General features: G+C 72.9%; 214 protein-coding genes and 4 pseudogenes (2 of these 218 only partly in view). 96 read left to right on the forward strand and 122 right to left on the reverse strand.

The window, feature by feature from the left end; translation table 11 throughout:
- The 3 genes in view from dapA to hpaD are tightly spaced (each overlapping or abutting the next) and all read right to left on the reverse strand, a layout consistent with a single transcriptional unit that may run on beyond the window.
- A protein-coding gene (gene dapA / locus Actkin_RS18930; protein WP_258903623.1) for a 4-hydroxy-tetrahydrodipicolinate synthase crosses the window boundary here: on the reverse strand, positions 1–798 show its 5' portion. The gene continues 132 nt to the left of window position 1, outside the view; only the first 798 of its 930 coding nucleotides appear in the window; it begins with the start codon at positions 796–798; its stop codon lies off the left edge, out of view.
- Positions 795–2201 (reverse strand): fumarylacetoacetate hydrolase family protein, encoded by a 1407-nt coding sequence (locus tag Actkin_RS18935; RefSeq protein WP_258903624.1) that lies wholly within the window; start codon positions 2199–2201, stop codon positions 795–797. Before Actkin_RS18935 ends, dapA begins: the two co-directional genes overlap by 4 nt.
- Complete coding sequence (gene hpaD, locus Actkin_RS18940) at positions 2198–3049, reverse strand: 3,4-dihydroxyphenylacetate 2,3-dioxygenase (RefSeq protein ID WP_258903625.1); 852 nt, start codon at positions 3047–3049, stop codon at positions 2198–2200. Before hpaD ends, Actkin_RS18935 begins: the two co-directional genes overlap by 4 nt.
- Before the next feature lie 206 nt (positions 3050–3255).
- On the opposite strand from hpaD, the gene Actkin_RS18945 reads away from it, so the two are divergent.
- The 3 genes from Actkin_RS18945 to Actkin_RS18955 all read left to right on the forward strand — a co-directional run bounded on the left by Actkin_RS18945 (position 3256) and on the right by Actkin_RS18955 (position 7108).
- Positions 3256–4218 (forward strand): AraC-like ligand-binding domain-containing protein, encoded by a 963-nt coding sequence (locus Actkin_RS18945; RefSeq protein WP_189210861.1) that lies wholly within the window; start codon positions 3256–3258, stop codon positions 4216–4218.
- Positions 4219–4286: 68 nt separating this feature from the next.
- Positions 4287–5714, forward strand: coding sequence for an aldehyde dehydrogenase family protein (locus tag Actkin_RS18950; protein ID WP_258903626.1), 1428 nt, complete (start codon positions 4287–4289; stop codon positions 5712–5714).
- Positions 5687–7108, forward strand: coding sequence for an aldehyde dehydrogenase family protein (locus Actkin_RS18955; protein WP_396122757.1), 1422 nt, complete (start codon positions 5687–5689; stop codon positions 7106–7108). The genes Actkin_RS18950 and Actkin_RS18955 overlap by 28 nt, the downstream gene beginning before the upstream one ends.
- Before the next feature lie 10 nt (positions 7109–7118).
- Here Actkin_RS18955 and Actkin_RS18960 read toward each other — a convergent pair whose 3' ends face one another.
- The 14 genes from Actkin_RS18960 to Actkin_RS19025 form a co-directional block, all read right to left on the reverse strand.
- A complete protein-coding gene (locus Actkin_RS18960) occupies positions 7119–7673 on the reverse strand; it encodes an NUDIX hydrolase (RefSeq protein WP_258903627.1) in 555 nt (184 codons plus the stop codon).
- Positions 7674–7720: 47 nt separating this feature from the next.
- The gene (locus tag Actkin_RS18965) at positions 7721–8731 is read right to left on the reverse strand and encodes a LuxR C-terminal-related transcriptional regulator (protein ID WP_189210863.1); all 1011 of its coding nucleotides are present in this window, start codon (positions 8729–8731) and stop codon (positions 7721–7723) included.
- A 119-nt stretch (positions 8732–8850) separates the two neighbouring features.
- Positions 8851–9819, reverse strand: a complete 969-nt coding sequence (locus Actkin_RS18970; protein WP_258903628.1) for an aldo/keto reductase — start codon at positions 9817–9819, stop codon at positions 8851–8853.
- Entirely contained in the window at positions 9816–10769 is a 954-nt protein-coding gene (locus tag Actkin_RS18975; RefSeq protein ID WP_258903629.1) for a LipP1 family hormone-sensitive lipase, read from the reverse strand. The genes Actkin_RS18970 and Actkin_RS18975 overlap by 4 nt, the downstream gene beginning before the upstream one ends.
- Positions 10753–12873 carry a N,N-dimethylformamidase beta subunit family domain-containing protein gene (locus Actkin_RS18980; protein WP_258903630.1) on the reverse strand — a complete coding sequence of 707 codons (2121 nt, stop codon included), beginning with the start codon at positions 12871–12873 and terminating at the stop codon, positions 10753–10755. The genes Actkin_RS18975 and Actkin_RS18980 overlap by 17 nt, the downstream gene beginning before the upstream one ends.
- A gap of 3 nt (positions 12874–12876) precedes the next feature.
- Positions 12877–13614, reverse strand: a complete 738-nt coding sequence (locus tag Actkin_RS18985) for an SDR family NAD(P)-dependent oxidoreductase (protein WP_189210867.1) — start codon at positions 13612–13614, stop codon at positions 12877–12879.
- Positions 13614–14570, reverse strand: coding sequence for a methyltransferase (locus Actkin_RS18990; protein ID WP_258903631.1), 957 nt, complete (start codon positions 14568–14570; stop codon positions 13614–13616). The genes Actkin_RS18985 and Actkin_RS18990 overlap by 1 nt, the downstream gene beginning before the upstream one ends.
- A complete protein-coding gene (locus tag Actkin_RS18995; RefSeq protein ID WP_189210869.1) occupies positions 14567–15685 on the reverse strand; it encodes a zinc-binding dehydrogenase in 1119 nt (372 codons plus the stop codon). Before Actkin_RS18995 ends, Actkin_RS18990 begins: the two co-directional genes overlap by 4 nt.
- A complete protein-coding gene (locus tag Actkin_RS19000) occupies positions 15670–16416 on the reverse strand; it encodes a dienelactone hydrolase family protein (RefSeq protein ID WP_258903632.1) in 747 nt (248 codons plus the stop codon). Before Actkin_RS19000 ends, Actkin_RS18995 begins: the two co-directional genes overlap by 16 nt.
- Positions 16417–16431: 15 nt before the next feature.
- Positions 16432–17295, reverse strand: a complete 864-nt coding sequence (locus Actkin_RS19005; protein ID WP_258903633.1) for a branched-chain amino acid ABC transporter permease — start codon at positions 17293–17295, stop codon at positions 16432–16434.
- 1 nt (position 17296) lies between these two features.
- Positions 17297–18451, reverse strand: coding sequence for an ABC transporter substrate-binding protein (locus tag Actkin_RS19010; protein ID WP_258903634.1), 1155 nt, complete (start codon positions 18449–18451; stop codon positions 17297–17299).
- Positions 18448–20172 (reverse strand): branched-chain amino acid ABC transporter ATP-binding protein/permease, encoded by a 1725-nt coding sequence (locus Actkin_RS19015; RefSeq protein WP_258903635.1) that lies wholly within the window; start codon positions 20170–20172, stop codon positions 18448–18450. The genes Actkin_RS19010 and Actkin_RS19015 overlap by 4 nt, the downstream gene beginning before the upstream one ends.
- A gap of 2 nt (positions 20173–20174) precedes the next feature.
- On the reverse strand, positions 20175–20888 hold the full coding sequence (locus Actkin_RS19020) for an ABC transporter ATP-binding protein (protein ID WP_189210873.1): 714 nt from the start codon (positions 20886–20888) through the stop codon (positions 20175–20177).
- A 14-nt stretch (positions 20889–20902) separates the two neighbouring features.
- Positions 20903–22795, reverse strand: coding sequence for a primary-amine oxidase (locus tag Actkin_RS19025; protein ID WP_258903636.1), 1893 nt, complete (start codon positions 22793–22795; stop codon positions 20903–20905).
- Between the two features lie 143 nt (positions 22796–22938).
- Between Actkin_RS19025 and Actkin_RS19030 the strand changes: the two genes are divergently transcribed.
- Both Actkin_RS19030 and Actkin_RS19035 read left to right on the forward strand, forming a co-directional pair.
- Positions 22939–24036, forward strand: a complete 1098-nt coding sequence (locus Actkin_RS19030; RefSeq protein WP_258903637.1) for a histone deacetylase-like amidohydrolase — start codon at positions 22939–22941, stop codon at positions 24034–24036.
- A gap of 102 nt (positions 24037–24138) precedes the next feature.
- Positions 24139–24705, forward strand: coding sequence for a D-alanyl-D-alanine carboxypeptidase family protein (locus Actkin_RS19035; RefSeq protein ID WP_189210876.1), 567 nt, complete (start codon positions 24139–24141; stop codon positions 24703–24705).
- On the opposite strand, the gene Actkin_RS19040 is transcribed toward Actkin_RS19035, so the two are convergent.
- A complete protein-coding gene (locus Actkin_RS19040; RefSeq protein ID WP_189210877.1) occupies positions 24702–25268 on the reverse strand; it encodes a TetR/AcrR family transcriptional regulator in 567 nt (188 codons plus the stop codon). The genes Actkin_RS19035 and Actkin_RS19040 overlap by 4 nt on opposite strands.
- A 78-nt stretch (positions 25269–25346) precedes the next feature.
- On the opposite strand from Actkin_RS19040, the gene Actkin_RS19045 reads away from it, so the two are divergent.
- Positions 25347–27101, forward strand: coding sequence for an ABC transporter ATP-binding protein (locus Actkin_RS19045; RefSeq protein ID WP_258903638.1), 1755 nt, complete (start codon positions 25347–25349; stop codon positions 27099–27101).
- Here the strand turns inward: Actkin_RS19045 and Actkin_RS19050 are convergent.
- Positions 27091–27660 carry a TetR/AcrR family transcriptional regulator gene (locus Actkin_RS19050; RefSeq protein ID WP_258903639.1) on the reverse strand — a complete coding sequence of 190 codons (570 nt, stop codon included), beginning with the start codon at positions 27658–27660 and terminating at the stop codon, positions 27091–27093. The two genes, Actkin_RS19045 and Actkin_RS19050, sit on opposite strands and share 11 nt — an antisense overlap.
- Before the next feature lie 49 nt (positions 27661–27709).
- On the opposite strand from Actkin_RS19050, the gene Actkin_RS19055 reads away from it, so the two are divergent.
- From Actkin_RS19055 to Actkin_RS19070, 4 genes are all read left to right on the forward strand, one after another.
- On the forward strand, positions 27710–28960 hold the full coding sequence (locus Actkin_RS19055) for a flavin monoamine oxidase family protein (protein ID WP_258903640.1): 1251 nt from the start codon (positions 27710–27712) through the stop codon (positions 28958–28960).
- Positions 28961–29013: 53 nt separating this feature from the next.
- Entirely contained in the window at positions 29014–29958 is a 945-nt protein-coding gene (locus tag Actkin_RS19060; RefSeq protein WP_258903641.1) for a GlxA family transcriptional regulator, read from the forward strand.
- A 47-nt stretch (positions 29959–30005) separates the two neighbouring features.
- Entirely contained in the window at positions 30006–31283 is a 1278-nt protein-coding gene (locus Actkin_RS19065; protein WP_258903642.1) for a DJ-1/PfpI family protein, read from the forward strand.
- A 157-nt stretch (positions 31284–31440) separates the two neighbouring features.
- Positions 31441–33327: a Calx-beta domain-containing protein gene (locus tag Actkin_RS19070; protein ID WP_396122758.1), complete on the forward strand. Its 1887-nt coding sequence runs from the start codon at positions 31441–31443 to the stop codon at positions 33325–33327.
- A gap of 43 nt (positions 33328–33370) precedes the next feature.
- On the opposite strand, the gene Actkin_RS19075 is transcribed toward Actkin_RS19070, so the two are convergent.
- From Actkin_RS19075 to Actkin_RS19115, 9 genes are all read right to left on the reverse strand, one after another.
- Complete coding sequence (locus Actkin_RS19075; RefSeq protein ID WP_258903644.1) at positions 33371–34927, reverse strand: amidohydrolase; 1557 nt, start codon at positions 34925–34927, stop codon at positions 33371–33373.
- Between the two features lie 84 nt (positions 34928–35011).
- A complete protein-coding gene (locus Actkin_RS19080; RefSeq protein WP_258903645.1) occupies positions 35012–37951 on the reverse strand; it encodes a glycoside hydrolase family 48 protein in 2940 nt (979 codons plus the stop codon).
- A 99-nt stretch (positions 37952–38050) separates the two neighbouring features.
- Positions 38051–40489, reverse strand: coding sequence for a glycoside hydrolase family 9 protein (locus Actkin_RS19085; RefSeq protein WP_258903646.1), 2439 nt, complete (start codon positions 40487–40489; stop codon positions 38051–38053).
- 242 nt (positions 40490–40731) lie between these two features.
- Entirely contained in the window at positions 40732–41292 is a 561-nt protein-coding gene (locus tag Actkin_RS19090; protein ID WP_189210886.1) for a hypothetical protein, read from the reverse strand.
- A 61-nt stretch (positions 41293–41353) separates the two neighbouring features.
- A complete protein-coding gene (locus Actkin_RS19095; protein ID WP_258903647.1) occupies positions 41354–42664 on the reverse strand; it encodes a lytic polysaccharide monooxygenase in 1311 nt (436 codons plus the stop codon).
- A gap of 190 nt (positions 42665–42854) precedes the next feature.
- Positions 42855–43934: a GDSL-type esterase/lipase family protein gene (locus Actkin_RS19100; protein WP_258903648.1), complete on the reverse strand. Its 1080-nt coding sequence runs from the start codon at positions 43932–43934 to the stop codon at positions 42855–42857.
- A 79-nt stretch (positions 43935–44013) separates the two neighbouring features.
- Positions 44014–45630 (reverse strand): cellulase family glycosylhydrolase, encoded by a 1617-nt coding sequence (locus Actkin_RS19105; RefSeq protein ID WP_258903649.1) that lies wholly within the window; start codon positions 45628–45630, stop codon positions 44014–44016.
- 1051 nt (positions 45631–46681) lie between these two features.
- Positions 46682–47689, reverse strand: a complete 1008-nt coding sequence (locus Actkin_RS19110; RefSeq protein ID WP_258903650.1) for a LacI family DNA-binding transcriptional regulator — start codon at positions 47687–47689, stop codon at positions 46682–46684.
- Positions 47686–48525, reverse strand: coding sequence for a LacI family DNA-binding transcriptional regulator (locus Actkin_RS19115; RefSeq protein ID WP_189210889.1), 840 nt, complete (start codon positions 48523–48525; stop codon positions 47686–47688). Before Actkin_RS19115 ends, Actkin_RS19110 begins: the two co-directional genes overlap by 4 nt.
- A gap of 67 nt (positions 48526–48592) precedes the next feature.
- Here Actkin_RS19115 and Actkin_RS19120 point away from each other — a divergent pair, with 67 nt between their 5' ends.
- From Actkin_RS19120 to Actkin_RS19135, 4 genes are all read left to right on the forward strand, one after another.
- Positions 48593–49198 carry a TetR/AcrR family transcriptional regulator gene (locus tag Actkin_RS19120; protein ID WP_258903651.1) on the forward strand — a complete coding sequence of 202 codons (606 nt, stop codon included), beginning with the start codon at positions 48593–48595 and terminating at the stop codon, positions 49196–49198.
- A gap of 32 nt (positions 49199–49230) precedes the next feature.
- The gene (locus Actkin_RS19125; protein ID WP_258903652.1) at positions 49231–49863 is read left to right on the forward strand and encodes an NIPSNAP family protein; all 633 of its coding nucleotides are present in this window, start codon (positions 49231–49233) and stop codon (positions 49861–49863) included.
- Positions 49864–49986: 123 nt separating this feature from the next.
- Entirely contained in the window at positions 49987–50382 is a 396-nt protein-coding gene (locus Actkin_RS19130) for an ATP-binding protein (protein WP_189210892.1), read from the forward strand.
- Complete coding sequence (locus Actkin_RS19135; RefSeq protein ID WP_189210893.1) at positions 50379–51170, forward strand: SigB/SigF/SigG family RNA polymerase sigma factor; 792 nt, start codon at positions 50379–50381, stop codon at positions 51168–51170. The genes Actkin_RS19130 and Actkin_RS19135 overlap by 4 nt, the downstream gene beginning before the upstream one ends.
- Before the next feature lie 14 nt (positions 51171–51184).
- Here Actkin_RS19135 and Actkin_RS19140 read toward each other — a convergent pair whose 3' ends face one another.
- The gene (locus Actkin_RS19140; protein WP_189210894.1) at positions 51185–51544 is read right to left on the reverse strand and encodes an STAS domain-containing protein; all 360 of its coding nucleotides are present in this window, start codon (positions 51542–51544) and stop codon (positions 51185–51187) included.
- A gap of 130 nt (positions 51545–51674) precedes the next feature.
- Between Actkin_RS19140 and Actkin_RS19145 the strand changes: the two genes are divergently transcribed.
- Positions 51675–52175: a DUF6328 family protein gene (locus Actkin_RS19145; RefSeq protein WP_189210895.1), complete on the forward strand. Its 501-nt coding sequence runs from the start codon at positions 51675–51677 to the stop codon at positions 52173–52175.
- A gap of 14 nt (positions 52176–52189) precedes the next feature.
- Positions 52190–53080, forward strand: a complete 891-nt coding sequence (locus Actkin_RS19150) for a universal stress protein (protein ID WP_258903653.1) — start codon at positions 52190–52192, stop codon at positions 53078–53080.
- Positions 53081–53082: 2 nt separating this feature from the next.
- Here the strand turns inward: Actkin_RS19150 and Actkin_RS19155 are convergent, their stop codons facing one another.
- Positions 53083–53682: a flavodoxin family protein gene (locus Actkin_RS19155; protein ID WP_258903654.1), complete on the reverse strand. Its 600-nt coding sequence runs from the start codon at positions 53680–53682 to the stop codon at positions 53083–53085.
- A gap of 16 nt (positions 53683–53698) precedes the next feature.
- Positions 53699–54115, reverse strand: a complete 417-nt coding sequence (locus Actkin_RS19160) for a CBS domain-containing protein (RefSeq protein WP_189210898.1) — start codon at positions 54113–54115, stop codon at positions 53699–53701.
- Positions 54116–54199: 84 nt separating this feature from the next.
- On the opposite strand from Actkin_RS19160, the gene Actkin_RS19165 reads away from it, so the two are divergent.
- A complete protein-coding gene (locus tag Actkin_RS19165) occupies positions 54200–54946 on the forward strand; it encodes a ZIP family metal transporter (protein WP_258903655.1) in 747 nt (248 codons plus the stop codon).
- On the opposite strand, the gene Actkin_RS19170 is transcribed toward Actkin_RS19165, so the two are convergent.
- Genes Actkin_RS19170 through Actkin_RS19180 form a run of 3 tightly spaced genes read right to left on the reverse strand, consistent with a single transcriptional unit; the run spans position 54943 to position 57461 of the window.
- On the reverse strand, positions 54943–55233 hold the full coding sequence (locus Actkin_RS19170) for a DUF3618 domain-containing protein (RefSeq protein WP_189210900.1): 291 nt from the start codon (positions 55231–55233) through the stop codon (positions 54943–54945). The two genes, Actkin_RS19165 and Actkin_RS19170, sit on opposite strands and share 4 nt — an antisense overlap.
- The gene (locus Actkin_RS19175; RefSeq protein WP_189210901.1) at positions 55230–55628 is read right to left on the reverse strand and encodes a phage holin family protein; all 399 of its coding nucleotides are present in this window, start codon (positions 55626–55628) and stop codon (positions 55230–55232) included. Before Actkin_RS19175 ends, Actkin_RS19170 begins: the two co-directional genes overlap by 4 nt.
- Before the next feature lie 9 nt (positions 55629–55637).
- Positions 55638–57461, reverse strand: a complete 1824-nt coding sequence (locus Actkin_RS19180) for a transketolase (RefSeq protein WP_258903656.1) — start codon at positions 57459–57461, stop codon at positions 55638–55640.
- Between the two features lie 116 nt (positions 57462–57577).
- Between Actkin_RS19180 and surE the strand changes: the two genes are divergently transcribed.
- The gene (gene surE / locus Actkin_RS19185) at positions 57578–58339 is read left to right on the forward strand and encodes a 5'/3'-nucleotidase SurE (RefSeq protein ID WP_258903657.1); all 762 of its coding nucleotides are present in this window, start codon (positions 57578–57580) and stop codon (positions 58337–58339) included.
- 24 nt (positions 58340–58363) lie between these two features.
- Positions 58364–59590 (forward strand): AGE family epimerase/isomerase, encoded by a 1227-nt coding sequence (locus tag Actkin_RS19190; RefSeq protein ID WP_229786901.1) that lies wholly within the window; start codon positions 58364–58366, stop codon positions 59588–59590.
- Here the strand turns inward: Actkin_RS19190 and Actkin_RS19195 are convergent.
- On the reverse strand, positions 59581–60027 hold the full coding sequence (locus Actkin_RS19195; protein ID WP_258903658.1) for a PaaI family thioesterase: 447 nt from the start codon (positions 60025–60027) through the stop codon (positions 59581–59583). The two genes, Actkin_RS19190 and Actkin_RS19195, sit on opposite strands and share 10 nt — an antisense overlap.
- A gap of 70 nt (positions 60028–60097) precedes the next feature.
- Here Actkin_RS19195 and Actkin_RS19200 point away from each other — a divergent pair, with 70 nt between their 5' ends.
- Together Actkin_RS19200 and Actkin_RS19205 are read left to right on the forward strand one after the other, a co-directional pair.
- On the forward strand, positions 60098–60634 hold the full coding sequence (locus tag Actkin_RS19200; protein ID WP_258903659.1) for a TetR/AcrR family transcriptional regulator: 537 nt from the start codon (positions 60098–60100) through the stop codon (positions 60632–60634).
- 29 nt (positions 60635–60663) lie between these two features.
- Positions 60664–61413, forward strand: a complete 750-nt coding sequence (locus tag Actkin_RS19205) for a GntR family transcriptional regulator (protein WP_258903660.1) — start codon at positions 60664–60666, stop codon at positions 61411–61413.
- Between the two features lie 354 nt (positions 61414–61767).
- Here the strand turns inward: Actkin_RS19205 and Actkin_RS19210 are convergent, their stop codons facing one another.
- The 4 genes from Actkin_RS19210 to Actkin_RS19225 form a co-directional block, all read right to left on the reverse strand.
- On the reverse strand, positions 61768–62175 hold the full coding sequence (locus tag Actkin_RS19210; RefSeq protein WP_258903661.1) for a hypothetical protein: 408 nt from the start codon (positions 62173–62175) through the stop codon (positions 61768–61770).
- 198 nt (positions 62176–62373) lie between these two features.
- Positions 62374–63240, reverse strand: a complete 867-nt coding sequence (locus Actkin_RS19215; RefSeq protein ID WP_258903662.1) for a DUF8832 domain-containing protein — start codon at positions 63238–63240, stop codon at positions 62374–62376.
- A 68-nt stretch (positions 63241–63308) separates the two neighbouring features.
- A complete protein-coding gene (locus Actkin_RS19220; protein WP_258903663.1) occupies positions 63309–64964 on the reverse strand; it encodes a choice-of-anchor B family protein in 1656 nt (551 codons plus the stop codon).
- Positions 64965–65168: 204 nt separating this feature from the next.
- Positions 65169–65888 (reverse strand): maleylpyruvate isomerase family mycothiol-dependent enzyme, encoded by a 720-nt coding sequence (locus Actkin_RS19225; protein ID WP_258903664.1) that lies wholly within the window; start codon positions 65886–65888, stop codon positions 65169–65171.
- Positions 65889–66042: 154 nt separating this feature from the next.
- Here Actkin_RS19225 and Actkin_RS19230 point away from each other — a divergent pair, with 154 nt between their 5' ends.
- Positions 66043–66750 carry a hypothetical protein gene (locus tag Actkin_RS19230; RefSeq protein ID WP_258903665.1) on the forward strand — a complete coding sequence of 236 codons (708 nt, stop codon included), beginning with the start codon at positions 66043–66045 and terminating at the stop codon, positions 66748–66750.
- 318 nt (positions 66751–67068) lie between these two features.
- Here the strand turns inward: Actkin_RS19230 and Actkin_RS19235 are convergent, their stop codons facing one another.
- Genes Actkin_RS19235 through Actkin_RS19250 form a run of 4 tightly spaced genes read right to left on the reverse strand, consistent with a single transcriptional unit; the run spans position 67069 to position 68682 of the window.
- Positions 67069–67233 (reverse strand): hypothetical protein, encoded by a 165-nt coding sequence (locus Actkin_RS19235; protein ID WP_189210912.1) that lies wholly within the window; start codon positions 67231–67233, stop codon positions 67069–67071.
- Between the two features lie 21 nt (positions 67234–67254).
- Complete coding sequence (locus Actkin_RS19240) at positions 67255–67725, reverse strand: hypothetical protein (protein WP_189210913.1); 471 nt, start codon at positions 67723–67725, stop codon at positions 67255–67257.
- Between the two features lie 59 nt (positions 67726–67784).
- Positions 67785–68192: a type III secretion system chaperone family protein gene (locus Actkin_RS19245; protein ID WP_189210914.1), complete on the reverse strand. Its 408-nt coding sequence runs from the start codon at positions 68190–68192 to the stop codon at positions 67785–67787.
- Positions 68193–68217: 25 nt separating this feature from the next.
- The gene (locus Actkin_RS19250; protein ID WP_258903666.1) at positions 68218–68682 is read right to left on the reverse strand and encodes an NAD(P)H-dependent oxidoreductase; all 465 of its coding nucleotides are present in this window, start codon (positions 68680–68682) and stop codon (positions 68218–68220) included.
- A gap of 96 nt (positions 68683–68778) precedes the next feature.
- Between Actkin_RS19250 and Actkin_RS19255 the strand changes: the two genes are divergently transcribed.
- The gene (locus Actkin_RS19255) at positions 68779–69093 is read left to right on the forward strand and encodes a PadR family transcriptional regulator (RefSeq protein ID WP_189211790.1); all 315 of its coding nucleotides are present in this window, start codon (positions 68779–68781) and stop codon (positions 69091–69093) included.
- A complete protein-coding gene (locus Actkin_RS19260) occupies positions 69090–69932 on the forward strand; it encodes a hypothetical protein (RefSeq protein WP_258903667.1) in 843 nt (280 codons plus the stop codon). Before Actkin_RS19255 ends, Actkin_RS19260 begins: the two co-directional genes overlap by 4 nt.
- On the opposite strand, the gene Actkin_RS19265 is transcribed toward Actkin_RS19260, so the two are convergent.
- Positions 69877–70362, reverse strand: coding sequence for a gluconokinase (locus Actkin_RS19265; RefSeq protein ID WP_258903668.1), 486 nt, complete (start codon positions 70360–70362; stop codon positions 69877–69879). The two genes, Actkin_RS19260 and Actkin_RS19265, sit on opposite strands and share 56 nt — an antisense overlap.
- 65 nt (positions 70363–70427) lie before the next feature.
- Between Actkin_RS19265 and Actkin_RS19270 the strand changes: the two genes are divergently transcribed.
- Together Actkin_RS19270 and Actkin_RS19275 are read left to right on the forward strand one after the other, a co-directional pair.
- Positions 70428–71117 carry a FadR/GntR family transcriptional regulator gene (locus Actkin_RS19270; protein ID WP_258903670.1) on the forward strand — a complete coding sequence of 230 codons (690 nt, stop codon included), beginning with the start codon at positions 70428–70430 and terminating at the stop codon, positions 71115–71117.
- A 10-nt stretch (positions 71118–71127) separates the two neighbouring features.
- On the forward strand, positions 71128–71730 hold the full coding sequence (locus Actkin_RS19275) for a copper resistance CopC family protein (protein WP_258903672.1): 603 nt from the start codon (positions 71128–71130) through the stop codon (positions 71728–71730).
- A 3-nt stretch (positions 71731–71733) separates the two neighbouring features.
- Here the strand turns inward: Actkin_RS19275 and Actkin_RS19280 are convergent, their stop codons facing one another.
- Positions 71734–73275 (reverse strand): deoxyguanosinetriphosphate triphosphohydrolase family protein, encoded by a 1542-nt coding sequence (locus tag Actkin_RS19280; RefSeq protein WP_258903674.1) that lies wholly within the window; start codon positions 73273–73275, stop codon positions 71734–71736.
- Positions 73276–73325: 50 nt separating this feature from the next.
- Between Actkin_RS19280 and Actkin_RS19285 the strand changes: the two genes are divergently transcribed.
- Positions 73326–74486: a lycopene cyclase family protein gene (locus Actkin_RS19285; RefSeq protein WP_258903676.1), complete on the forward strand. Its 1161-nt coding sequence runs from the start codon at positions 73326–73328 to the stop codon at positions 74484–74486.
- A 133-nt stretch (positions 74487–74619) separates the two neighbouring features.
- Positions 74620–76347 (forward strand): GGDEF domain-containing protein, encoded by a 1728-nt coding sequence (locus Actkin_RS19290; protein ID WP_258903678.1) that lies wholly within the window; start codon positions 74620–74622, stop codon positions 76345–76347.
- A gap of 10 nt (positions 76348–76357) precedes the next feature.
- On the opposite strand, the gene glmS is transcribed toward Actkin_RS19290, so the two are convergent.
- From glmS to Actkin_RS19345, 11 genes are read right to left on the reverse strand one after another with little or no spacing between them, the layout of a single operon-like run.
- Positions 76358–78178: a glutamine--fructose-6-phosphate transaminase (isomerizing) gene (glmS, locus tag Actkin_RS19295; RefSeq protein ID WP_258903679.1), complete on the reverse strand. Its 1821-nt coding sequence runs from the start codon at positions 78176–78178 to the stop codon at positions 76358–76360.
- Between the two features lie 10 nt (positions 78179–78188).
- Positions 78189–78446 carry a hypothetical protein gene (locus tag Actkin_RS19300; RefSeq protein WP_258903680.1) on the reverse strand — a complete coding sequence of 86 codons (258 nt, stop codon included), beginning with the start codon at positions 78444–78446 and terminating at the stop codon, positions 78189–78191.
- A gap of 28 nt (positions 78447–78474) precedes the next feature.
- Positions 78475–79038: a G/U mismatch-specific DNA glycosylase gene (gene mug, locus Actkin_RS19305; RefSeq protein WP_373292389.1), complete on the reverse strand. Its 564-nt coding sequence runs from the start codon at positions 79036–79038 to the stop codon at positions 78475–78477.
- Positions 79039–79085: 47 nt separating this feature from the next.
- Complete coding sequence (locus Actkin_RS19310; RefSeq protein WP_189210925.1) at positions 79086–79472, reverse strand: metal-sulfur cluster assembly factor; 387 nt, start codon at positions 79470–79472, stop codon at positions 79086–79088.
- On the reverse strand, positions 79469–79909 hold the full coding sequence (sufU, locus tag Actkin_RS19315; protein ID WP_189210926.1) for a Fe-S cluster assembly sulfur transfer protein SufU: 441 nt from the start codon (positions 79907–79909) through the stop codon (positions 79469–79471). The genes Actkin_RS19310 and sufU overlap by 4 nt, the downstream gene beginning before the upstream one ends.
- Positions 79909–81201 carry a cysteine desulfurase gene (locus Actkin_RS19320; protein WP_258903681.1) on the reverse strand — a complete coding sequence of 431 codons (1293 nt, stop codon included), beginning with the start codon at positions 81199–81201 and terminating at the stop codon, positions 79909–79911. Before Actkin_RS19320 ends, sufU begins: the two co-directional genes overlap by 1 nt.
- Positions 81202–81241: 40 nt before the next feature.
- Positions 81242–82015, reverse strand: a complete 774-nt coding sequence (gene sufC, locus Actkin_RS19325) for a Fe-S cluster assembly ATPase SufC (RefSeq protein ID WP_189210928.1) — start codon at positions 82013–82015, stop codon at positions 81242–81244.
- A gap of 22 nt (positions 82016–82037) precedes the next feature.
- The gene (locus Actkin_RS19330) at positions 82038–82352 is read right to left on the reverse strand and encodes a non-heme iron oxygenase ferredoxin subunit (protein WP_189210929.1); all 315 of its coding nucleotides are present in this window, start codon (positions 82350–82352) and stop codon (positions 82038–82040) included.
- Complete coding sequence (gene sufD / locus Actkin_RS19335) at positions 82349–83494, reverse strand: Fe-S cluster assembly protein SufD (RefSeq protein WP_258903682.1); 1146 nt, start codon at positions 83492–83494, stop codon at positions 82349–82351. Before sufD ends, Actkin_RS19330 begins: the two co-directional genes overlap by 4 nt.
- Positions 83495–84937 (reverse strand): Fe-S cluster assembly protein SufB, encoded by a 1443-nt coding sequence (gene sufB, locus Actkin_RS19340; protein WP_189210931.1) that lies wholly within the window; start codon positions 84935–84937, stop codon positions 83495–83497.
- Complete coding sequence (locus Actkin_RS19345) at positions 84934–85665, reverse strand: helix-turn-helix transcriptional regulator (RefSeq protein ID WP_258903683.1); 732 nt, start codon at positions 85663–85665, stop codon at positions 84934–84936. Before Actkin_RS19345 ends, sufB begins: the two co-directional genes overlap by 4 nt.
- A 148-nt stretch (positions 85666–85813) precedes the next feature.
- On the opposite strand from Actkin_RS19345, the gene mptB reads away from it, so the two are divergent.
- From mptB to Actkin_RS19360, 3 genes are read left to right on the forward strand one after another with little or no spacing between them, the layout of a single operon-like run.
- Positions 85814–87361, forward strand: a complete 1548-nt coding sequence (gene mptB / locus Actkin_RS19350; protein ID WP_258903684.1) for a polyprenol phosphomannose-dependent alpha 1,6 mannosyltransferase MptB — start codon at positions 85814–85816, stop codon at positions 87359–87361.
- 11 nt (positions 87362–87372) lie between these two features.
- On the forward strand, positions 87373–88284 hold the full coding sequence (locus Actkin_RS19355; protein WP_258903686.1) for an ABC transporter ATP-binding protein: 912 nt from the start codon (positions 87373–87375) through the stop codon (positions 88282–88284).
- A 53-nt stretch (positions 88285–88337) separates the two neighbouring features.
- Entirely contained in the window at positions 88338–89045 is a 708-nt protein-coding gene (locus Actkin_RS19360; protein WP_258907956.1) for an ABC transporter permease, read from the forward strand.
- Here the strand turns inward: Actkin_RS19360 and Actkin_RS19365 are convergent.
- Positions 89029–89880: a GNAT family N-acetyltransferase gene (locus Actkin_RS19365; RefSeq protein WP_258903687.1), complete on the reverse strand. Its 852-nt coding sequence runs from the start codon at positions 89878–89880 to the stop codon at positions 89029–89031. The genes Actkin_RS19360 and Actkin_RS19365 overlap by 17 nt on opposite strands.
- A gap of 75 nt (positions 89881–89955) precedes the next feature.
- On the opposite strand from Actkin_RS19365, the gene Actkin_RS32645 reads away from it, so the two are divergent.
- Positions 89956–91104 carry a GyrI-like domain-containing protein gene (locus Actkin_RS32645; RefSeq protein ID WP_309569074.1) on the forward strand — a complete coding sequence of 383 codons (1149 nt, stop codon included), beginning with the start codon at positions 89956–89958 and terminating at the stop codon, positions 91102–91104.
- On the opposite strand, the gene Actkin_RS19380 is transcribed toward Actkin_RS32645, so the two are convergent.
- Entirely contained in the window at positions 91091–91534 is a 444-nt protein-coding gene (locus tag Actkin_RS19380) for a helix-turn-helix domain-containing protein (RefSeq protein WP_189210937.1), read from the reverse strand. The two genes, Actkin_RS32645 and Actkin_RS19380, sit on opposite strands and share 14 nt — an antisense overlap.
- A 334-nt stretch (positions 91535–91868) precedes the next feature.
- Between Actkin_RS19380 and Actkin_RS19385 the strand changes: the two genes are divergently transcribed.
- On the forward strand, positions 91869–92783 hold the full coding sequence (locus Actkin_RS19385) for a COX15/CtaA family protein (protein WP_258903690.1): 915 nt from the start codon (positions 91869–91871) through the stop codon (positions 92781–92783).
- Here Actkin_RS19385 and Actkin_RS19390 read toward each other — a convergent pair.
- On the reverse strand, positions 92780–93085 hold the full coding sequence (locus Actkin_RS19390) for a hypothetical protein (RefSeq protein WP_189210939.1): 306 nt from the start codon (positions 93083–93085) through the stop codon (positions 92780–92782). The genes Actkin_RS19385 and Actkin_RS19390 overlap by 4 nt on opposite strands.
- Positions 93086–93167: 82 nt before the next feature.
- Between Actkin_RS19390 and Actkin_RS19395 the strand changes: the two genes are divergently transcribed.
- Positions 93168–94136, forward strand: a complete 969-nt coding sequence (locus Actkin_RS19395) for a quinone oxidoreductase family protein (protein WP_258903692.1) — start codon at positions 93168–93170, stop codon at positions 94134–94136.
- A 6-nt stretch (positions 94137–94142) separates the two neighbouring features.
- Here the strand turns inward: Actkin_RS19395 and Actkin_RS19400 are convergent, their stop codons facing one another.
- Positions 94143–94697, reverse strand: coding sequence for an FKBP-type peptidyl-prolyl cis-trans isomerase (locus tag Actkin_RS19400; protein ID WP_189210941.1), 555 nt, complete (start codon positions 94695–94697; stop codon positions 94143–94145).
- A 206-nt stretch (positions 94698–94903) separates the two neighbouring features.
- Between Actkin_RS19400 and Actkin_RS19405 the strand changes: the two genes are divergently transcribed.
- The 4 genes from Actkin_RS19405 (at position 94904) to Actkin_RS19420 (ending at position 97830) form a co-directional block, all read left to right on the forward strand.
- On the forward strand, positions 94904–95905 hold the full coding sequence (locus tag Actkin_RS19405) for a hypothetical protein (protein ID WP_258903693.1): 1002 nt from the start codon (positions 94904–94906) through the stop codon (positions 95903–95905).
- 5 nt (positions 95906–95910) lie between these two features.
- A complete protein-coding gene (locus Actkin_RS19410) occupies positions 95911–96543 on the forward strand; it encodes a hypothetical protein (protein ID WP_189210943.1) in 633 nt (210 codons plus the stop codon).
- Between the two features lie 44 nt (positions 96544–96587).
- On the forward strand, positions 96588–97247 hold the full coding sequence (locus Actkin_RS19415) for an HD family phosphohydrolase (protein ID WP_258903694.1): 660 nt from the start codon (positions 96588–96590) through the stop codon (positions 97245–97247).
- Between the two features lie 82 nt (positions 97248–97329).
- Positions 97330–97830 carry a DUF6328 family protein gene (locus tag Actkin_RS19420; protein WP_189210945.1) on the forward strand — a complete coding sequence of 167 codons (501 nt, stop codon included), beginning with the start codon at positions 97330–97332 and terminating at the stop codon, positions 97828–97830.
- Here the strand turns inward: Actkin_RS19420 and Actkin_RS19425 are convergent.
- On the reverse strand, positions 97812–100571 hold the full coding sequence (locus Actkin_RS19425) for an ATP-binding protein (protein ID WP_258903696.1): 2760 nt from the start codon (positions 100569–100571) through the stop codon (positions 97812–97814). The genes Actkin_RS19420 and Actkin_RS19425 overlap by 19 nt on opposite strands.
- A 215-nt stretch (positions 100572–100786) precedes the next feature.
- Here Actkin_RS19425 and Actkin_RS19430 point away from each other — a divergent pair, with 215 nt between their 5' ends.
- Positions 100787–100927 carry a hypothetical protein gene (locus tag Actkin_RS19430; protein ID WP_258903697.1) on the forward strand — a complete coding sequence of 47 codons (141 nt, stop codon included), beginning with the start codon at positions 100787–100789 and terminating at the stop codon, positions 100925–100927.
- A 59-nt stretch (positions 100928–100986) separates the two neighbouring features.
- On the opposite strand, the gene Actkin_RS19435 is transcribed toward Actkin_RS19430, so the two are convergent.
- Positions 100987–101925, reverse strand: a complete 939-nt coding sequence (locus Actkin_RS19435; protein WP_189210948.1) for a heme o synthase — start codon at positions 101923–101925, stop codon at positions 100987–100989.
- Between the two features lie 303 nt (positions 101926–102228).
- Between Actkin_RS19435 and tkt the strand changes: the two genes are divergently transcribed.
- The 9 genes from tkt to Actkin_RS19480 all read left to right on the forward strand — a co-directional run bounded on the left by tkt (position 102229) and on the right by Actkin_RS19480 (position 113885).
- The gene (gene tkt, locus Actkin_RS19440) at positions 102229–104337 is read left to right on the forward strand and encodes a transketolase (RefSeq protein ID WP_229786905.1); all 2109 of its coding nucleotides are present in this window, start codon (positions 102229–102231) and stop codon (positions 104335–104337) included.
- A gap of 70 nt (positions 104338–104407) precedes the next feature.
- A complete protein-coding gene (gene tal / locus Actkin_RS19445; protein WP_258903699.1) occupies positions 104408–105538 on the forward strand; it encodes a transaldolase in 1131 nt (376 codons plus the stop codon).
- 28 nt (positions 105539–105566) lie between these two features.
- A complete protein-coding gene (locus tag Actkin_RS19450; protein WP_258903701.1) occupies positions 105567–107168 on the forward strand; it encodes a phosphoglucose isomerase-related protein in 1602 nt (533 codons plus the stop codon).
- Positions 107165–108697, forward strand: coding sequence for a glucose-6-phosphate dehydrogenase (zwf, locus tag Actkin_RS19455; RefSeq protein ID WP_189210952.1), 1533 nt, complete (start codon positions 107165–107167; stop codon positions 108695–108697). Before Actkin_RS19450 ends, zwf begins: the two co-directional genes overlap by 4 nt.
- A complete protein-coding gene (opcA, locus tag Actkin_RS19460; protein ID WP_189210953.1) occupies positions 108694–109860 on the forward strand; it encodes a glucose-6-phosphate dehydrogenase assembly protein OpcA in 1167 nt (388 codons plus the stop codon). Before zwf ends, opcA begins: the two co-directional genes overlap by 4 nt.
- The gene (pgl, locus tag Actkin_RS19465; protein WP_258903703.1) at positions 109857–110597 is read left to right on the forward strand and encodes a 6-phosphogluconolactonase; all 741 of its coding nucleotides are present in this window, start codon (positions 109857–109859) and stop codon (positions 110595–110597) included. The genes opcA and pgl overlap by 4 nt, the downstream gene beginning before the upstream one ends.
- 126 nt (positions 110598–110723) lie before the next feature.
- Positions 110724–111740 (forward strand): sigma-70 family RNA polymerase sigma factor, encoded by a 1017-nt coding sequence (locus Actkin_RS19470; protein WP_258903704.1) that lies wholly within the window; start codon positions 110724–110726, stop codon positions 111738–111740.
- On the forward strand, positions 111737–113143 hold the full coding sequence (locus Actkin_RS19475) for an MFS transporter (protein ID WP_258903705.1): 1407 nt from the start codon (positions 111737–111739) through the stop codon (positions 113141–113143). The genes Actkin_RS19470 and Actkin_RS19475 overlap by 4 nt, the downstream gene beginning before the upstream one ends.
- Positions 113136–113885 carry an isocitrate lyase/PEP mutase family protein gene (locus tag Actkin_RS19480; RefSeq protein WP_258903706.1) on the forward strand — a complete coding sequence of 250 codons (750 nt, stop codon included), beginning with the start codon at positions 113136–113138 and terminating at the stop codon, positions 113883–113885. Before Actkin_RS19475 ends, Actkin_RS19480 begins: the two co-directional genes overlap by 8 nt.
- A gap of 55 nt (positions 113886–113940) precedes the next feature.
- Here Actkin_RS19480 and Actkin_RS19485 read toward each other — a convergent pair whose 3' ends face one another.
- The 3 genes and pseudogenes from Actkin_RS19485 to pabB all read right to left on the reverse strand — a co-directional run bounded on the left by Actkin_RS19485 (position 113941) and on the right by pabB (position 118411).
- A complete protein-coding gene (locus Actkin_RS19485; RefSeq protein ID WP_258907958.1) occupies positions 113941–114918 on the reverse strand; it encodes a glycerophosphodiester phosphodiesterase family protein in 978 nt (325 codons plus the stop codon).
- A 15-nt stretch (positions 114919–114933) separates the two neighbouring features.
- Positions 114934–115962, reverse strand: a pseudogene (locus Actkin_RS19490) (glycerophosphodiester phosphodiesterase family protein); the annotation flags it as partial.
- 424 nt (positions 115963–116386) lie between these two features.
- On the reverse strand, positions 116387–118411 hold the full coding sequence (gene pabB, locus Actkin_RS19495; protein WP_258903707.1) for an aminodeoxychorismate synthase component I: 2025 nt from the start codon (positions 118409–118411) through the stop codon (positions 116387–116389).
- Between the two features lie 237 nt (positions 118412–118648).
- Between pabB and Actkin_RS19500 the strand changes: the two genes are divergently transcribed.
- The 5 genes from Actkin_RS19500 (at position 118649) to Actkin_RS19520 (ending at position 122378) form a co-directional block, all read left to right on the forward strand.
- Entirely contained in the window at positions 118649–119776 is a 1128-nt protein-coding gene (locus Actkin_RS19500; RefSeq protein ID WP_229786907.1) for a sensor histidine kinase, read from the forward strand.
- 97 nt (positions 119777–119873) lie between these two features.
- Entirely contained in the window at positions 119874–120161 is a 288-nt protein-coding gene (locus Actkin_RS19505) for a hypothetical protein (RefSeq protein WP_258903709.1), read from the forward strand.
- Positions 120158–121087 (forward strand): hypothetical protein, encoded by a 930-nt coding sequence (locus Actkin_RS19510; RefSeq protein ID WP_258903710.1) that lies wholly within the window; start codon positions 120158–120160, stop codon positions 121085–121087. Before Actkin_RS19505 ends, Actkin_RS19510 begins: the two co-directional genes overlap by 4 nt.
- Complete coding sequence (locus Actkin_RS19515; protein ID WP_258903711.1) at positions 121084–121701, forward strand: DUF3558 family protein; 618 nt, start codon at positions 121084–121086, stop codon at positions 121699–121701. The genes Actkin_RS19510 and Actkin_RS19515 overlap by 4 nt, the downstream gene beginning before the upstream one ends.
- A gap of 92 nt (positions 121702–121793) precedes the next feature.
- Positions 121794–122378 carry a DUF3558 family protein gene (locus Actkin_RS19520; protein ID WP_258903712.1) on the forward strand — a complete coding sequence of 195 codons (585 nt, stop codon included), beginning with the start codon at positions 121794–121796 and terminating at the stop codon, positions 122376–122378.
- A gap of 73 nt (positions 122379–122451) precedes the next feature.
- On the opposite strand, the gene Actkin_RS19525 is transcribed toward Actkin_RS19520, so the two are convergent.
- The 5 genes from Actkin_RS19525 to gap all read right to left on the reverse strand — a co-directional run bounded on the left by Actkin_RS19525 (position 122452) and on the right by gap (position 126307).
- On the reverse strand, positions 122452–122793 hold the full coding sequence (locus Actkin_RS19525; RefSeq protein ID WP_189210965.1) for an RNA polymerase-binding protein RbpA: 342 nt from the start codon (positions 122791–122793) through the stop codon (positions 122452–122454).
- A gap of 32 nt (positions 122794–122825) precedes the next feature.
- The gene (gene secG / locus Actkin_RS19530; protein WP_189210966.1) at positions 122826–123056 is read right to left on the reverse strand and encodes a preprotein translocase subunit SecG; all 231 of its coding nucleotides are present in this window, start codon (positions 123054–123056) and stop codon (positions 122826–122828) included.
- A gap of 274 nt (positions 123057–123330) precedes the next feature.
- The gene (tpiA, locus tag Actkin_RS19535; protein ID WP_189210967.1) at positions 123331–124116 is read right to left on the reverse strand and encodes a triose-phosphate isomerase; all 786 of its coding nucleotides are present in this window, start codon (positions 124114–124116) and stop codon (positions 123331–123333) included.
- Positions 124116–125303, reverse strand: coding sequence for a phosphoglycerate kinase (locus Actkin_RS19540; RefSeq protein ID WP_189210968.1), 1188 nt, complete (start codon positions 125301–125303; stop codon positions 124116–124118). The genes tpiA and Actkin_RS19540 overlap by 1 nt, the downstream gene beginning before the upstream one ends.
- Positions 125303–126307, reverse strand: a complete 1005-nt coding sequence (gene gap / locus Actkin_RS19545) for a type I glyceraldehyde-3-phosphate dehydrogenase (RefSeq protein WP_189210969.1) — start codon at positions 126305–126307, stop codon at positions 125303–125305. The genes Actkin_RS19540 and gap overlap by 1 nt, the downstream gene beginning before the upstream one ends.
- Before the next feature lie 206 nt (positions 126308–126513).
- Between gap and Actkin_RS19550 the strand changes: the two genes are divergently transcribed.
- Positions 126514–126930, forward strand: a complete 417-nt coding sequence (locus Actkin_RS19550; protein ID WP_189210970.1) for a DUF3592 domain-containing protein — start codon at positions 126514–126516, stop codon at positions 126928–126930.
- A gap of 154 nt (positions 126931–127084) precedes the next feature.
- Here the strand turns inward: Actkin_RS19550 and whiA are convergent, their stop codons facing one another.
- From whiA to rpe, 11 genes are all read right to left on the reverse strand, one after another.
- Positions 127085–128071, reverse strand: coding sequence for a DNA-binding protein WhiA (gene whiA, locus Actkin_RS19555; RefSeq protein ID WP_189210971.1), 987 nt, complete (start codon positions 128069–128071; stop codon positions 127085–127087).
- A 76-nt stretch (positions 128072–128147) separates the two neighbouring features.
- Complete coding sequence (gene yvcK / locus Actkin_RS19560; protein ID WP_189211793.1) at positions 128148–129092, reverse strand: gluconeogenesis factor YvcK family protein; 945 nt, start codon at positions 129090–129092, stop codon at positions 128148–128150.
- Between the two features lie 5 nt (positions 129093–129097).
- Positions 129098–129955 (reverse strand): RNase adapter RapZ, encoded by an 858-nt coding sequence (gene rapZ, locus Actkin_RS19565; protein ID WP_189211794.1) that lies wholly within the window; start codon positions 129953–129955, stop codon positions 129098–129100.
- A gap of 41 nt (positions 129956–129996) precedes the next feature.
- The gene (uvrC, locus tag Actkin_RS19570; RefSeq protein WP_258903715.1) at positions 129997–131979 is read right to left on the reverse strand and encodes an excinuclease ABC subunit UvrC; all 1983 of its coding nucleotides are present in this window, start codon (positions 131977–131979) and stop codon (positions 129997–129999) included.
- 103 nt (positions 131980–132082) lie between these two features.
- Positions 132083–132553 carry a Rieske (2Fe-2S) protein gene (locus tag Actkin_RS19575; RefSeq protein WP_258903717.1) on the reverse strand — a complete coding sequence of 157 codons (471 nt, stop codon included), beginning with the start codon at positions 132551–132553 and terminating at the stop codon, positions 132083–132085.
- Positions 132554–132629: 76 nt separating this feature from the next.
- Positions 132630–133052 carry a PH domain-containing protein gene (locus Actkin_RS19580; protein ID WP_229786909.1) on the reverse strand — a complete coding sequence of 141 codons (423 nt, stop codon included), beginning with the start codon at positions 133050–133052 and terminating at the stop codon, positions 132630–132632.
- Positions 133049–133546 (reverse strand): 6,7-dimethyl-8-ribityllumazine synthase, encoded by a 498-nt coding sequence (gene ribH, locus Actkin_RS19585; protein ID WP_189210974.1) that lies wholly within the window; start codon positions 133544–133546, stop codon positions 133049–133051. Before ribH ends, Actkin_RS19580 begins: the two co-directional genes overlap by 4 nt.
- Complete coding sequence (locus Actkin_RS19590) at positions 133543–134802, reverse strand: bifunctional 3,4-dihydroxy-2-butanone-4-phosphate synthase/GTP cyclohydrolase II (protein WP_189210975.1); 1260 nt, start codon at positions 134800–134802, stop codon at positions 133543–133545. The genes ribH and Actkin_RS19590 overlap by 4 nt, the downstream gene beginning before the upstream one ends.
- On the reverse strand, positions 134795–135418 hold the full coding sequence (locus tag Actkin_RS19595; protein WP_258903718.1) for a riboflavin synthase: 624 nt from the start codon (positions 135416–135418) through the stop codon (positions 134795–134797). The genes Actkin_RS19590 and Actkin_RS19595 overlap by 8 nt, the downstream gene beginning before the upstream one ends.
- 11 nt (positions 135419–135429) lie before the next feature.
- Complete coding sequence (ribD, locus tag Actkin_RS19600; RefSeq protein WP_258907959.1) at positions 135430–136428, reverse strand: bifunctional diaminohydroxyphosphoribosylaminopyrimidine deaminase/5-amino-6-(5-phosphoribosylamino)uracil reductase RibD; 999 nt, start codon at positions 136426–136428, stop codon at positions 135430–135432.
- 65 nt (positions 136429–136493) lie between these two features.
- Complete coding sequence (gene rpe, locus Actkin_RS19605; protein WP_189211797.1) at positions 136494–137147, reverse strand: ribulose-phosphate 3-epimerase; 654 nt, start codon at positions 137145–137147, stop codon at positions 136494–136496.
- A gap of 118 nt (positions 137148–137265) precedes the next feature.
- Between rpe and Actkin_RS19610 the strand changes: the two genes are divergently transcribed.
- Genes Actkin_RS19610 through Actkin_RS19620 form a run of 3 tightly spaced genes read left to right on the forward strand, consistent with a single transcriptional unit; the run spans position 137266 to position 139009 of the window.
- Positions 137266–137910, forward strand: coding sequence for an MOSC domain-containing protein (locus Actkin_RS19610; protein ID WP_258903719.1), 645 nt, complete (start codon positions 137266–137268; stop codon positions 137908–137910).
- Positions 137910–138338, forward strand: a complete 429-nt coding sequence (locus Actkin_RS19615) for an NUDIX domain-containing protein (protein ID WP_189210978.1) — start codon at positions 137910–137912, stop codon at positions 138336–138338. The genes Actkin_RS19610 and Actkin_RS19615 overlap by 1 nt, the downstream gene beginning before the upstream one ends.
- Positions 138335–139009 carry a DNA alkylation repair protein gene (locus tag Actkin_RS19620; RefSeq protein WP_258903720.1) on the forward strand — a complete coding sequence of 225 codons (675 nt, stop codon included), beginning with the start codon at positions 138335–138337 and terminating at the stop codon, positions 139007–139009. Before Actkin_RS19615 ends, Actkin_RS19620 begins: the two co-directional genes overlap by 4 nt.
- A gap of 112 nt (positions 139010–139121) precedes the next feature.
- Here Actkin_RS19620 and Actkin_RS19625 read toward each other — a convergent pair whose 3' ends face one another.
- The 7 genes from Actkin_RS19625 to infC all read right to left on the reverse strand — a co-directional run bounded on the left by Actkin_RS19625 (position 139122) and on the right by infC (position 146011).
- Positions 139122–139304, reverse strand: a complete 183-nt coding sequence (locus Actkin_RS19625; protein WP_258903721.1) for a hypothetical protein — start codon at positions 139302–139304, stop codon at positions 139122–139124.
- An 838-nt stretch (positions 139305–140142) separates the two neighbouring features.
- Positions 140143–142683, reverse strand: a complete 2541-nt coding sequence (pheT, locus tag Actkin_RS19630) for a phenylalanine--tRNA ligase subunit beta (RefSeq protein ID WP_258903722.1) — start codon at positions 142681–142683, stop codon at positions 140143–140145.
- On the reverse strand, positions 142680–143750 hold the full coding sequence (gene pheS, locus Actkin_RS19635) for a phenylalanine--tRNA ligase subunit alpha (protein ID WP_258903723.1): 1071 nt from the start codon (positions 143748–143750) through the stop codon (positions 142680–142682). The genes pheT and pheS overlap by 4 nt, the downstream gene beginning before the upstream one ends.
- A gap of 102 nt (positions 143751–143852) precedes the next feature.
- Positions 143853–144644, reverse strand: a complete 792-nt coding sequence (locus Actkin_RS19640; protein ID WP_229786911.1) for a TrmH family RNA methyltransferase — start codon at positions 144642–144644, stop codon at positions 143853–143855.
- 20 nt (positions 144645–144664) lie between these two features.
- Positions 144665–145042: a 50S ribosomal protein L20 gene (gene rplT, locus Actkin_RS19645; protein WP_189210981.1), complete on the reverse strand. Its 378-nt coding sequence runs from the start codon at positions 145040–145042 to the stop codon at positions 144665–144667.
- Between the two features lie 62 nt (positions 145043–145104).
- Positions 145105–145299: a 50S ribosomal protein L35 gene (gene rpmI / locus Actkin_RS19650; protein ID WP_189210982.1), complete on the reverse strand. Its 195-nt coding sequence runs from the start codon at positions 145297–145299 to the stop codon at positions 145105–145107.
- Positions 145300–145378: 79 nt separating this feature from the next.
- Positions 145379–146011 (reverse strand): translation initiation factor IF-3, encoded by a 633-nt coding sequence (gene infC, locus Actkin_RS19655; protein WP_189211800.1) that lies wholly within the window; start codon positions 146009–146011, stop codon positions 145379–145381.
- Between the two features lie 221 nt (positions 146012–146232).
- Between infC and Actkin_RS19660 the strand changes: the two genes are divergently transcribed.
- Positions 146233–146595, forward strand: coding sequence for a DUF1844 domain-containing protein (locus Actkin_RS19660; protein WP_258903724.1), 363 nt, complete (start codon positions 146233–146235; stop codon positions 146593–146595).
- Here Actkin_RS19660 and Actkin_RS19665 read toward each other — a convergent pair.
- Together Actkin_RS19665 and Actkin_RS19670 are read right to left on the reverse strand one after the other, a co-directional pair.
- Positions 146576–147253: a response regulator gene (locus tag Actkin_RS19665; protein WP_189210984.1), complete on the reverse strand. Its 678-nt coding sequence runs from the start codon at positions 147251–147253 to the stop codon at positions 146576–146578. The two genes, Actkin_RS19660 and Actkin_RS19665, sit on opposite strands and share 20 nt — an antisense overlap.
- On the reverse strand, positions 147250–148848 hold the full coding sequence (locus Actkin_RS19670; protein WP_258903726.1) for an ATP-binding protein: 1599 nt from the start codon (positions 148846–148848) through the stop codon (positions 147250–147252). Before Actkin_RS19670 ends, Actkin_RS19665 begins: the two co-directional genes overlap by 4 nt.
- Before the next feature lie 127 nt (positions 148849–148975).
- Here Actkin_RS19670 and Actkin_RS19675 point away from each other — a divergent pair, with 127 nt between their 5' ends.
- Complete coding sequence (locus Actkin_RS19675) at positions 148976–150322, forward strand: cation:dicarboxylate symporter family transporter (protein WP_258903727.1); 1347 nt, start codon at positions 148976–148978, stop codon at positions 150320–150322.
- Positions 150323–150392: 70 nt separating this feature from the next.
- Here Actkin_RS19675 and Actkin_RS19680 read toward each other — a convergent pair whose 3' ends face one another.
- The 3 genes from Actkin_RS19680 to uvrA form a co-directional block, all read right to left on the reverse strand.
- Positions 150393–152324 carry a YcaO-like family protein gene (locus tag Actkin_RS19680; protein ID WP_258903729.1) on the reverse strand — a complete coding sequence of 644 codons (1932 nt, stop codon included), beginning with the start codon at positions 152322–152324 and terminating at the stop codon, positions 150393–150395.
- Positions 152314–152508 carry a hypothetical protein gene (locus tag Actkin_RS19685; RefSeq protein ID WP_258903730.1) on the reverse strand — a complete coding sequence of 65 codons (195 nt, stop codon included), beginning with the start codon at positions 152506–152508 and terminating at the stop codon, positions 152314–152316. Before Actkin_RS19685 ends, Actkin_RS19680 begins: the two co-directional genes overlap by 11 nt.
- 101 nt (positions 152509–152609) lie before the next feature.
- Positions 152610–155462: an excinuclease ABC subunit UvrA gene (gene uvrA / locus Actkin_RS19690; protein WP_258903731.1), complete on the reverse strand. Its 2853-nt coding sequence runs from the start codon at positions 155460–155462 to the stop codon at positions 152610–152612.
- 241 nt (positions 155463–155703) lie between these two features.
- Between uvrA and Actkin_RS19695 the strand changes: the two are divergent.
- Positions 155704–156324: pseudogene (locus Actkin_RS19695) on the forward strand (maleylpyruvate isomerase N-terminal domain-containing protein); the annotation flags it as partial.
- On the opposite strand, the gene Actkin_RS19700 reads toward Actkin_RS19695, so the two are convergent.
- On the reverse strand, positions 156300–157457 hold the full coding sequence (locus tag Actkin_RS19700) for an acyltransferase family protein (protein WP_258903733.1): 1158 nt from the start codon (positions 157455–157457) through the stop codon (positions 156300–156302). The pseudogene Actkin_RS19695 and the gene Actkin_RS19700 overlap by 25 nt on opposite strands.
- An 87-nt stretch (positions 157458–157544) precedes the next feature.
- On the opposite strand from Actkin_RS19700, the gene Actkin_RS19705 reads away from it, so the two are divergent.
- The 6 genes and pseudogenes from Actkin_RS19705 to rnhA all read left to right on the forward strand — a co-directional run bounded on the left by Actkin_RS19705 (position 157545) and on the right by rnhA (position 166830).
- A complete protein-coding gene (locus Actkin_RS19705) occupies positions 157545–158222 on the forward strand; it encodes an MBL fold metallo-hydrolase (RefSeq protein ID WP_258903734.1) in 678 nt (225 codons plus the stop codon).
- 635 nt (positions 158223–158857) lie between these two features.
- Positions 158858–160603 carry an HsdM family class I SAM-dependent methyltransferase gene (locus tag Actkin_RS19710; RefSeq protein WP_258903736.1) on the forward strand — a complete coding sequence of 582 codons (1746 nt, stop codon included), beginning with the start codon at positions 158858–158860 and terminating at the stop codon, positions 160601–160603.
- The gene (locus Actkin_RS19715; RefSeq protein ID WP_258903737.1) at positions 160600–161844 is read left to right on the forward strand and encodes a restriction endonuclease subunit S; all 1245 of its coding nucleotides are present in this window, start codon (positions 160600–160602) and stop codon (positions 161842–161844) included. The genes Actkin_RS19710 and Actkin_RS19715 overlap by 4 nt, the downstream gene beginning before the upstream one ends.
- Positions 161844–164978: a type I restriction endonuclease subunit R gene (locus Actkin_RS19720; RefSeq protein ID WP_258903739.1), complete on the forward strand. Its 3135-nt coding sequence runs from the start codon at positions 161844–161846 to the stop codon at positions 164976–164978. Before Actkin_RS19715 ends, Actkin_RS19720 begins: the two co-directional genes overlap by 1 nt.
- Positions 164979–166160: 1182 nt before the next feature.
- A pseudogene (locus Actkin_RS19725) lies at positions 166161–166295 on the forward strand (MBL fold metallo-hydrolase); the annotation flags it as partial.
- Between the two features lie 52 nt (positions 166296–166347).
- Positions 166348–166830: a ribonuclease HI gene (gene rnhA, locus Actkin_RS19730; protein WP_258903741.1), complete on the forward strand. Its 483-nt coding sequence runs from the start codon at positions 166348–166350 to the stop codon at positions 166828–166830.
- Here rnhA and Actkin_RS19735 read toward each other — a convergent pair.
- The 4 genes and pseudogenes from Actkin_RS19735 to Actkin_RS19750 all read right to left on the reverse strand — a co-directional run bounded on the left by Actkin_RS19735 (position 166790) and on the right by Actkin_RS19750 (position 171449).
- Positions 166790–167680: an XRE family transcriptional regulator gene (locus Actkin_RS19735; protein ID WP_189210994.1), complete on the reverse strand. Its 891-nt coding sequence runs from the start codon at positions 167678–167680 to the stop codon at positions 166790–166792. The genes rnhA and Actkin_RS19735 overlap by 41 nt on opposite strands.
- A gap of 672 nt (positions 167681–168352) precedes the next feature.
- A pseudogene (locus Actkin_RS19740) lies at positions 168353–169621 on the reverse strand (S8 family peptidase); the annotation flags it as partial.
- A gap of 286 nt (positions 169622–169907) precedes the next feature.
- A complete protein-coding gene (locus tag Actkin_RS19745; protein ID WP_189210995.1) occupies positions 169908–170492 on the reverse strand; it encodes a DUF7711 family protein in 585 nt (194 codons plus the stop codon).
- A gap of 6 nt (positions 170493–170498) precedes the next feature.
- Entirely contained in the window at positions 170499–171449 is a 951-nt protein-coding gene (locus Actkin_RS19750; protein WP_258903743.1) for a hypothetical protein, read from the reverse strand.
- A 257-nt stretch (positions 171450–171706) separates the two neighbouring features.
- Between Actkin_RS19750 and Actkin_RS19755 the strand changes: the two genes are divergently transcribed.
- Positions 171707–172081 carry an FKBP-type peptidyl-prolyl cis-trans isomerase gene (locus tag Actkin_RS19755; protein ID WP_189210997.1) on the forward strand — a complete coding sequence of 125 codons (375 nt, stop codon included), beginning with the start codon at positions 171707–171709 and terminating at the stop codon, positions 172079–172081.
- A gap of 145 nt (positions 172082–172226) precedes the next feature.
- On the opposite strand, the gene Actkin_RS19760 is transcribed toward Actkin_RS19755, so the two are convergent.
- On the reverse strand, positions 172227–172940 hold the full coding sequence (locus Actkin_RS19760) for an alpha/beta fold hydrolase (RefSeq protein WP_258903744.1): 714 nt from the start codon (positions 172938–172940) through the stop codon (positions 172227–172229).
- Positions 172941–172951: 11 nt separating this feature from the next.
- Here Actkin_RS19760 and Actkin_RS19765 point away from each other — a divergent pair, with 11 nt between their 5' ends.
- Complete coding sequence (locus Actkin_RS19765; RefSeq protein ID WP_258903745.1) at positions 172952–174211, forward strand: cytochrome P450; 1260 nt, start codon at positions 172952–172954, stop codon at positions 174209–174211.
- A gap of 35 nt (positions 174212–174246) precedes the next feature.
- A complete protein-coding gene (locus Actkin_RS19770) occupies positions 174247–175302 on the forward strand; it encodes an ATP-grasp domain-containing protein (RefSeq protein ID WP_189210999.1) in 1056 nt (351 codons plus the stop codon).
- Positions 175303–175684: 382 nt separating this feature from the next.
- On the opposite strand, the gene Actkin_RS19775 is transcribed toward Actkin_RS19770, so the two are convergent.
- The gene (locus Actkin_RS19775; protein ID WP_258903746.1) at positions 175685–176668 is read right to left on the reverse strand and encodes a Gfo/Idh/MocA family protein; all 984 of its coding nucleotides are present in this window, start codon (positions 176666–176668) and stop codon (positions 175685–175687) included.
- A gap of 167 nt (positions 176669–176835) precedes the next feature.
- Here Actkin_RS19775 and Actkin_RS19780 point away from each other — a divergent pair, with 167 nt between their 5' ends.
- Positions 176836–177234 (forward strand): SSI family serine proteinase inhibitor, encoded by a 399-nt coding sequence (locus tag Actkin_RS19780; RefSeq protein WP_189211001.1) that lies wholly within the window; start codon positions 176836–176838, stop codon positions 177232–177234.
- 143 nt (positions 177235–177377) lie between these two features.
- Here Actkin_RS19780 and Actkin_RS19785 read toward each other — a convergent pair whose 3' ends face one another.
- Positions 177378–179255, reverse strand: coding sequence for a beta-propeller domain-containing protein (locus Actkin_RS19785; protein ID WP_258903747.1), 1878 nt, complete (start codon positions 179253–179255; stop codon positions 177378–177380).
- Positions 179256–179410: 155 nt separating this feature from the next.
- On the opposite strand from Actkin_RS19785, the gene Actkin_RS19790 reads away from it, so the two are divergent.
- Together Actkin_RS19790 and Actkin_RS19795 are read left to right on the forward strand one after the other, a co-directional pair.
- Positions 179411–179995, forward strand: a complete 585-nt coding sequence (locus tag Actkin_RS19790; protein WP_258903748.1) for a DNA-binding protein — start codon at positions 179411–179413, stop codon at positions 179993–179995.
- Between the two features lie 22 nt (positions 179996–180017).
- Positions 180018–180671, forward strand: coding sequence for an RES family NAD+ phosphorylase (locus Actkin_RS19795; protein ID WP_258903749.1), 654 nt, complete (start codon positions 180018–180020; stop codon positions 180669–180671).
- 15 nt (positions 180672–180686) lie between these two features.
- Here the strand turns inward: Actkin_RS19795 and Actkin_RS19800 are convergent, their stop codons facing one another.
- Together Actkin_RS19800 and Actkin_RS19805 are read right to left on the reverse strand one after the other, a co-directional pair.
- Positions 180687–182618, reverse strand: a complete 1932-nt coding sequence (locus Actkin_RS19800) for a S9 family peptidase (protein WP_189211005.1) — start codon at positions 182616–182618, stop codon at positions 180687–180689.
- 68 nt (positions 182619–182686) lie between these two features.
- Positions 182687–183688: a TerC family protein gene (locus Actkin_RS19805; protein WP_189211006.1), complete on the reverse strand. Its 1002-nt coding sequence runs from the start codon at positions 183686–183688 to the stop codon at positions 182687–182689.
- A gap of 312 nt (positions 183689–184000) precedes the next feature.
- Here Actkin_RS19805 and Actkin_RS19810 point away from each other — a divergent pair, with 312 nt between their 5' ends.
- From Actkin_RS19810 to Actkin_RS19830, 5 genes are all read left to right on the forward strand, one after another.
- On the forward strand, positions 184001–186850 hold the full coding sequence (locus Actkin_RS19810; protein WP_258903751.1) for an alpha/beta fold hydrolase: 2850 nt from the start codon (positions 184001–184003) through the stop codon (positions 186848–186850).
- On the forward strand, positions 186847–187851 hold the full coding sequence (locus Actkin_RS19815) for an ABC transporter permease (protein ID WP_189211008.1): 1005 nt from the start codon (positions 186847–186849) through the stop codon (positions 187849–187851). Before Actkin_RS19810 ends, Actkin_RS19815 begins: the two co-directional genes overlap by 4 nt.
- A gap of 4 nt (positions 187852–187855) precedes the next feature.
- Positions 187856–188938, forward strand: coding sequence for a J domain-containing protein (locus Actkin_RS19820; protein ID WP_258903752.1), 1083 nt, complete (start codon positions 187856–187858; stop codon positions 188936–188938).
- Between the two features lie 40 nt (positions 188939–188978).
- Entirely contained in the window at positions 188979–190139 is a 1161-nt protein-coding gene (locus Actkin_RS19825; RefSeq protein WP_258903753.1) for a helix-turn-helix domain-containing protein, read from the forward strand.
- A 97-nt stretch (positions 190140–190236) separates the two neighbouring features.
- Positions 190237–191226, forward strand: a complete 990-nt coding sequence (locus tag Actkin_RS19830; protein WP_258903754.1) for a helix-turn-helix domain-containing protein — start codon at positions 190237–190239, stop codon at positions 191224–191226.
- A 514-nt stretch (positions 191227–191740) separates the two neighbouring features.
- On the opposite strand, the gene Actkin_RS19835 is transcribed toward Actkin_RS19830, so the two are convergent.
- The gene (locus Actkin_RS19835; RefSeq protein ID WP_189211012.1) at positions 191741–191944 is read right to left on the reverse strand and encodes a hypothetical protein; all 204 of its coding nucleotides are present in this window, start codon (positions 191942–191944) and stop codon (positions 191741–191743) included.
- Positions 191945–192203: 259 nt separating this feature from the next.
- On the opposite strand from Actkin_RS19835, the gene Actkin_RS19840 reads away from it, so the two are divergent.
- From Actkin_RS19840 to Actkin_RS19850, 3 genes are all read left to right on the forward strand, one after another.
- On the forward strand, positions 192204–193439 hold the full coding sequence (locus Actkin_RS19840) for an Rv0361 family membrane protein (RefSeq protein ID WP_189211013.1): 1236 nt from the start codon (positions 192204–192206) through the stop codon (positions 193437–193439).
- A gap of 131 nt (positions 193440–193570) precedes the next feature.
- The gene (locus tag Actkin_RS19845) at positions 193571–194068 is read left to right on the forward strand and encodes a hypothetical protein (RefSeq protein ID WP_258903755.1); all 498 of its coding nucleotides are present in this window, start codon (positions 193571–193573) and stop codon (positions 194066–194068) included.
- A 214-nt stretch (positions 194069–194282) separates the two neighbouring features.
- On the forward strand, positions 194283–195479 hold the full coding sequence (locus Actkin_RS19850; RefSeq protein ID WP_258903756.1) for an Rv0361 family membrane protein: 1197 nt from the start codon (positions 194283–194285) through the stop codon (positions 195477–195479).
- Positions 195480–195494: 15 nt separating this feature from the next.
- On the opposite strand, the gene Actkin_RS19855 is transcribed toward Actkin_RS19850, so the two are convergent.
- The gene (locus Actkin_RS19855) at positions 195495–197435 is read right to left on the reverse strand and encodes a vWA domain-containing protein (protein WP_258903757.1); all 1941 of its coding nucleotides are present in this window, start codon (positions 197433–197435) and stop codon (positions 195495–195497) included.
- The gene (locus Actkin_RS19860) at positions 197432–198826 is read right to left on the reverse strand and encodes an ATP-binding protein (RefSeq protein WP_258903758.1); all 1395 of its coding nucleotides are present in this window, start codon (positions 198824–198826) and stop codon (positions 197432–197434) included. Before Actkin_RS19860 ends, Actkin_RS19855 begins: the two co-directional genes overlap by 4 nt.
- Before the next feature lie 134 nt (positions 198827–198960).
- Between Actkin_RS19860 and Actkin_RS19865 the strand changes: the two genes are divergently transcribed.
- The 3 genes from Actkin_RS19865 (at position 198961) to Actkin_RS19875 (ending at position 201100) form a co-directional block, all read left to right on the forward strand.
- On the forward strand, positions 198961–199431 hold the full coding sequence (locus tag Actkin_RS19865) for a YcxB family protein (protein ID WP_258903759.1): 471 nt from the start codon (positions 198961–198963) through the stop codon (positions 199429–199431).
- Between the two features lie 11 nt (positions 199432–199442).
- Entirely contained in the window at positions 199443–200237 is a 795-nt protein-coding gene (locus Actkin_RS19870) for an Rv1486c family protein (RefSeq protein ID WP_258903760.1), read from the forward strand.
- Positions 200238–200530: 293 nt separating this feature from the next.
- Entirely contained in the window at positions 200531–201100 is a 570-nt protein-coding gene (locus tag Actkin_RS19875) for a hypothetical protein (RefSeq protein ID WP_189211021.1), read from the forward strand.
- Between the two features lie 247 nt (positions 201101–201347).
- Here the strand turns inward: Actkin_RS19875 and Actkin_RS19880 are convergent, their stop codons facing one another.
- Positions 201348–201956, reverse strand: coding sequence for a TetR/AcrR family transcriptional regulator (locus tag Actkin_RS19880; RefSeq protein WP_258903761.1), 609 nt, complete (start codon positions 201954–201956; stop codon positions 201348–201350).
- A gap of 52 nt (positions 201957–202008) precedes the next feature.
- On the opposite strand from Actkin_RS19880, the gene Actkin_RS19885 reads away from it, so the two are divergent.
- Entirely contained in the window at positions 202009–202857 is an 849-nt protein-coding gene (locus tag Actkin_RS19885; RefSeq protein ID WP_258903762.1) for an SDR family NAD(P)-dependent oxidoreductase, read from the forward strand.
- On the forward strand, positions 202821–204401 hold the full coding sequence (locus Actkin_RS19890; RefSeq protein ID WP_258903763.1) for an AMP-binding protein: 1581 nt from the start codon (positions 202821–202823) through the stop codon (positions 204399–204401). The genes Actkin_RS19885 and Actkin_RS19890 overlap by 37 nt, the downstream gene beginning before the upstream one ends.
- Here the strand turns inward: Actkin_RS19890 and Actkin_RS19895 are convergent.
- From Actkin_RS19895 to fabG, 3 genes are read right to left on the reverse strand one after another with little or no spacing between them, the layout of a single operon-like run.
- The gene (locus tag Actkin_RS19895; RefSeq protein WP_258903764.1) at positions 204398–205417 is read right to left on the reverse strand and encodes a ferrochelatase; all 1020 of its coding nucleotides are present in this window, start codon (positions 205415–205417) and stop codon (positions 204398–204400) included. The two genes, Actkin_RS19890 and Actkin_RS19895, sit on opposite strands and share 4 nt — an antisense overlap.
- Positions 205414–206181: an enoyl-ACP reductase FabI gene (gene fabI / locus Actkin_RS19900; RefSeq protein ID WP_189211025.1), complete on the reverse strand. Its 768-nt coding sequence runs from the start codon at positions 206179–206181 to the stop codon at positions 205414–205416. The genes Actkin_RS19895 and fabI overlap by 4 nt, the downstream gene beginning before the upstream one ends.
- 31 nt (positions 206182–206212) lie before the next feature.
- The gene (fabG, locus tag Actkin_RS19905; RefSeq protein WP_258903765.1) at positions 206213–206917 is read right to left on the reverse strand and encodes a 3-oxoacyl-[acyl-carrier-protein] reductase; all 705 of its coding nucleotides are present in this window, start codon (positions 206915–206917) and stop codon (positions 206213–206215) included.
- A gap of 140 nt (positions 206918–207057) precedes the next feature.
- On the opposite strand from fabG, the gene Actkin_RS19910 reads away from it, so the two are divergent.
- Positions 207058–208254, forward strand: a complete 1197-nt coding sequence (locus tag Actkin_RS19910; protein ID WP_189211027.1) for a PP2C family protein-serine/threonine phosphatase — start codon at positions 207058–207060, stop codon at positions 208252–208254.
- A gap of 1 nt (position 208255) precedes the next feature.
- Here the strand turns inward: Actkin_RS19910 and Actkin_RS19915 are convergent, their stop codons facing one another.
- Complete coding sequence (locus Actkin_RS19915; RefSeq protein ID WP_258903766.1) at positions 208256–208861, reverse strand: hypothetical protein; 606 nt, start codon at positions 208859–208861, stop codon at positions 208256–208258.
- A 162-nt stretch (positions 208862–209023) separates the two neighbouring features.
- On the opposite strand from Actkin_RS19915, the gene Actkin_RS19920 reads away from it, so the two are divergent.
- The 4 genes from Actkin_RS19920 to Actkin_RS19935 all read left to right on the forward strand — a co-directional run bounded on the left by Actkin_RS19920 (position 209024) and on the right by Actkin_RS19935 (position 212261).
- The gene (locus tag Actkin_RS19920) at positions 209024–209746 is read left to right on the forward strand and encodes an ESX secretion-associated protein EspG (RefSeq protein WP_258903767.1); all 723 of its coding nucleotides are present in this window, start codon (positions 209024–209026) and stop codon (positions 209744–209746) included.
- A gap of 95 nt (positions 209747–209841) precedes the next feature.
- Positions 209842–210216 carry a hypothetical protein gene (locus Actkin_RS19925; protein WP_258903768.1) on the forward strand — a complete coding sequence of 125 codons (375 nt, stop codon included), beginning with the start codon at positions 209842–209844 and terminating at the stop codon, positions 210214–210216.
- An 11-nt stretch (positions 210217–210227) separates the two neighbouring features.
- Positions 210228–210794 (forward strand): DUF3558 domain-containing protein, encoded by a 567-nt coding sequence (locus Actkin_RS19930; RefSeq protein WP_258903769.1) that lies wholly within the window; start codon positions 210228–210230, stop codon positions 210792–210794.
- 78 nt (positions 210795–210872) lie between these two features.
- Complete coding sequence (locus Actkin_RS19935; RefSeq protein WP_258903771.1) at positions 210873–212261, forward strand: hypothetical protein; 1389 nt, start codon at positions 210873–210875, stop codon at positions 212259–212261.
- Positions 212262–212298: 37 nt separating this feature from the next.
- Here the strand turns inward: Actkin_RS19935 and Actkin_RS19940 are convergent, their stop codons facing one another.
- The 5 genes from Actkin_RS19940 to Actkin_RS19960 all read right to left on the reverse strand — a co-directional run bounded on the left by Actkin_RS19940 (position 212299) and on the right by Actkin_RS19960 (position 217291).
- Complete coding sequence (locus tag Actkin_RS19940; protein WP_258903772.1) at positions 212299–213429, reverse strand: S1 family peptidase; 1131 nt, start codon at positions 213427–213429, stop codon at positions 212299–212301.
- Between the two features lie 257 nt (positions 213430–213686).
- Positions 213687–214670: a VWA domain-containing protein gene (locus tag Actkin_RS19945; RefSeq protein WP_189211805.1), complete on the reverse strand. Its 984-nt coding sequence runs from the start codon at positions 214668–214670 to the stop codon at positions 213687–213689.
- 2 nt (positions 214671–214672) lie between these two features.
- Positions 214673–215554, reverse strand: a complete 882-nt coding sequence (locus Actkin_RS19950) for a DUF58 domain-containing protein (protein ID WP_189211806.1) — start codon at positions 215552–215554, stop codon at positions 214673–214675.
- Positions 215555–215604: 50 nt separating this feature from the next.
- Entirely contained in the window at positions 215605–216615 is a 1011-nt protein-coding gene (locus Actkin_RS19955) for an AAA family ATPase (RefSeq protein ID WP_189211032.1), read from the reverse strand.
- 76 nt (positions 216616–216691) lie between these two features.
- The gene (locus Actkin_RS19960; RefSeq protein ID WP_258903774.1) at positions 216692–217291 is read right to left on the reverse strand and encodes a molybdenum cofactor guanylyltransferase; all 600 of its coding nucleotides are present in this window, start codon (positions 217289–217291) and stop codon (positions 216692–216694) included.
- An 80-nt stretch (positions 217292–217371) separates the two neighbouring features.
- On the opposite strand from Actkin_RS19960, the gene Actkin_RS19965 reads away from it, so the two are divergent.
- Complete coding sequence (locus Actkin_RS19965; protein WP_258903775.1) at positions 217372–218556, forward strand: NAD(P)/FAD-dependent oxidoreductase; 1185 nt, start codon at positions 217372–217374, stop codon at positions 218554–218556.
- A gap of 61 nt (positions 218557–218617) precedes the next feature.
- Positions 218618–218752, forward strand: a complete 135-nt coding sequence (locus tag Actkin_RS19970) for a hypothetical protein (protein WP_258903776.1) — start codon at positions 218618–218620, stop codon at positions 218750–218752.
- Here Actkin_RS19970 and Actkin_RS19975 read toward each other — a convergent pair.
- Entirely contained in the window at positions 218749–220095 is a 1347-nt protein-coding gene (locus Actkin_RS19975; RefSeq protein ID WP_258903777.1) for an MBL fold metallo-hydrolase, read from the reverse strand. The two genes, Actkin_RS19970 and Actkin_RS19975, sit on opposite strands and share 4 nt — an antisense overlap.
- A 73-nt stretch (positions 220096–220168) precedes the next feature.
- On the opposite strand from Actkin_RS19975, the gene Actkin_RS19980 reads away from it, so the two are divergent.
- Together Actkin_RS19980 and Actkin_RS19985 are read left to right on the forward strand one after the other, a co-directional pair.
- Positions 220169–220930 (forward strand): GntR family transcriptional regulator, encoded by a 762-nt coding sequence (locus Actkin_RS19980; protein WP_258903778.1) that lies wholly within the window; start codon positions 220169–220171, stop codon positions 220928–220930.
- The gene (locus Actkin_RS19985) at positions 220930–221697 is read left to right on the forward strand and encodes a sulfite exporter TauE/SafE family protein (protein ID WP_258903779.1); all 768 of its coding nucleotides are present in this window, start codon (positions 220930–220932) and stop codon (positions 221695–221697) included. The genes Actkin_RS19980 and Actkin_RS19985 overlap by 1 nt, the downstream gene beginning before the upstream one ends.
- Here the strand turns inward: Actkin_RS19985 and Actkin_RS19990 are convergent.
- Positions 221694–222671: an LCP family protein gene (locus tag Actkin_RS19990; protein WP_258903780.1), complete on the reverse strand. Its 978-nt coding sequence runs from the start codon at positions 222669–222671 to the stop codon at positions 221694–221696. The two genes, Actkin_RS19985 and Actkin_RS19990, sit on opposite strands and share 4 nt — an antisense overlap.
- Positions 222668–223171, reverse strand: a complete 504-nt coding sequence (locus Actkin_RS19995) for a SigE family RNA polymerase sigma factor (protein WP_258903781.1) — start codon at positions 223169–223171, stop codon at positions 222668–222670. Before Actkin_RS19995 ends, Actkin_RS19990 begins: the two co-directional genes overlap by 4 nt.
- A 212-nt stretch (positions 223172–223383) precedes the next feature.
- On the opposite strand from Actkin_RS19995, the gene Actkin_RS20000 reads away from it, so the two are divergent.
- Positions 223384–224250 carry an alpha/beta hydrolase family protein gene (locus tag Actkin_RS20000; RefSeq protein WP_396122770.1) on the forward strand — a complete coding sequence of 289 codons (867 nt, stop codon included), beginning with the start codon at positions 223384–223386 and terminating at the stop codon, positions 224248–224250.
- Here Actkin_RS20000 and Actkin_RS20005 read toward each other — a convergent pair.
- Positions 224247–225005, reverse strand: a complete 759-nt coding sequence (locus Actkin_RS20005; protein WP_258903782.1) for a pentapeptide repeat-containing protein — start codon at positions 225003–225005, stop codon at positions 224247–224249. The genes Actkin_RS20000 and Actkin_RS20005 overlap by 4 nt on opposite strands.
- Before the next feature lie 41 nt (positions 225006–225046).
- Here Actkin_RS20005 and Actkin_RS20010 point away from each other — a divergent pair, with 41 nt between their 5' ends.
- Positions 225047–225919: a hypothetical protein gene (locus Actkin_RS20010; protein ID WP_258903783.1), complete on the forward strand. Its 873-nt coding sequence runs from the start codon at positions 225047–225049 to the stop codon at positions 225917–225919.
- Position 225920: 1 nt separating this feature from the next.
- Here the strand turns inward: Actkin_RS20010 and Actkin_RS20015 are convergent, their stop codons facing one another.
- A complete protein-coding gene (locus tag Actkin_RS20015; RefSeq protein WP_258903784.1) occupies positions 225921–226145 on the reverse strand; it encodes a hypothetical protein in 225 nt (74 codons plus the stop codon).
- Between the two features lie 348 nt (positions 226146–226493).
- Positions 226494–227098, reverse strand: the 3' portion of a protein-coding gene (locus tag Actkin_RS20020; protein WP_258903785.1) for a class I SAM-dependent methyltransferase. It continues 133 nt past the right edge of the window; 605 of the gene's 738 nt are visible here — the last part of the coding sequence; its start codon lies beyond the right edge, outside the window; it ends in the stop codon at positions 226494–226496.

Raw genomic sequence — 227098 nt, forward strand, 5'->3', positions numbered from 1 at the left:
GAGCACGTGCTTGGCCGGGGCCGGGTTCGTCTCCACGAACAGCAGCTCCACCAGCGGGTGCAGGCGGTAGTGCAGGTCGATGGCCGCGTCGTGCTCGCCCGCGGTGTAGAGCTCGTACATGCGGGCCACGGCGGCGGGCGCGAGGTTGGCCAGCGCGCTCACGAAGCCGCACCCGCCGATGGCCAGCAGCGGCAGGCACAGCAGCTCGATGCCCGACCACATGAGGAAGTCGCGCCCGCACAGGTGCAGCACGTGCGAGAAGTGCTCGAAGTCCTTTGTGGTCTCCTTGATGCCCACGATGTTGTCGTGCGCCTTGCGCAGCCGGAACACCGTCTCCGGGGCGATGTCGACGGCCGTGCGCGACGGCACGTTGTAGACCACGATCGGCAGGTCCGGGTACTCCCGCGCGATGGTCCCGTACCAGGTGACCAGCGCTTCCTGGGTCGGCCGGGCGTAGTACGGGGTGATGACCAGCGCGATGTCCGCGCCGAGGTCGCGGGCCAGGCCGGTCAGCTCCAGCGTGTCGGCCAGGCTCGCCGAGCCGGTGCCCGGCAGGAACGGCAGTTCGTCGGCGGTCTCCTCGGCGACGACCCGCATGGCGGCGGCCCGCTCGGCGGTGCTCTGCGCGCCCGGCTCGCCGGTGGACCCGCCGAGGGAGATGCCGTGCGAGCCCGCCGCGCGCTGCCAGCGCACGAGCGCGCGCAGGCTGTCGGTGTCCAGCTCGCCGTCGGCGGTGAACGGCGTGACCAGCGGGGCGATCGAGCCGCGCACGGCGGCGGGGTCGGATCGGAACTTCATGGGGTGGCTCCTGCTTCGTATTCCGCGCGCCGGGCCGGGCTGAGCGGGTACAGGCCGTCGATGGACTCGCCCGCGTCGACGCGGGCGAGGATGTAGCGCTCCTCGCGCTCCTGGGCGAGCGCGTCGGCGGCGACGGCGTCGGCGAGGTGGGCGGGGATGAGCAGCACGCCCTCGGCGTCGCCGACGAGCACGTCGCCGGGGCGCACCAGCACGCCCGCGCAGGCGATGGCGTCGCCGACCGACCAGGGCACGTGCCTGCGGCCGAGCACGGCGGCGTGGCTGCCCCGGCTGTAGGCGGGCAGGTCGAGGTCGGCGAAGGCGGGGCTGTCGCGCAGGCAGCCGTCGGTGACCACGCCCGCCGCGCCGCGGCGCAGGGCGCGCAGGGCGAGGATGTCGCCGAGGGTGCCTGCTCCCGGGTCCTCGCGGGCGTCGATGACCAGCACCTGGCCGGGCCCGATGGTCTCAACGGCCCGCTTCTGGGCGTTCATGCCGCCGCCGCGCTCGGCGAACTGGTCCTCGCGCAGCGGCAGGAAGCGCAGCGTGTGCGCGGTGCCGACCAGGCGCATGTCGGGCCGGGACGGGGCGAGGCCGGTGAGGAAGGTGTGGTCGAGCCCGCGCTTGCGCAGCTGGCTGGACAGCGTGGCGGTCGAGACGCGGCGCAGCGCGGCCTCGGTCTCCGCCTTGAGCGGGCGGACCGCGGCGCCGTGCGCGGTGGCGCGCTCCTCGGGCCCCGCGCGCGGCGGCACCGGCGGGTCGCCGTCCTCGCGGACGGTGTTGCGCAGCGGCTCGGTGTCGCCGACGGCCACCTCCACCACGTCGCCGGGGTGGACCACGGTCGCGCCAGCCGGGGTGCCGGTGAGGATGACGTCGCCGGGCTCCAGCGTGATGGTCGCGCTGAGGTCGGCGATCAGGTGGGCGAAGTCGAACAGCAGGTCGGCGGTGGAGGCGTCCTGCACCAGCACGCCGTTGACCCAGGTGCGCAGCCGCAGGTCGGCCAGGTCGACCTCGGCCGGGTCGATGAGCACCGGGCCGATCGGGGTGTAGCCGTCGGCGCCCTTGCTGCGCAGGTTCGAGCCGCGGTCGGCCCAGCGCAGGTCGTGCACGCCGAAGTCGTTGGCCGCGGCCAGCGCGCCGATGTGCGCGGCGGCGTCGGCGCGCGCGACGCGGTGCGCGCGGGCGCCGATGACCAGGGCGATCTCGCCCTCGAACGCCGAGAGCTCGGTGCCGCGCGGGCGGACGAGGTCGCGGCCGGTCCAGGACAGCGACGACGGCGGCTTGAGGAAGTACGACGGCTCGGCCGGGTACCGCCCGCGCTCGGCGGCGCGGGAGCGGTGGTTGAGGTGCACCGCGATGATCTTGGAGGGGGCCAGGCCCAGCGGGTGGCCCGGTGCCGATGCGCTCATGCGTCCACCGGGAAGTCCACGATGACCTGGCCGGTCCCGCTGCTGGGGAAGTAGTCGCACAGCTGCTCGCCGCGGCCGGTGTAGGCGTCCCAGCCGAGCATGCCGAACAGCATCGCCGTGTCGGCCATCGCGGCCTCGCCCGTGCAGCGCTCGTTGTAGGCGGGCAGGGCGGCCAGGAACTCGGCGATGCGGCCCTCCCGCCACTGGTCGAGCACGACCCGGTCGGCCTGCTCGTTGAACGGGTCGCTGATCCGGTCGAGGAAGCGGTGGGACACCTCGTTGGGCGGGAACTGGTGCGACAGCGAGCCGCTGGCCAGGAACGCCACCCTGCGGTCGCTGCGCTCCACCGCGCGGCGCAGCGCCGCGCCGACCTGGCGGTTCTCCTCGATGGTCGAGTAGATGTTGCACCCCACCGGGACCACCGCCAGCGGTTCCTCGGCGCGGTTCATGAAGTGCATCGGCACCAGCGTCGCGTACTCCAGGCCCAGGTCGCGCACGTCGTGGGCCATGGCCCGCTGCCCGCCTGCGACGATCTCCTCCACGACGAGCGCCGCCAGGTCGGGGCAGCCCGGGTAGTCGTACTCCAGGTCGCGGATGAAGTGCGGCAGCTCGTGGGAGGCGTAGCTGCCCTGGTGGCGGGCCTTGGCGTTGACGTGGAAGCCCATGCTGTTCATCCAGTGCGAGTCGGCCACCAGGAAGGTGTCCGCGCCGCGCTCGCGGGCGCGGCGGCCGACCTCGGCCAGGCCCAGCTCGGCGGGCCTGCGGATGCCGTGGTGCTTGCCCGGGTGGATGGACAGCCAGATCGACGGGACGTGCGTGATCTTGGCCGCCAGCACCAGCTCGCCCATGTGGGAACCTCCGGCTGACTGTCGACGGCCCCGAGCGGGCCGCGTACCCAAGGTCTAACAGGACGGTCCGGCGGGTCGGTTGACTCGGCGCGCACTGCCGTTGTCGGGCGGCGCACGCGGTGGTCGGACCATTACGAGCGGGCCACGGTCCTTGACGCGGCGGCGTTCTGCGACGAGGGTGCCTCTCACGCGAAGGGAGGGAGCGCATGTCCTACGCGCTGACCACCGCGGGCGTGCCCGCCGCCCAGCAGTTCGAGGTCTGGGAGTCCGCGGTGTCGCAGACTTTCGTGCCGCTCACCGCCACCCCCGCGACGGGCTCGGGGTTCCGCGGCAGGCTGCGCGGCCAGGACCTGGGCAGCGTGGGGGTGTACGAGGCCACCGCCGACCCGCACACCGTGCGCCGGACCGAGCGCACCATCTCCCGCGCCGACCCCGAGGTCTACAAGCTGAGCCTGCAACTGCGCGGCACCGCCAAGCTCGCCCAGGACGGGCGCAAGGCGACGCTGGACCCGGGCGACTTCGCCATCTACGACACCACGCGCCCGTACACGATGGCGTTCGACGAGTTCGCCTCGACGCTGGTGCTGATGTTCCCCCGGGACATGCTGTGCCTGCCCGCCGGGCACGTGGCGGGGCTGACGGCGACGCGGTTCTCCGGCGGCCAGGGCGTGAGCGGGATCGTGAGCACCACTCTCGTCCAGCTGGCCCGCAACCTGGACGACCCGCAGGTGCACGGCAGCCTGCGGCTCGCCCGCAACGTGGTGGACCTGCTGGGCACGGCGCTCGCCGACCGGGCGGACTACCGCGACGTGCCCGCCGAGTCGTCCCGGGCGGCGCTGCTGGTCAAGATCCGGTCCTTTGTGGAGGCGAACCTGGACGACCCGGGCCTCTCCCCCGGCGACATCGCCGCCGCGCACCACATCTCGACCCGGTACCTGCACAAGCTGTTCAGCGAGGCCGGGACGACCGTCTCGGCCTACATCCGGCACCGGCGCCTGGAGCGGTGCGGGCAGGACCTGGCCGACCCGGCGAAGCAGCGGCTGTCCATCGGCGTCATCGGGGCGCGCTGGGGGCTGCCGGACGCGTCCTACCTGAGCCGGGCGTTCCGCACCGAGTACGGGATGTCGCCGAGCGAGTACCGCAGGCGCGGGGCGCGGCACCGGGGCTGAGCACGCTGGGTCAACTCCCATGCGCGCGGGGGCAAGCCCGGCGGGCCGCCGGTCCGCAGACTTCGCCCATGCGCACGACGAGTCTCTACATCGACGGCGAGTGGGGCCGCGCGGACGGCGCGTTCACCACCGCCGACCCGGCCACCGGCGAGCCGCTGGCCGACTGCGCCGCGGCCGGGCCTGCCGAGGTCGACGCCGCCGTGGCCGCGGCCAGGGCCGCCCTGCCCGGCTGGGCGGGCACCGCGCCGTCCGAGCGCGCCCGGCTGCTGTGGCGGATCGCCGAGCTGATCGAGGCGCACGCCGACGAGCTGGCCGAGACCGAGACCCGCGACCAGGGCCAGCCGCTCGGCGTGGCCCGCGCGGTGAGCGTGGCCGGGGCCGCCGAGCACTTCCGCTACTTCGCGGGATGGTGCGCCCGGCTCGACGGCGCGGTGCACACCGTCGGCTACCCGGACACCCTCCAGTACACCCGGCGGGTTCCGGTCGGGGTGTGCGCGCTGATCGCGCCGTGGAACTTCCCGCTGATGATCATGGCGTGGAAGCTGGCGCCCGCGCTGGCCTGCGGCAACACCACCGTGATCAAGCCGGCCGAGCAGACCCCGCTGACCACGGTCCGGCTGGTGGAGCTGTGCGCGGAGGCCGGGCTGCCACGCGGCGTGGTCAACCTGGTGACCGGCGGGCCGGAGACCGGCCGGGAGCTGGTGCGGCACCCGGACGTGGACAAGGTGTCGTTCACCGGGTCGACGGAGGTCGGCCAGGAGATCGCCGCGCACGCCGGGCTCAAGCGCGTGACGCTGGAGCTGGGCGGGAAGACGCCGGTGGTGGTGGCCCGCTCGGCCGACCTCGACGCCGCCGTCGCGGGCACGGTCGCGGGCGGGCTGCTCAACAGCGGTCAGGTCTGCGCGGCGTACGCGCGGATCTTCGTCGACGCGGCGCGGGCCGAGGAGTTCACCGCGCGGCTGTCGGCCGCCGTCGCGGGCCTGCGCGTGGGACCGGGCATGGCGCCGGAGACCGAGCTGGGGCCGCTGGTCGCTCCGGAGCACGTCGCGCGGGTCGACGCGCACGTCCGGGCCGCGGTGGCCGCGGGCGCGGAGCTGGTGACCGGCGGCGCGCCGGTGGACGGGCCGGGCTGCTTCTACCGGCCGACGGTGTTCTCCGGGGTCACCGACGAGATGGCGCTCGCCCGCGACGAGGTGTTCGGGCCGGTCCTGGCCGTGCTGCCGTACGACGACGAGGACACCCTGCTGGACCGGGTCAACGACTCGCGGTACGGGCTGGCCGCCGCGGTGTGGAGCGAGGACGTGCGGGTGGCGCACCGGCTGGCCGACGGCATCCGGGCGGGGGCGGTATTCGTCAACATGCCGTGCGTGCCGGACCCGGCCGCGCCGTGGGGCGGGTTCCGCGCCAGCGGGGTCGGCCGCGAGATGGGGCCGTACGCGATCGACGCGTACACCGAGGTCAAGGGCGTGTGGGTGCACCACGGGGCGCGGGCGTGATCCCGTACTGGGTGGCCGGGCGGCCGGTCACCGGGCCGCTGCCGCTGGCGACGCGGGCGGGGACGGCGTCGTGGGCGTCGGAGGCGCACGTCGAGCACGCGGTCGCGGCGGCATGGGCCGCCCGGGGCCTGCGCACGCCCGCCCGGGTCCGCGCCGACGCGCTGGCGCACGTCTCGGCCGCCCTCGCCGCCCGGGCCGAGGAGGCCGCGGCGCTGATCACGGCCGAGTCCGGCAAGCCGATCCGCTGGTCCCGGGCGGAGATCACCCGCGCGGTGGCGACGTTCCGCTGGGGCGCGGAGGAGGCGCGGCGGTTCTCCGGGACGGTCCAGCGGCTGGACACCGACGCGGGCTCGGACGGCCGCGTCGCGCTGGTCCGGCGGGTGGCGCGGGGGCCGGTGCTGGGGATCACGCCGTTCAACTTCCCGGTGAACCTGGTGGCCCACAAGCTCGCGCCCGCGATCGCGGCCGGGGCGCCGGTCGTGATCAAGCCAGCGCCAGCCACGCCGCTGTCCGCCCTGTTCCTGGGCTCGCTGCTGGCCGAGACCGACCTGCCCGAGGGGACGTGGTCGGTCCTGCCGGTGCCGAACGCCGACGCCGCCCGCCTGGCCGCCGACCCCCGGCTGCCGGTGGTGTCGTTCACCGGCAGCGACCGCGTGGGCCACCTGATCCGGGACGCGAACCCGGCCAAGCACGTCCTGCTGGAACTGGGCGGCAACGCGGCGGCCGTCGTCTGTCCCGATTGGACCGATCTGGCGTGGGCGGCTGAGCGGATCGCGGACATGGGCACGTACCAGGCAGGCCAGTCCTGCGTCTCGGTGCAGCGGGTCTACGCCCATCGCGAGGTGTACGGGGAACTGGTCGAGGCGCTGCGGGCGCGGATGTCGGCCTTGTCCGTCGGCGACCCGCGGGACCCCGCGACCCACGTCGGCCCGCTCATCGACGACGCGGCCGCGGCCCGGGTCGCGGACTGGATCGCCGACGCGGTGTCCCGGGGCGCGACCCTGCTGGCGGGCGGGACCCGGACCGGGCGGACCGTCGCGCCGACCCTGCTGGCGGACGTGCCCGATGGCTGCGCCGTCCTGACCGAGGAGGTGTTCGGCCCGGTGGTCGTGGTGTCCCGTGTGGACTCGCTCGACGAGGCGATCGCCCGGGTGAACGCGTCCCGGTACGGCCTGCAGGCGGGCGTCTTCACCCACGACCTGCGGGTGGTGGACCGCGTCGCGGCGGAACTGGAGGTCGGCGGCGTCATCATCGGCGACGTCCCCACCTACCGGGCCGACCAGATGCCCTACGGCGGCGTGAAGGACTCCGGCACCGGCCGGGAGGGCGTGGCGGCGGCGATGGAGGACCTGACCGAGCCGCGGGTGCTGGTGATGCGGGGGTTGGGGTACTGATCCGCGGGCGCTACCTCGCCTCCCTCCGGTCCCGCAGGGCCAGATAGGTGGTCAGGGCGGTCAGGGTCGGGCCGTCGTGGAGGTCGCCGGTGCCGATCAGGGCGGGGAGGCAGGCCAGCGGAAGCCATTCGACCCGGCTGGACTCGGCCGGGTCCGCGGCGGCGGTCTTGCGCGTCCGGGTGGCGACGAACAGGTGGAAGCGGTGGTTGGTGATGCCGTTCATCGGGTGATACGTCACCAGCGGGGTGATCTCCTCGGCGTCGTGCCCGGTCTCCTCGCGGATCTCCCTCCGGATGGCGGAGACCGGGGTCTCGGTGCCGTCGAGCCACCCAGCGGGGATCTCCCAGCCCCAGGTGTCGGTGGTGAAGCGGTGGCGCCACAGCAGGAGGGCGTGGTCGTCCTCCACCACCAGCGCGCCCACCGACGGGCGGGCGAACCGCACCACGTGGTGGGCGAAGCGGGGGCCGCCGGGGATCTCGACGTCGTCGAGGTCCAGGTTGACCCAGGGGGACTGGTAGATCCGGCGGGTCCCGTGGACCGTCCACTGAGCGGCGTCGCGTTCCACTGGGGTTCCTCCCTCGTCGGCGTCACCTCGATGATGCCTGCGTTAGATCACCCCCAGTCGCTTCCCCGCGTCAGTCTGGCGAGATCGCCGATGCCGGGGTGCGGGGTCGGGCGGACGAACCCGGCCCTGGCCGCGACGCCCGCCGTCTCGCCGCGGGTCTGGCAGCCCAGTTTGGTCAGCAGCCGCTCCACGTACGTCTCCACCGTGCGGCGGCTGACCACCAGGGTCTCGGCGATCGCCTGGTTGCTCAGCCCGGCCACCAGGCCGGTCGCCACGTCCAGCTCCCGGGCCGTCAGCCCGATCGTGTTGGTGAACGGGGTGCACGTCACGACCACGCCGGTGTGCTCCCCCTTCGCCACGCGCAGCAGGCGGGCGCGGTGCCAGACGTCGCGGGCGGGCCAGAGGAAGGCCAGGGCGTCGGCGCGGACGTGGGTGAAGGCGTGGGCCACCGCCAGCACGTCCTCGGCGATCGGGGCCGGGTCGCGGCCGGGGATCGCCGCTACCGACGGCAGCACCCAGCTGGCCGTCCACTCCGGACCGAACCAGGCGTCGAGCTCGGGGCAGTGCAGCGGGTTGACGCGGCGGGCGATGGCCGAGCCGATCTCGGCGACGAATCCCCTGGTGGTCTCGTCGAACGCGTGCCGGACGGCGGCGTTCATGTGCAGGACGCCGACCACCGCCCCCGACGTCGAGCGCAGCGCGGCCGACAGCCCGTCCTCCAGGCCCGCCGGGCGCAGCTGCTCCTGGTAGTGCGGCGAGTCCCGGAAGTTGTGCGGCATGTCGTCCATCAGCAGCGGGCGCGGGGAGTCGAACAGCTGCCCGCCCCAGCGGGTGCGCGGCAGCTCGTGCGCCAACTCGGCGCTGATCGCCCGGTTGTAGCCCTCCTCGGCCAGCACCCGGAACCGCCGCTGGACGGGGTCCCAGCCGGTGATCTGCGCGGCGCACACCCCGGGCAGCGCGCGGCGGAGGTCGGTGAAGACCGACGGCCAGTCCACCGCCGCCGCGCTGCCCAGGGCCGTGCCGATCCGCACGGCGGAGGCCACCAGTGCCGAGTCCATGCGCCCTCCTCGCGTAGAGCGCACAACTTACGGTGCGTGATGTGATCCGGACAATAGTGCCGTCGTGACGTGCGCTCCCGGACAACTCCAGTTCCCCGGGAGTCCAAAACGAGGCACGCTCAGTGACCGGTCGGGTCCACGACGTCCCGGTCCAACCACAGCTCGCTGACGGCCTCGCGCAGCGCAGGGCCGTGCTCGGCGGCCAGCTCGACCGCGGCCAGGTTCTCCGTCAGCTGGGCCATGCGGCTCGCCCCGAACAGCACCGTGGTCGTCGCCGGATCGGCGAGGCAGAACGCGATGGCCGCCTGCGCGGGCGTCGCGCCGAACCCGGCGGCGATCTCGGCCAGCCGCGGCGCCGCCGCGACGATCCGCTCCCGGATGCCGCCGGGGTCCTTGCCGATCTGCCGCTGCGGCGTGCCCACCCCGGCCAGGATGCCGCCCTCCAGCACGTCGGAGGCCTGGATGGTCACCCCCAGGTCGTCCACCAGCGCGCGGAACGGCGGCCCGTCCGGGATCGAGCGGCGCACGACGCTGTACTTCAGCTGCGCCATGGTCGGCCCCGGCACGCCCTGCGCGGCCGCGGCGGCGTGGGTGGCGCGGATGTGGTCCACCGACCAGTTGTTGACGCCCCAGCCGCCCAGCTTGCCCTTCGCCACCAGCTCGCCCAGCTGCGCGGTGAGCAGGTCGAGGTCGGGCTCCATGCCGAAGAGGTCGCCGAGGATGGCGTAATCGGCGTGCTCGACGCCGACGCGGAACAGCAGGCGGTCGAGCTGCTCCTCCATCGACTGCTCCGGGAAGTAGTTCACCCACAGCTTCGCCGACAGCCGGTAGTCGCCTCGGTCGACGCCGACGGCCTGCATGATCCGGCCGAAGATGACGTCGGTGTAGGACTCGGGCACCGGCTTGCCGTCGATGCTGAACCCGCCGTAGTAGCCGACGTCGAACAGATCGATGCCGGACTCCAGCGCGGCGGAGACCAGCGCGACCGAGTCGTGGAAGGGCACCCGGTCGTAGATGTGCCACGAGCCCAGGGCGAGGACGGACACCTCGGGGCCGTCCGCCCCGATGCGGCGCTTGGGGATGGTCATGCGGTGATCGACTCCTCGGTGACGGTGACGGTGACGGCGAAGGCCCTGCGCAGCACGGCGGCCGCACGGGCGTGGGCGTCGGCTGACACGGACAGCTGGTCGACGAGCAGGGCGAAGAAGCCGTGGATCTGCCCGTCGTAGCGGACCAGCTCCACGGGCACGCCCGCGTCGAGCAGCCGGTGGGCGTACTCCTCGCCCTCGTCGCGCAGCACGTCGTACTCGGCGGTGAGCACCAGTGCTGGCGCGACGCCGGACAGGTCGGGCGCGGCCAGCGGCGACAGGTACGGGTCGTCCAAGTCGTCGGGGGTGCGCGGGTACTGGGCGAAGAACCACTCCATGCTGTCGCGGCTCAGGAAGTGCCCGTCCGCGTAGTCCACATAGGATGGGCGGTCGCTCGGCGGCGCGGTGACCGGCGAGGCGAGCACCTGCAGCGCGATCCGGGGCCCGCCCCGGTCGCGCGCCATCAGCGACACCACGGCGGCCAGGTTGCCGCCCGCGCTCTCCCCCGCCACCGCGATCCGCTCGGCGTTGACGTTCTCCGCGGTCCACAGCAGCGCCGCGTAGGCGTCCTCGGCGGCGGCCGGGAACCGGTGCTCGGGCGCCAGCCGGTAGTCCACCGAGACCACGACCATGCCCACCGCGTCGCACAGCGCGCGGCAGGTGGCCTCGTTCTCGTCCAGCGAGCCGATCACCCAGCCGCCGCCGTGGAACCACACCAGCGCGGGGAACGGCCCGTCGCCGAACGGCGTGTAGACGCGGACGGGGATGTCGCCGTCCGGCCCGGGGATGGTCCGGTCCACGACGGACGCGACCGGCTTGAGGTTCGGCGACGGCCGCCAGGACTCGGCGAACGCGGCGCGCATCTCGGCGGCGGACTGCTCGACCGGGACGAGCCCGCCCGCGGCGGCGCTGGCCTCGATCACCGCCCGCGCCTCAGGGTGCAGTGGCATGGTTGCCTCCGTTCGGCCCGGTGAACCGGCGCAGCACGGCGGCGGTCACCCGGGAGACGTCGTTGTCGTCGGCGGCGTGGGTCAGCGCGGCGCACCAGCCGATGGAGCCGGAGGCGAACACCTCCCCGCCGCCGGGGTGGCGGTACAGGGTCAGGTCGGCGCGGCGGCGGTCCACCGGGTCGCCGAGCGGGTGCGGGATGGCCGGGCCGGTGTCGCCGGACATGTAGGTGTCGCCGAGCATCGCCCGGCCGAGCAGCTCGACGTTCGGCGGGCTGCCCAGCAGCGGGTCGATGCCGTCGGTCTCGAACGACGCCGCCCCGCCCAGCACCGCGCCGTAGTCGCCCAGCGGCTCGGTCACGCCCGCCAGCAGCGGGTGGTCGGCGAGGTCGGTGTAGGACCCGCCGGTGGACATGCCCGCTGCGCTGGTGCCGATGCCGAACAGCCGGTGCGGGGAGCGCCCGCGCTCAGCCCAGAGCCCGCCGGGCTCGCCCGTGCAGGCCAGGGTCAGCTCCCCCGGCTCGCACTCCCACGTCCGCACGCCGCTGTACCCGCGGCGCAGCTCGGCCAGGTGCTCCCGGCCGGGCGCGATCCCGGTGACCCAGTACGCGCCGTTGCCGCCGAGGTAGGCCAGGTTGCCGCCGCCGTCGAGGTAGGCGTGCGCGGCGTCCATCATCGCCGTGGTCCAGTACTCCGGGTGGCTGCCGGTCAGCACGGCCCGGTAGCCGTCCAGCAGGCCGGGTTCGGCGTGCAGGTCGTGGTCGGTGAGCACGTCGACGTCGACGCCCTGCCGGGCGAGCCACCCCACCAGGTGCAGGTCCTCGCTGTACTGGTGCGGCGAGCGGGTGTAGCGGAAGACGTGGTCCTCGCGCATGCCCAGCAGCGGCCGCCGCAGCGAGGCGACGGCGACACCGCTGCCGTCGGTGTGCCGGTCATAGAGGCTGTGCAGGGTGTTGTCCCTGGCGAAGGGCGCGGCGACCTCGCGCGGGTCCTCCTGGGCGAACGGCTGGTACAGGTGGTCGAGCGCGTAGGCGAGGTAGCTCAGCGTCGGGATCAGCAGCGCGACCTCGGCCCGCCGCCGCGTCGGCCGGACGAAGAACGGCAGCCGGTCCACGCCGCTGTCGGTGGCCAGTTCGACCGCGTAGCAGCCGGTGGGCGCGTCGGCGGGCAGGTCGACGGTGAGCACCGGCGGCCAGCCGCAGTCGGACAGGTCGTCGGAGTGGAAGTGCACCGCGCCGTAACCCTGCGGGGCGAAGCGCCAGTCGAGCACGTCCCCGTCCCAGTCGTGCCCGGTGACGCCGCGCAGCGGGTGGTTGCGCAGCGTCCCGTGCCTGCCGTCGATCACGTCGAGCATCCGGTCGCCGCCGATGTCGGCCGAGAGGTCCCAGTGCGACCGGGCGCCGCCGCGCTCGTCCAGCCGCGGCGCGGGCTCCACCCGGTCGAAGACGGTCGGCGCGTCGAGCTTGCCGTCGAAGTGCCCGACCCGCTCCCCGCCGACCCGCCGGGCGGCCAGCAGCAGCGGCGCCGCGCCGATGACCGCGGGATCGCCGGCCGCTGTGGACACCGTGGACGGGTCCTCGCCCGCTACCCGGTCCCGGGGCCGGGTCTCCAGCCGCAGCCCGTTTGGGCCGTGGCTGCCGACGAGCCGGTACCAGCGGCGCAGGTGCAGCACCGGCCCGGCGACCGACACGAGCCCGCCCGTGGTGCGGACGGTGTACTCGGGCCTGCCGTCGGCGCGCAGCGCCAGCTCGGCGTGCGGGCCGGAGGCGGCGTCGCCTTGGCTGAGCAGGCCCGCCCGCTCGGCGGGCAGCGCGGTCGGCCAGACCCACACGGCGAACGTCCCGGCCGCGCCCAGGTCGGGCGGGCGCGGCACCTCGCCGTAGGAGCCGTGGTCGAACACCTGGTGCGGCACGTCGACCGTCTCCGGCGTGCCCCAGTCGAGCACGGTGTGGACGGGCGCGGTCCCGTCGTGGCCGACCCGGAGGACGCGCACGCGGGCCGTGCCGTCCACCGAGCTGGCCGACACCGCGATCCGCTCGCCGGGCCGGGCCGAGAGCCGGTCGGTGTAGCCGACGACCGGCGCGTGGGTGTGGTCTACCCGAGCCATCCCTCAGCCCTTCAGCAGTTGGCCGCCGTCGATCGGCAGCACGGTTCCGGTGATGTGCGCGGAGTCCGGCGAGGCCAGCAGCAGCACCGCGGGCACCAGGTCGGCGGTGGTCGCCACCCGGCCGAGCGGGATGCGCTCGGTCCAGAACGCCCTGGCCTCCGGCGACGCCAGGGCCGCTGCGGTGAGCGGCGTCTCCACCGGGCCGGGGGCGACCGCGTTGACCCGCACCCCCAGCGGCGCGAACTCCAGCGCCGCGGAGCGGGTCAGCGCGTTGACCGCCGCCTTGCTCGCCTCGTAGTGGCCGAGCCCGACCGTGGGCTGCACCGCGCCCGCCGAGCTGATGTGCACGATCGCCCCGCCGCGCCCGGACATCGCCTCTGCGGCGGCCCGGGTCACCAGGAACGTCCCGCGCACGTTGACCGCGAGCACGGTGTCCAGCGCGTCGACCGGGATGGTCAGCAGCGGCCCCCCGCCGCCGACGACGCCCGCGGCGTGCACCACGACGTCGACCGGGCCGAGTTCGGCGGTGGCGCGGGCGAAGCCCGCCCGCACCGACTCCTCGTCGCGCACGTCCATCGGCACGGCCAACCCGCCGATCCCCCCGGCCAGCCGGGCCGCGCCGTCACCGTCCACATCGGCCACGGCGACCCGGGCGCCGAGCCCGGCCATGGCGGTGGCGATCGCCCCGCCTATGCCGCCCGCGGCGCCGGTGACCAGCGCGATCCGGCCGTCGAAGCCCATCACACCGCCTCCGCGACCACGACCCGGGGGCTGCCCGGCAGCGGCCGGACCTCCACCAGCCGCCAGCCGGTCTCGGCAAGCCAGCCGACGACCTCGGCCTCCGGGTACACCACGGTGCCGTCGATGACCAGGTACTCCCCCGCCAGCACCGGGTCGATGCGGCGGCCGTCGGCGGGGTCGAGCAGGAAGTCCAGCACCAGCAGCGTCGCGCCGGGGTCGACCACGCCGCGGGCGACGCGGAGGAAGGTCTTGTTCTGCTCGGCGTCGAAGCGGTGGATGACGTGCTCGAGCAGCACGGCGTCGTAGCGGCCGGGCACGTCGTCGGTGAGCGGGTCGGCCTCGTGGAAGGAGATCCGGTCGGCGACGTCGGCGGGCAGCGAGCCGGACACCATCGCCAGGAAGTCCGCGGTGCTGACGAACGCCCCGCGCAGCTCCGGGGCGCGGGCGGCCGCCTCGGCGAGAAACGCGGTGGAGAGCCCGCCGAGGTCGAGCACGTTCCGGTGTGCGGTGAAGTCGTAGTTCTCGGCGAGCATGCGCGCGTGCAGCGAGTTGTAGGTCTGCACGCCCGCCATGAACTCGCCCATGGTCGCCTCGTCCAACTGGAACGGTCCGGGCTTGGCCGTGCGCATGGACTCGGTGTAGTGCTGCCAGTGCGGGTAGCTCAGCGAGTTCCAGAACGCCAGCCACGGCCGCAGGTCCAGCCCGTCGCCGCCCGCGAGGTAGGCCGAGGTGACCTCGGTGTTGGCGTAGACGCCGTCGGCGTGGGTCACCAGGCCCATCCCGACCATGGCGTCGGCGAGGATGCGCGCGGAGCGCTCGGGCAGCCCGGCGCGCTCGGCGACCTCGGCGGCTGTGCCGGGCAGCGCGGCGAACACGCCCAGCTCCGATGCGGCGAACAGCTGCTTGGCCGCCATGAACCCGGTGGCGGCGGCCACCAGCGGCGTCGGGTCGGTCATGAGATCTCCATTCGGGGGTCGACGACGGCCTTCACGGCGGCCATCGTGGCCATGTCCTTGAGCGCGGAATCGGCGTCGGCCAGGCCGACGGGGTCGCTGAACAGCGCGTCCCACGCGAAGCGGTCGGCGAGGCCGGTGAGCAGGCGCAGGGCGCGCACGAGGTCGCCGACGTCGCCGTTGAGCGAGCCCACGACCCGCAGCTCGCGGCTCATCACCACGTCCATCGGCACCGCGGCCGCGCCCGGCCCGGCCAGGCCGACGACGACGTGGGTGCCGCGCTGGGCGCACATCAGCACGCCCTCGCGGTTGACCGTCGGCCCGCCCGCGACGTCGATCACGAGGTCCGCGCCGCGGGCCCCGGTCAGCTCCTCGACCATCGCCACCCGCTCGTCGGAGTCGGTGACGGCGGTGACGTCGATGATGGTGTCCGCGCCGAACGCGGTCGCCATCCGCAGCCTGCCGCTCGGCCCGCCCAGGGTGATCACCTGGCCCGCGCCGCCCGCCCGGGCCAGCGCGGTCGCCACCAGGCCCAGCGGGCCGGAGCCCTGCACGACGACCGTCGCGCCCGGGTCGACGCCGCCCGCGTTGGCGAAGGCCCGCACGACCGTCTTGACCGCGCAGCCCGCCGACGCCGCCCACGTGTCCGGCATGTCGTCGGCGACGACCACGCGGTGCGCGCCCGGCGGCAGGTAGGCGTACTCGGACAGGCCGCCGATGACGAACGGCCAGCGATCCGCGCGCTGGCTGAACCCGTAGCCGCGGTTGGCGCACAGCACCGGCTCGCGCAGCACGGCGCAGCCGTGGCAGTGCCCGCACACCGACTCCGACCACACCACCCGGCTGCCGATCTCGACCGGCGCGCCGAGCGCGTCCTGCCCGGCGTACGGGCCGAGGGCGACGATCTCGCCCACCATCTCGTGGCCCAGCACGATCGGCAGCGCCACGAACGGCATCGCGCCCTGCCACAGGTGCGCGTCCGTGCCGCACAGCGTGGTGGTGCGCACGCGCACGATGGCCGAGCCGGGCGGCAGCTCGTCCGGCAGCGGCACCTCGGCCAGCTCCAGCGGGGCGCCGAACTCGCGCAGCAGCGCCGCGCGGGTCACCTTGGGACGCATGCCTGCTCCTCGATGAAGGAGAGCACCCGGCCCCACGCGTCGGCGGCGTTGGCGGCCTGGTCGGGCAGCGCGCCGTCGAAGAAGGAGTGCGGGGCTCCGGGGTAGAGGTGGAAGTCGTGCGGGACACCGGCATCGGTGAGGCGGCGGTCGAAGTCGCGCGCCTCGTCCTCGGAGGTGAGCGGGTCCGCGCCCGCGGCGAGCACGAGCAGCGGCGCCCGCATCCGCGGGATGAGGTCGGCGCACTCGACCGGCCTGCCGTAGAAGCCGATCACGCCCGCGAGCCGGGGATCGATCGCGGACTGCGCCCACGACATCGCCCCGCCCAGGCAGAAGCCGACGGTGAACAGCGAGTCCACCCCGTCATCGGCCAGCCGGTCGAGCGCGGCGGCGATGTCGGCGCGGGTGTGCTCGGGCCGCAGCTTGGCGACATGGCCGAACCCGTCGAAGTCCGGGCCGCGGTCGTCGTCGGCGGCGACGCGGCCGTAGTAGTCCAGCGCGAGTGCGGTCACGCCCGCCTCGGCGAAGCGCCGGGCCAGGTCGCGGTAGAACTCGTGCAGGCCACGCACGTCCGGCAGCAGCACCACCCCCGCGCCGGAGGGCCGCTCGGGCACCGCCCGGTAGGCGAGGAAGCGCGCGCCGTCGGCCGCGGTGATCCGCAGCTCCCCGGCCTCGGCCACCGCCCCCGCCGTCCCCGGGAGGGCGGGCGGGCGCGACTGGTCACCGTGACACATCGGTTCGTTCCTTTCTCACGCTGGCTCGTCCCAGCGGTCCCGGCGCCGCGTCCACACCAGGACGACGAGGATCACCAGGAACGGCAGGACGCCGCGGTACTGCTGGAGTTGGGTGACGGTGCTGGCCAGGCCCTGGAGCACGCCGAGGCCGACGCCGCCGACGAAGGTCCACGCGAAGCTGCTGAACCCGCCGATGAGGGCGGCGGCCAGCGCCGGGGTGATGAGCAGGGTCTGGGAGCTGAAGTCGCTGGCCAGCTGCGGGGCTACGATCATGATGGCCAGGGCGCTGGCCGCGCCCGCCGAGCCCCACACGACCATCGACAGGCGCGGCACGCGCACCCCGATCAGCTCGGCGGTCGTGGGCCGCTCGGCCATCGCGCGCAGCAGCAGTCCCAGGCGGGTGTGCCGCAGCAGCAGCGCGGGGCCGACGGCGAACAGCACGGCCAGCGCCATCGTCAGCACGGCGGTCCAGGTGACGACCACGCCGCCTATGGTCAGCGCGGGCCCGTCGAACGGGCTGGGGAACCGGCGCGGGTGCTGGGCGCCGAACAGGCGCAGCCCGAGCGCGACCAGTCCGGTGTAGACGGCGATCGTGACGGCCGCCTTCACACCCTCGCCCGCCTCGGCGAACCAGCGGACCATCACCACGCCGAGGCCCATGTGCAGCAGCGCGGCGACGGCCAGCCCGGCGGGCACCGCCAGCGGCAGCGGCAGCCCGGCCTCGTACAGCACGACCATGGCGAAGGCGCCGAACGCGCCCACGGCGGCCTGCGCGAAGTTCACCACCGCGACGAGCCGGTAGGTCAGCAGGGTGGACAGGCCCATCAGGGCGTACGCCCCGCCGGTGGCCAGCCCGGCGATGGCCGCGGAGACCAGCACCTCAGCCTCCCGCGGGGATGGTGATGAACTCGTCGCTGGCCACGACCCACTTGGTGCCGTCGAGGCGGACCATCTTCGAGGCCTGGTTGGGCGCGTGCGACTCGCCTGTGCCGAAGGTGAACGGCGTGCCCAGCATGGGGTGCTCGATGGGCGCCATGCCCCGCAGCGCGGCGTTGACCGACTCGCGGGTCACCTCGCCCTCGATCGTCCTGAGCACGTCGACGAGGAACTTGGCCGCCAGGTAGCCGCCCTGGGAGAACGCCGTCGCGGGCTGCTGGGCCCGGTTCACCGTGTCCCGCCACGCCGCGTTGGCCGGGCTCTCCACGGTGTAGGGCTCGAACTCGCTGCCCGCGTGCACCTTCAGGCCGAGCCCGCCGACGGCGGTGGCCACGCTGTCGGTGTAGGCCGGGGCGAGCAGCAGGAAGTCCACATCGGACATCCCCTGCGTCTTCGCCGCCTGCAGCCACGGCACGACCAGCTGCTCGGCCGGGTTGAACAGGATGGCGTCGCAGCCCGCCTGCTTGGCCTTGAGCAGGTACGGGGTGAGGTCCCCGCTCTGCTGCACGGTCATGTCGTTGACGACGAGCTTCTGCCCGCTGATCCGCTCCCAGTCGCCGAGGGCCTGCTTGATGGCGTCCTCGCTGCCGGGCAGCACGACGGTGAAGTTGCAGACCGCCTTGGCGTCCAGCTCCTCGGACGCGTAGAGCAGCACGGCGGTCATCAGGGTGAACGGGCCGACGTTGACCGGGGCGATGTTGGGGCTCTGGAAGCACTTCGGGCTGGCCGCGACGGCCATGATCGAGCTGATGTCGGACTGCCGGTAGAAGGCGTCGTTGACGTCGCAGTCGGTGAAGCTGGCCGAGGCGGCCATCGCCACCACGCCCTCGCTGTCGAGTTCGCGGGCGACCTGCGCGGTGCGCTGCGGGTTGCCCGCGTCGTCCTTGACGATGAACTCGATCTTCTTGCCGTTGACGCCCCCGGCCTCGTTGGCATCGTCGAACACGCGCTGGGCGGTCCTGACGACCTCGGCGGTGATGAAGTTGCCGGTGAGCCCGGCGATCGCGCCGATCCTGATCGTGTCGTCGGAGGTCGAGCAGCCCGCCAGCGCCGTGGCGGCGAGCGCGGCCGACAGCGCGGTCGCGAGGTGCGCTCTCATGAGGTCTCCTTGGAGGTGGTGGGGGCGGTGCCGAGGTAGGCGGAGATGACGGCGGGGTCGGACAGCACCCGCTCCGGCGGCCCGGCGGCGATGACCCGGCCGAAGTCGAGGACGACGACGATGTCGCAGGTGGACCTGACCAGCTCGATGTCGTGCTCGACCAGCAGGACGGCGCTGCCGAAGCGCTCGGGGATCTCGGCGAGGCGCTGCTGGAGCAGCCGCGTCTCGCTCGCGGAGTGGCCCGCGGCGGGCTCGTCGAGCAGCAGCACCGGGGGCCTGCCCGCGGCCAGGCCCGCGACCTCCAGCAGCCTGCGGGTGGCCACGTCCACGGTGTCCACCGGGACGTCGGCGGCCGGGCAGCCGAAGAGGGCCAGCTGCTCGTCGATCTCCTCGGCCGTCAGCGGCTTGCCCGCCGCGACCTGCAGGAACATGCCGACGGTGAGGGTGGTGGGCACGCGCAGCTGCTGGAAGCTGCGGCGCAGCCCGGCCCGGGCGCGCCGGTGGGCGGGCAGGGCGTCCACCGGCGCGCCGCCGAGCAGGACCGTGCCCTCGTACTGCCCGGTGAAGCCGGTGACGGTGTTGATGAAGGTGGACTTGCCCGCGCCGTTCGGGCCCACCAGGCCGACCACGCTGCCCTTGGGGACGACCAGGTCGACCCCGTCGACGGCGGTCAGCGCGCCGAACCGCACGCGCAGGCCGCGGACCTCCAGCGCGGGCTCGCTGTCGGTGACCGCGCGCAGCCGCATGGGGATCAGCGGGGGCGGCGGGACCGACGGCGGCGCGGGCGGGTTCTTCGCCGCCTTCTTCTGCCTGCGCTGTGCGCGGAGCAGGTCGGTCTGGCTGCCGCCGAGGCGCAGCACCTGGACCGCGGCGACGCCGAAGAACAGCGCGGCGAGGTCCTGCGGGATGCCGATGGCGTCGATGAGCACCGGGAACACCGCGCCGAGCAGGCCGCCCGCGATCGCGCCCTCGATGTTGTTGGTGCCGACGAACAGCGCGATGGCGAACATGGCGACCGAGGCGAACGCGGCGAAGTTGCCCGCGGCGACGATGCCGAGCTGCCCGGCCATCAGCCCGCCGCCGACGCCCGCGACGAACGCGCTGAGCGCGAACGCGGTCAGCTTGCCGCGCACGACGCTGATGCCGTGGGCGGCGGCGGCGCGCTCGGAGTGGCGGATCTCGGCGAGCGCGCCGCCGACGCGGCTGCGGTCGAGGAACCACAGCCCGACGAAGATCAGCGCGACCACGGCGACGGTGAAGACGAAGTACGAGCTGTCGTCAGTCAGCCCTGCGGGCCGCCGGACCAGCTGGAAGGTGTCCTGGCCGGGGAAGGCGATGCCGGTGAACACCACGTCCAGCGCGGTGGCGAAGGCGAACGTGGCGACCGCCAGGTTCACCCCGCGCAGCCGCAGCGCGGGCAGCCCGATGAGGACGCCCGCCACGACGGCGGCCAGCCCGCCCAGCAGCAGCCACACGACGAACCCGCCGGGCACGTCGGCGACGTTGGCCCAGCCGACCGTCCACGCGCCGATGGCCGCGAAGCTGAGCTGGCACAGCGCGATGACCCCGGCCCGGCCGGTGATGAGGCCGTAGCTCTGCATGAACACGGTGGACACCGCCGCGCTGGTCAGCAGGAACAGCACGTAGTTGGAGGCGAACCCGGCCACCAGGCCGGTGAGGATCGCGGTGGCCGCCAGGGCGATCGTGATCGGGTGACGCATGCTCACACCCCGCTTCCGGTGGTCGACTCGCCGAGGTAGAGCGCGCGCAGCAGGGAGTCGTCCGAGCGCAGCGCGGCGCCGTCGCCCGCGAAGACGATCTCCCCTCGGGCCATGACGTAAGCGCGGTCGGCGATGCCGAGCGCCAGCGCGGCGAACTGCTCGACGAGCAGCACTCCCATGCCGTCGTCGGCCAGCGCGCGCAGCGCGGCGGCCAGCCGCTCGACCACGATCGGGCCGAGGCCCAGCGACATCTCGTCGATGAGCAGGACCTTGGGCTCGCCGAGCAGGGCCCGGCCGACCACCAGCATCTGCTGCTCGCCGCCGGAGAGGAGCCCGGCGGGGGCGTCGATCTGCTTGCGCAGTTCGGGGAACAGGTCGAGCACCCGGTCCGGCGACCGCCCCGGCCCGCAGGCGACCAGCAGGTTCTCCCGGGCGGTGAGGTCGGCGAAGACGCCGCGGTTCTGCTCGACGTGGGCGAGCCCGGCGCGGGCGCGCCGCCAGGCGCGCATCCGGTCCACCCTGCGCCCCTCGACGGCGATCTCGCCCCGGGCGATCGGGATGGCCCCCGACACCCCTTCCAGCAGGGTGGTCTTCCCGGCGCCGTTCGCGCCGAGCAGGACGGTCACCGAGCCGGGGTCCACCAGCAGCGAGACGCCGCGCACGACGGCCAGCCCGGCCCGTTCGACGTCGACGTCCGCAATGGACAGAACACTCACTTATCCACCGCCTGTCAGGGGTTGCCGGGCGACTGGCCCGGTGTTGGGTGGTTGGGACAGCCAACTCCGGTCCCGGGGGCGGGGCGGTCCGTAGAAATACCGAAATCGGCGGCCGGGTTGCGGTCGCGGAAGCCGACCGGGCGCAGGTGGAAGCCGCTGTGGTCCACCGGCATGACCGGCCAGTCCTCCGGCCGGGGCACGTGCGTCGGGCCGAAGACGTGCCAGAGCACCAGGTCGGTCTCGACGAGGTCGCGGTCCTGCGCGGTCCACTCGGGCAGCCCCGCGCCGCCGGGGTGCTGGTTGGGGTAGTCGCCCGCCGGATAGCGCTCGGCCGGGTCGTAGCGGGTGACCCACAGGTGCCTGGTGGCGAACGCGGCACGCGCGGTGACGGTCGCCTCGGGCTGGGCGAGCAGGGTCGGCCCGGGGCGCGGGACGAGCTGGTAGGCCCGCGGCTTGCCGAGCCGGTTGGTCTCGGTGCCGGTCACCAGCCAGGTCCGCCCGCGCGCCGGGTCGGCAAGGCGGGCGGCCCGGGACTCCCGGTCCAGGACCGTGCTCCGGGTGGTGAAGGCGTTGCCGTACGGGTTGTCCGGGCCTGCGGGCACGCCGACGAGGTCGACCTCGGTGACGGTGTTGCCCCCGCCCGCGACGTCCATGTCCAGCCGGGCGCAGAACAGGTGCTGGTGCACGGGCGCGGTGAGGCCAGGGGCGATCGGCGCGGCGTACGGGGTCTCCTCCCCCGCCGCGGCGAAGACGACGCCGGTGGCCTTGGCCTCCAGCTCGATCGTGCCGTCGGGGTAGAAGTACCAGAAGAAGCCGTAGTCGTAGTTGCCGATGGTGCTGAAGAAGGAGACGACCAGCCTGCGGGAGCGCAGCGTGTCGGCGGCGCCGGTCAGGATGTTGGTGTGCTTCCAGAGGACGCCGTGGTCCTCCTCGTGCAGGCAGATCGCCTGCGGGATCGTCACGGGACGGCAGTGGTCGTCGGCGACGACGGCGTCGAGGTAGTGGATGACGCCGAGGCAGTCGCAGCCCAGCCGCAGCGAGTTGGCGTTCTTGCCCAGCAGGTACTCGCCCGCGTCGAAATAGCTGATCCAGTGCCGGTAGGGCGACGGGTCGCCGTAGGGGACGACCATCTCGGCGATCGCGGCGCGGTGCAGCACGGGGTCGCCGCCGAACTCGACGCGGTGCAGGGTCAGGCCCTCGCGGGCGGAGAACCCGACGCGCAGCCGCCACTCGCCCCAGGTGATCTCGTGGCCGTCGACGGTGAAGCTCACGCCCTCGGGCTGGGTGATGGAGATCGGGCGGAAGGGGTCGTGCGAGCGGTAGTTGCCGTGCTCGGCGGGGATGGGCGTGTCGCCGTCGTCGCGCACGTCCAGCACCTCGCCGGTGATCAGGTCGACCTCGGCGATCAGGCCCTCCACCGGGTGCGCCCACGGGCTGTCGTCGACGTGGTCGCGCAGGAAGGTCAGCGTGCGCAGGATGCGGCGGCCGTGCTCGGCGGGCCTGCCGAAGTGGCCGGGCGACAGCGGGGCGAGGAAGACCAGGTCGAACTCGGTAACGCCGCGCCTGCGCATGGCCGCCTGCCAGCGCGGATCGGCCCGGACGAGGTCGGCGCACCGGTCGTACTCGGCGAACAGGATGGGCGGCTGGCCGTCGCGGGCGGGGTCGAGGTCGCGGACGGACTCGACAGCGCCCGCCGCGAGGTCGACCACCGCCTCGGCGGCCGCGCCGGTGGCGGTGTCGAGCAGGACGGCGAGCGCGCGCCGCGGCGCCGTGCCCCGGCGGGGCGGCTCCACCGGGAGCACGCTGGGGAACCGGGTGTGCTCGCCGACCCGCCCCTCGGCCACGAGCACGGCCCGGACCTGGGCGATCTCGGCCGCGCTGAGCGGATCGAGCGGGTGGGGTGTCATGGGGCGGCAGTATCGGCGCGCCGGAACGGGCCGGTCTTGGCCCGGGGCGTACCGCTGTTGACCGTCCGCGAACGTGCGCTGAGCGCCAAGGAGGGGACGCGCGCGGACAAGACCCGAGGCGGCAGGCCGCCAACACTGCCCGCATGGCAACGGGTTACGTCTACCACGAGCTCTACGGCTGGCACGACACGGGAACGCACGCGGGCCTGCTGCCCGCCGACCCGCGCCGCGGCCTGCAGCCGCACCGGCACTTCGAGAACGCCGAGGCCAAGCGGCGCGTGCACGAGCTGGTGGTGGTCAGCGGGCTCATCGACCGGCTGACCCGGCTGCGCCCGCGCCCGGCCTCCGACGAGGAGATCCTGCGCGTGCACACCGCCGCGCACCTGGCCCGCCTGGCCTCCGGCAGCGACGCGGGCGACGGCGGCAGCCCGTTCGGCCCGGGCGGGCTCGACATCGCCCGGCTGGCCGCTGGCGGGGTCATCGCGGCGGCGGAGTCCGTTGTGGACGGCGAGGTGGACAACGCGTACGCGCTCGTCCGCCCGCCGGGCCACCACGCGCTGCCGGACACCGGGATGGGTTTCTGCCTGTTGGCCAACATCGCCATCGCGGTGGCGGCCGTGCGCGCGACCCGCGGCGTGCGGCGGGTGGCCGTGGTCGACATCGATGTCCACCACGGCAACGGGACCCAGGCCGTCTTCGCGGCCGACCCCGACGTGCTCACCGTGTCGGTGCACCAGGAGCGCGTGTTCCCCCCGGACTCCGGGCACCGGACCGAGCGCGGGGAGGGCGCGGGCTTCGGCTCCGCCGTGAACGTGCCGCTGCCGCCGGGGACGGGCAACGGCGGCTACGCGGCCGCCATGGCCCGCGTCGTGGTCCCCGCCCTGGAGCGCTTCGCCCCCGACCTGGTCATCGTCGCCGCGGGCTACGACGCGGGCGCGACCGACCCGCTGGCCAGGATGATGGTGACCGCGTCCGGCTTCCGCGCCATCGCGTCGTCGCTGATCGAGGCCGCGGGGCGCCTCTGCGCGGGCCGGATCGTGTTCGCCCACGAGGGCGGCTACGACCCGGTGTACGTGCCGTTCTGCGCGCACGCCGTCATCGAGGCGCTGGCCGGGGTGACCGAGCCCCTGCCCGACCCGTTCTCCCCGAACTTCGACTTCATGGCCGGGCAGGACCTCCAGCCGCACCAGGAGGAGGCGATCGCGGCGGCGGAGGCGCTGCTGGCCGACATCCCCGGCTAGCGGGCGTATGCCGGATCGGCATCAACCGCGCCGTCCCCGTCTTGGACAGCATCAGCGCCGCCTGCGAGGCTCGTGGCGTCGTCGACAGTCAACGGGGGGACGATGACCATCATTCGCCGAGGCCATGGCGTGCGCGGCCACGTCGCGGCGCTGGCCGCCGTGCTCGCGGTGACGGGGTGCTCGACGTTCGGCCACGAGCGGGTCGCCGGGCACGCGGAGGCCGTGCTGGAGGACATCCCCGGGCCGCGGACCGGCCCGGTGTGCCCGGTCGACGAGCGGTACGTCGACGAGCCGCCCGACGGCCTGCGCCCGGACGTGCTGACCGCGTGGCGGAGCCTGCGCGCGGCGGCCGAGCGCGACGGCGTCCACCTGTGCCTTCAGGACGGCAAGCGGAACAGGCTGCAGCAGCAGCGGGAGTTCGACGACGCCGTCCGCCGCTTCGGCACGGCCGAGCTGGCCGCGCGGTACGTCCTGCCGCCGGAGGAGTCCATGCACGTCACGGGCATCGCCGTGGACGTGCAGCCGATGGCGTCCGCGGAGTGGGTGGAGCGCCACGGCGCGGCGCTCGGCTGGTGCCGCCGCTACGACAACGAGTACTGGCACTTCGAGTACGCCGCCGAGTACGCGGGCACGGGCTGCCCCGCGCGGCTGCCGAGCGCGACGGGCTAGGGCCGGAGCGTCTTCCGCAGGCTGTAGAGGCACATGTCCAGCGCCTGGTGGCGCGACACCTGCGCGTCCTGTGCGTACTGCCACGCCGAGTAGAGCATCGACCACAGCACGTTCTGGACCCACAGCGGGCTCAGGCGGGGATCGATCGTGCCGTCCTCGTGCCCGCGCTCGACGAGGTCCAGCAGGGACTGGTCGGCGGGGCTGCAGGCGTCCCAGTCGGCGGTGGCGTACTGCTGGGGGTCGTTGAACACCAGCATCAGCACGCGGCCGAGGTCGAAGTACTCCTGGCACAGCCGGTCAAGCGCGGCCGCCGCCGGTCCCTCGGCCGGGCGGGCGCGCTCGGTGGCCTCGGTGACCTGGTCCCACGCCGACTTGCTCAGCGCGGCCAGCAGGTCGGCCCGCTCCGGGAAGTAGCGGTGCACGGTCGTGCGGCCGACGCCCGCCGCGGTGGCGATGTCGCCCAGCGAGGCGGCCGGGTCGGCGGTGAGCACGTCCACCGCCGCGTCCAGGATCGCCCGCCGGGTGCGGGCGCGGGTGCCCGATTCCGTGCGCACGTCGGTCATGTGCGCAGCGTAAGCCAGGACGACCCGGAATGGAATTTCGGTTGACCGTAGCGGAACAGCTGTGTTCCACTCGTAAGCATGAGTGTTCCGATAAGGTTTCCCCGGCTCCGCGTGCTGTGGTCGTTCGCCCGGCCGCACCGCGGTGCCCTCGCGCTCGGGCTCGCGTTGGCCCTGGCCGGGTCGGCGGCGGGCCTGGCCACGCCGCTGGCGACGAAGTGGGTGCTGGACTCGCTGGGGGCGTCGGCGTCGCTGTCCGGGCCGGTGATCCTCATGCTGTCGCTGCTGGTGGTCGGCAGCGCGGTGTGGCTGACGCAGTGGATCCTGCTGGGCAGCCTCGGCGAGCGGGTCGTGCTGGCCGCGCGCGAGGCGATGGTGCGCCGGTTCTTCCGCGCGACCGTCCCCGCGGTGACCGGGCGGCAGTCCGGCGAGCTGGTCACCCGCGTCACCTCCGACACCGTCCTGCTGCGCGAGGCGGCCACGTCCAGCGTCATCGGGCTGATCAACGGCGCGGTGATGCTGGTCGGCACGCTGGCGATGATGGCCGTGCTCGACCTGGTGCTGCTGGCCACGACCGTCGCGTCGGTGATCGTGATCGCGATCCTGTTCGGCGTGCTCATGCCCAAGATCGCGGTCGCCAAGGAGAAGGCGCAGGCGCACATCGGCGCCCTGGGCGGGGTCCTGGAGGGCGCGCTGCGCGCCGTCCGCACGGTGAAGGCGAGCCGGGCCGAGGAGCGCCAGGCCGAGCTGATCATGGCCGACGCCCGCGAGGCCGCCCGGCACAGCATCGCCGCGGTGCGCCGCGAGGCGGTCGCGTGGAGCACGGCGTGGACGGGCATCCAGCTGGCGATCATCCTCATCCTGGGCATCGGCGCGTGGCGGGTGGCCGACGGCGACCTCGCGGTGTCGGCGCTGATCGCGTTCCTGCTGTACGCCTTCGGGCTGCTCGACCCGATCACCTCGCTGAGTCAGAACGTCACCGCCCTGCAGAACGGCATCGCCGCCGCCGCGCGCATCCGCGAGATCGAGGCGCTGCCGGTGGAGGACGACAGCGCCGTGTCGGGCGCGGGGACGGGCTCGCCGTCCGCCCCGGTCCTGGAGCTGCGCGGGGTGACGGCCGCCTACGGCCCGGACGCCGAACCCGCCGTGCGCGGGGTCGACCTGGTGGTGCCGCGCACCGGCCACACCGCGATCGTCGGCCCGTCCGGCGCTGGCAAGACCACGCTGTTCTCGCTGATCCTGCGCTTCCTCGAACCGCAGGAGGGCACCCTGCTGGTCGACGGCGTCCCCTACCGCGAGCTGACCCACGCCGACATCCGCGCGCGGCTGGCCTACGTCGAGCAGGAGACCCCGGTGGTGCCCGGCACGATCCGCGACAACCTGCTGTTCTCCCACCCCGAGGCCACGCAGGACGACCTCGACCGCGTCCTGCGCGCCGTCCGCCTCGACACCCTCGCCGACGGGCTGGAGCAGGGCCTGGACACCCCGCTGTCGGCCACCTCGGTCTCCGGCGGCCAGCGCCAGCGCATCGCCATGGCCCGCGCCGTGCTGGCCGACCCGGAGGTGCTGCTGCTCGACGAGGCCACCGCCCAGGTCGACGGTCTCACCGAGGCCGCGCTGCACGAGGTCATCCGCGCCCAGGCCACCCGGGGCGCCGTCGTCACCATCGCCCACCGCCTGTCCACAGTGGTCGACGCCGACACCATCGTCGTGCTGGAGGACGGCCGCGTGCGCGCCCGGGGCACCCACACCGAACTGCTGGCCACCGACGAGCTCTACCGGGAGCTGGTGGCCTCCCTGCGCATCCCCGACGAGGACGCCGTGCTCACCGGCTGAGCCCGGCGGCGGCCAGGACGGCGGCCAGCACCCGGCGCGACCGCCGCGCGCTCCACGCCGCCGTGCCCTCGAACCGGGCGGTGATCAGGCCGTCGACCGCGACGTCCAGCAGGTCGGCCGCCAGGCCCGGGTCGGCGAGCCCGGCCTCGGCGACCAGCGCCCGGACCCGCGCGTCCCACCAGGTGGTGAAGCGGTCGAGCTCGGCGCGCAGGACGGGCTCGGCCGGGGCGGCCATCACCAGCGCGAGCCAGAACCGCTGGGCGCGCTCGCCGGGGGCGTGCACCGCCCAGTCGGCGAGGGTGCGCAGCCCGTCGGCCCCGGTGCGTCCGGCCAGCACCCGCTCGGCGTGCTCGCGGCGGGCGTCCACCTCGCGGCGGACAGCCTGCCGCAGCAGATCGTCCCGACCGGCGACGTAGTGGGTGACCACGGAGGTCGACGCCCCCGCCCGCCGCGCGACGGCCCGGATGGTGACGGCGGCGAACCCGTGCTCGGCGGCGATGTCGACGACCGCGTCCCCGATGGCCGCACGACGGGCGGCGGGGTCGACCTGCTTGGGCACGGGCCCACCCTACCTTGTCGTGCAACAGACGTTGTGCAACAGTTGTTGCATGAAGGTGGTGGTGATCGGCGCGGGCCTCGCGGGACTCACTGCGGCGCGACGCCTGGCGGGCGCGGGCGCGGACGTGCTGGTCCTGGAGTCCAACGACCGCGTCGGCGGACGCGCGTGGACGGTCCGCTCGGCCCTGGGCAGCGCGGTCGACCTCGGCGGGATGTGGGTCGGCGCCGACCACGGGCGGGTGCGGGCGCTGGCCGCGGAAGCGGGGATGACGGTGTTCCCGTCACCGACCGCCGGGGCCACCGCGTTCGTCGACGGCGCGCGGGTCCGGCGGCGGCTCCCGGTGGCCACGGCGGTCCCGGCGGGCCTGGCCCTGCTCCGGCTCGCCGCGCTGTCCCACCGCGACGGCGCCGACCGCACGGTCGGCGCGTGGCTGCGCCGGATTCCGGGGAAGGGCGCACGCGACCTGCTCGCCACCGTCCTCACCGAGGCCATGGCCGAGGACCCCGACGCGATCTCGATGCGGACGCTGCTCACGGGCATCCGGTCGGCGGGCGGGCTGCGGGCGGTGCTGGGGATGCGCGGCGGCGCGCAGGACGGCCTGCTGGCAGGCGGCGCGGGCGGGCTCGCCGAGTGGCTGGCCGCCGACCTGACCGTCCATCTGGGACGGCCCGCGACCGCGATCACCCGGTCCGGTCCCGGGATCGTGGTCGACACCCCCTCGGGCCCGATCCGAGCGGACCGCGCGGTGGTGGCGGTCCCACCGCCAGTGGCACGCGCGATCCGCCACGATCCGCCCCTGCCCCCGGGACGCGCGGCGGCCGAGCGCGACACCGCCATGGGCGCGGTCTACAAGGCGATCGCGGTATACCCGGACCCGTTCTGGCGGCAGGCGGGGTTCAGCGGCCAGCTGGTCGCCGTGCGCGGACCCGCCGCCTTCGACGTGTCCCCGCCCGGCGGCCCCGGCCACCTCGCGGTCCTGGTCGCGGGCGGCGAGGCTCGCGCGCTGTCCGCCCTGCCCGCCCGCCGTCGGCGAGCGGCCGTCCTCGACGTCCTGGCCACGGCGTTCGGCCCCCAGGCTCGATCGCCCGTCGACTGGCACGAGAAGTCCTGGCACGAGGACCGCCACGTCGGCGGCGGATACTCCGCACTGCCCGTGCTCGGCGCGGGTCCGGTGATCGGCCCCACCCCGCCCGCGGGCCCGGTGCACTGGGCGGGCACCGAGACCGCCGAACGGCACCCGGGCTACCTGGAGGGCGCCGTGGCCTCCGGGGAGGCCGCCGCCGACGCGGTCCTGACCTGATCCGTCCCCACGGCGGCCACCCCTGTCCGCGTGCGCTGCCTTACCGTCGCGGTGTGGACAGTGGACAGCGGCGGGTCGTCGTCGTGGTGCAGCCCGCGGTCAACCTCCTGGACCTCGCCGGTCCGGTGCAGGTCTTCGACGCGGCGAACCACAGGGGCGCGGGGTACCGCCTGGAGTACGCCAGCACCGCCGAGAGCGCGCGGAGCGCGCAGGGACTGCGCCTGGCGGACCTCGGTCCGCTACCGGATGTGTCCGCAGGCGACCTCGTGCTCATCCCCGGTCCGCGCCTGGAGCGCGGCGGACCGCGGGTGGACCCGGCGCTGACCGCCTGGCTGCGCCGCGCCGCCGCCGCGGGCGCGGAGTTCGCCGCGGTCTGCAGCGGAGCCGCCGCGCTCGGCGAGGCGGGCCTGCTCGACGGCCGCCGCTGCACGACCCACTGGGAACTGCTGGAGCCCATGCGGGTGCGCTATCCGAGGGCCAGGGTGCAGGACGGCGTCCTCTTCACCCACGACGGCCCGGTCAGCACCAGCGCGGGCATCGCGTCGGGCATCGACCTGGCGCTGTCGCTGGTGCACCGCGACCACGGCGCGGCGATCACGGCCGCGGTCGCCCGCGCGCTGGTGGTGTACCTGCGCAGGACCGGCGACGGCGCCCAGCTGAGCCCGTTCCTCAGCCACCGCGACCACGTGGACGACGCGGTGCACGCCGTGCAGGACCACATCGCCGCGCACCTCGACCGGCCCCACCGGCTGGCGGACCTCGCGGCGCGGGTGCACCTGTCGCCGCGCGGCCTCAGCCGGGCGTTCACCTCGGCAACCGGCATCACCCCGCTGGAGTTCCACCAGCGCCTGCGCCTGGCCATGGCCGAGGACCTGCTGGCCGGGACCGACCTGCCGGTGTCGGCCGTCGCCGCCCGCACCGGCTTCCGCGACGCCCGCCAGCTCCGCAGGCTCTACCGCGCCCGCCGCGGCGTCGCACCCTCGTCGCTGCGCGCCTGACAAGCCCGCATCAGCCCTTCCCTCGTCACATCTGGAGCACTGACGTCATGCGCCGCATCCTCCTTGTCCTGGCCGCCCTCCTCGTGGCCGCCGCCGTGTTCGCCGGGACCGCCGCGCTCGGCGTGGCAGCGTCGATGGCCGCCGGGTTCCCCCCGCCGCCACCGGGCCGCTGGCCTGCCGCCGCGCCCGCGCCACCGGACCGGCTGGTGGTCGCGGTGGCGGTCGGGGCGAGCGGGTCCGTCGGCGCGGACGTGCTCGCGCCGTACGCCGTCTTCGCCGGGTCGCCGCGGTTCGCCGTGCGGGTGGTGGCCGAGGAGCTGGCTCCGGTGACGCTCTCGGGCGGCCTGCACGTCGTGCCGGACAACACCTTCGACGAGGTGCTCGCGCCGGACGTGGTGGTCGTGCCCGCGGTGGTCGACTGGGCGGGCCGGGAGGAGGCGGCGCTGCGGGAGTGGGTGGCGCGCCAGGCGGACCGCGGCGCGGTCGTGCTCGGCGTGTGCGCCGGGGCCAAGGTGCTGGCCGCCGCGGGCGTGCTCGACGGGCGGTCGGCGACCACGTTCTGGTCCGCTGTGGACGGTATGCGCGCTGACTATCCCGCCGTGGACTGGATCGCGGGCAGGCGCTACGTCGAGGACGGCACGGTGATCACCACAGCGGGCGTGACCTCCGGCATCGTCGGCGCGCTGCGGGTGGTCGAGCGGCTGGCGGGCCCGGACGAGGCCGACCGGGCGGGCGCGCGGGCGGGCTACCCGGGCTGGTCGCGCACCGCGCCGCTGGACATCCCGGTCAACGGGCACAGCGCCGCCGATCTCCCGTACGCGCTCAACGCCGCGTTCCCCTGGGGCCGCACGGTCACCGGCGTCGGCGTCTCCTCCGGCGTGGACGAACTCCACCTGGCCGCCGTCCTGGAGGTGCTGTCCGGCTCATCGTTCGCCGAACGGACCGTGCCCGTCTCGCTGGCGGCCGAGACGACGACGCGGCACGGCCTGCGCCTGCTGCCTGCCCCTCCCGGCGACCTCGACCGGCTCGTCCTGACCTCGGACGACCCCGCCCTGACCGCGTGGGCCGCCGGGCACGGCGTCCCGGTCAGCCGGGTGCGCGGGTTCGACGCTGCCCTGCTGGACCTCGCCGCGCACGCCGACCGGGCGAGCGCGGCCGCTGCGGGCAAGTTCACCGAGTACCCCACCGCGCACCTGGCGCTCGCTGGCCCGCCGTGGCCGTGGCGCGCCGCCGCGCTGGCAGGGATGACCGTCATCGCCTCGGCCGCGCTGGGCGTCCTGGTGGCCCGGTGGGGCAGGCGGTTCGGGTCCAACGGCTCTACCTGATCAGCCCACCCCGGACCGACCCAGCGTGCTGTGGGAGCGCGCTCACTGGGCCAGTCAGGGTCAGACCACTGGACCGGGGGCGTTGTGGTCGACCCGACGCGTTGTCCGATGATCGGCGGTGTCACCAGGATGGCGTGACCGAACCTGGAGGACCCCCATGCGCCGATCCACCGGACGAAGACAAGCCGCCGCCATCGTGGTCGCCGTGACCGCGAGCCTGATGACCGCGACCGCGAGTGCGGCGAGCGCGGCCCCGCCGGGCGTCTCGCCCTCCACTGTGGACGTCACGCTCGGACCGGGCGCCACCACGACCGTCACCAAGACCGTCACCACCGCCGAGGTGCCCCCGAACCCCGACCTGGTCCTGCTGGCCGACACGACCGGCAGCATGGGCGGGGCCATCGCCAACGTGAAGGCCAACGCTGGCGAGATCACCGGGGATGTGCTCGCCGCCCAGCCCAGCGCCCAGTTCGCCGTCGCCGAGTACAAGGACTTCACCGACCCGTTCGCCTACCGGCTGAACCAGAACACCACCGGTGACCCGGCCGCGATCCAAGCGGGCATCGACCAGTGGACCGCCTCCGGCGGCGGCGACTTCCCCGAGGGCCAGATCAACGCCCTCTACGAGATCGCCACCGGCTCGGTCGCGTTCCGCCCCGGCAGCAGCCGCATCCTGGCCATGTTCGGCGACGCGCCCGGCCACGACCCCAGCGGCGGCCACACCCTCGCCGACGCGATCGCCGCGCTGCAGGCCGCCGACGTGCGGGTGATCGTGGTCAACGTCGGCAACATCGACCTCACCGGGCAGGCGACCGCGCTGGTCGAGGCGACCGGGGGCGTGCTGCTCACCAACGTGCCCGCCGACCAGGTGTCCCAGGCGATCCTCGACGGCATCGCCGCCATCGAGGTGACCGTCACCCCGCAGGTCGGCGCGTGCGACGACGAGATCGACGTCGTCAACACCCCGGCGAGCCGCACCGTGGTCGGCGGGGAGTCCGCGACGTTCACCGAGACCATCGGCGCGGCTCCCGACGCCGCCCCCGGCGTCTACACCTGCTCGGTCGACTACCTGGTCAACGGCGTCTCCGCGGGCTACGTCCAGACGGTGACCGTCCGGGTGCCGGGCTTCTCGATCGACGACGTGACCACGACCGAGCCCGACCTGGGCGCCACCGCGGCGACGTTCACCGTCACCCTGTCCACGCCGTCCCCGTCACCGGTCTCGGTCCGGTACGCGACCGCGGACGGCACGGCGACCGCGCCCGGTGACTACGCCGCGTCGTCCGGGACGCTGACCTTCGCCCCGGGCGAGACCAGCGAACCGGTGACCGTGCAGGTCGTGGGCGACACGGTCGACGAGCTGACGGAGAACTACACCGTCACCCTGTCCGACCCCGTCGGCGCCGGGCTCATCGACCCCGTCGGCGTCGGCACGATCGTCGACGCCGACCGCGACGGCGCGTTCTCCTGCTCGGCCACCGCGCTGAAGGTCGCCGGGATCAGCGTCGCCAAGGCGAACCCGCAGAACCTGCCCTGCGTCGACGACGCCGAGACGGTCGTGTCCGCCGACCTCAACGCTGGCCTGATCAACGTCGGCGCGGAGGCGCTCACCGCCGACACCGACCTGACCCCGGACGACCAGCAGGTCGCACCCCAGGCCGGTGACAACGCGCGGGCGCACAGCGCGGTCGAGCGGACCGGCATCAGCACCGTCGGGCTGAAGATCGAGCTGGGCGTCGTCGAGGCCAGCGCCGCGGTCACCTGCGTGCCCGGTCCGGACGGCCTCCGGCCGGTGTTCACCGGCCACTCGCACATCGCCTCGCTCAAGATCAACGGCGTCGCGGTGACGGTCGGCTCGGCCCCGCTGACGATCCCGCTGGTGATCGGGTCGCTGAAGCTCAACTCGCAGACCGTGCAGAACGGTGTGCTCGTCCAGCGCGCCGTGTCGGTGGAGACCCCGCTGACCACCATCGTGGTCGCCGAGGCGAAGGCCGACATCCACGGCAGCTCCGCTCACCCGTCAGGCGACCCCTGCCGCCGGTGAGCCCGCCGGGCGGGCGGGGGCCGCGGCCCCCGCCCGCCCACACCTACCAGCCCTCCCCGTGCACGACCTGTCCACCCTGGACAGTCGAGACGACCGAGACGTCGAACGACCGCAAGGGGTCGCCGTCGAGGACGACGAGGTCGGCGAGGCGGCCGGGGGCGATCGTGCCGAGGTCGCGCTCCCAGCCGCAGGCCCACGCCGCGTCCGCCGTGTACGCGCGCAGGGCCTGCGTCGGCGTGATCGCCTCGGCCGCCCCCACCGGGTTCCCCGACGACGACAGGCGGTCCACCATGAACCGCATCGCCAGCAGCGGGGCGCCCACGGTGACCGGGCGGTCGGAGCTGCCGACCAGGCGCACGCCCGCGTCGAGGAACGAGCGGCCGCGGTAGAGCCAGCCTGCGCGCTCCGGGCCCATGATGCGGGCGTAGTCGTCGCCGAAGGACCACAGGAACGCGGGCTGGACGACGGCGGCGACGCCGAGGCGGGCGAAGCGCTCCAGCTGGTCGGGGCGGACGAGGCCCGCGTGCTCGATGCGGTGCCGGGCGCCGGGGCGGGGCACGGCCATCGCCGCCTCGAAGCCGTCCAGGGCGACGTCGACGGCGCGGTCGCCGATGGCGTGCACGGCCAGCTGCCAGCCCGCGACGTGCGCGTCCCTGATCACCGCGTGCAGCTCGGCCGGGTCGGCGTACAGCTCGCCGGAGCCGGAGCCGTCCGCGTACGGCGCGGTCAGGGCGGCCGTGCGGGCCATCATGCCGCCGTCGGTGAACACCTTGACCGCGCCGAGCGCCAGGCGGTCGCCACCGAAACCGGTGCGCAGCCCGAGGTCCATCGCGCGCGGCGTCTCGTCGGTCGCGTGCGCCGCGACCGGGCGCAGCACGTCGGCGGAGACCATCAGGCGCACGCGCAGCGGCAGCCTGCCCAGCCGCTCGGCCTCCTGGTACGCCGCGCCCTCGATCGGACTGTGCTTGATCAGCCCGCCGCCGATGCCCGCCTCGGCGCACGCCGTCACGCCCTCGGACAGGCACTGCCGCCCCGCCCGCTCGATCGCATCGACCAGCTCCGCGCGCGAGTACGGCTGCCGCAGCTCCCGGACGGCCGCCGCGCCGCCCTCCACCAGCAGCCCGTCCCGGTGCGAGACCCCGGCGGGCAGCAGCGCGAGCACCGACGAGGACACCACGCACGCGTGCCCGGAGTCGTGGATGAGGTGCACGAGCCGCCCGTCGGCCACGGTGTCCAGCTCCGCGGCGGTGATGTGGCCGCCCAGCCCGCGCTGGTCGTACCCCACGACGTCGACCCACTCCCCCGCGCGCCGCGCGGCCACGGCCTCCCGCACCACCGCGAGCAGCGCGGCACGGTCGGCGCAGGCGGCGACCGACGGCGCGCCCGCCGCCAGGCCGGTCCACGCCAGGTGCACGTGCGCGTCGACGAACCCGGGCACCACCCACGCCCCGCCGAGGTCCACGCGGGCGGCGGCGGGCAGCCCCGACACCGCGTCGTCGACCCCGACGATCCGCCCCCGCCACACGCCGACGGCGTGGGCGGTGGGGTGGCCGGGGTCCATGGTCAGCACCCGTGCTCCGGTGATCAGCAAGTCCAACACGGGCGCAGCCTAACGAGAAGGGGCCGCCGGACCAGAGGTCCGACGGCCCCGACCCACAACCGCGTCACCACGTGGACAAGCGGATCACGGGGTGAACAGGTCCACGTGCGCGGCGAAGGCGGTCGCGATCTCCGCCTGCGCCCAGAACCGGTGGTAGGTGAACGTCGGCGCGGGGCCGCCGTCCAGGTACGCCTGCACCTTCGGCCAGTCCGGGTCGTCCATGAAGTACGACCGGATCGACAGGAAGGTGGCGCCCGGCTCGATCACGTCGCCGTTCGGCATCGTGCCGCTCCAGCCCGGGGGCACGTAGGTGCCCTCGCCGCCGGGGACGTACTCGTCGTCGAAGCGCGCGTAGTCCGACCGCGTCTCCGGCGTGGCGATGCCGATCTCGGTCTGGTTCGCCAGCAGGGCGTTCAGCAGGCCCTCGCCGGTCGTGCGGGCCGCCGCGTCGCCGGACCGCGCCGCATAGTGCAGCAGGGTCTTGGCCAGCGCGGCCGCCACGCCGACGTCGCGGCCCTGCGTGTCGACGGTGACGTGCAGACCGGGGTTCGCGGCGGGCCAGTTGTTCCCGCTGCTGGTGAAATCGCCCGACGGCGTGCCGGTCCAGGTCATGTCGGACGGCACGGCGAAGTCGCCGCCCTCGCCGATGTCGGTGTGCGCGATGGCCCACGGCACCCACTTGTCGAGGATGTCCTTGGCCTGGGCGTTGCCGGTCTCGGAGTACAGCGCCGCGACCCGCTCCATGCCCCACACCTGGAACCCGAACCAGCGGTTCGACGGCGGGTCGTGCCAGACCGGCTGGTAGTCGTAGAACATGCCGTTGAACGTCGGCAGGTCCGTCGGCGGCTGGGTGTACTGCCCGTCCCAGCTGTTCGTCGCGCCACCGGCGATGCCGCCCTCGGCCGACTGCAGCCACTTGATGAACTGCAGCTGCCGGGTGAGGCTGGTCGCCCAGTCCTGCGCGCCGGTCGCCGACTTCGGCTTCAGCGCCGGGTCGTTGGCCAGGGCGTAGGCCGCCAGCGGGTTCTGGTAACCCTGGTGGTTGGCGCCGTCGCCGATGCGCCACGCCCACCCGGCCGAGGTGTCCGTCGCGCCGCCCCATGCGTAGTACCAGGACATGAGGTAGTGCTGGCTCTGCCTGCCCGTGCCGCCGGGGCACGTCATCGGGTTCGTGCAGTCGCCGATGCGCTTGAAGTACTTGTCGAACATGGCGTACCGCAGGTAGTCGCCCATCTTCGCCGCGTCGGCGACGACGCCCGCGACCTGGGAGGCCTTGCCCTGCTCGGTCGCCCACTTGTTCGCCAGGTAGGCCACCTGCACCGCGCGCGCGTCGGCGTCGGGGGCGTTGGTGTACTTCCACTGCTTGGCGTACTGGCCGTCCCCGGTGAACAGGTCGAGGAAGCCGTTGGGCCCGCCGTGGGCGAAGGTGTCGCACGAGGGCTGCGGGATGGTCTCCCACACCGACTCCTGCGAGCCGCGCTGGTAGGTGTTGATGTAGGCCGGGGCGGCGTCGGACTCGTCGCCGCAGTGGCCGAAGCCGAGCGTGTTATCCACGTCCAGCAGCCAGTGCATGCCGTAGATCGTGTCGGAGCCGTACGCGGTGCGCAGCTCACCGGCGATCGGGTCCTGGCCGACCGGGACGTTGCCGTCCAGCTGCGACGGGTACGCCGACGGGTGCGGGTGCTCCGGCGCGTAGGTCGCCGGGTCGGCCGGGTTGTACCGGCCCGCGTTGGGCTGGTCGGCCGCCGACGGGATGATGTACTTCTCCAACGACTCCCACGCGTCGTTGAACGGACCCCACTCGCCGCTGATCCGGCCGTAGGCCGCTTCCAGCCACAGGTAGTAGCTGTAGGCCTCAGACGTGGTCTGGTGACCGTGGTCGGGCGCCTCCACCAGCAGCGTCTCCACCGAGTGGTACGGCACGAGCAGGCCGTTGATGTCGCGGAAGTAGCCGCTGGCCGGGTCCTTGATCTTGTTGTACTGCTCCAGGAACGCCGCGGTGTAGTCCGAGGTGTCCGCCGACAGCTCGCGGGCCTCGATGGTCGCCGCGGTGTAGCCGGTCGCGGTCGCCCGGAACGTCGCGCTGGCGAGCGCGCCGCCGTTGTCGGCCGAGGTGATGGTCACCGGCTTGGCGGTGTTCCAGTCCGTCGGCGAGAACGTCAGGCTGGCGGGCGTCGCGGTCAGGTCGGTGCTGCCCGCGCTGCGGGCGACGGCGACGGTCACCGGGCCCGACGGCTGGGTGGCCAGCTTGATCCCGGTCTGCGCGCTCTGCCCCTGGCGGACGGTCACCGTGGCCGGGCTGGCCACGATGGTGGGCGCGCTCACGACGGTCACCGCGATCGGCGTCGACAGCGCGGACGCGCCGCGGTTGTCGTGCGCCCGCGCGGCCAGCGAGTGCTGCCCGACCGGCGCGTTCGCCCACTGCACGCTGTACGGCGCGGTCGTGTCCGTGCCGATCAGCGTGGTGCCGTTGTAGAACTCGACCCGGTCGACGGTGCCGTCGGTGTCCGCGGCGTTGGCCGAGACGGTGATCGGCGTGCCCACCGGGTGGCTGGAGTTGTCGGCCGGGGCCGTCAGCGACACCGTGGGCGGCTTGTTGGCGCCGGTGCAGGGCGTGCCGTTGACGGCGAAGTCGGTCGGCGGCCGGTTCTGCCCGGTCCAGCTGGCGTTGAAGCCGAAGCTGACCGAGCCGCCCGCGGCGACGTTGCCGTTCCACGCCTCGTTGGTCACGGTCACGGCGTTGCCGCTCTGGGTGTGGCGGCCGCTCCACAGCTGCTGGATTCGCTGGCCGTCGAGGAAGGTCCAGCTCAGCCGCCAGCCGGTCAGCGCGTCGCCCTCGTTGCGCAGGCTGACGTTCGCGGTGAAACCGCCCGGCCACTGGTTGGTTGTGTACGTCACCGAGCACGCCACGGCGGCGTGCGCCGTGCCTGCCAGGGGCACCAGGGCCCCGGCGGCCAGGGTGGTCGCCGCGAGCGCCACCCCCAGCGGCCCTGGCCGGGCTCGGCGGGACAGGACGGATCGCATCGTTGCAGGTCCTCCTTCAAGGGACACAGGGATACCCGCGTGCGCGGGGGCCGGCCCGGGGCACAGCCGCCCCGGGCCGGGGCTGGTGCGTTGTCCCGCCTAAGGTTCGGTGCCCCAGGACAGGGTGGAGCCGGTGTGCGCCGTCACCCGGGGAGCGTCCCGGTAGGCGGCGGTGGCGCCGGAATAGCTGTGGTCGTCGGTCTGGTCGAGCGGTGACCAGTCCGCTTTGGCCACCCGCAGCTGGATCTCGCCGGAGTCCTGTCCGGGTCGGACGGACCCGGCGGTGAAGGCGATCTGGACGTAGTGGTCGGCGCCTGTCCGCGCGGAGGGCAGGCGCACCACGCTCATCCGGACGTTGGCGCAGCCGACGGCCGCGTAGTCGCACCACACCTGGAACGACTGCGCGCCGTCGCCGGTGAACCAGTACCGGACGGTCGTGGCCGCCAGGTCGAGCGGCGCGTCCCCGCTGTTGCGGACGCGCACCGCGCCGCGGATCTGGTTCTCCGTCGGCGAGGAGTTCGCCGTGCGGTGCTGGACGACCACCGGGCCGGTCGGGTCGGGATCGGGCGTGGGGTCCGGGTCGGGGTCAGGCGTCGGGTCCGGGTCCGGGTCGGGATCGGGCGTGCCGCCGTCCGGCGTCTCGCCCCACAGCACGCCCGACGCGTCGGCGATGATGATGTTGTCGGTGGTGGCCTGCGCGGCGGTCAGGCCCTGGTAGGACCAGTCGTTGGCCGGGTCCCACGTGCCCGCGCTGGTCAGCCGGAGCTGGATCTCCCGCCGCCACGCGCTCTGCCCGGCAGGCGCGATGTCGCCCGCGCACCGCACCTCGACGTAGTACACCGCGCCCGCGTGCCGCTTCGGCGCGGACGGCGCGCCGCACTGGTTGTAGTTCGCGGTGGCGGTGATCTGGCCCGGCTGGGTGGCGCCGTCGAGGGTGAAGTAGTAGCGGACCACGCCGTCGGTCACCGCCCTGGCCGGGAACGCCGAACGGTTGTAGGCGAACATCTTGACCTCGGTGAACGTCGCCGACGACTGGCTCACCCCCGCCTGGACGTAGATCTCGTCCATGTCCGGGGTCTCCACCGGCGGGAAGTCCGCCAGCGGGGCGCCGCCGAACTCGTCGTACAGCTTCACCAACGCGCTGGTGAAACCGGCGTTGTAGTCCAGCGCGACCTCGTTGGCCACGTAGTCGTCCCGGTTGTCGACGTAGGCGTCGTTGTTCGTGGACGGCCCGCCGACCAGCGCCCCGTACAGCACGTGCCTGCTGATCTCGGGCGTCTTGCTGCTGTCCAGCCACGCGCCGTGCGCGGTGCGGTGGTGCGGGTTGCGCGGCGGGTTCTGCCCGAACCCGACGACATAGCTGGACGAGCGCGGGTTGTCGCCGAGGATGTAGTTGACCTGCCGGACGCCGAAGTCGTGATAGCGGGCCTTGCGCACCGGGTCGGTGACGTTCTCCGCGTGCACCATCGCCACGAAGGCGGTGTTGGCGGCGTACCGCAGGGAGCCCCAGGTGTCGAGCACCGCCTGTCCGCCCGGGGAGTACCGGACGCGGTTTCCGTTGTGGCCGACGGTCCAGTAGTCCAGCCAGCGGTTGGCGTCGGTGAAGTAGCGGTCCCCGCCGGTCAGCTCGGCGAGCAGGACGTAGGCGCCGTAGGACTTGTCGTCCCAGGCGATGGTCCAGCGGTAGGAGCGCTCGGTGCTCTGCGGCTCGGTGGCGAGGCGGTCGTACTCGGTCTCGGCCTTGGCCAGGTAGCCCGCGTCGCCGGTGGCCTTGTGCAGCCAGATCGCGCCCCACACCAGCTCGTCCTGGTAGCCGCTCCACGAGCGGTAGAAGCTCTGCGCGTCGGTGATGCAGTCGCTGTAGCGGCCGCGGTAGGTGTCGGCGAAGGAGTACAGCTGCCGGGCGTGGGTGAGCAGCGTGGCCGAGTAGGCCGGGTCGCTGTCGCGGAAGACCAGCGACGCGGCGGCCATCGCCGCTGCGTACTCCCCGGCCAGGTCCGACCCCGGGCAGCTCGCGTCCACCTTGTACGCCGGGCGCGCCATCGGCATGACCTCGGCGGGCCCCCACCAGCGGTGGTCGTCGTCGCCCTTGCCGACCTGCCCGTACACCACGTTCGGCTCGGGGTGCGCCTTGATGATCCAGTCGGTGCCCCAGCGCAGGTTGGCCTTGAGGTGGTCGAGCTGTCCCGAGCGGGCGTAGGCCGCTGGCTCCTCCAGCGCGCCCCAGGCCAGCATGGTCATCGTCGCGGCGAACGGCAGGCCGAACTTGACGTGGTCGCCCGCGTCGTAGAAGCCGCCGGTCAGGTCGACGCCGACGTCCGCGCCGTCGGTCAGCGCCGAGTCCCCGCGCCAGGACACCCGGTTGTCCTCGGGCAGGGCGCCGGAGCGCTGGGCGTCGTAGAACCAGAGGGACTTCTGCAGGGCCTCGGCGTAGTTGAACGCCGGGGCGGCGGCGGCCGAGCGGGCCACCGGGACCACCACCGCGGCGGCGATCACGGCGCATAACAGCGCGCGGACCACGCGTGGACGACTAGTCACAGCCGCTTCCTCCTCGAAGCATCACCGTGCTGGCATCGCCGGAGCGACTTTGGGAGCGCTCTCAGCAGAGAGTAGCCCGCAGCACGCCGGTTGGGAACAGGCAAAACCGGCCGCGCACGAATGGCCTAACGAGGGGCGGCCGATGCGGCCGAACGTCGGAAAGGCGGAACCGCCCGCCGTGTAAGAGCGCTCCCAGTCTCTCGGCGGGCGGTTCCGGTCTCAGGGGCCGGTGACGGCCGGTCTCACTCGTGGCGGTGGCCGAGGGCGGCGAACACGCAGCCCTCCACATCGGACGGCACGGCGCCCTCGGCCGGGATGTCCCCCGGCTCGCACATCAGGTACCGCAGGCCGAGGCGCTCGACGCCCAGCGGGCCCGCGGTCACCGCGAAGCCGTTGCCGAAGGCCCAGTCCGGGTTGCTCCGGTCCTCGCCAGCGCGCAGCGCCGCCGCCCAGGACTCCTGGAACGCGGCCTGCGCGCCCGGGGCGAACACGACCAGTCCGATCTTCTCGTAGGGCGCGACCTTGCACGTGGCCCAAGCGCCGACATACGAGGCATACCAGGGGAAACGCGTGGGGCCGAGGTAGTCCCGCAGGTCCTGCTCCGTCGCGGGCTCGGCGTCGTCGCACTCGTCGGTGGCGTTCTGCACCCAGTCCACCAGGGTGTCCAGCTCGGTGACGGGCTGGCCGAGCGCGGCCGCCCCGCTCGACCCGGCCGGGATCAGCATGGGGTCATCGTGGTGGCCCGCGTCGCTGCACGCGGTGAGCGCGGCCAGCACGGCCACACCCGCGATCAAGCGGAACATCCGGCGACTCCTCGCGCGGGCGGGGGCGGGGTGGGCCCGGGCGGACCCACCCCGCCATCCATCAGGAAACGGCGCACGCCGTGCCGTTGAGCGCGAACCCGCCCGGCGCCTGCGCACCCTGCTGCGCGGAGCCGTTGAATCCGAACTCGACGGTCGCGCTCGGCGCGATCGACCCGTTCCACGACGCGTTGCGCGCGGTCACCTGGGTCCCGGACTGGCTCACCGTGGCGTTCCACGCCTGGGTGACCTGCTGGCCGCCCGGGTAGTCCCACGTCAGCGTCCAGCCGGACACCGCGGCCGTGCCGGTGTTGGTGATGCGGACCGTGCCGGTGAAGCCGCCGTTCCACGTGGTGGAGACGGTGTGCGCCACCCGGCAGGTCGAGCCGCCCGGCCCGTCGCCGGACGAGGTGGTGAACGCGCCCGCCGCCGACGCCGCCGACCGGTTGCCCGCCGCGTCCTTGGCCACGACGTACACCCGGTACGCGGTGCTCGCGGTGAGCCCGGTCAGCGACGCGGAGTTGGTCGTCGTCGAGGCGAGGAGCGTGTCGTCGGCCCCGTTCTCGCGGTAGACCTCATACCCCGTGACGCCGGTGTTGTCCGTCGACGCCGCCCAGCTCAGCTGCGCCGACGACGCGGTGATCCCGCTGGCGGACGGCGTTCCCGGCGCGGACGGCGCGACGGTGTCGCCGCCGCCGGAACCGCCGGTGAACACGACGTCGGAGCAGTTGTAGAACGCCTCCGGGCTGTCGGAGCGCTGCCAGATCGAGTAGATGATGTGCCTGCCGGACTTGTTCGGCAGAGTGACCGGCCAGGTGTACTCCGCGCCCTCCGGGCCGCTGCCGTTGATCGGCGGGTTGGTCACCGCGTTGAACGGCGCTGGTTCCAGGTCCGACCACTTCAGCGGCTGCGAGGGGTCCCATCCGTCGCGGGTGACGTACTGGGACCACGTGCCCGGGTGCGGGGCCCAGGCGTTGTACCGGAACGTCACCTGGGAGTTGGCCTGCAGGGTGGTGGTCGGCCACGCCGAGTGCGCGATGTTGAAGCCGTCGTACTTGGCCGTCGGCCCGCACAGGTCGCCGTCGGCGATGATCTCGCGGTGCCTGCCTCCGGCGAGGCTGATCAGGTTGCCGAACCAGTCCCAGAGGGGCTGCTTCCCGCTGATGGCCACCGCGGCCTCGCACGCGTCGTTCTGCGGCGCGAGGTCGCCTCCGCCGCCGCCCGCCCGGCCGTCGACGTAGCAGGCGTAGGTCCGGGTGGCCGGGAAGGTCATGCCTCCGTGGGCCTGCGCCGTGGTGGTGGGGATCAGGATTCCCCCAGCCGTCAGCACACCGACCAGGCCCGCGAGCAACGCGCCGTTGCGTCGTGTTCGCACGGGTCATCTCCTTCGATGGTCCGGGAGTCGCACTCGGGACTGAGAGCGCTCCCAGAACTAGGGGAGCATTCGCGGCCCGATCTCGTCAAGAGTCGGTGTGTTCCTCACCGGACGCGAAGATCTTTCGGGCAGCCCGCCGCGGCCGGGCCCTCGGCGGGCCCGGCCGCGACGCTGCGTCACCGGCTTCCGGTCAGCCGTTCACCGAGCACGCCCCGCTCGGAGTCCAGCCCGACACGTCGCCGGAGACGATCAGCCCGGCCGAGGCGGAACGGCCCGGCGGCACCGACGCGTTCCACGCGACGTTCCGCGCGGTGACGTCCACACCGGACACCGTGACCGCCGTGTTCCAGGACTGCGCGACGGCGCTTCCCGACGGCAGGGTGAACCGCACGGTCCAGCCGCGGATCTCCGCCGGGCCGCGGTTCTCGACCACGAGGTCCACCTGCGCGCCGCCGGGCCAGCGGTTGGCGACCCGCACGGTGGCCGTGCAGCCGGGCGGCGGGGAGTCGGTCGTGGTGGTGGAGGTGGTGGTGGTAGGCGTTGTGCTGGTCGTCGGCGGTGGGCCGGAGAGGGCCTCGACCAGCGCCGGGTACCACCGGTCAGCGATCTTGCGGTCCCCGGCGGCGTTGGGGTGCACGCCGTCGTAGGTGTCCGCGGCGGTGTCGAAGCCGGTCCACTGGTCGACGATCCTGACCGGTGACCGGGTGGTCGACCTGGCCGCCGCCCACGCGGGCAGCGCCGCGTTGAGGTCGACGACCCGTCGCGCGCACTCCGCGCAGGTGGGCGGGTTCATCGGGATGATCTGCGCGACCAGCACCCGCATGTCCGGATTGCTCGCGCGCATCTGGGCGACCAGCGTGTCGAACGCGGCCAGGATCTGCGCTGTGGAGCGGTTGCTCCACACGTCGTTGGTGCCGAAGTGCATCATCACCACGTCCGGCCGGGTGGCCGAGAGCCAGGCCGGGAGCTGGTTCTGCGCGGCGACGTTGGTGGCGAGGTAGCCGCCGTGGCCCTCGTGCTCGCCGTCGAAGGCGAAGCCGCAGCCGTCCGGGGACAGCGTGCCGACGAAGTCCACTTGGGACTCCCGGCCCGCCTGGCGGAGCTTGTCCCAGAGCAGCGCGCGCCAGCAGCCGGGCGAGCCGGTGATCGAGTCGCCCAGCGCCATCACCCGCACCGGCGCGGCGGGGGCCGCGGTTCCCGGGGCGGCGATCATGGCGAGGCCGACGGTGACGGCGGCGAGGATGGCGGGGAGCAGGGCTTTGCGGAGCACGGTTCCTCCACTGGGGACGGGCCGGCCCGGGGCGGCGGGGCAAGGATGCGGAGTGGGCCGCCGCCACCGGGCCGGAGTATCAGCCGACGGTGCAGGCGGCGCCGTTGAGGGTGAACGCGGTCGGCGCGGAGTTGGCCCCGGTCCAACTGCCGATGAAGCCGAAGCTCGCCGAGCCGCCGGAGGCGATCGTGCCGTTCCAGCCCGCGTTGGCCGCGGTGACCTGCGCGCCGGCCTGCGTCGGCGTGGCGTTCCACATCTGGGAGATCCGCTGCCCGTCGGCGAACGACCAGCGCAGCGACCACCCGGACACCGGGGACGCCCCGGTGTTGCGGATGGTGACGTCGCCCTGGAAGCCGCCCTGCCACTGGCCTGCCACCTTGTAGGTGACCGCGCAGGAGCCCCCGCCGCCACCGGTCGTGGTGACGTTCACCGTCGCCGACCTCGTCGAGCGGTTGCCCGCGGCGTCCGTGGCGTAGACGGCGAAGGTGTAGGCGGTCGCCGCGGTGAGCCCGGTGACGGTGGCCGAGGTGGTGGCCGACGAGGCCGCCGGGGTCTCACCGCCGCCTGCGACGCGGACGACCTGGTAGCCGGTCACCCCGACGTTGTCGGTGGCGGCCGTCCACGACAGACGGACGCCGCTCGCGGTGACGTCCGACGCCGTCGGCGCGCCCGGCGCGGTGGGCGGGGTGGTGTCGCCAGGGCCGCCGCCGTAGACCGTGGCCTCGCGGGAGGTGGCCCTGATGCCGTTGGCGCCGTTGACCGCGCGCTGGCCCCATGCGGTGAGCTGGGCGGGGTTGAAGGAGGTCACCATGTCCAGGTACTCGACGCCGCCGCCGTTGCCGCTCCACGACCAGGCCAGGTAGCCCAGGCGCAACTGCTGGGCGGTGGCGAAGATGGCGTCCTCGTCGGGGTTGCCGTCGGAGTGGTCGTGGCCGAACTCGCCGACCAGGATCGGCAGCCCCGCGTCGACGAACGCGGTGAGGTAGGCCGAGACCTCGGCGGCGGTGTCGAACACCCCGTACATGTGGATGGAGAACATGGTGTTGCCGGTCGGGTCGGCGGCGTAGACCTGGTCGGCGTTGTCCCGCATGGTGAACGACCAGTCCTGCCCCCAGTTGGGGGCGTCGACCATCAGGACGTGGTCGTACCCGCCCGCGCGCAACCGCTGGATGGCCTGGCTGCTGTGCGCGGTCCAGTCCTGGTAGCCGGTGTTGCCGAAGGGCTCGTTGCCGATGTTCAGGATGACGTAGTCCTCCTGCCCGGCGAGCGCGGCCCGGATGTCGGAGCTGAGCCAGTAGTCGGTGGCCTGCGCCAGCGACGCGGCCCCGCTCTGCTCGCCGTAACCGGTGGTGTCGTGCACCTCCAGGACGCAGATGAGCCTGTTGGTCTTGCACAGGGAGATCACGTTGGCCACATCGGCCCCACCGTTGCGCGTCCACCGCGTGCCGTCGGACAGCACCACCCGGACCGTGTTGGCGCCAGTGGCCTTGATGTCGGCGAAAGAGCTGGTCTCCCCGGGATACCAGGTGTGCGCGTGGTTGACCCCGCGCATCACGAACTCGGTGCCATTGGCCTCGTAGAGCCGTCCCTCCCGCACATGCAGCCCGGTGGCCGCCGAAGCGGACGGCACCACCACAACCAGGGTCAGGACCAAAGCGGCGAGCGTGGTCAAGGCCACGGCCAGCCGTTTCCTCATGGGAACACCTCTCGGCTGAATCGTCGTCGTCAACAATTCGGAGAAAGCGCACGCCGGAACGACACGGTGGACAGTCATGGGAAGCGGCAGTCACGTCGGACGCACAGGCGTGCCACCCGCCTGACCGCGGAGCCGCTCCCACACCCCAAGGTGTGTCTCCGCCGAGAGGAAGGACGCCCACACTTAACCAATTAACCGGTTAAGCGTCAACCCCCACCACCCCCCAAAGCAGGGCTTGCCTGCCATCCCGTCGACCTGGCGCAGCCTTACCACACCCAGGGTGGGGGCGCGGCCCTCGACGAAACCGCAGCTTGCAACGTCAGAGCCCCCAGGGCTCTGACAAGCGAACACCCAAAGCTCCGCGCCCCCACCCTGGGTGTGGTAACCCTCCGGGAGGTCGACGGGATGGCAGGCAAGCCCGACCCCATCCCGGAGACCTGCCCGTCCGGCGAGGACGCTTTTGACCAAGAGCAACGCCGGAACGGCGAGCCGACAACCAAGCCACGGAAGGCAAAGGGACAGAGGAGGCAAGGAGACCGAAGGCAAGACAGGGCACCAGGCAGCCGAGGACAGGTAAGGGAAGGCAGCAAGGAAGGGCAAGCGGAGGGGCCGGTGCGGCTCCATGCCGACAGGGACGGCGGCATGACGGGGCGCAGGCAAGGAAGGGCTGGCAAGGGAAGGCAAGCAAGGGAGGGCAAGGGAGGGCAAGCAAGGGAGGAGCGGGTCCACGCCAACAGGACCGGCGACATAACGGAGCGCAAGCAGGCAGGGCAGGGCAGGCAAGGGGAGGGCAGGGCAGGCAAGGCAGGCAAGGGAGGGCAGGCGCAAGTCCACCCCGACAGAACCAGCGACCGGACGGTGCGCAAGCAGGGCCGGGCCGGAAGCAAGGGCAAGCCAGAGCAGGCAACGCCCAGGAACAACCGCCCACCAGCAAGGACAGCCCAGCCCCCAAGACCCACCCAGAAGCCCCGCCCCCGGAAGCCCCGCCCCCGGAAGCCCCGCCCAACCTCCCCAGAAGCCCCGCCCCAAACCCCACCCCAGAAGCCCCGCCCTAAACCGCCCCCGTACTCCCCCGCACCACCAACACCGGATCAGCCGTCCGCAGATGCCCCCCACCCACCCCCTCGATCACCGACAGCAACAACCGCACCGCCGCCGCCCCCCGCTCCACGATGGGTCGCCGCACGGCCGTCAAAGCGGGCCGCACCAACGAGCACAACGTCGAGTCGTCCCAAGCCACGATCGACAAGTCCTCCGGCACCGCGAACCCCAGCTCCTGCGCAACACCCAGGGCCGCCACGGCCATCACGTCGTTGTCGAAGACCAAGGCCGAGGGCGGCGACCCCACCCCAAGCGCCTGGCGGGTGGCCCGTCCGGCGTCCTCCGCGCTGTAGTCCGCGTTGATGATCCCCGCCGCCAACCCCAACCGCTCCGCCTCGGCCAGGAACACCCGCGAGCGCGACCGTGTGTGCACGAACTCCGCAGGCCCGGCGATCCGCCCCACCCGGCGGTGCCCCAGCCCCGCCAGATGACGCAGGACCTCGACCATCGCCACCGCGTCATCGGTCCACACACAGGGCGGGCCGTCGGGCACGACCGGCTCGCCGAAGATCACCGCGGGCAGCCCCAGCCGCGTCACCAGGTCGACCCGGGGGTCGTCCGCGCGCAGATCCACCAGCAGCACGCCGTCGACCCGCCGCTCGGCCCACCACCGCCGGTACAGCGTCAGCTCGGTCTCGGCGTTGTCCGTCACCTGCAGCAGCAACGCCGTGGTCCCGTCGGCGAGGGCGTCCTGGATGCCGGACACCAGCTGCATGAAGTACGGCTCCACCCCGATCGCCCTGGCCGGCCGGTCGATCACCAGGCCGATGGCGCCCGCCCGGCCGTCGGACAGCGCGCGGGCGGCGCGGTTGGGCACCCAGCCGAGCCGGTCGGCGATGTCCTGGATCCGGGCGCGCGTGCTCTCCGAGACCCCGGGCCGGTTGTTCAGCGCGTACGACACCGCACCCGTCGAGACACCCGCCGCCTTGGCGATGTCGGCGATGGTCGGCCGCTTCATACGGCCCGCGCGGTGCTGCCCCGCACGTCCAGCCGCGCGGCGGGCGACCAGCGCTCGGGGACCGGGCGACCGGCGAGGAGGTCGAGCACGGAGTCGGCGACGGTCCCGCCGAAGCGGTGGACGTCCACGCTCATCGTCGTCAGGCCCGGCGAGGCCAGCCTGCACAGCGTCGAGTCGTCCCAGGCGATCAGGCTCAGCGCGCCGGGCACGTCGACGCCGAGTTCCTTCGCGGCGCCGAGCCCGGCGACCGCCATCACGTCGTTGTCGTACAGGATCGCCGTGGGCGGCTCGTCCGCGCGCAGCAGGTCGGCTGTCGCCTTGGCGCCCGACTGCTCCGAGTAGTCGCCCTCGACGGTCACCGGTTCGATCCCCGCCGCCGCGCACGCCTCGGCGAGCGCCGCCGCGCGGGCGCGGGTGTGCAGCAGCGTGTCCGGGCCGCTCACCCTGGCGATGCGGCGGTGGCCGAGGCCGAGCAGGTGCTCGGCGGCGGCGCGGACCGGGCCCGCGTCGTCCGTGCGCACGGCGGGCAGCCCCGCCGCGGGCTCGCCGACCAGCAGCGCGGGCAGCCCGATGGCCACCAGTTCGTCCGGCCGCGGGTCGTCGACCGTCCGGTTGACGACGATCGCGGCGGCGACGAGGTCGCGCTCGGCCCAGCGCCGGTAGGCGGCGATCTCCGCCTCGTGGTCGGCCACGACGTGCAGCAGCAGCGAGAGGTCGCGCTCGGCGAGCCGTTCCTCGATGCCCGCGATGAACTCCATGAAGAACGGCTCGACGCCCAGCAGCCGCGCCGGGCGGGCCAGCACCAGCCCGACCGGACCGGTCGGCTCAGACGACACAGTGGACTCCCTAGGACGCGATGCGCACGGAGTGTAGCCGGTGTGGACCGATCAGTACACTCGCCGGATGGCCACCCTACCCAGGACCGAGCGCGGAAGGCGGACGCGGGAGCGCCTGGTCCGCGCCGCCGCCGAGCTGTTCCGCGCCCAGGGCGTGCGCGCGACCGGCGTCGACGACGTGCTGGAGCGCGCCGAGTGCGGCAAGAGCCAGCTCTACCACTACTTCGACGGCAAGGCCGACCTGGTCGCGGCCGTGCTCGACCACCAGCTCGACTGCCTGCTCGACGGCCAGCGCGAGCACCTGGCCGAGCTGACCACCTGGGCGGGCATCGAGCGCTGGCTGGCCGCCCTGCCCGGGGTGTTCGCCGGACCGACCGGCGTGGCGGCGTGCCCGCTCGGCGCGCTGGCCGCGGAGCTGGCCGGGACCGACGAGGACGTGCGCCACGCCCTGGTCGCCGCCTTCGACCGCTGGTCGACCCCCCTCGCCGAGGGCCTGGCCGCCCTGCGGGACCGCGGCGAACTCGCCGCCGACGCGGACCCGGCGCGCCTGGCCCGGGCCACGATCGGCGCGCTGCAGGGCGGCCTGCTCATGGCCCGCACCTACGAGGACCCGCGCGCCCTCTCCGACGCGCTCGACGGTGCCTACGCGGGACTCCGCGCGTTCGCCCGTTGAAACTGTACCGAACGGTCCGTACAGTTCGCCGCATGACTGTGGTCGAGTTGCGCCAGTACACGCTGCGCCCCGGCGGGTTCCCCGTGCTCGCGGACCTGTTCGAGCGCGTCTTCACCGACTCCCTCGAGGCGTGCGGGATGCGGGTCGACGGGCAGTTCGCCGACCTCGACGACCCCGACCGGTTCGTCTGGGTCCGCTCGTTTCCCGACCTCGACCGGCGCACGCGCGCGCTCGAAGCGTTCTATCTGGACAGTGAGGCGTGGAAGTCCAATCGCGCCGCCGCCAACGCGGCCATGGTGGACTCCGACGACGTGCTGCTGCTGCGCCCCGCGCCCGGCTGGGGCGACCTGCCCGACACCTCGGGACACGCGCTGATCACCGCCACCGTGTGCCTGCTCCCCCGACCCGCCGACGACGCGGTGCGCACCGCCATCGCAGGCGTTCCCACCGGCACTCCCCTCGGTCTGCTGGAGACCGACCCCGGCCCGAACGGATTCCCCCGGCTGCCCGTCCGCGAGGGCGAGCACGCGCTGGTCCTGTTCACCGGCCACGCCGAGGAGGAGCCGGACGCCTGGGACGCGTTCACCGGCCGTGTGGCCGAACGCCACGCGGCGCGCGTGGATCACCTCCGGCTGTCGCCGCTCGGACGCTCCCGCATGCGCTGATACGTCTCCCTCACGTGTGAATCCGCGCTGAGCGGGTACCTCACCACCGTGACTGACTGGACGCACGTGGGCTGGTGGCCGCAACCGGCGGCCACAGGCGCCGACTCGGATACGGCTGAGGCCATGACGCAAGGCGAACTCGTCGAACTGCGGGTCGACGCGGCACTGGACAGTCTCCCGCTGGTACGCACCATGGCGGGCGCGGTGGCCATGCGCGCCGACTACGACATCGACGCGATCGCCGACCTCAAGCTGGTCGCCGACGAGATCTGCACGATGCTGATCCGGCGCGCGGTCCCCGGCGGCAGGCTGTGCGGGCGGTTCTCGCTGCTGCCGCGGTCGCTCACCTTCGGCGTCTCGGTCGCCGTGACCGACACCGCCCCGATCAGGCCGGACACCCTGGGCTGGCGGCTGCTGACCGCGCTGGTCGACTCGATCGCCACCACCGTGCGCACCGACTCCGGGCAGGCGCAGTTGGTCATCGAGGTCCTCATGGCCAGGAAGAGCGGCGTGCTGTGACCCAGCCCCACCTGACGACGCACGCCCGGCGCGAGACAGGTGACTACGCGGACCTCGCCCCCCTGTTCGACGAGCTCGCCGCGCTGTCGCCCGACGACCCGCGCCGCGCCGACCTGCGCACCCGGCTGGTCACCGGCCACCTCCCGGTCGCCCAGCACATCGCCCAGCGCTTCGCCAACCGCGGCGAGCCCCAGGACGACCTGCTCCAGGTGGCGACCGTCGGCCTGATCAACGCCGTCGACCGCTTCGACCCCGCCCGCGGCACGGACTTCCTGTCCTTCGCGATCCCCACGGTGATGGGCGAGGTCCGCCGCCACTTCCGCGACACCTGCTGGTCGCTGCGCGTGCCCCGGCGGCTCAAGGAGCTGCACCTCGCGGTCAGCACGGCCAGCGCCGAACTCGCCCAGACCCTGGGCCGCGCGCCGACGCCCAGCGAGATCGCCGCCCACCTCAAGGAGCCGATCGAGGACGTCTACCAGGGACTGGAGGCCGCGGGCGGCTACCGGTCGCAGTCGCTGGACGAGGTGCTGGGCCCGGACGAGGACTCGGCGTCGGTGGGCGACCGCATCGGCTTCGAGGACCGCGCGCTGGCCGAGGTGGACCAGCAGGAGACCCTGCAGCCGCTGCTGGCCGAGCTTCCCGAGCGCGAGCGCCGGATCCTGATCCTGCGGTTCTACGGGAACATGACCCAGACGCAGATCGCCGAGAAGGTCGGGCTCTCCCAGATGCACGTCTCCCGCCTGCTGAGCCGGACGCTGCGGCGGCTGCGCGAGCGGATCGGCGACTGAGGCCGCCGCTGGCGCTAGGCCCTGGGGGTCCCGGGCGTCAGGGCGGCGCCCTCGTCGTCCACGATGGTCAGCACGCGGTCTAGACCAGTGAGGTGGAGCGCGCGGCGGGCAACGCATTCCGGGCCCGCCACGACCACCAGCGAGCGGCCGTTCTGCTCGGCGTCGGTCCCCGCGGTCACCAGGACCGCCAGGCCCGCCGAGCCCAGGAAGCGGAGCTTGCTGAGGTCGGCGACCAGCAGGCGGTCGGCGTCCGCGCCCGCCACGGCGAGGGCGGCCGCCAGCTGGGGGGCGGTGGCCAGGTCGACCTCGCCTTCCGCGGTCACCACCACGGCGTCGCCGTGGTCGGACCGGCCCAGCGTCAACAGGGTGCTCACCGCGCGGCTCCTCGGTGCATACGGCTCGGACGAGCCCCACTGTAACCGCATCCCCGCGCGGGCGCGCCACGGTTGAGCTTTACCCGAATGGGGTACGTCGCTGGCGTCGTGCGAGGTCAGGAGGCATGGGTTGACGGATGAGTCGGACGCCGCCCGGTTACGGAGGAACGTCAACGAGCTGCTGCAGGAGCTTCGGGTCGCCCAGGCAGGCGTGCAGATCCTGTTCGGCTTCCTGCTCGCCGTCACCTTCACCGAGCCCTATCTGCGCGGCAGCGACTTCCAGCACGCCGTGCACCTGATCACGGTCGGGTTCACCGTCGTCGCCGTCGCCCTGTTCACCGCGCCCGCCGCGTGGCACCGGATGCTGTTCCGGCACGGCAAGCGCGACCGCATCCTGCGCAGCTCCAACCGCTTCGCGCTCTGGGGCCTGGGCTGCCTGGCCTGCGCGGTGTCCGGAACGGTGCTACTGCTGGTGGACGTCATCGCCGGGACCGTGCCCGCCGCCATCGCCTCGGCGGTGGCCCTGACCGGGTTCGCGACGCTGTGGTTCGCCCTGCCGCTGCGCCACCAGGACCCGGCCGAGATGAAGCCCGCCCCGAAGGACAGCAGGTCGGTCGAGAACGGGGCGTGAGAGGGAGGTCCGCGGTGCGCGACCGCGCTGTTGTCGTCGGATACGACGCCTCGCCCGGCGCCCAGGACGCCGTGCGCTGGGCGGCCGCCGAGGCGCGCCGCACGGGCGGCCCGCTGATCGCGGTGTTCGCCGTCGACCCGGTCCCCGTCGCCCCGGCGCTGGCCGGTCCGGTGCCCACCGACGGCATCGATGAGGAGAACCTGCGCGCCGCCGCCGCCACGATCCTCGGCGAGCTGGCGGCCGTCCTGCGGGAGCAGGCGGGCGACCTGGAGGTGCGCACGCGCATCCCGCTGGGCCCGCCCGCGCCAGGCCTGCTGGCCGTGGCGGGCGAGGAGAACGCCGAGGTGGTCGTGGTCGGCGCGACCGGCCACAACGCGGTGGCCCGCGCTGTGCTGGGCTCCACCACCGACGCCCTGCTCAAGGCCGCCCGCCGCCCGGTCGTGGTGGCCAGAGGGGTCGGCGACCCCGACGGCGACGTCGTGGTGGGCATCGCCGACGACGACTCCAGCAACGCCGCCGTGGCCTTCGCCGCCGAGTACGCCCACCGCCACGGCAAGAGGCTGCGCGCGGTGCACGGCTGGTCGCCCGAGCCCGTCCCCGGGTTCGGCGCGGTGGACCTGTGGGCCAGCGACGCCGACCGCGGCGCCGTCCTGGCCGACGACCTGCTCAGCGGCCCGCTCGCCCCCGTGCTGGAGGCGTACCCGACGGTCCCGGTCGAGGTCGAGGCCGTCCCCGAGCCGCCGGGCCACGCCCTGCTCGACCGGGCCGCGCGCGCGGCGCTGCTCGTGGTCGGCACGCACGGCCGGGGCGCGCTGCGGCGGATGCTGCTGGGCTCGGTCAGCCACCGGGCGGCGCACGTGGCGCCCTGCCCGGTCGCGGTCGTCCACGGACGGTGCGAGCTGTAGCACTAGCGCGGCTGGATCGGGTTGCGGCGCAGCGCCTCGGCGACGGAGTGCAGGTTGTGCGCCATGGCCGCGGCCGTCTTCTCCGACCACTCGTGCCGGTGGTCGGTCTCGGTGTAGCTCGGCCCGGGGCCGGGACCCATGTTCCAGTAGGTCCACGCCTGGCCCGGCACGGTGTACCCGATATCGATCAGCGCCCCGCTGATCTCGCTGATGACGTGGTGGGCGCCGTCCTCGTTGCCGGTCACCACCACCCCCGCCACCCGGTTGTAGGCCACGGGGTTCCCGTCGTCGCCGGTCTCGGACAGCATCGCGTCCATCCGCTCCAGCGCGCGCTGCGCGAGCGAGGACGGCCTGCCCAGCCAGGTGGGCGATGCGAAGATCAGGATCTCGGCGGCCAGCAGGTCGTCGTGGATCCGCGGCCACTGGTCGCCGTCGCCCGCGTCGGTCACCACACCCGGCGGGATGGTCATGTCCGCCAGCCGGTGGACGGTGGTCGCGCAGTCGCGTTCGGTCAGCGACTTCAGCACGACGTCGGCGAGCACCTGGGTGTTCGACGGCTCCGGCGAGCTCTTCAGCGAGCAGTTGAGGAGTACCGCGCGCACGGGGCTCCCTTCCGGTTCACTCGGCCGAGATGTCGGCGAGCAGCGCGCCGACCGTCTCGTTCGGCAGGGCCCTGGCCACGTCGGCCTGGGCGACGATCCCGACCAGCTCGTGGCCGTCGATGACCGGCAGCCTGCGGACCTCGTGGCGGGCCATCGTGCGCAGGATCTCCTCGGCCTCGTCGTCGGCGCCGATGGTGACCACCTCGCCCTGGGCCAGCTCGCCGACGTGCACGGCCATCGGGTCCTTGCCCTCGGCCAGCACCTTCACCACGATGTCGCGGTCGGTGATCATGCCCTTGAGCTTGCCGTCCTGCCCGCAGACGGGCAGGGACCCGACCGAGGACGAGGCCATCTTCGCCGCCGCCTCGCGCACGGTGGACGAGGTCTCCACGCACACCGGATCGGGTGTCATCAGTTCACGTGCGGTAGTCATCGCAACTCCTTGTGTCGGTAGTTCTCCACATTCCACGCCTGCGCACCCGGCAAACCCCGTCCACATCGGACTACCCTCGGTCGCGTGCCGGAATGGGTCGCGGCGGGACTGTGGGGCCTGGCGGCCGGGTCGACCCTGGTGGTCGGCGCGGCGGTCGCCTGGCTGGTCCGGGTGCCCGCGCGCGTCGTGGCCGCGGTGATGGCCTTCGGCGCGGGCGTGCTGATCGCGGCGCTGTCGTTCGAGCTGGTCGACGAGGCAGCGCGCACCGGGGGCCTCGCGGCCACCGCGGGCGGGTTCCTCGCCGGGGCGCTGGCCTACGTCGCGGCGAACATCGCCCTGTCCCGGCGCGGCGCGCGGCACCGCAAGCGCTCGTCCGGGCTGCAGCCGTCGGAGGAGCAGCACGCGGGCAGCGGCACGGCCATCGCGGTCGGCGCGCTGCTCGACGGCGTGCCGGAGTCGGTGGTCCTCGGGCTGTCGCTGCACGGCGGCGGAGTCGGCGTGACCGTGCTGGCCGCCGTGGCGATCTCCAACCTGCCCGAGGGCCTGTCCAGCGCGGCGGGGATGAAGGAGGCCGGCCGCTCCGCGCGCTACGTCTTCGGCGTGTGGGCCGCGATCGCGGCGGCCTCGGGCGTGGCCGCCCTGCTGGGCAGGGCAGCACTGGCCGACGCGTCGCCCCAGCTGGTCGCGGTGATCACCGCCGTGGCGGCGGGCGCCATCCTGGCGATGGTGGCCGACACGATGATCCCGGAGGCGTTCGAGCGCGCGCACCTCTACGCCGGTCTGCTGACCACGCTCGGCTTCCTCACCGCGTTCGTCATCGACCGGGTCTAGTGCCGCAGCCCGCGGGCCAGCGCGCCGAGCGCGCCCACGCCCAGCACGGCGCCGACCGCGACCGGAACGGGGTCGCGGCGCACCCGCGCCGCGGTCCGCCTGCCCGCCAGGGACGCGCGGCCGCGCAGCTGCCCCGCCTTGGCCGACGCGCGGCCGCGCAGCTCGTCGGCCTTCGCCGAGGCGCGCCCGCGGACGTCGGTCTTCTCGACCAGCAGCTCCACGGTGTCGGCCAGCTCGGCGCGGGCCTGCTTGATGTCCTCGCGCAGGACGTCCTCCTGCCTGCTCATCGGTGTGCCCTTTCCTTGATCGCGTTGATGTCGCGGCGCGTGCTGGCGATGGCCTGCTCGGGCACCGGCGGGGTGGCCTTCTTGACGTCGCCCACGCCGACGGCGGCGAGCACGCCCGCGGCCAGCAGCAGGACGGCGCCCACGATGAGCGCGGCGGCCCACACCGGCAGCACGAGGGCCAGCGCGGCCCCGGCGGCCACGAGCAGGGCGCCCAGCCCGAACCAGGCCAGCACCCCGGCGGCGCCGCCGAGCGCGGCCCCGGCGCCCAGCCGTTTGCCCTTCTGCCGGAGTTCGGCCTTGGCCAGCGCCAGCTCGTCGCGGACCAGGCGGGACACCTGGTCGCCGACGCGGCTGATGAGTTCCGCGGTCGATGGTTCGCTCCTCGGTGCGTCCATGTCCGGGGACTACCCCGTCCGCCCGATGATCACGCGCGCGGCGGCCGCGATGGCCTCGGCGTCGATGCCCGCGGCGGCCAGCAGCTCCGCGGGCTTGCCGGACACGGGCATGTCCCGCACGGCGAGGTGGCGCACGGTGGCCTGGACGTCAGCCTCTGCCAGCGCGGCCAGCACGGCCTCACCCAGTCCGCCCTGCGGCCAGTGGTCCTCGACGACGATCAGCCCCGCGGTCTCGCGGGCAGCGGCGACCAGCGTGTCGACGTCGATGGGCTTGACCGAGTAGCAGTCGACCACCCGGGCGCGCACACCCTGCGCGGCCAGCAGCTCGGCGGCGGCGTCCGCCTCGTCGACGGTGATCCCGCACGCGACGATGGCGAGGTCGTCGCCCTCGCGCACGACCCGGCTGCCGCCGACGCGCACGTGCTCGTCCGCCGGTGTCCGCACCTTCGTCGCGCCCCGCAGCGTCCGCAGGTAGGAGATGCCGGGCACCTCCGCCATGGCGCGCACCAGCTGCGCGGTCTGGTTGGCGTCCGACGGGTGCAACACCGTGCTGCCGTGCACGGCGCGGAAGAACGCCAGGTCCTCCAACGCCATCTGCGACGGCCCGTCCTCGCCGATGGACACGCCCGCGTGCGAGCCGCAGAGCCGCAGGTCGGCGCGCGACACGGCGGCCATCCGGACGAAGTCGGCAGCGCGGGACCAGAACGCGCCGAAGGTCGAGGCGAACGGCTTCCACCCGCGCGCCTGCATGCCGACGGCGGCGGCGAGCATGAGCTGCTCGGCGATGAACATCTCGAAGTACCGCTCGGGGTGCGCCTCGGCGAACAGCTCGCTGTGGGTGGAGTTCGACACCTCGCCGTCCAGGGCGACCACCGCGCCGTCGCGGGCGCCCAGCGCGGCCAGCGCCACCCCGTACGCCTTGCGGGTCGCCACCTCCTCGCCGACGCGCCACGTCGGCGGGTCGGCGGAGCCCGGCGGGAACCGGTACGGCGTGCCGTCGGCGGGCGCGGCGACGGAGACGGCCAGGTCGCGCTCGCCGCCGAGCTCGGCGATGGCCGCGCGCGGGTCGTCCAGCGGCTTGCCGTGCTTGCCCGGCTTGTCCTCGACCACGGCGACGCCGTGCCCCTTCTCGGTGCGGGCGACGACAGCGGCGGGCCGGTCGGCGCCCTCGGCCTCGGCGTAGGCGCGGTCAACGGCGTCGACGTCGTGGCCGTCGACCACGACGGTGTGCCAGCCGAAGGCGCGCAGCCGCTCGGCGTAGCCGTCGACGTCCCAGCCCAGCATGGTCTCCCGGGTCTGGCCGAGCCGGTTGACGTCGATGATCGCCACCAGGTTGTCCAGCCCGGCCCAGCCCGCGTGCTGGATGGCCTCCCACATCGAGCCCTCGGCCATCTCCGAGTCGCCGCAGAGCACCCACACCCGGTACGGCAGCCGGTCCAGCCGCTTGCCCGCCAGCGCCAGCCCGACCGCGACCGGCAGGCCCTGCCCCAGCGAGCCGGTGGCCACGTCGGTGGGCGGGATGCGCGGGGTCGGGTGGCCTTCCAGCCTGCTGCCGAAGGTGCGGAAGCCCAGCAGCTCGTCGTCGCTCACCGCGCCAGCGGCCTTGAGCATCGCGTAGTACAGCGGCGACGCGTGTCCCTTGGAGAACACCAGGTGGTCGTTGGCGGGGTCGTCCGGGCGGTCGTAGCGCAGCCGCAGGTGCCCGTCGAGGAGCACGGCCATCAGGTCGGCCGCCGACATCGACGACGTCGGGTGGCCCGACCCGGCCGCCGCCGCGGCCCTGATCGAGTCGACTCGCAGCTGCGCGGCCAGCTCACGGCGGAAATCGGACACGGCGCATCGCCCCCTTCAGGTGTCGGCGATGACCGGCGTACCCGGCCGCCGCCGCGCCAAACCTGTCTACAGTGGACTCTGGGTTGACCGCGCCCCGGACGGGGTAGCAACTGGATATGACGATGGTCGTGATCACCAACGACGACGGCATCGACTCCCCCGGGCTGCTCGCGCTGGCGCGCGCGGCGCTGGCCGCGGGCTACGACGTCGTGGTCGCCGCCCCGCACGCGGAGTCCAGCGGCACCTCGGCGGGGCTGACCGCGGCCGCGGAGGACCGGCGCGTGGTCACCAAGGAGCACCCGCTGGCGAGCCTGCCGGACGTGCCCGCCTACGCGGTGGAGGCCCATCCCGGGCTGATCTCCCTGGCCGCCTGCCACGGCGCCTTCTGCGACGAGCCCGACCTGCTGCTCTCCGGCATCAACCGGGGCGCCAACGTCGGCCGCGCCGTGCTGCACTCGGGCACCGTCGGGGCCGCGCTGACGGCGAGCATCAACGGCGTCCGCGCGCTGGCCATGTCCCTCGACGTCCCGCTCAAGGCGAGCGAGGAGCCGCACTGGGACACCGCGGCGAGCCTGGTCGCCGACCTGCTGCGCACGCTGGCCGAGAGCCCGCCGGACACGGTGCTCAACGTCAACGTGCCCGACGTCCCCGCCGCCGACCTCAAGCCGGTCCAGTGGGCCCCGCTGGCGCCGTTCGGCTCCGTGCGCGCCCTGGTCCAGCGCACCGAGGACGGCGCGATCGAGGTCGGCTCGGTGGTCGGCGACGAGCCGCCCGCCCCGCACACCGACGCCGCGCTGCTGGCCGACGGCCACGTCACGGTCACCGCGCTGCGCTCGGTCGCCGAGGACGCCCGCACGCAGGGCGCGTTGACCGCTTAACCGATTGAGTCCTAAGGTCTGGCCGTGACGATCGACCCCGAGGTGATCACCTCAGCGGCCCATCGCAAGTGGCTGACCGAGCAGCGCAGGGCCCTGGCCGCCTTCGCGACCGGTTCCCGGGTCCCCGGCGGTTTCGCCTGGCTGGACGCCGCAGGCGCGCCCCAGCCCGGCCAGCCCGTCGCCACCTGGATCACCTGCCGCATGACCCACGTGTTCGGCCTCGCCGACGGCCTGGCCGAGATGCCCGCGCCCGGGGTGTCGGCCGCGGACCTCATCGACCACGGGATCGCGGCGCTGACCACCGGCCCGCTGCGCGACACCGCCAACGGCGGCTGGTTCACCAACACCGAGGACACCGTCAAGGACGGCTACGCGCACGCCTTCGTCGTGCTCGCGGGCGCGGGCGCCGCGGCGGCGGGCCGCCCGGGCGGAGCCGACCTGCTGGCCGAGGCGCTGGCCGTGGTCGACCGGCGGTTCTGGGACGAGGACGCGGGCCTGGCCCGCGAGACCTGGGACGCGGCGTGGACGTCGACCGAGGACTACCGGGGCGCCAACAGCAACATGCACCTGGTCGAGGCCTATCTGGCGGCGGGCGACGTCACGGGCGACCGCATGCTGCACGAGCGCGCGCTGCGCATCGCCTACCGGATGGTGCACGAGTTCGCCGCGGCCCACGACTGGCGGCTGCCCGAGCACTACGCCGCGGACTGGACCGTGGACCTGGAGTACAACCGCGACCGGCCCGACCACCCGTTCCGCCCGTACGGCGGCACCGTCGGGCACTGGCTGGAGTGGGCGCGGCTGCTGCTGCACCTGGACGCGGTCCTCGGCGCGGACGCCCCGGCGTGGCTGCTGGCCGACGCCCGTGCGCTGTTCGACTCGGCGGTGCGCCGGGGCTGGGAGGCCGACGGCCACGCCGGGTTCGTCTACACGCTGGACTGGCGGGACCGCCCGGTCGTCGACGCCCGCATGCACTGGGTGATCTGCGAGGCCGTCCTGGCCGCGTGGGCGCTGCACGCGCGCACCGGCGAGGCCCAGTACGCCGACTGGTACAGCCGGTTCTGGGCGTACGCGCGCGAGCACCACATCGATGCCGAACTGGGCGGCTGGCGGCACGAGCTGACCCCGGACGGGCGGCCCGCGGCGAGCACCTGGGCGGGCAAACCGGACACCTACCACGCCTATCAGGCCGTGCTGATGCCGATGCTGCCGCTGACCCCGGCGCCCGCCGTCGCCGTGCGTCAGCGGTAGATCATGCAGGTGGTGGTGCCGTGCGCGACGAGCCTGCCCTCGGCGTCGGTGACCCGGCCCTCGGCCGTCGCGGTGCTGCGGCCGACGTGGATCGTGGTCCCGGCCGCGGTGATCAGGCCGCCGTCGGCCGGGACGGCGCGCACGTAGTTGACCTTGAGTTCCAGCGTGCCGTAGCCGACGCCCGCGGGGAGGCGCGAGTGGACCGCGCAGGCCATCACCGAGTCCAGCAGCGTGGCGCAGATGCCGCCGTGCAGCGTGCCGAGCGGGTTCGCGTACTCCGGCCGGGTCGGGAGGCTGAAGGCGACGTCGCCCTCCTCCAGCCGTTCCACCCGCATCCCGAGGAAGGAGCCGATGTTGGGCGGCGGCTCCGGCATGGCGAACATCGCCCGCAGTGCTTCCAGGCCGGACAGCCCGGCGAAGTCGAGTGCGGTGGTCAACGGATCACCCCGGTTCTATGGAACGGTCGGTCTACGGGCGTAGCATAGACCGACCGGTCTAGGAGGTGGCATGGGTCCGCGGGACCGCCTGATCGCCAGCACGATCGCCCTGATGCGCGAGCGCGGCGTCGCCGCGACCGGCGTGGCCGACCTGCTCGCCCACAGCGGGACCGCGCGCGGGTCCATCTACCAGCACTTCCCCGGCGGCAAGACCGACCTGGTGATCGCCGCCACGCACGCGGCCGGTGACTACGTGCTGCGGCTGATCGAGCGCGTGACCGCCGACCAGTCGCCCGCGGAGGCGATCTCCGCGCTGGTGGAGTGGTGGCGCCCGGCGCTGGCCGGGTCCGGGGACGCGGCGAGCTGCCCGATCGCCGCCGCGGCCGTGGCCGACGAGCGGGTCCGCGCCGCGGCCGCGGAGGTGTTCGCGTCCTGGGAGAACGCCCTGGCCGGGGCGCTGGAGCGGGCCGGGGCGCGCGACTGCGCCTCGCTGGCGGGGTTCATCGTGGCCGCGCTGGAGGGGGCGGTGCTGCAGTCGCAGGCCGCCGGGTCGATGCGCCCGCTGGAGAACGCCCGGGACAACCTCCTGCGGCTGCTGCCCCGGTGATGCGAGACTTCCCGGCGGGAGGACTGGTGATGGCGGCACGCACACTCGACCGCGCCGGCGCGCGCCCGCTCTGGCGTCAACTGCAGGACGACCTGATAGAGCGGCTGCGGATCGGCGAGTTCGCCGACGGCTTCCCCGGCGAGCTGGCCCTGGTCGAGGACTACGGCGTCAGCAGGCACACCGTCCGCCAGGCCCTCCGCAAGCTCCGCGCGGACGGGATGGTCACCGCGGAGCGCGGCCGCCAGCCCCGCGTGTCGCCCGCGGCCGACATCGTGCAGCCGTTGGGCGTGCTCTACAGCCTCTTCTCGTCGGTCGAGGGGACCGGACTGGCGCAGCGCAGCGTGGTCCAGACCATCGGCCTGCGCGCGGACGCCGTGGTCGCGGACCGCCTCGGCCTGGAGGGCTCGACCCCGCTGGTCCACATCGAACGCGTCCGCTACGCGGGCGACGACCCGCTGGCCATCGACCGCGTCTGGCTCCCCGCCGCCATCGCCGAGCCCATCCTGGACGCCGACTTCTCCCACACCAGCCTCTACACCGTCCTGGCCGAACGCACCGGCCTCCGCCTCGACCGAGGCGAGGAGACGATCCGCGCGGTCCTCCCCACCCCCGGCGAACGCACCCGCCTGGGCACCACCCCCGACCAGGCCGCCCTCTCCATCCACCGCCTCAGCTACGCAGGCCCCCACCGCGTCGAATGGCGCCACACCCTGGTCCGCGGCGACCGCTTCGCCCTCAGCGCCGAAACCACAGCCAACTACCGCCTCACGGCCCGCTGAGCTGGCTCTAGGGTCGGGAAGACCCACTCCGACGACCGCCGGACCGCCTCCAAGCCCCGCACGCCCAGCCCGTGCCACCGGCCGACGGCCCGCTGAGCCGCCCCCGGGCACGCGGGTCCCCACAGCCCGCCCGACGCGCCACGAGGTAAACCTCGGCCGACTCCAGCCCGGCCAGACCGCCGCCTACCGTGGTTCGCGAAGCGACTGCATCCTCGACGCCTTGGTTCGCCCTCGCGCCCCAAGCCCGGCGCCCCCCGCCGCGTCGATCCACTCCACCGACCGTCCCCTGAACCGGCTCGAGCAGGCGCAGCCCCCACCCGTCCTGCTCAGCCGCCCAATCCCTCCTCACCCATCTCAAGGCGCGCTGAGGCCGCGCCTGTCCTCGTCGGTCCACTCTGGAGGGCGGCCGAGTCGGGCGCAGTACTCGGCCCAGGTCAGGCGTTGGTCGGCTGGGGTGCCGGGTCTGGCCCAGTACGTCACCTGGCCGTTGTGACGCCAAGCGCCGGTGGCTGGGCCGTACTTGCTCACCAGCTCACCCATCCGCTCCAGGCGGCCCAGGGCGAGGGCGAAGCGGACGCTGGAGGCCGTGTAGGTGCGAGGGCCGAACATCGAGTGGCCCTGCTCGGCCACGTGCCCAGCGAACAAGGCGGGAAAACCCGTGCGCAGCCGGTGCTCGACGATTCCGTACTCCACGAAGGGCTCGCCCTGGATCACACACGTGCCCAGCGGGGTGAGGAGGTCGTCGGTGACGCCCTCCCGCACCTCACCCGGACCCTTGACCGCCCCCACCGTCGTGAGCCACTCGTGGATACCGTGCGCACCCTCGTTCTCACACCGGTACTGCAGCAGGTGGTCCGGCAGCTTGCGCGGCGGTAGGACATCGTTGGCGCTGAAGCACCTGGGGCACGTGATGATCACATCGCGGGAATCGGCGCACCGGCCCGACCGTTACCCCCGAACTCAGGTGACCATCACCGTCAGCGCCGCCGTGTGCACGACCCCGCCCACGTTGAACTCCAGGAACAGCCGGTGCTCCCCCCGCTCCGCGAACGCGGCACGGAAGGTCAGCTCCCCGTCGATCAGCGGGGTGCCCGGGGGCTCCACCGGGTGCAGGTGCGTGGCCGACAGCAGCATCGTGTTGAAGCCGGTCATGTGCCCGCTCGCGCCCAGGTGCGGCTCCACCTTCTCCACCGGCTGCCCGTCGGGCCCGCGGATCGCCAGGCGGAGCAGGGTCGGGGTGCGGACCGGGATCGGCGCGACGCCGTCGGTCCGGCTCACGGTGAAGCCCGCCGCGGTCGAGGTCGACGCGGCGGGCGCGGGCACCGGGGTGAGCGCGGTGTCGCCGGTGATCGCGAACGGGACGCCCAGCACGATGGGGTGCATGGGATCGGCGGAGTCGAACGGGATGAACTCGGCGAACATGCGGTACGCGCCGCCGTCGGGCAGGGCGACCCGCGTTCGCCAGGTGTCGCCCACCAGCTCCGGGTGCACGTGCTGGAACACCGCCATGTCGTCGCGGACCACGAAGAAGTGGACCTTCTTGGTCTGGTTCACCTGGAAGTCGGTCACCGGCGCGCCGTCCGGCCCGATGATCCGGAACGCCGCCTCCAGCGCGTCGCCGCGCTCGGTCGGGACGGTGACGGGCTCCATCCGGTAGCCGTTCTCCGCGTCGGACAGCCCGTCGCTGTGGGCCGCGGGGACGACGGCCTGGGGCATGGTGTGCGCGGACGGGCTGCCCGGGGTGAGCACGATGACCAGCAGCAGGCCAGCGGCGACGACCGCCGCGACCCCGACCGCCACCCATTCGTACAGGCGCAGGGCGCGCATAGGGGACTCCTCACGAACAGAGCGGGGACCGGGGACGCCGCCAGGGCGTCCCCGGTCCCCTCATGGGCTCAGAACTGCAGGCTCCACGCGTTGATGTAGCCGGTGTCGGCCCGGTAGACGTCGCGGACGCGCAGCTGCCACGTGCCGTTGGCCGTCTCCGACGACGCGTTCACCGAGTAGGTGGCGATCACGTTGTCGGCCGAGTCGCTGGAACTGGAGTTCTTCAGCCGGTAGGCGGTCCCGTCCGGCGCCACCAGGTCGATCACCAGGTCGCCCCGGTAGGTGTGCCGGATGTCGACGCTCACCTGCAGGTCGGACGGCGCGTTGCCGGAGAGCCCGCTCACCGCGATGTCGCTGGTGATCGCCGAGCCGCCGTCGGGGATGGTGACGTCGGTGGTGTTCTCGAACTTGTCGCCCGGGGGCTCGGTGCCGCCGTCGAGGTTCGGCCGCACGACGACCAGGCCCTGCTCGATGCCGTTGACGATCACGACACCGCTGGCGAAGTACGGGTAGTTGCTCCACGCGCCGTTGAACGCCGCGCCGTCGCCGGACTCGTAGATGTCGAAGTACCCGACCTCGGTCAGCTGGGCCGAGGCCACGTTCGAGACATCGAGGATGCGCAGACCGGCCCGGTAGTTGGCCTGGTAGGCGTACTTGCCCTTGATGTACAGGTTGTGGTCGATCGCCTGCGCGGGCGAGTTGTACGTCCCGGTGTGCACCGGGTTGTCCAGGTCCGCCAGGTCCCAGATGTAGGTCTTGGTCCGCTTGTCCGAGCCGTTCTGCTCGTCGAGCTCGTCGTCGAGCAGGAAGTACCGCTGGTCCTCGGTCAGCCAGCCCTGGTGCGAGTACTGCGCGGCGCTGTAGCCCTTGCGCGCGATCTGCACCGGGTTGGACTTGTTCGTCACGTCGACGATGGTGAGAGTGTCCTCATTGGAGTTGAAGCACAGCTCCCTGCCGCGGTAGTCGGCGTCCGGGCCCCGGTAGATCACGCACTGGTTGTCGTGGGTGTAGCCGTCCTGGCTGACACATCCGGCGTACACCGGCGACTTCGGGGTGCGGATGTCCACCATGTGCGGGCCGCCGCTGCAGGTGTTCGACCCGATCGCGTAGGCGTAGCCCGTCTCCTCGTTGATGGCGATGTTGTGGGCCGGGCCGAAGCGGGTGTAGGTGGTGTCCGCGCGGAAGGTCTGCGGGCTGGTCACCGAGCGCAGCCGGGTCAGGTCGAAGACCTGCATGCCGTGCCCGGAGATCATGTCGGCCACGATGAACGCGTGGTCCTTGTAGACCTTCATGTCGCGCCAGGTGCTGCTGCCGCCGTTGGACGGCAGGTTGCCCAGGTAGCGCGGGGACGTCGGGGTGCTGATGTCGACGAACGCCGTGCCGTTGGTGCGGCCGACGATCGCGTACTCCTTGCCGGACTGCGGGTCCGTCCAGCCCCAGATGTCGTTGCCGTTGCCCCCGCCGATGCTCGACAGCGGCAGGACGCTGAGGAGGTCGACGTTCTTGCAGGGGTACTTGTCCGCCCTGCCGTTGACGCACGGGACGCCGTCCGCGGTGCCGACCAGCGGCGCGCGCCGGTCGGCGGGCTCGTGGTCGGCCATGAACGCCTGGACGGCCGCGATGCCCTCGGGCGTGTTCGGGTCGTGCGCCGACGCGGGGGTCAGCGACAGCGTCACCGCCCCGACCGCCAGCACCGCGAGCCCCGCTGTTCGCAGGATTCTCATAATGGGACCTCTCATGGAGTTAACCGGGCCAGCGGTCGCCCCGCTCCCCCGGTCGCAGGGACTCCGTGAACACGCGTGTTTGCGCGATCACATCAAGTGAGTGTAAAGGCGCGGTTCAGCGCGGGCACACCGACAATTCACGGCTACCTGCCGGTAAGTTCCGGCCTTTTATTCCCACTTGCCAGGCGAGATCAATTCAGTGAATCAAAACGGCGTGCGGTCCAGGAAATCCGCCGCCACCGCCTGGTCGCCGAAGACGTCGACCCGGTCGAGCGGCGTTCTGCGCAGCAGCACCAGCAACAGCTCCATGGCCGGGCCGCGCACGGCCGCGGTCGCCTTGGCGTGCCCGGGTTCCCACACCACGCCCGCGCCGTCGCGGCGCAGCGTCCACTCGCCGTCGGTGTCGGTGGCGTGCAGGTGGAGGCTGACGCCGTCGTCCAGCGCCGGGGCCTTCCCGTCCGCCAGCAGCGACAGCCACTCGGCCACGCCGTCCGCGGCGAGCGCCGGGTCCTCGTCGACCGCGCTCCCCAGCGCCAGCAGCGCGTCGGCGCGGTGCACCAGGACCTCGTGCAGCCGTCTGCGCACCCACCAGGCGGCAGGCCGGGGCCCGACGAACGTCCACACGGGAACGTCCGGGTCGGCGGCGACGGCGTCGATGAGCAGGCCCGGACCCGCGGCCAGCCAGTCGACGGCGGCGGTGTGGTCGGCGGGCGGCTTGCCGTCGGCGACGGTCTTCGGGTCGACGCGGGCCTCGGCGCGCGTGGCCACGATCGTCGCCGCCCAGCGGTCGCCGCGGCCGACGTGGGTCAGCAGCTGCCGCAGCGTCCATCCGGGGCACGCGGGCACGGGCGTGTCCGGGTCGGCGGCGGCGAGCACGTCGGCGAACGCGCGGTTGCGGTCGACGAAGGCGGCAGCGGTGTCCATGCGCCCCAACCCATCCCGGCTGTGATGATCGCCATACGGCGAGCCGTCCCGGCGACGGCTTTCCCGAGTAGATCACGGGTCGGGGGCGGTCGGCCACCGTGATCTCCACCGAACGATGGCCACCCGAATGGCGGAAGCACTACGGTAGGGCCCCGTGTCGGACTCTGTGCCCAAGTTCCCGCCCCGGCCCAGTGACCAGGGGTCGCTGATCGTCAGCTCCCTGCCCGACCAGCTGCCGCTCACGCTGCGCACGGCGCCGGTCGCCGCGCCGCCGCCCCGGCGCCGCCGATGGCCCGTGATCGCGGGCGGTGCCCTCGCCGCGCTGCTGGTGGCGGGCGGGGTGCTGTGGTGGTCGACCGGCTCGGCGCCGCCACAGCCCGCCCCGCCGCCCGCCGCCCCGGCCGCGGAGTTCGTCTTCGCCCGCGCGCCGGAGACCCAGCGGGCCGTCCTGGACAGCGACTGCTCCGCCCACGCCTACGGCGACACCAAGGCGTTCCTGGTCGACACGCCGTGCGCGCAGCTGACAAGGGCGCTGTTCACGACCACGACGGCGGACGGCAGGACCGTGCACACCTCCGTCGCCGTTGTCCGCATGCACACCGCCGACGACGCGACCCGCCTGGGTGACCTCGTGCGGGCCGACGGGACGGGCAGCGTCAACGACGTCCTGCGCGACCGGGTGGCCGTAGTGCCGGGCCTGACCCGGCTGAGCCGAGGCGGCTTCGCGGCCACCGTGCTCGACCAGCACGTGATCATCGCCGAGTCCGACACGGCCACACCCCTCCCCGACCCGATGGCCCACAAGGCCGAGATGAAGCGCGTCAGCACCGCCGCCCTGGACCTGGGCGTCGGCCTGAACTGAGGGCCGGTCCTTCCGGCCTCGACGCCGGGGAGGCGAGAACCCGCCGCAGGACCGGCGATGGCCTTCGGCTCGCTGGACGTCGGACGGCCGGGACAGCAGGGCTTCGGCTGCCGGCCGGGACCGGCGTGGGAACGCGCTGGAACGTCCGGCCCCAGCGGGCGGCCTCGCCGATCAAGGTGAGGTGAAGTCCCACGTGCCCCGGCTCCGCGAGCTGGTGCTTCACCACATCGGATGAGCTCGAAGCGGACCGGCGACCTCCCCGGACCCGCGACGGGGTGAGCTGGAGAAGGCCCACCCGTCAGGGTGGGCCGTGGGTGGTCAGTCGCGCTTGGTCAACAGGTTCGGGCCGAGGATCTTGCGGGCGATCCTGCGGGCCATGCTCTTCTGCGGCGTCGGGCGAGGGGTCGGCAGGGTTCCCGCAAGGCGGATGCGGACCGTCGGGGCGTCATGAGCGGTGGCGGGCTGGGGTTCGCTGGCCGTCATGCGCTCGATCTTGCCAGGGCCTCAGCAGAAGGAGTCCATCCGGTCCAGGGCGTCGCTGGTCTTCTCGCGGTTCTCCGGGGTGTCGCCGCCGTCCAGCGAATCGATGAGGTCGCGGCCCGCCTCCTGGCACTTGGTCAGCTCGCCGACCTTGGTCTCGGCGACGCGCTTGTCCTCCTCGACGCCCGACAGGGTCTCCTCCACCTCCTTGACCCGCTTCTCGCTGTCGGCAAGCGCGCCCTCGCTCTTGGTCAGGCTCTCGCGGGTCGCGGTGTGGTCGCCGCCCTCGATGATCCAGAGCGTGGCGAAGGTGCCCGTGCCGATCACGGCCAGCACCAGCAGCACGACCAGGACGACCACCGGGCCGCGGCCGGATTTGGCCGGTGGCGCGGCGGGCGCGCCGTACTGGCCGTACTGCTGGCCGCCCGCCGGGGTGGCCAGCCCCTGGTACGACGAGGCCGGATAGCCGCTGGACTGATCAGGTCCGTACGTCATGTGGAATCCCCCTCCGGATGTCTCCGCCATCGGATGGCCGACGCGGGCTCTCGGTTCCGTCAGTAGTGGTCGCCGCCGAAGAACATCTCCTCGAGCTGGTCGCCGGTCCCGGCCAGCAGGGCCAGCGGCTCGGTGAACTCGTGGATGTCCAGGGTCGCCAGCGGCAGCGAATGCCGCAGCACGACGTGCTCCCCCATGATCGCCGCCCCGCAGGCGATGCTGGAGTGCCCGATCTCGGTGAGCAGGGCCCGCAGGTCCACGTCGGCCGCCTTGCCGATGGGCGTGGCGATCTGCACCCACTCGTGCTGCTTGTCGAGGACCTCCCGCACCAGGATCACGACCTGGGTGCGCTCGTCCTCCTCGTTGAAGTGCTCGAAGTCGAACAGGATGCGGATCTCGTCCTCAGCCTCGCTGAGAACCTCGTATTCCTCGCGCACGTACTCGGCCAGATCGGCCCATGTCGACATGTGATCATGCTATCGAGGCGCACCGTCATCCCGGTCGGGAACAGGCGTTGACGGTTTCCAAAGTGCCCAACGCCGCGTCCAGCGGGTCGAGATCGGCCTGGTGCTCGGGCAGGAACAGCGTGGGCAGCGCCCGGGGCCCGAGCGCGGGCCGCAGCGCGTGGTCGAGCACGCGCGCGTGCGCGGGAAAGGCCCCGACCGCGACGGGCAGCGCGGGGACCTCCGGGGCCAGCAGTCCGACCAGCGTCTTGAGCAGGCCGCTCGTCGACGCCCGGGTGACGGCGGCGACCACGACCAGCGCCTCGACGCCGTCGCCGCGCAGCCGGGCGATCGCCGGGTGGTCGGCGTCCCCGGTCAGCAGGGCGAGGGTGGGCAGGTCGCGCACGCACACCACGCGGGCGTCCCGCCCCCGCTCGCCGAGGCGGGCCGCCGCGTAGCCCGCGTAGGCCGCCGCCGTGGGCGAGCCGCCGGACAGGATGAGGATGGGCGCCACCCGGGCAGCCTCCCCCGCCCCGCTGACACCGCGCCGACGCGGCGCTGGCCTTATACATCGCGTGCCGATATATTCCGCAGCATGAGCGTTCGAGGCATGTCCGAGCAGGCGTTCCTGGTGGTGACGGCGCTCGCCGACGAGCCGATGCACGGGTACGCGATCGTCCAGGCCGTGGAGGCGCTGTCCGAGGGCCGGGTGCGGCTGCGGGTCGGGACCCTGTACGGGGTCCTGGACCGGCTGGTCGCCGACGGCCTGGCCGAGCGCGACCGCGAGGAGGTCCACCAGGGCAGGCTGCGCCGCTACTACCGGCTGACCGACGCGGGCGTGCGCGCCCTCGCCGCCGAGGTGGCCAGGATGCGGTCGAACGTGCGCGCGGCCAGCGCCGTGCTGCGGGCACGGGAGGCGCGATGACCAGCAGGCTGGAGCGCCGCTACCGCGCCCTGCTGTCCGTGCTGCCCGCACGGTACCGGGCCGAGCGCGAGGAGGAGATGGTCGCGAGCTTCCTCGACGGGCGCGACGGCGACCTCGACGCGGAGTACGGCTGGCCCGGCTGGGCCGAGACCGGCGCGACCCTCGCGCTCGCCGTGCGGACGCGGCCCCGGCTGCGCGACGCCGCCCGCCAAGCGGGGCTGTTCGGCCTGCTGCTCGGCGTGGCGATGGGCGCGTTCTCGCTCGCGTCGGCGCACGCGGCGCCCGTGCTGTCACTGTGGACGCTCGTCGCGGTGGCGTCGGCGGGCGCGGTGGTCGCCGCCGCCCGGGGCGCGTGGACCGAGGCCAGGCTGCTCGCCGCCGTCCCGGTCCTGCCCGCCGCGGCGGCGGTCGTGGTCGCGTTCCCGCCGGAGGACCCGCCGTGGCAGGCCGTGCTGGCCGCGGCGTTCTCCCTGCCCGCCGTGGCCACGGCGCTGTGCCTGTGCGCGGCCACGCCGACCCGGGTGTCCGCCCGCTGGCTGTGGGCGGCCGCGGCGGCCGCCGCCGTCGGCGCGCTGCTGCCGCTCACCGGGGTCGACCCGCTGACCTGCGCGCCCGCCGCCCTGCTGGCCGCGGCGGCGCTGCGCCGGGGTCGGGTGTGGACGGACGCGGTCGCGCTGTCGGCGCTCGCCCTGCTCCCGCCCGCCGCCCTGCTGGCCTGCCTGCCCGGCGCTGCCCCCCGGCCGCTGCTGATCGCCATGGCGGCCGCGGCCGCGCTGGCCGCCGTCAGGATCGCAGCAGGTCCGCCGCCTCGGCGACGATCCGGTCCACGGGCTCGGTGACGTCGGCGGTGAAGCCCGCCTCGTCCGGGCTCAGCGGCTGCAGGTCGGCGAACTGGGAGTCCAGCAGGGACGGCGGCATGAAGTGCCCGCTGCGCCCGGACATCCGGCCCGCGATCACCTCGCGCGAGCCGTGCAGGTGCAGGAACCACGCCGGGCCGCCGGAGCGCAGCAGGTCGCGGTAGGAGCGCTTGAGCGCCGAGCAGGTGACGACGCCGCCGCTCTCGGCGTGCTCGCCGATCCACACCGCGATCGCCAGCAGCCAGGGCTTCCGGTCGGCGTCGGTGAGCGGCACGCCGGAGGTCATCTTGTCGATGTTCGACCGCGGGTGGAACTCGTCCGCCTCGGCGTACGGCACGGCCAGCTTCTCCGCCAGCGCCATGCCGACCGTGGTCTTGCCCGATCCGGACACGCCCATCACCACGACCACCATTCGCCCGCCTCTCCTCGGCACAAATACGACTTATTCAAGCATCCCGCACGGTAGATTTCCCGCTCATGACCAACGGCATGCACGCGCGGGTGCTGGCCGAGTTGGGCGCCGAGATCGTCTCCGGCGCGCTGCCGCCGGGGTCGGTGCTGCGGCTGGAGGGCCTGCAGTGCCGCTTCGGCGTCTCCCGCACGGCAGCGCGCGAGGTGGTGCGCGTGCTGGAGGCGTTGCGGCTGACCACGAGCAAGCGCCGGGTCGGGATCACCGTCCGGGAGCGCGACGAGTGGAACCACTACGACCCGCTGGTGATCCGCTGGCAGCTCGACGGCCCCGGCCGGGTGGCCGCGCTGCGCGCGCTGACCGAGCTGCGCCACGCCGTCGAGCCCACCGCGGCCCGCTGCGCGGCGGCCCGCGCCACGCCCGAGCAGCGCGGCGCCCTGGCGGACATGGCGCGGCGGCTCGCGGCCGCGACCGGCGACCTCAACGCCTTCCTCGACCACGACATCGCCTTCCACGGCCTGGTGCTGCGCGCGTCGGGCAATCCCATGTTCCGCCAGCTGTCGGCGGTGGTCGCGGAAGTGCTGCGGGGCCGGACCGGGCACGGCCTGATGCCCGAGCGCCCCGCGCCCGAGGCCGTCGCCCTGCACGCGACGGTGGCCGCCGCGATCGCCGACGGCGCGGCCGAGCGGGCCGAGGCGGCGATGCGCGCGCTCGTCGTGCAGGCGCACGACGAGGTGGCCGAGCTGGCCCGCGACTAGAGTCTCGCGGATGCACCGTCGACTCACGGTGGCCGCGGTCGCGGTCGCGGCCGCGCTGCTGGCGGGCGCCCCGCCCGCGGCGGCCCACGTGGAGCTGGAGTCCAGCGACCCGGCGCAGGGCGCCGCCCTGTCCTCGGCCCCGTCGGCGGTGACGCTGACGTTCTCCGGGCCGGTCGCGGCCAACCCGGAGTCGGTGCGGGTCACCGCGCCCGACGGCAGCGCGTGGCGGGTGTCCGATGTGGAGGCGTCCGGGTCGGTGGTGACGGCGGCGGTCGTCGCGGCCGGACCGGCGGGCGTCCACGGCCTGGCCTACCGCGTCACCTCCGACGACGGCCACATAGTCACGGGCACGATCCGCTTCACCCTCGCCCGGCCCGCGCCGACGACCCCGCCGAGCACCACTGCGCCTGCCACCACTGCGACGATCACCACTGCGACGATCACCACTGGGGCGCCCACGACCACGTCCGCCGCTCCCGTGTCGGTCGCCACGCCGTCCGCGCCTGCCGAGGACACCGAGGACGGCGGCGGCCTGCCCGCGTGGTTCTGGGTGCTGTTCTCCGCCGTCCTGGTGTGGGGCGCGCTGTGGCTGTTCCGCGCGCGGCGGTCGTGAGGCTCAGAGCACCAGGGCGTCCGACCAGAACCGGCTCTCCCGGCCGCTGAGCGCGTCGAGCAGGGACACGGTCTGGCCGTCGGTGAGCGAGGCCACGAAGTCGATCACCGCCCGGCCCCTGGCCAGCGCGGGCACGCTGACCTCGCGCTCCCCGCGCGGGCCGACCAGGGTCTCCGGATGGTCCTTCGCCAGCTCGCTGTACTCGTCGTGGGCGAGCTCGACGAGGTCGAACAGCCGCCGCGGCAGCCGGTCGGCCTCGTACGGGTCCGCCAGCCACTGGTCGAGCGCCTCCACCAGCGAGGTGAGCAGCCGCGCCTGTCCGCGCTGGTGCAGCGCCAGGTCGGGCCGCAGCAGCACGAAGCGGCGGTGGACGAACTTGAGCACCTGCACCTCGTGCCACTGGTCGCACGCCAGCAGCACGTGCCCGGACCGCGTCGGCGGGTCGGCGAGCACGTGCACGCCCGCGACCAGCCGCCGCGTCCAGCCGGTGGAGAACGCGCCGAAGGCCTGCTCGGCGGCCACCGAGCCGTCGAACGGGACGGCCAGCAGCGCGTCGACGAGGTCCTCGCGGACCCGGGTGACGGCGGCGGCGAAGGCGTCGTCGTCGACCATCCAGCCGTCGCGCAGGTGCAGACGGCGGCGCAGCGCCTCCAGCGACCGGCCCGGCCTGCGCCGGTCGGCGGCCAGCTCGGTGTCGGAGAGCTGGGCGAACTCCGCGCGCCCGCGCTCCCAGCGGCTCAGCTCGGCGGAGACCGGCGCGTGCTGGAGGACGCCGATGCGGTGGAAGTCCTCCAGGTCGTGGATGGCGTAGGCGATGTCGTCGGCGTTGTCCATCACCGAGGACTCGACGGTCTGCTGCCAGTCGGCGATCCTCCCGGCGAACGGCGCGCGGCAGTCGAGCAGGTCGTCCAGCTCGGTGACGTAGGCGGAGAACTTCGCCGACCCGGTGCCGGGCGACTCCGGCGGCTCGGCGGCGCCGCGCGGCGGGTCGGCCATCGTCCTCGGGTGCGGGTCCGGGTGGGTCAGCCGCGTCCACGGGTACTTGAGGACGGCAGCGCGCACTGCGGCGGTCAGGTCCAGCCCGGCGGCCTTCGGCCCGCGCGTGTCGGTCGTGGTCACGATGCGGAAGCTCTGCGCGTTGCCCTCGAACCCGTCGGGCAGGCCGAAGCGGTGCCGGGCCAGCCGGTCGAGCACCTGCTCGCCGAGGTGGCCGAACGGCGGGTGCCCGAGGTCGTGGGCGACCGCGGCGGCCTCGACCACGTCCGGGTCGCAGCCGCCGAGGTCGGCCAGCAGCGGCGCGACGTCGGGGTCGGCGCCCAGCCGCTCGGCGATCGCCCGCGCCACCTGGGCGACCTTGAGGCTGTGGGTGAGGCGGTTGTGCAGCAGGCCGGAGCCGCCCGCCGTCACCACCTGCGTCACCCCGCCCAGCCGGGCGAAGAACGGCGAGGCGACCAGCCGGTCCCGGTCGCCGCGGAACGGCGTGGCGGCCAGGTCCCCGGGCGCGGGTCCGGGGTCGCGGCGCCCGGCGCGGTCGTGTTCGGCCATGCCGGAGAGCCTATTCCCCGCGTTCGGCCGAACGTGGTGGGATCGTCGCCGTGGCAGCGGTGGACGTGATCGTCGCGGGCAGCGGACCGGCCGGGTGGGCGCTGGCCCGCGCATGCACCACTCGGGGGCTCTCCACGACCGTGGTGGCCCCGCGGCCGGACGCGGCATGGCGGCCGACCTACGGGCTCTGGTCCGACCAGGCCGACACGCTGCCCCCGGGCGCGCGCATGGTGACCGCGACGGAGGTGCGCGCCTGCGGGCGTCCCGTCGACCGCCCGTACGCCGTCCTCGACAACGCCGCCACGGTCGCCGCGTACGTCGCGGGCAAGACGCCGGTGGTGCGCGACAAGGCGGTGGGCGTCACCGGCACGGCGCGCGGCGTCACCGTGCACCTGGACTCCGGGGGCGAGATCAGCGCCGCCGTCGTCGTCGACGCGACCGGGCACCGGCGCGGCCTCACCGGCGGGCGCCCGCCCGGTCCCCGGGTCGAACAGTCCGCCGTGGGCGTCGTCCTGCCCGCCGACGTGGCCGCCCCGCTCGCGCCGCCGGGCACGGCGGTGTTCATGGACGGCTGGGACACCGCCGACGGCCTGGCCACGTTCCTCTACGCCGTCCCGCTACCCGACGGGAGCACGCTGGTGGAGGAGACGTCCCTGGCCGCGCGCCCGGGCGTCGGCTCCGACGTCCTGCGCGCCCGGCTGGCCCGCAGGCTCGCGGCCGCGGGCGTCGCCGTCCCGGCCGACGCGCGGACCGAGCGCGTGCGCTTCCCGCTCGACCTGCCGATCCGCACCCCGGCCACCGCGCGGGGGCACGCCGCGCCGGTGGCCTTCGGCTCGGCGGCGGCCATGGTGCACCCGGCCACCGGCTACAGCGTCGGCGACGCCCTGGCCACCGCCCCCGCCGTGGCCGAGGCGATCGCCGCCGCCCTGCCCGAGGGCCCGGCCGCCGCCGCGGCCGCGGCGCGCGCCGCCGTGTGGCCGCGCCCGGCCCGCGCGGTGCACGCGCTGCGCAGGCAGGGGCTGCGCGCGCTGCTGGCCCTCCCTCCGGAGCGGGTGCCGGAGTTCTTCGCCGGGTTCTTCGCCCAGCCCGCCGGGCGCAGGCGGGCGTTCCTCACCGGGCGCGCGGACCTCGCGGGCACCGTGGCGGCCATGACCGCGATCTTCGCTACCTCGCCGTGGCCGATTCGCCGAAAACTGGCCACACTGCGATAGATCTTCACCACAATAATTGATCTTCGGCATTCATTCACCCATTCGGGGAATGCGGGGCGGCGAAGAACAATGCTCAGTGAACACCTGGTGACAAAGGCGCCCAAAGGCCTGGTCGGAGTGCACACTGTCCGGCGTGACCGTGGTGCCGGACGTCAGCTTCGCGTTCCAGCCATTGCTCAGCACCCGCACCGGGGAGACCGTGGCGGTCGAGGCCCTGGCCCGGCCCAAGGACGGCTCCATCTACGACTTGCTCAGGCAGGCCGGAAAAGCGGGCAGGCTGACCGAGACGGATATCTCCCTCGCCAGCGGGGCGCTGCTGGCCGCGGCGGGGCACAGCACCGCGCTGCCGGTGCACGTCAACATCCTCGCCGCCACGGCGACCCGCGCCGACGAGCTGATCCGGTTCCTGCGCCCGGCGCTGGCCCGGTGCGGCAGGCACCCGCACGATGTCGTCCTGGAGATCACCCCGCCGTACAGCCGCGTCCACCGCGCCGCCCTCGTCCGCGGCGTGACCGCGCTGCGCGAGCAGGGCTTCCGCATCGCCTTCGACGCCGTCGGCGACGGCGACCTGCCCCTCACCCTGCTCACCGACCTGCGGCCGGACCTGGTCAAGCTCGACGCCCACCTGATCGGCGGCCTGCCGGACGACGACGCCTGCCGCGCGGTCGTGGAGTTCCTCGCCCAGTACTGCGCCCGGGTCGACGTGCGCCTCGCCGCCGTCGGCGTGGACAACGAGGAGCAGCTGCTCTGCCTCAACCGCGCGGGCGTGCGGCTGGCCCAGGGCAACCTGCTGGCAGGCGCGAGCCGCGTCGGCATCCCGGCCCAGCTGCCCCGGCCGGTCGCCGAGATCATCGAGCTGAACGCCACGACCACCACCGAGGGCACGGGCGTGCCGATGGTCGCCGACTTCCTCCGGCCAGCGTCCACCCTGCCCGAGGACGCCCCCGCCGAGGCCGCCCGCGAGCGCTTCGCCGACGACCCGACGGTCAACGGCATCGTCCTGCTCGACCCGGACGGCAAGCCGGTGGGCACCGTCACGCGCAGCCGCTTCCTGCTGGCCGTCACCGGCCTCTACGGCCACGCCCTCAACGCCAAGCGCCCGGCGGCCCGCCACGGCGAGCCCTCGCGGATCATCGGCATCGACGCCACCGGCCTGCAGCTCCTGGAGGCCGTCGACGACGCCGAGTGGGACCGCTGGGGCGAGGACATCGTGGTCGTGGACGCCGCCGGGATCTGCCAGGGCGTCGTCCGCCTCGGCGAGGTCGTCCGCGCGGTGGCCGCGGCGCGCATCGAGCAGGCGGCGGCCCTCAACCCGCTGACCCGCCTCCCGGGCAGCGACGTCATCGACCGCGAGATCGACCGCCGCATCCGCCGCGGCGCGATGTTCGTGGCCGCCTGGCTGGACGTGGACTCCTTCAAGGCCGTGAACGACACGGCGGGCTTCGCCGCTGGCGACGACCTGATCCGCGCCATCGGCCGCGAGCTCTCCCGGGCCCAGGCCGAACTGCCGGGCGTCCGCGTCGGCCACGTCGGCGGCGACGACTTCCTGGTGGTCGCCGAGGTCGACGAGATCGCCGCCGTGGCCGCCAGGGTGGTCGACCGCCCCTGGTCCACCGAGGGCGTCGAGGTGTGCGTGTCCCTGGCCTCCCTGGTCTGCGGCGCGGGCACGATCTCGTCGTACCGCGACGTCTCCCGGCAGCTGGCGGCCCTGAAGAAGCGCGCGAAGGCCGTACCCGGCTCGAGCTGGGTCCTGGGCCGCACCGGCACCGACCGCGTCGAAGTGCTCCGCGGCCGGACCGTGCGCACCGCGGACCCCGCCCTCCAGCGGGCCATGCCCTCCCCGGACCGAGTGGCGGGGTAGCGCCCGGCGCTTACTCCACCGTCACGCTCTTGGCCAGGTTCCGCGGCTTGTCGATGTCCCGGCCCAAAGCCGCGGCAGTGTGGTACGCCAGGAGCTGCAACGGAATCCCCAGCACCAGCGGATCCAGCACGGCCTCCCCCCGGGGCACCCGCACCACCTCGTCCGCCACCCCGGCCGGGAGGTCCACAGTGGTCACGGCGATCACCGGCCCGCCCCTGGCGCGAATCTGCTCCATAGTGGACACGTTCTTCACCACGATGTCGTCGTCCGGCACGATCACCACGCTCGGCATGTCCTTGTCGATCAGGGCGATCGGGCCGTGCTTCAGCTCCGCCGCCTGGTAGGCCTCCGCGTGCACGTACGACACCTCCTTGAGCTTCTGCGCGCCCTCCCGCGCCACCGGCCAGCCGCTCACCCGGCCCAGGAAGAACATGTGCCGGGCCGAGGCGTACCGCGAGGCGATCCCCGCGATCTCGTCGTCCAGGGCCAGGGCGGCCTCGATGCGCTCCGGCAGGGCCTGCAGGCCCGCGACGACCCGCGCGCCCGCGGCGGCGGAGAGGTCGCGCACCCGGCCCAGCAGCAGCGCCAGCATGGCGAACGACACGCCCATCGTCGTCACCGCCTTCGTCGACGCCACCGAGATCTCCGGACCCGCGTGCAGGAACACCCCGCTGCCGCACTCGCGCGCGATCGCGCTGCCGACGACATTCACCGCGCCCATCACGCGGCCGCCCTTGCGGCGCAGCTCCTGCACCGCCGCGAGCGTGTCCAGGGTCTCCCCCGACTGGCTGACCGCCACGTACAGCGTGTCCGGGTCCACCACCGGGTTGCGGTACCGGAACTCCGATGCGGGCTCGGCGTCGGCCGGGACGCGCGCCAGCGACTCCACCAGCCCCGCGCCGATCTGGCCCGCGTAGTAGGCCGACCCGCAGCCGAGGAACTTCACCCGGCGCACCGAGCGCAGCGCCACCGGGTCCAGGTCGAGGCCGCCCAGGTGCGCGGTGGCGAACCGGGTGTCCAGCCGCCCCCGCAGCGCGCGGCGGACGGCCTCGGGCTGCTCGGCCATCTCCTTGCGCATGAAGTCCGGGTGGCCGTCGAGGCCGTACGAGCCCGACTCGAGGTCCACCGTGGTCGGGGTGCGCGTCGTCGTCGTGGCGTCCAGGGTGCTGGTGCGGTACTCCCCCGCCTTCACCGTGGCCACCTCGCCGTCGTCCAGGAACACCACGCGCTGGGTGTGGTGGACCAGGGCGGCGACGTCGGAGGCGACGAACATCTCCCCCTCGCCCACGCCGAGCACGATGGGGCTCCCGTTGCGCGCGACCACCAGCTCGTCCGGCCTGATCCGGTCCAGCACCACCAGGCCGTACGTGCCCTCCACGTGCCGCAGGGCGGTGCGCACCGCGTCCTCCAGCGGGCCGTCGCCCAGCGACGCGGCGATCAGGTGGGCGAGCGCCTCGGTGTCGGTGTCCGACGCCAGCGCGACGCCGTCGGCGCTCAGGCGGGCGCGCAGCTGCTCGGCGTTCTCTATGATCCCGTTGTGCACCACCGCGACCCGCCCGGACGCGTCCAGGTGCGGGTGGGCGTTGCGGTCGTTGGGCTCGCCGTGGGTCGCCCAGCGCGTGTGGCCGATGCCCGTCGTCGCGGCGCCGGGCAGGTCGAGGCGGTCCCGCAGGTCGCGCACGCGGCCCGCGACCTTGGTCACCGCGATCCGCCCCCGCCGGGGCACGGCGACCCCGGCCGAGTCGTACCCGCGGTACTCCAGCCGGTGCAGGCCCTCGACCAGCACCGGGACGGCCGGACGCGCCCCCACGTATCCCACGATCCCGCACACAAGCGGCTCCTCACCCGTAGACGATCCTGCGCAGCTGCCGCTCGGACAGCGCCTCCGCCGCGAACGGCCGCGCGGCCAGCTCCTCGGCGATGGCGGTCCAGATCTCGGCGTTGCGGTGCTGCCGGTTCCGCAGCTCGGCGTGGCGGCGGCGGACGAACTGCTCGACGGTCTCGCCGTAGTACGCCACCACGTCCGCGACGACCCGGGCCGCCACGGCGGGCGGCAGGCCGGTGCTCTGGGCCACGTGCCTCACAAGCGGGTCGGTCACGACCGGACCCTGCCACCCGGAACCGGGTTCAGCAACTTTCCTGCCCGATTTCGGGCAGGGCGCGGCGCAGAGCGCGGAACTCGGCCGCCAGATCGGGGAGCTGGTAGTGCGCGTTGAGCCCGCTCGGGTTGGGCAGCACCCAGACGGCGGCGGACCCGACGGTCTCCGGCCGCCTGCCCACGCGGGCGTCGGGGATGCCGAACGCCACCCGATAGGCCGTCACGCCGACGACGGCCACCACCCTCGGCCGATACCGCCCCACGAGTGCGCGCAGGCGCGCGCCGCCGCGCACCAGTTCCTCGGCGGAGAGCTCGTCGGCCCGCGCTGTCGCCCGGCGGACCAGGTTGGTCACGCCCAGCCCGAACCCCGGCAGCAGGCCCTGCTCGTCCGGGCGCAGCAGCCGCGGCGTGAAGCCCGACAGGTGCAGCGCGGGCCAGAACCGGTTGCCCGGCCGCGCGAAGTGGTGACCGGTCGCCGCCGAGTACAGGCTGGGGTTGATGCCGCAGAACAGCACCGCAAGACCGGGCGCGACGACATCGGGGATGGTGCGGTCGCGGGCGGCGTCCAGTTCGGCGCGGGTGGGGCGGGGCACGCCCACCATGTGATCAGAAGTGGATCAACCCCGCCACCGCGACGCCGCTAGACGGTGAAGCCGAGGGCGCGCAGCTGCTCGCGGCCGTCCTCGGTGATCTTCTCCGGGCCCCACGGCGGCATCCACACCCAGTTGATGCGGAAGTCCGACACGATCCCGCCGCCCGCGCCGCCGGTGAGCGCGGCCCGGGTCTGGTCCTCGATGACGTCGGTCAGCGGGCAGGCCGCCGAGGTCAGGGTCATGTCGATCGTGGCGGTGTTGTCGTCGTCGACCCGGATGTCGTAGACCAGGCCGAGGTCGACCACGTTGATGCCCAGCTCGGGGTCGACCACGTCACGCATGGCCTCCTCGACGTCGTCGAGGTTGGCCTTGTCGGCGCGCGGGGCGATCTCGGGCATGCCCGCCGCGCCGCGCTCCACGGTCTCGTCAGTCATGCTTGTCCTCCCGTACGGGCCAGCGCGTCCTTGAACGCCATCCAACCAAGCAGCGCGCACTTCACGCGGGCGGGGTACTTCGCCACGCCCGCGAACGCGATGCCGTCCTCCAGCACGTCCTCGTCCGGCTCGACCTGGCCGCGGCCCTGCATCAGCTCGACGAAGGCGTCCATCGTGGACAGCGCGTCGGCCACGCCCCGCCCGACCACGAGGTCGGTCAGCACCGACGTCGACGCCTGGCTGATCGAGCAGCCCTGCCCCTCGTAGGAGACGTCCTCGACGGTGTCGCCCGCGAGCCTGACCCGCAGCGTCACCTCGTCCCCGCAGGTCGGGTTGACCTGGAAGGACTCGGCGTCGTACGGCTCGCGCAGGCCGCGCCCGTGCGGGTTCTTGTAGTGGTCCAGGATGATCTCCTGGTACATCTGCTGCAGCTGCATCACGCCACCCCGAAGAACCGCTGGGCCGCCCGGACCCCGTCCAGCAGCGCGGCGATGTCGCCCAGGTCGTTGTAGAGGTAGAAGCTCGCCCGCACGCTGGCGGGCACCTTCAGGCGCCGGTGCAGCGGCCACGCGCAGTGGTGGCCGACCCGGACCGCCACGCCCTCGTCGTCGAGCACCTGGCCCGCGTCGTGCGGGTGGACGCCGTCGATGACGAACGACACCGCGCCGCCGCGGTCGGCAACGTCGCCTGCGGCGTCCAGGCCGGGGCCCAGCACCCGGACGCCGGGGATCTCGGCCAGCCCCGCCAGCGCGGCCACGGTCAGCGCGTGCTCGTGCTCGGCCACGCGGTCCATGCCCACGGCGTTGAGGTAGTCCACCGCCGCGCCCAGGCCGACGGCCTGGGAGGTCATCGGCACCCCGGCCTCGAACCGCTGCGGCGGCGGGGCGAAGGTGGACCGGGCCATCTCGACCATCTCGATCATCGATCCGCCGGTCAGGAACGGCGGCATCGAGCCCAGCAGCTCCCGGCGCCCGTAGAGCACGCCGATGCCGGACGGCCCCAGCATCTTGTGCCCGGAGAACACCGCGAAGTCCACGCCCAGCGCCGCGAGGTCGACCGGCGCGTGCGGCACGGACTGGCAGGCGTCGAGCACGGTCAGCGCGCCCACGGCCTGGGCGCGGGCGACCAGCGCCGCGACCGGGTTGACCGTGCCGAGCACGTTCGACTGGTGGGTGAACGCCACCAACCGCGTGCGCTCGGTCACCAGCGTGTCCAGGTCGGACAGGTCGAGCCTGCCGTCGTCGGTGACGCCGAACCAGCGCAGCGTCGCGCCGCTGCGCTGGGCGAGCTGCTGCCACGGGACGAGGTTGGCGTGGTGCTCCATCTCGGTGACCACGATCTCGTCGCCGGGACCGAGCACGAACCGCGCCGACTCCGGGCCCGCGGTGGCCGCGTTGCCCATCGCGTACGCCACCAGGTTGATGCCCTCGGTCGCGTTCTTGGTGAACACGACCTCGTCCGGCGTCACCCCGATGAACGCGGCGACGCGCGCTCGGGCGGACTCGTAGGCGTCCGTGGCCTCCTCGGCGAGCTGGTGCGCGCCGCGGTGCACGGCGGCGTTGTGCCGCTCCAGGAACTCCCGCTCGGCGTCGAGCACCTGGCGCGGCCGCTGCGACGTGGCCCCGGAGTCCAGGTACACCAGGCGTTTGCCGTCGCGGACGGTGCGGCCGAGGATCGGGAAGTCCGCGCGCAGCGCGGCCACGTCCAACGGCGCGGTCAGTGCGGTCACCGGGAAAGCCACCTCCTCCAAGGGCCTACGCGGTACAACGTCAGGACGCGCTCGCGGCTTCCTGCTTGCCCGCGTACTTCACGTAGCCCTCGGCCTCCAGCACGTCGGCCAGCTCCTTGCCGCCGGACTCGACGATGCGGCCACCAGCGAAGACGTGCACGAAGTCGGGGGTGATGTGGCGCAGGATGCGGGTGTAGTGCGTGATCAGCAGCACACCGGACTCGCCGGAGGCGCGGAAGCGGTTGACGCCCTCGGACACCACGCGCAGCGCGTCCACGTCGAGGCCGGAGTCGGTCTCGTCGAGGATGGCGATCTTCGGGTTCAGCAGCGCCAGCTGCAGGATCTCGTGGCGCTTCTTCTCCCCGCCGGAGAAGCCCTCGTTGACGCTGCGCTCGGCGAAGGACGGGTCGATCTCCAGCTCGCCCATCGCCGCCTTGACCTCCTTGACCCAGGTCCGCAGCTTCGGCGCCTCGCCGCGGACCGCGGTCGCCGCGGTGCGCAGGAAGTTCGACATGGACACGCCCGGGACCTCGACCGGGTACTGCATGGCCAGGAACAGGCCCGCGCGGGCCCGCTCGTCCACGCTCATCTCCAGCACGTCGACCCCGTCGAGGGTGACCGAGCCCGAGGTGACCTCGTACTTCGGGTGCCCGGCGACGGCGTAGCTCAGCGTCGACTTGCCCGAGCCGTTGGGGCCCATGATCGCGTGCGTCTCGCCCGCCTTCACGGTGAGGTCGACGCCCTTGAGGATCTCCTTGGGACCCTCGTCCGTGGCGACCGAGACGTGCAGGTCCTTGATTTCCAGCGTGGCCATTGCGGCTTCCTACTCCAAAAAGTCAGTTCGTCGTGGTGGTGATGTCGACGTGCACATCGCCAGCGACCACGGTCACGGCGTAGACGTCGACGGGTTCGGTCGCGGGCGGCGCGGAGGGCGCGCCGGTGCGCAGGTCGAAGCACGACCCGTGCAGCCAGCACTCGATGCCCTTGCGGGTCACCTCGCCCTCCGACAGCGCCAGTTCGGCGTGGGAGCACTCGTCCCGCAGGGCGTGCACCTCGTCGCCCTGGCGCACCAGCACCACGGCCACGTCGTCGACCTCGACGGCGAACGGCTTGCCGTCGTCGAGGTCGGCCAGGGCGCACACGCGGGTCATGCCCCGACCGCCGCCAGCTCGGCCTCGATCGCGGCCTCCAGGCGCTCGCGCACCTCGGGGACGTCGATCTTCATCAGCAGCTCGTGGAAGAACCCGCGCACCACCAGCCTGCGGGCCTGGTCCTCGGGGATGCCGCGCGCCTGCAGGTAGAACAGCTGCTCGTCGTCGAACCGGCCGGTCGCCGACGCGTGGCCCGCGCCAGCGATCTCGCCGGTCTCGATCTCCAGGTTCGGCACCGAGTCGGCGCGCGCGCCGTCGGTGAGGACCAGGTTGCGGTTCAGCTCGTAGGTCTGGGTGCCCTCGGCCGCGGCGCGGATCAGCACGTCGCCGATCCAGACCGTGTGCGCGTCATCACCCTGCAGCGCGCCCTTGTAGACCACATTGGACGTGCAGTTGGGCTGCGCGTGGTCGACGAAGGTGCGGTGCTCCAGGTGCTGGCCCGCGTCGGCGAAGTACAGCCCGGTCAGGTCGACCTCGCCGCCGGGACCGGCGAACGCCGCCGTCGGCGAGACCCGCACGACGTCGCCGCCGAGGGTGACCACGATGTGCTTGAGCAGCGCGTCGCGGCCGACCTTGGCGTGGTGGGCCGAGACGTGCACCGCGTCGTCCGCCCAGTCCTGGATGGACACCACGGTCAGCTTGGCGCCGTCGGCCAGCACGAACTCGACGTTGTCGGCGTACACCCCGGAGCCGCGGTGGTCGAGCACCACGACGCCCTCGGCGAACAGCTCCGCGCGCACCTGGAGGTGCCCGTAGGCGACCTGGCCCTCGCCCGGCCCGGTCACGGTGACCGTGGTCGGCTTCGACGCCTTGGTCTCCCCCGGCACGGTCACCACGGTGGCCGACGTGAACGAGGAGTACGCCTGCGCCGCGACTCGGTCCGCGGGCACGCCCGCCTGGCCGATGCGGGCGTCGGCGCGCTCGACGGTCTCGACGCGCACCTCGGGCGCGGCGTCCACCTCGACCGACGCCGAGCCGGTCGCGGCGGCGCCGGTGTGCAGGCCCGCGAGCCGCTTCATCGGCGTGAAGCGCCAGATCTCCTCCCGGCCGGAGGGGGTCTCGAACGCCTCGACGTCATAGGAGGTGAACCAGTCGGCCCGCGACGACTCGGGCACGACCGGCTTGTCGACAGAGACGGTCATTTAGCCGACCGCTCCTTCCATCTGCAGCTCGATCAGTCGGTTCAGTTCCAGCGCGTACTCCATGGGCAGCTCGCGCGCGATGGGCTCGACGAACCCGCGCACGACCATCGCCATGGCCTCGTCCTCGGTCAGGCCGCGCGACATCAGGTAGAACAGCTGGTCGTCGCTGACCTTGGAGACGGTGGCCTCGTGCCCCATCTGCACGTCGTCCTCGCGGATGTCGACGTAGGGGTAGGTGTCCGAGCGGCTGATCTGGTCGACCAGCAGCGCGTCGCACTTCACGGTGGACTTGGAGTTGTGGGCGCGCTTGTTCACCTGGACCAGGCCGCGGTAGGACGTGCGGCCGCCACCGCGGGCCACCGACTTCGACACGATCGTCGAGGAGGTGTGCGGGGCCATGTGGACCATCTTCGCGCCCGCGTCCTGGTGCTGGCCCTCGCCAGCGAAGGCGATCGAGAGGACCTCGCCCTTGGCGTGCTCGCCCATGAGGAAGACCGCGGGGTACTTCATCGTGACCTTGGAGCCGATGTTGCCGTCGATCCACTCCATGGTCGCGCCCTCTTCGGCCTTGGCGCGCTTGGTGACCAGGTTGTAGACGTTGTTCGACCAGTTCTGGATGGTCGTGTAGCGGCAGCGGCCGCCCTTCTTGACGACGATCTCCACGACCGCGGAGTGCAGCGAGTCGGAGGAGTAGATCGGCGCGGTGCAGCCCTCGACGTAGTGCACGTAGGCGCCCTCGTCGACGATGATCAGCGTCCGCTCGAACTGGCCCATGTTCTCGGTGTTGATCCGGAAGTAGGCCTGCAGCGGGATCTCCACGTGCACGCCCGGCGGCACGTAGATGAACGACCCGCCGGACCAGACGGCGCCGTTGAGCGCGGAGAACTTGTTGTCGCCGTGCGGGATGACCGAGCCGTAGTACTGCTCGAACAGCTCCGGGTGCTCCTTGAGCGCGGTGTCCGTGTCGAGGAAGATCACGCCCTGCTTCTCGAGCTCCTCGTTGATCTTGTGGTAGACCACCTCGGACTCGTACTGGGCGGCGACACCGGCGACCAGGCGGGCCTTCTCCGCCTCCGGGATGCCCAGCTTGTCGTAGGTGTTCTTGATGTCCTCGGGCAGGTCCTCCCAGGACTGGGCCTGCTTCTCGGTGGAGCGCACGAAGTACTTGATGTTGTCGAAGTCGATGCCCGAGAGGTCGGCGCCCCAGGACGGCATCGGCTTGCGGTCGAAGAGGCGCAGCGCCTTGAGCCGGGACTCCAGCATCCACTCCGGCTCGTCCTTCTTCGCGGAGATGTCCCGCACGACGGCCTCGGACAGGCCGCGCTGCGCACTCGCCCCCGCGGTGTCGGCATCGGCCCAGCCGTACTCGTAGCGCCCGAGCGTGGCAAGGGTCTCTTCCTGCGAAAGCGGCGTGGTGGTGCGCTGCTCGGCAGCGGCAGTCATTCGGACTTCCCTCCATCCGGAACCGGTGGTGCTATGGCCTTGGGTGCGTTCGCCAGCGGGACGTGGGTGGTGCACACGGCGTCCCCGTTGGCGATGGTCGCCAGCCGCTGCACGTGCGTGCCCAACAGCGACGCGAACGCCGCCGTCTCCACCTCGCACAGCTCGGGGAACTCCGCGGCGACGTGCGCCACCGGGCAGTGGTGCTGGCACAGCTGCTCCCCCGCGCCGACGCCGCGGGTCGAGGCAGCGTAGCCCTCCCTGGTCAGCGCGGCGGCCAAGGCCTGGGCCCTGGCCACGGGATCGCTCTGGCCGGTCACCGCGGCGCGGTGGCGGTCGACCAGCGTGGCCACCCGGCGCTCCGCGAACGCGCGCACCGCCTGCTCTCCCCCGTTCTCGGCGAGGAAACGCAGCGCGGCGATGGCGAGATCGTCGTAGGCGTGGCCGAAGCGGGCGCGGCCCGCCTCGGTGAGCAGGAAGAGCCTGGCGGGTCGTCCTCGGCCCCGGTCGCCCCGGCGGGGGGCGTCTCGCGTGCCCGCCTCGCCGTCGGCGACCAGTGCGTCCAGGTGCCTTCGGACGGCCGCCGGGCTCAGGCCCAGCGCCTCGGCGATCGCGGCCGCCGTGATCGGCCCCTGCTCCAGCAGCAGGCGCGCGACACTCTGCCGAGTGCGCCCGTCGTGCTGCGCGGGACCCCCGTCGAGGGTCCGCGGAGCCGGAGCCGTCTTTTTCACAACACAAGTGTGTCTTATTTCGCCGACGACGGCAAAGGCGGGGTGATCGGAGTCACCGGGACCACGCACGAACGGATCTTGCCCGCTGCCCCGATACGCTCTCGACGTGGTGGCGGGAGACACGGATCGGCGCGGAGCGGTGACTCCGGTGACGGGGCTGAACGCCGCCGAGCGCAGGCAGCTCGACGTCATCCGCCGCTTCGGCACGGTCGGCGCGCTGCTGCTGCTGCTCGGCTCGCTGGGGGCGGGCGCGGCGCCGGTGTTCAACCCCGTGCTGCGGCTGCCGGTGCTCAGCCTGTTCAGCCGCATGCCCACGGTGTCCATCGCGGTGGGCTTCACCGGCGTGTTCATGCTCGTCCTGGCCTGGCTGGCGCTGGGGCGGCTGTCGCGGCCCTCGCGCGAGCGGGTGGTGTCGCTGCCGCAGATGGCCCGCACGCTGGTCATGTGGATCACGCCGCTGGTGTTCACCGTGCCCAGCTTCAGCCGCGACGTCTACAGCTACCTGGCGCAGAGCGAGATCGCCGCGCTGGGCATGGACCCCTACACCGAGGGCCCGGCGCAGGCGCTCGGCGTGGACCACCCGCTGACCAAGGGCGTGCCGACGGTGTGGCGGGAGACGCCGTCGCCGTACGGGCCGCTGTTCCTCTCGGCGGGCCGCATCGTGAACTGGCTGACCGGCGGCCACGTCGTGTGGGGCGTGGCCATGCACCGGCTGCTGGCGCTGATCGGCCTGGCGATGATCATCTGGGCGCTGCCCCGGCTGGCCAGGCGCTTCGGCGTGCACCCGGTCAGCGCGCTCTGGCTGGGCGCGGCGAACCCGCTGGTGCTGTTCCACCTGGTCGTCGGCGTGCACAACGAGTCGCTGGCGATCGGGCTCATGCTGGTCGGCTTCGAGCTGGCGCTGCGGCGGATGCCGTGGGTGGGCCCCGACGGCCCGTTCCCGCCGCTGCAGCCCGGCGAGCTCGTCGGCTACGCCGTCGGCTCGTCGGTGATCACCCTTGGCGCGGCGGTGAAGATCCCGGCCGCGCTGGCGCTGGGCTTCCTCGGGGTGATGATCGCGCGCAGGCTCGGCGGGCAGTGGAGCAGGCTGTTCGCCGTCGCGGGCGGGCTGTTCGTGGTCTTCGCCGTCGTGCTGACCGCGGCGTCGCTGGGCAGCGGCCTCGGGTACGGCTGGGTGGCGACGCTGAACACGGCGGCGACCATCAAGAGCTGGCTCGCCCCGATGACCGCGCTCGGGTTCGCCGCTGGCGGGCTGGGCATCCTGCTCGGCCTGGGCAACCACATGGACGCCGCGATCACCGTCAGCCGGGTCGTCGGGTCGGTCATCGGGCCGCTGATCGCGGCCAAGCTGCTGTTCGACAGCTTCCGCTGGAAGCTGCGCCCGCTCACCGGCCTCGGCGTCGCGCTGGGCGCGGTGCTGGTGTTCGGCGCGACCGTGCAGCCCTGGTACCTGCTGTGGGCCGCGGTCCCGCTGGCCGCGGCGGCGGGCGACACGAAGTTCCGCGTGGTGGCGACCGGCATCAGCGTCGCGCTCGCGGTCGTGCTCAACACGACCGGCTCGCCGTTCGACGGGCGGACGTTCCAGCTGCCCTACGCCTACATCGCGGCGATCATCGCCACCGGCCTGGCGGTGCTGCTCGCGCGCAGGCACCTCATCGGCACGCCCGGAGGCCGCGTGACCAGCGGCACGGCCTAGGCTTTCCGCCTGTGAGCGAGTCCGCCGTCGAGGTCGCCGACGTGGTCAAGCGCTTCGGGCCGACGACCGCGGTGGCGGGGGTCGACCTGAGCCTGCCGCGCGGTCAGGTGCTGGCGCTGCTCGGGCCGAACGGCGCGGGCAAGACGACCACCGTGGAGATGTGCGCGGGCTTCCTGCGCCCGGACTCCGGCAGCCTGCGCGTGCTCGGCATGGACCCCATGTCCGCCGCGCTGCGGCCGCGCGTCGGGGTCATGCCGCAGGGCGGCGGGGCGTACCCGGGGGTGCGGGCCGCGGAGATGCTGCGGCTGGTGGCCGCGTGCGCGCGCGACCCGCTGGACCCGGCCTGGCTGCTGGACGTGCTGGGCCTCGCCGGCGCGGCGCGGACGCCGTACAAGCGGCTCTCGGGCGGGCAGCAGCAGCGGCTGTCCCTGGCGTGCGCGCTGGTGGGCCGCCCCGAGCTGGTCTTCATGGACGAGCCGACCGCGGGCCTGGACCCGCAGGCGCGGCGGCTGGTGTGGGACCTGGTCTCGGCGCTGCGCGCCGACGGCGTGAGCGTCCTGCTGACGACGCACCTGATGGACGAGGCCGAGGCGCTCGCCGACCGGGTGGTGATCATCGACGGCGGCCGGGTGGTCGCCGAGGGCACGCCCGCCGCGCTGACCACGGAGGGGCAGATGCTGCGCTTCCGCACCCGTCCCGGGCTCGACCTGACGCTGCTGAGCGCGGCGCTGCCGGAGTCGTGCGTGGTCGCCGAGCCGTCGCCGGGGGCCTACCTGGTGAGCGGGGAGGTCGACCCGCAGGTCGTCTCGGCGGTGACGGCGTGGTGCGCCCAGCAGGGCGTGCTCGCCGAGGAGCTGCGGGTGGGCAGGCGCAGCCTGGAGGACGTCTTCCTGGAGCTGACCGGACGGGAGCTGCGCTCGTGACCTTCCCATCGGGCACCTTCACCCCGGCGCCGGGCGCGGGCCGCCCGCTCCGGATGCTGTGGGTGCACGCGCGCACCGAGGCGACGCTGACGCTGCGCAACGGCGAGCAGGTCCTGCTGACGCTGCTGATCCCGCTGGCCCTGCTGATCGGGCTGACGCTGGTGCCGGTGATCGCGCTGCCCTCGCCGAGGGTGGACGCGGTGACGCCCAGGGTGCTGGCGCTCGCGGTGCTCTCCTCGGCCTTCACCGGCCAGGCGATCGCGCTCGGCTTCGACCGGCGCTACGGCGTGCTGAAGCGGCTGGCGGCCACGGCGCTGCCGCGCTGGCTGCTGGTGCTGGGGCGGGTGGTCGCCGGGCTGGTCGTGGTCGCCGTGCAGGCGGTCGTCATCTCGGTGGTGGCGCTGCTGCTGGGCTGGTCGCCGTCCGGTCTGCTGTGGATGGTCGCGCTGCTCGCGCTGGGCACCCTGTGTTTCGGCGCGCTCGGCGTGCTGTTGGGCGGGGCGCTGAAGGCGGAGGTCGTGCTGGCCCTGGCGAACGTGGTGTGGTTCGTGCTGCTGCTGGCGGGCGGGATCGTGGTGGCCACCGCGGACCTGCCGTCCGGGATGGCGTGGGTGGTGGCGCTGCTGCCGTCCGCTGCGCTGACGGACGGGCTCACCACGGCCCTGTCCGGGGGCGTCCCGCCGCTGTCGGTGTGGGTGACGCTGACGGCGTGGGGCGTGGGCGCGGGCGTCCTGGCGACCCGGACTACCCGGCTGACCTAGCGTAGATCATCCCGCGGCCGTACTCGGTGAAGCCGAGGTCGCGGTAGAGCGTCATCGCCCCCGGATGCCCGGGCGGACTGTCCACTGGGAACACCACGGCGGTCTCCGCGCCGACGTCCTTGAGCGCGTGCAGCGCGCCGAGGCAGACCGCGCGGGCGAGCCCCCTGCGGCGGTGGTCTGGGTGGGTGCCGACCGGTTCGAGCTCGCCCACCCGGTTGTGGTCGTCGAGCCAGATGAGGCAGTAGGCGGCGTACGTGCCGTCGGGGGCGACCGCCACCCAGTCGAGTTCGGGCCGGAACGGCCAGGTGCTGCTGACGTTCCGGTAGCTCTCCTCGGTCACGCGCGATGGGTGCCACACCGCCCGGTGGCACGCGACCCGTTTCGCCGAGTCGGTGCTGGGGCCGATGGTGTAGCCCGGCGTCGCGGGCAGGTCGGGGAGGTCGGCGAGGCTCCGCGAGAGGTAGTGGTGGACGCACTCGTCGGCGGGGGCGTAGCCGTGGCGTTCGAGCGCGGCCCGCAGGTGCGGCCGGTCGTCGGCGATGCCGACCGTCAGGCGCTCGGCGGTGGCGGTGCCTGCGAACCACTCGAGGATCTCGTCGACAAGATCCGGGTCGGCGGTGAGGAAGTCGAGGTGGCCGGGCGGGTGCTGCCAGGCCCAGGCGACGGTCTCGCCGCCGGACTCCCAGAGCACGATGGGCCAGTCCCGGTCGAGGTGCTGCGTGCGCTGCCAGGCCAGGTCGCCGATGTGCCAGTGGCACGGCCACAGGCGCTGGGTGAGGTTCTGCATCGCGCGGAGGTCGGCGAGACCTCCGTAGGGCCGTGCCGTCGCCGCCATCCCGCCACCTTCCCGCCCAGGGCGGCCGGCCCTCAACTCGATTTCCGCCCGCTATTCCAGTGCTAGAATAGCCTCATGTCGCTGACCGATGGCGAGCTGACCGTGCTCGGGCTGCTCGTCGAGCAGCCCCGCCACGGCTACGACCTGGAGCGGGTCATCGAGGAGCGCGGGATGCGCGCGTGGACGGCGCTCGGCTTCTCCTCGATCTACTACGTGCTCGACAAGCTGGCCAAGCGCGGCCTGATCATCGAGGCGACCGGCGCGCCGCCGTCGGGGAAGTCGCGCGTCACCTTCCGCGCCACCGAGGCGGGCCGCGAGCTGTGCGCGGACGCCAGCCGGGAGGCGCTGGCCACGCTGACGCCGCCGCGCCCCCGCGTCCTCATCGGCATGGCCAACAGCCCTGGACTGCCCGACGCCGACGTGGTGGCCGGGCTGACCAAGCGCCTGGCGGCCCTGCGCGGAGAACTCGCGGACGTGCGGGCGGCTCGCGCCGCCCGGGAACCCCTGCCCTCCGCGGCTTCGGCGATCTTCGATTACGGCGAGGCCATGCTCAGGGCCGATGTCGACTGGACACAGGCCACGCTGAACGCGTTCACGAAGGAGTCCGCGGTGGAGAAGTACGACATCAAGAAGGCCCACAGGGACCTCTACTCCCCCTCGTCGCGGGACTTCACCGTCGTCGAGGTGCCCGAACTCCGCTACATCGCGGTCGACGGCCGCGGCGACCCCAACACCTCACCGGCATACGCGAACGCGGTCGAGGCCCTGTACACGGTGGCCTACACGGCGAAGTTCGCGGCCAAGGCCACCGGCCGCGACTTCGTGGTCGGACCGCTGGAGGGACTGTGGCGAGCGGACGATCCGAGCGTGTTCACGGCCCGGCGCAAGGAGAGCTGGGAGTGGACCATGCTGATCAGCATGCCCGCGTGGATCACCGACGACATGGTCCACTCCGCGATCGACACCGCGGCGAGGAAGAAGGACCTCCCCGCGCTCGGCGACGTCCGGCCGCTCACGCTCGCCGAGGGGACCTGCGTCCAGATCCTGCACATCGGTCCCTACGACGACGAGACCCCGACCCTGGACCGGCTCCACAACCGGTTCCTGCCCGAGAACGGCCTGACCTTCAACGGCGACCACCACGAGATCTACCTCAGCGACGCGCGGCGGACCCCGCCCGAGAAGCTGAGGACCGTTCTGCGGCAGCCGGTCAGGCGCGGGTAGCGGGGTCGGTCACGCCGGGCTTGGACGCGGCGCGCTCGATGTCGCGCACGCGGATGGCCATCTCCAGCAGGGCGGCGCGCCCGGCCTCCGACAGCTCGCCCGCGCGCATGGCGATCGCGCGCACCTGGCTGTCGCGCCAGGCGGCCATGAGGTCGAGCTGCTCATCGATGCGCGCGGACTCGGCGTCGTCGCTGAAGTAGGCGATGGGGACGCCGAAGAACTTGGCCAGGGCGGCCAGATGGCGGAAGCTCGGGTTGTCGCGGGTGCCGCGCCGCCACGCCGAGACCGCGCTGTGGGTCAGCTCGACGTTCTGCTCGTCGCGGATGGCCGCGGCGATCTCCTCGTTCGTGTACGGCCCGCGCCCCGCCGGGTGCACCGTGGCCACCAGACGGTTGAGTTTGGCGGCCAGGCTGCCGGTCCCCAGTTCCATGACACCCCTCCCGGTGGCGCTCGACAACCGTCGAACACACCCACCGGCAATTGCACCAGTGTTGAAACGCCTGCACAAGCAGTATAGGTTTACCCGTGAGGGGTGGCGCTACCGCCGGACGGCCCGTTGGGGGGAGCGAACCGTCCGGCGGTAGCTGAAGGAAGGCGATGGGGGAGGCCGCCTTCCGCGACGTAGTGTAGTGCCCTGTGATCGCTCCGTGGGGACGAATCGCGAACATGGCCACACTTTTGTCATTGGGCACGCAGTGAGACGGGCGACACGGTAGGAGACCACCGCCGGGATCGCGCGTCCGCGCACGTCCTACGATTCAGCGGTGAGCCTGAAGACCCGCCTTGACACCGTCCGACCGCTTTCGCGGCGCACTCAGCGGTCGCTGGCGTGGGCCGTCGTCGTCACCCAGGCGCTGATCGCGGTCACCGGGTCGATCGTGCGGGTCACCGGGTCCGGGCTGGCGTGCACCACCTGGCCGGAGTGCCACCCCGGCAGCATGGTGCCCACGGAGCACCCGGAGTACGCCGACCTCAACCAGTGGATCGAGTTCGGCAACCGGCTCTTCACCGGCGTGGTCGGGCTGATCGCGTTCGCCGCGTTCGCCGCCGCCTACCTCGACCGCCCGCGCCGCTCCCGCTACGTCAGGCTGGCGCTGATCATGCCGATCGGTGTCGCCGTGCAGGCGGTGATCGGCGGGATCACGGTCCGGTTCGACCTGTTGTGGTGGACGGTCGCCGTGCACTTCATGGCCTCTGCGGTCATGGTGTGGCTGGCGGTGCTGCTGGTCTACGCCGTGGACGAGCAGGACGGGCCGCCGCGCCCCGTCGGGCCGCCGGTGCTGGGCCGCACGCTCCAGGCGATGACCGCGCTGCTGGTCGCCCTGCTGATCGCGGGCACCTTCGTCACCGGGGCCGGGCCGCACGCCGGCGACGCGCTGACCCCGCGCCTCGACGTCGAACTCGAGACCATGGCGCACGTGCACGCCGCGTTCCTGTACGCGTTCCTCGGCCTGCTGCTCGCCGTCGGCCTGATGCTGCGCGGGGTCGGGTCGCGGAGGCTGTGGCGGCACTACATCGTGCTGGTCGCCGTCGTGCTCGCCCAGGGCGCGCTGGGCTTCACCCAGTTCGCCCTCGGCGTCCCCGAGCTGCTGGTCGCCCTGCACGTCCTCGGGGCGATGGCGGTCATCGTCGCCGCCGCCGCCCTGTGGAGCGCCGCGCACCCGCGCGAGCGCGCCTAGCCCCGGGTGCGGGCCGCCATCTTGGCCCGGTGGCCCGCGCCGATCCTGGTCGCCGCGACCGTCTCGCGGTCCCACTCCTCGGCCGCCTCCAGCCCGTCGACCCGCTCGACGAGCGCGTCGGCCGCCGCCATGGAGGCGACCATGACGTCGCCGAGCGCACCGTCCGCGCCGACGAGCACCACGCGCACCCCGGCGAGGCCGACGTTCTCCGCCACGGCGCGCGCGGGCTTGCCGTGCGCGCCGACGAACGCGGTGGCAGCCTTCACCGCGGTAGGGCTGGGCTTCTCGGTCTCAGTCGCCATGCGGGGAGCCTAGAGCGCGGGGCCCGGGAACACCGGGCGGTCGTGATCGGTTCCACTCGACGAGAGCGAGAAGGAGGCGCGCGTGCCCACAGCAGTCCTGGTGTCCGAGACGGGCGGCCCCGAGGTCCTGACCGTCACCGAGGCCGAGCCCGGGTCCCCCGGTCCCGGCGAGGTCCTGGTCGACGTCGCCGCGGCGGGCGTGAACTACATCGACACCTACCACCGCAGCGGCGCCTATCCCCTGCCGCTGCCGTTCCGGATCGGCCTGGAGGGCGCGGGCACCGTCACCGCCGTCGGCGAGGGCGCCGACGCGAAGGTGGGCGACCGCATCGCCTGGTCGAGCACCCTGGGCAGCTACGCGGCCCAGGTCGTCGTGCCGGTCGCGGCCGCCGTGCCCGTCCCCGACGGCGTGGACGACCAGACCGCGGCCGCCCTCATGCTGCAGGGCCTGACCGCGCACTACCTGCTGACCTCCACCTATGCGGTGCAGCCCGGCGACACGGTGCTGGTGCACGCCGCCGCGGGCGGGGTCGGCCTGCTGCTGACCCAGCTCGCCACCGCGCGGGGCGCCCGCGTCATCGGCACCGTGTCCACCGCGGAGAAGGCCGAGCTGGCCAGGGCGGCGGGCGCGGCCGAGGTGATCCGCTACGACCAGGTCGATTTCGCCCCGGCCGTGCGCGAGCTGACCGGCGGCGACGGCGTCGCCGCGGTGTACGACGGCGTCGGCGCGAGCACCTTCGACGGCAGCCTCGACTCGCTGCGCAGGCGCGGCGTGCTGGCCCTGTTCGGCGCGGCCAGCGGCCCGGTCCCGCCGGTCGACCCGCAGCGGCTCAACCGGGCGGGCTCGGTGTTCCTGACCCGGCCCACGCTGGCCGACCACGTGGTGACGACGCAGGAGCTGCGCGGGCGCGCGGCCGACCTGTTCGACGCCGTCCTCGCGGGTGAGCTGTCCGTCCGGATCGGCGCCACCTACGCGCTCGACGACGCCCGCACCGCCCACGAGGACCTGGAGGGCAGGCGCACCACGGGCAAGGTGCTGCTCATCCCGTAGGTCTACTCAGGACTTCCCGGAGTCGTCGGTCACGGCGACGGCGTCGATCACGAACACCAGCGTCTCGTCGGGCGCAACGCCGTTGCCGCCCGGGCCGTACCCCTTGTCCGGCGGGACGACCAGCAGCCTGCGCGCGCCCTGCTTGATGCCGACCAGGCCCTCGTTCCAGCCGTCGATCACCCGCGCGTTGCCCAGGTTCGCCACGGGGAACGGCTCGCCGCGGTCCCAGGAGTTGTCTAGCACCTGGCGGTTCGACCACGTGGTGAGGTGGTAGTGCGCGAGCACGGTGTCGCCCTGCTCGGCTTCGGCGCCGCTGCCCGGCGTCAGGTCCTTGCTGAGCAGCTTGGTGGGCGGGGAGCAGGTGTCCGGCAGCGTCACCTTCGGCTTGGTGGCCGCCTCGCCCTCGACGGTGATGTCGTCGGCGGTGCACTCGACGGCGGTGGCGATCTCCGTCGTCGGCGACTCGGGCAGGGTGGGCTCGTTGCCCGGGGCGGACTGCTGACCACAGGCGGTGAGAGCCGCGAGCAGTGCCGTCGCCACGGTGGGACCGAGGATGCGCATAACGGCGGACTCTAAGCGCTCACCGTGTGAGGCGACCGTGAGGGCGGTTGGGCCGTTTGTGGTCACTCTGGGTCTCACCCGTTTTGCGCATATGCCCGCACGATCTTCGCGCGTAAAGTGACTGCTCGCGCCCGTTCGGATACTGAAAGCAGCGACTGCTGCCCGCTCCAGTGCCGCACGGCCGTCCGCCGAGGAGGTGACCTGCCTTGCCCGCGGACGCCACCGGCCTCCGCACCCACCGGATCCACGAGATCTTCTGGACCAGGACCACCCTGCTGCTCACCACCCTGCTGGTGGTGTCCGGACTGGCGTTCTGGGCGTCGAGTTCGCTGGACACCGGCACCGGGAGGAGTCTGCTGACCGCGGTGGCCACCGGCACGATGGTATCGGCCGTGGTCGGGTTCGGACAGACGCTGATCACCGCCCGCGCCACGCGCGAGGCGATGCTGAACCCGCTGATCGAGGAGAGCCGCAAGGCGCTGCGCGAGCTGTCGGAGGAGTACCGCTCGCTGAACCAGGAGTTCTTCCCCACGCACGTGTTCGAGGCCAGCGTCGAGCCCGACCCGGCGTTCAACGCGCTCATGATGGAGGACCTGCGCCGCGCCAAGCAGTACTGGTTCCGCGGGTTCTCCGGCCGCTACGCCGCCGTGCGGCTGCTGGCCGCGCGGTCGGAGTGGGAGGTCAGGGCCGTGGTCGCCGACCCGCGCGAGCGCAGCGCGATCAGCGGCCGGGCCCGCTACCTCGCCCGCAGGGAGGGCGCGGACACCGACCTCGACAAGATCCGCGACGAGCTGCACGAGGAGATCCGCATCGGCCTGGTCGGGCTGTTCCTCGCGCGGTCCCGGTGCACCCGCATCGACGTGACGGTGGTCGCCGACCCGCCGCTGGACCGCGTGGAGATGTTCGACGACAGCGTGTGGATCACCCTCTACAGCGACCCGGCCGCCCCGTCGCCCTACCCGAGGACGCTGCGGTTCGCCGAGAGCTCGTTCATCCACGGCATGGAGCGCGCCGACTTCGGCAGGCTCCACGCCACCCGCGACGCCCGCCGACTGGTGATCACCCCGGACACCGGCCGCGCGGAGTTCGCCGCGCAGTTCGCCCGGGTCACCGGGACCGCTTTGACCGACGACGGCTTCGGAGAACTGGAGGCCGCCTTCCACGGCTTCCGCCGGGATTTCTCCGCCAAGGCCGAACTGGAGAGTTGATACCGTTGCTGACCCGCGTCCACGCGCTGCCCGACCTCGCCGACCGGCTGCTGCGCGAGCCCCGAGGCCCGGGATGGGACACCGTGCACGCCGTGTTCGAGTCCTGGGTGGACGGACGACCGCCCAGGGCGGCCGTGCGCCGCCACCTCGCCGGACTCGACCCGGCGGAGTCCGCCGCGCTGGTCGCGCGGTCCCGGGAGACCACGACGCACTTCGCCTGGTGCCTGCGCGACGAGCGGGCGGAGCCGTTCTCGTTCTGGCTGCACGAGTACAAGCCGCAGCGGGACTGGCGCGCCGGGTACGCCGACTCGGTGCACAACCACCGCTACCACTTCTGCACCGTCATCCTCAGCGGCGGTTACCGCCACGAGCGGTTCGCCACCCGGGTGGACCCGGTGACCGGCCTGGTCGACTCGGTCGCCATGACCCGGGGCGCCGACTACGACACCGGCACCACCGGCTACCTGCTGGCCAGCGAGTTCCACCGCATCCCCACCGCGCTGGACGGCACCATGACGTTCCTGGTGAAGTCGCGCCCGGTCACGGAGTGGAGCCTGTCCTACGACCCGGTGAGCGGCCTCGGACACCGGCACGTGCCGGTCGAGTGCCGGCTTCCGGAGCTGACCCGGCGCATCTGACACGATTTACCATCGACCCCACCCGAACGAACGGGAGGGGTCACATGTCAGCGCCGACCATCGACGCACCCACCATCAGCAGCGCGATCATCGGTGACGTGGAGGACCGCGTCCGCGCGCTGTGCGAGCGCCACGCCCGCCGTCTGCCGTTCCACGGCTGGCACCACGTGGGGTTCGTCCGCGACAAGGCGGTGGAGTTCGCCGCGGCCAACGGCTCCGACGTGCCCGTGGTGGCCGTCGCCGCCCTCGTGCACGACGTGAACTACCTGGTCCGCCGCAACTCGGCGGCCGCGGCGGGCTCGGGCCTGCGCAGGCGCCTGCTGGCCGACGCAGGCGTGCCCCGCCCGACGGTGGACTGGATCGACGCCATCGTGGACGAGGCCGAGATGCGCACCCGCCACCGCGGCATCAGCCGCGAGGCCCAGGCGCTCTCGGACGCGGACACCCTGTTCAAGGCGCTGCCCGTCACGCCGGTGGTGCTGGCGCACCGGTACCTGACGGAGAACAACGTCACGCTGCGGGAGCTGGCCGACAAGATCGTCGGCGAGCAGTGCGACGTCCACGACGAGGGCTTCTACTTCTACTCCCCCGCCGCGGCCGCGCAGTACTCCCGGTGGGCCAGTGCCAATCTGCAACTGTGGCGGTGCATCAAGGAGTCCCTCGACGACCCGACCGTGGAGCGGCTGCTGGCGGCGGTCGGCTGACCGATCTCGGTCAGCGTGCCGATGTCTCGGGCACGGCGCGCGGCGACAGTGGGGTGACCACCACGACCCCACGGAGCGCACCATGACCACGCAGTCGCCGCCAGTCCCGCACGAGCACGACGAGTCGCCCCGGCAGCGGCTGGCCCGCAACTACGGCGAGCAGCTGCAGGAGGTCAGGGTCGCCCAGACCGGGGTGCAGTTCCTGCTGGCCTTCCTGCTCGCGCTCGCGTTCACGCCGAGGTTCCCGGAGATCACCGGCTTCCAGGAGGACGTCTACGTGGTCGCGCTGGTCCTGGGCGCCTCGGCGACGGCGCTGCTGATCGCCCCGGCCGCCTACCACCGCCTGGTGTTCCGCCGCGGCCTCAAACACCGCCTAGTCCACGCGACGGCGATGTTCACCCTGGCCGGGCTGACCCTGCTGATGCTGGCGATCGGCGCGTCGCTGCTGCTGGTGCTGGACGTGGTCGTGGGCGGACCTCAGGCCCGCTGGCTGACCGGGGGCGTGCTGTGCTGGTTCGGGCTATGGTGGTTCGCGGTTCCACTGTGGACGCGCAGGCACGGCCGTCAGCCGGACTCCCGGTAGCGGCGCGTCGCCTCGCGGGCGATGTCGGTCCGCGAGGCGACGCCGAGCTTGGCCAGGATGTGCGAGACATGCGTCGCCACCGTGCGCCGGGAGAGCACGAGGCGGTCGGCGATCTGCGGGTTGGACAGCCCCGCTGCGACGAGCGCGGCCACGCGGCCCTCGGTCGGGGTCAGGCTCGGCCACCCGGTGCGGGCGCGGCGGTGCTGGGCGCGGGGACCGCGGCGGATGCCGTGCCCGCGCAGGGCGGCCCGCAGGCGGGCGGCGTCCCAGGTCGCGCCGAGTCCGGCGTAGAGGTCGTCGGCCTGGGTGAACGCCGTCCGCGCCTCGGTCGCCTCGCCGAGGCCCGCGAAGGCGACGGCCGCCTGGTGCAGCGCCCGCGCCCTGCCGAACGGGCGCCCGGCGGCGTGGTAGCGCTCGGCGGCGGCCATCAGCTCGGCCGGGTCGGCCGCGAGGACACCCCGGCAGTAGGCGGCCGCGGCCGCGCGGTGCGGGATGGCGCAGTCCTGCGCCAGCTTCTCCGCCATGCCCGCGGCGAACGTCGCGGTCCCCCGGTCGTCGAGCTGGACGGCGAGGCGGACCGCGTCGGGGATGAGGTCCTCCATCTCCTCGGCCTCCTCGCCGCCGCCGGACAGCGACGCGACCAGCACGGCCAGCGCTCCCGCCGGGTCGCCCGCGCACTCGCGGGCGAGGCTGCGGGCCAGGGCGAGCGCGGCGATCGTGCGGCTGCCGATGCGCAGGGCGGGCGCCTCGGCCGCGGCCAGGTGCCGGGCCGCGGCCTCGGGGTTGCCCCTGCGCAGCAGGATCACCGCGGCGGTGCCGTGGTCGCAGCAGGCCACGCCGGGGTCCTTGGCCTCGGCGGGCACCGCGGCGACCCCGGCGAGCGCGTCGTCCCACCGGCCGGTGTCGTGGCGCAGCTCGGCCAGCGCGCTGTGCGCCTGCGCGAGCCGGACCAGCGCGCCCGTCCCCTCGGCCAGCGCCCTGACCTGCTCGGCGGCGGCGATCGCCTCCGGGTAGCGGTCGAGGTCGCCGAGCGCGACGGCCTGGTTGATCTGCAGCAGCATCCGCAGGTCGAGCAGGGCGGGGTCGGCGCCGGTGACGGCGAGCGCCCGCTCGAACAGCGGCAGCGCCGCGGCCATCTCCCCGCGCATCACCGCGACGACGGTGAGCACGTGCAGCGCCCAGCCGACCGCCCAGCGGTCCCCGGCCTCCTCCGCGCAGGCCAGCGCCGACCGGGCCACCTCCCCCGCCCGGTCGACCTCGCCGATGTCGCGGTGGGCGCGCGCGGACAGCACGAGCAGCCGCGCCCGGTGCCGCCCGTCGAGGCCGGGCCGGGCCAGCGCGTCGGCCAGGGTCGCCAGGGACTCCGCGCCCCGGCCGTCGAGCGCGCGGCACTGGGCCAGGGTCCAGTGCAGGTCCGCGGTCTCGTCCGGGTCGGTCGACGCCTCCAGCGCCCGTGCCGCGACCGCCTCGGCCCGCGCGCGCTCACCAGTGCGGTAGAGCGCGTCGGCGAGCCTGCCCGCCAGCGGGGCGCCCGCGTCGACCGCGCGTTGCAGCAGGTCGATGGCCACCGCGGGGGCCTGCGCGATCAGCGCGGGCGCCGCGGTGGCCAGCCAGTCCGCTGCCCAGCCGTGCGGGCGGTGGACGCCGCGCAGGAACTGCCGGGCCACGCGCTCGACCGGCGCGCCCGCAGCGGCCAGCGCGCGGGCGGCCTCCTCGTGCCACGCCCCGCGCAGTCCGGCGGGCATGCCGTCGTAGATGACCCGGTGGATCAGCGGGTGGCGGAACCGCAGCTCGGGGCCCGACCCGCAGAGCACGCCCGCGGCGAGCGCGTGGTCCACGGCCGTCACCAGCGCGGCGACCCGCGTGTCGAGCACCACGGCGACGTCGGCGAGGGCGAACTCGACGCCGAGCAGCGCCGCGGCCCGCAGCACGGCGCGCACGTCGGCCGGGAGGAAGTCGAGGCGGTGGGCGATGGCGGCGTCCAGCGACCCGGGCGCCGGGTCGCCGGTCACCTCGGCGACCCCGTCGGCCACGGCGACCACCCCGTCCCGGCGCAGGGCGTCGACCAGCTCGGTCAGGTACAGCGGGTTGCCCGCCGCCTCCTCGGCCATGGCCAGCAGCCGGGGCCCGGGCGGTCCGCCCGCGAGCGCGCCGACGAGGTCGCGCGCCTCCCGCTCGGTCAGCCGGGCCAGCCGCAGCCTGCTCTGCGCGCCGGTCGCCCGGCGGACGGCGGCCAGCTCGGCCCGCCTCGGCACGTCCCGGGCCGTGCCGAGGAGCAGCAGCGGCAGGTCGGCCGCCCTGCGGGCCAGCGCGCACCAGAGCGCGACCGTGGCGCGGTCGGCCCACTGCAGGTCGTCGAGCACGACCACCGCCGGGCCCGCCTCGCCGACCAGCGCCACCAGGTGTTCCGCCGCGGCGGTCACCGGGTCCGCGCCCACCGGGGCCTCGCCGCGCAGCAGCCGGTTGACCGCGGCCCGCCGCTCCCCGCCCCCGTCGCGCACGCGCAGCGCGTCCAACCACGGCAGCAGCGGCAGTCGCTGTCCCAGTTCGTCGCAGGCGCCCCAGGACACGGTCATGCCCGAGCGCTCGGCGCGGTCGCACGCGGCGCGCACCAGCACGGTCTTGCCGATGCCGGGCTCGCCCTCGATCAGCGCCGCCCGGCCGCGGCCAGCCCGGGCGTCGTCCAGCCACCGGTCGAGTCTGGCCTGCTCAGGGCGGCGGCCGAGGACGGGTGCGGACATGAAAGCACTGTAGAGAGGTGAAATCGAGGTGAACAGATCTTGGATCAGCGGTTAATCCGATCGGCCTACGACCGCGCCCGTAGAGCGCCATTGGCTCGTCGTTCACCCGGGGTTGCCACCGGTGTCGACTGCCACTGAGACGCTGATCACCAGCCGAAACGCCCGTCTCCCTCGGCAGATCCGACACCACGGCCGGTCAAACGAACGGAGTTCCCATGCGCGTGCGGCAGGTCATCGCCGCGCTCGCCGTCGCGGCGGCGAGCATCCTGGGGGTCTTGGCGGTCAGCGGCGCCGCGGCGGCGTCCGACGACCCCGGCATGACCCACAACGTGACCCCCGACATGACCCACAACTGATCGACGCGACGCGGGCGCTCCCCCCGGGAGCGCCCGCCGTCATGTCCGGAGTGGACGGATCAGAACGGCCAGCCGAGCACCGGAAGGCCCAGCGCGGAGTCCACGGCGAGCGCGAGGAACAGCAGGGTCAGGTAGCTGTTCGACAGGTGGAACAGCTTCATCGGGTTGGCGGGCTCGTCGCGCTTGACCGCGGTGTGCAGGCGGTGGGCGAAGACCAGGAACCAGCCCCCGGCCAGGACCGCGAAGGCCAGGTACACCCAGCCGGTCGCGGGCAGCAGGAGCATGCTCCAGGCGACCATGACCCACGAGTACACGACGATCTGCTTGGCGACCTGCGTCGGCGTGGCCACCACAGGCAGCATCGGCACGCCCGCCTTGGCGTAGTCGTCGCGGAACTTCATCGCCAGCGCCCAGAAGTGCGGCGGGGTCCAGAAGAAGATCACGCCGAACATCACCAGCGCGGGCCAGCCCACGTCGCCGGTCACCGCGGCCCAGCCGATCACGACCGGCATGCAGCCCGCCGCGCCGCCCCACACGATGTTCTGCGCCGTCCGGCGCTTGAGGACCATCGTGTAGACGAGGACGTAGAACAGGATCGCGCCGACGGCCATCGCCGCGGCCAGCAGGTTCGTCGTGGCCCACAGCCAGGCGAAGGACAGCACGCCGAGCACCACGCCGAAGACCATGGCGTTGCGCGCGGGCACGACGTGCCGGGCCAGCGGGCGCGACTTGGTCCGCTTCATGACCGCGTCGATGTCGGCGTCGACCACGCAGTTCAGCGCGTTGGCGCTGCCCGCGGCCATGGTGCCGCCGACGAGCGTGGTCAGCACCAGCCACGGCGACGGGATGCCGCGCTCGGCCAGCAGCATGGCCGGGACGGTGGTGACGAGCAGCAGCTCGATGATCCGCGGCTTGGTCAGCGCCACGTAGGCGCGCAGCACGTCGCCCCGGGAGGGAGCGGTGGGCGCGTCGGCGGGCACTGGGGTCACCGACGGCATCTCGCTCCTCAACACTGATGGCGCGCCCGATCCCCTGAGACGCAGGTCACTGGGGTCGCGCGGGGTTTGCGTCCAACGCCGCGCGGGTACGCGGCACAGTACGGAATGGTAGCCGCGAAGGGGTCGGGTGCCCGTATCGGGTGGCGCGGCCGGGCCGAGTTCAGTCACAGATCACAGCGCGCGTCCGGCTACGACTAGGCTTGCCCCGGACCAGGGATGACCTGCGGGTCGTGGCAACCCAGCCGTCTGGTGTGCTGGGCGCGACGAACCGCCTACAACTATGGAAGTGGGAGCGCGAAGTCCGTGTCCGCCAGCAGTGACGTCCCAGAGAACCTGACCACAGCCTCGGTGCCCGACGACTGGACCGACCTCGACCGGCGGGCGGTGGACACCATCCGGGTGCTCGCCGCGGACGCCGTGCAGAACGTCGGCAACGGCCACCCCGGCACGGCCATGAGCCTGGCCCCGCTCGCCTACGCCCTCTACCAGCGCGTGATGCGCCACGACCCGAGCGACCCCGAGTGGATCGGCCGCGACCGGTTCGTCCTCTCCTGCGGGCACTCCAGCCTCACCCTCTACCTGCAGCTGTTCCTCTCCGGCTACGGCCTGGAGATCGAGGACATCAAGGCGCTGCGCACGTGGGGCTCGAAGACCCCGGGCCACCCGGAGCACGGCCACACCGCGGGGGTGGAGATCACCACCGGCCCGCTGGGCCAGGGCCTGGCCTCCGCGGTCGGCATGGCCATGGCCGCCCGCCGCGAGCGCGGCCTGTTCGACCCCGACGCCGCGCCGGGCGAGAGCGTCTTCGACCACTTCGTCTACGTGATCGCCTCCGACGGCGACATCGAGGAGGGCGTGACCTCCGAGGCGTCGTCCATCGCGGGCCGCCAGGAGCTCGGCAACCTCGTCGTGGTCTACGACGACAACCAGATCTCCATCGAGGACGACGTCGCCATCGCGCTGTCGGAGGACGTGGCCAAGCGCTACGAGGCCTACGGCTGGCACGTGCAGGTCGTCGAGGGCGGCGAGAACGTCACCGGCATCCTGGCCGCGATCGAGGCTGCCAAGGCCGAGACGAGCAGGCCGTCGTTCATCCTGCTGCGCACGGTGATCGGCTACCCGGCGCCGAACCTGATGAACACCGGCAAGGCCCACGGCGCCGCGCTCGGCGACGCCGAGGTCGCCGCCGTCAAGGAGATCCTGGGCTTCGACCCGGCCCGCACCTTCCAGGTCGACCCCGAGGTGCTGGCGCACGCCCGCCAGGTCGCCGAGCGGGGCAAGGCCGCCCGCGCCGCCTGGGAGCAGAGGTTCGGCGAGTGGGCCGCGGCCAACCCCGAGCGCCGCGCCCTGCTGGACCGCGCCACCGAGTACCGGCTGCCGGACGGCTTCGCCGACGCGCTGCCCACCTGGGAGCCCGACGCCAAGGGCGTCGCCACCCGCAAGGCGTCCGGCGAGGTGCTCAACGCCGTCGGCGGCCTGCTGCCGGAGCTGTGGGGCGGCTCGGCCGACCTGGCCGAGTCCAACAACACCACGATCAAGGGCTCGGACTCCTTCGGCCCGGAGTCGTCGTCGACGAAGGAGTGGACGGCCAACCCGTACGGCCGCACGCTGCACTTCGGCGTCCGCGAGCACGCCATGGGCTCGATCCTCAACGGCATCGTGCTGCACGGCCCGACCCGCCCGTACGGCGGCACGTTCCTGGTGTTCAGCGACTACATGCGCCCGGCCGTCCGGCTCGCGGCGGTCATGGGCCTGCCGGTCACCTACGTCTGGACGCACGACTCGATCGGCCTCGGTGAGGACGGACCGACCCACCAGCCGATCGAGCACCTCGCCGCGCTGCGCGCCATCCCGAACCTGGTCGTGCTGCGCCCCGGCGACGCGAACGAGACCGCGGCGGCGTGGAAGGCGATCCTGTCGCAGTCGACGCAGCCGGTCGGGCTCTGCCTGACCCGGCAGAACCTGCCCGTGCTCGAGAACACCAGGGAGAAGGCGTTCGAGGGCGTGGCCCGCGGCGGCTACGTCCTGGAGGACTCCGAGACCGTGCCGAGGGTCGTCCTGATCGGCACCGGCTCGGAGCTGCAGATCGCGGTCGAGGCGCGCCGGGTGCTGGAGGCCGACGGCATCCCCACCCGCGTGGTGTCGATGCCGTCCGTGGAGTGGTTCGACGCCCAGGACGAGGCCTACCGCGACACCGTCCTCCCGCCGACCGTGCACGCGCGTGTCGTGGTCGAGGCGGGCATCGCCCAGCCGTGGCACCGGTTCACCGGCCGGACGGGCGAGATCGTCTCGATCGAGCACTTCGGGGCGTCGGCGGACTACCAGACCCTGTTCCGCGAGTTCGGGTTCACCACCGAGGCCGTCGTGGCCGCGGCCCGCCGCTCCCTCAGCGCGAATGGAGGCACCAAGTGAGCGAGTTTACGAGCGAACCAATGACACAGGGCCAGCGCGAGCGCCGCCTCGGAGCCTGCGAGGAGGCGTCGTGAGCGACAAGACCGATCTGCTCGGCAGGCTTTCCGCGGCCGGGGTGTCCATCTGGCTGGACGACCTGTCCCGCGAGCGGCTGCAGTCGGGCAACCTGGACGAGCTGATCCGGGACAAGCACGTCGTCGGCGTCACCACCAACCCGACGATCTTCGCCACCGCCCTGGCGAACGGTGAGTCCTACAACGAGCAGGTGCGCGAGCTGGCCGCGCGCGGGGCGTCCCTCGAGGAGGCCGTGCGCGAGCTGACCACCGCCGACGTGCGGCACGCCTGCGACAAGTTCCGCGACGTCTGGCAGGCCACCGACGGGGTGGACGGCCGGGTGTCCATCGAGGTCGACCCGCGCCTGGCCAAGGACTGCGACGCGACCGTGGCCGAGGCGCTCGACCTGTGGAAGGCCGTGGACCGGCCGAACCTGCTGGTCAAGATCCCGGCCACCGAGGAGGGCATCCCCGCGATCACCCGCACGCTCGCCGAGGGCGTCAGCGTCAACGTCACGCTGATCTTCTCCGTCGAGCGCTACCGGCTGGTCATGGACGCCTACCTGGCCGGCCTGGAGCAGGCCAAGGCCAACGGGCACGACCTGCGCTCGATCCACTCCGTCGCCTCGTTCTTCGTGTCGCGAGTGGACAGCGAGGTCGACAAGCGGTTGGATGCCATCGGCACCGATGACGCTGTCGCCCTCAAGGGCAAGGCCGCACTGGCCAACGCCCGGCTGGCGTACGCGGCGTTCCAGGAGGTGTTCGCGGGCGAGCGGTTCGCCGCCCTGGCCGCCGACGGCGGCCGCCCGCAGCGTCCACTGTGGGCCTCGACGGGCGTGAAGAACCCGGATTACCCGGACACGCTCTACGTCGACCAGCTGGTCGTGGCCGACACGGTGAACACGATGCCGGAAAAGACCCTGCACGCGGTCGCCGACCACGGCAGGATCACCGGTGACGCCTTCGTCGACACCGTCACGGGCACCGCGGACGCGGCGGGCGAGGTCTACGCGGCGCTGGAGCGCGTGGGCATCGACGTCACCGACGTGTACCTGGCGCTGGAGAACGAGGGCGTGGACAAGTTCGAGAAGTCCTGGACCGAGCTCCTGGAGACGGTTCAGGGCCAGCTGGACGCCGCCGAGAAGTAACAGGACGAGGAGAGGGCTGACGCCGCAGATGGCAGACCACCCCGGAGAAGTCGCAGTAACGATCAACGACGAGCGGCTGTCCGAGGAGGCGGCCCCTCTCGTCGGCCAACTCGTCGCGGACAGGGCGGCGTCGCGGCTCACCTCGCAGGACCACACCCTGTGGGGCGAGGCCGCCGAGGCCGAGGCGGCCATCCGGCTGTCCTGGACCACGCTGCACGAGACCTCGCGGCCGCTGCTGGCCGAGATCGATGCCCTCCGCGCGGAGTTGCGCGCGGAGGGCATCGATCGGGTCGTGCTGGCGGGCATGGGCGGCTCGTCGCTGGCCCCCGAGGTCATCACCGCCACCGCGGGCGTGCCGCTGATCGTCCTGGACACCACCGACCCCGGCCAGGTCGCCGACGCGCTCGCGGGCGACCTGGACCGCACGGTCGTGGTGGTGTCGTCGAAGTCGGGCTCCACCGTGGAGACCGACAGCCACCGGCGGATCTTCGCCGCCGCGTTCGAGGCCGAGGGCATCGACGCGGGCTCGCGGATCGTCGTCGTCACCGACCCGGGCTCGCCGCTGGAGGACCTGGCGGCGGGCTACCGGCGGGTCTTCCAGGCCGACCCGAACGTGGGCGGGCGCTACTCGGCGCTGACCGCGTTCGGCCTGGTGCCCTCCGGCCTGGCGGGCGCCGACGTCGCCGCGCTGCTGGACGAGGCCGCCGCGACGGCCAAGACGCTGTCGCAGGACAGCGCCGACAACCCGGCGGTGCTGCTGGCCGCCGCGCTGTCGGCGGCGCACGCGCGGGGCGCGGAGAAGGTCGTGCTGGCCGACACCGGCTCCGGGATCACCGGGTTCGGCGACTGGGCCGAGCAGCTGGTGGCCGAGTCCACCGGCAAGGAAGGCACCGGCCTGCTGCCCGTCGTCGTGGAGGGTCCGGAGGCCCCCGGGTTCGCCGACGCGGGCGAGGACGCCACCGCCGTGGCCATCGGGCCGGGCGGCGCGGTGTCCACTTCGGGCAGTCTCGGCGGGATGTTCCTGCTGTGGGAGTACGCCACCGCGCTCGCGGGCAGGCTGCTGGGCATCAACCCGTTCGACCAGCCCGACGTCGAGGCGGCGAAGAAGGCGGCCCGCGCGCTGCTGGACAACCCGACCGAGCAGGCCGGGTCCGGCCAGTCCTTCCTGGACGGGCCGATCGAGGTGCACGGCGCCCCGGACGGCGTGACGACGCTGGTGGAGGCGCTGCAGGTGCTCACCGGGTCCGCGCCGGAGTTCGGCTACATCGCCGTGCAGGCGTACCTGGACCGCATCGCCGACGCCTCCGCGGCCGTGCTGCGCCCCGAGCTGGCCCGCAAGACCGGGCTGCAGACCACCTTCGGGTGGGGGCCGCGGTTCCTGCACTCGACCGGCCAGTACCACAAGGGCGGCCACCAGAACGGCGTTTTCCTGCAGATCACCGGCTACCCGGAGACCGACATCGACGTGCCGGACCGGCCGTACAGCCTGGGCGTGCTCCAGCTCGCGCAGGCCGTCGGCGACGGCCAGGTGCTGTCCGGGCTGGACCGGCCGGTGCTGCGCCTGCACCTGACCGACCGCGCCGCGGGCCTTGCCCACCTGGTGCACACCCTCGCCGAGGTGTCGAGGTGACCCGCATGTGGACGAACCCCCTGCGCGACGAGCGGGACAAGCGGTTGCCGAGGATCGCCGGGCCGTGCGGCCTGGTGATCTTCGGGGTGACCGGCGACCTCTCGCGCAAGAAGCTGATGCCCGCGATCTACGACCTTGCCAACCGCGGCCTGCTGCCGCCGGGCTTCTCGCTGGTCGGCTTCGCCCGCAGGGACTGGGCCGACCAGGACTTCGGGCAGGTCGTCTACGAGGCGGTCCGCAAGCACGCGCGCACCCCGTTCCGGGAGGCGGTGTGGGACCGGCTGGCCGAGGGCTTCCGGTTCGTCGCGGGCAGCTTCGACGACGACGACTCCTTCGACCGGCTGGCCAAGACCGTCAGCGACCTCGACGAGGCGCGCGGGACCAGCGGCAACCACGCGTTCTACCTGTCGATCCCGCCGGGGGCGTTCCCGGTGGTCACCAAGCAGCTCGCGCGCTGCGGGCTGGCCGAGCCCACCTCGCAGGACGAGTGGCGCCGGGTGGTCATCGAGAAGCCGTTCGGGCACGACCTGGCCAGCGCCAAGCAGCTCAACGACATCGTCAACGACGTCTTCCCCGAGGAGTCGGTGTTCCGCATCGACCACTACCTCGGCAAGGAGACGGTGCAGAACCTGTTGGCGCTGCGCTTCGCCAACCAGTTGTTCGAGCCGATCTGGAACTCGCACTACGTCGACCACGTGCAGATCACCATGGCCGAGGACATCGGCCTCGGCGGGCGCGCGGGCTACTACGACGGCATCGGCGCCGCCCGCGACGTCATCCAGAACCACCTGCTGCAGCTGCTGGCGCTGACGGCGATGGAGGAGCCGGTCTCGTTCAGCCCGTCGGCGCTGCGCACCGAGAAGATCAAGGTCCTGGAGGCGACCCGGGCCACCGGCCCGTTCGCCGAGACCACCGCGCGCGGGCAGTACGCGGGCGGCTGGCAGGGCGGGCAGAAGGTGCCCGGCCTGCTGCAGGAGGAGGGCTTCGCCAAGGACTCCACCACCGAGACCTACGCCGCGATCACCCTGGAGGTGAACACCCGGCGCTGGGCGGGCGTGCCGTTCTACCTGCGCACGGGCAAGCGGCTGGGGCGGCGGGTCACCGAGATCGCGGTCGTGTTCAAGCGCGCCCCGCACCTGCCGTTCGACCAGACCTCCACCGAGGAGCTGGGGCAGAACGCCCTGGTGGTGCGGGTGCAGCCGGACGAGGGCGTGACGCTGCGGTTCGGCTCCAAGGTGCCCGGCAGCACCATGGAGGTCCGCGACGTGTCGATGGACTTCAGCTACGGCCACTCGTTCACCGAGTCCTCCCCGGAGGCCTACGAGCGGCTGATCCTCGACGTGCTGCTCGGCGAGCCCTCGCTGTTCCCGGTGAACAAGGAGGTCGAGCTGAGCTGGGAGATCCTGGAGCCGGTGCTCAAGTACTGGCAGACCGCGGGCAAGCCGGAGGACTACCCGGCAGGCACGTGGGGCCCGCCGTCGGCGGATCAGATGTTGGCGCGTACCGGCAGGCACTGGAGGCGGCCGTGATCATCGACCTGCCCTCGACGACAACGTCGCAGGTCAACTCCAAACTCGTCCAGGTCCGCGAGCAGGGCGGGGCGAACACCCTGGGCCGCGTGCTCACCCTGGTCATCGTCACCGACGACGGCGAGCGCACCGAGGACGCCATCGACGCTGCCAACGACGCCAGCCGCGAGCACCCGTGCCGGGTGATCGTGGTGGCGCGCGGGGCGAAGAAGGCAGCGGCGCGGCTGGACGCGCAGATCCGCGTCGGCGGCGACGCGGGCGCCAGCGAGGTCATCGTGCTGCGGCTCTACGGCGCGCTGGCCGACGAGGGCGCGTCCTGCGTCATCCCGCTGCTGCTGCCGGACGCGCCGGTGGTGGCGTGGTGGCCGTCCGAGGCGCCCGCCCGGCCCGCCGAGGACCCGATCGGGCGGCTGGCGACGCGGCGGATCACCGACTCGGCCGCGGAGAAGAACCCGATCAAGGCGCTGGAGGTGCGGCAGCGGAACTACACCGCGGGCGACACCGACCTGGCGTGGACCCGGCTGACGCTGTGGCGGGCGGTCCTGGCCGCTGCGCTGGACCTGCCGCCGTACGAGCGGGTGTCGTCGGCGACGGTCACCGGCGAGGGCGACTCGCCGTCGACGGACCTGCTGGCCGCGTGGCTGGCCTCGCGGCTGCGGGTGCCGGTGCGGCGCGTGCGCTCGACCACCGGGCAGGGCATCTGCGCGGTGGCGCTGGAGCGCCGGTCCGGGCTGGTGGAGCTGGAGCGCCCGGACGGCAAGGTCGGCACCCTGGTCCAGCCGGGCCAGCCCGCGCGCCGGGTGGCCCTGCAGCGCCGGGAGATCCGCGACTGCCTCGCCGAGGAGCTGCGGCGGCTCGACCCCGACGAGATCTACGAGAACACGCTCAAGGCGCTGCCGAAGATCGAGCGCACCCGCAGCGCGCCCAAGCCGAAGGTCAAGCCCGCGCAGCCGAAGCCGGAGGAGAGCCCGAAGCCGTCGGCGCGCCGGGCCAAGGCCGTCGCCGCCGCCCGCCCCGGCCCGGCGGAGAAGGCCGAGCACCCCGGGACCGCGCCGAAGAGCCCGCCCGCCAAGGCGGCCAAGGCGAAGGCGTCCGGCAAGGCGAAGTCGGGCCGGGCGAAGAAGGACGACCAGGTGGACTCGGCCGCCGGGACCCCGTCATGAGCCACCAGGTCGTCGTGCACCGCTCGCCCGAGCTGCTGGCCGCCGCGACGGCGGCCCGGCTGATCACGCGGCTGGTGGACGTGCAGAGCGCCCGCGGGTCGGCGTCGCTGGTGCTGACCGGCGGCCGCACGGGCATCGCGGTGCTGGAGCAGGTGCGCGCCTCGGCGGCGTGCGGGGCCGTCGACTGGTCGGCGGTGGACGTCTTCTGGGGCGACGAGCGCTTCCTGCCCGCCGGGGACCCCGAGCGCAACGAGACGCAGGCGCGGGCGGCCCTGCTGGACCACGTGCCGGTCGACCCGGCCCGGGTGCACCCGATGGCCCCGTCCGACGGCGACCTCGGCGACGACCCGGACGCGGCCGCCGCGGCGTACGCCTCCCTCGTCGCCGACCGCCTGGCCTTCGACATCCTGCTGCTGGGCGTCGGCGAGGAGGGGCACACGCTGTCGGTGTTCCCCACCTCCCCCGCCGTCTACGAGACCGAGCGCCCGGTGGTGGCCGTCCGCGACTGCCCCAAGCCGCCGCCGACCCGGGTCAGCCTGACCCTGGCCGCCGCGCGCGAGGCGACGGAGGTCTGGCTGATGACGACGGGCGCGAACAAGGCCGAGGCCGTGGCGATGGCGCTGTCCGGCGCCGACGAGGTGCAGCTCCCGGCAGCGGGCGCCCGCGGCCGGGAGCGCACGCTCTGGCTGGTCGACACCGCCGCCGCGGCGAAGGTGCCCGCTCCCCCGGCCGCCTGACCCCCGAACGCCGACGCGCCGTGCCGCTCCCGTGGCACGGCGCGTCGGCGTCTCGGGCGGCGACCAGTTTCGGCCGCGCGCGGTGTCCATCCTTGTGTGAGGGATTACCGGAGAGAGGGAGCCGACATGCTCGCCGCCGATGTGCTGGCGCTGGCACGGCGGGGTGACGGCGAGGCGTTCCGCCTGCTCGTCGAGCCGTACCGGCGGGAACTGCAGGTGCACTGCTACCGCATCCTGGGGTCCGTGCAGGACGCCGAGGACCTGCTGCAGGACACGCTGCTCGCGGCCTGGCGCGGGATCGCCGGGTACGAGGGACGCGCCTCGGTGCGGACCTGGCTCTACCGCATCGCGACCAACCGCTGTCTGAACGCGCTGCGCGCGGACACCCGCCGCCCGCGGGTCTACTCGGCCGAGTCGGAGTTCACGTTGCCCGAGCCCACGCACCGGCGAGTGGAGCCCAGCTGGCTCGAGCCCTACCCCGACGCGCTGCTCGACGAGCTCGCCGACGACGTGCCGGGGCCGGAGGCGCGCTACGAGATGAGGGAGTCGGTGTCGCTGGCGTTCCTGGCCGCGCTGCAGGAGCTGCCGCCCAGGCAGCGGGCCGTCCTGGTGCTGCGGGACGTGCTCGGCTTCCGGGCGGCCGAGGTGGCCGCGATCCTCGACGTGACCGAGAACGCGGTGACCGGCGCGCTGAAGCGCGCCCGGGCCGCGATGGCGGTCCCGGACCGGGAGAGCGCGCCGCTGCCCGACTCGCCCCGGGAGCGCCGGATCGTCGACGACTTCGCCCGCGCGTTCCAGGCCGGGGACGTCGACGCGGTCGTGGCCATGCTGACCGACGACGCGTGGCTGACGATGCCGCCCCTTCCGCTGGAGTACCGCGGCCTGGAGGACGTCCGGCACTTCCTGGCCACGGTCGCGCTCCGCGAGGGCAACGACCACGTGCTGGTCCCGACGCGGGCGAACGGCCAACCGGCCTTCGGCTGCTACCTGCGCGACCCGAGGACCCCGATCCTGCACGCGCACGGGGTGCTCGTGCTGACCCTGTCCGGCGACCGGATCTGCGCGGTGACCCGGTTCGTGGACAACGCGCTGCTGGCGGCGTTCGGCCTGCCGAGGACCCTGCGCCCTCGGGATGACCGGTGACGCCCAAACAGGCGTGGGCGCTGGGGCTGGCCTCGCTGGCGTCGTTCATGATGGCGCTGGACAGCCTGGTGGTCACGACGACGCTGAGCACGATCCGGCAGGACCTGGCGGCGTCCGTCGAGGACCTGGAGTGGACGGTCACCTCGTACAACCTGACGTTCGCGGTGCTGCTGCTGACCGGGGCGGCGCTGGGCGACCGGTTCGGCCGCCGCCGGATGTTCGTCGTCGGGCTGGCGGTGTTCACCGTGGCGTCGGTGGCGTGCGCGCTGTCGCCGTCGATCGGCACGCTGGTCGCGGCGCGGGCCCTGCAGGGCGCGGGCGCCGCGCTGGTGCTTCCGTTGTCGCTGACGCTGATCAGCGCGCTGTTCCCGCCGCAGCAGCGCGGGAAGGCGATGGGGCTGTACCTGGGCATCACCGGGCTGGCGACGTTCAGCGGGCCGTTCATCGGCGGGGCCATCGCCGAGGGGCTGGCCTGGCAGTGGATCTTCTGGCTGAACCTGCCGGTCGGCGTGCTCGCGATCCTGCTGACCCTGCGGCGCGTGGACGAGAGCGTCGGGCCGAACAACCGGCTCGACCTCTTCGGTGTCGCGCTCGTCACGGTCGGCGCGTTCGGTGTCGTCTGGGGACTGGTGCGCGGCAACGCGGCGGGCTGGGGCAGCGCGGAGGTGCTGGGCGCGCTCGTGCTCGGCGTCGTGCTGCTGGTCGCGTTCGTGCGCTGGGAGCAGCGCGCGGAAGCGCCGATGCTGCCGATGCGGTTCTTCCGGGCGCGCGCGTTCGCCACGGCCAACCCGGCGAACTTCTGCGTGTTCGCCTCGCTGTACGGGACGCTGTTCTTCCTCGCGCAGTACTTCCAGACCGTGCTGGGGGAAGGGCCGCTCGGCGCGGGGCTGCGGCTGATGCCGTGGACGGCGACGCTGATGGTGTGCGCGCCGATCGCGGGCCGGCTGGCCGACAAGCACGGCGAGCGGACGTTCGTCGTTGTCGGTCTGCTGCTCCAGACTGTCGGCATGGGCTGGATCGCCGCGGTCGCCGACACCGACACCGGCTACCTCGCACTGCTGCCCGCGCTGGTCGTCGGCGGGGCCGGGCTGACCATGGCCATGCCCGCCGCGCAGAAGGCGGTGGTCGGGGCGGTGCGCCCGCAGGAGATCGGCCAGGCGTCGGGGGCGTTCATGACGCTGCGCATCCTCGGCGGGGTGTTCGGCGTCGCGGTCTCGGTCGCCGTCTTCGCCGGCGTCGGGGGCTACGCGTCGGCGGCGGAGTTCAGCGCGGGCTTCACCGCGGCGATGGGCGCGGTCGCGGCCCTGGCGTTCACCGGCATGCTCGCCGCGCTCGGCATGCCGCGCAGACGACCGGCGGCGACCGCCGTGTCCGTAACCACTGGAGGGGATATCGATGGCTGACTTGAAGGCACACGCCGAACGGCTCAGGGAGCTGCACCGCGGGGAGATGCTGGTGCTGCCCAACGCCTGGGACGCGGCGAGCGCGGCGACGGTGGTGGAGGCCGGGTTCCCGGTGGTCGCCACCGCCAGCGCGGCCGTCTCGGCGATGCTCGGCCACCCCGACGGCGAGGGCGCGCCCTGGCAGGAGATGTTCGCCGCCGCCGCCCGCATCGCCCGCGCGGTGCCCGTCCCGGTCACCGTCGACGCCGAGGCCGGGTACGGCATGGGGCCGAGGGAACTGGTCGACCGCCTGCTGGAGACCGGCGCGGTCGGCTGCAACCTGGAGGACACCGACCACACCTCGGGCGGCCTCACCGACGCCCACGCCCACGCCGACTGGCTCGCCGCCGTCCGCGCCGCCGCGGACGACGCGGGGGTGCCGATCGTCATCAACGCGCGCGTGGACACGTTCCTGGGCTCCAGCGGCATCGCCGAGCACGACCGCCTCCCCGAGGCGATCCGCCGAGGCGCCCTCTACCGCGACGCGGGCGCCGACTGCGTCTACCCGATCGGCGTGCGCGACAAGGACACCATCGCGACCCTGGTGACCGAGCTGGCGTGTCCGATCAACGGCAACACCGGCGACGACCTCGACCTGGCCACGCTCCGGTCGGTGGGGGTGGCCCGGGTGTCGTACGGTCCCCGGTTCTACCGCGCGGCCCTGGCGGGCTTCCTGAGCGGCATCAAGGAGTTGCTGCACTGAGCTAGGCGGGTCAGCCGGGCCGCCTCTGTGGGGCGGCCCGGCTGCCGTGCCTCCGTCAGCGCAGGCCGTTGCGGACGGCGACCTCGACCAGGAGGTCGGGGTCGTCGCTGATGACGCCGTCGACGCCGAGGGCGATCAGGCGCTGCATCGTCGCCTCGTCGTTGACCGTGTACGGAACGACCTTGACGCCCTTGCGCTGGAGTTCGGCCACCGTGGGGCCGTGGAAGTAGGCCGGGTTCTCCCGCAGGTACCAGTCCGACGACGCCACCGTGCCCTGGTTCGGGTCGTGCACCTGCCAGTTGGCCGACACCGTCGACGCGCCCGACGCGCGGACCAGCTTGCCCAGGTCGCGGTGCTTCCACCAGTCCAAACCGCCCGTCCACGGGCTCTTGACCGTCGGATCGCCGTAGACGGCCTGCAGGGAGCACTCGTCGGCGATCGAGGCGCACTCGGCCGGGCCGTACTGCCAGACCAGGGCGACGGTCTCGATGCCGGACCTGCGGGCGAGCATGATCGTGCGCCAGTCGAACGACTGGAGGGTGACGCGGCGCGTGAAGCCCGCCCGCTTGATCTCGCCGACCACCTTGCGGGTGAACACGTCGTAGGGCGCGGTGTCGTCCGCGGTCGGGCTGATCTTGGTCTCGATGTTGAGCCGGACGTCGGTGCGGCCGGACGCGCGGACGGCGGCGAACACCTCGGCCAGCGTCGGGACGCGCTCACCCGGGACGGCGCGCTGGCGCGGGAACTCCGGCAGGGTCTTGCTGCCGCAGTCGAGGGTCTTGAGCTGCGCGAGCGTCAGGTCGTGCACGCGCTTGCCGACGTACGGGAACTCCGGGTCGCCCGCCGTCGCGGGCGCGGTGTCGACGCAGTGGGAGCCGTTGATCGTGCGGTCGTGCAGGACGACCACGAGGCCGTCCGCGCTGATGCCGGTGTCAAGCTCCAGTGTGGACACATCAGGGTTGGCCAAGGCGTGCTGGAACGCGGCGAGGGTGTTCTCCGGCAGGACAGCGCGGCCGCCGCGGTGTCCCTGGATGTCGAACGGGGAGGCGTAGCCGCGCGGAAGCCGGTAACCGCGGTCGGCGAGCAGCGCGCGCAGGCGGTCCGGGTAGTCGGTGATGAGCCCGTCGACGCCGTCGTCGATCAGCTTTGCCATGGTGGGCACGTCGTTGACCGTCCACGGGATCACCTTGATGCCGTTGCGGTGCGCGTGGCGGACCATGTCGCGGGTGACGTACGGCCGGTATCCCGGGTCTGTGACCTTGCCGTTCTGCGGGAACCCGTGCACGGGCGAGAAGGCGGACGCGCGGAAGGTCCTGATCGCGGCGATGGGGTCGCCGCCGAAGTCGTCGATGTCCAGTCCCCCGAGCCACGGCGACTTGCCCGGCTTGCCGGTCTGGAGGAAGTCGTAGTTGGTCAGCGCGACCCTCGGGATGCGCGGGGCGACCTCCTGCCAGCGCATGAGCGTGCCCCAGTCGAAACTCTGGATGCTCACCCGCCGCTCCATGCCCGCCTTGCGGATCTCGGCCAGCGTCACCTGCACGAACTGCTCACGAGGCGCGGTCTCGTGCGGCGCCCCCGCCTCCACCTTCGTCTCGATGTTGAACCGCACGTCCCGAGCGCCGTACCGCTCGACGAGGGCGAACACCTCGCTCAACAGCGGCATCCGCGCCCCCGGCGCCAACCGCTGCCCCGGGTGGTCCACCAGCCGCAGCGAGCCGCAGTCGAGCGTGCGCACCTGGGCGAGCGTCAGCGTGTTGACGTACTTGCCCACATAGGGGAACTCAGGGTCGCCGTCCGTCACGGGCTCCGTGTCCCGGCACTTGCGGGCGTCGACACGCCGATCGTGCGTGACGACGGCCTGCCGGTCCTCGGTAATCTGCACGTCCAACTCCAAGGTGGACACCCCGAGCCGGAGGGCGTTGCCGAACGAGCTGAGGCTGCTCTCCACCCGCAACCCCAACCCACCCCGGTGAGCCTGCAGATCAAACCCCCGCCCACCCTCCGCCGCCGAGGGCACAACCCCCACCACGGATAACGCCGCGGCCACCACCGCAACCACTGTCAAGGATCGCTTCATGCCCGGATGCTCGCCGCCCAACACAACCACCCGGTAGCCACCGGATGAACACCACCACAGCCCCACCACAAGGCCCTCGACCCGACCCGCAGCCAACACCCCTGGCCGCCCAAGTCACGTATTCCTGAGACGCGCCCGCACCGCTCGCCACGTCCGAACCCGAGCAGCAGGGACCACTACGCCAGTGGCACTCCGCCCGCGTGGATCTCGACCTCCAACAGCCTCTCACCACCAGGCATAGCGCACCCCCACCCGGAGCCCGGAGCCCGGAGCCCGGAGCCCGGAGCCCGGAGCCCGGAGCCCGAAGCCCGAAGCCCGAAGCCCGAAGCCCGAAAGGCAGACCCCTCCCGCCCGGGGGCTGACCCCCACGGTCAATCCTATCGCGACCCACCGACAAAACTGGAGCGGACACTCCGAAAGACCGTCACCGCACCGAGGCCCGGCCGGGGAACTGCACCCCCAGCAGGTCCACCAGGGCCGCCGCCTTGACCGCCGTCTCCTCGTACTCCTCCCCCGGGTCCGACAGCGCCACCACCGCCCCGCCGACCCCGAAGGCCACCTCGCCCGGTCGCACGACCAGCGTGCGGATCACCATGCTCAGGTCAGCCGCCCCGGTGAGGGAGAACCACCCCAGCGCCCCCGAGTACACCCCGCGCGGGCCGCGCTCCAGGTGGTCGATGATCTCCATCGTGCGTTCCTTCGGCGCGCCCGTCATCGAGCCGCCGGGGAAGGCCGCGCGCAGGCAGCGGACCGCGGAGACGCCCTCCGCCAGCCGCGCCCGCACCGTGCTCACCAGCTGGTGCACGGTCGCGTACGACTCGACCTGGAACAACGCGGGCACGTGCACCGACCCGACCTCCGCGTACACGCCGAGGTCGTTGCGCACGAGGTCGACGATCATCAGGTTCTCCGCGCGGTCCTTCTCCGCCGTGGCGAGGTCGTGCCGCAGGGCGGCGTCCTCCTCCGGGGTGCGCCCGCGCGGCCGCGTCCCCTTGATCGGCCGCGACTCGACCATCCCGTCCGAGGAGACCGCCAGGAACCGCTCCGGCGACGCGCTCAGCACCGCTCGGTCCCCGAACCGCAGGAACGCGCCGAACGGGGCCGGGTTGGCCACCCGCAGCCGCCGGTACGTCGCCCACGGGTCCAGCTCGGCTGGCGCGGTCAGCTCGTTGGTCAGGCAGACCTCGTAGGACTCCCCGTCCCGGATGGCGGCCAGGCACTCGTCGATCATCGCCAGGTACGCCGCCCGGTCGTGCCGCGCGGTCAGCCCGCCCACCCGAGGCTGCGCGCCCGGCGCGGGCAGCGGGGACAACGTGAGCAGCCGGGCCGACGTCTCGTCCAGCCAGTGCTCCGCCTCCTCCGACTCGAGCGCCAGCAGGTGGATCTCCTCGGTCTGGTGGTCGAAGACGATGACGCGGTCGGCGAACACCAGCGCCGCGTCCGGGTCCGGGCTCGCGTGGGCGCGGCTGCCGCCGGTCTCGGCCTTCAGCTCGTACCCCAGGTAGCCGACCCACCCGAGGGCGAAGCCGAACGGCAGGTACGGCACGTCGACCCGCCACCGGGCGAGGTCCGCGTCGAGCCAGTCGAGGAACGAGCCGTGGTGGACGTGCGTGCCGTCCTTGTCCTGCACGGTGACGGTCCCCGCCTGCACGTCGGCGGTCGCCACGCGGCCCAGCGGGCCGGACGCGTCCCCCAGGTACGAGAACCGCCCGCCGCCCGCCGAGTCGAGCCAGAAGGCGTGCTCGGAGTCGCGGTAGAAGGCGTCGAAGGCCTCCTCCGCGGTGACCGGGAGCGTCAGGTGCCGGACCAGCACGCGCGCGTTCGGCGCCTGGGCGCGGGGAGCGAGCGTGATGGGCTCCCTCGGTTGTTCGGCGTGGTGGCGGCGGGTCATCGCGGCGAAGTTGGCCAACAGGTCGAGCCCGCGCTCGGTGCAGACGGACTCGGGGTGGAACTGCACCCCCCACGCGGGCCGGTCGCGGTGCCGTACGCCCATCAGGACGCCGTCGTCCGCCCATGCGGTCGGCTCCAACTCCGGGGGCAGATCGGTGACTGCCAGCGAGTGGTAGCGCACGACCCGTAACGGATTGGGTAAGCCGTCGAACAAGTCCCGGCCGTCGTGGTGGACGGTGGAGAGCCTGCCGTGGCGGACCTGCGGGGCGTGCCCGACCTGCGCTCCCGCGAGCAGGCACAGCCCCTGGTGGCCCAGGCAGACCCCGAGCAGCGGCTGGCGAGCGGCGGCGAGCACGGCGGCGCTGAGGCCGAAGTCGCGGTGCTTCGCCGGATGGCCGGGGCCGGGCGAGATGACGACGTTGTCGAAGTCGGCGAGGCCCCCGAGGTCCCAGTCCTCGTCGTTGCGCACCACCGTGGGGCGCGCTCCGTCAAGCGAGGCCAAGGCCTGGTAGAGGTTGTAGGTGAAGGAGTCGTGGTTGTCCACGATCAGCGTCCGCACGGCCCCTCCTCTCGTTTGCGCTCGCACAGAATCTGCGGGCCGGACGTCCCGCCGCCGTGGCAGCCGCGTCTCCCAGGTGACGAGGAGGGGCGATCCATGCCACAGCACCGGCGCCACCCGGCCCCGAACCGCGAGAATGCTACCGCCGGCACGGCGGTGCCCAGGCCCCGCGCCGACGCCCACGACCGGGCTGACCAGCCCGAACCAGCGGATCGGGGAGGTGGGAAGCTGAGCGGTGTGCTGCCCCGACAGGTCCCCCTGCGCCTGCCGCGCGCCCTGGTGAGCGCGAGCCCGCGCACGCGTGCCCTGGCCTCTGACGCCGCGGCGGTCGTCCTGGCCGCCCTGGACGTCTGGCTGGTCGTGCCCGAGGAACCGCCGTGGTACTCCCCGTGGTTCAGCTGGCTCGCGGTCGCGGCGCTGCTGCTGCGCCGCCACCTGCCGTTCGTGACCGTCCTGCTGTGCGTGCCCGGCTTCTTCTTCGGCTGGGCGCAGCTGGCGGCCATGATCGCCCTCGGCTCGCTGGCCAAGCGCGAGCTGTTCTCCTGGAAGACGGCCGCGGGCGCCCTCCTGGTCTGCGTGTGCCGCTTCGTCCTGTGGCCGTGGACCGACTTCCTCGACCTGACGTGGAAGGAACACATCCTCGACGCGATGTACGGCGTGCTCGTCGCGGGCATGCCGGTGGCGATCGGGATGTTGATCACGGTCCGCGGCCAGCTGTCCGCGCGCATCCGCGACCTCGCCAGAAGCCAGGACCGCGAGAAACGCCTCCATGCCGCCACCGTACGCGCCGCCGAACGCGCCAAACTCGCCCGCGAAATGCACGACGTGGTGTCCCACCAGGTGACGCTGATCGCAATGCAGGCGGGCGCCCTGCAAGTGAGCACGACGGACCCCGAATCCCGCGAGGCCGCCGCCACCATCCGCGCATTGAGCACCCAGACACTGGAAGAACTCCGCGAATTGGTCGGCGTCCTCCGCTCCGGCGGCGACGAAGAGGAAATCCAACCCGGCTTGGACGAGGTAGACGCCCTGGTCCACGACGGCGTGGCAATGACGATTTCCGTGGACCCGCTCTCCGTCCCCGCCCCCATCTCCCGAGCCGCTTACCGGACGGTGCAGGAGGCGCTGACGAACGTGCGCAAACACGCCGGAGGCGCCCGAACATCGGTGCTGGTCAAGGAATCGGACGGCCATTTGGAAATTGAGGTCCGCAACAGCAGGCCCCGCCGCCGCTCCCCCGGCTTCCCCTCCGGCGGCCACGGCCTCCTCGGCCTCCGCGAACGAGCCACCCTCCTCTCCGGCACCCTCGACGCGGGCCCCACCACCGACGGCGGCTATCGAGTGATCGCCCGCTATCCGCTGTGATCTGAGCCCTACCCCGAATGGATGACGCCACCACCGAGTCGAAGGTGGCGTCTCCTGCGCACCGGTAAATTCCGGGCGGCGACCAGGAGGGGGAGCTATGACCAGCGGTTTCGGCCTGCATTTGAACGAATTGGACAGGCTGGCCAACCAGGAGTTGCCGTTGCTCGCGGAGATGATGGCCGAGCCCATTCCGGCGCTGGCGGCCTTCCACGACTTCGGTCCCACGCACAACTGCCCGGAGGCCGGCGCCGTGACACGGGCGCATTCGGCGCACTTGGACCTCATCAGCTCGCGACAGCGGCAGGTCTGCGACGCGATCGATGAGACCGCGGGCACGCTTCGGGAAATCATCGCGCTCTACCGTCGCGCCGACGGGCAGGGGTGATCGTGGCGGGCTGGCCGGACGACGACACGCTCGTCGAGGCGGAATCGCGGGTGCAGGCCAAGTTCCGCGAACTCCAGGTCCGGGCGTGGCAACTCGACGACGACCTCTCGTTCGCGGTGTTTCCCGGACTCCGGACCTGCCTGGCCTTCGACCCGGAGGACATTCGCCGGGAGTTCGAGGCCATTCAGATCACCGCCCGCCGCCTCGGTGATTCCGAAGAAGCCGAGTTGCTCTTCTCCCGGATCGAGAACAACACATTGGACGGCTGGAACGGGGAAGCGGCGATAGCGTTCCTCGACCGCGTGACAGCGATCCACCGGGCCGCGTCCGTGCAACGGGAACACATCCTCGCCGCGCTCGCTTCCCGGGCGGCCGTGTACCAGATCGCCGTGGATGCTCGACGCAACCATCTGGAACTCGCCCGCGCCACGGTGTCGGCCATCGACATCGCGCTCGGCGAGATGTCCGAGCGAGCGGCGAAAGGCGCGGTCTCCGTCCTGGCGGACCTCGGGAAGGACCTGGCCAACCTGGACCCGACCAAGTTGCTGGGAAGCGGGATCAGCATGCTGATCAGCGTCACCAAGGGCACGGTGGACATGCTGATCGGCGGGAGCGAGTACGAGCAGATCGTCGACACCTTCGTGGCCGAGTCCCGCAAGCTCGCGGACGGCCTCAGCTCCGATCTGCTGGCGGTACGTCAGAAGATGCAGGACGACCATTACAACCTGAGCACCGAAGTCGCGGAATCCGTTCTCCAGCAGCCGCTTCCCGCAGCCGCGGATGTGGACAGCCCGGACTTCAGCTACTCGGCGTTCTGGCACGATGGTCGCGAGCCCGCGCAGTTCGAGGACAAGGTCGCAACCGAGCAGGCTGAGATGAAGGCAGAGGAGTCGACGATCCACCGGCGGCTCAAGGGGGCGCTGTGAGGGCGACTTCGGTCATCGTCGGTTTGGCGTTCCTCACCTTCGCCGCGGGTTGTGTCGCGGAGCCCGGCACGCCGGTGGCCAGCCGACCGAGCACCTCGATCCCCGCACCCATCACTGTCACGACGCCTCCGCGGACGCGGGTGACCACGCACTCTGTGAACCCGCCGGAGGTGGCGACGGAGATCGACGTGCTGGCCTGGACGGACAAGCCCTGCGCCGTCCTCACCGACGCGCAGGCCAATCACGTGGGAATCAACGCCCCTGCGGAATCCAGCATGCCGAACGAGCAGGGCGCACGGTGTTCACGGCGCGCGGAGGCAGGCGGGCCGGAGCTGCACATCAGGCTCTTCGGCAGGCGTGAGGACGTGACGAAGCTGCTGCTCGCGACCGATGAGCGCACCGAGTACCTGGCCCACGCCACGGTGGGCGGGCAGCCCGCGGTGGTCGCCTCGAACGAGCCCGTGCCCGAACGACGATGCGTCGTGGGCGTGATGATGGCCGAGAATCAGTCGATCCAAGTCGACCTCCGCGCAGGTGAGCACGATACGGGCGACGTCTGCGACCGCGCCTTGGTGGCCGCGGAAATGGTGGTGGCGACAATCGCGGGGACATAGCGGATGATCAGGCAATCGCCATCTTTCCGGCGCAAGGAAGGCGCCGAGAATTATCGACCGCGGAGGCCGCTTTGAGGAGGACCATCGGAGCGTTGGCAGGCGCGCTCTGCCTCGTCGGGGGGTGCAGCCCGGAGGTGGGCCTGCCGGTACCCGAACCGGCCCCCGAATCGACCGCGTCGGTGGCGCCGGTGACGACTCCGGCGAGGACGCGGGTGACGACCTTCAGCGTCGAACCGCCGACCGTGTCCCGATCGCTCGATGTCAGGCCCTGGGCTGCCAAGGTGTGTGAGTTGGTGACCGACGAAGAGGCGCGGGCAATCGGCGTTGACGCGCACGGGACCGCCAACCTCCCCGATGAACAGGGCGGACAGTGTGTCTGGCGGGTCGAAGGCGGACCGTCGTTGCGGGTCACCATCTACGGCAGGCAGGAGAAGGTGACCTCGCTGTTGCTGGGCAACGACCATGAGACCGAGTACGTCGCGGAGGCCCAGGTCGCGGGTCAGCCCGCCATCGTCGTGTCCGAGGAGAAGAAGCCGTCCGAACGGTGCACCGTCGGTGTGATGCTGGCAGCCGACCAGTCACTCGAGGTGGATCTCCTCGCGGGCAGCCAGGACACGGGCGATGTGTGCGACCGCGCGCTCGTCACCGCCGAGCGGGCGGTGAGCAAGATCGAGTGAGACGTGAACTGGCCAGAGATGGCACGTCAAACCGATGGGCCCCGACCTGGTGGTCAGGGCCCATCCGAGAGGCTCAGAGTTCGCGCTTGGCCTTCAGCTTGGCCAGGGCCTCGGCGAGGATGGCTTCGCCGTCGGCGTCGGAGCGGCGTTCCTTCACGTAGGCCAGGTGGGTCTTGTACGGCTCGTTGCGCGGCGGCTTGGGTGGGGCCTGTTCGTCGAGGCCCGCGGGGAGGCCGCAGCGGGGGCAGTCCCAGGAGTCCGGCTTCTCGGCGTCCACGGCGAACGCCGGGCGGGACTCGTGGCCGTTCGCGCACCAGTACGACACCCGTTGGCGAGGGGCGGACTCGCCGCGCTCCGACTCGCCCATGGGACCGGCTCCGACCCGGGTGCCCCGGATCGCGTTACCACCGGACATCGGTCTTCACACCCCCACAATCAGTTCTTCAGTCAGATCTTCGTCAGCAGGCCGAGGCCGATCACGCAGATGACCCAGATGGCGCCGATGAAGAGCGTCGCCCGGTCCAGGTTCTTCTCGACCACGCTGGAGCCCGACAGGCTGGACTGCATCCCGCCGCCGAACAGCGACGACAGACCGCCGCCTCGGCCCCGGTGGAGCAGGACCAACAGGACGAGCAGCAGGCTGGTGACGATCAGGGCGATCTGCAGGGACAATTCCATGTCATCCTCGCTGTCGAACGGTGGAAGCCAAGGCTACCGTGTGTGGCGCGGAGGTTCGACCACCGGTCTCTCCCAGGGTGTCGCCCACTCCGGTGCAGCGTAACCCGCTCCCGGCGCCCCGCGATCAGCAGGTCGGCGCACATCACGGGCCGATAGTCCGATCGGGCGATGCGGCAACCGTGCGACCCGGACAATTCCGAGAATCGCATTAATGCGCGATACCGAAGACGACGAAAGGGGGAGCCCTGACCAGGGCTCCCCCTTTCGCACTGACTTACGGCAGCGGGCCGCCCGCGGCCATGGCGCAGAGCTTGGTGAACTCCTCGCCCTGCAGGCTGGCGCCGCCGACGAGGGCGCCGTCGACGTCGTCCTGGGCGACCAGGTCGCCGATGCTGTTGGACTTCACCGAGCCGCCGTAGAGCACGCGGACGGTGGCGGCCACCTCGTCGCCGTAGGACGACGAGAGCTGCTTGCGCAGGGCCGCGCAGACCTCCTGGGCGTCGGCGGGCGTGGCGACCTTGCCGGTGCCGATGGCCCACACCGGCTCGTAGGCCACGACGACCTTGGCCACCTGGTCGGCCTTGAGGCCCTTGAGCCCGGCCACCAGCTGGTCGGTGCAGTGCTGGACGTGGTTGCCCGCCTCGCGGACGTCCAACTGCTCGCCCAGGCACAGGATCGGGGTGATCCCGTGCTTGAGCGCCGCCTTGACCTTCTTGTTGACCAGCTCGTCGGTCTCGCCGTGGTACTCGCGGCGCTCGGAGTGGCCGACGGTGACGTACGAGCAGCCCAGCTTGGCGAGCATCGGGCCGGACACGTCGCCGGTGTAGGCGCCGGAGTCGTGCTGGGAGATGTCCTGCGCGCCGTACTTGAGCAGGAGCTTGTCGCCGTCGACCAGGGTCTGCACCGAGCGGATGTCGGTGAACGGCGGCAGCACGGCCACCTCGACCTTGGCGTAGTACTTCTCGGGCAGCGCGAAGGCGATCTTCTGCACCAGGGCGATGGCCTCGAGGTGGTTGAGGTTCATCTTCCAGTTGCCCGCGATGAGCGTCTGCCGCGCCATCAGCCCTCCAGCACCGACACGCCGGGGAGGTCCTTGCCCTCCAGGAACTCCAGCGACGCGCCGCCGCCGGTGGAGATGTGCGAGAAGCCGTCCTCGGGCAGGCCGAGCAGCCGCACCGCCGCTGCCGAGTCGCCGCCGCCGACCACGGAGAACGCGTCGGAGTCGACGATCGCCTGGGCCACGCCGCGCGTGCCGTCGGCGAAGGGCGCCAGCTCGAACACGCCCATCGGGCCGTTCCAGAAGACCGTGCCCGCGCCGCGCAGCACCTCGCCGTAGCGCTCGACGGTGATCGGGCCGATGTCCAGGCCCTTCCAGCCCTCGCGGATCTGGGCGGCCAGCACCGTCTGGGTGTTCGCCGCCGCCGAGAAGTCGTCGGCGATGACCACGTCCGCTGGCAGCAGGATCTTGCCGGGGTGCTCGGCGAGCAGCCGCTTGCAGGTGTCGATCATCTCGGCCTCGAGCAGCGAGTCGCCCACGCCCAGGCCCTCGGCGGCCAGGAACGTGAAGCACATCCCGCCGCCGACCAGCAGCGTGTCGACGCGCGGCAGCAGCGACTCGATGACGGCGAGCTTGTCCGACACCTTCGAGCCGCCCAGCGCCACCACATAGGGCCGCTTGGGCTCGCCGGTCAGCTGGCGCAGCACCTCGACCTCGGCCAGCACCAGCCCGCCCGCGTAGGCGGGCAGCTTGGAGGCGACGTCGTAGACGGAGGCTTGCTTGCGGTGCACGACCCCGAACCCGTCGGAGACGAACACGTCGGCCAGCGCGGCGAACTCCTCGGCCAGCGCCGAGCGCTCCTCGGCGTCCTTCGACGTCTCGCGCGCGTCGAACCGCACGTTCTCCAGCAGCGCGACGCCGCCGTCGGCCAGCCCCGCCACGGTCTCCCTGGCGGAGGGCCCGGTGACGTCCTCGGCCAGCGCGACCGGCCGGTCCAGCAGCTCGCCGAGCCGCCGGGCGACCGGGGCGAGGCTGTACCTGGCCTCGGGCGCGCCCTTCGGACGGCCGAGGTGCGCGGCCACGACCACCCGGGCGCCCGCGTCGGCCAGGCGGGAGATGGTCGGCAGCGACGCGCGCACGCGGCCGTCGTCGGTGATCTCGGGCCCGTCCAGGGGGACGTTCAGGTCGGCGCGCACCAGCACGCGCCGACCGGCGACCCCCTCGGCGAGCAGGTCGTCGAGCGTGCGCATCAGAGCTTCGACGCCACGAGCGCGGTCAGGTCGGCGAGGCGGTTGGAGTAGCCCCACTCGTTGTCGTACCAGCCGACGACCTTGACCTGGTTGCCGTTGACCTTGGTCAGCGGCGCGTCGTAGATGCACGACGCCGGGTCGGTGACGATGTCGGCGGAGACGATCGGCTCGTCGCTGTAGCGCAGGATGCCCGCCAGCGGGCCGTCGGCCGCGGCCTGGTACGCGGCGTTGACCTCGTCCAGGCTGACCTCGCGGCCCAGGGTGACGGTCAGGTCGGTGGCCGAGCCGGTCGGCACCGGGACGCGCAGGGCGTAGCCGTCGAGCTTGCCGTTGAGCTCGGGCAGCACCAGGCCGATCGCCTTCGCGGCGCCGGTCGAGGTGGGCACGATGTTCAGCGCGGCGGCGCGGGCGCGGCGCAGGTCCTTGTGCGGGGCGTCCTGCAGGTTCTGGTCCTGCGTGTAGGCGTGGATGGTGGTCATCAGACCGCGCTCCACGGTGAACGCGTCGTGCAGGACCTTGGCCAGCGGCGCGAGGCAGTTGGTGGTGCACGAGGCGTTGGAGATGACGGTCTGCGAGCCGTCGTACTTGTCCTCGTTGGCGCCGAGGACGACGGTCAGGTCCTCGCCCTTGGCGGGCGCGGAGATGATGACCTTCTTCGCCCCGCCCTCGTCGACGTGCTTGCGCGCGTCGGCGGCGTTGGTGAAGAAGCCGGTCGACTCGACCACGACGTCGACGCCGAGGTCCTTCCAGGGCAGCTTGCCCGGGTCGCGCTCGGCGAGGGCCCTGATCGTGCGGTCGCCGACCTTGATGCCCTCGTCGGTCACCGAGACGTCCTGCGGCAGCCTGCCCAGGACGCTGTCGTACTTGAGGAGGTGCGCCATCGTGGCCACATCGCCGAGGTCGTTGAAGGCCACGATCTCGATGTCGTGGTCACCGGCCGCCACGGCCCGGAAGAAGTTGCGACCGATACGACCGAAACCGTTGACGCCTACTCGAACCGTCACCGTCTTGTCTCCTCGTGAACTGGGGCTCTTTACCAAGCTCGAACCCTATCGGCCAGGGCGGGCCGCGGCAGGGTCCGGTCGGCAGTGTCTCTTTATCGAATCAGACCTGCGCCCCGTCCGCCATACCCCAGACCGCATCGTGGACATGACCGCTCCTGTCACGGATCTCTCGCGCTCAGCGATGTCGAGGCGGAGAAGGAGGAACGGTGGGCGGAAAGCTGAAGTCCCGGGGCGGGCGGATCGTGGCGGCGCTCGTGCTGGTCGGGTCGGTCGTCGGGCTGGTGTCCGTCATCCGCTCGGCGACCGAGCAGCAGTCGTGGGCGTCGGCGCCCGGTGTCGTGCAGGAGCGGATACGGGAAGGCAAGAGCTTCTCGGTGAAGGTCGCCTACCGGCTGCCCGACGGCAGCGAGCAGGTGGCGACGCTCTCGGAGAACGGCCCCGCGCGGGAGCCGGGTGAGCAGGTGACCGTGCGCTACGACCTGGCGGACGGGAAGGTGGTCGACGCCGCGCTGGCCGACAACGACCAGGCCTTCTGGGTGGGCGGCGTCATGCTGGGCGTCCTCGTCCTCGGCGCGCTGTTCGCGAACCTGATCGTCTGGGCGCCCCGGCGTCGCGCGGACTGACGCCGAACGGAACGAAGCGGAGTCCGCCAGCCCCCACGCCGGGCGGACTCCGCTTCGTTCATCCCCCCGCGGGTGCTCCTCCCCCAAGCAGCACCCGCGCTCCCGGTAGTCAGGAGTGCGGGACGCGGCCGGGAGATACCGGTTGTGACTCAGCTCACGCGTCGACTTCGAGCATCTCCGGCGTCACGACGGACTCGGTGTCGGGGATGCCCAGGTCCTTGGCCCGCTTGTCGGCCATGGCCAGCAGCCTGCGGATGCGCCCGGCGACGGCGTCCTTGGTCATCGGCGGGTCGGCGAGCTGGCCCAGCTCCTCCAGCGACGCCTGCTTGTTCTTCAGGCGCAGCTCGCCTGCGGCGGCGAGGTGGTCGGGGGCGTCGGGGCCCAGGATCTCCATGGCCCGCTGCACGCGCGCGGCGGCGGCGACGGCGGCGCGGGCGCTGCGGCGCAGGTTCGCGTCGTCGAAGTTGGCCAGCCGGTTGGCCGTGGCCCGCACCTCGCGGCGCATCCGGCGCTCCTCCCAGGCCAGCACGCTGGAGTGCGCGCCGAGGCGGGTCAGCATCGCGCCGATGGCGTCGCCGTCGCGGACGACGACCCGGTCGGCGCCGCGGACCTCGCGGGACTTGGCCTGGATGCCCAGCCGCCGGGCCGCGCCGACGATGGCCAGCGCCGCCTCGGGACCGGGGCAGGTGATCTCCAGCGCGGACGAGCGGCCGGGCTCGGTCAGCGAGCCGTGGGCGAGGAACGCGCCGCGCCACGCGGCCTCCGCGTCGCACAGCCCGCCCGCGACGACGGGCGCGGGCAGCCCGCGCACGGGTCGGCCGCGCGGGTCGAGCAGGCCGGTCTGGCGGGCCAGCCCGTCGCCGTCCTTGACCACGCGCACCACGTACCGGGTCCCCTTGCGCAGGCCGCCGGAGGTGATCACGTGGACGTCGGCGTGGTGGCCGTAGAGGTCGTGGATCTCCTTGCGCAGCCGCCGCGCGGCCGAGCCGGTGTCCAGTTCGGCCTCGACCACGACCCGCCCGCCGACGATGTGCAGCCCACCGGCGAAGCGCAGCAGCGACGAGACTTCCGCGCGCCTGCAACACGTCTTGGACACCGCGAGCCTGCTCAGCTCGTCCTTGACGGCAGCGGTCATCGCCACAACCGGTCTCCTCTCCCACGCGCTCCCGGCGTACATCCCACCACGGCGTGTCGGTCCCGGCGTGTCGGGCCTGTCCTCAGCGGGCGCGGACGGCCGCGATGGCCCTGGCCAGGGTCGCGCCGAGCGCGGCGGGGTCGTGCCGTTCCGGGGTGGCGGCGTTGGTGACCGAGTCCAGCCATGCCCGCGCGCCGAGCGCGCCCGCCGCACGTCGGAGCCGGTCGGGGGTGGGCACGGCGTCGGCGTCGGCGACCACGGCGTCCACGCGCAGCCCGGGGGCGTGCGCGCACAGCACGTCCAGGTGCTGCTCGGGCGAGAAGCCCGCGGTTTCCCCCGCCTGGGGGACCAGGTTCAGCACGACGACCCGGGTGGCCGAGGTCTCCACGAGCGCGTCGTGCAGTTCGGGGACCAGCAGGTGCGGCAGGACGCTGGTGAACCACGACCCCGGTCCGAGGAGCACCAGGTCGGCGTCGCGGACGGCGGTGACCGCGTCCGGGCAGGCGGTGGGCAGGTCGCCGCGGCGGCGCGCGTTGCACAGCCGGATGCGGTGCACCCGGCCCGGCGTGGTGGCCACGGCGACCTGGCCGCGGATGCGCCGCACGGTCGAGGGGTCCTCGTCCAGCCCGGTCACGTCGGCCTCGATGTCCATCGGCTCGGTGCACATCGGCAGCACCCGGCCGGTGACGCCGAGCAGCCGCCCGGCCTCGGCCAGCGCCGCGACCGGGTCGCCCAGCACCTCGAGCAGCCCGGCCAGCACCAGGTTGCCGACCGCGTGCCCGGCCAGCGCGCCGGTGCCGCCGAAGCGGTGCTCGAAGACGGTCCGCCAGGCGTCCGGCCCCGCCAGCGCGGTCAGCGCCTTGCGCAGGTCGCCGGGCGGGAGCAGGCCGAGCTCGCGGCGCAGCCTGCCCGACGAGCCGCCGTCGTCGGCGACGGTGACCACCGCGGTGATGTCGTCGGTGATGGTCCGCAGCGCGCCGAGCGTGGCCTGCAGGCCGTGCCCGCCGCCCAGGGCGACCGCGCGCAGTCCCGTCACTCGCGCCCCAGGTCGCGGTGCACGACCTTGACCGCCATGCCGTCGGTGTCGCTCAGCCGACGCGCCAGTTCCTCGGAGATGGCGACACTGCGGTGCTTGCCGCCCGTGCAGCCCACGGCCAGGGTCAGGTACCGCTTGCCCTCGCGGCGGAATCCGGCGCCGATGAGGCGCAGCAGCTCGTGGTAGCGGTCGAGGAACTCCTCGGCCCCCTCCTGGCTGAGCACGTAGTTGCGCACGTCGCCGTCGCGGCCGGTCAGCTCCTTGAGCTCGGGGATCCAGAACGGGTTCGGCAGGAAGCGCACGTCCATGACCAGGTCGGCGTCCATGGGCAGGCCGTACTTGTAGCCGAAGCTGAGCACGGTGACCCGGGTGCCGACGTCGGTCTCGGTGCCGAAGGCGTCCTCGATCTTGGCGCGCAGCTGGTGCACCGACAGCGTGGAGGTGTCCAGGATCAGGTCGGCGTCGGTGCGCAGCGGCATGAGCACCTCGCGCTCGGCGGTGATGCCGTCGATCAGCCTGCCCTCGCCCTGCATCGGGTGGCCGCGGCGGACCTGCTCGAACCGGCGCACCAGGACCTCGTCGGTGGCTTCCAGGAACAGCACGCGCGGCTTGTAGCCGCGGGCGTCGAGGTCCTTGATGATCGCGTCGAGGTCGTGGGTGAACGCGCGGCTGCGCACGTCCATGACCACGGCGATGCGGGTGATCGCGCCGCGGGCCTGGGAGCCGAGCTCGACCATGGTGGCGATCAGCTCGGGGGGCAGGTTGTCGACGACGAACCAGCCCAGGTCCTCCAGGCACTTGGCCGCGGTGCTGCGGCCCGCGCCGGACAGCCCGGTGACGACGGCGACCGACATCCCCGTCCCGCCGGGGCTGGTGGCACTGACAGTCGGATCGGTCACGGCTGGTCCGCCTCCCCGGGAGTGGCTGTCATGGTCGCGTTGGGCGGTGTCATGCCCTTCCCCTCGGTCGCGCTGTTGAGAGCAGTGTGCACGGCCTCCGCGGTGGCCTTGCCGATGCCCGGCACGCCGCTGATCTCCTCGACGCTGGCCGCGCGCAGGCGCTTCACCGAGCCGAAGTGCTTGATCAGCACCTTGCGCCGGTGCTGGCCGAGGCCCGGGATGTCGTCGAGCGCGGAGACCGTCATCCGCTTGGCGCGCTTCTGCCGGTGGTAGGCGACCGCGAAGCGGTGCGCCTCGTCGCGGACGCGCTGCAGCAGGTAGAGCGCCTCGCTGGTGCGCGGCAGGATCGCCGGGTCGGGGTCGGCGGGCAGCCAGACCTCCTCCAGCCGCTTGGCCAGCCCGATCACCGCGACGTCGGTGATGCCGAGGTCGGCGAGCACGTCGGCGGCCGCGTTGGCCTGCGGGCCAGCGCCGTCGACGACGAGTAGGTTCGGCGGGTAGGCGAAGCGGCGCGGGCGGCCGGTCTCCGGGTCGATGCCCGGGGTCGGGTCCTGGCCGCCGGTCTCCCCGGCGTACCGGGCGAAGCGGCGCCGGACGACCTCGGCGATGGCGGCCACGTCGCCCTCGGTGGCGGCCTCGCGCAGCGCGAACCGGCGGTACTCGGACTTGCGCGGCAGCCCGTCCTCGAACACCACGAGCGAGGCGACGACGTCGCTTCCCTGGATGTGGCTGATGTCGATGCACTCGATGCGCAGCGGCGCGGAGTCGAGGCCGAGGTTGTCCTGCAGCTCCTGCAACGCGGCCGAGCGGGCGGTGAGGTCGCCTGCGCGGCGCAGTTTGTGCTGGGTGAACGCCTCCTTGGCGTTGCGCTCGACCGTCTCCATGAGCGCGCGCTTGTCGCCGCGCTGCGGCACGCGGAGGCCGACCTTGGCGCCGCGCAGCTCGGACAGCCAGTCGGCGAGCGCGTCGGCGTCGGCGGGCAGCTCGGGCACCAGGACCTCGCGCGGGACCGGGCTGTCGGCCTCGGCCTGGTCGGCCTGCTCGCCGTAGAACCCGACGATGAACTGCTCGACGAGGTCGGCCACCGGCCGGTCGGTGTCCTCGACCCGGTCGACGACCCAGCCGCGCTGCCCCCGCACGCGGCCGCCGCGCACGTGGAAGACCTGGACGGAGGCCTCCAGCTCGTCGAAGGCGAAGGCGACCACGTCGGCGTCGGTGCCGTCGCCGAGGACCACGGCCTGCTTCTCCATCGCCCGCTTGAGCGCGGCGATGTCGTCGCGCAGGCGGGCGGCGCGCTCGAACTCCCATGCCGCCGACGCCTGGCCCATCTCCCGCTCCAGCCTGCGGATCATCGAGTCGGTCTTGCCGGAGAGGAAGTCGGCGAAGTCGGTGACGATCGCCCGGTGCCCCTCGGCGTCGACCTTGCCGACGCAGGGGGCGGAGCACTTGTCGATGTAGCCGAGCAGACAGGGCCGCCCGATCTGCCCGTGCCGCTTGAAGACGCCCGCCGAGCACGTGCGGGCGGGGAAGACGCGCAGGAGGAGGTCGAGCGTCTCCCGGATGGCCCAGGCGTGGGCGTACGGGCCGAAGTAGCGCACGCCCTTCTTGCGGGCGCCGCGGTAGACGTGCAGCCGCGGGTACTCCTCGTTGAGGGTGACGGCGAGCACGGGGTAGGACTTGTCGTCGCGGTAGCGGACGTTGAACCGCGGGTCGAACTCCTTGATCCAGTTGTACTCAAGCTGGAGCGCCTCGACCTCGGTCGTCACCACGGTCCACTCGACCGCGCCCGCCGTGGTGACCATCTGGCGGGTGCGCGGGTGCAGGGAGGCGACGTCGGCGAAGTAGGAGTTGAGCCGCGACCGCAGGCTCTTGGCCTTCCCGACGTAGATCACCCGGCCGTTGGGGTCGCGGAACTTGTAGACCCCCGGCGCGTCGGGAATGGACCCGGCGGACGGGCGATAGGTGGACGGGTCGGGCACGCGTCAACCCTACGACCCGCTACCGACAGCGCGGCGGGGCCATGCCGGAGGCGATCTCCCGGCGGGCTCCGGCCCGGTCGCGGTGACCGGGCCGGAGCCGGGATCAGGCGAGGGTGACCTTGCCGCCGTCCACCTTCACCGGGATCTCCGCCAGCCCCGAGGTCGCCGGGCCCCGGGTGACGGCGCCGGAGGCGGCGTCGAAGGTGCTGCCGTGGTTGGGGCAGGTGATCGTGCCCCCCGACGGCGGGCTGACGATGGTGCCCTGGTGCGGGCAGGCCGGGTTGAACGCCTTGACCGCGTCGCCGTCGCGGACCAGCAGGATCTGGGTGTCCGGGCCGTCCACCAGCACGCCGCCGCCGTCGGGGATGTCGGCGACGGACGCCAGCGCGCCGTCGCCCTCACCGCCGCCGGTGGTGCCGCCGGTGGCGCCGCCGCCCGTCGTCGGGCCGCCCGAGGGGGCGGGCGCCTCGGTCGAGCACGCCGCCAGGGCGCCGGGGGCGAGCAGGGCGACCATCAGGCCGCACAGGACCTGCCGTCGGGGTCGGACCGTCTCGGTGGTGGGTTCTGCGGTCACGCGGGAGCCTCCTCGACACAACTGCACTCCAGGACAGGAGATACACCCACCGTTACGTGCCCGCAGGGCGGACGGTTCAGCCCACGGCCGCCTTGTGGAGCTTCCGCAGCTCGCGGATCGCGCGGACGGCCCGCTCGCGGTCGATCGACTGCACGGCCATCAGGACGATGTACTCGTCGTCGGGCAGCTCAAGCCGCGCGTAGGACGCGCCGTCGGGGAAGGACACCGCGACGATCTCCGACCACGGGATGGTCTTCGCGCCGAGCATGTTGCGCACGACGACGCCGGACTCGTCCGCGCTCACCTTCGGCCACGTGAACCAGAGCGCGCCCAGCGCCAGCAGCACGCCGATGCCGACCATCGCTACCTGGTCGGACGTCTGGAAGAACACCCCCGTGGGCGTGTTCTTCAACAACACGGCCACCACCGTGAACACCGCGATGAACACCACCGCGAAGCCCGCGGCGACCCACCGCACCTTCACGGGACGGACCGTCACCGGAACCCCTGCTCCGTCCACGGCTGCCGCAGACCCCGCAGCACCAGCGCGGACTCCAACGCCGCCAGACACGCCTCGTACCCCTTGTCCTCCGCCGACCCGGGCAGTCCCGCCCGGTCGATCGCCTGCTCCTCGTTGTTCACCGTCAGCACGCCGTTGCCCACCGGGGTGGACTCGTCCAGCGACACCCTGGTGAGGCCCGCGGTCACCGCGTCGCACACGTACTCGAAGTGCGGCGTGCCGCCCCTGATCACCACGCCGAGGGCGACCACGGCGTCGTGGTGGCGGGCCAGTTCCTGGCAGACCACCGGGAGCTCGATCGCGCCGGGCACCCGCACGACCGTCGGCTCGGCGATCCCGGCCTCGTCCGCCGCCGCGAGCGCGCGCTCCAGCAGCCTGTCGGTGATCTCGGCGTGCCACCGGGTGGCCGCCACCGCCAGCTGGATGCCCTCGCAGTTCGGGACGACGGCCTCGGGCCTGCCTGCGCCACTCACGCGGTTCCCTCCCCGGAAGTCGCCTGCGTGGTGTCGAATTGTTCCAGGTTGGCCAGGTCGTGGCCCATCCGGTCCCGCTTGGTGCGCAGGTAGTGCAGGTTCTCTGGGTTGGGCCACACCGACAGCGGCACGCGGTCGACCACGGTCAGCCCGTAGCCGTCGAGGCCGACCCGCTTGGCCGGGTTGTTCGTCAGCAGCCGCATGGACCGCACGCCGAGGTCGACCAGGATCTGCGCGCCCGTGCCGTAGTCGCGCGCGTCGGCGGGCACGCCCAGCGCGAGGTTGGCGTCCACGGTGTCGGCGCCCTTGTCCTGCAGCTGGTAGGCCTGCAGCTTGTGGATCAGGCCGATGCCGCGGCCCTCGTGCCCGCGCATGTAGAGCACGATGCCCCGGCCCTCGTTGGCCACCGCCTCCAGCGCCGCGTCCAGCTGGGGGCCGCAGTCGCAGCGCAGCGAGCCGAACACGTCGCCGGTCAGGCACTCCGAGTGCACGCGGACCAGGATGTCGTTGCCGTCGCCGATCTCGCCGTAGACGAGCGCGACGTGCTCGATGCCGTCGAGCAGGCTGTCGTAGCCGACCGCGCGGAAGGTGCCGTGCGTGGTCGGGATGCGCGCCTCCGCCACCCGCACGACCTGCTTCTCCGTGCGCCGCCGGTAGGCGATCAGGTCGGCGATGGTGATGATCTCCAGCTCGTGCTCGGCCGCGAACACCTCCAGCTCGTCGCGCCGGGCCATGTCGCCGGTGTCCTTCTGGGACACGATCTCGCACAGCACGCCCGCAGGTCGCAGCCCGGCCATGCGGGCGAGGTCGACGGCTGCCTCGGTGTGCCCGGGACGGCGCAGCACGCCGCCCTCCTTGGCGCGCAGCGGCACGACGTGGCCGGGCCGGGTGAAGTCGTCCGCCGTGGACTTCTCGTCGGCGAGCAGGCGGATGGTGTGCGCGCGGTCGGTGGCCGAGATGCCGGTCGAGACGCCTTCCCTGGCGTCGACCGTCACGGTGTACGCGGTGCCGCGGCCGTCCTGGTTGGTGTGGAACATCGGCGGCAGGTTCAGCCGCTCGCAGTCGGCGTCGGTCAGCGCGACGCAGACGTAGCCGGAGGTGTAGCGGACCATGAAGGCCAGCAGCTCCGGGGTGGTCTTCGCCGCGGCGAAGATCAGGTCGCCCTCGTTCTCGCGGTCCTCGTCGTCGACGACGATCACCGGCTTGCCCTCGGCGACGGCCTCTATTGCCCGCTCGATGGCGGCGAAGTCACTCACCCGCGACCTCCTTCGCGACGGCCCCCAGGTGGGGTGAGGCCAGTCTCTCCACGTACTTGGCGATGACGTCCACTTCGAGGTTGACCTTGTCGCCGATCCCGCGGACGCCGAGCGTGGTGACGCGCAGGGTCTCCGGGATCAGGCTCACGGTGAACCAGTCGGACCCGACCTCCACGACGGTCAGCGAGACGCCGTCGACGGTGATGGAGCCCTTCTCCACGACATAACGCGCCAGCCGCTCCGGCATTCCGACCCGGACCAGTTCCCAGTGCTCGGACGGCTCGCGGGAGACGATCGTGCCCGTCCCGTCCACGTGGCCCTGCACGATGTGCCCGCCGAAGCGGGCGCCGACGGCGGCGGCCCGCTCCAGGTTGACCGGGTCGCCGTCGGCCACCTTGTCCAGGCTCGTGCGCACCAGGGTCTCGCGCATCACGTCGGCGGTGAACGTGCCGCCGTCGAGTTCCACCACGGTCAGGCAGACGCCGTTGACCGCGATCGAGTCGCCGATGCGCGCGTCCGCGGTGACCAGCGGGCCCCTGATGGTCAGCCGCGCGGCGTCGGCGAGGTCGGCCACGGCCACGACCTCGCCGCGCTCCTCCACGATCCCGGTGAACACCGGCGTCCTCCTCACTGCTCCGCGGCCGGCACGGCGCTGACGCGCACGTCCGGTCCACACATGGTGACCTGTTCCACGACCATCCGGTGGGCCTCGGTGATAGTCGACACGCCCGATGCGCCCAACGCCACAGGCCCGCCGCCCAGCAGGACGGGGGCGATGTAGGCCAGCACCCGGTCCACCGCGCCCGCCTCGGCGAACGCGCCCGCCAGGGTCGGCCCGCCCTCCAGCAGCACGTCGACGGCGCCGCGCTCGTCCAGGGCGGCCAGCACCTCGCGCGGGTCGCGGGTGCGCAGGTGCAGGGTCGGCGCGGTGTCGTCGAGGACCTTCGCCCCCGGCGGCAGGTCGCCGGTCCCGACGACCACGCGCAGGGGCTGGCGGTCCAGCAGCGCGCCGGAGGCGTCCCGCGCGGTCAGCGCCGGGTCGTCGGCGAGCACGGTGCCGCGGCCGACGACGATGGCGTCGACCCGGGTGCGCAGGTCGTGGACCTCGGCGCGGGACGTCGCCGAGCTGATCCACCGGCTGGTGCCGTCGGCCGCGGCGACCCTGCCGTCGAGGGAGGCCGCGTACTTCCAGGTCACGTGCGGGCGGCCGGTCCGCTGCCGGTGCAGCCACGCGCGCAGCGCGCCCCGCTGGGCCTCCTCGGCCAGCAGCCCGCCCTCGACGCGGACGCCCGCGGCGGCCAGCACCTCAGCGCCACCCGCCGCGACCGGGTTCGGGTCGCCGACGGCGTAGACGACGCGCGCGACGCCCGCGGCCAGCAGTGCGTCCGTGCACGGCGGGGTCCGGCCGTGGTGGGCGCAGGGCTCCAGGGTGACGACGGCTGTCCCGCCCCCGGCCCGCTCCCCCGCCGCGCGCAGCGCCATGACCTCGGCGTGCGGTCCGCCGGGCGGCTGGGTCCCGCCGACGCCGACGACCTGCCCGGACGCGTCCAGGACGGCGCAGCCCACCGGCGGGTTCGGGCTGGTCGTGCCGTGCACGTCCGCGGCCCGCGCCAAGGCGGCGCGCATCGCCGCGACCAGCCCGTCCTCCACGCCGATCAGTCTTTCAGGTCCCGTTGACGCCGCGCACCCGCCTAGCTGCGGTGTGCTGAGGCCCGCTCACGCAAGGCGGCGACGGCCGCGGCCGGGTCGTCGGTGTTGTAGACGGCCGAGCCCGCCACGAAGCAGTCGACGCCCGCCTCGGCGGCCTGGTCGATGGTGTCGGCGTTGATGCCGCCGTCGATCTCGATGATGACCTTGAGGTGGCCGGTGTCGACCAGGCGGCGCGCCGTGCGCACCTTGTCCAGCACGTCCGGGATGAACTTCTGCCCGCCGAAACCGGGCTCGACGGACATGATCAGCAGCGTGTCGTAGTCGCGCAGGACCTCCACCCAGGGGTCCAGCGGGGTGCCCGGCTTGAGCGACAGCCCCGCCTTGGCGCCCGCGGCGCGCAGGTCGCGGGCGACGGCGCGCGGGTCGCGCACGGCCTCGGCGTGGATGGTGACGTTGTGCGCGCCCGCCTCGGCGTACCCGACGGCCCAGCGGTCGGGGTCCTCGATCATCAGGTGGCAGTCCAGCGGGATGTCGGTCGCCTTGCGCAGCGATTCCACCACCGGCAGGCCGAGGGTGAGGTTGGGCACGAAGTGGGCGTCCATCACGTCCACGTGCAGCCAGTCCGCGCCGCGGACGGCCGCCATCTCCTCGGCGAGCCGGGCGAAGTCTGCGGACAGGATGCTGGGCGCGATCATGGGGGTGGTCGACACAAAACCGCAGCATATGCAGGGGGCGGCGGGCACGCCGCATCCGCGTGGGGCCCAGGTGAGCCAAGTCTCGGAATCCGCTGGCGGCAACGGCTAGGTTCAGGGCGTGGACTACGCGCGCGTGCTTTCCGTCAATGTGGGTGAACCCCGGCCGATCGAGGCCAGTGTGGGCGTCACGGGGATCGACAAGCGGCCTGCCAGCGGCCCGGTGCCGGTGACCGTGCCCGGTCCCTCCCGGTCCGGCCTCGCGGGCGACGCCATCTGCGACGTGGCCAACCACGGCGGCCCCGACCAGGCGGTCTACGCCTACGCCCGGGAGGACCTCGACACCTGGGCCGCCGAACTCGGGCGCGAGCTGCCCGCGGGCGTCTTCGGCGAGAACCTGACCACGAGCGGCGTCGACACCACGGGCGCGCTGATCGGTGAGCGCTGGCTGGTCGGCACGACGCTGCTGGAGGTGTCCTGCCCGCGCATCCCGTGCCGCACGTTCGCGGTGTGGCTGGAGCAGGAGCGCTGGCAGCACACGTTCACCCAGCGCGCGCTGCCCGGGGCGTACCTGCGGGTCCTGACGCCCGGCGCCATCACCGCGGGCGACTCGATCGACATCGTGCACCGGCCGGACCACAACGTGACCATCGGCGTCGTCTTCCGCGCGCTGACACTGGAGCCGGAACTGCTGCCCCGGCTGGTCGACATCGACGCGCTGTCCGGCAAGTTCCGGGACCGCGCGCGCAAGCGGGTGAACGCCTGATGCGCAGGACGGGGCCGCGCGTCGGCGCGTACGTGGTGTGCATTGTGGACGGCAAGCTGCTGCTGAGCCGCATGGTGTACGTGGGGCTGCGGTGGATGCTGCCCGGCGGCGGCATCGAGCACGGCGAGGACCCGGTGGACGCCGCCGTGCGCGAGGTGTTCGAGGAGACCGGGTACACGGTGGAGATCGAGGACCTGCTCGGCCTGCACACGTACGTGCGGACCGAGGGCAGGGAGAGCCACCACGCGCTGCGGGTCGTCTACACGGGCCGGATCACCGGGGGCGAGCTGACGCACGAGGTGGGCGGCAGCTCGGACATGGCGGCGTGGTTCCCCCTGGAGGAGGTCGGCGGCCTGGAGCGGGCGAGCCTGGTCGACCTGGCCCTGGGAATGCTCGACTCGCCCCCGAGGACGGGCCGCATCGCGTGACGTTCACCGACGCCGCCCGCGCCGCACTGGCCGCGGCCGCCGACCCCGTCAGGGCGGGCGAGATGCGCCGGTACATGAAATCGGCGATGCCGATGCACGGCGTCCCGAAACCGACGCGGGCGGCGTTGGTGCGGAACCTGGTGGCGGAGCACCCATTCACTGACCGTCCTGAATGGATAGCCGCAACCTGCGACCTATGGCGCTCAGCCCAGTTCCGCGAGGAACGTTACCTAGCCCTGGACCTGATCGGCCACCCCCGCTACGCGCATTGGCAGGCCCCAGACCTGCTGCCGGTGTACGAGGAGTTCATCACCACGGGCGCCTGGTGGGACTTCGTGGACGAGATCGCCACCCACAGACTCAACGACCTCCTCCACCGCTACCGCACCGAAATAACCCCACCGATGCGCGCTTGGGCGACATCCCCGAACAAGTGGAAGCGCCGCGCGTCGGTGCTGTGTCAGCTGGGCCACAAGGCCGACACGGACGTGGACCTGCTCGCCCACGCGATCGAGGCGAACGCCACCGACCCGGACTTCTTCCTCCGCAAGGCAATCGGCTGGGCGCTGCGGCAGTACAGCCGGACAGACCCCGAGTGGGTGCGGGCATTCGTGGACTCCCACCCAGCCCTGTCCCCACTCTCGCGGCGGGAGGCCGTCAAACACCTCTGAGGCCTGTGGACAACTTTCTCGGGCGCCGCTCGGATTCCGGCAACCTGGACCAAGAAGCCCCGATCCGCGGGGCATCCCCAGCTCCGGAGGTCGCCATGTCCACCCTCACCACCTACCCCTTCACCACCCACCCCCGCACCACCCTGCGCTCCAGCACCGCGGACAGCGCGATCGCCAGCACCACCCACCCTCGCACCATCCCGTGCTCCAGCACCGCGGACAGCGCGATCGCCAGCACCACCCGCCCCCGCACCATCCCGTGCTCCAGCACTGTGGACAGCGCGATCGCCAGCATTCGCCCCCGCTCCACCCTCCCCCGCGCTACCCGCGCACGCACTCCCCAACCCCGCCAAGCCCGCCCCCACGCGACCCGACCTTGCGTCACCCGATCCCAACCAGCCCGCCCCAGCACCACCCGCCCCAGGCGACCCTTTCCCGCGCAGCCCAACCCTATGGCGATCAACCCGAAGCAGCCCGGACCTGCGTCATTCAACCCCACGCAGTCCGTCCCGGCGCCGCTCGCCCTCACGCAGTCCCTCCCGGCACCGCTCGGCACTCACGCAGCCCTACCCCGCACCGCTCGCACTCACGCAGTCCTACCCCGCACCGTCCAACCTCACTCAGCCCGACCCGGCACCGTCCAACCTCACTCAGCCCGATTCTGCGCCGCCCAACCCGACCCAGCCCGACTCCAAGCCGCTCAACCTCACCCAGCCCTACCCACCACCATCCGACCCCACACAGCCCTACCCCAAGCCGCTCAACCTCACGCAGCTCGACCCCGCACCGTCCGACCCCACGCAGCTCAACCTTGCGTGGCCCAACCCATCGCCGTCCAATCCCGCGTCGCCCAACCGCCCGAGTTCCCCACTCAACGAAGTCCCCATCACGGCCAGCGCATCCAGGTTCACCGACACCGCCACCCCCGCCGCCATCAAGCCTGCGCTCGTCCACATCCGCCTAGCCCCACCGCCATCAGTTGGCGTCCGGTGCTCTCGTGCGGCAGCGCGGCGTGCAGGCCTACGCGCCAGCGTGACCGTTTCCGCCAAGCCTTGTGGGTTCGCGCCTCACCGGGGCCACCGCCGCATGGGATCAGGCGGTGACCACCGGGTGGAGGCTTGGTCGGGGCTGGGTCAGGCGCGCAGGACCGCGCCAAAGCGCTCGGTGGCCGTGGCGACGGCGGTGTCTCGGGCTGCGGTGGCCTCTTCGACGGTCAGTGTGCGGTCGGGGGCGCGGAAGCGCAGCGCGTACGCCAGCGACCGTTTGCCCTCGCCCACCTGCTCGCCCGTGTACACGTCGAACAGGGACAGGTCCTCCAGCAGGTCGCCGCCGCCCGCGCGCAGGGCGTCGGCCACCTCGGCGACCGGGACGTCCGTGGGGACGACCAGGGCGACGTCCAGCAGGACCGGCGGGTACGGCGAGACCAGCGGGACCGGACGGGACTCCACCAGCGGCAGCGCGTCGAGGTCCAGCTCCATCGCGCACGTCCGCGCGGGCAGCCCGAGCGCCTCGACGACCTTCGGGTGGAGTTCGCCCGCGTGGCCGACGGGGAAGCCGCCGACGCGCAGTTCGGCGCAGCGGCCGGGGTGCCAGGGCAGCAGGTCCGACTTGTGGACGGTCAGCTCCACGCCCGCCGCGGCCGCGACGGTGCGGGCGGACTGGATCGCGTCGGCCCAGCTCGCCGGTTCGCCTGCGCCCCACCAGCCCGCGCGGGTGCGGTTGCCCGCGAGGACAGCGGCCACGTGGACCGGCTGGTTCGGCAGGGCGGCAGCGAGCATGCCCAGCTCGTCGTCGCCCGGGCGGGCGGTCACGGCGACGTCCGGCATCGGCGCCGACTGGTGGCGCGGGAGCACCACCTGTCCGATGTGGAACAGCGCCACGTCGCGCGCGCCTCGGGAGACGTTGCGGGTCAGGGTGTCCAGGAGGCCGGGCAGCAGGGTGGTGGCCAGCGCGTGGCGGTCGGCCTCCAGCGGGTTCAGCACCGACAGCGTCCGCCGTCGGGAGTCGTCGGCGGGCAGGCCGAACGCGTCGAACACCGCGGGGTCGATGAACGGGAACGGCAGCACCTCGACGTACCCGTGCTCGGCCAGCGCCCGTCCGACGGCGCGCTTGCGCCGCTGCGCCGGGGTCAGGCCGCGGCCGGGCGGGGCCGAGGGCAGCTCGGTGGGGATGGTGTCGTAGCCCTGCAGCCGCAGGACCTCCTCCACCAGGTCCGCCGGCTGGAGCAGGTCGGCGCGCCAGGACGGCGGGTAGGCCGTCACCGTGGGCGTGCCGTCGGCGTCGGCCCCGACGTCGACGGTGCAGCCGATCTGCTGCAGCCGGGTCACCGTGACGCCACGCGCGTAGCGGATGCCCGCGACGCGGTCGGGCAGGTCCATCGCCATGACCACGGGCTCGGGCATGGTCGGGTTGCCCACGTCGGTGCGGCCGGGCTGGACGCGGCCCTCGCCGTACTCGCGCAGCAGCCGGGCCGCGCGCTCCAGGGCCGACGGCGGCAGCGCCGGGTCGACGCTGCGCTCGAAGCGCTTGGACGCCTCGCTGGGCAGCTTGTGCCGCCGCACGGCCCTGGCGATCGACGCCGGGTCCCAGATCGCGGCCTCCAGCAGGATGTCCGTGCTCTCCGGGGAGATCTCGGTCGACGCGCCGCCCATGACGCCCGCCAGCGAGATCGGGCCGGACTCGTCGCAGACGACGATGTCGTCCGGATCGAGGGTGCGGGTGACGTCGTCGAGGGTCACCAGCTTCTCCCCCGGCCGCGCGCGGCGGACGGTGAAGGCGCCCGACACCCTCGTGGTGTCGAAGGCGTGCATCGGCTGGCCGGTCTCCAACATGACGTAGTTCGTCACGTCCACGGCCAGCGAGATCGACCGGATGCCCGCCAGCGCCAGGCGACCGCGGATGAACCACGGCGTCGGCGCGGTCGGGTCGATGCCGCTGATGCGGCGCAGCGCGAACCGGGAGCAGCCGTCCGGGTCCTCGATGGTCACCGGCACGCTCTCGCCCTCGGCGGGCGGGACCTCGACCGCGGCCGGGTCGATGACCCGCAGGTCCAGGGCGCACGCCAGCTCGCGGGCCAGGCCGCGCACGGAGAAGCAGTAGCCCATGTCCGGGGTCGGGGCGACCTCGATGACGGTGTCGGTGAGGCCGAGCAGCTCCACCGCGTCGTCGCCGGGGGCGGCCTCGCCGCTGGGCAGCACGAGGATGCCGCTGTGGTCGTCGCCGAGGCCCAGCTCGCTGAGCGAGCAGATCATGCCGTTGCTGATCCGCCCGTACGTCTTGCGCGAGGTGATCGCGAAGCCGCCGGGCAGCACCGCGCCCGGCAGCGCCACCACGACCAGGTCACCCTCGACGAAGTTCGTGGCGCCGCAGATCACCTGGGTGGTCGCGGGCGCGTGCGGGTCGGCCGGGTCGGGGTGGTCGTCGAGCGGGTCGGTGATCAGCGGGTCGCCGATCTCGACCGTGCAGAAGCGGATCGGCTTCTTGAAGCCGGTCAGCTCCTCGATCTCGGCCACCCGGCCGACGACCAGCGGCCCGGTCACCGGGCCGAGCGGGGTCAGCTCCTCGACCTCGATGCCGATGCGGGTGAACGCCTCGGCTACCTGGTCCGGCGTGAGGTCCTTGGTGTCGTCGTTCAGTTCGAGCTGCTGGACGAGCCAGCTCACCGGGAGCCTCACTGCGCCTCCGTGCCGAAGGGAAGGGTGAACCGGACGTCGCCCTCGACCATGTCGCGCATGTCCGGGATGCCGTTGCGGAACTGCAGCGTCCGCTCGATGCCCATGCCGAAGGCGAAGCCGGAGTACACGTCCGGGTCGACGCCGCAGGCGCGCAGGACGTTGGGGTGCACCATGCCGCAGCCGCCCCACTCGACCCAGCCCGCGCCGCCCTTCTTCTCCGGGAACCACACGTCCAGCTCGGCGGACGGCTCGGTGAACGGGAAGAACGACGGGCGCAGCCGCACCCGCGACTCCGCGCCGAACATGGCCTTGGCGAAGGCGTCCAAAGTGCCCTTGAGGTGGGCCATGGTCAGACCCTTGTCGATCGCGAGACCCTCGACCTGGGAGAACACCGGCGTGTGCGTGGCGTCCAGCTCGTCGGTGCGGTACGTGCGGCCGGGGCACACCACGTACACGGGCAGCTCGCGGTCGAGCAGCGAGCGGATCTGCACCGGGGAGGTGTGCGTGCGCAGCACCATGCCGCTGTTCTCCGGCGCGACGTAGAACGTGTCCTGCATCGTGCGCGCGGGGTGGTCCTTCTTGAAGTTGAGGGCGTCGAAGTTGAACCACTCGCCCTCCAGCTCCGGGCCCTCGGCCACCTCGTAGCCCATGCCCACGAACACGTCGGCGATGCGGTCGGACAGCGTGGTGATCGGGTGCCGGGCGCCGCGCGGGACGCGGTCCCAGGGCAGGGTGACGTCCACGCCCTCCTCGCGCAGCACGCGCTCGTCGCGCTCGGCCTGCAGGCGGGCGCGGCGCTCGTCGAAGGCGGCCTTGATGGCGGCCTGCGCCTCGTTGACCCGCTTGCCCGCCTCGGACCGCGCCTGCGGCGGCAGCGCGCCGATCTCGCGGCGGGCCAGCAGCAGCGGGGAGCGGTCGCCGAGGTGCGCTGGCTTGACCGCGGCCAGCGCGTCGAGGTCGGCGGCGGCGGCGAACTCCGCGCGCGCCTTGTCCACGGCGGCCTGGAGGGTCTGCGGCGACAGCGCCGCGACCTCCTTCGGGTCGTACGGGTCGTTGGCTCCGGACATGGTTGGCAGACAGCTCCCGTTGGTGGCCATTGCGCACACCCGAGCGCCGGGTGAGCAGCCCGATCCTAAGTGATCGCACCGGCCCGCCCGCAGCGAGTTACCTCATCGGGTGGGTCGGCGCTGGGCTCTTGCGGTTTCATAAAGGCACAGCGCGGCCGCGGTCGCCAGGTTGAGGCTCTCGGCGGCGCCGTAGAGGGGGATGCGCAGGGCGTTGTCGCACGCGTCCAGCGTCGCCTGGTCGAGTCCGCGTGCCTCGTTGCCGAAGACCCACGCGGTGGGCTCGGTCAGCTCGACGGCGTGGATGTCGTGCTCGGCGTGGCCGTGGGCGGCGATCAGGCGCAGGCCCGCGGCGCGGCAGGCGGCCAGGGCGGCGGTGACGTCGCGGCTGCGCGCGATCGGCAGGTGGAAGACGCTGCCGGTGGACGCGCGCACGCACTTGCCGTTGTGCGGGTCGACGGTGTCGCCCGCGAACACCACGGCGTCGGCGCCCGCGGCGTCGGCGGCCCGGGTGACGGTGCCCGCGTTGCCGGGGTCGGCGATGCCGACCAGCACCGCGACCAGGGCGGGAGAGCCCGCGAGCGCGGTCTCCAGCGGCTTGTCGAGCAGGTCGCACACGGCGACCACGCCCTGCGGGGTGACCGTCTCGGACAGACCGGCCGCGGCCTTGTCGGTGACCTCCGACACGCGCGCGAACGCCTCGTCGGCTGCGCGCAAGAGGTCGGGGTGCCGGGCGGCGGCCTCGGCCGTGACGAACACCTCGTGCACGCGGCCGTAGGCGAGGGCCTCGCGCACGGCCTGCGCGCCCTCGGCGAGGAAGCGGCCCGCCTTCTCCCGGCCCGCCCTGCGGGTCAGGGCCCGGGCGGCGGCGACCCGGGGCGTGCGTTCGGTGCACACCCCGGGTCGCGGCGCGGTGCTCAGGAAGCGGCCTTGCCCTGGGCGTCGGCGTTGGCCTTCGCCACGTCGACCAGCGCGGTGAACGCGGCCGGGTCGCTGACGGCGAGCTCGGCGAGGATCTTGCGGTCGACCTCGACGCCTGCGATCTTCAGGCCCTGGATGAACCGGTTGTAGGTCATGCCGTTCTGGCGGGCGGCGGCGTTGATCCGCTGGATCCACAGCTGCCGGAAGTCGCCCTTGCGCGCGCGGCGGTCGCGGTAGGCGTAGTTGAGCGAGTGGAGCACCTGCTCCTTGGCCTTGCGGTACAGCCGCGAGCGCTGGCCGCGGTAGCCGCTGGCCAGCTCCAGGGTGGTGCGGCGCTTCTTCTGGGCGTTGACCGCCCGCTTCACGCGTGCCACGGTGGTTGTCCTGTCGATCTAGCGGGCGGGGGTGTCCGCCCTGGTGGGCATGTGCGGAGGGGTCAGCGGCCGAGCAGCCGGTTGACGCGGGAGACGTCCGGCTTGGCGACCTCGGTGGTGCCCGAGAGGTCGCGGGTCTCCTTGCTCGACTTCTTCTCGAGCCGGTGGCGCAGGCCGGTCTGCTGCCTGCGCAGCTTGCCCGAGCCGGTGATCCGCACCCGCTTGGCGGTCCCCTTGTGGGTCTTCATCTTGGGCATGTTCGATCCTCGGTTCACGCCGCCCGCGCCCTGCTCGGGTGCGGGCGGCATCGGGGTGGACAGTCGGGGGTGTCCCCGCTCACTCCGTGGCGGAGCCGTCGGCCACCGTCTCGGTGGCCTGGGTGGTCTCGACCTGGGCGTCGTCGGCGTCGGCTGCCTCGCCGTCGCGGCGGCCCGCCGGGCCCTTCGGCTTCGGCTTCACGTTCTTGTGCGGGGCCAGCACCATGATCATGTTGCGGCCGTCCTGCTTCGCCGAGGACTCCACGAAGCCCAGCTCGCGCACGTCCTCGGCGAGCCGCTGGAGCAGCCGGAAGCCCAGCTCGGGCCGGGACTGCTCGCGCCCGCGGAACATGATGGTGACCTTGACCTTGTTCCCGCCCTCGAGGAAGCGAACGACGTTGCGCTTCTTGGTCTCGTAGTCGTGGGAATCGATCTTCGGCCGGAGCTTCTGCTCCTTGATGACCGTGAGCACCTGGTTCCGCCGCGACTCGCGGGCCTTCTGCGCGCTCTCGTACTTGAACTTGCCAAAGTCCATGAGCTTGCAGACCGGCGGGCGAGCCTGGGGTGCGACCTCGACGAGATCAAGGTCCGCTTCCTGCGCCAGGCGGAGCGCGTCCTCGATGCGCACGATCCCGACCTGTTCGCCGTTGGGTCCGACCAGGCGGACTTCCGGCACGCGGATGCGGTCGTTGATGCGTGTCTCCGTGCTGATGGGGCCTCCTCGGTATGGCTAGTGCGCGCGACCGGCGCGGCGAGGCCCCACTGCGTCGAGCCCCGTCGCCGTGATGGCGCGGGGCCCGCTTCCGACCGAATACAGCCCACGTGAGGGGCTGACCGGACCCGGCCACCTGGGGTGACTCGGGTGGGAGCGGGGGCTCCACTTTGCCGCCCCCGCCGTACGGGGGCTGGTCGCACGTGGAATGGTAGCAGACCGTGAACGACACCCCTGACGTCCACCGGTCCGCCGATGAGGACAACGCCCGCGACCTCGCCGAGATTCCCAGCGTCGAGGTGATCAGCCGGGCCGCGGTCATGCTCATGGCGGCCGCGGCCGAGCGGCTGGGCCTGTCCTCGGCCGACCCGTCGACCAGCCCGCACCGCGACCTGGACGAGGCGCGGCGGCTCATCACCGCGCTGGCGGGCCTGGTCACCGCGTCCGTCGAGTACCTCGGCCCGCACGCGGGCCCGGTGCGCGACGGCCTCCAGTCGCTGCAGAAGGCCTTCCGCGAGGAGTCCGCGTTCCCGGACGAGCCCGGTCAGGGCCCGGGCGAGAAGTTCACCGGCCCGGTGTACTGAGCCGGTAGAGCACCTCGGGGCGGCCGACGGCGCCGTAGCGGGGCTGGCGGGCGGCCAGGCCGTGGTCGGCCAGGTACTCCAGGTACCGCCGGGCGGTGACCCGGGAGACGCCGACGGCCTCGGCCGCCCCGCCCGCCGACAGCTCGCCCGCCGCGCGCACGGCGGCCACGACCGCGTCCAGCGTCTCGGCGCTCATGCCCTTCGGCAGGGTGCTGAGGTCGGTGCTGCGCAGCGCGCCGAACGCCTCGTCCACTTCGGACTGCCCGAGGGCGGAGCCGTCGGCGAGCCTGCTGCGGTAGCGGGCGTAGCCGTCGAGCTTGTCGCGCAGCCCGGCGAAGGTGAACGGCTTGAGCAGGTACTGCACCACCCCGACCGACACGGCGGACCGGACGACGGCGAGGTCGCGGGCGGAGGTCACGGCGATCACGTCGGCCGTGCCGCCCGCGGCCCGCAGCGCGCGGACGACGTCGAGGCCGTGCGTGTCGGGCAGGTAGAAGTCCAGCAGGACGAGGTCGACGGGCGTGGTCTCCAGGAACCGCAGGGCGTCGCGCCCGGAGTGCACGACGCCCGCGACGGCGAAGCCGGGCACGCGCTCGACGTAGGTCCGGTGCGCCTCGGCGGCGACCTGGTTGTCCTCCACGACCAGCACGGTGATCACGGGCGGGCTCCCAGCGGCAGGCGGACGGTGAAGACCGCGCCGACGTCGGTGGACACCGACACGGCGCCCCGGCAGCGGCGCACGGCCTGGCCGACGAGGGCCAGCCCGATGCCGCGGCCGTCGTCCTTCGTGGACCAGCCCCTGCGGAAGGCGGCGTCGACGGCGTCGGGCGGCAGGCCGGGCCCGGTGTCGGACACGCTCAGCACCAGGTCGCCGTCCTCCCTGGCCACGCGCACCCGCACGCGGGGCCGACGCGCTCCGGTCGAGTCGACGGCGTCGACCGAGGCGTCTATCGCGTTGTCGATGAGGTTGCCGAGGATCGTCACGAGGTCGCGGGCGGTCACCGGGCCGTCGTCGCCGAGCGGGATCGCCGCGTCGGCGTCGATCACCAGCTCGACACCCCGCTCCCCCGCCTCCGCGGCCTTGCCCAGCAGCAGCGCGGCCAGGATCGGCTCGGAGACCGCGGCGACGACCTGGTCGGTGAGCCGCTGGGCCAGGGCCAGCTCGCCGGTGGCGAACTCGATCGCCTCCTCGGCGCGCCCCAGCTCGACCAGGGACACGACGGTGTGCAGGCGGTTGGCGGCCTCGTGCGCCTGCGCCCGCAGCGACTCGGTGAAGCCCCGGACTGTGTCGAGCTCGCCGGTGAGCGCCTGCAGGTCCGTGCGATCGCGCAGGGTGACGACGGTGCCCAGCGGGCGGCCGTCGACGCGGACTGTCGAGGAGTTGACGACGAGCACGCGGGTGTCGGTGAGGTGCAGCTCGTCGCGCATCTCCGTGCCGTCGAGCAGGTGTCCGACCAGCTCGTCCGGCAGGCCCAGCTCGTCGACGCGCTTGCCCTCGGCGTCGTCGGGCAGGTCGAGCAGGGCGCGGACGCCGTCGTTGCAGAGGGTGACGCGGTGGTCCTGGTCGACCAGGATCAGGCCCTCGCGGACGGCGTGCAGGATCGACTCGTGGTAGCCGATCATGCGGCCCAGTTCGGCCGGGGCGAGCCCGCCGGTCTGCCTGCGCAGCCTGCGGCTGACCAGGTAGCTGCCCGCGGCGCCGACGAGCAGCGCGACCGCGGCCACCACGAGCAGGCCCAGCACGCGGTCGGCGACCATGTCGCTGATGGCCTCCAGCGTGATGCCCGCCGCGACGAGGGCGACGACCCGCCGGTCCGGCCCGAACACCGGGACGACGGCGCGCACGGACGGGCCCAGCGTGCCGGTGTAGGTCTCGGTGAAGGCCTGCCCGGCCAGGGCGGGCGCGGTGTTGCCGAGGAACTTCCCGCCGATGCGGTCCGGGTTCGGGTGGGTGAAGCGGGTGCCGTCCGGGGCCATGATCGTGATGAAGTCGATCCCGGTGTCGGCCAGCACAGCCTCGGTGTAGGGCTGCAGGACGCGCGAGGGGTCCTCCCCGGAGACGGCCTCGACCACCATCGGCGCGTCGGCGATGGCGCGGGCCAGCGCGGTGACCGTGGCCGCGCTGGAGTCCTCGGCCCGCTCGGCCACGTCGACCCAGGCCAGCGCCGCGCCCCCGGCCACGATGAGCGCCACGATCACGCCCTGCAGGACGAGCAGCTGGCGGGCCAGGCTCCACGGCCTCCGCTGGTTCATGCGCGCCAGTGTGGCCGCCGCGGGACCGGACCGCCCCGCCCGGTTCCGTGTACGCAATGAACACAATCGTGACCGGCGCCACATCCGCCGCCAGGGTCTTGGCCATCACCAGACCCTGGAGGCACCCGTGTCAGGCCCCCGCCGCGACCGCACGCACTGGCTCTACCTCGCCGTCATCGCCGCCGTAGTGCTCGGCGTCGGCATCGGCCTCATCGCGCCCGACCTCGCCAAGGACCTCAAGCCGCTGGGCACCGGGTTCGTCGACCTGATCAAGATGATGATCAGCCCGATCATCTTCTGCACCATCGTGCTGGGCATCGGCTCGGTGACCAAGGCGGCCAGCGTCGGCCGGGTCGGCGGGCTGGCCCTGGGCTACTTCCTGGTGATGTCGACCGTCGCGCTGGTGATCGGCCTGGTCGTCGGCAACCTGCTGCACCCCGGCGACGGCCTGCGGCTGACCGATGAGGTCGCGGCGACGGGCGCGTCCCAGGTCAAGGAGTCGGAGTCCACGACGGAGTTCATCCTCGGGATCATCCCGTCGACGCTGCTGTCGTCGCTGACCGAGGGCGAGGTGCTGCAGGCCCTGCTGGTGGCGCTGCTGGTCGGGTTCGCGCTGCAGCGCATGGGGCCCGCGGGCGAGCCGGTCCTGCGCGGCATCGGGCACCTGCAGAAGCTCGTGTTCCGCGTGCTGGCGATGATCATGTGGCTGGCGCCGGTCGGCGCGTTCGGCGCGATCGCCGCGGTGGTCGGCGAGACCGGCATCGACGCGGTCAAGAGCCTCGCGGTGATCATGCTCGGCTTCTACGCGACCTGCCTGGTGTTCGTCGTGGCCGTGCTGGGCACGATGCTGTGGCTGGTGGCGCGGGTCAACCTGTTCTCCCTGCTGCGCTACCTGGGCCGGGAGTTCCTGCTGATCCTGTCGACGTCGTCGTCGGAGGTGGCGCTGCCCCGGCTGATCGCGAAGATGGAGCACCTGGGCGTGAGCAGGCCGGTCGTGGGCATCACCGTGCCGACCGGGTACTCGTTCAACCTCGACGGCACCGCGATCTACCTGACGATGGCGACGCTGTTCGTGGCCAACGCGACGGGCGCGCCGCTCTCGGCGGGCGAGCAGATCTCCCTGCTGGTGTTCATGATCATCGCGTCGAAGGGCGCCGCGGGCGTGACCGGCGCAGGCCTGGCGACGCTGGCGGGCGGCCTGCAGTCCCACCGCCCCGACCTCGTCGACGGCGTCGGCCTGATCGTGGGCATCGACCGGTTCATGTCCGAGGCGCGGGCGCTGACCAACTTCGCGGGCAACGCCGTGGCCACGGTCCTGATCGGCACCTGGACCAAGGGCTTCGACCGGGCGCGCGCGCAGGCGGTCCTCTCCGGCGGCGCACCCTTCGACGAGACCACGATGACCGACGATCACGGCACCTCCGCGCAACCGGAACGCCAACTGGCCGGAACCTCGGCGACCGCCGCTCGTTGAGCAGACCGAACCGCCCGCGTCCCGATGCCCCCGGGACCACGGGCGGTTCGGTGTTTCCGGGATTCGGCCGCTACCAGATCGGGTGGACCGGCCTGCGGTGGGCGGGCAGGAGGCGGGGGCGCAGCCTCGGCACCGCCACCCGGTCGTTGCCGAAGCCGTAGGACAGCGGCTGCAGGCCCGCGCTCACCGCCCGGACGACCCGGAACGGGCCGGTGGCGACGTCGGCGCTGGTCACGTCGACCAGCGCCACCCGGATGCCCGTGGCGCCCAGGACGCCCGCGAGGTCGTCGGCTGATGCGGGGGCGCCGGTCTCCGGGAGGTCGCCGAGGCGGGTGGTGCCGCCGCAGCGGAGGCGGTCGAAGGCGACGACGCGGTCGGGGCGGAAGTAGTAGGCGGCGTGGTCGAGCATGCCGCGCACGTCCTCCGGTCGCGCCGGGACCGGGTGCGCCCTCTCCCGCAGCAGCATCGTCAGGTGCGGGGCGCTCTGGGCGAGTTCGAGGATGGCCTGGCGCACTGCCTCCCTCGGGTCGCGTGCGGAACCGAGGCCGATGGCGATGCCGGGCAGCCGCTTGCCGTCGCCGAGGGCGAGCGCGGCGGCGGTGGCGCCGTAGGTGCTGGTGGGCAGCAGGTGCACCTCGACGGTGTGGCCCTCGTCGGTCAGCGCGTCCACGGCGTCGGCCAGGTCGGCGTCCAGCGTGTCGTCCAGGTCGATGAACCGGCCGCGGGCGCCGGTGAGCCATGCGGCGAGCATCGCGTCGCGCTCCACGAGTTCCAGCACGGCGGACACGGCGGCGGACTCCGCGTCCGGTCCGGCGGCGAGGCCGTTGGAGGTGCCCTGGCAGATCAGGTGCTCCGGGAGCAGGGCGAGCCGGAGGTAGGCCAGGACGGCGGGCACCCACACGGGCCTGCCGTCATCGAGCCACGTGCCGCGCACCCAGGGGTGGTCGACGCGGTGGTCGAAGGGGACGAACGCGGTGCGCGCGTACTGCTGGGGCTCGTACAGCGGCAGGTCGCGGGGGTCGAGGACATCGCCGTCGAGGTCGGCCGGTCGGGCCCAGCGCAGGCGTGCGGGGTCGGGCAGGCTCGCCGCGTACCGCTCGATCGCCTCGCCGACGGCGGAGCGGATGGCCGTGGCCTCGTCCATGCCCTTGCCCCAGCCGATCGGCAGCGGGTGCGGGTGGCCGTCCTCGTCGACCCGGTGCGGCGGCGCGGCCGTGGCGACGTACGGCCCGCCGGGCAGCGGCTGGCGCACCGTGAGCCACGGGATGACGCCGGTCAGCGGGTCGACCCAGCCCGCGAGCGCCTCGACGAGTTCGGCGGGGTCGTCGGTGTCGGGCAGCGAGACGGTGCCGATGCCGTCCGCGCCGCCGCAGACCGCGCAGTCGGGCAGCGGGATCACCCGGTGCCACAGCACCTTGCCCGCCCGCACCTCGGCGACGTGGCCGCGCAGCTGGTCGGGGTCGCGCAGCAGCGCCACGACCGGGTCGTCGATCACCTCGTGCGCCACGACGGCGGTCGGGTCGTCCACGCCTGCGATGAGCGCCGCGGAGACCCGGGTGGTCGCGTCGATGAGCGCGCCGTCCACCCGCGTCGTGGCCTCGCCGTCCGGGCCGAGCAGCCCGCTCGTCCCGACCCACGCCGTGGTCTCGCCGTCGATCACCTCGGCGTCGACGCGGGTCGTGGGCTCGTCGTGGTCGGTGGCCGCGGCCGCGGCTATCCGGCGGACCCGGGCGCACTCGCCGCAGCAGGGACGCCCCGGTTCGGCCAGCGGGCCGACGTAGACCGTGTCGCCGTCCAACTCGACGATGACCGAGGGCAGCCGCGCCTGCCGCGCCCACCGGCTGGCGTCCACCCGCGTCCCGGCGACCACCGACACGGCGAGCCGGGCCCCGGCCGTCGGCCCTTGGCCGACGACGACGCGCGGGCCGAGCGCGGAGCGCAGGCGCGCCGACAGCCCGGCCGGGGTCGGCCGGGCGCTGCGGGCGCGGGGGTCACTCGGCACGAATCGCGATCTCCCGTGCCGCGCTGCCCCGCGCCCGCCCGACGAGCCGGAACTCGGCGGGGGCGGTGATGCCCTTGCGGACGTCCCAGAACCCCGGCCGGTCGTCGCCGCGCAGGGACAGCGTCGCCGCGGTGGCGCGGTGAACCTTGGCGACCTGCGCTCGCAGGTGTCGCGGGGTGGGCATGGCGGGGCCTCCTCGTGGTCTTCGTACACAGAGGAGCACCGCGGACTACTCCGGATACATCCAGACGCGCCATCGTGGCGCGGGCCGCACCGCCGGGCAACTCAGAGGACCTTGGCGAGGAACCTCCCGGTGTGGCTCTCGGCCACCGCGACGATGTCCTCCGGGGTGCCCTCGGCCACGACCATGCCGCCGCCGGAGCCGCCCTCGGGGCCGAGGTCGATGATCCAGTCCGACGTCTTGATCACGTCGAGGTTGTGCTCGATGACGATGACCGTGTTGCCCTTGTCCACCAGGCCGTTGATCACGCCGAGGAGCTTGCGGATGTCCTCGAAGTGCAGGCCGGTCGTGGGCTCGTCGAGGATGTAGACCGTCTTCCCGGTGGAGCGCTTCTGCAGCTCGCTGGCCAGCTTCACCCGCTGGGCCTCGCCGCCGGACAGCGTCGGGGCGGGCTGGCCGAGCCGGACGTAGCCGAGGCCGACGTCGACGAGGGTGTTGAGGTAGCGGTGGATGGCCTTGATCGGCTCGAAGAACTCCGCCGCCTCCTCGATGGGCATGTCCAGCACCTCGGCGATGGTCTTGCCCTTGTAGTGCACCTCCAGGGTCTCCCGGTTGTACCGGGCGCCCTTGCACACCTCGCACGGGACGTACACGTCCGGCAGGAAGTTCATCTCGATCTTGATCGTGCCGTCGCCAGCGCACGCCTCGCAGCGGCCGCCCTTGACGTTGAACGAGAACCGGCCCGGCTGGTAGCCGCGCACCTTCGCCTCGGTGGTGGAGGCGAACAGCTTGCGGATGTTGTCGAACACGCCGGTGTAGGTCGCCGGGTTGGACCGCGGCGTGCGCCCGATCGGCGACTGGTCGACCTGCACCAGCTTGTCCAGCGCGCCCAGGCCGTTGACCCGGGTGTGCCTGCCGGGAACCTGGCGCGCGCCGTTGAGCTTGTTCGCCAGCACCGTCGCCAGGATGTCGTTGACCAAAGTGGACTTGCCGGAGCCGGACACGCCGGTGACCGAGATCAGGCAGCCCAGCGGGAACGACACGTCGATGCCGCGCAGGTTGTGCTCGCGCGCGCCCACGACCGTCAGCTGGCGCTTGCGGTCGATCGGGCGGCGCATCGCGGGCGTCGGGATCTCCTCCCGCCGCGCCAGGTACGCGCCCGTCATCGACTTCTTGTTCTTCAGCAGCTCCTTGAAGGTGCCGCTGTGCACGACCTGGCCGCCGTGCTCGCCCGCGCCGGGCCCGATGTCGACGACCCAGTCCGACGCGCGGATGGTGTCCTCGTCGTGCTCGACGACGATCAGCGTGTTGCCCAGGTTGCGCAGCCGGGTCAGCGTCTCGATGAGCCGGTGGTTGTCGCGCTGGTGCAGGCCGATCGACGGCTCGTCCAGCACGTACAGCACGCCGACCAGGCCGGAGCCGATCTGGGTGGCCAGCCGGATGCGCTGCGCCTCGCCGCCGGAGAGCGTCCCGGCGGCGCGGTCGAGCGAGAGGTAGTCCAGGCCGACGTCGAGCAGGAAGCGCAGCCGGGCCTGGATCTCCTTGAGCACGGCGCCCGCGATCATCGCCTCCCGGGTGCCCAGCCGGAGGCCGTCGAGGAAGCGCGCGCACTCGCTGATCGACATGGCCGAGACCTCGGCGATCGAGCGGTCGCCCTGGTCGGCGTGGGCGAGGGTGACGGCGAGGATCTCCGGCTTGAGCCGGGTGCCCTGGCAGGCGGGACAGGGCACCTCCCGCATGTAGCCCTCGTACTTCTCCCGCATGAACTCCGACTCGGTCTGCTCCTGGCGGCGCTCCAGGAACGGGATGACGCCCTCGTAGTTGGCGTAGTACGAGCGCTCCCTGCCGTAGCGGTTCTTGTAGCGGACGTGCACCTGGTCGCCGATGCCGTGCAGGACGGCCTTCTGCGCCTTGGCGGGCAGCCGCCGCCACGGGGTGTCCATCCGGAACCCGACGGTCTCGGCGAGCGCGCCGAGCAGGCGGGTGAAGTACTCCGCGGTCTGGCCACCGGCCCACGGCGCGATGGCGCCGTCCTCCAGGGACAGCTCATCGTCGGGGACGACCAGCTCCGGGTCGACCTCCATCCGCACGCCCAGGCCGGTGCACTGCGGGCAGGCGCCGTAGGGCGAGTTGAAGGAGAACGAGCGCGGCTCCAGGTCCTCGACGCCCAGCGGGTGGCCGTTGGGGCAGGCCAGGTGCTCGGAGAAGCCGCGGCGGCGCTGGGCGTCGTGCTCGTCGAGGTCGACGAAGTCCAGCTCGACCAGGCCGTCGGCCAGCCGCAGCGCGGTCTCGACGGAGTCGGTGAGCCGCTGCTTGGCGCTGGCCTTCACCGTCAGCCGGTCGATCACGACGGCGATCTCGTGCTTCTCCTGCTTCTTCAGCTTCGGCGGGTCGCTGAGCTGGTGCAGCACGCCGTCGACCAGGGCGCGCGCGTAGCCCTGGGTCTGCAGCTGGGCGAAGAGGTCGACGTACTCGCCCTTGCGGCCGCGGATGACCGGCGCGAGCACCTGGAAGCGGGTGCCCTCCGGCATGGCCAGCACCTGGTCGACGATCTGCTGCGGGGTCTGCCTGCTGATCGCCTCCCCGCAGGCGGGGCAGTGCGGCTTGCCCGCGCGGGCGTAGAGCAGGCGCAGGTAGTCGTAGACCTCGGTGATGGTGCCCACGGTGGAGCGCGGGTTGCGGCTGGTGGACTTCTGGTCGATCGACACCGCGGGCGAGAGGCCCTCGATGAAGTCCACGTCGGGCTTGTCCATCTGGCCGAGGAACTGCCGCGCGTACGCCGAGAGCGATTCCACGTACCGGCGCTGGCCCTCGGCGAAGATGGTGTCGAACGCCAGGCTCGACTTGCCGGACCCGGACAGGCCGGTGAACACGATCAGGCTGTCCCGGGGCAGGTCGAGGTCGACGCCGCGCAGGTTGTGCTCCCGGGCGCCGCGAACGACAAGGCGGTCTGCCACTGCAGGTCCCTTCGGTCGAGCAGGTTGGTCCCGTCGTCGCTGGTTACGGGCAGACGCGCGACGGGATGAGCGGCCACGGAGGTGGCCGGTGCGCATGCTAGGCGGGTGCACCGACAATTCTGGCGGGCGTGCTTGCCCGATGCACCCGCGGAGCGGTACCCGAGAGTAGCCGAAAGCCCCTAACCTGGGTGGAGGGCGGCGCTGCTCCGTTCACCAGTCACCCACGCGTTAGGGACGTTCTATGACGGGATCTACCGCGACCTCCGTATCCGCCGACCGCGCCGCGGCCGCGCTGGCGGCCGTGCGGGAGGCGACGGGCCCGCTGGTGGCGGCGGTGTCCGGGCTGACCCAGCGCGACCTCGCCGGGCCGAGCCTGCTGCCCGGCTGGACGCGCGGGCACGTGGTGAGCCACCTCGCCCGCAACGCCGACGCCCTGGTGAACCTGCTCACCTGGACGCGCACCGGCATCGAGCACCCGGCCTACCCCAGCCGCGCCGACCGCGACGCCGACATCGCCGACGGGTCCGACCGGATGGCCCGCGTGCAGCGCGAGGACCTGATCGCCGCGGGCGAGCGGTTCCTGCACGAGGCCGCCCGCATGGACCCCGACGCCTGGTCGGCCACGCTGACCCACCCGTCCGGCAGGCCGATGACCGCGGCCGAGATCCCCGAGCTGCGGCTGTTCGAGATCTGGGTGCACCTGGTCGACCTCGACGCGGGCCCGGACTTCACCACCGTCGACCCCGCGCACCTCGACCTGCTGCTGGAGGTCGCCACGCGTGGCCGCCGCGCCGACGACGGGCCGGTCACGCTCGCCGTCGAGCTGCCCGACGGGCGTCAGGCGTCGTTCCGGCTGGCGGGTTCGGCGGCCAGGACCGTGGCGGGCCCGGCGGCGGCGGTGCTGGGCTGGCTGACCGGGCGCGGCCCGGCGACCGGGCTGACCGGCGAGCCGCCGGAGCTGGGCCCCTGGGGCTGAGCCCGCCGCCCGCCGGTCAGCCAGGCGTGCGCGGGCCGCTCGACCACGCGCGTGAGCAGCCAGCCGAGGACCACCGCGGCGATGAGGCAGGTCAGGAACCGGCCGACCTGGCCGACGCCCATGTCGACGAGCAGGCGGGCGATGACGTAGCCCAGCTCCTGGTGGACGAGGTACACGCCGAAGGAGATGCCGCCGAGCCAGGTGATCGGCCGGGCCAGCGGGCCCACGTTCCAGTCCGGCCCGCCCGCGGCGGCGGCGAGCACGAGCAGCGCGATCCCGAACGCGGCGGTGGAGGCGGTGTCCTCCGAGCGCGTGTGCACCTCCATCCCGATGAGCATGGCGACGCTGTAAGCGGTCAGGTGGAAGCCCGACAGGCGGTCCTGCGTCCACAGCCACACCGCGACGCCGACGCCGAACACGGCCGCGCGGTGCAGGGTCATGCCGTCGTACACGAGCCGGAGCAGGCCGTCCTCCTGGCGGCGGATCAGCAGCTGGACCACGACGGGGACGACGATCAGCGCCCAGAGCAGGGCCATCAGCGCGGGGCCCCGCAGCCACCGGCGCGGCGCGAGGAGCGCGGCGACGGCGAAGGCGAGCACCTGGGCCGACATCGTCCAGTAGGAGCCGTCGATGAAGTGGAACTCCGGCGACCAGGTCTGGATGAGCAGCACGTTGGCGAACAGATCGGTGCTGTCGGGCGTGTACCACCCGAAGCGGGGCGCGGCGACCCGCAGGACGGCGTACGTGACGACCGCGGCGACGAGGTACGGCGGGAGCACCCGGGCGAGCTTGTGCCCCAGCCACCGGGCCGTGCGGCCGCGCCGGACGGTGACGCAGATGAAGTAGGCGGAGACGACGAGCAGCGTGTTCGCGCCGAACAGCACCGGCAGGTGCACCGCGAACGGACCGAGCTCGGGGTGGACGACCGGGCCGTCCCGGGTGATGTGCCCGACGACGACGGCGAGGACGGCGACGACGCGGACCACGTCCCAGCTGACCTTGCGCTCAGTCTTCGCCACGGCTCACACCAGGATGATCAGGTTACGGACCGGTAACACCTTAGACCGTACAGAGCAGCGTGATCGCAGCGGGTACCGTCACCCCTCGTGGAGCTTGTCGACGACTACACCGGCCACGTTCCCCCCGACGGCCCGGCCGCCCGCCGCACCCTGCCCGCCCTGACGGTCACCAAGGTCTCGGTCGGGCCGATGGACAACAACGCCTACCTGCTGACGTGCCGCGCCACCCGCCAGTCGCTGCTCATCGACGCCGCGAACGACCCGGCCCGCCTGTCGGACCTGATCGGCCACGGCCCCGACCGCCCGACGCTGCGCACGATCGTCACCACCCACCAGCACGCCGACCACTGGCAGGCCCTCGGCGCCGTGGCGGGCGCGTTCGGCGCGGAGACCGTCGCCCACCCGCTGGACGCCGACCCCCTCCCGGTCCCCCCGGACCACCTGGTCGAGCACGGCGCCCGCATCACGGTGGGCGAGTGCGAGCTGGAGGTCATCCACCTGCGCGGCCACACCCCCGGCTCCATCGCCCTGCTCTACCGCGACCCTTCCGGCCACCCCCACCTCTTCACCGGCGACTCCCTCTTCCCTGGCGGTCCTGGACGGACAACAAGCCCGGAGGACTTCAAGAGCCTGATGGACGACTTGGAGGCCCGGGTCTTCGGTGAACTACCCGACGACACCTGGTTCTACCCCGGCCACGGGGACGACTCCACGCTCGGAGCGGAGCGTCCCAAGCTCGGCGAGTGGCGTTCGCGCGGCTGGTGAGCTGATGGACCTCCCGGACGGGGCCGCCTGACTTATCAGGCGGCCCCGTCTGCTGTTGGCGCAGCGCGACGGGGCCTTGATCGGGGGCTGGAGGTCCGGCTCGCGTACTTGCGCCCACGCCCGATCGCGAAGTCGTCCGCACTGAGCACCGCCCGGTCACCGACTCGGGACTGGCAGCTCGTGCACCAGCCGAGGGCTGTCCTTCCCGTAGCCGGGCCCGCCTGCGCGGCCAACCTGGGCACAGTCACCCAGCCAACGTTGCCTGATGAGCTACCGGCGGGCGTGCGGGCCGACGGGTCAGTCAGCCGTGTGGTGTCGGAGTGGACCGTCGAGCGCACCGATCTGCTTCCCGTTGCTCCCTCGACCGATGGAGCCCGCTTCCAGTCGATGCCGATCTTTACACGGAGCTTGCCGACGCACGGCGCACCGACCGGCCTTAGCAAGCCGTCCATGAGTAGTAGCACGCCCCCTTGACCTGCGTGGGTGTGGTTCTCGTCGCGCCAGAGCCTTGATGCGCGATGATGCTCTTGTGACGCATCGGCTGCTGCAGACTGCGCGCCGCCTGGTCGGACAGCGCGTAAAACTCGCGTTGGGCGTCCAACATTCGTCGTCGAGTGAGCATCGTAAGGAGTCTTGTGAGCACCCTCGGTAGTTTTATCTGGTCGATTGCAGACCAACTGCGGGGTCCCTACCGCCCCAACCAGTATGGCAACGTGATCCTCCCGCTCACAATCCTGCGCCGCCTCGACTGCATCCTTGAGCGCGACCTAAAGACAGTGCGAGAGTTGGCGGCGAAGTTCGACAACCCGAACCGGCTCAAGATTGAGGTTAAAAAGGCGACCGGCCGTCCTTTCTACAACACCTCGAACTACTCCTTCACCAACTTGCTAGAGGACGCCGACGGGCTGGCGGACAACCTGGCCGACTACATCGACCGGTTCTCACCGGATATCGATGTTTTCGAATACTTCGACTTCAAGAAGGAAATTCTCGCCCTGGAGAAGGCAAAGCTACTGCGTCCGGTCATCACCTCCTTTAAGGCCGTCAACCTGCATCCGGACGTCGTCTCCAACGCAGACATGGGTGATGCTTTCGAGTACATCATCCGCAAGTTCAACGAGGCTGCGAACGAAACCTCCGGTGACCACTACACCCCGCGGGACGCGATCCGACTGCTGGTCGACTTGCTCTTCGCCGAGAAAGACGCCGAGCTGGGCGAGTCCGGTATCGTCCGCACGCTATATGACCCCACGGCGGGCACCGGCGGGATGCTCGCCCTGGCCGAGGAGCACCTGCTCCAGTACAACCCCGACGCAAAGCTGAGCTTGTTCGGGCAGGAGTACAACCCACAGTCGTACGCGATCTGCAAGTCCGACCTACTCGCCAAAGGCCACGATGCAACCAACATCGCCTTCGGCAACACTCTCACTGACGACGCTTTCAAGGGCCGCAAGTTCGACTTCTGCATGTCTAATCCGCCGTACGGCGTCGACTGGAAGCAGTATGCGAAGGCAGTCATCAAGGAGAAGGAGTCGGCTGGCCCCCACGGCCGGTTCGCTCCCGGTCTCCCGGCAACCTCTGACGGGCAGATGCTGTTCCTGCTTCACCTGGCTCACAAGATGCGGGCACCGGAGGACGGCGGCGGCCGGGCCGGGATCGTGATGAACGGCTCGCCGCTCTTCAATGGTGCCGCTGAATCCGGACCGTCCAACATCCGCAAGTGGCTACTGGAGACCGACCTGGTCGATGCCATCGTCGCACTGCCGACGAACATGTTCTTCAACACCGGCATCGCTACCTACATCTGGATCCTCGACAACACCAAACACCCCGACCGCAAGGGACGGGTCCAGCTCATCGACGGCACCTCATTCTGGACCAAGATGCGCAAGAACCTCGGTTCCAAAGGGCGCGAGATCAGCGACACCGACCGCGACAAGGTGGTAAAGCTGTACGCCGCATTCACCGACGCTGACCCGGACTACTCCAAGGTGCTGCGCAACGACGAGTTCGGCTACTGGACCATCATCGTCGAGCGGCCCCTACTCGGCGAGGACGGCAAGCCGATCGTCGACCGGAAGGGCAAGCTCAAGCCGGACGCCAAGAAACGCGACGCCGAGAACGTCTCGTTCACCTACGGTGGCTCGACAGCCGGAGCGGACGGCAAGACCGAGGTGATCCAGGCATACTTCGACGCCGAGGTGAAGCCACACGTCCCCGACGCTTGGATCGACTGGGCCAAGGTCAAGACTGGCTACGAGATCCCCTTCACCCGCCACTTCTACAAGTATGTCCCTCCACGCCCCCTCGCCGAGATCGACGCCGACCTGGAGAAGCAGGTTGCCAAGATCCTCGACCTGCTGCGGGAGGTGGAGGGGTGACGAAGGCACAGTTCGATCTCGAGCAGGCTTGGGCCAGCAAGGTTCCGAGCCACTGGCGCTGGACTCGGAACAAGGAGCTGCTGGTCGAGTCGCAGGCCGTCACTGTCGATGGCTCGGAGGAGCTCCTCAGCGTTTCGCATTTGACAGGGGTCACTCCGAAGTCGCAGAAGAACGTGACGATGACTGCTGCTGAAAATCTCGACGGCTACCGTCTGGTGAAAAGCGGCGATCTTGTCATCAACACGATGTGGGCGTGGATGGGAGCGCTCGGCGTTGCGAGGCAGCCCGGGATCGTGAGCCCGGCGTATGGCGTTTACAGCGCACGCACAGAGGCGCCCTTCAATCCGGCATTCTATGACTACCTCTACCGATCGACCCCGTACGTGATGGAGATGACTCGAAACTCACGCGGCATCTGGTCCTCGCGGCTACGGCTCTACCCAGATGTCTTCCTACGCATGGCGATCCCGGTACCGCCGCCGGATGAGCAGCGCGCCATCGCCGACTATCTCGCCCGCGAGACCGACCGCATCGACACGCTCATCAAGGAGCAGCAGCGCCTCATCAAGATGCTTCGCGAGCGTCGTCAGGCTGTCATCGATGCGTCGTTCTCTCCTCTTGGTGAACCCAACGTCCAACTGCGCCGATACATCAAGTTCCTGACGAGCGGCTCCCGTGGCTGGGGCGACTACTACGCGGATCAGGGGAAGCGTTTCCTTCGGATCGGGAACCTGCCGCGAGCCAACCTCGAAATCGGTGGTGACATCCAGCTCGTGGACCTTCCAGCCAACGTGACAGAGGGCTCGCGAACGATGCTCCAGGAAGGCGACTTGCTCCTGTCGATCACCGCATATCTGGGCTCCGTAGCCGTGGTCGAGGGCGATTGGGTGGGCGCGTATGTCAGCCAGCACGTCGCTCTCTGCCGTCTGGAACGCGATCGGGTGGATCCGAGATTCATCGGCTGGTTCATGCTCACCACGACAGGTCAGGACGAACTCAACGAAGGCGCAGCGGGCGGCGCGAAGATGCAGCTGGCGCTCGACGATATTAAGGGCCTTCGGGTGCCGACGGCCCCCATTCAGCAGCAGCGCCGCATTGCTGCACACCTGGATAGGCAGACTGCCAAGATCGATGAGCTGGTCACCGAGAGTGAGCGGTTCATCGAGCTAGCTCGTGAGCGGCGTACTGCGCTGATGACGGCCGCGGTGACGGGGCAGATCGACGTTCGGGAGTCGGTGTGATGGACCACCACGAGGGCGTCTTCGAGTCCGAGATCTGCGATTATCTGGCCGACCACGGGTGGTTCTATTCAACAGATGACACCGGATACGACCGGGAGCGTGCACTGTTCCCCGAGGACCTGTTCGCGTGGCTGGAGGAGACCCAGCACGCGGCGTACGAGAAGGCCCTGAGAGCCGCGGGGTCGCAAGCGAAGTTCCTCGACGTGCTAGCCACGACGCTCGACAAGCCGCTCGAACACGGCGGTGGGATGCTGAACATCCTGCGCAACGGCGTGCAGTACATCGGCGGCGGCCGGTTGAAGTTGGCGCAGTTCCGCCCCGAGACCAGCCTGAACACGACCACCTCTGAGCAGTACGCCGCGATGCGGGTTCGGGTGATGCGGCAGGTGCATTTCTCCACCGCTGATCAGCGCAGCATCGACCTGGTCTTCTTCATCAACGGGCTCCCGGTCGCCACCGTCGAGTTGAAGACCGACTTCACCCAGTCGCTCGATGAGGCGATCAACCAGTACCGCAAGAACCGGAACCCACTGACCAACGGTCGGCAGGAGCCGCTGCTGTCCTTCGGGCACCGGGCCCTGGTGCACTTCGCGGTCTCCAACGATCTGGCCGCCATGACCACCCGGCTAGAGGGCGAGAAAACGCACTTCCTGCCGTTCAACATGGGCAACGACGGCGGTGCAGGCAACCCGCCTGCCGTGGGCGGGCGGTCGGCGACGGCGTACCTGTGGGAGCGAGTCTGGGAGAAGCACGCCTGGCTCAGCATCATCGGTCGGCTGATGATCGTGGAGACCAAGGAGGAATGGGACGTCGCCACCGGCACCTCGGTGCGGCGCACGAGCATGCTCTTCCCACGGTTCCACCAGTGGGAGGCCGTGACGAACATCGTGGAGGCGGTGCGCGAAGAAGGTGTGGGGCAGCGCTACCTGATCGAGCACTCGGCAGGGTCGGGGAAGACGAACACCATCGCCTGGACCGCGCATCGGCTGGCACGGCTGCATGTCAACGACAAGAAGGTCTTCGACTCGGTGATCGTGGTCGTCGACCGCACCGTCCTCGACGGGCAACTCCAGGAGGCGATCCGGCAGATCGACGGTTCAGGGAAGATCGTGGCCACAATCAGCCCGGAGGATGTCCGCAAGGCGGGAGCCAAGTCGAAGTCCGGGCTGTTAGCGTCGGCGTTGAAGAACGGTGAGCTGATCATCGCGGTTACGGTGCAGACCTTCCCGTTCGCCCTCGACGAGATCCGCGCTGACAAGGGCCTGAAAGGCAAGCGATTCGCGGTGATCGCGGACGAGGCGCACTCCTCGCAGGCTGGGGGTATGTCCGCCAAGCTCAAGGCAGTGTTGACCGCCGAGGAGATCAAGGAGATCGAGGAGGGCGGCTCAGTCGACGTCGAGTCGATCCTAGCCGCGGAAATGGCTGAGCGGGCCGAGTCGAAGAACATCTCCTACTTCGCGTTCACCGCGACGCCGAAGAACAAGACACTCGAGCTCTTTGGCCGCAAGGGGCCCGACGGGAAGCCGGTCGAGTTCCACCTCTACTCGATGCGGCAGGCGATCGAGGAGGGCTACATCCTCGACGTGCTCAGGGGCTACCAGTCCTACGACACCGCGCTGAAGATCGCCGGTCAGGCCGAGAGCGGCGACGGTGAGGTGGTGGTGGAGGAAGCAGCGGCGGTGAAGGGGTTGATGCGGTGGGTGAAGCTGCACCCCACCAACATCAGCCAGAAAGTGCAGATCATCGTCGAGCACTTCCACATCAACGTCGCCCACCTGCTGGAGGGCAAGGCGAAGGCGATGGTCGTGACCGACTCGCGCAAGGCTGCGGTGAAGTACAAGAAAGCGATCGACGCCTACATCGCCAACCGGGCCGCCGTCGACGACTCATACAACTACCGCGCCCTGGTCGCCTTCTCCGGCTCGGTTACGATGGCGGAGGACGAGGTGTGGGTCTCTGACTGGGGGCCGCAGCCGAGCAAGGACGACGAGTTCACCGAGGCCAACCTGAACCCCGGCGCGGGCGCGGACCTGGCCGCCGCCTTCAAGGGCACGACCTACCAGATCATGTTGGTCGCCAACAAGTTCCAGACCGGGTTCGACCAGCCGCTGCTCTCAGCGATGTACATCGACAAGAAGCTCGCCGGTGTGACCGCGGTGCAGACGCTCTCGCGGCTCAACCGCACCCATCGCACCGCGGGCGGCGAGCAGAAGCGCAAGACGTTCGTCATCGACTTCGTGAACAAGCCCGAGGACATCAAGGCAGCGTTCGAGCCGTACTTCACCAACGCCACCTTGGAGACCGAGACCGACCCATACGTCGTGTTCCACCTTGCGACCAAGCTGGCCCAGGCTGGGATCTACACCCCAGAGCAGGTGCGCGAGGTCGCCGAACTTTGGGTCACCCGGAAGGGCAACAACGCGCTCTCGGCTGCCATCAGCCCGGCCAAGAACGAGTTCGCCCGCCGCTACGCGGCCGCGATCGAGGCCGACGACAAGGTCACGCTCAACACCCTCGATCTGTTCCGCAAGGATGTCTCCACCTTGGTCCGGCTCTACGACTTCATGAGCCAGATCGTCGACTACGGCGACCCGCAAATGGAGATGCTGTCGATCTTCCTGCGGCTCTTTGAGAGAGTCATCGCCGATTCATCCTGGTCCGCTGCGGTCGATCTCTCCGATGTGGTCCTAGTCGGGGTCAACCTCAACAAGAGAGCCCCGGTCGACATCTCGCTCACCGGCGACGGTGAGCTGAAAGGCATCAGCGCCGCGGGCACCGGAACCCGCAAGGAGCCGAAGTACGTCGCGCTTCAGGTCGTCATCGACAAGATGAACGACCTGTTCGGCGCCGAGTCATTCACCGCGTGGCAGGTTCGCGAGTTCGTGCTGGGACTGGTGCAACGGCTGCTGGCCTACCCGGATCTGATCAACCAGACCAAGGTGAACTCGAAGAAGCAGTTCATAGAGTCACAGGACTTCCACACGGCAGTCATCGAGGCGGTGGTAGACAACCAGGAGGCACACAACACCATGGCCGACTACTTCTTCAGTGACGGGCCTGGCCTCAACGCTGTCATCATCGCGATTGCGGACGCCTTCTACGAGGCCGCGATCGATCAGCAGGCCGACGTGTGAGCACCCCGACCCCGGAAAGGGAACCCGCTCGGAACAAGTTGAACAATTATAAACCCGGTGGATCGCAGGCTTGAGGTTGTCGTAGTGGATGTTCCAGGTGGGAACCTAACCCGACATCCGAAACGCCTTGACGTAGCCCCGCTCGTGTCCGCAAGAAGCTGTGTCAGGCTGGCTTGAGGGCACCTGCCGATGCATGCGTTGAGCTTCCGCACCGCGGGGATCTTCGGGTGGCGGCGGCCCGCATGCGTAGTTGGCGCAGCGCATCGAACACTCAGTTGGAGCGGACGGGCCCAAGCTGTCGAGGACACCGTGGCCGAGAGGGCGGCGTGGTTCGGATCGTCACGGGCCATGGTGAGGTGGGCGAGGTTGGCCAGCGTCTTGCCCAGCGATTGGTGTTGTGGAAAGCGGTCGATCGTGGCGGTGAGGTGGCTTGGGCGGAGGTGTGGTCGCCGCCGTTTACCGCCAGGTGCAGCACGGCGCGGCCAAGGTCGCGTTCGAGGTGGGCCCGTAGTAGGTGATCCAGTCCGGTTCGTCCCCGCCGCCGCGGGCGAAGGCGTCCTGCGCGTGGCCGGTGGCGGTGAGGCAGTCAGTTTCGCGGTGCGCCCGGCCAGGCCAGGGCGCGGGCGCGGTGGGTGTGCATGGCGGCGTTGACCACAGGGGCAGCCGGTCGGCGCGGACCAGGGCGGTCTCGGCGAAGTTGAGTGCGTCGTCCGGTCGCCCACCGGCCTCAGTGGCACCACCGACCCCGAACCGGAAACAACGTTCGGTTGAGCATGGGCTTTGGCGTCGAAGCTTATGCCAGCGATGTCCGCCACCGCGGAGAACAGGCGCTGCCGCACTGCTTCGGTGGCGAAGCCGCCGTGGAGCAGTGCGCGAAGGTGCTGAGTTGGGGTGACGACTGCATCGGCGGACAGGCCCGCTGCCGAAGAGGTGGTCCTGCGTGGCGAACATGCGGGCGAGGTGGCGCACCTGGTCGACCTCAGCCTGCCCGACCCGCCGCGGCCGAGAACGTCGCTCGCCATCCCGTCGTGCTGCCGCACACGCTGCCCATCAGCGAACACCACACGACCCCGTCGACTACTGTTCCACGTCGACGGCACACCTCAGGGCATACGAGTTGTCAATCTCAGCCATGGGACAGGGGTGTGCCTCGCCTTCTCGTGGGCCGACGACGCCATCGGCCTGATGGACGACTTGAAGGCGCGCGTCTTCGCCGAGCTCCCCGACAACACGTGGTTTTGCCCCGACCACGGCGACGACTCCACGCTCGGGGCTGAGCGGCCGAAGGTCGCGGAGTGGCGGGAGCGCGGCTGGTAACGCTGGTCGCGGTAAAGGGGGCGGGCAAGGGTCCGGCGCTAGGATCGCCGGCGTGCGGGACGAGGCTGTGGTGGAGATCTACACCGACGGGGCGTGCAGTGGGAATCCCGGGCCGGGTGGGTGGGGTGCGGTGCTGCGGTACGGGCGGCACGAGCGGGAGCTGTACGGCGGTGAGCCCGGGACCACGACCAACAACCGCATGGAGCTGACCGCCCCCATCCGCGCTCTGGAGACTTTGACGCGGCCGTCCGTCGTGCACATCTACACAGACAGCACCTACGTCCGCAACGGCGTCACCGCGTGGATGCCCAAGTGGAAGAGCAACGGCTGGCAGACCAGTGCCAAGCAGCCCGTCAAGAACGCCGATCTGTGGCGGGAGCTCGACGAGGCCGCCGCGCGGCATGAGGTCGAGTGGCACTGGGTCAAGGGGCACGCCGGGCATCCGGAGAACGAGCGGGCGGACCGGTTGGCGGTCAAGGGGTTGCGCGAGGGGATCACCGCCACGTCCAGCGCATCCCGTACCGCCCCGGCGTGAGGTTGTGGGCCACCATGTGCGCCGTGTGAGACGTGTCGAGGGCGACGGCGCGGGCGCGGTGGGTGTCGTCGACGTCGGAGAAGGCGACCACGTGGCGCGGGAGCGCTTCGGGGTGGAAGCCGACCTCCAGCAGGTACTCGCGCACGGGCATCCGGGGCATGTTCTCGAAGTGGTCGATGTCCGGTCCCTGGCTGGCGACCATGAACTCGTACTCGACGACGATCGTCCCCTGCGGCTCGGGCACCTGGTCGAAGCGCAGCTCGGTGGCGACCTGGCCGGTGTCATCGTCGACGTTCACCCGGCCGATCGTGCAGTTGCGGACCGGTCGCAGCGGCAGTGACCGCCCGCCCTCGTTGGCCCACGACAGCACCACCAGGCCGGTGATCCCGGGCTTCTCGGCCCGCAGGACCTGCCGGGCGCGTTCGAGGTAGCCCGACCGGTCGCGGCCGACGTCGACGCGGACGTGCAGGCTGAGCCGGGTCAGGTCGGCGTCGCGGCTGAGGTCCATGCCCTCGACCATGCGCGCGAAGTCGCTGGCCGGGGCCCAGGACGGGCCGCGGTGGACCGGCGTCGGCCTGCGGACGGCGCGGCCGCGGGGCTTGGGGGCGTCGAGGTGGGCGGCGAGCCCGCCCTCCTCCATGCCGAGCAGCTGCTCCAGCTGCGCCAGCGCGGCCAGCGACCGCGCCCGCTCGGGCTGGCTGCGCCCGGACTGCCAGTAGCTCAGCGTCGCCTGGCTCACCGGGGTGCCGCGGCGGCGGAGGTGGTCGGCGATGCGGTCGAGCGGGACGCCGCGCTCGCGCACCGCCGACCGCAGGACATCGGCGAACCGGAGCGGCTGATCGGCGTTCATGCCGAGGACCGTAATTTCCCGATCGGCGCGAGAAAAGCCCTCCCCGAGGGAACGGCGGTGTTCCCGCGCGGGGAACACCGCCGTCCGTGATCAGCCGGTCGACAACGCGGTGTCGTCAATCAGGAATGAGGTGGCGAGGTACGCGTCCTCGGTTCCGGTGAACTTGATCGTGACCGTGCGGCCCCGGAACTCGGTGAGCGAGAAGGAACGCCGCTGGTAGGCAGTCGCCTCGTCGACATTGGAGTAGGTCGCCAGCGTCCGCAGCACCGAACCGTCGGAACCGACTACTTGCACACGCAGCGTGTCGTAGACGACGCTCCCGGTCTCCTCGGAATCGATCCCCAAATGGAAGGACAGAGTCGCGGACGTCACGGAAGCCGGAATGCTCACGGACTGGGACAGGGTATCGGTGTGGTTACGGCCGTAACCGTTGAGCCAGGCCTTCCACGAGCCGCTGTTCGCCGAATACGTGGCGTCGGCGGTGATCACGTTCTGGGTGCTCGACCAGTCCACCGCCCCGGACTCGAAGCCGGGGTTGCGCAGCAGCTGCGCGCCGGGCTGCGGGTCGGGGGTGGTGCCGCCGAGGTCGGCGATCGTCTTCGCCGCGTCCACCAGGCCCGCGCCGCAGCCGCCCGAGCAGGAGCCCGGGATCGGCCGGACCGCGGCCTTCAACCGCGACTCGATGTCCGACGGAGTCAGCGTGGACCGCTCGCCCAGCATGAGCGCGACCAGGCCCGCGACGTGCGGGGTGGCCATGCTCGTGCCCTGGTAGAACGCGTAGGACTCGCTGCCGGGCGTGGTGGTGCCGGTGTTCAGCGTGGAGAGCACGCCGTTGGTGCGGGTCGCGGTCTCGCCGCCGGGCGCGGAGACGTCGACGACGTTGCCGTAGTTGGAGTACGCCGCGCGGTCCCCGCCGCGGTCGAGCGCGGCGACGGTGACGACGTTCGCGCAGTTCGCGGGCTGGGAGTACGCCGCGTCGGTGTTGGAGTTGCCCGCCGCCACCACCACGGTCGCGCCGCGGCCGACCGCGCTGTTGATCGCGTTCTGGTAGGTGCTGCCGCAGGAGCCGCCGCCGCCCAGGCTCATGTTGATGACCTTGGCCGGGTTCGGGTTGGCGGGCACGCCGGAGACGGAGCCGCCGGAGGCCCACACGATCGCGTCGGCGATGTCGGCCAGCGTCCCGCCGCAGCGGCCGAGAACGCGCGCGTGCACGATCCGCGCCTTCGGCGCCACGCCCGCCACGCCCCGGCCGTTGCCGGTGACCGCGGCGATGGTGCCCGCCACGTGTGTGCCGTGCCAGGAGGAGTTGCTCCGCCTGCTGTCCGGCCCGCAGGCGCCGTCGTATTCGACCCAGTCGCCCTCGTCCTGCGGGTTGGAGTCCCGGCCGCCGCCGTCGCGGGAGCTGGTGGAGTTGCTGATGAAGTCGTAGCCGCCCACGGTGTTGCCGTCGAGGTCGGAGTGCGCGGTTCGGCCGGTGTCGACGACGGCCACGGTGACGCCCGCCCCGTCGGCGGTGTCCCACGCGGTCGGCAGGCGCATGCCCGCCGTGGACTCGAAGTAGTGCCACTGGTCGCCGTACTGCGGGTCGTTCGGCGTGGCCGTGGCGTGGAAGCGGGTGTTGGGCTCGACGTACTCGACGTCCGGCCGCGCGGCGAGCGCGCGCAGCAGGCCGCGGGAACGCTCGGCGTCGAGCTTGCGCCCGGAGCGCACGAGGTGCGCGCCGGTGGCGAGCCTACGGACCTCGCTCAGCTCGACCCCGTGGCGCTTGCCCGCCGCGCGCAGGGCGTCCTGGCGGGCCTGCCCGGCCGCGGCGGGCTTGAACGCGACGATGTATTCGTCATATTCGACGCCGTCGACGACGTTCTGCGTGAACGCGCACCCGCGGTCCATCTTGTCGGGGGCGGGATCGGCGGCGGCCGGTGTGCCCATCGAGGTCACCATGAGCGCCGCGGCGCCCAGCGCGACGCAGCATCGGGTCGCGATTGTTCTTTTCACAGGGATGCGCCCTCTCGAATGCAGGGATCGGGACGTGATCGCGATAGCCGGACCGGTTGCGAGCCCTATTCGCCGACCATCGCCGCCAGGGATTCTGCATCGCGTTTCCACAGCGTGGAAGCCATAACTTTTAACCTTCTGCGCCGCTCGCTCAGCGTGACGGCGGCGGGCTCGGGCAGCCCGATGCCGCGGTCAAAGGGCTTTCCTGAAGGGCATCCGATGTGTTAAAGCGCTATTTCCGGGCTTCCGCCGTTTCGAGGAGGTCGAGATAGCCCGCGCCCGCTTCCCAGAGGGCGTCGGCGCGGGGCTCGATCTTGCCCGGCCGCCAGCGGTGCTCGGCGTAGTGGGCGGACCGGTCGCGGAGGGCGGCGAGGCTGACGGCGGTCTCCTCCGCCACCCGCGCGGCGAGTTCCCCGGGAGTCGGCGCGGGGAGGCGGACGTCCTCGCCGCGCCCCTCGGCCAGCGCGGTGAGGACGTCCTCGCGCGTCTGGCCGTCCCAGACCAGTGCGGGCCGATGGATGCGGTGGTTCCACACCGGGTCGGTGCGCCAGTAGGCGGTGAAGGGTCCGCGCGCGAGGCGGGAGGCGGCTGCCCAGTGCTGCGCGCCCGGCGGCGTGGTCAGCCACGGGACCGACGGGAGGTCGACGACCAGGGCGACGGTGATCGTGTCGAGGTCGGCGGGCGGGCCGAGGATCTCGCCTGCGACCCAGAGTCCGGTCACCCGCAGCGGGTGGATCGGCGAGTCCGCCAGTCGGGCGCAGGACTCCGCCAGCTCGGTCAGGTGGTGTACGGCCCGGCTCCACTTCACGCGGGCCATCTTGCCTCAGTAAAGCCCGGGCAGGATGTCCTCCGGCGCGGCGGCGCGCAGCCGGGCCTCGATCGCGTGCGCGGTGCCGGTCAGGGCGACGTCGGCGTAGCAGGTGAGGCCCGCGGCGGCGAAGCGGCGCACGAGCGGGGCGAACGCGGCGGCCGTCGTCGTCGGCAGCGCGCCGACCCTGCGCCCGTCCACCCGGACGGCGACCGTGCCGTCCTCGGCGTGCAGGCTGCCGTAGACCAGCCCGCGCCCCGGGCAGTACGCCTTCGCCAGGGCCGCGGCCAGCGTCTCCAGGTACTCGGTGCGCAGCGGGTACGTCCGGCCGGGCGGCAGCTCGACGTGCGGGCCGGGGTCGGGCTCGTTGAGCGGCAGCACCTCGGCCGGGTCGGCCAGGTCGAGGGACACGGCGGCGATGAAACCGAGCCCCCGCTGCTCGTAGGACCACCACAGCCGCGCCCGGCACAGCGCGACGGCGACCTGCCGCAGCGCGGGCCCGTACGCGTCGACCGCGTCCGGCGGCAGGTGGCCGACCACGTGATCGTCCATGAGCACCCGGACGCCGTCGTCGTCGGGACGCAGTTCGGCGACGGTGACGCGCTCGCCGGTCCCGCTCCCGGTCAGGGCGCGGAGCGCGGTGAAGCAGTGGGACTCGCCCGTCACCGCCTGATCGAACGAGCCGCGTCCGTGCAGCACGACCGCCCCGGGCCGCAGGCGCGCGGCCAGCTCGGCGAAGGCGGGGCGCTGCTCGTGCGGGAAGCGCAGCCGGTGCCTGCCGCCGTCGCGCATGGTCAGTTCCAGCACACCCGAGCGCAGGGGCCGGGCGGGCGTCAGGGCGGCGGCGGCGATCTCCGCGCGCGGGATGACCAGGCGCGGGCCGAACAACGCCTCGGCCACCGCGTTGGTGGCCGTGACGACGACCGACGCGCCGTCGAAGTCGACCTCTACCCCGATCCCGTCCACGGCACCTCCTGGTTGGAGGGTATGTCCGCCGTCGGCCGCCGGATGTTACGGGTGATCACCCGGACCGCCGTCCGACCTGGGCCGGTCGGCGGGCGACGGGACGCGGGAGCGGCCCCGCCGTCGGGGGGTGACGGGGCCGCTGACTGCGGTGTCGTCGCAGGCGCCCCGGGCGTTACCGGCGGGTCGTGCGGCGGCGGGGCCGGGCGCGCGCGAGGATGGCCGACGGAAACGCAGTCGATGGAGAACGAGGTACGGGTATGGCCGCGCAGAAGCCCGAGGTCGAGCCGATCGAGGGGGCGCCGCCCGCTGACCTGGAGCAGACGGACATCGCCGTCGGCGACGGTCCCGAGGCCCAGCCAGGCTCGGTGGTGAGCGTGCACTACGTCGGGGTCGCGCACTCGACGGGCGAGGAGTTCGACTCCTCGTGGAGCAGGGGCGAGACCTTCGACTTCCCGCTCGGCGCGGGCCGCGTCATCGCGGGCTGGGACCGCGGCGTCGCGGGCATGCGCGTCGGCGGCAGGCGCCGCCTGGTCATCCCGCCCCACCTGGGCTACGGCGACCGCGGCGCGGGCTCGGTGATCAAGCCCGGCGAGACCCTGATCTTCGTGGTCGACCTGCTCGCCGTGAGCTGACCGGTAACGGGGGCCCGTCCCGTTCGGGACGGGCCCCTGCCATGTCCCGAGCAGGCCGAACCGCGGCCAGGGCACCGCTGCACGTCGGCGTAGGCAGGGACTGTGCTGACCGGGTCGGTGTGGACGGCTCAGCCTGCGCGGTCGATCAGCGCAGGCGGGCGAGCAGCGCGTCCAGGGCCGCGGGGTCCTCGACGTGCGCGCTGTGGCCGAGGCCCGGCAGCAGGACCGGGTCGGGCACCAGGGTCTCCAGGTGGGCCGCCGGGCTCATCGGGTCGTCGGAGCCCGCAGCCAGGGTCACCGGGCAGCGGGCGGCCGCCAGGAGGCCGGGCAGGTCGGGGCGGCCGACGGCGAACGCGGCCGGGTCCAGCGCCAGGCGCCAGCCCCCGTCGGCCTCGGTCACCAGACGGTCGGTCGGCGCCCCCTCCGGCAGGCCTGCCACCTTCCGCGCGCGGTCCAGCGCCTCCTCCCGGGTGGCGAACACGCGCGCCGGGCGCGCTGCCAGGTCCGCGGCCTTCGCCAGGTCCGACGCCGACCAGCTGACCTTCACGCCCAGGGCGCACACCGCCGTCACCGGGACGCCGAACCAGCCGCTGGCCAGCGCCAGGCCGACGACGCCGCCGAGGGAGTGGCCCAGCACCGCGACCGGGCCGTCGACGATCCGGGCCACGGCCGCGGCGAGCGCGCCGAAGGAGTAGCGGGGCAGCGGGACCGAGCCGCCGTGCCCGGGCAGGTCCGGCGCGAGCCACGAGCCCGGCCACCGGTCGATGACGCCCGACCACGCGGCGGACGAGCCGCCGAGGCCGTGCAGGAGCAGCAGGGCGGGGCCGTCGCCGCCGCGGTCGACATGGAGTTCTTCCACGGACCGGGATCATGCCGTACGAGAATGGCAGCATGGACACCGCCGCGCTGCTCGACCCCGACACCTACGTCCGCGGCGTCCCCCACGACCTGCTCGCCGACCTGCGCGAGCGGGCGGCGGTGCAGCGGGTCGGCGACTTCTGGGCCGTCCTGCGGCACGCCGAGGTCCGCCACGTGCTGCGCACCCCGAGGGTCTTCTCCTCCCACCTCGGCGGGACGCAGGTCAAGGACCCCGCCACGCCCGAGGCGCTGCGCTACGTGCGGCGCATGATGCTCAACCAGGACCCGCCGGAGCACACCCGGCTGCGCGGCCTGCTCACCAGGGCGTTCACCCCGCGCGCCGTCGCCCGGCTCACCGACCGGATCGAGGGCTGGGCCGAGGAGATCATCACCACGGCCGCGCGCCGCGGCGCCTTCGACTTCGCCAAGGAGGTCGCCGACCTGCCGCTGCTCACCCTGGCCGAGGTCTTCGGCGTGCCCGTCGAGGACCGCATGCTGATGTTCGACTGGAGCAACCGGGTCATCGGCTACCAGGACGCCGAGTACGCCGTGAGCGCGGCGGCCGACGGCGGGACCGCGCTCGCCCGGATGGCCCGCGCGCTGCGCCCCGAGCCCGGGCCGGACGGAGAGATGCCCGATCCGCGCACCCGCGAGGGCATGCCCGACCTCTACGCCTACGCCCACGGCCTCGCCGAGCAGAAGCGCGCCGACCCGGGCGAGGACATCATGAGCATCCTCATGTCGGCCGCCGACACCGTCTCGACCGAGGAGTTCGAGAACCTGTTCTGGCTGTTCTCCGTCGCGGGCAACGAGACGCTGCGCAACGGCATCCCCGGCGGGATGATCGCCCTGCTGTCCAATCCGGACATCGAGGTCGACGACGTCGCCACGGCCGTCGAGGAGATGCTGCGCTGGTGGACCCCGGTGATGAACTTCCGGCGCACCGCGGCCGAGGACACCGAACTGGGCGGGGTGGGCATCAGGAGAGGTGACAAGGTCGTCGTCTGGTTCTCCTCGGCCAACCGCGACCCGAGGGTCTTCGCCGACCCGGACGCCTTCGACCCCGCCCGCTCCCCCAACGACCACCTCACCTTCGGCCACGGCCCGCACTTCTGCCTGGGCGCGCAGCTGGCCAGGGCGCAGATGCGCGCGGTGTTCCGGGTGGTGCAAGCGCTCCCGGGCAGGCTGGTGCCCGCGGGGCCGCCCGTGCGCCTGCGGTCCACGTTCCAGAACGGGGTGAAGAGCCTGCCGGTGCGGCTGGTTCCCCGGTAGCGTCGCCGGAGGAGAATCGACCTGGGGGACCGCCGATGAGGGACATGCTGCTGCTGGCCGACGAGCCCGCCGAGTCCGCCGCCGCGTTCGGCGCGCTCGGCCTGGCCGTCGGGTGGGTGCGGCACCGGGTGGGCGGCCTGCCCGCCGCCGAGTTCGTCCTGGACGACCCCAGCGGCACCCTGGAGCCGCTGGCCCGGCTGCGCGAGCTGTGCGCCGAACGCGGGCTGCGGCCGGTCTACGCCGCGGGCACGACCGACGCCGCCGTGGTCTACGCGACGCTGTGGGCCGAGGCGCTCAAGGTCCGCTGCGCCTGCCCCAGCGAGTGCGTCGACTTCTTCTACGACCGGCTCGTGCAGCGCCGCGAACTCGGCGACCACCCGTGGAACCTCCCCGCGGTCGCCGGGGACGAGCTCGACGCCCTGCCCGGCGACGGCCCGTGGGTGGTCAAGGCCCGGGGCGGCCCCGGCCGGGCCCGGCGCTGCGCGACCGCGGCCGAGGTCGCCGCCACGGTCGGCGGCGAGGGCGCCGACCACGTCGTCGAGCCGTGGCTGCCCGGCATCGACTTCGCCATCGACGCCTTCTACGTGCACGGGGCCATCCGCCTCACCGCGCTCGGGGAGTCCACTGTGGACGGCCCGGTCACCGGCTGGCTGGCCGGGCCGGTGCTGCCCGAGGAACTCGTCGCCGACATGCTGGCCGATCTGTCCGACCTGCTCACCGCGCGCGGGTTCGAGGAGGGGCCGGTGCACGCCCGCTTCCGGCTGCGCGGCAGCAGGCCGACCCTGGTCTCGCTGCGGCCCCGCCCGGGCGCCGACGGCCTCCCCGCCCTCGGCGCGGCGACGGGCGCGGCCCCGCTGATGGACTGCTACCGCCGCATGCTCCACGGCGACGACCTGCCCGCCTACGCCTTCCCCACCAGCTGGGCCTACCAGCTGCGCGCCCCGGCGGGCGTCCCGTCCGCCGCCGCCCGCGCCGCCGTCCCCGACGCCGAGTTCGCCGACCACGGCCCCCTCGGCTGGTCGCTGCGCCTGCGAACGCGGGACGAGACGATCGCCAGGGCGGCGAAGGAGAGCATCGAGGCCCTCACCTGACCGACCGCCTCGGCACGGCCCCTCCCGCTCGACCGACAGCAGCGCGGCGCCGATCGTCTCGGCCACGGCTAGCGGCGGCTCGCCCTGGTCGAGGTCCACCGCCGTGGAGGAGCAGGTGTGCGAGAACCCCTCACCTCGCCACCGGCACACCCCGCTGCACCGACAGCAGCGCGGCACCGATCGCCTCGGCCACGCCTAGCGACGGCTCGCCCTGGTCGAGGCCCACCGCCTAGGAGGAGCAGATGTGCGAGAACCCTCACCTCGCCACCGGCACACCCCGCTCCACCGACAACAGCGCGGCGTCGATCGCCTCGGCCACGGCTAGCGGCGGCTCGCCCTGGTCGAGGCCCACCGCCTAGGAGGAGCAGATGTGCGAGAACCCTCACCTCGCCACCGGGACACCCCGCTCCACCGACAGCAGCGCGGCGTCGATGGTCTCGGCCAGGGCGATCGCGTCGGCGGTGGGGACCGGGGGCTCGGCGTCGCCGTGGAGCCAGGCGGCGACGGCGCGGTAGTAGCCGAGGTAGTCGCCGGGCTCGATGGGCACGGACTCGACGCTGTCGCCCACCAGCTCGCCGGGGCGGGCGTACGCGCCGAACGCCTCGGTGGTGGGCAGGACGCCCGCGCGGGCGGCGGCCTCCTGCGGGTCGAGGCCCCAGCTGCGGAACCCCGCCTCGGTGCCGGTGACCACGAACCGGGGCGCGACCGGCGGCGTCGAGTCGCTCATCCGCAGCAGCGAGCGCACGCCGCCGGTGTGGGTCAGCAGGATCGTGGCGTCGCGGGGTCCCCGGGACTCGGCGTAGACGGTGGTCGGCGGGCCGAACAGCACCTGCGCCTGGTCGACGAGGTGGGTGCCCAGGTCGTAGATGATGTCGGTCAGGTCGGCCGGGTCGGTGCTGGCCTTCCACGCCGTGCGGCTGGAGCGGGCGGCGCGCTCGAAGCGGGACTCGAAGCGGGTGGGCTCGCCGAGGCGGCCGTCGGCGACGAGGGCGCGGATGGTGCGGAAGTCGCCGTCCCAGCGGCGGTTCTGGAACACCGTCAGCCGCCCGTCCGCGATCGACCTGACCTCGGCGGCGGTGCCTGCCGCTGGCTTGTCGACCACGACGGCCGCCCCCGCGTCGAGTGCGGCGCGGGCGTGCTCGACGTGGTGGCGGTTGGGCGAGGCCACCACGACCAGGTCCGGCTCGCGGGCGAGCAGCTCATCCACTGTGGACACGACGGCGACGTCGGCGTACCGCTTGCCCACCTCGGCGGCGTGCGAGGTGGTGACCACGGCGTCGAGCCGCAGGTCGGGGACCGCGTCGATGTAGGGGGCGTGGAAGGCGCTGCCCGCCAGGCCGTAACCGATGAGACCGACCGCGAACATCCGTGTGTCCCTCCACGCGTGACTTACCGGGCGTGATTAAGCATGCCGGCGCGCCACTCGATCGGTTGCAATGGGCCGTCGCCTTCTGGAATCGCCCGACCGGCGGGCCTATCGTCGGAATCCGCCCGCCATGTCGGGCAATTCCCAGCGGCAACCCTTGGAGTGCCATGCCCATCAGCAGAAAGACCATCGCGGGGCTCTCCGCGCTCGGCGCCGTGCTCGTCGCGGGCCCGGTGGCGATCGCCGCACAGCCCCCCACGCAGGAGCGCGCCCGGCTCGCGCTCACCGTGACCGGTCGCGACGGCAGTGTGGACATCAGCACGCTGCGCTGCGGCCCCGACGGCGGGACGCACCCGGCAGCGTCCCAGGCCTGTTCGACGTTGACGCTGGTCAACGGCGACTTCGGCAGGCTCAACTCGGAGCCGGACATGATGTGCACCCTGGAGTACGACCCGGTGACCGCGACCGCGACCGGCTACTGGGACGGCCAGCGGGTCGACTACCGCGAGGTCTTCCCCAACCGGTGCGCGATGTGGTCCTACACGGGTCCGGTGTTCAACATCTGACCGTTTTGCGGTGAACGGGCCCGGCGACGGGCCCGTTTCGCGGCCGATGATCACCCCATCGAGCGAATCGAACTGAGGCGTTCGCTCCCTTTTTCCCTATCGAGTGGCTTCGCCGAACTCTTTCCGGTGAATTCGGTCGCGCCTCAGCCGAACGGTAGCCAGGCGAGCCGGTCCAGGGAATCGAGGTCGAAGGCCAGGGCGCCGCCGTAGCCGAACGTCCACAGCGCGCCGCCCGCGATCACCGCGCGGGTGGTCATCTGGTGGTCGTCGCGGTTCCCGACCCGCCCCACCTCGGCGATCGCGTCGGGTGTGATCCGCAGCAGGACGGCGCCGCCCTTACCCGTGTGGTCCGAGATCGGCAGGACGACGAGGTCGCGCTCCGGGAAGTGCAGGAAGGCGTGCGGGTCGTGCTCGACCGGGGAGTAGGAGTCGGGCTGGTGGAACTGGTCGACCCTGGTCGGCGCGGGGCCGGTGATGTCGAACAGCGAGACCTGCGTCCCCGTCGTCCGGCCATCGTTCGTCGCCTCCTGGCCGACACCGAGCAGCCTGCCCTCGCCGATGGGGTGCAGGTACGCGGAGAAGCCGGTGATCTTCAACTCGCCGGTCACCCGAGGCGCGGCGGGGTCCGACAGATCGATGGTGTAGAGCGGGTCCGTGCGGCGGAAGGTGACGACGTAGGCCTTGTCGCCGAGGAACCGCACCGAGTGGATCTGCTCGGTCTTGCCGAGGTCGCCCACCCGGCCCACCTGGGTCAACGTCCTGTCCTTGCGCTCCAGCACGGTCACCGCGCTCTCGCTCGGCGGCGCGTCCTCCCGCGCGGGCAGCCACCCGCCGGTCATGCCCGTCGTCGTCGCCACGCGGAGCCTGCCGCCGTGCTCGGACAGCGAGTACTGGTTGAGCAGCCAGCCGTCGACGGTGCCGGACGCCAGGTAGACAGGGGCGCCCGCGTCGGCGACGTCGAACTGGTGCACCTCGGTCTTCGCCGGGCCCGGAGGCGCCATCGGCCGCGCCACGTCGGACGCCCACGCCACACTGCGGGGCGTGCGGTCGTCGGCGACGTACAGCGAGGTCTCGGTGCCGTAGACGGTGTCGCCGTCGGCGGCGATCGCGATCGTGTCGGCGGTCGTCAGGTCCGCGCGCAGGTCGACCGTCAGCACACTGAGCAACGACGTGCCCACGTACGCCGCGGGCCTGCTGAGCGCGTCGCAGTCGACGAGCCGACCCGAGCCGCCGGGCGACAGCGTGTACCGAGGCAGCCAGTCGTCGATCGTCGAGCGCTCGATCACCTCCCGGTTGCGCGCCTTGGCCTTCTCCTCGCTCATCCCCTGCGGGTAGGTGAACTCCAGCCGCGGCGACGACCGCACGACCACCCGCGCGACCGACCCGACCATCCGGGCGTCGAGGTGGCCGCCGTCGACGGTGAGCGTCCGCAGCACCTTCCCCGCGGCCAGGTCGACCAGCGCCAGCCCGCTGCGCTCGGACTCGGCGTGCTCCGGGGTGAACATCACCAGGGCCCGGTCGCCGTCCAGCAGCACCGACGACGCGTGCCCGGCCAGCGGCACGACGGCGGCGACCGAGCGGTCGCGCACGTCGATGACCCGCAGCTTGCCGTCGACCACGCTCACGATCCGCTCGCCGTCGGTCTTGACCATGTCGGGCTCGTCGGCGGCGGCCTCGTGCACCGTGGTGCCGGAGAACCCCTTCTGCTGCTCGCGGGCGCTCCCCGCCGCGCTGTCCTCGGCCGCCGCGGGCAGCCCGAGGCCGCGGTAGCGGGCAGAGTCCTCCAGGCCCCACGGGCCGACCTTGGCCAGGCCGGCGCGCTTGAGATCGGCCAGGGCGGCGTCGCAGGAGTCGAACAGGACCAAACGGACCTTTCCGCCGAGGTCGACCGGCGGGGGCGGCCCGGGGTCACCGTCGGTGTCGCCGATGTGCCAGGCCGTGGCGATCACCAACGCCCCGGCCAGAGCCAGTGCTGCGGTCGCGGTCCCGATGGATGGCCAGCGGCGGAGGTCGGTGCTCATGCCGCACAGACGGACGCACGATTGGGTGGGGTTGCACGTGGGTAGTCGGCTATCATTGAGGACTGAGCGTGTTCGAGTATGTGCGATAAGTATTACTTCCGGTGAGTTCTCCCACAAAGGCGCACGAACCCGCACATCCGGGATACCCTAGGCGCATGACGATGGCGCTGGAGACCGTGCTCGCCAAAGCGGGCCTGCGGATCGACCCGGTGGAGTTCCTCGGACTCGTCGAGGACGCCGCGCGCAGGCTCTCCCCGGCCGCGGCCGACCCGGCCGACTACTTCACCGCCGACCAGCGCGACACGCTCGTCGACGTCGGGCTGGACTTAGCGCCGCGCAGGCCGGCGGAGGTCGACTCGCGCGCCCGCGCGGTGGCCGCCGAGGCCGTGCTGCGCGACTCCGCGCTGACGGTCAGCTCGGCCGCGGGGGTGGTCGGCGTCGACACCAGCCGCATCCGCCACCGGCTCGCCGCGGGCAGGCTCGCGGGCTGGAAGGACCGAGGCGGCTGGCGGCTGCCCGCGTGGCAGTTCGTGCCCGGCGGCGTGCTTCCCGGCCTGGAGACCGTGCTCGCCGCCGTCCCCGACGACCAGCCGCCGTTGGTGGTGGCCGCGTTCATGACCACGCCCCAACCGGACCTGCGGGTCGAGGACCGCCCCGCCACGCCGCGCGAGTGGCTGCTCGCGGGCGGGTCCCCGGCCCGGGTCGCCACGCTGGCCGCCACCCTGGGCATCCCGGCCTGACCCAGAGGAACCCCACACCCCGATGTCCCGGCTACCTCAGCCGCCGACCCCTGCCGACCTGAAGACCCTGCTGCGCATCGACGAGGACGTCGTCGCCGTGCACAGCGGAACGCACCTGGTGCGCGTCTTCGCCGCGGCGGGCGCGCACCGGCAGCGCTGGAACTCCTTCCGCTTCACCGGCCCCCTCCCGCACGCCCGGTTCGACCCCCACCCGCTCGGCCCCGACGCCGGTCCGGCCCACGACTCCGACCACGGGGTGCTGTACTTCGGGCTGACCGTGCGCACGAGCGTCGCGGAGGTCTTCCAGCAGACGTCGGTGGTCGACCGCAAGACGCGGCGGCCGCACCTGGTGATCATCCGCCCGCGCCGCACCCTGCGGCTGCTCGACCTCACCGGCCTGTGGCCGACCAGGGTCGGCGCGTCGCAGGAGATCAGCAGCGGGAACAAGACGGTCACCCAGGCGTGGGCCCGCGCCATCCGCCAGGCCCACCCCGACCTCGACGGCGTCTGGTACCGCTCGTCGATGGACGGCGGCGAGCCCGCGGTGTGCCTCTGGGACCCACCGGCGGGCAACGCCATGCCCGCCGCCCCCGACCTGCTGCTGCCGCTGGACTACCCGGGCCTGGACCTGCCCCTGGCCCGCATCTGCGACGAGCTGAACTACACGCTCCTCTAGGGCTGCCCGGGGCGCCTAGGGCTTCACCGGCAGGTGGCGGTTCCACCAGTCCAGGACCGCGTCGAAGCGCTGCCTGCGGTGGTTGGGCTTGCCCGAACGGGTCAGCTCGTGGCCCTCGCCGGGGAACAGCAGCAGCTCGGTCTCCACGCCGTTGCGCTTGAGCGCGACGTACATGCGCTGCGCCTGCTCCACCGGGCACCGCCAGTCGTGCTCGGAGTGCACGACGGCGAACGGGATGGTGATCTTGTCGGCGTGCGTCAGCGGGCTCGAGGCGAGCAGCGCCTCCGGGTCGGTCCCGCAGTACGCCTCGGCGAACCACCAGCCGATGTCGGAGGTGCCCACGAACGAGTCCCACGCGTTCACCGCGCGCTCGCTCCACGCCGCGGTGAAGCGCTCGCCGTGGTGGGAGGCCAGCCAGCCGGTCATCCAGCCGCCGTAGGAGCCGCCCATGACGCCGACGCGGGTCGCGTCGAGGTCGGGGCGCTCCAGGGCGGCGTCGAGCACCGAGAGCACGTCGTCGGCGTCGACGGTGCCCATCGCCTCGATGATCGCCCGGCCGTGGGACTCGCCGTAGCCCGCCGACCCGCGCGGGTTCGGCAGCACGACGGCGTACCCGGCGGCGGCGTACACCTGGGCCTCGTCGAACAGGCCCCAGCCGTAGTACATGAACGGTCCGCCGTGGACGGACAGCAGCACCGGGTGCGGGCCTTCGCCCTCCGGCAGCACGAGCCAGCCGTGGGTGGCGTAGCCGTCCGGGGAGGAGCCCTTGATCTCCACCGGCTGGCGCAGGCCCTTGGCCCGCAGCGGCGCGGAGTAGTCGGTCAGCTGGACCGTCTCGTCGCCGGAGACCAGCACCACGTCGCCTGCGGAGTCCCAGGTGGACAGCGTGCACACGATCCGGTCGCCGTCCGCGGCGAAGCCCTTGACCTGGGCCTGCTCACCGGCGATCAGGGCCAGCTCCGACAGCGTGGCCCGGTCGGCGTCCGGGGACACCCGGCGCAGCTCGACCGCGCCGCGGTTGCGGACGCCGACGAGCACGCCTGCCCCGGTGACGACCGGGCGGCCAGCGGCCCGCTCGCAGTCCACGGTCTCCTGGTCGGTCAGCCTGCGCGGCGCGGCGGCGCCGTCCAGGCCGAACGGGACCGCCCACAGCCCGAGGTTGCGCGCGACCGGGCTCGTCCCGGGGAACGCCTCGCCGAAGTAGACGACGATGTTGTCCGCGGTCACCACGGGCAGGTCGGCCGTCCCCTCGGACCGCACGACCAGCACGGGCGAACCGCCGTCCGCGGGGACCGCGTAGAGGTCGGTGTTGAGGGTGTCGGCCACGCCCCAGTCCCGCTTGGCGCTGACGACCAGGTGCGCGCCGTCCGGCGTCCACGCGGGGTCGCACGGCTCGGCCATGCCCGTGGTCAGGGCGCGGGGCAGACCATCGCCGTCGGCGTCGACGACGAACAGCTGGCTCGGGCGGTCGACGAGGAAGCCGACGTCGTCGATCCGGAAGTCCAGGTTCGTGATCCGCCGCGGCGCCTCGGCGGCGGCGTCCGGCGCGCCGTCGAAGCCGTAGCGGCCGGGCTCCGGGACGCGGGCGGTGAACGCCAGTCGCGTCGAGTCCGGGGACCAGACCGGGGCGCCCGCGCCCAGCGGCAGGTCGGTGAGCCTGCGGGCCTCGCCGCCGGTCGCCGGGATCACCCAGAGCTGGGGACTGCTCCCCTTCCCGTCGGCGCGCAGGAACGCGACCCGGCTCCCGTCCGGCGAGACGGCCGGGGCCAGGTCGCGGTACCCGCGGGTGAACTCCGCTGCGGGGCCGCCCGCGAGCGGGACCCGGTGCAGACCGCCGCGGTAGGCGTCGGCCTCCAGGTCTGGGGTCGACACCCCGACCAGGAGCAGGTCTCCGCGCAGCGCGGGCGCACCGGGCGCGGTCAGCAGTTGGATGTCCTCTGGGCGCACGCGACGACCGTACCCGACAGTTAGCAAACCTTACGAACTCCGGTTATTACCAGTCGTCCACAGTTGAACTACCGCGCGCCCTCGGATTCCAGCTCGGCCTTTTCGTCGCGCTTGACCTTCACCAGGCTGGCGATGGTCGTGATGGTCAGCACGCCGACGATGACCGACAGCGACACCGCGATGCTCGGCGTCCACACGTCCAGGGGCTGGCCGTCGTTGAGGAACGGCAGCGAGTTGGTGTGCAGGGCCTCCAGCACCAGCTTGACGCCGATGAAGCCGAGGATCACCGCCAGGCCGGTGGACAGGTACACCAGCTTGGTCAGCAGACCGCCGAGCAGGAAGTACAGCTGGCGCAGGCCCATGAGCGCGAAGGCGTTGGCGGCGAAGACCAGGAACGGCTCCTTGGTCAGGCCGAAGATCGCGGGAATGGAGTCGACGGCGAAGAGCAGGTCGGCGGTGCCGATCGCGATCATCACGATGAACATCGGCGTGACGAACCGCTTGCCGTCGATCTTCACGAACGACTTCTCGCCGTGGTAGGAGTTGGTGACCGGCAGGATCTTGCGCGCCATGCGGGTCAGCGCGTTCTCGTGGTACTCCTCGTCCTCGTGGGTCATGCCCTGGCGGGCCAGGCTCCACGCCGTGTAGATGAGGAACGCGCCGAAGAGGTAGAACACCCAGCTGAACCGGGCGATCGCGACCGCGCCGACGGCGATGAAGATGCCGCGCATGACCAGCGCCAGCAGGATGCCGATGAGCAGCACCTTGTGCTGGTGGATCTTCGGCACCTTGAACGCCGACATGATGATCAGGAAGACGAAGAGGTTGTCCACCGAGAGCGAGTACTCGGTGATGTAACCGGCGAAGTACTCACCGGCGTAGACGCCGCCGGAGAAGACCCAGATGGCGATGCCGAAGGCGACGGCGCAGGCGACGTAGAACGCGACCCACCGGCCCGCCTCACCCACCGTGACCTCATGCGGCTTGCGGTCGACGATGAACAGATCGATCGCGAGCAGCAGGAGCAGGCCGCCGATCGTGGCGATCCATGCCCAGGCAGGGACGAGCATCAGGTGTACCTCCGGTGTTCGGGCACATGCGAACAACCGGAGGTCTCTTCCGCCGGGTGTCGACACCCGACCGCCGGCCCCGGAGCCCGATTACGGCCCGTGTTGACGAGATCGGCGCGAAGGAATACTCCCCTCCGACAGCCCCGGGCTCGGGGCCAGATTGATTGTTGCCTGTCCAAGCACAACGCACCAGTCGGGGGTATGCGTTCCCGGGTTGGCGTTGGTCACACGGATCACAGCCCATCACCCCAGCGTGAGCGGGTCGCCACCCGCTGGGAGGACTCTCAGCGAACTTCGCATAACGTCGCACCCGTGCCCTCCATCCCACGTCCACGACCCCGCCAGGTGGCAGCGGGCGCGCTGGTCGCCGCGCTCGCGGCGGCGGGCGTCGTCTGGCTGAACACCGGTGACGAGCCGCCGCCGGTGGCGACCGCCGACCAGGTGGTCGACGTGCCCGGCGGCCCCGGCGAGGCGCCGACGGTGCGCCTCGACACCCGGCTGTACCTGCCCGAGACCACCCCCGCCCCGGCCGTGCTCGTCGCGCACGGCTTCGGCGGCAGCAAGGAGAGCGTCGACGACGACGCCATGGAACTGGCCCGCCGCGGCTTCACGGTGCTGACCTGGTCGGCCCGCGGGTTCGGCCGCAGCACCGGCCGCATCGGGCTCAACTCCCCCGAGCACGAGGTCGCCGACGCCCGCGCCCTGGTCGACTGGCTGGCCCAGCGCCCCGAGGTCGTCACCGACGGCCCCGGCGACCCCAGGGTCGGCGTCACCGGCGGGTCCTACGGCGGCGCGCTGTCGCTGCTGCTGGCGGGCACCGATCCCCGGGTGGACACCCTCGTCCCGCTGATCACCTACAACGACCTCGGCCAGGCGCTGGTGCCGAACTCGGCCCAGCGCGAGCCGGTCGACGCGGGCACGCCCGCGGTCAACGCCTTCGCCGACGACGGCGTGTTCAAGCGCTCCTGGGCGGGCATCTTCTTCGCCGCGGGCATGGGCGGCGCGGGCCTAGCCGACCCGGCGGGCGACGCGGTCGAGGAGGGCACCGAGGACGACGACGCGGCCGAGGCGGCCGCCGCGCAGGCGGTCAACGGGCCCGGCCCGCGCGGCGGCGGCCAGCAGGCGCCCACGGACCCGTGCGGCCGGTTCACCCCCGCGGTGTGCGCGGCGTACGCGCAGATCGCGCAGACCGGCCAGGCCGACGAGGCGACGATGGCGCTGCTGCGGTCGGTCTCGCCCGCGACCGTCACCGGCCGGATCACCCAGCCGACGATGCTGGTGCAGGGCGAGCAGGACACCCTGTTCGGCCTCGACCAGGCCGACGCGACCGCGCGGCAGCTGGCCGGGCCGGTCAAGGTCGTCTGGTACACCGGCGGCCACGACGGCGGCAGGCCGGGGCCGGAGCTGCGCGCCGAGATCGGCGAGTGGTTCGACTTCCACCTGCGCGGCATCGGCTCCGACCCGGGCACCGGGTTCGAGTACGCCGTGCAGGGCGCGCTGCGGGCGCAGGGCTCGCCGTCGGTGCGCACGGTGACCGCGCCCGCGTACCCCGGCGTGGGCGGCGCGGCCCCGGTGCAGCGGCGGCCGGTGCCGCTGGCGGGGCCGGAGCAGGTCGTGGTCAACCCGCCGGGCGGCAACCCGGCGTCGATCAGCAGCATGCCCGGGCTCGGCTCGGTGATCGGCAGCTCGTCGCGGCTGGCCGGGCGGCTCGCCGTCGACCTGCCGGGCCAGTCGGCGCGGTTCCGCAGCGAGGCGATGACCCAGCAGCTGCTCATCGCGGGCGCGTCGACGGTGCGGCTGCGCGTGTCGGCCGTGCCGGGCACCCCGCCGCCGCCCGGCGGCGCGGTGCTGTTCGCCAAGGTCTACGACCTCGACGCCAACGGCGTGCGCACGCTGCCGGGCTCGGCGGTCTCGGCCTTCCGGGTGCCGGACCTGCCCGCCGACGGCACGCCGGTCGAGGTGACGGTGACGCTGCCGGGCATCGTGCGGCCGGTGGAGACCGACCACAGCGTCGAACTGGTCGTGACCACGACCGATCAGGCCTACCAGATGCCCGCGCAGCCCGCGGCCTACCGCGTGGCGCTCGCCTCGGCCGACCTGGCGGTGCCGCTGGTGGCGGGGGTCGGGTCGAGCACGGCGCCGCCCGCCGGTCCGCTGATCGGCATCGCGGTCGTCGTCGGCCTGGTCGGGCTGATCGGGGTCGTGGCGTACGTGCGGCGGCGCAGGGCGGACAGGTTCGAGCCGGACCTGGCCGACGTGCCGCTGGTGATCGAGGACCTGTCGAAGGAGTACCCGGGCGGGCTCAAGGCCGTCAGCGACCTGTCGTTCCGGGTGGAGAGCGGCCAGGTGCTCGGCCTGCTCGGCCCCAACGGCGCGGGCAAGACGACCACGCTGCGGATGCTGATGGGCCTGATCCAGCCGACCGGCGGCACGATCAGGGTCTTCGGGCACAGCGTGCGCCCCGGCGCCCCGGTGCTGAGCCGGATCGGGTCGTTCGTGGAGGGCGCGGGCTTCCTGCCGCACCTGACCGGGCGGCAGAACATGGAGCTGTACTGGGCGGCCACGGGCAGGCCGGTCGAGGAGGCGCACTTCGCCGAGGCGCTGGAGATCGCGGGCCTCGGCGGCGCGGTCGACCGCCGGGTGCGCACCTACAGCCAGGGCATGCGCCAGCGGCTGGCGATCGCCCAGGCGATGCTGGGCTTCCCGGACCTGATGGTGTTGGACGAGCCGACCAACGGGCTCGACCCGCCGCAGATCCACCAGATGCGCGAGGTGCTGCGCCGCTACGCCTCCACCGGGCGCACGGTGCTGGTGTCCTCGCACCTGCTGGCCGAGGTCGAGCAGACCTGCGACCACGTCGTGGTGATGCACCGCGGCAGGCTGGTCGCGGCGGGCACGGTGGAGGACATCGTGGCGGGCGGCGGCGAGGCCACCTTCCGGGTCGACGACCCGGAAGCCGCGGCCGAGGCGCTGCGCGGCGTCGGCGGCGTCGACGGGGTGACCGTCGACGGCGACCTCGTGCACGCCGACCTCGACGGCATGCCGCGCTCGCGCGCGCTCAAGGTTCTGGTGGATGCCGGTGTCGCGGTGGAGCAGGCCGGGCCGCGCCGCCGCTTGGAGGACGCGTTCCTGCAGCTCGTCGGAGAGGAGCCGCAACGATGAGCGACACCAACGGTCGCGCGCCCGACTGGGGCGTGCCGAAGGCGTCCGCCACGGAGGGCCAGCGCTCGGGCCACGAGACCGTAACCACGGTGCACACCGATCCCGACGCCATCAACGACATGGTGGCCTCGGCCTCGCGCGAGCACATCGGGCACGGCAGCGACGGCTCGGTCGACGGGTTCTCCTCCACCCGCACGCTCCCGCTGCGCGTGGAGCTGCTGCGGCAGCTGCGCAGGCGGCGCACGCAGGGCCTGCTCGGGTTCCTGGTGGTGCTGCCGTTCGTGCTGTGGGCGGCGTTCGAGTTCGGGTCGGACAGCTCCAATCGCCGCTCCGGCGGGTTCGTCGACCTGGCCACGGCCAGCGCGCCGAACTTCGTGGTGTTCGTGCTGTTCGCCGCGGGGAGCTTCCTGCTGCCGATGATCGTGGCGCTGTTCTTCGGCGACACGGTGGCATCGGAGTCGTCGTGGTCGTCGCTGAAGTACCTGCTGTCGATGCCGATCCCCCGGCTGCGGCTGCTGCGCCAGAAGGCGATCACGTCCGGGATCCTGTCGCTGCTGGCGCTGGCCCTGCTGCCCGCGGTGGCGCTGGTGGTCGGGATGGTGTTCTACGGCGTCGGCGAGGCGGTCAGCCCGACCGGCGACGCGGTGCCGTTCTCCGACTCGCTGCTGGCGATGCTGTTCGCGGTGCTGTACCTGGCCGTCCACCTGATGTGGGTGGCCGCGGTGGCGCTGTTCCTGTCGGTGAGCACGGACGCGCCGCTGGGCGCGGTCGGCGGCGCGGTGCTGGTGTCGATCCTGTCGCAGATCCTCGACCAGATCACCGCGCTGGGCGACCTGCGGGACTACCTGCCGACGCACTACGCGTTCGCCTGGTCCGACCTGATCTCCACCGACATCGACTGGACGGCGATGACCGAGGGCGCGTTCTCGGCCGTCTGCTACGCGGCGGTGTTCGGCCTTCTGGCGGCAAGGCGATTCGCCCGCAAGGACATCACCTCGTAGTGGAATGATCTCCGCCGTGGACGACGTCGACTACTACGAACTCCTCGGTGTCTCCCGGGACGCATCCACGGCGGAGATCAAGTCGGCGTACCGGGCGCTGGCCAAGGTGCTGCACCCGGACGCGGGCGGCACCTCGGGCACGTTCCGGATGCTGACCACGGCGTACGAGACGCTGTCGCGCCCCGACCGGCGCGCCGCGTACGACTCGGCGACGCCCGACCCGGCGCCGCCCGCGCGCGGGCGGCGCCGGATGTTCCGCGACGAGCCCGCGTGGGTGCCGCCCGCCTGCCGGGTGGCGCCCTCGGCGCTGCCGTGGTGGCACCTGACCAAGCACCAGCCGCGCATCGGCTACGTCCGCACGCCCGGCCACGCGCCCGCCGCCCTGGCGCTGGCCGCGGTGTGCGTGCTGGCCGTGCCGCCGCTGGTGGCGCCGTTCCCGACGTTCCTGGTGGTCGTCTGGCTGGCGCTGGCCGCCGCGGCGGCGGCGGCCGCCGTGCGTCTGGCCCGCGAGTACGCCGCCGCGGTCCGGGGGCACCGGGCGGCGCTGGCGGAGTTCGGCGAGCGCACGGTGTTCGGCGTGGCCGACCACGAGCCCGCGGGCGAGCGGCTGACCGCCGACCTCCTGCGCCGCTACCTGGCCCCGCTGCCCGGCGCCCGCGTCTTCCACGGCCTGTCCCGCCCCGGCTCGGTCTTCGCCGACGTCGAGCACGCCGTCCTGTGCGGCAACCGCCTGGTGCTCATCGAGTCCAAGCTCTGGCTCCCCGGCCACTACGAGTTCGACGACGACGCCGCGATCTGGCGCAACGACCACCCCTTCCGCGGCGGCGAGACCACCCTCCCGGCCACCGTCGAGGCCTTCACCGACCTCCTCCCCGGCGTCGAGATCCGCGGCGCCCTCATCCTCTACCCCAACCGCAGGGGCCCCCTCACCACCGACGACACCCCCGCCCTCGGCGTGTCCCCTGTGGACCCCGACACCTTCGTCCACACCTTCGGCGCCTGGCTGGCAGGCGACTGCGGCCACGTCGACCACCACACCCTCCGCGCCCTCCGCGCCCGCGTCGTCACCACCTCGGACGCGGCCTGACCGGTTTACCCTGGTGCCACGGCGATTCCGGGGAGCGCACATGTCCGACATCGGCAGGCGGTTGCGCCACCTCCGGCACGCCCGCGGCAAGTCCCTCGCCGTGGTGGCGGGCCTGGCGGGCATCTCGCCGTCGTACCTGTCGCGGATAGAGAACGGTCAGCGCGCGGTCGACCGCCGGTCGCTGATCGTGGCCCTGGCGAACGCGCTGGACGTCTCGCCCACCGAACTGGTCCACGAGGCTCTGCCCGTCACCGCCCGGGGCTCGACCGACGCGGCGGTCGACCAGGTCAGGCGGGCGCTGTTGGCCGTGACGATGGGACACCCGGCGGGCGGCGTCGTACCGGTGGCCGTCCTGGCGGACCGCGTGTCGGCGGTGCTGGACGCCCAGCAGCGGTGCGAGCACGACGCCGTCGGCCGGGCGCTGCCGATGCTGATCCGCGACGTGCACGCCAACCCCGACGCCCGGCGTCTTATCCCGTTGCTCCATGTGCAGGGGACGCAGGCGTGGCTGCGGGACGTCGGCGCGCCGCTGGACCTCGGCTGGCAGGCCGCCACGATCGCCCGCCAGGCCGCCGACGCCCTGGACGACCCGGTGCCCCGCGGCCTGGCCGCGTTCGGCGTCGCCCACGGCCTGTTGGCGGCCGGTGCGTATGACCTGGCGTCCGACGTCCTCCGCGCGACCGAGCGCGACACCTCGACCTCCGAGCGCTCACACCTGGCGGGCATGCTGGCCTTCACCGACTCGCTGCTCGCCATCTGCCGCGGAGACAAGGCCGCGAGCGCCGCCGCCCTGGACCACGCCGCCGACCTCGCGGACCACGTCGGCGAGGGCAACACCCTCTGGTTCGGCTTCGGCCCCTCCAACGTGGCCGTCTGGCGGATGGCCGTGGCCCTGGAGGCGGGCGACCACGCGGCCGCGGCGGCCATCGCCACCCAGGCAATCCCCGACGCCATCCCCTCACCCCAACGCCGAGCCGCCTACTGGGCCGACTACGGCCGCGCCCTAGCCCACCTGCCCAACCACCGCGACGCCGCCATCACCGCCCTCCGCCGCGCCGAACAGATCAGCCCCACCCGAGTCCACCACCACCCCTTCACCCGCTCGGTGCTCGCCGAACTCCTGACCACGGCCCGCGCCGACTCGGCAGGCCGCGAACTGCGCGGGATGGCGTATCGGGCGGGTCTGCTCCCGATCAGGTGACATTGCCACGGAGGCAACTCCCTTTCCGGGATCGTCCCTAGCGTCCCTGATCATGACCACCACAGACCGGCGGCGGCCGCCGAGGACACGGGATCGGATGATCGGCGCGCGGCTGCGCGCGTACCGGACCCAGTTCACGCCGTTCACCCTGGAGCAGGCCGCCGAGCAGGCGCAGATGTCCGTCCCGACGCTCAGCCGGACCGAGAACGGCCGCAGGCATGTCACCGTCGAGGACGTCGCGACGCTGCTGACGGTGTATCGGGTTCCGCGCGAACTCCGCACGCCCCTGATCGAGATGGCTCGATCGGGCTTTCAGGACGGTGTCTGGCAGAGCGCGCCGTTGCCGGGATGTCCGATCGATGCCGACGGGATCACCAGTCTGGAGGCGGGAGCGCACCGGTTGACCGACTGGTGTCCGAGCACGATCCCACCGCTGCTGCAGACGCCGGGTTACGCGGCCGCGGTGCTCGGGGCGAGTGGCGTCGATGACATCGAGCGTCACGTCGAGCACCGGATCCGGCGGCAGGAGGTGCTGAGGACGACCGACTACACCGCTTTCGTCCACGCCCCCGTGCTGGATATGGCGGATGATGAGCAACTGGCGCACCTGCAAGCCGTCATCGAGCGGGGTGTCGGGGTGCGGATCGTTCCTGCGCGAGTGTTGACGGTGGGGCATCCCTGGTTGCTGATGGAGTTCCTCGACGATCCACCGGTTGTCCACATCGGACTGCGAAAGGTCGGGATCTACCTGCACGAGCCCGAAGCCGACGGGTACCACCGGCTGCGGGATCGGCTCGACCGCGTCGCCTGGTCCGGGATGGACACCCGGCGGCTGCTCGATCAGGCCAGGTCGACCAGGCCCACCGCGGCCGCTCGGCGGGCGATGGTGGCGCGGGAGTCCTCCGGGAGGCGGTCGACCTCGGCGGAGAGGCGGGACAGGCCGGTGGCGTCCAGGTGGGTCAGCACCGTGAAGATGTCCGACGCCAGTGGCTCCTCCGCGGCGACGGCGGCGGTGACCACGGCGGGGACCTCGGTGTCGGGGACCATGGCGAAGATCTCCGCGAAGCGGGTGTCGTCGTCGCTGTAGACGGCGGTGTGGAGCATGTCGGGGGCCGAGAGTTCGGTGACCAGGGCGCGGAGGGCGGGGGCGGGGAGGACGCCGATGAAGCGGCCCATGGTGACGTAGTCGCCGCGGCGGATCAGTTCGACGGCGACCGCGCGCATCCGGTCGACCGGGAGGGTGGCGAGGATGGCGGCGACGCGGCGGGGGTCGAGTTCGGCGGCGACGTCGGCCAGGAAGGACGGGGACACCCGGGCGGCGAGGTCGACCGCCCGCTCGGGTTCGAGCACGCCCGCCACGCGCGCGCACAGCAGGGGGCCGAAGGCGCGTTGGGCGATCACTGCGGTGATCGCGGCCGGGACCAGTCTGCTCGCGGCCGCGATGCGCTCGAAGACGGCGGCGTTGGCGTCGAAGAGGACGTCGGTGGCGCGCTCGCGGAGTTCGCGGATGTCCTCGGCGGGCAGGTCGGCCAGGTAGGCGAAGCGCTCGGGCGGGTCGCCGAGGAGGCGGGCGAGCTTGACGATCTCCGCGCGGGCGCCGCTCACAGGCCGATCACCTTCCGGACCAGGGGGCGGATCAGCCGGGGCAGCTGTTCGAGCGACTCCTCGGTCGCCGCCATCAGGTGCCTGGTCTGGCGCCGTCGGGCGTCGCGCAGGGCGGCGGCGAGGTCGTCGGCGGCCTCGGCGGGCAGGCCCGCGACGGAGTCGGGCAGCGGCGCCCGGAACTGCCTGCGGAGTTCGTCCACCCGACAACTGTACGCAGAACCGCGCCGGGCCAAACGCGATGACACACAGTGACCAGCCGGGGATCGTCGGGTGATCCCGCGCCGAGGCGGCGAAGGTCACCTTGACCGCGTCCGCCCATGCCTGCGGCCTGCGACGTTGCGGACACCAACGGTCAAAACGGGAACAGACCAGGGCCTTTGGTCCCTGTTGATTACCTTCGCGTTTACATACCGTCCCGGGCACCTCGATATGTACGGCCAGTGAACGTGAGTCGACCGCATGCACGTCTTCATCAGCTATGCCCGACGGGACCAGTCGTCGATCAGCCAGTTGCGCGCGGACTTCGAGCGGTTGGGGCATCCCGTGTGGTTCGACCGGGACCTCGACGGCGGGCAGGCGTGGTGGGACCAGGTCCTGCGGCGCGTGCGCGACTGCCGCGCCCTCGTGTTCGCCCTCTCCCCCGACTCGCTGCGCTCGGCCGCCTGCCTGGCCGAGCTGCGGTACGCGATCGCGCTGCGCAGGCCCGTGCTCGCCGTGCGGGTGCGCCCCGTCGACCGGGACGCGCTGCCGAAGGAGCTGCGCGACACCGAGGTCGTCGAGTACGTCGACCGCACGCCGGAGTCCGTGATCGCCCTGCTCAAGGCGTTCAACGCGCTGCCGATGGCCAAGCCGCTCTCCGGCAGGCTGCCCGCGCCGCCCGCCATCCCCACCAGCTACCTCACCGCCTACCTCGCGCGCATCGACGCCGATGACCTCTCCCCCGCCGAGCAGGACGAGCTGTTCGAGCAGCTCAGCTCGCGGCTGACGTCGGCGGAGTTCCCCGCGGTGTGGGACCTGCTGGTCCGGCTGCGCGGCCGGGCCGAGCTGACCCCGCTGGTCGCGGTGAAGATCGAGCGGCTGCTGGCCCCCGGCTGGCGGCCGGACCCGCGCGGGCGCTTCGACGCCCGGCACTGGGACGGGCAGGTGTGGACGACGCTGGTCCGCCAGGGCGACCGCGAGTTCAACGACCGCAACTCGCCCCCGGCGTCGTCGGCGCACTTGCCGACCGCGCTGGAGGACACCGGCACCGACGAGCTGCCGCTGGCGCAGGGCAGGCACGCCGACCCCGAGCCCAAGCCGCGCCGGGGCCTGCCGCTGCTGGTGGCCGCGGGGGTGCTGGTGCTGGGCGGCGGGGCGACCGGCGGGGTCATCTGGGCGGGCTCGGGCCCGGACCAGGACGCCGCCACCAACGTCGCCCGCAACTTCGTCGACGCGGTCAACACCCGCGACGAGGCCGCCATGCAGCGGTTCGTGTGCGGGCGGGACGCCACCGAGAACGCGCACCTGTACCGGGGCTTCCTCGAGACGGCGAACGTCACGCTGGAGAGCGTCGACGTGTCCGGCGCCGACCCGAGGTTCACGGTCCTTGCCGCGCGCACGTCCGGCAACTCGTCGGTGAAGCTGAACATCCCGCTCGCCGAGGAGGACGGCGAGTGGAAGGTGTGCGACATCAGCCGGGCCCTGTCGGGGCGCTGACCGCTCGTCCGATCGGGCGGTTGTCGCCGCGACCGGTCTCCGGCACACTCCGCTGCGGTGGGCCGGAATTCCCGCCCATTTCGGACTGGGGAGTCGGGATGCGATTACCTGCCGGTTTATCCGCGCGCGTCATGACGGTCGCCGTCGCCGTGGCCGCCGCTGTCGGCGTCACCGTCCCGCCGAGCGCGGCCGCCGAGCCCGCGTCGCCGGGCGGCAGGTACTGCGCGTCCCTCGTCGGCCGCGCGCCGGAGGGGCCGGGCGCGGTCTCCCCCGTCATCGACCGCGCGTGCTCGGACACCTCCCGCGCCGACGCCCGCGCCCGCCTGCGCGGGGCGCGCGTGGAGACGCAGGCCAGGGCGCTGCTCGTGACCTGGTACACCGCCATCGACTACGGCGGCTTCTCCGAGGACATCTACGGCGACTCCGGTCCGTGCGACCGCCGGGGGTACCGGCTGGACATCTGGCAGACGTACTGGCGGAACAACCTGAGTTCGGTGATCGGCACCGTCCAGTGCAACCGGTCCCTGTTCTCGAACAACGTCAGCGCCGACACTTTCTGGCTGCCGGTGCCCTATCTCGGCAAGTACAACGACAACGTTCACCAGATGCACGTGTACTACTACAGCTGAATGGCAGCCGACTTGCCGAGACCCATTTCACCGGGAAGCATGCTGACGCAGGGCCTATCCTGGGCCTGATGGACCGTGAGCGACAGCCGGGCGATCCCCACCGCTGGGCTCGCGGCGCCCGGCCCGGACGGTCGCCGGTCCCGCTGGCGGACGACCGGGTCGCCGCCTGCGGAGGGCAGCAGCCAGGGGGGCGGCCGAGCCGGGTGTTCGGTCGTTGATCGCGGAGTTGGTCATGCACGTGTTCGTCTGCCACGCGGCCCCCGACCGGGACGCCGCCGCCCGATTGCGCGCCGACCTGGCGCAGATCGGCAGGCAGGTGGCGCTGGACAGAGGCGAGCCGAACGGTCCCCAGTGGTGGGACACGGTGCTGTCCCGCATCCGGCGGTGCGGGGTCTTCGTGTTCGTCGTCTCACCGGACTCGGTGCGCTCCCCCGGCTGCCTCGCCGAGCTGCGCTACGCCGCGGCGCTGGGCAAGCCGCTGGCCGCGGTGCGCCTGGGCGCCGCGAAGTTCCCCGCTGAGCTGGCCGACGCCGCGGTGATCGACGCGGGCGGAAGCACCGCCGAGCGCATCCCCCGCCTGCGCGCGACGATCGACGCCTTCCCCCCGCCGGGCCCGCTGCCGCAGCCGCTGCCGCCGGAGCCGCCCGTGCCGTACCTGGAGGTGTACCGGTCGCGGCTGGACCAGCCGGTGCTCGACCAGACCACGCAGCTGTCGATCATGACCGACCTGCGCTCGCGGCTGCTCGACCCCAAGCAGCGGGCAGGCGCCTGGTCGCTGCTGGTGGGGCTGCGCAGGCGCCCGGACGTGGCGCCCCCGGTCGCCGCCACGCTGGAGAACATCCTGGCCCCGGGCTGGCAGCCGGACCCGGAGCGCCGGGTGGAGCGGCGCTACTGGGACGGCCAGGCCTGGACCACGCTGGTCCGCCACGACGGCCGCGAGTTCAACGAGCGCCGCACCCCGCCGCCGGAGACGACCTGGGAGGCCGACACCCCGGCGCCCGCCGCCCACCGCCGCGCGAGCGCCCCTCGCACGACACCGCGGCGCAAGACGCGCTGGGTGCTGGTCGGGCTGGCCGTCGCGGTCACGGCCGCGGGCGGCGCGGTCGCGGCCCTGGTGCTGCCCGGGGTGACGGCCGCCGACGACGACCCGGTGAAGGCGGCCCGGACCTTCGTCGACGCCGTGAACACCGAGGACGTGGCCGACCTGCGCGCGGTGACCTGCGAACGCGTCCGCGGGCAGGCCGTCGACGTGTTCGTCGACCTGGGCCCGCTCACCCTCGAACAGGTCAACGAGAGCACCGACCCGGTGACGTTCACCGTCGTGACCACCAACGTCGTCGGCGGCGCACTCGAACAGCGCGTGTTCCCGCTGATCCGCGAGTCCGGCGAGTGGCGGGTCTGCGCGCCCTGAGCGCGCCCCGGCGGTTCAGCGCGAGCGCCGCGAGCGCAGGTAGTCGCCCACGACGGCCGGGCCGAGCCCGTCGAGGTCCGGGTTGACCACCCGGCCGCCGCCGCGGCGGGCGACGATGTCGACGAAGCGGGCCAGGCGCTCGTCGTCGCCGAGCTTGAAGACCGACAGGGACGCGCCGAGCCGGGCCAGCCGGTCCACCTCACCCAGGGTCTTCCGCAGGGTGCGCTGCGTGGTCGGGTAGTTGAACACCGCCTCGCCGTCGGGTTCCAGGTGGGCGGTGGGCTCGCCGTCGGTGACGACCAGCACCACGGGCTGGGCGTCGGGGTTCGCGCGCAGGTGCCTGCCCGCGAGCAGCAGGGCGTGGTGCAGGTTGGTGCCCTGCTCCCACACGCCCTCCAGCGCGGTCAGCGTGCCGATGTCGACGGTCGCCGCGTGCCTGCCGAAGGTGATCAGCTGCAGGTCGTCGCCGCGGAAACGGGTCCGCACCAGGTGGTGCAGGGCCAACGCGGTGCGCTTCATCGGGACCCAGCGGTTGTCCTGCACCATCGACCACGACGTGTCCACGCACAACGCCACCGCCGCGCGGGACCGCTGCTCGGTCTCCACGACCTCCACATCGGACACATCGATGCGCACCGGACGCCCGCGCACGACGGCGTTGCGGATCGTGCGCGGCACGTCCCACGGCTCGGTGTCGCCGAACCGCCACGGGCGGGAAGCGCCCGTCGGCTCGCCCGCCGCGCCCGCCCGCCGCGTGTCGCGCGCTCCTCTGCGGGAGCGCAGCGCACCGACCACATCGGACAGCGCGGTCTCGCCGAGCCTGCGCAGCGCCTTCGGCGAGAGGCGCAGCGACCCGTCCGCCGCGCGCTCCAGCAGGCCCTGCGCGCGCAGCTCGCGCTCCAGCTCGGCCAGCCGCCGGGCGTCGACGACCGCGTCAGCGCCCAGCTGGCGTTCCAGGGCCTCCAGGTCGATGTCCTCAAGGCGGGCGCCGGGGTAGCTCTGCGCGAGCTGTTCGGCCAGGGCGTCGATCTCGGCGAGGTCGGCCATGGCCTGCGCGCCCTCGCCCATGCCCAGCGGGTCCTTGCCGCGGAAGCGGGCCGACGACGTCCAGTCCTCGCCCGGGCGCAGCGCGCGCAGGTTGGCGTCCAGGGTGGCGACCTGCTCGGCCATGCGCGGGTCGCCGAACGCGCCGGAGAGCAGGTCCTGCAGCTCAGCGCGCTGGCGGTCGCTCATCGAGTTCATCATCCGCTGCGCGGCGGCGGCGCGGGCGGCGAGGGCGTCGATCAGCTCCTCGACGGTGCGCGGGTTCTCCGGGAAGAACTCGCCGTGGCGGCGCATGAACTCGGCGAAGCGGGCGTCGGTGTCGTCGCCGCGCAGGTGGGCCAGCAGCAGGTCGTTGAGGTCGGCCATCATCGCCCGGATGCGCTCGACGTCCTCGGGGCGGACCTCGCTCAGCGCCTGCTTCATGCCCTGGAAGCGCGACTCCATCAGCTCCTGGCCGATGCGGTCGCGGATGCGCTGGTAGTCGGCGCGCGCCTGCTCGGAGCGCCAGTCGTAGGTCGACAGCTCCTGCACGGCCGCCGCGGTGCCGGGCGGCAGCGCGTCCAGCCGCGCCTCCCGGAAGCGGGCGTCGTCGGAGGGGTCGGGGAACAGCTCGCGCCGCTCGGCCTCCATGGCGCGCTCCAGCAGCTCGCGGACCTCGCGCAGCGTGCCGTCGAGGTTGTTGCGGCGCTGGATGCGCGAACGGCGCTCCCACAGCCGCCTGGTCAGCTCGTCCAGGCCCGCGGTGTCGCCCGCGCCCCGGCGCAGCAGCTCCTCCAGCGCCGAGCGCGGCGACGAGCCGTCCATGATGTCGCGCCCGAGCCGGTCCAGCGCGGCGCGCAGGTCGACCGGCGGGGCGAGCGGGTCGGGGCCGTCGTCGAAGGGCGCGTAGCGGTACCGGTCGGGGACGGTCACGGCCCGTACACCGCCTCGGCGCCGTCCTCGGACTCCTTGGCGACCTTGCGCGTGAGGTACAGGTACTCCAGCGCCAGCTCCACCGCGGCGGCGATGCGCCCGGCCGGGTCGGCCGGGGTGACGCCGACGCGGGCGGCGACCTCGTGCAGCACCGGCAGCTCGGGCAGCGCGGCCAGCACCTCGCTGGCCGGGACGCGCTCGCCGGTGGCGACGAGGTTGCCGTCGGCGACCGCGTCGGCCAGCGGGCGCAGGTCGAGCCCGGCGAGCCGGTCGCGGGCGGTCTCGGCGACCGCGCGGCGCAGCAGGTGGGTCAGGTGCTCGGTCTCCCTGCCCTCCTCGCCCGCCTCGAACTCCAGCTTGCCGCGCAGCACCGACGGCACGGCCTCCAGGTCGATCGGCCGGGCGACGGCGGGCTCCTCGCCGGTCAGCGCGGCCCTGCGCAGCGCGGCGGCGGCCACTGTCTCGGCCGCGGCGACGGCGAAGCGGGCCGAGACGCCGGAGCGCTGGTCCACGGCGCCGGACTCGCGCAGGCCGCGGACGAACCGGGCCAGCGCCTCCAGCAGCGGGTCGCCCACCTCGGCGACCAGCTCGGCCTCCTGCCGGACCAGGTCGACCTCGGCGGCCAGGCTGCGCGGGTAGTGCGTGCGCACCTCGGCGCCGAAGCGGTCCTTGAGCGGGGTGATGATGCGGCCGCGGTTGGTGTAGTCCTCGGGGTTGGCCGTGGCCACGAGCAGCACGTCCAGCGGCAGCCGCAGGGTGTAGCCGCGGACCTGGATGTCGCGCTCCTCCATGACGTTGAGCAGCGCGACCTGGATGCGCTCGGCGAGGTCGGGCAGCTCGTTGATCGCCACGATGCCGCGGTGGGCGCGCGGGACCAGTCCGAAGTGGATGGTCTCGGGGTCGCCGAGCGTGCGGCCCTCGGCCACGCGCACCGGGTCGACGTCGCCGATGAGGTCGCCGACGGAGGTGTCCGGGGTGGCGAGCTTCTCGGTGTAGCGCTCGTCGCGGTGGCGCCACTCGACGGGCAGGTCGTCGCCGAGCTCGGCGGCGCGCGCCCGGGACGCGGGGGTGATCGGGTCGAGCGGGTGTTCGCCCAGCTCGGAGCCCGCGATGACCGGGGTCCACTCGTCGAGCAGGCCGACCAGGGTGCGCAGCAGGCGGGTCTTGCCCTGGCCGCGCTCGCCCAGCAGCACGACGTCGTGCCCGGCCAGCAGCGCCCGCTCCAGCTGCGGCAGCACCGTCTGGCCGAACCCGACGATGCCCGGCCACGGGTCGCGGCCCGCGCGCAGCGCGGACAGCAGGTTGTCGCGGATCTCGGCCTTGACGGACTTGGGCTGGTGCCCGGTGGCGCGCAGTTCACCGACGGTGCGGGGCAGGGACTGGGTGTTCACCTCCCCGACGCTACGCAGATTCGGGCGCGCAGGCGACGTAAACCGAGGTCGAGGTGTCACTCCAGCCCCGTGGCCAGTGCCGCCCCGGGCAGGGGCGACACCGGCACGGCGTGGTCTCCCGGATAATCGCGCCCATGCGACTGCAATGGCGACCCGAACCCGCCGACTGGGCCGACGCGGTGCGCACCATGGTCCCGTTCACCCGGTGGTCGCCGTGGTTCGCCGCGGCGCTCGGGGTGTTCTCCGCGGTGCTGATCGTCATCGGGCAGCCGCTGCCGGGGGTGTTCGGGGTGGTGTGCGCCGCGCTCATCGCGGCGCTGCCCGGGGTGGGGGCCCGGCTGGCGTTCAACCGCAACCCCATCGCGGGCCGGACGGTGACCGCCGAGGTCGACGGCGGGCACATCCGGATGATGACCGTGGACGGCACCGCGCACAGCGACCTCGCCGTCGCCGACCTCGCCGGGTGGGCCGAGACGGAGCGCAACTTCGTGCTGCGCACGGCCGAGGGCGGCGTGCACCCGGTGCCCGGCCGCGCCTTCGACAGCACCGAGGACATCGACGCGTTCCGCGACCTGTTGTCCAAGGCGCTCGGGCGACCAGCGTAGGCTCACTCCCCGTGTCATCTCCGAGTGCGACTTTCGCGGTCTGGGTCTCGGCGTGGCTGCCCGGCTCCGCGGCATCCGACGACGTGCTCGACGCCTTGGGCCACTGGTCGGAACTGCACGACGTGGTCGCCGTCGACGAACCCACCGCGACCGAACTGGACCTCCCCGTGCGCGGCGAGGCGGGCGCGCCCGTCGCGTCCCTGCTGACCGCGCTGCGCCGGGTCAACGCCACCAGCGTCCGGCTCGTCCTGCCGGTGCCCGGCGACGTGCGCGGGCTGGGCACGCGCAGCGAGTTCGCCGGGACAGCGCTGCACGCAGGCGAGGCCGTCGTCATCGACGGCACCGGCTACGGCCTGGTCCCCGAGCCCATCGCCGACGGCGTCCTGCGCTGGACCGCGTTCCCGACCGGCGAGACGGCGGGCGTCGAGCACCTGCCGCTCGGCGAGGCCGAGCACGAGCTGACCGGCGCGATGCGGGTGGCCGCGGGCGTGCTGACCGAGCTGGGCGTGGCCAAGCACCGCGCGGGCGTCCGCGAGGAGATCACCGCGCGGATCGCGCACCGGGCCGCCGCCGTGTGGCCGGAGGGCACCCCGCCGCGCTCGCTGCGGGTGCTGCAGCGGGCCAACGAGGTGGCGACGATCCTCGACCTGGCCGCGGAGGACGCCCCCGGCAGCGCGGTCTCGTCGTCGGCGGCCCGCAAGCGCGCCGAGGCGCTGCGCCCGCTCAACGACGCCGTCCGGCTGGCCAGGCTGGCGGCGGTGCAGGAGGCGGTCCGCGTGTTCTCCGATCACGCGGACCAGTGCTGACCCCGGCTCCCTGAGGCGATCCGCTCCAGGCGGATCGCCGTCCTCCTCCGCCGCTGGAAGTCCCCTCGGGTCGCGGCTCATCGCCGACCCTCCGGGGGTGCGCGCGGCCGCGCAATTCTCTTTAACTCTCAACGAATACCGCCCCACACCTGGGCGTTCCCGAGTGGGCCCCGACCATGATCATCGGCCGGATGGCCGATAAGACAGTGCTATGGGTCATTGGGATGAGCCAGGCGCTTGCGACTCCCCGATAGTGGTCACACTGAACCACACGCTGTTACCGGAGTCACACCATGACCGCTGAGCTCGTCGACCACAGGCCCGCGCTGCCGCGCCCGCCGGTGTTGGATGGCGCGCACCTGGGTGCGCTGCAGATGGTCGCCCGCGGCGAGGTCGGCGGGTACGGCGTGAACGCGGTGCTGCGGCACCGCACGGACGACCTGTCCGCCCTGATGGTGGGCGCGCTGTTCACCCTCAGGAGGGACGGGTTCATCGCTCTGGGCAGCATCGTCGACCCGCACGACGGGTGGGTCACGGCGGAGCTGACGTCGGCGGGCAACCGGCTGATGGAGATCTGGCTGCGCCGCGGCAGGCGCACGCCGGACGAGGTCGCCCGGCACCGGGACTGGTTCGTGCTGCTGCGCTGCGCGCACCGGGGCGAGCTGGGCCTGACCGAGAAGAACCAGATCACCGGGCGCGGGCTGCCGCCCGACACCGACCTGACCGCCCGCGCCCGCGAGCTGGTCAGCGCGGGCCACCTGGTGGTCGGCTCGCTGAAACTGCGCGACTGCAGGCTGGTCACCCTGAGCGAGACCGGCAGGCAGCTGCACAACCGGCTCGACCTGTCCGAGCCGAGAGGGTGAGCGGGATGCCCTCGATCGTCCCCGATCCACGCGGAGAGGTGTGCTGGGGAACCAGCGCCGTGTACCGCGGACGGGCACACCTGGTCCCAACTCACCGCACGGCTGGTCTGTGCGGCATGCCGGTGGACGCGCGCTGCGTACAGCGCCCCGCCGAGCGAGTGGTGTGCCCCGAGTGCGCTATCGCGTACGTCGCGGCGGTGTTCCCCATGCCAGCGCCGGACCTACGGCACGAGGTCCGGTTGCGCGCCTAGCCGCCTTCTGGTGGCGGGGCGGTTCCCTGCACCGCCCCGCCACCCTCCTCGCTCAGCAGCCCCACTGCCGCACGCGTCAGCTCGATGAGGCTGTCCGCGGTCACCGTCGGGTCGATCACCCTGCGCGTGGCCAGACCAATCGCCAGGTTCACGGCCGCGTCGACGAGGGTGCGGACCGGGATGGGCCCGCGCAGCCCGCGCCGCTCGACCGCCTCGGTGAGCGTGTCGACGAGCGCGCGGCGCCGGTCGGCCTCGGCGCGGACGAGAGCCGCGTCACCCCGGACGTCGAGCGCGAACTCCAGTTCCAGCCGCGGCCAGCCCGACGCCATCGCCGCCGAGGTCCAGTCGGCGAGGCCCTGGACGGGGTCGGCGCTGTCGATCACGGCGGCCAGCTCGGCCAGCCGCTCGGCCTGGATCTCCTGCAGCACGACCAGCGCGAGCTGGGCCTTCCCGTCGAAGTTCGAGTAGACCGCGCCGGTGGTGAACCCGGACTCGGCGGCGATCCTGGCGATCGAGGTCGCCTGGTAGCCGTCGCGGAGGAACAGCTCGCGGGCTGTGCTGATCAGCGCGGCGCGGTTGCGGGTGCGGCTCTCCTCCCGGCGCATGCGGCGATCCTAGTCGTTGACAGACTCCGGATAAGGGCGCTATCCAGATAACGTGATTATCCGCGATGGCACGCTGGCCGCCAGGATCAGCCGCAGCAGGCTGGCCGGAGCGCTGATGAGCCCGCGCGGCGGGGTCGGCGTCGAGGAGCTGCGGGGCGCGGTCGAGGGCCGGACGGTCCTCATCACCGGCGCGTCGTACGGGCTGGGCGCGGCGACCGCCCGGATGCTGGCGGACGCGGGCGCGACCGTGCTGATGACCGCCCGGACCGCGGCGGCGCTCGCCGAGGTCGCGGGCGGGCGGGGCCACTGCTACCCGGCCGACCTCAGCGACCCGGCGGCGGTCGGCGAGCTGGCGGCGCGCGTGCTGGCCGAGCACGGGCCGCCGGACGTCGTGGTGAGCAACGCGGGCAAGTCGATCCGGCGGACGCTGGCGGCGAGCCGGTTCCACGACTTCCAGCGCACGATGGCGGTCAACTACCTCGGCCCGGTCCGGCTCCTGCTCGACCTGCTGCCCGCCATGCGCGCCCGGGGCAGCGGGCACCTGGTCAACGTCTCGACCATCGGCGTCCAGGTGCCGCCGGGGCCGCGGTGGGCGGCCTACCAGGCGTCCAAGAGCGCCTTCGACGTGTTCTTCCGGTCGGCGGCGCTGGAGGCGGCCGCGGACGGGATCACCGCCAGCTCGGTCTACATGGGACTCATCCGGACCAGGATGAGCGCGCCGACGGCGTCGCTGGCCAACGCGCCGGGGCAGTCGGCCGACGAGGCGGCGGGCGTGCTCGCCCGGGCGATCGCCCGGCGGCCTGCCAAGATCAGCCCCTGGTGGGCGGACCTGGCCGAACTCGGCGCGGCGGTGTCGCGTCGTCCATGGGAGGCGGCGGTGCGGTGGAGGCCCAGGAGATGAACACGGTCGCGCTGCTCGGCCATGCCGCGCGCGTCTTCACGGGCGCGGGCCTGGTGCGTCCCCAGCACTTGGGCGCGATGCTGCGCGCGTTGCGGATGACCGGGCCCACGCCCGCGACCCTGCTGCGCATCGCGGCGGCGCACCACCCGGACGCCCCGGGGGTGATCGACGACGCCGGGATGATGACGTTCGGCGAGCTCGACGACGCCGCCGCCCGGCTCGCTGCGGGACTGGCGGGCGAGTACGGCATCCGTCCACAGTCGACGATCGCGGTGCTGTGCCGCAACCACCGCGGGTTCGTGCTCGCGACCGCGGCCGCGGGCAGGCTCGGCGCGAACCTGGTGTACCTCAACACCGAGTTCGGCGAGGCGCAGGTCGGCGCTGCCTGCGAGGCGACGCGCGCGGACGTGCTGATCGCCGACGACGAGTTCCCCGCCCCGATCGGCGTCCCGGTGGCGTACGAGTCCGTTGTGGCCCGTCTGGCCGCCGGTCCGCCGCCGGTGCGCGAGTCGCGGGTGCGGCCGGGGCGGATCACGCTGCTGACGTCCGGCACCACCGGCACGCCCAAGGGCGCGCCCCGCACGCCGACCGCGCTCGGGATGCTGGGCCCGGCCGTGACCCTGATCGAACGCGCGCGGCTGCGGGTCGGCGAGCCCATGCTCATCGCGCCGCCGCTGTTCCACGGCTTCGGCCTGGCGACCTGGGCGCTGGCGGTGCTGCTGCGCTCCCCCATCGTGCTGCGCCGCCGGTTCGACGCTGAGGCGCTGCTGGCCGACGTCGAGCGCCACGGGGTGGCGTTCGTGGCGGCCGTGCCGATCATGCTGCACCGGATCCTGGCGCTGCCGCCGGAGGTGCGCTCGGCCTACACCACCCCGGCCCTGCGCGCCGTGCTGTCCGGCGGCTCCGCGCTGCGCCCGGAGCTGGCCGAGCGCTTCCGCGCCGAGTTCGGCGAGGTGCTGCTGAACGGCTACGGCTCCAGCGAGATCGGCATCGCGGCGGTTGCGGGTCCGGCCGACCTGCGCGCCGCCGCGGGCACCGTCGGCCGCCCCAGCCTCGGCGTCCCGGTGCGCGTGCTGGACGAGCAGCGGCGGCCCGTCCCGGCGGGCGTGGCGGGCACCGTCTTCGTCGGCGGCCCCCTGGTCTTCGACGGCTACACCGGCGGCGGCACGAAGGAGATCGTCGACGGCCTCATGAACACCGGCGACACCGGCCACCTCGACCCCGACGGCCGCCTGCACATCCACGGCCGCGCCGACGACATGATCATCTCCGGCGGGGAGAACGTGTACCCGCAGGAGGTCGAGGACACCCTGGCCCGCCACCCCGCCGTCGCCGACGTCGCCGTGTTCGGCACGGAGGACCCGGAGTTCGGCCAACGCCTCGTGGCCTACGTGGTGCCACGGGGAGAGCAGCCGGACCCGGCCGACCTGTCCCACCACGTCCGCACGGCCCTCGCCCGCTACAAGGTGCCCCGCGACTACGTCTTCCTCCCGGAACTGCCGAGGACCGCGACGGGCAAGGTCCGCAGGAGCGAGCTGCCCTAGCGCCTGCGGGCCGGTTCGCAGCAGGCGGTGGCGCAGGGGGCGCCGTTGAGGGTGCAGCCCGCCGACGGGAAGGGCGACAGCTTGCGGGGTTCGGCGGCGTCGAGGTGTTCGCGGATCAGTTCGACCACCAGGTCGGCGAAGCGGGGGTCGGCGCCGGGGGTGGCGGCGCGGGCGAAGGCCATGCCCAGGGACTCGGCCTTCGCGCGGGCCTCCGTGTCGAGGTCCCAGACGACCTCGAGGTGGTCGCTCACGAACCCGATCGGGCTCACGACGACCGACCGGACGCCTTCGGCGTGCAGGGCCTCGATGTGGTCGACGATGTCCGGCTCGAGCCACGGCACCTGCGGCGGGCCCGAGCGCGACTGCCACACCACGTCGTACTCCACGACGCCCAGCGACTTCGCGACCAGGCGGGACGCCTCGGCGATCTGGCGGGAGTAGCGCCTGCCGCCCTCCTCCGGCGGCCCCGACGCGAGGTCGGCGGACTCCGGGACGGAGTGCGCTGTGAAGACCAGCCGGTACTCCTGCGGCGCGACCGCGCGGACGGCGTCCGCCGCCGCCGCGACGAACAGCGGGTGGTCGAAGAAGTGGCGCAGCTTCAGCAGGTCCGGGGCGTCGGCGACGGCCGCGCGGGCACGGCTGATGTCCTCGTCGTACTGCCTGCACGCCGAATAGCCGCCGTACGCGCTGGTGGGGAACACCAACGCGCTGCGGACGCCGTCGGCGGCCATCCGCGCGACGGTGTCCTCGACCATCGGGTGCCAGTTGCGGTTGCCGAAGTAGACCGGCAGCTCGATCCCGGCACGCGCCAACGCGGCCTCCACCGCGGCGATCGCGGCCCGGTTGAGGGCGTTGATCGGGGAGACGCCGCCGAAGTGCTGGTAGTGCGCCTCGACCTCGTCGAGGCGCTCCGGGGGCACGCCCCGGCCCCGGGTGACGTTCTCCAGGAACGGCCGGACGTCGGCGGGTGATTCCGGCCCGCCGAACGACAGCCAGAGCAGCGCGTCGGCCATCACATGCCCAGCGCGTGGACACCGCCGTCGACCCACACCATGGAGCCGGTGGTCGCGGGCAGCCAGTCCGACAGCAGCGCGCACACCGACTTGGCGACCGGCTCGGCGTCGTTGACGTCCCAGCCGAGCGGGGCGCGCGCCCCCCAGGCGTCCTCCAGCTCGCCGAAGCCCGGGATCGACTTGGCGGCCATCGTGCGGACCGGGCCGGCGGCGACGAGGTTGACCCGCACGCCCTTCGGGCCCAGCTCGCGCGCCAGGTAGCGGTTGGTCGACTCGAAGGCGGCCTTGGCCACGCCCATCCAGTTGTAGGCAGGCCAGGCGACGCGGGCGTCGAAGTCCAGGCCGACGACGGACGACCCGGGGCCCATCAGCGGCAGCGCGGCGGCGGTCAGCGACTTCAGCGAGTACGCCGAGACCTCCAGCGCGACGGCCACGTCCGACCACGGCGCGTCCATGAACGGCGCGCCCAGGCAGGTCTGCGGGGCGAAGCCGATGGCGTGCACGACGCCGTCGAGGCCGTCGACGTGCTCGCGGACCCGGTCGGCCAGCGTCGCCAGGTGCTCGTCGTTCTGCACGTCCAGCTCGATCACCGGCGCGGGCTGGGGCAGCCGCCGGGCGATCCGCTCGACCAGGCTGAGCCTGCCGTACCCGGTCAGCACGACGGTGGCGCCCTGCTCCTGGGCGACGCGGGCCACGTGGAAGGCGATGGACGAGTCGGTGATCACGCCGGTGATCAGCAGCCGCTTGCCCGCGAGCAGTCCGGTCATCTGGTGCTTGTTCTCCTTGATCGGGGTGGCGTCAGTGGCCCATGCCGAGGCCGCCGTCGACGGGCAGCACGGCTCCGGTGATGTAGGCGGCGGCGTCGGAGGCCAGGAAGGTGACCGCGGCGGCGATCTCGTCGGTGCTGCCGTAGCGGCCCGCCGGGACGGAGGCGAGGATCTGCTTGCGGCGCTCCTCGGTCAGCTGCTCGGTCATGTCGGTGGCCACGAAGCCGGGCGCGACGACGTTGGCGGTGATGTTGCGCCCGCCCAGCTCGCGCGCGATGGACCGGGCCATGCCGATCATGCCGGACTTGCTGGCGGCGTAGTTGACCTGCCCCGGCGAGCCCAGCATGCCCACGACGGAGGAGATGTAGACGATGCGGCCGAACCGCGCCTTGAGCATGTTGCGGGTGGCCCGCTTGGTGACCCGCCACGCGCCGGTCAGGTTGGCGTCGATGACGCGGGTGAACTGCTCCTCGTCCATCCGCATGAGGAGGGTGTCGTCGGTGATGCCCGCGTTGGCGATGAGCACCTCGACCGGGCCGTGGGCGTCCTCGACCTCGGTGAAGGCGGCGTCGACGGAGGCGGCGTCGGTGACGTCGCAGCGCACGCCGAACAGCCCATCGGGCGCGCCGGAACCACGGTGCGTGACGGCCACCTTGTCCCCCTGCTCGGCGAACGCGCGGGCGATCGCCAGCCCGATGCCCCGGTTGCCGCCGGTGACCAGTACCGACCGTCCCATCAGTCTCCCCATCCTGGCGCGTGCGCTCGAACGCCAGTGAGGCTATCGGCTACCGCTGCGTAACCGCTGACGCCCCCGGCGAGGTCTTGGTCACCGGCTCACCCGGCGGGGCGGGTGCCGCGCGGCTAGCGTGGACGACCATGGCCGGAGATCACGCCACCTGGTGCGAGGTGCTGGCCGAGATCATCGACACCGCGCACCTGGCGACCGCGGACGACCTCGACGACCTCGTGCGGGCGGCGTGCCTGCGGGCGGGCATCGGGATCGACATGTACCTGGTCGACATCCCCGAACGCTCGCTGCGGCCGCTGGGCCCCGGGGAGCCGATCGCGGTGGACGACTCGCCAGCGGGCCGGGCGTTCCAGTTCACCGACATCATCGCCGACGACGAGCCGGGGGCGGTCTGGGCGCCGATGGTCGACGGCACCCACCGGATCGGGGTGGCGCTGCTGCGCCTGCCCTCCGGCGACGACCCCGAGGACGCGGGCACGCGGGCCCGGTGCTGGACGCTGGTCGGGCTCCTCGGCCACCTGGTGATGGCGAAGTCGCCGTACAGCGACGCCTTCCACCGGCTGCGCCGCACGCGGCCGTTCACCGTGGCGGGCGAGTTGCTGGGCCAGTTGCTGCCGCCGCGGACCTTCGCCAGCCAGGACCTCGTCGTCACGGCCGTCATGGAGCCGTTCGACCAGGCGGGCGGGGACGGTTTCGACTACGCGGTGGACGACCACCACGCGTATCTCGCGGTGTTCGACTCCACCGGCCACGACCTGCACGCGGGCCTGATCACGACGGCGGTCCTGGCCGCCACCCGCAACGCCCGGCGCGGGCACGCGGACCTGTCCGGCATCGCCGCGGCGGCCGATGACGTCCTGCGCAACGAGTTGCCCACCGGCGGGTTCTCGACGGCCGTGCTGGCCACCGTCGACCTCGGCACCGGCACGCTGCGCTACCTGCTCGCCGGCCACCCGCCGCCGGTCCTGCTGCGCGACGGGCACCTGGTCGACATCGACACGCCGAGCCCGCGCCCGCCGCTGGGCGTGCGGGCGGCGCGGCCCACGAGCGGGATCGGCGAGGTGACCCTGCGTCCCCAGGACCGCGTCCTGCTGTATACCGATGGCGTCACCGAGGCGCGCAGCCCCGGCAACGAGTTCTTCGGGTTGGACCGCCTGGTGGCGCTTACCGAGCGGCACGAGATCGCGGGCCTGTCGCCGCCGGAGACCCTGCGCCGCATCATCCACGAGGTGATGGACCACCAACACGGCACGCTCCAGGACGACGCGACACTCATGTTGCTGGAGTGGGCAACCCAGGCCCCGGCCCGCCTCCTCCCCGCCTGACTCAGGGCTGCGGGAACAGGACGGCGACCTCGGCGACGGTGGTCAGGAGGTCGCGGTCGACCGCGCCGGAGACGGCCTCGGTCTCGGCGATGACGACCGACGTGCCCTGGACGCGGGAGTCGTAGTGGTGGCCGGTGAAGGTGACGCCGGGGGCTGGCGGGCGGATGTCGCCGTTGCCGTGGATCCGGTGCAGCGCGCGGAAGTCCTCCGCCTGACCCCGGGTGCGGAAGCCGACCCAGACGACGGAGACGGCGACGACGGCGCCGTTGTCGAGGGTGAGCGGGTAGAGCTTGCGGTCGAGGGAGCGGCAGGGGGTGCGCAGGAAGAAGGTGCGGATGTCCCCGAAGGCGGCGGCCGCGCAGTCGGCGCCGGAGCGCTTGACGGTCTTGCCCACCCGCATGCCCAGTCGGGACCAGGCGTTGCCCTTGCCCGACTTGGCGACCTTCTTGGCGTCGGCCGCGCGTGCGGTGACGCCCGAGCCCGCGCTCACCAGCCCCCCGGAGTGGGCCGCCCCGACGGCGAGGACGGCGCCGACGAGCACCGCGCCCGCCTTGCGCGGCCCCTTGTCCGAGCCGCCACCGGCCCCGCCGATCCGCCTACGCGCCATTCGTCCCCCTTGCCGTTCGGATGCTCCGGTCTAGCGGATGTCGGGCGCGAAGGGAATGAATGTCGAAGAACTGTCAACTCTTTGGCCGGAGGGAAAACGGTCAACCCACCCGTCCAGGTGAATCTCCCGCGTCCCGCGCGAACGGGCTGACATGATCATTCGGTGGCTCGACTGGACTGCTCGTTCGCGGAACTGGACGCCATCGGCGCCGCACTCGGCGTCACCCTGTGGCGATTCCCGTTCACCACCCCATGCTTCGGCGGACTCGGCCGGGAAGCGCGTTTCGCCGCCGTCAAGACCGCGTTGGAAGCGCGCGGTCTCATCAGCGGCACGCGCTTCACCGCCGAACTTGAAGAAACCCTCACCACATTCGCGACCGCTCCGACGACCATCGCCACCACCGGGATGGCGGACCGCAGGCCGATCATCGCGGCCGTCGCCGTCCACGGAAAGCGAGCAATCCTCGCCGTACAAAGCGAATCCCGCATCGCCTACACACCCGTGACGGCCGAAGGCGCTCCCCGCGCCGCCGTCGGCCTCCTCCCGGCCCTGCGCCCCGGTCCGGGCGGTTCCATCACCTTCACCACCGGCCGCGAACCCGCCGCCCACACCTATCTCCGAGCGGCCCCCTCCGCCGTCGATCCGGCCAGTCGCGCAGCCCAGGCCCTGCTGTCCCGCCCCCGCCTGGGCGGCGGCAGTTTCCTCATCAGCACAACGACTCCACGCCTCCCACCCGACTCCATCTCCTGGCTCGACACCGATGCGGGCAGACACGCCGTCACCACCACCCCCTCCCCCGACGGCGCCCTCCACACCACCTACACCCCCGCCGACCAGGCCCGTATCAGCCACCTGATCGCTCGATCCCTCACAAAGTTCACCTGACCGGACGAGAACCACCTCGCCGCAGACTTCGTCCGATCCAGCGACCACTCCATCACTCACTGCTACAGTCCACCCCGGAACCGAGGGGGAACTCCATGTTCGAAATCCACGGGATGCGCCAAGTCGCCGTTGACCTGGCCGTGGCCTCCAGCCAAGGCTTCACCTTCACCGGTCCGGGAGCGCAGGTCCTGTTGGACGCGGTGACGCGAATGCAGGACAGGGTGAATGGCATGCTGTTGGAAGCCCAAGACCTCGCATTCGAACCGTCGTTGGGCCAGACACCCGCAGCGCAGGTCTACCGGCCGTTCATGGCGTCGGTGGCCACGGACCCCGTACAGGGCTTCCTCCCCTTCCTCCAGTCCCTTCAACAAGACCTGGCGAGTATCGAGGAATCGCTGAAGGCAACGGTCACCGAATATCGGACCCAAGACGAAACCAGCGCCCAGAACATCAAGAGCGTTGAGAGCTGAACAGGATCGACGTGAACGCACTCGTCAGCAAACTGGCACTGGCCGTCGCCGCGTCAGGGGCGCTCGTCGTCACCTTGGCGGGGTGTGCGGGCCCTCCGTCAGCGGGCCAGCCCGTTCCCGCTCCTCCCGGGTCCTCAGTCCCCGAGCGGACGAGCGACCCGACTCCCACCAGTGAGTCCGCCGCCCCGTCACTGGCTTCTATGAGTCCGTGCGACCTCTTCACCGAAGCCGACGAGCGGGAGCTCGAGGTGACCGAGAACGAGGGGGAACGGCAGGTCGGCACCGGGCGCGCCTGCCGCCTGGTCACGAAAGCGGGCAACACGGGAGCGCTGATCCGCACGAACACCGGCCTCGACGGTGTTCCGGCGGGCGAAGGGTTGCGCAGCATCACCGTCGGTTCCCATGAGGCGAAGATCTGGGGCAACACCGCGACGAGCGCCTGCACCGTGTTCCTCGGCGTCTCGGAATCCTCGCGGGTGGATGTGAGCGCCGTCGACCGCCAAGGGAACGTCGAGGAATCGTGCGCGCTGGCGGAGCGAACCGCCGAACTTGTCGAGAAGAACCTTCCGGAGTCGTGAGGGGGCCGGATGACCGGGGAGTGGCAGCCGTACATCCAGGCGACGAAGAACCAGTACGGGATCAAGGACCACGGTCGGGTGCTGACCGTCGAGGAGATCCGACAGCGGCTGACGATGGAGGGACTGGCGAAGTACGGGCCGTTCTTCGGTCCGCTGTTCGCCGAGCTGGAAGCGCACGACAAGACGCCCGCCCACGTTGACGCCCAGGCCGAGGCGCTCGCTCGGAACACCATGACCCGTCAGCCCCCTGGTGCTCCCGCCGTCCACTACGAGGGCATCCCACACCAGGAGCTCTACGACTCGGTCCACAATGGAGTGGATCCCGGCTCGGTCGAGGCGACGGGGAATCTCTGGGTGCGGCTCGGCAACGAGCTCACCGGCTTCGGTGACACTGTCGCCGGGGCGATCGCCGACAGCGAGTCCGCATGGAGCGGGGAGGCCGCGCGGAAGGCGCGGCAAGCGGTTGCGGAGATGGCCAACAAGGCCGGGCAGGCGGGGCAGGCGTCGCAGTTGGCGGGCACCGTCATGGGCCAGCAGTCCTTCGCGCTGTCTCGGGCGCGGTCCAGTGTTCCGCCGCCGCCTCAACCGCCCTATGACCCGGTGACCGCCGCGGCGCAGTTGCAGGAGATCACCGACCCCGCGCAGTACAACCAGCAGGCGGCCGCCAACCAACGGGCCGCCGCGGCCCAGGAGGCGGCGCATCGGGAGGCTGCGGCGGTGGTCCGGTGGTATGACCAGACCCTGGCGGCCAGTGCGACGACCGCGCCCGCTTTCGCTCCGCCTGCGACCGCGCAGCCACCCAGGGCCGAACCGCCGGAGGACGATCCGAGGGGCGGGGGCGGCGGGCGTCGTGGCGATGGCTCCGGTGGGCTCGGGTCAGGGCACGGCGGGGCGGGTGGCGAAGGCGGTGGGCACCCGCTGCCCCGCGATCCGGCCGTGCCGCCGAGTGAGAGCGGGACCGGGGCGTCCGGCATCACCGGGCCGGGTGGGCGGCCCAGCCTGCCCGGCGGGCCTTATCCGGGGCCCGGCGCGCTTCCGCCCGCTGACCCGGTGGGTCCGGTCGGTCCGGTCGGCCCCTGGCACGGCGGGCCGGGTGATCGCGGGGCAGGTCGTGGTGGTCAAGGTCCCGACGGCCGCGGGCGGCTTGCTGGGTCGGGAGGCACGGCCGGGCCCGGTGCGCCGGGCCGGGCGGCCGGACTCGGAGGACCGGGCAGAGTGGCCGGACTCGGCGCGGTCGGCGGGCAGCCGGTCCCTGGCCAGCAGGGCGGGTTCGGACCGAGAGGCGGAGCCGGGCCGGGTGCGGCCGGAGCCCGCGGGGGCATCGCGGGCGGTCCAGGCATGGGAGGCGTTCGCGGACAGGGCGGCGAGGATAGCGAGCACGAACGGGCCAGTTTCCTGGTCGAGACCGACCCGGAGGGGCTGTTCGGGACCGACCAGGTGACAGCGCCGCCGGTGATCGGGGAGTAGGAGAGGGCGCCGCCCCGGAGGGGGCGGCGCCCTGGGGCTAGCGGGTGACCAGGGTCAGGCCGTAGCGGTTGAGGATCTCGTTGACGGGCTGGAAGTACGTGGTGCCGCCCGACGTGCAGTCGCCTGAGCCGCCGGAGGTGACGCCCTGGGCTTGGTTTCCGCTGATGAACGAGCCGCCCGAGTCGCCGGGTTCGGCGCAGACCGACGTGCGGGTGAGGCCGTAGACGGCGCCCTCGGCGTAGCGGACGGTCTGGTTCTTCGACTGGATGGTGCCGCAGTGCCAGCCCGTGGTCGAGCCCGACCGGCAGACCGACGAGCCCACCGGGGCCTCCTGCGAGCCGCGCACCGACACGCCGTAGCCGTCGTAGCGGTTGACCATGCCCTGCGGGGTCCACGACGAGTTCACGGCCACCACGGCGAGGTCGTCGCCGGGGAAGGACGAGCCGCGGAAGGTGCCCTGGGCGACGCGGTTGGAGCCGGTGGTCGAGGTGCCGACCCGGCCGCAGTGGCCCGCCGTCACGTAGCCGCCCTGCACGGAGAAGCCGACGGAGCAGCGGCCGCCGCTGCCCATGTAGTAGGCGTCGCCGCCGTAGAGGTTGTAGAGGGTGCGCGGGGTCTCGGCCGACTCCACGACCGTGACCGCGGCGCGGTCGGCGCCCGCGCGGGCCACGAAGGACTTCGCTTGGGCGGTGGCGCCCGGGGCGGCGGTGACGGTGACGGTGTTCCGCTGCACGTCGACGTACCAGCCGGTGACACCCGCCGGGGCGGCGGCGAGCGAGCGGTCCAGGGTGTCGGCGGTCGCGTCGAGCTTGCGGGCGCTGTGCCGGACGACGGCGGCGCGGGCGCCGTCGGCGCGGACGGCGGACGCCTTGCCCGCGTCGGTGACACCGACGACGAGCGTGCCGGACGCGGCGTCGAACCAGGAGCCGCCGAAGGCGTCGGACAGGGTGGCGCGCAGCCTGTCCTCGGTCCTGGCGGCCTTGTCCTCGGCGGCGATCCGGGCGAGCGCGGCGTCCTTCGACAGGCCGAGGTCGCGCTCCATGGCGGCGAGCATCCCCGGCGACGCGGCGGCGGCGGGGTCGGCGGGGGCGGCGGCGAGTGCCGGGAGTGCGGCGACGGAAGCGCCCGCGACGGTGAGCAGGGCCACCGCGACGAGAGTGCGTTTCACGAGTTCTCCATGCGTTGGGTGCAGGGTTTCGATCGGTCCCGCGATGACGGGAACGGCGTTTCCCGCCGTCTGCGAATCTTTCTCGCAACCGACCGACGCCTCGAATACCACCGCAGCGGCGCACGCCCGCACAAGTGCCGGTGTTTACCGGTTTGCCGACTCGACTGTTAACGCGCAGGTAGGAACCGGAATTCGACCATCCCAGCAGGTCAGCGGGTTGACAGAGGGCGACGGAAAGGCCCTGTTAACTGTGGAACCTACGGAAGCCGCTGCCCGACGACCAACGACATCGCCGCCGCCAATACTGCCAACAATGTGCCCATGATGAGCCACGGTCTGCTCGCGTCGGTGAACTTGATCTCATATCCGATCTGTTCGCCGAGGGTGTCGTATACGCTGCGCAGCTGCTCGGCGGTGGCGGCGGTGTAGAAATCGCCGCCGGAGAGCCGGGCTATCTCGCGCATGGCGTCGTCGTCGACCTCGACCGACTGCACGCGGCCCTCGATCTCGACGGTGCCCTGCATCGTGCCGAAGGAGATCGTGGTGATCGGGATGCCCTTGTCCTTCGCCGCACGGGCCGCGGTGAACGAGCCCCGGGGGTCGTCCTCGAACTCCGTCGGGATCGTCTGCTTCCCGTCCGACATCAGCACGATGCGCGCGGGCGGCGGTCCGTCGGGGCCGCCGACCACCGATGAGAAGCTCTCGATCGACTGCATGGCCGCGAAGATCGCCTCGCCGGTCGCGGTGGACTGGGCGAGCTTGAGGTTGTCGATGGAGTTGACCACGGCCGCGCGCTCGGTCGTCGGGGCCACCAGGACCGTCGCCGTGCCCGCGAAGCTGATCAGGCCCAGGTTCACCCCGGGCGTCAGGCCCTGGACGAACGTGCGCGCCGCCTCCTGCGCTGCCTTGAGCCGCGACGGCGGCACGTCGGTCGCCTCCATGGACAGCGACACGTCGATCACCAGCACGACGGTCGCCCGGTTGCGCGGCACGCGCTGTTCGGCGGTCGGGCCCGCCATCGCGGTCGTGAGCAGCATCAGGGCGATCACCAGGCCGACCGCGGGCACGTGCCGCACCCAGCCCTGCCGCCTCGGCGCGACGCGCTCCAGCAGCTCCAGGTTGGTGAACCGCATGACCCGGCGGCGGCGCGAGCGCTGCACCAGCAGATAGCCGACCACCAGCGCGGCGACGGCCAGCAGCAGCAGGAACCACCACGGCGCGGTGAACCCGCTCAGGCTCAGGGTCACGCCACACCTCCCGACCAGCGGCGCTTGCGGGACACGACGAACCGCACGGTGTCGGCGATCCAGTCCGAGTCCGTGCGCAGCGTCAGGTGGGCCGCGCCCGCGCGGCGCAGGCAGGCGGCCACAGTGGACCGGTGCTGCGCCGCGGCGGCGGCGAACTCCTTGCGCAGCAAGGGCGTCGCCGTCACCTCGCGCTGGCGGCCGGTCTCCGGGTCGGCCAGCACGACGGTGCCGACGTCGGGCAGCTCCGTGTCGCGCGGGTCGACGATCTCGACGGCGACCAGCTCGTGGCGCAGCGACAACGCGCGCAGCGGGCGCTGCCAGTCGGTGTCGCCCAGGAAGTCCGAGACCACGACGGCCAGGCCGCGGCGGCGCGGCGGGCGGCGCAGCTGGTCGATGGCGGCGGCGAGGTCGCCGCGCACCCCCTCGGGCGGGCTCGGCGTCTCGGCCACCCGGCGCACCAGGCCGCGGGCGTGGGCGAGGCCGCCGCGCGCGGGCACGCGGGCGGTCCGCTCGCCGGTCGCGATGAGCGCGCCGACGCGGTTGCCGCCGCCGCGCGTCAGGTGCGTGATGGCGGCGACGGCGGCCACCGCGAGGTCGCGCTTCTCGCAGGCGGCCGTGCCGAAGTCCAGCGACGCCGAGAGGTCGACCACCAGCCACGTCTCCAGCTCGCGGTCGGCGACGGTCTCCCGGATGTGCGGGGTGGTCGTGCGGGCGGTGACGGCCCAGTCCATGCGGCGCACGTCGTCGCCGGGCTGGTACGGCCGGGCCTCGCCGGGCTCGGAGCCGGGGCCGGGCACCAGGCCGAGGTGGTTGCCCTGCAGCAGGCCGTCGAGCCTGCGGCGGACGTCGATCTCCAGCAGCCGCAGCCCGGCCTCCATCCGGTCGCCGCGCAGGATGGGCGGCGCCCAGCCGGGTCGTTCGCCGCGGGTCACGGCCTGCCCGCTGGCACCTGCGGCCGGGCCGAGACCTGCGGCAGCGGGACGGTCTGCAGCACGCGGGTGACCATGTGGTCGACGGGGACGCCGTCGGCGAGGGCGTCGTAGCTGAGCACCAGGCGGTGGCGCAGCACGTCCGGCACCACGTCGACCACGTCCTGGGGCAGCACGTAGTCGCGGCCGCGGACCAGGGCCAGCGCCCGGGCCGCGGCGATGATGCCGAGGCTGGCGCGCGGGGACGCGCCGTAGGCGATCCAGCCCGCGACGTCGGCGAGGCCGTGCTCGGCCGGGGTGCGGGTGGCCAGCACCAGCCGGACGGTGTAGTCGACGAGCGCGTGGTGGACGAAGACCCGGGAGGCGACCTTCTGCAGCCGGATCAGCTCCTCCGGGCTGAGCACCTGGTCGGGCACCGGGGGCTCGACGCCCATCCGGTAGACGATCTCGCGCTCCTCCTCGGCCGTCGGGTACTCGACGATGATCTTGAAGAGGAACCGGTCGCGCTGGGCCTCGGGCAGCGGGTAGACGCCTTCGTTCTCGATCGGGTTCTGGGTGGCCAGCACCAGGAACGGGTCGGGCATCGGGAAGGTCTGGCCGCCGATGGACACGTGCCGCTCGGCCATGACCTCCAGCATCGCCGACTGCACCTTGGCGGGCGCGCGGTTGATCTCGTCGGCGAGCACGAAGTTGGCCACGACCGGGCCCAGCTCGACGTCGAAGCGCTCGGTGCCCTGGCGGTAGATGCGGGTGCCGAGGATGTCGGCGGGCACGAGGTCGGGGGTGAACTGCACGCGGGAGAACGACCCGCCGACGACCTTGGCGAAGGTCTCCACGGCCAGCGTCTTTGCCACCCCGGGGACGCCCTCGAGCAGCAGGTGGCCCTTGGCGAGCAGCCCGACGAGGACGCGTTCCACCAGCCGGTCCTGCCCGACGATGACGCGCTTGACCTCGAACACGGTGCGCTCCAGCACCTGGGCGTCGTGGGCGGGCGTGGTCGGCTCGGTCACCGGCGTTCCTCCTGTGGCGGGATACCAGGACAGCCAACCCCACCACCGGTATGAGCCCTGTGAAACGCGGGTCCGGCTAGCGCCACCGGTCGAGGTCGGCCGGGGTGTCCAGATCGGACGACGCGCCGCCGGGATCGGGCACGCGCACAGGCGCCAGCGGGCCGAGGACGGCGTAGAGGCCGCGCCCGGAGCGCTCGACGGCGGCACGCAGGACGTCGACGCGCCACGCGCTCAGCAGCCACTGGTCGCGGCCTTCGGTGTCGACCAGCACGGCCCCGGTCTCCCCCACCGCGTCGCGCACACGGCGCACTGTGGCGCAGTCCACGGCGGGCAGGTCGGCGGCAAGCAGCACGACGACTTCGGGTGCCGGAATGTCGCGCGCAGGCATATCAGGCGCGGTGTCATCGAGCGCCGGGACGGTGCCGGCGGTGTCCACGGCCGACAGACCGGCGGCCAGCGCGGCGACCGGTCCGCTGCCGGGCTCGACCTCGCGGGTCCAGACGACCGGGCGGGCGGTGTGCCTGCGCGGGCCCACGACGATCACCGGGTCCGCGCCCTCGACGGCGGCGACGGCCCGGTCGAGCAGGGTCATCCCGCCGATGACCAGGGCGGGCTTATCGATGCCGCCGAGCCTGCTCCCGCGTCCGCCCGCCAGGACGATTGCCGCCCACCTCACCCCGCCGACCCTAGTACCGCCCTTGATCGCCCACATTATGGGACAGTAATATGTCCGTACATTTCAGTCGGGAGGCGGATGTGGCGGACTGGCGGCACCGGATCGTGATCGTCGGGGGTGGCAGCGCGGGGATCTCGGTCGCGGCGCGGCTGCGGCGGGCAGGCCAGCGCGACGTCGTGGTGATCGACCCATCGGGCACGCACTACTACCAGCCGCTGTGGACGCTCGTCGGCGGTGGTCTCGCGCCCGCGCACAGCAGCGCCCGACCGCAGGCGTCCGTGGTGCCGAAGGGGGTGACCTGGGTCCGGCAGGCAGCGGTGGGCGTCGACCCGGACACCCGCGAGGTCACCCTCGACGACGGGTCCGCGGTCGGCTACGAGTACCTGGTGCTGTGCCCGGGCATCCAGCTCGACTGGGGCGCGATCCCCGGTCTGGAGCCGACGCTGGGGCTCGCGGGCGTGTCCAGCAACTACCGCTACGACCTCGCGCCCGCGACCTGGAGGTACATCAAGGGACTGCGGTCGGGCGCCGCGGTGTTCACCATGCCGTCGGGGCCGATCAAATGCGGGGGCGCGCCGCAGAAGATCGCCTATCTGGCCGCGGACTACTGGCGCGAGCAGGGCGTGCTCGACAAGATCGACGTGCACCTGGTGCTGCCGACGCCCACGGTCTTCGGGGTCAGGGAGTTCGCGCGCGTCCTCGACGGCGTGGTGCGGCGCTACGGCATCAGGGTGCACTTCCGGAGCGAGCTCGTCGAGGTCGACGCCGACGCCCGCAAGGCGCGGGTCGCCGGTCCGGAGGCCGAGAGCGTCCTGGAGTACGACCTGCTGCACGTGGTCCCGCCGCAGAGCGCGCCGGACTGGGTGAAGCGGTCCGCGCTCGCCGGTCCGGACGGGTACGTGGAGATCGACCGGCACACCCTGCGCCACGTCCGCCACCCCGAGGTGTTCGCCCTCGGCGACGCCGGGTCCAGCCCGAACTCCAAGACCGGCGCCGCGGTCCGCAAGCAGGCGCCGGTGGTGGCCGCCAACCTGCTCGACGCCATGGCGGGCCGCCCGCCGAGCGCCCGGTACGACGGCTACGCGTCCTGCCCGCTCACCACGTCCCGCCGGACCATGCTGCTCGCGGAGTTCGACTACTCGATGACGCCGACGCCGTCGATCCCGTTCATCGACACGATCAGGGAACGGCGCGACATGTGGTACCTCAAGCGGTACGGCCTGCCCGCCCTGTACTGGAACCTGATGCTGCGCGGCCGCGCGTGAGGGACCGTCCCGCATCGCGGGACCACTTGCCGCCCGAGTCGGCCGGTGCTCGACTGGCCGGGTGAGCGCGGACACGGTCGACCAGGACACGGCGCCGGAGCCCCGGGCCGACGAGCCGGAGCCCGAGCCGGAGTCGCGGCTGGCCCGCATCGCCCGGCTGATCCGCGCCGCCAGCGACCACGGTGTGCCGTTCTAGCCGAACCGGTGGGAGTTCGCGGCGAAGTCGTCGTCGACCAGGACGACGTCGTGGCCCGCGCGGGCGAGCAGGCTGGCGGCGATGGCCGCGCGCGTGCCCGCCGCGCAGTGCACCCACAGCCTCCCCCGCGGCACCTCGCCGAGGCGGTCGAGCAGCGAGTGCAGCGGGATGTGCGTCGAGCCGGGGACGTGGCCCGCCGCGCGCTCGTCCTCGCGGCGCACGTCGATGACGTGGACCCCGGCGTCGGCGCGGGCCCGGGCGAGGTCGGCGAACGTGGCGGTCGGGTACGTCCGGACCTCCTCGGGCTTGGCCAGCTCGGACGGTGCGCCGACGGCCGCGCCCGCGATCCGGTCGACGCCGATGCGGACCAGTTGGCGCTGGGCGTCGGCGACCTGGTCGGCGGTCTCGCCGATCAGCGTGAGCGGGCTGCCCCAGGGGATCAGCCAGCCCAGGTACGTGCTGAACCGGTCGCCGAGCGCGATGCTGATGGTGCCGCCGACGTGCTCGGCGGCGTACGCGGTCCGGTCGCGCAGGTCGACGACCCACTCCCCCGCGCGGATGCGCCTGCGCAGCTCGTCGGGGTCGACCGGTTCCGGCGGCGAGAGGTCGGGCGCACCGGGGCCCTGCCGGTTGAGCGCGCTCATGTGGGCGTAGTAGCTCGGGTATGCCGTCAGGCCCGCGACCAGCTTGGTGACGAACGCGTCCTCGTCCTGCTCGACCAGGGCGTCGTTGCGGCGGCGCTCGTCGCCGATCGTGCTGGACGCGCCCGCGGCGGCCGATCCGGACGAGCAGAAGCTGCCGAAGCCGTGCGTGGGGTAGACCGGCACGTCGTCGCCGAGTTCGGCGGCCAGCCTGCGGGCCGAGCGGAACTGCGCGCGGGCCAGCTCCTCCGTGCGGTCCGGGTCCACCAGGTCCGTGCGGCCGACCCCGCCGAACAGCAGTGACCCGCCGGTGAAGACCGCCGACTCCGCCCCGCGACTCACCACATAGGACAGATGGTGGTCGGTGTGCCCGGGGGTGGCGACCACGCGCACGGTGAGCGAACCGGCGGTGCGCACGTCCCCGTCGGAGACCGCGTCGCGGTCGAAGGAGACGTCGTCGCCCGCCGCGACCAGGTACGCCGCGCCCGTGCGGCGGGCCAGCTCGTGGCCGCCGGTCACGTAGTCGTTGTGGATGTGGGTCTCCACGACCAGCACGCACCGCAGGCCGTGCCGGGCCAGCACCGCCTCTACGCGGTCGATGTCGCGCTGGGGGTCGACCACCACGGCCACCGCGCCGTCGTGCGCGACGTAGCTGCGGTCGCCCAACTCGGTGGTCTCCACGACCTCGACGCTGAGGCCCACTGCGTCACCTCCGCTTGCCCGCTCTTCCATAATGACCGTACATTAGGCGGCAGCGATCTCAAAGGATGAGAGCATGGGTGCGACACCGCTGCGGCGCGACTCCGGCGAGCCCCTCTGGGCCCAGCTGCTCGCCGACCTGCGCGGACGGCTGGCCGACGGCGAGTTCGCCGACGGGTTCCCCGGCGAGCTGTCGATCGCCGAGCAGTACCAGGTAAGCAGGCACACCGTCCGCCAGGCACTCGCGCGCTTGCGCGGCGAGGGGACGGTGACCGCCGCCCGCGGGCGCGCGCCCCGGCTGCTGCCCTCCCCCGGCATCGAGCAGTCCCTGGGCACGCTCTACAGCCTGTTCGCCGCCGTCGAGGCCACCGGCGTGCCGCAGCGCAGCGTCGTCCACGTCCTCGACACCCGCGCCGACGGCGTGGTCGCCGCCCGCCTCGGCCTGGAGGAGTCCACGCCGCTGGTCTACCTGGAGCGGCTGCGGCTGGCGGGCGACGAGCCGCTGGCCGTCGACCGGGCCTGGCTGCCCGCCGACCTCGCCGCCCCGCTGCTGGACGTCGACTTCACCCGCACCGCCCTGTACGAGCAGTACGCCGCGCTCTGCGGCGTGCACCTGACCGGCGGGCAGGAGCACATCCGCGCCGTCATCCCCACCCCCGGCGAGCGCGCCCTGCTCGACATCGACGGCGAGGTCGCCGCCCTGGCCATCGACCGGCTCGGCTGCGCGGGCGGCAGGCCGGTCGAGTGGCGGCACACGGTCGTGCGCGGCGACATGTTCAGCGTCACCGCCGACCTGCCCGCCGCGACCGGCTACCGGCTGCGCCCCCGGCGGGCCTGATGGTGGTCCTGCTGGCGGCGCCGCTGGGCGCGGTGATCGGCCTCGTCGTGGGCGCCCTCGGGGGCGGCGGCGGCGTGCTGACCGTGCCCGTGCTGGTCTACCTGCTCGGGCAGAGCGGCCAGGACGCCACCACCGGCAGCGTGATCATCGTCGGGCTGACCGCGCTCGCGGGCGCGGCCGCGCGGGCCCGCGACGGCAGCATCGACTGGCGGACCGCGGTGGCCTTCGGGGTGATCGGCGGGCCAGCCGCCGTCCTGGGCACCGCGCTGAACCGCGACGTCGACCAGTCGGTGCTGCTGCTGGCGTTCGCGGCCGTCACCGTGCTGGCGGCGGGCGCGATGCTGGTCGACACCCGCCGCCACGCCGGGGAACCGCGGCAGGCCGTGGCCGTGCGCACCCGGGTGAGCGCGAAGGCGGTGGCCGTGGCCGCGCCGATCGGCTTCCTGACCGGCTTCCTCGGCGTGGGCGGCGGGTTCCTGGTCGTCCCGGCGCTGGTGATCGTCCTGCAGATGCCGATGCCGACCGCGATCGGCACGTCCCTGCTGGTGATCGGGCTCAACGCGCTGACATCCTTCGGCGCCCGCGTCGGCGACCTGCACGTGGACTGGGCGGTCATCGCGCCGTTCACGATCACCGCCGTGATCGCGTGCCTGGCGGGGAAGCGGCTCACCGAGCGGCTGCCGGGCCACACGCTCTCCACGGCGTTCGCCGTCCTGCTCGTGCTGGTCGGCGTGTTCACCGGTGCCCAGAGCCTCCTCAGCCTCTAGTTCACGCAGCCGTCCCCGCCCGGCGCGGGCGGACCGGACGGCGGCGCCGTGGACCCGGCGGGCGCGAAGAACTCCGCCGTGAACGCCGCGACCTGGGCGGCGTCGACCTTCAGGACGGCCAGGCCGCCCACCGTGCCGTTGACGTCGGCGATCGGGATCGTGGCGACGCGGACCGGGCCGGTGGCCTCTGCGGCCATGGCCACCGGGCTCCAGCCGGGGTCGGTGTCGACCACGTCCTCGACGAGCGCGGTCAGCTCGGCGCGGCGGCCGGGGTCGGTGAGGACCGTCGTGACCAGCTTGTCGACCAGTGCCCGCGCGAACACCTGCTGGCGCACGACGCGGTCGAGGTCGCCGTTGGGCAGGCCGTGGCGCTGGCGCACGAAGGCGAGGGCGGCCGCGCCGGACAGGCTCTGCCGCCCGGCCGGGAAGTCGGCCCCGGAGAACCCGTCGGCGGACGGCGCCCGCAGGCACACCTCGACCCCGCCGACGGCGTCGGCCAACCGCTGGAAGCCCGCCATCTCCACGGCGGCGTAGTGGTCGACCGGCTGGCCGGTCAGCCGCTCCACCGCGGCGACCATGGCCTCGGGGCCGGACAGGTACGCCGAGTTCAGCTTGCCCATGCCGTGGCCGGGGATGTCGACCCACGCGTCCCTCGGCAGCGACAGCACCGCGACCCGGCCCGCGTCGACCCTGACCAGCATGATCGAGTCGGCGCGGCCGCCGTCGGACCCGATCACCACCACGTTCCGGGCGGGCGCGGGCGCGGCCGGGGCCACGGGCGCCGCCGGCGCGTCCCGGCCCGCCATCAGGGGGATGCTCACCGCGGCCACGGCCGCGGCCGCCGCGACCGCCACGGCGGCGGCCAGTCCGCCGCGGCGCCTGCGGGGCGCGCGCAGGCGCTCGACCACGACGGACCCGGGCACGGCCCGGGCCGCCTCGTCCGCCAGCACGGCTCGGATGTCGTCCTCGGTCACCGGACCACCTCTCGGGCGGGTTCGGCCACGCGCAGCGCGCGCAGGGCACGGGAGATCTGGGAGCGGACGGTCACCTCGGCGCAGCCCAGCACGCGGGCGATCTCGGCGTCGGAGTAGTCCTCGTAGTAGCGCAGCACCAGGGCCGCGCGCTGTTTGCGCGGCAGGATCGCGATGAGCGCGCGCATGGCGTCGCGGTCGGCGTGGGCGTCGGTCCGGTCGCCGACCGACGGCGACAGCGCGGCCATCACCTCGGGCGCGGCGGCGACGTCGCTCGCCGCGCGCCTGCGCCGCCACGACAGGTACTCGTTGGTGACCATCTTCTTCACGTACAGGTACGGCGCGTCGGTCGCGGCTATCCGCGACCAGCGCCGCTGGGCGCGCAGCAGCACCTCCTGGACGATGTCCTGCGCCAGGTGCGGGTCGCAGCACAGGGCGGTGGCGTAGCGCAGCAGCCGGTCGATGCGCTCCACCACGAAGTCGTCGAACCCTCCATCGGGCACGGTCCCTCCAACGTGGCTGGATCATTCGGGCGGGAAACGCCTCCGGCGGGCCCGGTTGTTGCACGGGCGACGGAATTCACCTCGCACCCTGCAACTTCCCGGTTCCGATCACCTTTTGCCAAACCTCTTGACCGACTTTCCTCGATCGTCTAACAATCTAGCTACTCGTCGGTCGGTAAGCGGCCGGTCACCCTCCGATCAGGAGACAATCCATGGCACGCAAGGGCTTCGCCATGCGCGTTCTCGCGCCGCTGGTGCTGGTGGGCGGGCTGACGGCGGGCACATCCGCCGCCCATGCCTCGGACAACCCGTACGAGCGGGGACCCGATCCCACGGAGTCGAGCATCGAGGCCTCGCGCGGGCCGTTCGCGGTCGCCCAGTCCACCGTGTCCCGGACGGCGGCGCGCGGGTTCGGCGGCGGCACCGTGTACTACCCCACCGACACCTCGCAGGGCACGTTCGGCGCCATCGCGATCTCCCCCGGGTACACCGCGACGCAGTCGAGCATCGCGTGGCTGGGCCCGCGCATCGCGTCCCAGGGCTTCGTGGTGATCACCATCGACACGCTGAGCCGCTACGACCAGCCCAGCGCGCGGGCCGACCAGCTGCTGGCCGCGCTCGACCACCTGACCGGCAGCAGCCTGCGCGACCGCATCGATCCGACGCGGCTCGGGGTCATGGGGCACTCGATGGGCGGCGGCGGCGCTATCGAGGCGGCGAACGACCGGCCGTCGCTGCAGGCGTCCATCCCGCTGACCGGGTGGCACACGACCAAGACGTGGTCGCGGATGGCGGTCCCGACGCTGGTCGTCGGCGCGGAGAACGACGGGGTCGCCCCGGTGGCCAGCCACTCCGAGCCGTTCTACGAGGGGACGCCCGCCGAGCTGGACAAGGCGTACCTGGAGCTGAACGACGCGAGCCACTACGCGCCGAACTCGCCGAACGTCACCATCGCCAAGTACAGCATCTCCTGGCTCAAGCGGTTCATCGACAACGACACCCGCTACGAGCAGTTCCTCTGCCCCGCCCCGGCGGAGTCGACGATCTCGGAGTACCGCGACACCTGCCCGCACTCCTAGCGCCAGTGCGCGGGGCGGGTCCGTGCGGCGGGCAGGAGCGTCGTCGCGTCGCCCACCGCGGCCGTGAGCTGCGGCTGGGTGACGAACAACGCGCCGGACAGATCCGCTCCGCGCAGGTCCGCCCCGCGCAGGTCGGCGCCGGTGAGGTCGGCCTCGGCGAGGTCGGCGCCACGCAGATCGGCGCCCAGCAGCAGCGCGCCGCGCAGGGACGCGCCGTTCAGAGCGCGTCGGCGCAGGTCGCGGCCGATCAGATCGGCTCCGGCGAGGTCGGGGCCGCGGCCGCGGGCCAGGTCGGCCGCCGCGCGGAGGACCCCGACCGCGGCCGAGCGCTGCGCGTCGACGTCGACGTCGGGGTCGTCGGCCGCTTTGTCCACTTGGTCCCGGATCCGGGCGAGGTCGGCGCGCACCGGCTCGGTCCCGGGCAGGGCCAGCGCCTCGGCGAGATGCCAGAGGAGTTCGTGGAGGGCGCGGACCTTGCCGAACCGGGCGAACATCGGGCCGGCGGCGGCGGGGTCGTCGCGCCAGTCGGGGCCCTGCGACACGCGCTGGCCCGCGCCGAAGCACTCGAAGACGGTGCACCCGGCGTAGCCGTTGTCGCGGAGGCGGTCGTGGACGCCGCAGCGGAAATCGGCCAGCAGGTTCCCGCACGGCGTCCCGGCGGGCTTGTCGACGGGGAAGTCGGCGGACCGGGTGAACGCGAGCGCGACACAGCACAGCCCGTGGCACCGGGAGCAGTCGGAGTGCAGTTCGCCCACACGGCCACAGTAATAGGGCGGATTTCCCTAGCCTGGTCGGCATGGACTTCAGCAACCGGACCGCGTGGTCGCGGATGCCCGGGATCAACCGGGTGAACAGGGAGCGGGCGGGGCTGGCGTACGAGCGGGGCTGGCAGTTCGCCGAGGAGGCCCCCGCCCTCCTCGACCGCTGGCGCGTCCTCCCGCTCACCCAGCGCGGCGACATGCGCATGGCGTACGGCGCCCTCACCGGCGTCTGTGACGGCCTGCCGTTCACCATGTTCGACTTCATCCGCCGCGACCGCGTCGTCAACATGCAGGCGATGGGCCTCACGCTGAACAAACACCACGACTTCCGCACCGACTCGGTCTGGGCCGTCACCCTGCAGGCGCCGATGCCGTTCTTCCAGATCACGTCGAACAACGAGGTGTACGCCGACGTCGACCACCACCCGCGCCCGATGACCGGCGAGCGCAAGTTCGACCGCAGACACCGCCTGGTGGACACCGACCCGCACGTGGCGGCGCAGATCCTCACGCCGCCGCTGGTGGGTTTCCTTCGTGAGGCCGAACTGGGCACGTGGTCCCTGGTGGGGAACGAGCTGGTGTACGCGGAGATGGTGATGCTGGCGAACACGACGCCGCAGAAGGTGGTGGGGACGCTGGCGAAGCTGGCGCACCTGGTGACGTACCTGCCGAGGCACTTCGGTCAACCGCAGCAGCCTTATCCGGGGCAGGGGTACCCGGGCTACCCGGCGCAGGGGTACGCGCCGCAGGGCTATCCAGCACAGGGACAACCGCCTCAGGGCCCGCCGCAGGGGTATCCGGCGCAAGGGCCCTATCCGCCTCAGCCGTATCCGCAGCAGCCTTACCCGCCGCAGTATCCGCCGGGCTCGACGCCGCCTCCGCCGTTCCAGCAGCCGGGCTACTACTAGGTCAGTTCCACCGGCCAAGGGTCGGCAGCCCGCCGGAGCGGGTGCGCACCGAGGTGGAGCGGTGCACGTCCTGATCGCCCCGCTCGAGGACGTCGTTCTCCCAGTCCAGCAACTGCTGCCGCTGATACGGCGTCAACGCCGCGCGCTCGCCGGGATCCAGATCGCTCCACGAGAGCCTGCCGTCCCGGAACAGGCGACGCAGCTCGCGAAAGGGCCGACCCGACACAGACGGCTCGGCACTCCGCCGCGACTCAGTAACCCGCCGCGTCTCACCGGTCCGGCGCGGTTCACCGGTCCGCCGGGGCTCACCAGTCCGGCGCCGCTCACCGGTCCGCCGGGGCTCACCAGTCCGGCGCCGCTCACCGGTCCGCCGGGCTCGCCGCTCTGGCGCGGCTCCGTGGTGCGGCGCGGCGCACTGCTCTGGGGTGGCTCGGCGCGTCGGGGTCCTCGGGCCGCTCGGCGTGGGACGCAGGCGCATCCGAGGCCGACGGTCAGGCCACATCGCTGGCATTCCATGCCCACCACCCGATGAGAAGTCGATGTCTCCAGGGAAGTCGGGGCACCAGGCGGGGTGTTACAGCGGTTTCCGGGCCAGGAGGGAGAAGGTGTTGGGGAGTTGGCCGCGCCAGGCGGCGGCGTTGGTGTTGTGGGGGCGCCAGAAGGGGTCGGGGTGTTCGGCTAGGTGGAGGAGGTCCAGGTTCGCGGCCAGGACGGCGGTGATGACGTCGGACAGGGTTGCCTGCCACTCCACGGCGCCGTTGGCGGGGAAGGTGTCGTTGACGTGGGAGCGGGCGAAGTAGCCTCGGTCGGGGCGGATGCGCGGTTCGTCCTCGTCCCAGGTCCACAGTGGAACCATGGGATGGGCTTCGTACACGAACAGGTGTCCGCCGGGGCGCAGCAAGGCTATGACGTCCCGCGCCCAGGCGGTGAGGTCGGGGAGCCAGATCAGGGCGCCCTTGCCGGTGTAGACGAGGTCGGCGCAGCCGGGGCGCAGCGGGGCTCCCGGGAGTTCGGCCACCACGTAGCGGCAGGGGACGCCCAGGTCCGCTGCCCGGCGGGACGCCGCGGTGGCGGCTGTCCTGCTGAAGTCGACGCCGACCACCGAGGCCGCGCCCGCCTTCACCAGCGCGACGTCGTCCAGGCCATGGCCGCTCTGCAGGTGGACGACAGCGGGGGCGG

Origin of the sequence: Actinokineospora sp. UTMC 2448, assembly GCF_024760565.1 — a bacterium.
Classification (GTDB): domain Bacteria; phylum Actinomycetota; class Actinomycetes; order Mycobacteriales; family Pseudonocardiaceae; genus Actinokineospora; species Actinokineospora fastidiosa.

What these genes read in the sequence shown, in the direction of transcription:
- sufD (WP_258903682.1), bottom strand. Translation starts at nt 83,494, where the DNA reads ATGACCGTCTCTGTCGACAAGCCGGTCGTGCCCGAGTCGTCGCGGGCC.
- Actkin_RS18935 (WP_258903624.1), bottom strand. Translation starts at nt 2,201, where the DNA reads ATGAGCGCATCGGCACCGGGCCACCCGCTGGGCCTGGCCCCCTCCAAG.
- Actkin_RS19625 (WP_258903721.1), bottom strand. Translation starts at nt 139,304, where the DNA reads ATGCTGGCGATCGCGCTGTCCACAGTGCTGGAGCACGGGATGGTGCGG.
- Actkin_RS19825 (WP_258903753.1), top strand. Translation starts at nt 188,979, where the DNA reads ATGTCCGACATCGGCAGGCGGTTGCGCCACCTCCGGCACGCCCGCGGC.
- Actkin_RS19010 (WP_258903634.1), bottom strand. Translation starts at nt 18,451, where the DNA reads ATGAGAGCGCACCTCGCGACCGCGCTGTCGGCCGCGCTCGCCGCCACG.
- sufU (WP_189210926.1), bottom strand. Translation starts at nt 79,909, where the DNA reads ATGCAGCTGCAGCAGATGTACCAGGAGATCATCCTGGACCACTACAAG.
- Actkin_RS19720 (WP_258903739.1), top strand. Translation starts at nt 161,844, where the DNA reads ATGGACCACCACGAGGGCGTCTTCGAGTCCGAGATCTGCGATTATCTG.
- Actkin_RS19785 (WP_258903747.1), bottom strand. Translation starts at nt 179,255, where the DNA reads ATGAGCACCGACCTCCGCCGCTGGCCATCCATCGGGACCGCGACCGCA.
- Actkin_RS19790 (WP_258903748.1), top strand. Translation starts at nt 179,411, where the DNA reads ATGACGATGGCGCTGGAGACCGTGCTCGCCAAAGCGGGCCTGCGGATC.
- Actkin_RS19035 (WP_189210876.1), top strand. Translation starts at nt 24,139, where the DNA reads ATGACCATCATTCGCCGAGGCCATGGCGTGCGCGGCCACGTCGCGGCG.
- Actkin_RS19505 (WP_258903709.1), top strand. Translation starts at nt 119,874, where the DNA reads ATGACCAGCGGTTTCGGCCTGCATTTGAACGAATTGGACAGGCTGGCC.
- Actkin_RS19080 (WP_258903645.1), bottom strand. Translation starts at nt 37,951, where the DNA reads ATGCGATCCGTCCTGTCCCGCCGAGCCCGGCCAGGGCCGCTGGGGGTG.
- Actkin_RS20000 (WP_396122770.1), top strand. Translation starts at nt 223,384, where the DNA reads ATGGCACGCAAGGGCTTCGCCATGCGCGTTCTCGCGCCGCTGGTGCTG.
- hpaD (WP_258903625.1), bottom strand. Translation starts at nt 3,049, where the DNA reads ATGGGCGAGCTGGTGCTGGCGGCCAAGATCACGCACGTCCCGTCGATC.
- Actkin_RS19015 (WP_258903635.1), bottom strand. Translation starts at nt 20,172, where the DNA reads ATGCGTCACCCGATCACGATCGCCCTGGCGGCCACCGCGATCCTCACC.
- Actkin_RS18945 (WP_189210861.1), top strand. Translation starts at nt 3,256, where the DNA reads ATGTCCTACGCGCTGACCACCGCGGGCGTGCCCGCCGCCCAGCAGTTC.
- secG (WP_189210966.1), bottom strand. Translation starts at nt 123,056, where the DNA reads ATGGAATTGTCCCTGCAGATCGCCCTGATCGTCACCAGCCTGCTGCTC.
- Actkin_RS19400 (WP_189210941.1), bottom strand. Translation starts at nt 94,697, where the DNA reads ATGCGCATCCTCGGTCCCACCGTGGCGACGGCACTGCTCGCGGCTCTC.
- Actkin_RS19275 (WP_258903672.1), top strand. Translation starts at nt 71,128, where the DNA reads ATGCACCGTCGACTCACGGTGGCCGCGGTCGCGGTCGCGGCCGCGCTG.
- Actkin_RS19820 (WP_258903752.1), top strand. Translation starts at nt 187,856, where the DNA reads ATGATCTCCGCCGTGGACGACGTCGACTACTACGAACTCCTCGGTGTC.
- rapZ (WP_189211794.1), bottom strand. Translation starts at nt 129,955, where the DNA reads ATGTCGGTCGCCGTCGTCACCGGGCTGTCCGGCGCGGGCCGCAGCACC.
- Actkin_RS19890 (WP_258903763.1), top strand. Translation starts at nt 202,821, where the DNA reads ATGGGAGGCGGCGGTGCGGTGGAGGCCCAGGAGATGAACACGGTCGCG.
- Actkin_RS19200 (WP_258903659.1), top strand. Translation starts at nt 60,098, where the DNA reads ATGGGTCCGCGGGACCGCCTGATCGCCAGCACGATCGCCCTGATGCGC.
- Actkin_RS19525 (WP_189210965.1), bottom strand. Translation starts at nt 122,793, where the DNA reads ATGTCCGGTGGTAACGCGATCCGGGGCACCCGGGTCGGAGCCGGTCCC.
- Actkin_RS19415 (WP_258903694.1), top strand. Translation starts at nt 96,588, where the DNA reads ATGTCAGCGCCGACCATCGACGCACCCACCATCAGCAGCGCGATCATC.
- Actkin_RS19840 (WP_189211013.1), top strand. Translation starts at nt 192,204, where the DNA reads ATGCACGTCTTCATCAGCTATGCCCGACGGGACCAGTCGTCGATCAGC.
- Actkin_RS18965 (WP_189210863.1), bottom strand. Translation starts at nt 8,731, where the DNA reads ATGGACTCGGCACTGGTGGCCTCCGCCGTGCGGATCGGCACGGCCCTG.
- Actkin_RS19685 (WP_258903730.1), bottom strand. Translation starts at nt 152,508, where the DNA reads ATGCCCACCCCGCGACACCTGCGAGCGCAGGTCGCCAAGGTTCACCGC.
- Actkin_RS19615 (WP_189210978.1), top strand. Translation starts at nt 137,910, where the DNA reads ATGCGCAGGACGGGGCCGCGCGTCGGCGCGTACGTGGTGTGCATTGTG.
- Actkin_RS18980 (WP_258903630.1), bottom strand. Translation starts at nt 12,873, where the DNA reads ATGGCTCGGGTAGACCACACCCACGCGCCGGTCGTCGGCTACACCGAC.
- fabG (WP_258903765.1), bottom strand. Translation starts at nt 206,917, where the DNA reads ATGGGACGGTCGGTACTGGTCACCGGCGGCAACCGGGGCATCGGGCTG.
- Actkin_RS19425 (WP_258903696.1), bottom strand. Translation starts at nt 100,571, where the DNA reads ATGTCCGCACCCGTCCTCGGCCGCCGCCCTGAGCAGGCCAGACTCGAC.
- Actkin_RS19030 (WP_258903637.1), top strand. Translation starts at nt 22,939, where the DNA reads ATGGCAACGGGTTACGTCTACCACGAGCTCTACGGCTGGCACGACACG.
- Actkin_RS19770 (WP_189210999.1), top strand. Translation starts at nt 174,247, where the DNA reads ATGAGGGACATGCTGCTGCTGGCCGACGAGCCCGCCGAGTCCGCCGCC.
- Actkin_RS19875 (WP_189211021.1), top strand. Translation starts at nt 200,531, where the DNA reads ATGACCGCTGAGCTCGTCGACCACAGGCCCGCGCTGCCGCGCCCGCCG.
- Actkin_RS19360 (WP_258907956.1), top strand. Translation starts at nt 88,338, where the DNA reads ATGCTGTGGGTGCACGCGCGCACCGAGGCGACGCTGACGCTGCGCAAC.
- Actkin_RS19380 (WP_189210937.1), bottom strand. Translation starts at nt 91,534, where the DNA reads ATGGAACTGGGGACCGGCAGCCTGGCCGCCAAACTCAACCGTCTGGTG.
- Actkin_RS19310 (WP_189210925.1), bottom strand. Translation starts at nt 79,472, where the DNA reads ATGACTGACGAGACCGTGGAGCGCGGCGCGGCGGGCATGCCCGAGATC.
- fabI (WP_189211025.1), bottom strand. Translation starts at nt 206,181, where the DNA reads ATGACCGGACTGCTCGCGGGCAAGCGGCTGCTGATCACCGGCGTGATC.
- Actkin_RS19120 (WP_258903651.1), top strand. Translation starts at nt 48,593, where the DNA reads ATGGCCACCCTACCCAGGACCGAGCGCGGAAGGCGGACGCGGGAGCGC.
- Actkin_RS18995 (WP_189210869.1), bottom strand. Translation starts at nt 15,685, where the DNA reads ATGCGTCCCAAGGTGACCCGCGCGGCGCTGCTGCGCGAGTTCGGCGCC.
- Actkin_RS19225 (WP_258903664.1), bottom strand. Translation starts at nt 65,888, where the DNA reads ATGGACACCGCTGCCGCCTTCGTCGACCGCAACCGCGCGTTCGCCGAC.
- Actkin_RS19105 (WP_258903649.1), bottom strand. Translation starts at nt 45,630, where the DNA reads ATGAGGAAACGGCTGGCCGTGGCCTTGACCACGCTCGCCGCTTTGGTC.
- Actkin_RS19830 (WP_258903754.1), top strand. Translation starts at nt 190,237, where the DNA reads ATGATCGGCGCGCGGCTGCGCGCGTACCGGACCCAGTTCACGCCGTTC.
- Actkin_RS19040 (WP_189210877.1), bottom strand. Translation starts at nt 25,268, where the DNA reads ATGACCGACGTGCGCACGGAATCGGGCACCCGCGCCCGCACCCGGCGG.
- Actkin_RS32645 (WP_309569074.1), top strand. Translation starts at nt 89,956, where the DNA reads ATGTCGCTGACCGATGGCGAGCTGACCGTGCTCGGGCTGCTCGTCGAG.
- Actkin_RS19915 (WP_258903766.1), bottom strand. Translation starts at nt 208,861, where the DNA reads ATGGCGCGTAGGCGGATCGGCGGGGCCGGTGGCGGCTCGGACAAGGGG.
- Actkin_RS19270 (WP_258903670.1), top strand. Translation starts at nt 70,428, where the DNA reads ATGACCAACGGCATGCACGCGCGGGTGCTGGCCGAGTTGGGCGCCGAG.
- Actkin_RS19365 (WP_258903687.1), bottom strand. Translation starts at nt 89,880, where the DNA reads ATGGCGGCGACGGCACGGCCCTACGGAGGTCTCGCCGACCTCCGCGCG.
- Actkin_RS19260 (WP_258903667.1), top strand. Translation starts at nt 69,090, where the DNA reads ATGACCAGCAGGCTGGAGCGCCGCTACCGCGCCCTGCTGTCCGTGCTG.
- Actkin_RS19330 (WP_189210929.1), bottom strand. Translation starts at nt 82,352, where the DNA reads ATGACCCGCGTGTGCGCCCTGGCCGACCTCGACGACGGCAAGCCGTTC.
- surE (WP_258903657.1), top strand. Translation starts at nt 57,578, where the DNA reads ATGACGATGGTCGTGATCACCAACGACGACGGCATCGACTCCCCCGGG.
- tpiA (WP_189210967.1), bottom strand. Translation starts at nt 124,116, where the DNA reads ATGGCGCGGCAGACGCTCATCGCGGGCAACTGGAAGATGAACCTCAAC.
- Actkin_RS19780 (WP_189211001.1), top strand. Translation starts at nt 176,836, where the DNA reads ATGCCCATCAGCAGAAAGACCATCGCGGGGCTCTCCGCGCTCGGCGCC.
- Actkin_RS19065 (WP_258903642.1), top strand. Translation starts at nt 30,006, where the DNA reads ATGCGCCGCATCCTCCTTGTCCTGGCCGCCCTCCTCGTGGCCGCCGCC.
- Actkin_RS19070 (WP_396122758.1), top strand. Translation starts at nt 31,441, where the DNA reads ATGCGCCGATCCACCGGACGAAGACAAGCCGCCGCCATCGTGGTCGCC.
- sufC (WP_189210928.1), bottom strand. Translation starts at nt 82,015, where the DNA reads ATGGCCACGCTGGAAATCAAGGACCTGCACGTCTCGGTCGCCACGGAC.
- Actkin_RS19175 (WP_189210901.1), bottom strand. Translation starts at nt 55,628, where the DNA reads ATGGACGCACCGAGGAGCGAACCATCGACCGCGGAACTCATCAGCCGC.
- Actkin_RS18990 (WP_258903631.1), bottom strand. Translation starts at nt 14,570, where the DNA reads ATGACCGACCCGACGCCGCTGGTGGCCGCCGCCACCGGGTTCATGGCG.
- Actkin_RS19880 (WP_258903761.1), bottom strand. Translation starts at nt 201,956, where the DNA reads ATGCGCCGGGAGGAGAGCCGCACCCGCAACCGCGCCGCGCTGATCAGC.
- Actkin_RS19450 (WP_258903701.1), top strand. Translation starts at nt 105,567, where the DNA reads ATGGCAGACCACCCCGGAGAAGTCGCAGTAACGATCAACGACGAGCGG.
- Actkin_RS19845 (WP_258903755.1), top strand. Translation starts at nt 193,571, where the DNA reads ATGACGGTCGCCGTCGCCGTGGCCGCCGCTGTCGGCGTCACCGTCCCG.
- Actkin_RS19255 (WP_189211790.1), top strand. Translation starts at nt 68,779, where the DNA reads ATGTCCGAGCAGGCGTTCCTGGTGGTGACGGCGCTCGCCGACGAGCCG.
- Actkin_RS18975 (WP_258903629.1), bottom strand. Translation starts at nt 10,769, where the DNA reads ATGCCACTGCACCCTGAGGCGCGGGCGGTGATCGAGGCCAGCGCCGCC.
- Actkin_RS19045 (WP_258903638.1), top strand. Translation starts at nt 25,347, where the DNA reads ATGAGTGTTCCGATAAGGTTTCCCCGGCTCCGCGTGCTGTGGTCGTTC.
- Actkin_RS19420 (WP_189210945.1), top strand. Translation starts at nt 97,330, where the DNA reads ATGACCACGCAGTCGCCGCCAGTCCCGCACGAGCACGACGAGTCGCCC.
- Actkin_RS19265 (WP_258903668.1), bottom strand. Translation starts at nt 70,362, where the DNA reads ATGGTGGTCGTGGTGATGGGCGTGTCCGGATCGGGCAAGACCACGGTC.
- Actkin_RS19215 (WP_258903662.1), bottom strand. Translation starts at nt 63,240, where the DNA reads ATGCGCGCCCTGCGCCTGTACGAATGGGTGGCGGTCGGGGTCGCGGCG.
- Actkin_RS19110 (WP_258903650.1), bottom strand. Translation starts at nt 47,689, where the DNA reads ATGAAGCGGCCGACCATCGCCGACATCGCCAAGGCGGCGGGTGTCTCG.
- sufB (WP_189210931.1), bottom strand. Translation starts at nt 84,937, where the DNA reads ATGACTGCCGCTGCCGAGCAGCGCACCACCACGCCGCTTTCGCAGGAA.
- Actkin_RS19805 (WP_189211006.1), bottom strand. Translation starts at nt 183,688, where the DNA reads ATGCTCGTCCCTGCCTGGGCATGGATCGCCACGATCGGCGGCCTGCTC.
- Actkin_RS19055 (WP_258903640.1), top strand. Translation starts at nt 27,710, where the DNA reads ATGAAGGTGGTGGTGATCGGCGCGGGCCTCGCGGGACTCACTGCGGCG.
- Actkin_RS19745 (WP_189210995.1), bottom strand. Translation starts at nt 170,492, where the DNA reads ATGGCCCGCGTGAAGTGGAGCCGGGCCGTACACCACCTGACCGAGCTG.
- pgl (WP_258903703.1), top strand. Translation starts at nt 109,857, where the DNA reads ATGAGCCACCAGGTCGTCGTGCACCGCTCGCCCGAGCTGCTGGCCGCC.
- Actkin_RS19985 (WP_258903779.1), top strand. Translation starts at nt 220,930, where the DNA reads ATGGTGGTCCTGCTGGCGGCGCCGCTGGGCGCGGTGATCGGCCTCGTC.
- Actkin_RS19480 (WP_258903706.1), top strand. Translation starts at nt 113,136, where the DNA reads ATGGCTGACTTGAAGGCACACGCCGAACGGCTCAGGGAGCTGCACCGC.
- Actkin_RS19540 (WP_189210968.1), bottom strand. Translation starts at nt 125,303, where the DNA reads ATGCGCACGCTCGACGACCTGCTCGCCGAGGGGGTCGCCGGTCGGCGC.
- Actkin_RS19130 (WP_189210892.1), top strand. Translation starts at nt 49,987, where the DNA reads ATGACGCAAGGCGAACTCGTCGAACTGCGGGTCGACGCGGCACTGGAC.
- Actkin_RS19910 (WP_189211027.1), top strand. Translation starts at nt 207,058, where the DNA reads ATGGCCGGAGATCACGCCACCTGGTGCGAGGTGCTGGCCGAGATCATC.
- Actkin_RS18950 (WP_258903626.1), top strand. Translation starts at nt 4,287, where the DNA reads ATGCGCACGACGAGTCTCTACATCGACGGCGAGTGGGGCCGCGCGGAC.
- Actkin_RS20010 (WP_258903783.1), top strand. Translation starts at nt 225,047, where the DNA reads ATGGACTTCAGCAACCGGACCGCGTGGTCGCGGATGCCCGGGATCAAC.
- Actkin_RS19735 (WP_189210994.1), bottom strand. Translation starts at nt 167,680, where the DNA reads ATGAACGCCGATCAGCCGCTCCGGTTCGCCGATGTCCTGCGGTCGGCG.
- Actkin_RS19670 (WP_258903726.1), bottom strand. Translation starts at nt 148,848, where the DNA reads ATGAACCAGCGGAGGCCGTGGAGCCTGGCCCGCCAGCTGCTCGTCCTG.
- Actkin_RS19775 (WP_258903746.1), bottom strand. Translation starts at nt 176,668, where the DNA reads ATGTTCGCGGTCGGTCTCATCGGTTACGGCCTGGCGGGCAGCGCCTTC.
- Actkin_RS19170 (WP_189210900.1), bottom strand. Translation starts at nt 55,233, where the DNA reads ATGAGCAGGCAGGAGGACGTCCTGCGCGAGGACATCAAGCAGGCCCGC.
- Actkin_RS19795 (WP_258903749.1), top strand. Translation starts at nt 180,018, where the DNA reads ATGTCCCGGCTACCTCAGCCGCCGACCCCTGCCGACCTGAAGACCCTG.
- ribD (WP_258907959.1), bottom strand. Translation starts at nt 136,428, where the DNA reads ATGCGCGCCGCCTTGGCGCGGGCCGCGGACGTGCACGGCACGACCAGC.
- Actkin_RS18970 (WP_258903628.1), bottom strand. Translation starts at nt 9,819, where the DNA reads ATGACCATCCCCAAGCGCCGCATCGGGGCGGACGGCCCCGAGGTGTCC.
- Actkin_RS19925 (WP_258903768.1), top strand. Translation starts at nt 209,842, where the DNA reads ATGTTCGAAATCCACGGGATGCGCCAAGTCGCCGTTGACCTGGCCGTG.
- Actkin_RS19755 (WP_189210997.1), top strand. Translation starts at nt 171,707, where the DNA reads ATGGCCGCGCAGAAGCCCGAGGTCGAGCCGATCGAGGGGGCGCCGCCC.
- Actkin_RS19430 (WP_258903697.1), top strand. Translation starts at nt 100,787, where the DNA reads ATGCGCGTGCGGCAGGTCATCGCCGCGCTCGCCGTCGCGGCGGCGAGC.
- Actkin_RS19435 (WP_189210948.1), bottom strand. Translation starts at nt 101,925, where the DNA reads ATGCCGTCGGTGACCCCAGTGCCCGCCGACGCGCCCACCGCTCCCTCC.
- pheS (WP_258903723.1), bottom strand. Translation starts at nt 143,750, where the DNA reads ATGTCCGGAGCCAACGACCCGTACGACCCGAAGGAGGTCGCGGCGCTG.
- Actkin_RS19240 (WP_189210913.1), bottom strand. Translation starts at nt 67,725, where the DNA reads ATGACGTACGGACCTGATCAGTCCAGCGGCTATCCGGCCTCGTCGTAC.
- Actkin_RS19390 (WP_189210939.1), bottom strand. Translation starts at nt 93,085, where the DNA reads ATGGCGACTGAGACCGAGAAGCCCAGCCCTACCGCGGTGAAGGCTGCC.
- Actkin_RS19000 (WP_258903632.1), bottom strand. Translation starts at nt 16,416, where the DNA reads ATGTGTCACGGTGACCAGTCGCGCCCGCCCGCCCTCCCGGGGACGGCG.
- Actkin_RS19865 (WP_258903759.1), top strand. Translation starts at nt 198,961, where the DNA reads ATGCGACTGCAATGGCGACCCGAACCCGCCGACTGGGCCGACGCGGTG.
- Actkin_RS19160 (WP_189210898.1), bottom strand. Translation starts at nt 54,115, where the DNA reads ATGACTACCGCACGTGAACTGATGACACCCGATCCGGTGTGCGTGGAG.
- Actkin_RS19220 (WP_258903663.1), bottom strand. Translation starts at nt 64,964, where the DNA reads ATGAGAATCCTGCGAACAGCGGGGCTCGCGGTGCTGGCGGTCGGGGCG.
- Actkin_RS19470 (WP_258903704.1), top strand. Translation starts at nt 110,724, where the DNA reads ATGCTCGCCGCCGATGTGCTGGCGCTGGCACGGCGGGGTGACGGCGAG.
- Actkin_RS19205 (WP_258903660.1), top strand. Translation starts at nt 60,664, where the DNA reads ATGGCGGCACGCACACTCGACCGCGCCGGCGCGCGCCCGCTCTGGCGT.
- rpmI (WP_189210982.1), bottom strand. Translation starts at nt 145,299, where the DNA reads ATGCCCAAGATGAAGACCCACAAGGGGACCGCCAAGCGGGTGCGGATC.
- rpe (WP_189211797.1), bottom strand. Translation starts at nt 137,147, where the DNA reads ATGATCGCGCCCAGCATCCTGTCCGCAGACTTCGCCCGGCTCGCCGAG.
- Actkin_RS19950 (WP_189211806.1), bottom strand. Translation starts at nt 215,554, where the DNA reads ATGGAGGCCGGGCTGCGGCTGCTGGAGATCGACGTCCGCCGCAGGCTC.
- Actkin_RS19815 (WP_189211008.1), top strand. Translation starts at nt 186,847, where the DNA reads ATGAGCGACACCAACGGTCGCGCGCCCGACTGGGGCGTGCCGAAGGCG.
- Actkin_RS19765 (WP_258903745.1), top strand. Translation starts at nt 172,952, where the DNA reads ATGCCGTACGAGAATGGCAGCATGGACACCGCCGCGCTGCTCGACCCC.
- Actkin_RS19125 (WP_258903652.1), top strand. Translation starts at nt 49,231, where the DNA reads ATGACTGTGGTCGAGTTGCGCCAGTACACGCTGCGCCCCGGCGGGTTC.
- Actkin_RS19980 (WP_258903778.1), top strand. Translation starts at nt 220,169, where the DNA reads ATGGGTGCGACACCGCTGCGGCGCGACTCCGGCGAGCCCCTCTGGGCC.
- Actkin_RS19025 (WP_258903636.1), bottom strand. Translation starts at nt 22,795, where the DNA reads ATGACACCCCACCCGCTCGATCCGCTCAGCGCGGCCGAGATCGCCCAG.
- Actkin_RS19235 (WP_189210912.1), bottom strand. Translation starts at nt 67,233, where the DNA reads ATGACGGCCAGCGAACCCCAGCCCGCCACCGCTCATGACGCCCCGACG.
- Actkin_RS19280 (WP_258903674.1), bottom strand. Translation starts at nt 73,275, where the DNA reads ATGGCCGAACACGACCGCGCCGGGCGCCGCGACCCCGGACCCGCGCCC.
- Actkin_RS18985 (WP_189210867.1), bottom strand. Translation starts at nt 13,614, where the DNA reads ATGGGCTTCGACGGCCGGATCGCGCTGGTCACCGGCGCCGCGGGCGGC.
- Actkin_RS19245 (WP_189210914.1), bottom strand. Translation starts at nt 68,192, where the DNA reads ATGTCGACATGGGCCGATCTGGCCGAGTACGTGCGCGAGGAATACGAG.
- Actkin_RS19090 (WP_189210886.1), bottom strand. Translation starts at nt 41,292, where the DNA reads ATGTTCCGCTTGATCGCGGGTGTGGCCGTGCTGGCCGCGCTCACCGCG.